The 183,429-nt window shown below is 41.8% G+C and carries 161 protein-coding genes, 1 other RNA gene, 8 pseudogenes and 1 riboswitch; of the genes and pseudogenes, 45 read left to right on the top strand and 125 right to left on the bottom strand.

The features are described 5' to 3' along the window. Nucleotides 1-123: 123 nt before the first annotated feature. Complete coding sequence (locus tag ACUW6H_RS07060) at nucleotides 124-267, bottom strand: hypothetical protein (protein WP_454363370.1); 144 nt, start codon at nucleotides 265-267, stop codon at nucleotides 124-126. A gap of 450 nt (nucleotides 268-717) precedes the next feature. On the opposite strand from ACUW6H_RS07060, the gene ACUW6H_RS07055 reads away from it, so the two are divergent. From ACUW6H_RS07055 to ACUW6H_RS07035, 5 genes are all read left to right on the top strand, one after another. After that, nucleotides 718-1,476 carry an amino acid ABC transporter ATP-binding protein gene (locus ACUW6H_RS07055; protein ID WP_001229587.1) on the top strand — a complete coding sequence of 253 codons (759 nt, stop codon included), beginning with the start codon at nucleotides 718-720 and terminating at the stop codon, nucleotides 1,474-1,476. A gap of 10 nt (nucleotides 1,477-1,486) precedes the next feature. Next, the gene (locus ACUW6H_RS07050) at nucleotides 1,487-2,281 is read left to right on the top strand and encodes a transporter substrate-binding domain-containing protein (protein WP_454363367.1); all 795 of its coding nucleotides are present in this window, start codon (nucleotides 1,487-1,489) and stop codon (nucleotides 2,279-2,281) included. A gap of 12 nt (nucleotides 2,282-2,293) precedes the next feature. Beyond that, nucleotides 2,294-2,971 carry an amino acid ABC transporter permease gene (locus ACUW6H_RS07045; protein WP_096408023.1) on the top strand — a complete coding sequence of 226 codons (678 nt, stop codon included), beginning with the start codon at nucleotides 2,294-2,296 and terminating at the stop codon, nucleotides 2,969-2,971. Nucleotides 2,972-2,980: 9 nt separating this feature from the next. Beyond that, complete coding sequence (locus tag ACUW6H_RS07040) at nucleotides 2,981-3,640, top strand: amino acid ABC transporter permease (RefSeq protein WP_454363365.1); 660 nt, start codon at nucleotides 2,981-2,983, stop codon at nucleotides 3,638-3,640. A 128-nt stretch (nucleotides 3,641-3,768) separates the two neighbouring features. Continuing rightward, nucleotides 3,769-4,551 carry a DUF4037 domain-containing protein gene (locus ACUW6H_RS07035; RefSeq protein WP_454363363.1) on the top strand — a complete coding sequence of 261 codons (783 nt, stop codon included), beginning with the start codon at nucleotides 3,769-3,771 and terminating at the stop codon, nucleotides 4,549-4,551. 139 nt (nucleotides 4,552-4,690) lie between these two features. Here the strand turns inward: ACUW6H_RS07035 and ACUW6H_RS07030 are convergent, their stop codons facing one another. The 3 genes from ACUW6H_RS07030 to ACUW6H_RS07020 form a co-directional block, all read right to left on the bottom strand. After that, nucleotides 4,691-5,128: an Rrf2 family transcriptional regulator gene (locus ACUW6H_RS07030; protein ID WP_454363361.1), complete on the bottom strand. Its 438-nt coding sequence runs from the start codon at nucleotides 5,126-5,128 to the stop codon at nucleotides 4,691-4,693. Between the two features lie 143 nt (nucleotides 5,129-5,271). Further along, nucleotides 5,272-6,213 carry a hypothetical protein gene (locus ACUW6H_RS07025; protein WP_454363359.1) on the bottom strand — a complete coding sequence of 314 codons (942 nt, stop codon included), beginning with the start codon at nucleotides 6,211-6,213 and terminating at the stop codon, nucleotides 5,272-5,274. A gap of 161 nt (nucleotides 6,214-6,374) precedes the next feature. Beyond that, entirely contained in the window at nucleotides 6,375-7,226 is an 852-nt protein-coding gene (locus ACUW6H_RS07020) for a metallophosphoesterase family protein (protein WP_454363357.1), read from the bottom strand. Between the two features lie 195 nt (nucleotides 7,227-7,421). Between ACUW6H_RS07020 and ACUW6H_RS07015 the strand changes: the two genes are divergently transcribed. The 3 genes from ACUW6H_RS07015 (at nucleotide 7,422) to thrS (ending at nucleotide 10,635) form a co-directional block, all read left to right on the top strand. Further along, entirely contained in the window at nucleotides 7,422-7,787 is a 366-nt protein-coding gene (locus tag ACUW6H_RS07015; protein ID WP_454363355.1) for a hypothetical protein, read from the top strand. A gap of 270 nt (nucleotides 7,788-8,057) precedes the next feature. Beyond that, complete coding sequence (locus tag ACUW6H_RS07010; protein WP_454363353.1) at nucleotides 8,058-8,681, top strand: AAA family ATPase; 624 nt, start codon at nucleotides 8,058-8,060, stop codon at nucleotides 8,679-8,681. Between the two features lie 10 nt (nucleotides 8,682-8,691). Continuing rightward, nucleotides 8,692-10,635: a threonine--tRNA ligase gene (thrS, locus tag ACUW6H_RS07005; RefSeq protein ID WP_084877786.1), complete on the top strand. Its 1,944-nt coding sequence runs from the start codon at nucleotides 8,692-8,694 to the stop codon at nucleotides 10,633-10,635. A 153-nt stretch (nucleotides 10,636-10,788) separates the two neighbouring features. Here thrS and ACUW6H_RS07000 read toward each other — a convergent pair whose 3' ends face one another. The 5 genes and pseudogenes from ACUW6H_RS07000 to ACUW6H_RS06980 all read right to left on the bottom strand — a co-directional run. Continuing rightward, complete coding sequence (locus tag ACUW6H_RS07000; RefSeq protein WP_454363351.1) at nucleotides 10,789-11,838, bottom strand: DUF389 domain-containing protein; 1,050 nt, start codon at nucleotides 11,836-11,838, stop codon at nucleotides 10,789-10,791. Beyond that, the gene (locus ACUW6H_RS06995) at nucleotides 11,835-12,158 is read right to left on the bottom strand and encodes a potassium channel family protein (protein WP_001253404.1); all 324 of its coding nucleotides are present in this window, start codon (nucleotides 12,156-12,158) and stop codon (nucleotides 11,835-11,837) included. The genes ACUW6H_RS07000 and ACUW6H_RS06995 overlap by 4 nt, the downstream gene beginning before the upstream one ends. Before the next feature lie 13 nt (nucleotides 12,159-12,171). Beyond that, nucleotides 12,172-12,513: a hypothetical protein gene (locus ACUW6H_RS06990; protein ID WP_000397556.1), complete on the bottom strand. Its 342-nt coding sequence runs from the start codon at nucleotides 12,511-12,513 to the stop codon at nucleotides 12,172-12,174. Further along, nucleotides 12,438-12,671 (bottom strand): annotated as a pseudogene (locus ACUW6H_RS06985) (TMEM175 family protein); the annotation flags it as partial. The pseudogene ACUW6H_RS06985 and the gene ACUW6H_RS06990, both read right to left, overlap by 76 nt. Then, nucleotides 12,670-13,080: pseudogene (locus ACUW6H_RS06980) on the bottom strand (DUF389 domain-containing protein); the annotation flags it as partial. The pseudogenes ACUW6H_RS06980 and ACUW6H_RS06985, both read right to left, overlap by 2 nt. A gap of 198 nt (nucleotides 13,081-13,278) precedes the next feature. Here ACUW6H_RS06980 and ACUW6H_RS06975 point away from each other — a divergent pair. Beyond that, nucleotides 13,279-13,434, top strand: coding sequence for a hypothetical protein (locus ACUW6H_RS06975; protein ID WP_454363377.1), 156 nt, complete (start codon nucleotides 13,279-13,281; stop codon nucleotides 13,432-13,434). On the opposite strand, the pseudogene ACUW6H_RS06970 reads toward ACUW6H_RS06975, so the two are convergent. The 4 genes and pseudogenes from ACUW6H_RS06970 to ACUW6H_RS06955 form a co-directional block, all read right to left on the bottom strand. Next, a pseudogene (locus ACUW6H_RS06970) lies at nucleotides 13,409-13,659 on the bottom strand (hypothetical protein). The gene ACUW6H_RS06975 and the pseudogene ACUW6H_RS06970 overlap by 26 nt on opposite strands. A gap of 55 nt (nucleotides 13,660-13,714) precedes the next feature. Then, nucleotides 13,715-13,813: pseudogene (locus ACUW6H_RS06965) on the bottom strand (peptide ABC transporter); the annotation flags it as partial. Nucleotides 13,814-13,819: 6 nt separating this feature from the next. Then, nucleotides 13,820-14,794 (bottom strand): sensor histidine kinase, encoded by a 975-nt coding sequence (locus ACUW6H_RS06960; protein ID WP_454363348.1) that lies wholly within the window; start codon nucleotides 14,792-14,794, stop codon nucleotides 13,820-13,822. Then, the gene (locus ACUW6H_RS06955) at nucleotides 14,787-15,464 is read right to left on the bottom strand and encodes a response regulator transcription factor (RefSeq protein ID WP_070696863.1); all 678 of its coding nucleotides are present in this window, start codon (nucleotides 15,462-15,464) and stop codon (nucleotides 14,787-14,789) included. Before ACUW6H_RS06955 ends, ACUW6H_RS06960 begins: the two co-directional genes overlap by 8 nt. Before the next feature lie 321 nt (nucleotides 15,465-15,785). On the opposite strand from ACUW6H_RS06955, the gene ACUW6H_RS06950 reads away from it, so the two are divergent. The 5 genes from ACUW6H_RS06950 to ACUW6H_RS06930 all read left to right on the top strand — a co-directional run bounded on the left by ACUW6H_RS06950 (nucleotide 15,786) and on the right by ACUW6H_RS06930 (nucleotide 20,490). Next, nucleotides 15,786-16,355 (top strand): TetR/AcrR family transcriptional regulator, encoded by a 570-nt coding sequence (locus tag ACUW6H_RS06950; RefSeq protein ID WP_454363375.1) that lies wholly within the window; start codon nucleotides 15,786-15,788, stop codon nucleotides 16,353-16,355. 86 nt (nucleotides 16,356-16,441) lie between these two features. Beyond that, nucleotides 16,442-17,218, top strand: coding sequence for a ferredoxin reductase (locus tag ACUW6H_RS06945; RefSeq protein ID WP_454363345.1), 777 nt, complete (start codon nucleotides 16,442-16,444; stop codon nucleotides 17,216-17,218). 111 nt (nucleotides 17,219-17,329) lie between these two features. Further along, nucleotides 17,330-18,403: a DUF2974 domain-containing protein gene (locus ACUW6H_RS06940; protein ID WP_454363343.1), complete on the top strand. Its 1,074-nt coding sequence runs from the start codon at nucleotides 17,330-17,332 to the stop codon at nucleotides 18,401-18,403. A gap of 162 nt (nucleotides 18,404-18,565) precedes the next feature. Further along, nucleotides 18,566-19,759, top strand: coding sequence for a ferredoxin reductase family protein (locus tag ACUW6H_RS06935; RefSeq protein ID WP_049479088.1), 1,194 nt, complete (start codon nucleotides 18,566-18,568; stop codon nucleotides 19,757-19,759). A 101-nt stretch (nucleotides 19,760-19,860) separates the two neighbouring features. After that, a complete protein-coding gene (locus tag ACUW6H_RS06930; RefSeq protein ID WP_454363341.1) occupies nucleotides 19,861-20,490 on the top strand; it encodes an MBL fold metallo-hydrolase in 630 nt (209 codons plus the stop codon). Nucleotides 20,491-20,528: 38 nt separating this feature from the next. On the opposite strand, the gene ACUW6H_RS06925 is transcribed toward ACUW6H_RS06930, so the two are convergent. Continuing rightward, nucleotides 20,529-22,421 carry a M13 family metallopeptidase gene (locus tag ACUW6H_RS06925; RefSeq protein WP_268699860.1) on the bottom strand — a complete coding sequence of 631 codons (1,893 nt, stop codon included), beginning with the start codon at nucleotides 22,419-22,421 and terminating at the stop codon, nucleotides 20,529-20,531. Nucleotides 22,422-22,600: 179 nt separating this feature from the next. Here ACUW6H_RS06925 and ACUW6H_RS06920 point away from each other — a divergent pair, with 179 nt between their 5' ends. The 6 genes from ACUW6H_RS06920 to ACUW6H_RS06895 all read left to right on the top strand — a co-directional run bounded on the left by ACUW6H_RS06920 (nucleotide 22,601) and on the right by ACUW6H_RS06895 (nucleotide 26,987). Further along, entirely contained in the window at nucleotides 22,601-23,323 is a 723-nt protein-coding gene (locus tag ACUW6H_RS06920) for a metal ABC transporter ATP-binding protein (protein ID WP_454363338.1), read from the top strand. Continuing rightward, entirely contained in the window at nucleotides 23,320-24,168 is an 849-nt protein-coding gene (locus ACUW6H_RS06915) for a metal ABC transporter permease (protein WP_071851485.1), read from the top strand. Before ACUW6H_RS06920 ends, ACUW6H_RS06915 begins: the two co-directional genes overlap by 4 nt. A 26-nt stretch (nucleotides 24,169-24,194) precedes the next feature. Next, nucleotides 24,195-25,124 carry a metal ABC transporter substrate-binding lipoprotein/adhesin PsaA gene (gene psaA / locus ACUW6H_RS06910; RefSeq protein ID WP_454363336.1) on the top strand — a complete coding sequence of 310 codons (930 nt, stop codon included), beginning with the start codon at nucleotides 24,195-24,197 and terminating at the stop codon, nucleotides 25,122-25,124. A 113-nt stretch (nucleotides 25,125-25,237) separates the two neighbouring features. After that, entirely contained in the window at nucleotides 25,238-25,732 is a 495-nt protein-coding gene (tpx, locus tag ACUW6H_RS06905; RefSeq protein WP_033630265.1) for a thiol peroxidase, read from the top strand. An 83-nt stretch (nucleotides 25,733-25,815) separates the two neighbouring features. Beyond that, a complete protein-coding gene (locus tag ACUW6H_RS06900) occupies nucleotides 25,816-26,466 on the top strand; it encodes a metal-dependent transcriptional regulator (protein ID WP_049538620.1) in 651 nt (216 codons plus the stop codon). A 107-nt stretch (nucleotides 26,467-26,573) separates the two neighbouring features. Next, nucleotides 26,574-26,987, top strand: a complete 414-nt coding sequence (locus ACUW6H_RS06895) for a hypothetical protein (protein ID WP_454363333.1) — start codon at nucleotides 26,574-26,576, stop codon at nucleotides 26,985-26,987. A gap of 30 nt (nucleotides 26,988-27,017) precedes the next feature. On the opposite strand, the gene dtd is transcribed toward ACUW6H_RS06895, so the two are convergent. The 11 genes from dtd to pnp all read right to left on the bottom strand — a co-directional run bounded on the left by dtd (nucleotide 27,018) and on the right by pnp (nucleotide 38,104). After that, complete coding sequence (gene dtd / locus ACUW6H_RS06890) at nucleotides 27,018-27,461, bottom strand: D-aminoacyl-tRNA deacylase (protein WP_454363331.1); 444 nt, start codon at nucleotides 27,459-27,461, stop codon at nucleotides 27,018-27,020. A gap of 18 nt (nucleotides 27,462-27,479) precedes the next feature. Next, on the bottom strand, nucleotides 27,480-29,696 hold the full coding sequence (locus ACUW6H_RS06885) for a RelA/SpoT family protein (protein WP_454363329.1): 2,217 nt from the start codon (nucleotides 29,694-29,696) through the stop codon (nucleotides 27,480-27,482). Nucleotides 29,697-29,844: 148 nt separating this feature from the next. Next, complete coding sequence (locus ACUW6H_RS06880; RefSeq protein WP_454363327.1) at nucleotides 29,845-30,975, bottom strand: ABC transporter ATP-binding protein; 1,131 nt, start codon at nucleotides 30,973-30,975, stop codon at nucleotides 29,845-29,847. Nucleotides 30,976-31,089: 114 nt separating this feature from the next. After that, entirely contained in the window at nucleotides 31,090-31,959 is an 870-nt protein-coding gene (locus ACUW6H_RS06875; RefSeq protein ID WP_454363325.1) for a helix-turn-helix domain-containing protein, read from the bottom strand. 2 nt (nucleotides 31,960-31,961) lie between these two features. Further along, entirely contained in the window at nucleotides 31,962-32,348 is a 387-nt protein-coding gene (locus ACUW6H_RS06870; RefSeq protein ID WP_129313632.1) for a Mini-ribonuclease 3, read from the bottom strand. Then, nucleotides 32,341-33,684, bottom strand: coding sequence for a cysteine--tRNA ligase (gene cysS, locus ACUW6H_RS06865; protein WP_454363323.1), 1,344 nt, complete (start codon nucleotides 33,682-33,684; stop codon nucleotides 32,341-32,343). The genes ACUW6H_RS06870 and cysS overlap by 8 nt, the downstream gene beginning before the upstream one ends. A 17-nt stretch (nucleotides 33,685-33,701) precedes the next feature. Continuing rightward, nucleotides 33,702-34,223: a dihydrofolate reductase family protein gene (locus ACUW6H_RS06860; protein ID WP_454363321.1), complete on the bottom strand. Its 522-nt coding sequence runs from the start codon at nucleotides 34,221-34,223 to the stop codon at nucleotides 33,702-33,704. A gap of 8 nt (nucleotides 34,224-34,231) precedes the next feature. After that, nucleotides 34,232-34,996, bottom strand: a complete 765-nt coding sequence (locus ACUW6H_RS06855; protein ID WP_454363319.1) for a nucleoside phosphorylase — start codon at nucleotides 34,994-34,996, stop codon at nucleotides 34,232-34,234. Nucleotides 34,997-35,009: 13 nt separating this feature from the next. Further along, on the bottom strand, nucleotides 35,010-35,228 hold the full coding sequence (locus tag ACUW6H_RS06850) for a YdeI/OmpD-associated family protein (protein WP_223361695.1): 219 nt from the start codon (nucleotides 35,226-35,228) through the stop codon (nucleotides 35,010-35,012). A 30-nt stretch (nucleotides 35,229-35,258) separates the two neighbouring features. Further along, nucleotides 35,259-35,876, bottom strand: coding sequence for a serine O-acetyltransferase (cysE, locus tag ACUW6H_RS06845; protein WP_454363317.1), 618 nt, complete (start codon nucleotides 35,874-35,876; stop codon nucleotides 35,259-35,261). Between the two features lie 14 nt (nucleotides 35,877-35,890). Beyond that, complete coding sequence (gene pnp, locus ACUW6H_RS06840; protein ID WP_454363315.1) at nucleotides 35,891-38,104, bottom strand: polyribonucleotide nucleotidyltransferase; 2,214 nt, start codon at nucleotides 38,102-38,104, stop codon at nucleotides 35,891-35,893. 67 nt (nucleotides 38,105-38,171) lie between these two features. Between pnp and ACUW6H_RS06835 the strand changes: the two are divergent. Next, nucleotides 38,172-38,261 (top strand): annotated as a pseudogene (locus ACUW6H_RS06835) (5-methyltetrahydropteroyltriglutamate--homocysteine methyltransferase); the annotation flags it as partial. Between the two features lie 520 nt (nucleotides 38,262-38,781). Here the strand turns inward: ACUW6H_RS06835 and metF are convergent. From metF to ACUW6H_RS06790, 9 genes are all read right to left on the bottom strand, one after another. Further along, complete coding sequence (gene metF / locus ACUW6H_RS06830; RefSeq protein ID WP_414387659.1) at nucleotides 38,782-39,648, bottom strand: methylenetetrahydrofolate reductase [NAD(P)H]; 867 nt, start codon at nucleotides 39,646-39,648, stop codon at nucleotides 38,782-38,784. 92 nt (nucleotides 39,649-39,740) lie between these two features. Then, the gene (gene metE, locus ACUW6H_RS06825) at nucleotides 39,741-41,990 is read right to left on the bottom strand and encodes a 5-methyltetrahydropteroyltriglutamate--homocysteine S-methyltransferase (protein ID WP_454363313.1); all 2,250 of its coding nucleotides are present in this window, start codon (nucleotides 41,988-41,990) and stop codon (nucleotides 39,741-39,743) included. Nucleotides 41,991-42,233: 243 nt separating this feature from the next. Further along, entirely contained in the window at nucleotides 42,234-42,596 is a 363-nt protein-coding gene (locus ACUW6H_RS06820; RefSeq protein WP_454363311.1) for a TIGR02328 family protein, read from the bottom strand. After that, nucleotides 42,580-42,984: a YbgA family protein gene (locus ACUW6H_RS06815; RefSeq protein ID WP_454363310.1), complete on the bottom strand. Its 405-nt coding sequence runs from the start codon at nucleotides 42,982-42,984 to the stop codon at nucleotides 42,580-42,582. Before ACUW6H_RS06815 ends, ACUW6H_RS06820 begins: the two co-directional genes overlap by 17 nt. Nucleotides 42,985-43,088: 104 nt before the next feature. Continuing rightward, nucleotides 43,089-44,462: an SIR2 family protein gene (locus ACUW6H_RS06810; protein ID WP_454363308.1), complete on the bottom strand. Its 1,374-nt coding sequence runs from the start codon at nucleotides 44,460-44,462 to the stop codon at nucleotides 43,089-43,091. After that, nucleotides 44,446-46,308: an ATP-binding protein gene (locus tag ACUW6H_RS06805; RefSeq protein WP_125424697.1), complete on the bottom strand. Its 1,863-nt coding sequence runs from the start codon at nucleotides 46,306-46,308 to the stop codon at nucleotides 44,446-44,448. The genes ACUW6H_RS06810 and ACUW6H_RS06805 overlap by 17 nt, the downstream gene beginning before the upstream one ends. Further along, on the bottom strand, nucleotides 46,305-47,381 hold the full coding sequence (locus ACUW6H_RS06800) for an SIR2 family protein (RefSeq protein ID WP_125424696.1): 1,077 nt from the start codon (nucleotides 47,379-47,381) through the stop codon (nucleotides 46,305-46,307). Before ACUW6H_RS06800 ends, ACUW6H_RS06805 begins: the two co-directional genes overlap by 4 nt. A gap of 148 nt (nucleotides 47,382-47,529) precedes the next feature. Beyond that, on the bottom strand, nucleotides 47,530-48,291 hold the full coding sequence (locus ACUW6H_RS06795) for a DUF6261 family protein (RefSeq protein ID WP_454363306.1): 762 nt from the start codon (nucleotides 48,289-48,291) through the stop codon (nucleotides 47,530-47,532). Between the two features lie 25 nt (nucleotides 48,292-48,316). Further along, complete coding sequence (locus tag ACUW6H_RS06790) at nucleotides 48,317-48,532, bottom strand: hypothetical protein (RefSeq protein ID WP_454363304.1); 216 nt, start codon at nucleotides 48,530-48,532, stop codon at nucleotides 48,317-48,319. 517 nt (nucleotides 48,533-49,049) lie between these two features. Between ACUW6H_RS06790 and ACUW6H_RS06785 the strand changes: the two genes are divergently transcribed. Beyond that, the gene (locus tag ACUW6H_RS06785; RefSeq protein WP_000076178.1) at nucleotides 49,050-49,667 is read left to right on the top strand and encodes a TVP38/TMEM64 family protein; all 618 of its coding nucleotides are present in this window, start codon (nucleotides 49,050-49,052) and stop codon (nucleotides 49,665-49,667) included. Between the two features lie 324 nt (nucleotides 49,668-49,991). Here ACUW6H_RS06785 and scrK read toward each other — a convergent pair whose 3' ends face one another. Continuing rightward, nucleotides 49,992-50,879, bottom strand: a complete 888-nt coding sequence (gene scrK, locus ACUW6H_RS06780) for a fructokinase ScrK (protein WP_454363301.1) — start codon at nucleotides 50,877-50,879, stop codon at nucleotides 49,992-49,994. 158 nt (nucleotides 50,880-51,037) lie between these two features. Then, nucleotides 51,038-52,924 carry a sucrose-specific PTS transporter subunit IIBC gene (locus tag ACUW6H_RS06775; RefSeq protein ID WP_454363299.1) on the bottom strand — a complete coding sequence of 629 codons (1,887 nt, stop codon included), beginning with the start codon at nucleotides 52,922-52,924 and terminating at the stop codon, nucleotides 51,038-51,040. A gap of 377 nt (nucleotides 52,925-53,301) precedes the next feature. Between ACUW6H_RS06775 and ACUW6H_RS06770 the strand changes: the two genes are divergently transcribed. Then, entirely contained in the window at nucleotides 53,302-54,756 is a 1,455-nt protein-coding gene (locus tag ACUW6H_RS06770; RefSeq protein WP_454363297.1) for a sucrose-6-phosphate hydrolase, read from the top strand. Continuing rightward, nucleotides 54,737-55,702: a LacI family DNA-binding transcriptional regulator gene (locus ACUW6H_RS06765; RefSeq protein ID WP_454363295.1), complete on the top strand. Its 966-nt coding sequence runs from the start codon at nucleotides 54,737-54,739 to the stop codon at nucleotides 55,700-55,702. The genes ACUW6H_RS06770 and ACUW6H_RS06765 overlap by 20 nt, the downstream gene beginning before the upstream one ends. Before the next feature lie 35 nt (nucleotides 55,703-55,737). Here the strand turns inward: ACUW6H_RS06765 and ACUW6H_RS06760 are convergent, their stop codons facing one another. The 22 genes from ACUW6H_RS06760 to ACUW6H_RS06655 all read right to left on the bottom strand — a co-directional run bounded on the left by ACUW6H_RS06760 (nucleotide 55,738) and on the right by ACUW6H_RS06655 (nucleotide 77,262). Continuing rightward, nucleotides 55,738-57,012 carry a hydroxymethylglutaryl-CoA reductase, degradative gene (locus ACUW6H_RS06760; RefSeq protein WP_454363293.1) on the bottom strand — a complete coding sequence of 425 codons (1,275 nt, stop codon included), beginning with the start codon at nucleotides 57,010-57,012 and terminating at the stop codon, nucleotides 55,738-55,740. After that, nucleotides 57,012-58,184, bottom strand: coding sequence for a hydroxymethylglutaryl-CoA synthase (locus ACUW6H_RS06755; RefSeq protein ID WP_454363373.1), 1,173 nt, complete (start codon nucleotides 58,182-58,184; stop codon nucleotides 57,012-57,014). Before ACUW6H_RS06755 ends, ACUW6H_RS06760 begins: the two co-directional genes overlap by 1 nt. Before the next feature lie 118 nt (nucleotides 58,185-58,302). Further along, nucleotides 58,303-58,758 carry a threonine/serine exporter family protein gene (locus ACUW6H_RS06750; RefSeq protein ID WP_000176905.1) on the bottom strand — a complete coding sequence of 152 codons (456 nt, stop codon included), beginning with the start codon at nucleotides 58,756-58,758 and terminating at the stop codon, nucleotides 58,303-58,305. Nucleotide 58,759: 1 nt separating this feature from the next. Continuing rightward, nucleotides 58,760-59,518: a threonine/serine exporter family protein gene (locus ACUW6H_RS06745; protein ID WP_000344541.1), complete on the bottom strand. Its 759-nt coding sequence runs from the start codon at nucleotides 59,516-59,518 to the stop codon at nucleotides 58,760-58,762. 87 nt (nucleotides 59,519-59,605) lie between these two features. Continuing rightward, nucleotides 59,606-61,519, bottom strand: a complete 1,914-nt coding sequence (gene pknB / locus ACUW6H_RS06740) for a Stk1 family PASTA domain-containing Ser/Thr kinase (protein ID WP_454363291.1) — start codon at nucleotides 61,517-61,519, stop codon at nucleotides 59,606-59,608. Next, nucleotides 61,516-62,256: a Stp1/IreP family PP2C-type Ser/Thr phosphatase gene (locus tag ACUW6H_RS06735; protein ID WP_096408142.1), complete on the bottom strand. Its 741-nt coding sequence runs from the start codon at nucleotides 62,254-62,256 to the stop codon at nucleotides 61,516-61,518. Before ACUW6H_RS06735 ends, pknB begins: the two co-directional genes overlap by 4 nt. Nucleotides 62,257-62,271: 15 nt before the next feature. Beyond that, entirely contained in the window at nucleotides 62,272-63,585 is a 1,314-nt protein-coding gene (gene rsmB, locus ACUW6H_RS06730) for a 16S rRNA (cytosine(967)-C(5))-methyltransferase RsmB (RefSeq protein WP_454363288.1), read from the bottom strand. Then, nucleotides 63,578-64,513 carry a methionyl-tRNA formyltransferase gene (gene fmt / locus ACUW6H_RS06725; RefSeq protein WP_096408147.1) on the bottom strand — a complete coding sequence of 312 codons (936 nt, stop codon included), beginning with the start codon at nucleotides 64,511-64,513 and terminating at the stop codon, nucleotides 63,578-63,580. The genes rsmB and fmt overlap by 8 nt, the downstream gene beginning before the upstream one ends. Nucleotides 64,514-64,525: 12 nt before the next feature. After that, complete coding sequence (locus ACUW6H_RS06720; protein ID WP_454363286.1) at nucleotides 64,526-66,922, bottom strand: primosomal protein N'; 2,397 nt, start codon at nucleotides 66,920-66,922, stop codon at nucleotides 64,526-64,528. 65 nt (nucleotides 66,923-66,987) lie between these two features. Continuing rightward, the gene (gene rpoZ / locus ACUW6H_RS06715) at nucleotides 66,988-67,302 is read right to left on the bottom strand and encodes a DNA-directed RNA polymerase subunit omega (RefSeq protein ID WP_096408152.1); all 315 of its coding nucleotides are present in this window, start codon (nucleotides 67,300-67,302) and stop codon (nucleotides 66,988-66,990) included. Between the two features lie 24 nt (nucleotides 67,303-67,326). Beyond that, nucleotides 67,327-67,953: a guanylate kinase gene (gmk, locus tag ACUW6H_RS06710; protein WP_000775041.1), complete on the bottom strand. Its 627-nt coding sequence runs from the start codon at nucleotides 67,951-67,953 to the stop codon at nucleotides 67,327-67,329. A 134-nt stretch (nucleotides 67,954-68,087) separates the two neighbouring features. After that, nucleotides 68,088-69,701, bottom strand: coding sequence for a ribonuclease Y (locus ACUW6H_RS06705; protein ID WP_033606008.1), 1,614 nt, complete (start codon nucleotides 69,699-69,701; stop codon nucleotides 68,088-68,090). Between the two features lie 203 nt (nucleotides 69,702-69,904). Next, nucleotides 69,905-71,002: a nucleotidyltransferase gene (locus ACUW6H_RS06700; RefSeq protein WP_096408155.1), complete on the bottom strand. Its 1,098-nt coding sequence runs from the start codon at nucleotides 71,000-71,002 to the stop codon at nucleotides 69,905-69,907. A gap of 9 nt (nucleotides 71,003-71,011) precedes the next feature. Beyond that, complete coding sequence (locus ACUW6H_RS06695) at nucleotides 71,012-71,752, bottom strand: class I SAM-dependent DNA methyltransferase (RefSeq protein WP_331712111.1); 741 nt, start codon at nucleotides 71,750-71,752, stop codon at nucleotides 71,012-71,014. A gap of 178 nt (nucleotides 71,753-71,930) precedes the next feature. Further along, nucleotides 71,931-72,284 carry a ribosome silencing factor gene (gene rsfS, locus ACUW6H_RS06690; protein WP_084856928.1) on the bottom strand — a complete coding sequence of 118 codons (354 nt, stop codon included), beginning with the start codon at nucleotides 72,282-72,284 and terminating at the stop codon, nucleotides 71,931-71,933. Continuing rightward, nucleotides 72,285-72,878 carry a bis(5'-nucleosyl)-tetraphosphatase (symmetrical) YqeK gene (yqeK, locus tag ACUW6H_RS06685; protein ID WP_096408158.1) on the bottom strand — a complete coding sequence of 198 codons (594 nt, stop codon included), beginning with the start codon at nucleotides 72,876-72,878 and terminating at the stop codon, nucleotides 72,285-72,287. It abuts the gene before it with no gap. Beyond that, a complete protein-coding gene (locus tag ACUW6H_RS06680) occupies nucleotides 72,878-73,507 on the bottom strand; it encodes a nicotinate-nucleotide adenylyltransferase (RefSeq protein ID WP_000963695.1) in 630 nt (209 codons plus the stop codon). The genes yqeK and ACUW6H_RS06680 overlap by 1 nt, the downstream gene beginning before the upstream one ends. Before the next feature lie 51 nt (nucleotides 73,508-73,558). Continuing rightward, entirely contained in the window at nucleotides 73,559-73,870 is a 312-nt protein-coding gene (yhbY, locus tag ACUW6H_RS06675) for a ribosome assembly RNA-binding protein YhbY (RefSeq protein WP_000060169.1), read from the bottom strand. A gap of 214 nt (nucleotides 73,871-74,084) precedes the next feature. Then, the gene (gene yqeH, locus ACUW6H_RS06670) at nucleotides 74,085-75,191 is read right to left on the bottom strand and encodes a ribosome biogenesis GTPase YqeH (protein ID WP_000391186.1); all 1,107 of its coding nucleotides are present in this window, start codon (nucleotides 75,189-75,191) and stop codon (nucleotides 74,085-74,087) included. A 2-nt stretch (nucleotides 75,192-75,193) separates the two neighbouring features. After that, entirely contained in the window at nucleotides 75,194-75,721 is a 528-nt protein-coding gene (locus ACUW6H_RS06665) for a YqeG family HAD IIIA-type phosphatase (RefSeq protein WP_006153778.1), read from the bottom strand. A 14-nt stretch (nucleotides 75,722-75,735) separates the two neighbouring features. Further along, nucleotides 75,736-76,644: a magnesium transporter CorA family protein gene (locus ACUW6H_RS06660; protein WP_049536684.1), complete on the bottom strand. Its 909-nt coding sequence runs from the start codon at nucleotides 76,642-76,644 to the stop codon at nucleotides 75,736-75,738. Between the two features lie 57 nt (nucleotides 76,645-76,701). Further along, nucleotides 76,702-77,262, bottom strand: a complete 561-nt coding sequence (locus tag ACUW6H_RS06655) for a mechanosensitive ion channel family protein (RefSeq protein WP_049536686.1) — start codon at nucleotides 77,260-77,262, stop codon at nucleotides 76,702-76,704. A 179-nt stretch (nucleotides 77,263-77,441) separates the two neighbouring features. On the opposite strand from ACUW6H_RS06655, the gene ACUW6H_RS06650 reads away from it, so the two are divergent. Then, nucleotides 77,442-78,395, top strand: a complete 954-nt coding sequence (locus ACUW6H_RS06650) for an aromatic acid exporter family protein (protein ID WP_454363156.1) — start codon at nucleotides 77,442-77,444, stop codon at nucleotides 78,393-78,395. A 369-nt stretch (nucleotides 78,396-78,764) separates the two neighbouring features. Here the strand turns inward: ACUW6H_RS06650 and ACUW6H_RS06645 are convergent, their stop codons facing one another. Both ACUW6H_RS06645 and ACUW6H_RS06640 read right to left on the bottom strand, forming a co-directional pair. Next, on the bottom strand, nucleotides 78,765-80,309 hold the full coding sequence (locus ACUW6H_RS06645) for a peptide chain release factor 3 (RefSeq protein ID WP_454363155.1): 1,545 nt from the start codon (nucleotides 80,307-80,309) through the stop codon (nucleotides 78,765-78,767). 145 nt (nucleotides 80,310-80,454) lie between these two features. Beyond that, a complete protein-coding gene (locus tag ACUW6H_RS06640; RefSeq protein ID WP_454363153.1) occupies nucleotides 80,455-81,147 on the bottom strand; it encodes a YwaF family protein in 693 nt (230 codons plus the stop codon). A 165-nt stretch (nucleotides 81,148-81,312) separates the two neighbouring features. Here ACUW6H_RS06640 and gatC point away from each other — a divergent pair, with 165 nt between their 5' ends. From gatC to nusB, 9 genes are all read left to right on the top strand, one after another. Then, nucleotides 81,313-81,615, top strand: coding sequence for an Asp-tRNA(Asn)/Glu-tRNA(Gln) amidotransferase subunit GatC (gene gatC, locus ACUW6H_RS06635; RefSeq protein ID WP_000705419.1), 303 nt, complete (start codon nucleotides 81,313-81,315; stop codon nucleotides 81,613-81,615). After that, nucleotides 81,615-83,081 (top strand): Asp-tRNA(Asn)/Glu-tRNA(Gln) amidotransferase subunit GatA, encoded by a 1,467-nt coding sequence (gatA, locus tag ACUW6H_RS06630; protein WP_454363149.1) that lies wholly within the window; start codon nucleotides 81,615-81,617, stop codon nucleotides 83,079-83,081. Before gatC ends, gatA begins: the two co-directional genes overlap by 1 nt. After that, on the top strand, nucleotides 83,081-84,526 hold the full coding sequence (gatB, locus tag ACUW6H_RS06625; RefSeq protein WP_454363147.1) for an Asp-tRNA(Asn)/Glu-tRNA(Gln) amidotransferase subunit GatB: 1,446 nt from the start codon (nucleotides 83,081-83,083) through the stop codon (nucleotides 84,524-84,526). The genes gatA and gatB overlap by 1 nt, the downstream gene beginning before the upstream one ends. Nucleotides 84,527-84,582: 56 nt before the next feature. Further along, a complete protein-coding gene (locus ACUW6H_RS06620; protein ID WP_454363145.1) occupies nucleotides 84,583-84,978 on the top strand; it encodes a hypothetical protein in 396 nt (131 codons plus the stop codon). Between the two features lie 99 nt (nucleotides 84,979-85,077). Then, a complete protein-coding gene (locus tag ACUW6H_RS06615) occupies nucleotides 85,078-86,034 on the top strand; it encodes a zinc-ribbon domain-containing transport protein (RefSeq protein WP_454363143.1) in 957 nt (318 codons plus the stop codon). Nucleotides 86,035-86,042: 8 nt separating this feature from the next. Further along, a complete protein-coding gene (locus ACUW6H_RS06610) occupies nucleotides 86,043-87,170 on the top strand; it encodes an SPFH domain-containing protein (protein ID WP_454363141.1) in 1,128 nt (375 codons plus the stop codon). A gap of 80 nt (nucleotides 87,171-87,250) precedes the next feature. After that, nucleotides 87,251-87,811 (top strand): elongation factor P, encoded by a 561-nt coding sequence (efp, locus tag ACUW6H_RS06605; RefSeq protein ID WP_000568640.1) that lies wholly within the window; start codon nucleotides 87,251-87,253, stop codon nucleotides 87,809-87,811. Nucleotides 87,812-87,832: 21 nt separating this feature from the next. Then, on the top strand, nucleotides 87,833-88,222 hold the full coding sequence (locus ACUW6H_RS06600) for an Asp23/Gls24 family envelope stress response protein (protein ID WP_000510587.1): 390 nt from the start codon (nucleotides 87,833-87,835) through the stop codon (nucleotides 88,220-88,222). After that, a complete protein-coding gene (nusB, locus tag ACUW6H_RS06595; RefSeq protein ID WP_000203659.1) occupies nucleotides 88,215-88,637 on the top strand; it encodes a transcription antitermination factor NusB in 423 nt (140 codons plus the stop codon). Before ACUW6H_RS06600 ends, nusB begins: the two co-directional genes overlap by 8 nt. A gap of 49 nt (nucleotides 88,638-88,686) precedes the next feature. On the opposite strand, the gene ACUW6H_RS06590 is transcribed toward nusB, so the two are convergent. The 17 genes and pseudogenes from ACUW6H_RS06590 to ACUW6H_RS06510 form a co-directional block, all read right to left on the bottom strand. Continuing rightward, complete coding sequence (locus ACUW6H_RS06590) at nucleotides 88,687-89,412, bottom strand: CPBP family intramembrane glutamic endopeptidase (RefSeq protein ID WP_268705558.1); 726 nt, start codon at nucleotides 89,410-89,412, stop codon at nucleotides 88,687-88,689. A gap of 198 nt (nucleotides 89,413-89,610) precedes the next feature. After that, nucleotides 89,611-90,333 carry a CPBP family intramembrane glutamic endopeptidase gene (locus ACUW6H_RS06585; RefSeq protein ID WP_268705559.1) on the bottom strand — a complete coding sequence of 241 codons (723 nt, stop codon included), beginning with the start codon at nucleotides 90,331-90,333 and terminating at the stop codon, nucleotides 89,611-89,613. A 17-nt stretch (nucleotides 90,334-90,350) separates the two neighbouring features. Further along, nucleotides 90,351-90,535: pseudogene (briC, locus tag ACUW6H_RS06580) on the bottom strand (biofilm-regulating peptide BriC). Nucleotides 90,536-90,729: 194 nt separating this feature from the next. Next, the gene (locus ACUW6H_RS06575; protein WP_454363116.1) at nucleotides 90,730-91,452 is read right to left on the bottom strand and encodes a CPBP family intramembrane glutamic endopeptidase; all 723 of its coding nucleotides are present in this window, start codon (nucleotides 91,450-91,452) and stop codon (nucleotides 90,730-90,732) included. Nucleotides 91,453-91,682: 230 nt separating this feature from the next. Next, nucleotides 91,683-92,450: an acetyl-CoA carboxylase carboxyl transferase subunit alpha gene (locus ACUW6H_RS06570; RefSeq protein ID WP_084946969.1), complete on the bottom strand. Its 768-nt coding sequence runs from the start codon at nucleotides 92,448-92,450 to the stop codon at nucleotides 91,683-91,685. After that, nucleotides 92,447-93,313 (bottom strand): acetyl-CoA carboxylase, carboxyltransferase subunit beta, encoded by an 867-nt coding sequence (gene accD / locus ACUW6H_RS06565; protein ID WP_096408198.1) that lies wholly within the window; start codon nucleotides 93,311-93,313, stop codon nucleotides 92,447-92,449. Before accD ends, ACUW6H_RS06570 begins: the two co-directional genes overlap by 4 nt. A gap of 35 nt (nucleotides 93,314-93,348) precedes the next feature. Beyond that, nucleotides 93,349-94,716 carry an acetyl-CoA carboxylase biotin carboxylase subunit gene (accC, locus tag ACUW6H_RS06560; RefSeq protein ID WP_454363113.1) on the bottom strand — a complete coding sequence of 456 codons (1,368 nt, stop codon included), beginning with the start codon at nucleotides 94,714-94,716 and terminating at the stop codon, nucleotides 93,349-93,351. An 11-nt stretch (nucleotides 94,717-94,727) separates the two neighbouring features. Beyond that, nucleotides 94,728-95,150, bottom strand: coding sequence for a 3-hydroxyacyl-ACP dehydratase FabZ (gene fabZ / locus ACUW6H_RS06555; RefSeq protein ID WP_454363111.1), 423 nt, complete (start codon nucleotides 95,148-95,150; stop codon nucleotides 94,728-94,730). After that, nucleotides 95,147-95,623: an acetyl-CoA carboxylase biotin carboxyl carrier protein gene (accB, locus tag ACUW6H_RS06550; protein WP_454363109.1), complete on the bottom strand. Its 477-nt coding sequence runs from the start codon at nucleotides 95,621-95,623 to the stop codon at nucleotides 95,147-95,149. Before accB ends, fabZ begins: the two co-directional genes overlap by 4 nt. Nucleotides 95,624-95,625: 2 nt before the next feature. Then, nucleotides 95,626-96,861, bottom strand: coding sequence for a beta-ketoacyl-ACP synthase II (gene fabF / locus ACUW6H_RS06545; protein WP_235080433.1), 1,236 nt, complete (start codon nucleotides 96,859-96,861; stop codon nucleotides 95,626-95,628). A 28-nt stretch (nucleotides 96,862-96,889) separates the two neighbouring features. Beyond that, on the bottom strand, nucleotides 96,890-97,621 hold the full coding sequence (fabG, locus tag ACUW6H_RS06540) for a 3-oxoacyl-[acyl-carrier-protein] reductase (RefSeq protein WP_454363106.1): 732 nt from the start codon (nucleotides 97,619-97,621) through the stop codon (nucleotides 96,890-96,892). Between the two features lie 45 nt (nucleotides 97,622-97,666). Then, the gene (gene fabD, locus ACUW6H_RS06535; protein WP_454363104.1) at nucleotides 97,667-98,587 is read right to left on the bottom strand and encodes an ACP S-malonyltransferase; all 921 of its coding nucleotides are present in this window, start codon (nucleotides 98,585-98,587) and stop codon (nucleotides 97,667-97,669) included. After that, on the bottom strand, nucleotides 98,580-99,554 hold the full coding sequence (gene fabK / locus ACUW6H_RS06530) for an enoyl-[acyl-carrier-protein] reductase FabK (protein ID WP_000857452.1): 975 nt from the start codon (nucleotides 99,552-99,554) through the stop codon (nucleotides 98,580-98,582). The genes fabD and fabK overlap by 8 nt, the downstream gene beginning before the upstream one ends. A gap of 117 nt (nucleotides 99,555-99,671) precedes the next feature. Further along, a complete protein-coding gene (locus ACUW6H_RS06525; protein WP_000257840.1) occupies nucleotides 99,672-99,896 on the bottom strand; it encodes an acyl carrier protein in 225 nt (74 codons plus the stop codon). Nucleotides 99,897-99,953: 57 nt separating this feature from the next. Next, nucleotides 99,954-100,928, bottom strand: coding sequence for a beta-ketoacyl-ACP synthase III (locus ACUW6H_RS06520; RefSeq protein ID WP_000852971.1), 975 nt, complete (start codon nucleotides 100,926-100,928; stop codon nucleotides 99,954-99,956). Further along, nucleotides 100,928-101,362, bottom strand: a complete 435-nt coding sequence (gene fabT, locus ACUW6H_RS06515; RefSeq protein ID WP_000386334.1) for a fatty acid biosynthesis transcriptional regulator FabT — start codon at nucleotides 101,360-101,362, stop codon at nucleotides 100,928-100,930. The genes ACUW6H_RS06520 and fabT overlap by 1 nt, the downstream gene beginning before the upstream one ends. A gap of 90 nt (nucleotides 101,363-101,452) precedes the next feature. Continuing rightward, nucleotides 101,453-102,238, bottom strand: a complete 786-nt coding sequence (locus ACUW6H_RS06510) for an enoyl-CoA hydratase (protein ID WP_001015588.1) — start codon at nucleotides 102,236-102,238, stop codon at nucleotides 101,453-101,455. A 282-nt stretch (nucleotides 102,239-102,520) separates the two neighbouring features. On the opposite strand from ACUW6H_RS06510, the gene ACUW6H_RS06505 reads away from it, so the two are divergent. The 3 genes from ACUW6H_RS06505 (at nucleotide 102,521) to serS (ending at nucleotide 105,747) form a co-directional block, all read left to right on the top strand. Then, complete coding sequence (locus ACUW6H_RS06505; protein WP_000869634.1) at nucleotides 102,521-103,885, top strand: aspartate kinase; 1,365 nt, start codon at nucleotides 102,521-102,523, stop codon at nucleotides 103,883-103,885. A 2-nt stretch (nucleotides 103,886-103,887) separates the two neighbouring features. Then, nucleotides 103,888-104,259 (top strand): DUF956 family protein, encoded by a 372-nt coding sequence (locus ACUW6H_RS06500; protein ID WP_454363100.1) that lies wholly within the window; start codon nucleotides 103,888-103,890, stop codon nucleotides 104,257-104,259. A 213-nt stretch (nucleotides 104,260-104,472) separates the two neighbouring features. Beyond that, a complete protein-coding gene (gene serS / locus ACUW6H_RS06495) occupies nucleotides 104,473-105,747 on the top strand; it encodes a serine--tRNA ligase (RefSeq protein WP_084849909.1) in 1,275 nt (424 codons plus the stop codon). Between the two features lie 22 nt (nucleotides 105,748-105,769). On the opposite strand, the gene ACUW6H_RS06490 is transcribed toward serS, so the two are convergent. From ACUW6H_RS06490 to zapA, 6 genes are all read right to left on the bottom strand, one after another. Then, complete coding sequence (locus ACUW6H_RS06490) at nucleotides 105,770-106,669, bottom strand: TDT family transporter (RefSeq protein ID WP_000735936.1); 900 nt, start codon at nucleotides 106,667-106,669, stop codon at nucleotides 105,770-105,772. A 110-nt stretch (nucleotides 106,670-106,779) separates the two neighbouring features. Next, entirely contained in the window at nucleotides 106,780-107,328 is a 549-nt protein-coding gene (locus tag ACUW6H_RS06485) for a carboxymuconolactone decarboxylase family protein (RefSeq protein WP_454363097.1), read from the bottom strand. Between the two features lie 130 nt (nucleotides 107,329-107,458). Further along, entirely contained in the window at nucleotides 107,459-108,781 is a 1,323-nt protein-coding gene (locus ACUW6H_RS06480; RefSeq protein WP_000891439.1) for an alanine/glycine:cation symporter family protein, read from the bottom strand. Between the two features lie 89 nt (nucleotides 108,782-108,870). Beyond that, nucleotides 108,871-108,959, bottom strand: a riboswitch (glycine riboswitch). A gap of 168 nt (nucleotides 108,960-109,127) precedes the next feature. Then, nucleotides 109,128-111,464 (bottom strand): endonuclease MutS2, encoded by a 2,337-nt coding sequence (locus tag ACUW6H_RS06475; protein ID WP_454363095.1) that lies wholly within the window; start codon nucleotides 111,462-111,464, stop codon nucleotides 109,128-109,130. A 100-nt stretch (nucleotides 111,465-111,564) separates the two neighbouring features. After that, nucleotides 111,565-112,113 carry a CvpA family protein gene (locus ACUW6H_RS06470; protein ID WP_000623538.1) on the bottom strand — a complete coding sequence of 183 codons (549 nt, stop codon included), beginning with the start codon at nucleotides 112,111-112,113 and terminating at the stop codon, nucleotides 111,565-111,567. Beyond that, on the bottom strand, nucleotides 112,110-112,412 hold the full coding sequence (zapA, locus tag ACUW6H_RS06465; protein ID WP_000002028.1) for a cell division protein ZapA: 303 nt from the start codon (nucleotides 112,410-112,412) through the stop codon (nucleotides 112,110-112,112). The genes ACUW6H_RS06470 and zapA overlap by 4 nt, the downstream gene beginning before the upstream one ends. An 85-nt stretch (nucleotides 112,413-112,497) precedes the next feature. Here zapA and rnhC point away from each other — a divergent pair, with 85 nt between their 5' ends. The 3 genes from rnhC (at nucleotide 112,498) to recD2 (ending at nucleotide 116,493) form a co-directional block, all read left to right on the top strand. Next, entirely contained in the window at nucleotides 112,498-113,379 is an 882-nt protein-coding gene (gene rnhC, locus ACUW6H_RS06460) for a ribonuclease HIII (RefSeq protein ID WP_454363092.1), read from the top strand. 3 nt (nucleotides 113,380-113,382) lie between these two features. Beyond that, nucleotides 113,383-113,997 (top strand): signal peptidase I, encoded by a 615-nt coding sequence (lepB, locus tag ACUW6H_RS06455; RefSeq protein ID WP_042767925.1) that lies wholly within the window; start codon nucleotides 113,383-113,385, stop codon nucleotides 113,995-113,997. A gap of 126 nt (nucleotides 113,998-114,123) precedes the next feature. Continuing rightward, nucleotides 114,124-116,493: an SF1B family DNA helicase RecD2 gene (recD2, locus tag ACUW6H_RS06450; protein WP_454363090.1), complete on the top strand. Its 2,370-nt coding sequence runs from the start codon at nucleotides 114,124-114,126 to the stop codon at nucleotides 116,491-116,493. 47 nt (nucleotides 116,494-116,540) lie between these two features. Here the strand turns inward: recD2 and tig are convergent, their stop codons facing one another. From tig to ACUW6H_RS06350, 20 genes are all read right to left on the bottom strand, one after another. Next, nucleotides 116,541-117,824 carry a trigger factor gene (tig, locus tag ACUW6H_RS06445; RefSeq protein WP_454363088.1) on the bottom strand — a complete coding sequence of 428 codons (1,284 nt, stop codon included), beginning with the start codon at nucleotides 117,822-117,824 and terminating at the stop codon, nucleotides 116,541-116,543. Between the two features lie 92 nt (nucleotides 117,825-117,916). Beyond that, the gene (locus ACUW6H_RS06440) at nucleotides 117,917-118,573 is read right to left on the bottom strand and encodes a DNA alkylation repair protein (protein WP_096408243.1); all 657 of its coding nucleotides are present in this window, start codon (nucleotides 118,571-118,573) and stop codon (nucleotides 117,917-117,919) included. Further along, complete coding sequence (locus ACUW6H_RS06435; protein WP_096408245.1) at nucleotides 118,574-119,206, bottom strand: response regulator transcription factor; 633 nt, start codon at nucleotides 119,204-119,206, stop codon at nucleotides 118,574-118,576. A 10-nt stretch (nucleotides 119,207-119,216) separates the two neighbouring features. Further along, complete coding sequence (locus ACUW6H_RS06430) at nucleotides 119,217-120,215, bottom strand: sensor histidine kinase (protein WP_096408248.1); 999 nt, start codon at nucleotides 120,213-120,215, stop codon at nucleotides 119,217-119,219. Then, a complete protein-coding gene (gene liaF, locus ACUW6H_RS06425) occupies nucleotides 120,212-120,910 on the bottom strand; it encodes a cell wall-active antibiotics response protein LiaF (RefSeq protein ID WP_000714482.1) in 699 nt (232 codons plus the stop codon). Before liaF ends, ACUW6H_RS06430 begins: the two co-directional genes overlap by 4 nt. 362 nt (nucleotides 120,911-121,272) lie before the next feature. After that, nucleotides 121,273-123,273, bottom strand: a complete 2,001-nt coding sequence (locus ACUW6H_RS06420; protein ID WP_454363084.1) for an SEC10/PgrA surface exclusion domain-containing protein — start codon at nucleotides 123,271-123,273, stop codon at nucleotides 121,273-121,275. Nucleotides 123,274-123,407: 134 nt separating this feature from the next. Next, nucleotides 123,408-123,932, bottom strand: coding sequence for a hypothetical protein (locus ACUW6H_RS06415; protein WP_096408253.1), 525 nt, complete (start codon nucleotides 123,930-123,932; stop codon nucleotides 123,408-123,410). A 38-nt stretch (nucleotides 123,933-123,970) separates the two neighbouring features. Next, the gene (fni, locus tag ACUW6H_RS06410) at nucleotides 123,971-124,972 is read right to left on the bottom strand and encodes a type 2 isopentenyl-diphosphate Delta-isomerase (RefSeq protein ID WP_096408257.1); all 1,002 of its coding nucleotides are present in this window, start codon (nucleotides 124,970-124,972) and stop codon (nucleotides 123,971-123,973) included. After that, nucleotides 124,956-125,963, bottom strand: coding sequence for a phosphomevalonate kinase (locus ACUW6H_RS06405; protein ID WP_454363082.1), 1,008 nt, complete (start codon nucleotides 125,961-125,963; stop codon nucleotides 124,956-124,958). Before ACUW6H_RS06405 ends, fni begins: the two co-directional genes overlap by 17 nt. Continuing rightward, nucleotides 125,950-126,903, bottom strand: coding sequence for a diphosphomevalonate decarboxylase (mvaD, locus tag ACUW6H_RS06400; protein ID WP_454363080.1), 954 nt, complete (start codon nucleotides 126,901-126,903; stop codon nucleotides 125,950-125,952). The genes ACUW6H_RS06405 and mvaD overlap by 14 nt, the downstream gene beginning before the upstream one ends. Continuing rightward, on the bottom strand, nucleotides 126,885-127,763 hold the full coding sequence (gene mvk / locus ACUW6H_RS06395; RefSeq protein WP_454363078.1) for a mevalonate kinase: 879 nt from the start codon (nucleotides 127,761-127,763) through the stop codon (nucleotides 126,885-126,887). Before mvk ends, mvaD begins: the two co-directional genes overlap by 19 nt. A 121-nt stretch (nucleotides 127,764-127,884) precedes the next feature. Continuing rightward, a complete protein-coding gene (cbpC, locus tag ACUW6H_RS06390; RefSeq protein ID WP_061408092.1) occupies nucleotides 127,885-128,904 on the bottom strand; it encodes a choline-binding protein CbpC in 1,020 nt (339 codons plus the stop codon). Between the two features lie 17 nt (nucleotides 128,905-128,921). Then, entirely contained in the window at nucleotides 128,922-129,920 is a 999-nt protein-coding gene (gene cbpJ, locus ACUW6H_RS06385) for a choline-binding protein CbpJ (RefSeq protein WP_454363075.1), read from the bottom strand. Nucleotides 129,921-130,017: 97 nt separating this feature from the next. Further along, the gene (locus ACUW6H_RS06380; protein ID WP_000518001.1) at nucleotides 130,018-130,707 is read right to left on the bottom strand and encodes a response regulator transcription factor; all 690 of its coding nucleotides are present in this window, start codon (nucleotides 130,705-130,707) and stop codon (nucleotides 130,018-130,020) included. A gap of 11 nt (nucleotides 130,708-130,718) precedes the next feature. Continuing rightward, nucleotides 130,719-132,143, bottom strand: coding sequence for an NADP-dependent phosphogluconate dehydrogenase (gene gndA, locus ACUW6H_RS06375; RefSeq protein ID WP_454363073.1), 1,425 nt, complete (start codon nucleotides 132,141-132,143; stop codon nucleotides 130,719-130,721). Between the two features lie 75 nt (nucleotides 132,144-132,218). Continuing rightward, on the bottom strand, nucleotides 132,219-133,658 hold the full coding sequence (gene mapZ, locus ACUW6H_RS06370; RefSeq protein WP_454363071.1) for a cell division site-positioning protein MapZ: 1,440 nt from the start codon (nucleotides 133,656-133,658) through the stop codon (nucleotides 132,219-132,221). Between the two features lie 12 nt (nucleotides 133,659-133,670). Next, nucleotides 133,671-134,828 (bottom strand): THUMP domain-containing class I SAM-dependent RNA methyltransferase, encoded by a 1,158-nt coding sequence (locus ACUW6H_RS06365; protein ID WP_096408278.1) that lies wholly within the window; start codon nucleotides 134,826-134,828, stop codon nucleotides 133,671-133,673. Nucleotides 134,829-134,912: 84 nt separating this feature from the next. Further along, an RNA gene (rnpB, locus tag ACUW6H_RS06360) (RNase P RNA component class B) lies at nucleotides 134,913-135,293 on the bottom strand. A 28-nt stretch (nucleotides 135,294-135,321) separates the two neighbouring features. Beyond that, nucleotides 135,322-135,651, bottom strand: coding sequence for a cell division regulator GpsB (gene gpsB / locus ACUW6H_RS06355; protein WP_000146521.1), 330 nt, complete (start codon nucleotides 135,649-135,651; stop codon nucleotides 135,322-135,324). Nucleotides 135,652-135,720: 69 nt separating this feature from the next. Then, nucleotides 135,721-136,248, bottom strand: coding sequence for a DUF1273 domain-containing protein (locus tag ACUW6H_RS06350; RefSeq protein WP_454363068.1), 528 nt, complete (start codon nucleotides 136,246-136,248; stop codon nucleotides 135,721-135,723). A gap of 67 nt (nucleotides 136,249-136,315) precedes the next feature. Between ACUW6H_RS06350 and recU the strand changes: the two genes are divergently transcribed. Continuing rightward, a complete protein-coding gene (gene recU, locus ACUW6H_RS06345) occupies nucleotides 136,316-136,912 on the top strand; it encodes a Holliday junction resolvase RecU (RefSeq protein ID WP_251463982.1) in 597 nt (198 codons plus the stop codon). Further along, nucleotides 136,909-139,062, top strand: a complete 2,154-nt coding sequence (gene pbp1a / locus ACUW6H_RS06340) for a penicillin-binding protein PBP1A (protein WP_454363066.1) — start codon at nucleotides 136,909-136,911, stop codon at nucleotides 139,060-139,062. The genes recU and pbp1a overlap by 4 nt, the downstream gene beginning before the upstream one ends. Nucleotides 139,063-139,232: 170 nt before the next feature. Here pbp1a and ACUW6H_RS06335 read toward each other — a convergent pair whose 3' ends face one another. The 3 genes from ACUW6H_RS06335 to ACUW6H_RS06325 all read right to left on the bottom strand — a co-directional run bounded on the left by ACUW6H_RS06335 (nucleotide 139,233) and on the right by ACUW6H_RS06325 (nucleotide 156,313). Continuing rightward, entirely contained in the window at nucleotides 139,233-147,488 is an 8,256-nt protein-coding gene (locus tag ACUW6H_RS06335) for an SIALI-17 repeat-containing surface protein (protein WP_454363064.1), read from the bottom strand. Between the two features lie 141 nt (nucleotides 147,489-147,629). After that, entirely contained in the window at nucleotides 147,630-154,055 is a 6,426-nt protein-coding gene (locus tag ACUW6H_RS06330; RefSeq protein WP_454363062.1) for a SpGH101 family endo-alpha-N-acetylgalactosaminidase, read from the bottom strand. Nucleotides 154,056-154,330: 275 nt separating this feature from the next. After that, nucleotides 154,331-156,313: a peptide ABC transporter substrate-binding protein gene (locus ACUW6H_RS06325; protein WP_454363060.1), complete on the bottom strand. Its 1,983-nt coding sequence runs from the start codon at nucleotides 156,311-156,313 to the stop codon at nucleotides 154,331-154,333. Between the two features lie 248 nt (nucleotides 156,314-156,561). Here ACUW6H_RS06325 and rfbD point away from each other — a divergent pair. Then, a pseudogene (gene rfbD, locus ACUW6H_RS06320) lies at nucleotides 156,562-157,418 on the top strand (dTDP-4-dehydrorhamnose reductase). Nucleotides 157,419-157,478: 60 nt separating this feature from the next. On the opposite strand, the pseudogene ACUW6H_RS06315 reads toward rfbD, so the two are convergent. The 17 genes and pseudogenes from ACUW6H_RS06315 to ACUW6H_RS06235 form a co-directional block, all read right to left on the bottom strand. Continuing rightward, nucleotides 157,479-157,709, bottom strand: a pseudogene (locus ACUW6H_RS06315) (dTDP-glucose 4,6-dehydratase); the annotation flags it as partial. A 112-nt stretch (nucleotides 157,710-157,821) separates the two neighbouring features. After that, complete coding sequence (locus tag ACUW6H_RS06310) at nucleotides 157,822-158,874, bottom strand: galactofuranosyltransferase (protein ID WP_096408296.1); 1,053 nt, start codon at nucleotides 158,872-158,874, stop codon at nucleotides 157,822-157,824. Nucleotides 158,875-158,901: 27 nt separating this feature from the next. Continuing rightward, the gene (gene glf, locus ACUW6H_RS06305; protein WP_096408298.1) at nucleotides 158,902-160,005 is read right to left on the bottom strand and encodes a UDP-galactopyranose mutase; all 1,104 of its coding nucleotides are present in this window, start codon (nucleotides 160,003-160,005) and stop codon (nucleotides 158,902-158,904) included. Nucleotides 160,006-160,016: 11 nt separating this feature from the next. Then, entirely contained in the window at nucleotides 160,017-161,426 is a 1,410-nt protein-coding gene (locus ACUW6H_RS06300) for a flippase (protein ID WP_454363057.1), read from the bottom strand. Between the two features lie 154 nt (nucleotides 161,427-161,580). Beyond that, nucleotides 161,581-162,534 (bottom strand): glycosyltransferase family 2 protein, encoded by a 954-nt coding sequence (locus ACUW6H_RS06295; RefSeq protein ID WP_096408303.1) that lies wholly within the window; start codon nucleotides 162,532-162,534, stop codon nucleotides 161,581-161,583. A 334-nt stretch (nucleotides 162,535-162,868) separates the two neighbouring features. Next, on the bottom strand, nucleotides 162,869-163,951 hold the full coding sequence (locus ACUW6H_RS06290; protein WP_268703123.1) for a glycosyltransferase family 4 protein: 1,083 nt from the start codon (nucleotides 163,949-163,951) through the stop codon (nucleotides 162,869-162,871). A 7-nt stretch (nucleotides 163,952-163,958) separates the two neighbouring features. After that, nucleotides 163,959-164,795 (bottom strand): LicD family protein, encoded by an 837-nt coding sequence (locus ACUW6H_RS06285; protein WP_096408309.1) that lies wholly within the window; start codon nucleotides 164,793-164,795, stop codon nucleotides 163,959-163,961. 85 nt (nucleotides 164,796-164,880) lie between these two features. Further along, the gene (locus tag ACUW6H_RS06280) at nucleotides 164,881-166,098 is read right to left on the bottom strand and encodes a polymerase (RefSeq protein WP_096408311.1); all 1,218 of its coding nucleotides are present in this window, start codon (nucleotides 166,096-166,098) and stop codon (nucleotides 164,881-164,883) included. Nucleotides 166,099-166,117: 19 nt separating this feature from the next. Next, complete coding sequence (locus tag ACUW6H_RS06275) at nucleotides 166,118-166,912, bottom strand: DUF4422 domain-containing protein (protein WP_096408314.1); 795 nt, start codon at nucleotides 166,910-166,912, stop codon at nucleotides 166,118-166,120. A 214-nt stretch (nucleotides 166,913-167,126) separates the two neighbouring features. Further along, entirely contained in the window at nucleotides 167,127-167,720 is a 594-nt protein-coding gene (locus ACUW6H_RS06270) for a sugar transferase (RefSeq protein WP_096408892.1), read from the bottom strand. Nucleotides 167,721-167,816: 96 nt separating this feature from the next. Further along, nucleotides 167,817-168,509: a tyrosine-protein kinase gene (locus ACUW6H_RS06265; protein WP_061408034.1), complete on the bottom strand. Its 693-nt coding sequence runs from the start codon at nucleotides 168,507-168,509 to the stop codon at nucleotides 167,817-167,819. A 9-nt stretch (nucleotides 168,510-168,518) separates the two neighbouring features. Beyond that, a complete protein-coding gene (gene cpsC / locus ACUW6H_RS06260; protein ID WP_096408316.1) occupies nucleotides 168,519-169,211 on the bottom strand; it encodes a capsular polysaccharide biosynthesis protein CpsC in 693 nt (230 codons plus the stop codon). A gap of 8 nt (nucleotides 169,212-169,219) precedes the next feature. Then, complete coding sequence (gene cps4B, locus ACUW6H_RS06255; protein WP_268705604.1) at nucleotides 169,220-169,951, bottom strand: capsular polysaccharide biosynthesis protein Cps4B; 732 nt, start codon at nucleotides 169,949-169,951, stop codon at nucleotides 169,220-169,222. Nucleotide 169,952: 1 nt separating this feature from the next. Further along, entirely contained in the window at nucleotides 169,953-171,398 is a 1,446-nt protein-coding gene (gene cpsA / locus ACUW6H_RS06250; protein WP_454363052.1) for an LCP family glycopolymer transferase CpsA, read from the bottom strand. A gap of 193 nt (nucleotides 171,399-171,591) precedes the next feature. Then, nucleotides 171,592-173,553 (bottom strand): peptide ABC transporter substrate-binding protein, encoded by a 1,962-nt coding sequence (locus ACUW6H_RS06245; protein ID WP_454363050.1) that lies wholly within the window; start codon nucleotides 173,551-173,553, stop codon nucleotides 171,592-171,594. Between the two features lie 155 nt (nucleotides 173,554-173,708). Continuing rightward, the gene (locus tag ACUW6H_RS06240) at nucleotides 173,709-175,676 is read right to left on the bottom strand and encodes a peptide ABC transporter substrate-binding protein (protein WP_454363048.1); all 1,968 of its coding nucleotides are present in this window, start codon (nucleotides 175,674-175,676) and stop codon (nucleotides 173,709-173,711) included. Between the two features lie 168 nt (nucleotides 175,677-175,844). Then, nucleotides 175,845-177,455 (bottom strand): glycoside hydrolase family 13 protein, encoded by a 1,611-nt coding sequence (locus tag ACUW6H_RS06235; protein WP_454363046.1) that lies wholly within the window; start codon nucleotides 177,453-177,455, stop codon nucleotides 175,845-175,847. A gap of 152 nt (nucleotides 177,456-177,607) precedes the next feature. Here ACUW6H_RS06235 and ACUW6H_RS06230 point away from each other — a divergent pair, with 152 nt between their 5' ends. Beyond that, entirely contained in the window at nucleotides 177,608-179,092 is a 1,485-nt protein-coding gene (locus ACUW6H_RS06230) for a DUF1846 domain-containing protein (RefSeq protein ID WP_454363044.1), read from the top strand. 94 nt (nucleotides 179,093-179,186) lie between these two features. After that, on the top strand, nucleotides 179,187-179,669 hold the full coding sequence (locus ACUW6H_RS06225; RefSeq protein ID WP_000032556.1) for an S-ribosylhomocysteine lyase: 483 nt from the start codon (nucleotides 179,187-179,189) through the stop codon (nucleotides 179,667-179,669). 61 nt (nucleotides 179,670-179,730) lie between these two features. Here ACUW6H_RS06225 and ACUW6H_RS06220 read toward each other — a convergent pair whose 3' ends face one another. Together ACUW6H_RS06220 and ACUW6H_RS06215 are read right to left on the bottom strand one after the other, a co-directional pair. Beyond that, nucleotides 179,731-181,836: an ATP-dependent Clp protease ATP-binding subunit gene (locus ACUW6H_RS06220; RefSeq protein WP_454363041.1), complete on the bottom strand. Its 2,106-nt coding sequence runs from the start codon at nucleotides 181,834-181,836 to the stop codon at nucleotides 179,731-179,733. 448 nt (nucleotides 181,837-182,284) lie between these two features. After that, nucleotides 182,285-183,429 (bottom strand): Spy0128 family protein (locus ACUW6H_RS06215; protein WP_454363039.1); only part of this gene is annotated, 1,145 nt, incomplete at its 5' end.

The following is a 183,429-nucleotide window of genomic DNA, read 5'->3' as shown; positions in this document are numbered from 1 at the left end:
TGTCTTGTCTTGTCTTGTCTTGTCTTGTCTTGTCTTGTCTTGTCTTGTCTTGTCTTGTCTTGTCTTGTCTTGTCTTGTCTTGTCTTGTCTTGTCTAATGATTGTACCATCATTCTCTCCTTCGTCAAGCATTTTTCTTCTGAATTAGGCGTAAAACTTTTTGACCTTTTTCAGTAATTGCATACTTACCACGCTTATTTTGATAAGGACAAACATACTCTCCCACAATCAAATCACGCAATAGCCTATTTGTTTTTAATTTTGACATGTGGTTGATCTCAGCTATCTCTTGTTGAGATAAGGGGATATAATAATCGCTTTTCACTCCGACTTGATTTTCCTTCAGCGACTTTAGCAGACGGAAAGTATCATTTGAGAAAGGCTCAAGAGTAAATTCAACCCTATGTAACTCTCCTAACTTAATTATTATATCACAAAACAAAACCTCATAAAAGGTTATAAACTTACACCGTAAAAAATTTTGAAGTAAATTTTCAACGAGAAAACTACAAAACTATCGTTATTTAGCATTTTTAGCTATCAATGGCTAGTTTTCTTGTTGCTATAAAGCCGTTTCAAGGTATTGACCTGCTATCTCTCTAATTGGATAATATAACCTTTTTACTACAATTTTACTAATTTTTTCTGATTCAATTTGACAAGACAAATCTTTTGTTGTAAAATCATGTTATAAAATCTAACACAAAGGAGGTCTCTCATGGCTTTAGTAGAATTTAAAAACGTCGAAAAATATTACGGAGACTATCACGCACTCCGCGACATCAATCTCCGTTTTGAAAAAGGACAAGTCGTTGTCCTGCTTGGACCTTCTGGTTCTGGGAAGTCCACTCTTATCCGTACGATCAATGGTTTGGAGGCTGTTGACAAAGGAAGTCTCCTGGTCAATGGACACCAAGTAGCAGGTGCCAGTCAGAAAGATTTAGTTCCTCTTCGTAAGGAAGTAGGCATGGTTTTTCAACATTTTAACCTTTATCCACACAAAACGGTGTTAGAAAATGTAACGCTTGCACCCATTAAAGTTCTAGGAATTGATAAAAAAGAAGCTGAAAAAACAGCCCAAAAATATCTGGAATTTGTAAATATGTGGGACAAGAAAGATTCTTATCCGGCCATGCTATCTGGTGGACAAAAACAACGGATTGCCATCGCACGCGGACTCGCTATGCATCCCGAACTCCTCCTCTTTGATGAGCCAACATCTGCTCTTGATCCTGAGACTATCGGAGATGTTCTAGCAGTTATGCAGAAACTGGCACATGACGGGATGAACATGATCATCGTTACCCACGAAATGGGCTTTGCCCGTGAAGTTGCTGACCGCATCATCTTTATGGCCGACGGAGAAGTTTTGGTGGATACGACAGATGTCGATGACTTTTTCGACAATCCAAGCGAACCTCGTGCCCAGCAATTCCTCAGCAAGATTATCAACCACGAAAGCGATAAAGTCAAATAAGGAGGCGCCTATGAAAAAGAAACTCTTTTTATCCGCATTGTTAATTAGCCTTTTCAGCCTTGCTACTACCAAACCAGTCCAAGCCGATACTAGTGTGGCAGACATTCAAAAAAGAGGCGAACTAGTTGTCGGTGTCAAACAAGATGTTCCCAATTTTGGCTACAAGGATCCCAAGACAGGGACTTATTCTGGTATCGAAACCGACTTGGCCAAGATGATTGCAGACGAACTCAAAGTCAAGATTCGCTACGTTCCAGTTACCGCTCAAACCCGCGGACCACTACTAGACAATGAACAGGTCGATATGGATATCGCGACCTTCACCATCACAGACGAACGTAAAAAATTATACAACTTCACCAGTCCCTACTATACGGACGCTTCTGGTTTTTTGGTCAACAAATCTGCCAACATCAAAAGCATTGAAGACCTAAACGGTAAAACGATCGGAGTCGCTCAAGGTTCCATCACCCAACGCCTGATTACTGAACTAGGGAAAAAGAAAGGTCTAACCTTTAAATTCGTCGAACTTGGTTCCTACCCAGAATTGATTACTTCCCTTCACGCTCACCGTATTGATGCCTTTTCCGTGGACCGCTCTATCCTGTCCGGCTACATTAGTAAACGGACAGAACTACTAGAAGATAGTTTCAAGCCATCTGACTACGGCATTGTTACCAAGAAATCAAATACCGAGCTCAATGACTATCTCGATACCTTGGTCACTAAATGGAGCAAGGATGGTAGTTTACAGAAACTTTATGACCGTTACAAGCTCAAACCATCTAGCCATACTGCAGATTAAGGAGGACACCCCATGACAGATTTATCATCTTGGACAGCCTATTTTCAGGATTTTGGACAATTTTTCAATGGTTTCCTCTTCACCCTTGCCTTAGCTATTGGATCCTTTATTCTAGCTATGGTCTTAGGAATCATCTTTGGAGTCCTATCAACTAGCAAACATCAAATTTTAAGAATTTTGGCTCGTATCTTTGTCGAATTTTACCAAAATACTCCCCTCTTAGTGCAGTTTGTTATCGTCTTTTATGGTCTACCTCTTATCAGTGAACACACCATCATGATTCCGATTTATTGGACAGCTGTTCTCTGCGTGGGACTCTATCACGGTGCCTATATTGCTGAGGTGATTCGTTCAGGGATTCAGTCTATTCCTAATGGTCAGATGGAGGCCGCCTTGTCGCAAGGTTTCACCTATATCAGTGCCATGCGCTTGATTATCTTGCCTCAGGCCTTCCGTATCATTCTCCCACCTTTGACCAACCAAATCGTTAACCTTATCAAGAATACTTCAACCGTTGCTATCATCTCTGGAGTGGACTTGATGTTTGTGACCAAGTCTTGGTCAGCTCTCAACGGAAACTACATCCCTGCCTTTCTAGGTGCTGCCCTACTCTACTTTGCCCTTTGCTTCCCTGTCGCCCAATTTGGTCGCAAGATGGAGCAAGCCAATAAAAAAGCCTATTCACTTTAGGAGGTTACTATGGAATCTATTTTAGAAGTTTTGACCCCAGATAACCTAGTCTTTATCTTTAAAGGATTTGGCTTGACCCTCTATATTTCTCTGATTGCCATTATCCTCTCTACCCTGATCGGGACAGTACTTGCGGTTATGCGAAATGGGAAAAATCCGGTCTTGCGAATCATCTCCAGCATTTACATAGAATTTGTGCGTAATGTTCCCAACCTTCTCTGGATTTTCACCATCTTTTTGGTTTTCAAGATGAAGTCGACACCAGCTGGCATTACAGCCTTCACCCTCTTTACCTCAGCAGCCTTGGCTGAGATTATCCGAGGTGGCCTCAATGCTGTAGACAAGGGGCAGTACGAAGCAGGAATGTCACAAGGATTTACTTCAGCCCAAATCCTCTACTACATCATTCTCCCACAAGCAATCCGTAAAATGTTGCCAGCCATCATTTCTCAGTTTGTAACCGTGATTAAGGATACCAGCCTTCTCTACTCTGTTATCGCCCTACAAGAGCTCTTTGGCGCTAGTCAAATTCTCATGGGACGTTATTTCGAACCTGAGCAGGTCTTCAGTCTTTATATCCTGATTGCCCTCATATACTTCAGCTTTAACCTAGCAATTTCAAGCCTGTCCCGCATGCTAGCCAAACGCTGGCAACAAACAGCAGAATAAAAAAGAAATGTGAACTAATAACAAGGGTTCACATTTTTTGCTATAAATGAAAAAGAGCAGCTCTATGCTATGCAAACGTTTTACTTTTTGGTAAAATGACTTTAAAACCATAACGTAAGGAGAAAAAAATGATCCAAGAACTTTACAAAGAATTCTCTCAACTGGAACAAGTAGAAGCTATCGCTCTTGGTGGTTCACGTGCAGGACAAGACTATGATCAAAATTCTGATTATGATGTCTATATCTATCTCAACTCACCTATTGATGAGGCGACTCGCCTAAAAATTTTGACTAAGTACTGCTCTTATATGGAGATTGGAAACCAGTTTTGGGAATTAGAGGATGACTGTATACTAAACAACGGTATCCAAATCGAGTTGATTTATCGTTCGCTGGAGTCGTTTGAACAAGAACTAAACTCAACTGTTTTTCAGCATCAAGCCCAAAACGCTTATACAACCTGTATGTGGCACAATCTACTCCACAGTAAAATCCTATACGACCCGAATGGGCGCTATACTTCTCTCCAAAAAGCCTACCAGATTCCCTACCCACAGGAACTCAAAAAGCATATCATTGAAAGGCAACTCCTTTTATTAGAACAATCCATGCCTGCCTTCTCTCACCAAATAGAAAAAGCTATCAAACGCCAAGATCTTCTCAGTATGAATCACCGCTCAAGTGAATTTTTTGCTTCCTACTTTGACTTGTTGTTTGCACTCAATGAGCAAACCCATCCTGGTGAAAAACGAATGCTTGACTATGCTAAGACCAATTGCGCTCTCCTACCTAAGCAATTTGAAGGAACTATTCGCGACTATTTCCAACTACTCTACCAACCGCAACAAGGAGAACAAGCGGTCCTAACCTTACAAACCATCTTAAAACAACTAAAGGACATTTTGCCATAAGTAAAAAATGAAGTGTGAACCTGAAACCAAGGCTCACATTTTTTTTACTTAACTGTAAAGCATCTAGTACACTTGAACACAATTCTTCTTGCCCAACTTCATAAAAAATCGGCAATGAAAAAAGAGGACTCTAGCCCTCTTACTTGATCATTTTATCCTGAGTCTCAGCCACAACCTGAGCCAGACTCGTCTGACGAAGTTGGTTTTCCATCGCTAGTTGGATATCCAGCAATTTTTGATCCAAGACTTCATGAATATTTGCTCCTACTGGACAGTTAGGGTTGGGATTGTCATGGAAACTAAAGAGTTTACCAGATTTTCCTAAACATTCAACAGCTTGATAAATATCAAAAAGGCTGATATCTCGGAGGTCTTTGATAATCTCAGTACCGCCCGTCCCACGCGCAACTGATATCAGTTCAGCTTTTTTGAGTTGGGACAAGGTTTTGCGAATAATGACTGGATTGACTCCAACACTGGCTGCGAGAAAATCACTAGTTACCTTACTTTCTTGACTCTTTATGGCAATGATGATTAACATATGAGTAGCAATCGTAAATCGACTTGAAATTTGCATCTTCTTCTCCTTTTACATCCTATCTGATACCCATTATACCCTTTTATGTTGTAATGTCAATTATTACTACAAAGAGTGTCCACTAAAAAAGCCTTGTATTCCCTAATAAGTCCAATGACATAGAGAATACAAAAGCTTATCCTTTATCCAATTTTACGAGCAGTTCCCTTTGTTTTGTGACTTGACCAGACTGAACTGATAGAAATCCCCGCACCAACCAAGGTAAAAACAGCTAACATCCCTAGATTAAAGAAATAATTATCTGGATATTCTCCGCTTGCAATTAGTTCATTGACCACTCGGAAAGCATAGGCAAACTCAACCCCTAGTTGAGCTACGACTTCCATTGCCAAATCGATTTGATTCACTAAAAAGACTGTGACTACCATCAAAACAACAGAAATCAGAATCCCTTTTCGTGATAACTTTCTTGCAAACATTTCATATCCTTTAATGGTACAAATTCCAAGAACAAGCCCCGCTGCGACAGCTACATAACCAAGACGTGCGATGAAAAGAGCAACCGCCCCACCAATCAAGGCTCCAAGTAAGGCACCAATGGTACCAAGAAGAACATTTTCCTTCTGACTGTGATAAGAATCCATTTCAATTTGAAGATTACTCTTCAAAAATTGATAGCTTTCTTCATTGATAATGAAAACCGACTCTCCTAATTGATAAAGACTAACTGGCCCCTCTTGACCACTGTAGCCACAAACTTGAACGAAGTGATGGGATTCAAGGAAATCTACAAAGTCTCTTATAAGTGTCTGTAACTTTTCAATTGTCTTTGATTTGCGCATCACACCCTTGACAACAATAGATACAGTGTACTGGTTAATAGATAAGGTTGACAAGTTTGGAAGTGATTCGCTCTTAAAGTCATCCCACACCAACTCGTTTTCTTCTGAATCCGCAGGATTGCCATTCAAGCTCACACTGACGCTAAGTCGAAACTGATTTTTTACATCTGCTTCATGTAGCAATAGCAAGTAGCCTGATTGCACGCCATAAATGCTTCCAGACTCCTCATCAAACTGTAAGCCTAATCCCGACGCAATTGCCTGTAATTCTTCTGGCTTCATAAATAATCTCCCTTTTATTTTGAACATCAATTAGTATGGTGTTCAAATTATATATTTTTCCACATTCTAGCATAAATTTTATAAGTAGTCAATTCGTTTCCTTTTTGACTTCCCAAGAAACAGCTGTCATCAGACTATCCTATTTCTAGTCAAAACTCCTTTTAAAACCAATCTTTCTTATCTCTTTCCATCCAGAGTTCAACATCTTGATCATAACCTTCTTGCTCGCTAATCTTCCCCAACAATTCATGGTTATGAGTGTGGTGAATTCCATTTACCAAGCTTTCATAGTAAACCTGAAAATAAGGAAGCTTTAAATCCTTAGCCAGTTGCAATTCTGCTTCTACATCATAATCCACTCGACGAAAATCAACATCAGACAAACCAGATTCATCAAACTCTAAGATCATATACTGAGCCCGCAAGTCCTTACGCAACTTCGCATCTAAAAAGAAGGGTTGCCCAATCGAACCCGGATTAAGAATCAACTGTCCGTCACTTCCGTAACGAAGAAACTGTTGGTGGATATGGCCATACACTGCGATAGAAGCATATGGCTCCGTCACCAATCTATCAAAATCTTCTTGTTTTCCCGTATGAATCAACTCCCTACCCCAGTTTTTATCAGGAAGATGATGAGTGATTCCTACCGTTAAATCACCAAACTGACGATGAACTTGCATAGGTTGATCGTGGAGGTCTTCGATTTCTTTAGGGCTGATTTCTTCTAAGATGTACTGACTTTGGCGCAGGAGATAACGATGACTCACTTTTGTAGGATCTAACTTACGATGTAGGCCTAGCCAGAGACTATTCTCCCAATTCCCCAGCACTCTTGCAGTGATGGGCAAGCTAGCTAAGAGATCCAATATCCTTCTACGCCCTGTTCCTGGCATCAGAATATCTCCCAAAAGCCAGTACTCATCTACCTCTGCCGCTCTTGCATCAGCCAGAACAGCTTCCAAAGCTGTCGTATTTCCATGTATGTCTGAAAGAACTGCTATTTTGGTCATTCTTTCTCCTTACTCTCTTAGTTCTTTTGTTAGTATTATAACAGAAAACACTCGAAAAGATCACTATCACCGATTACTGGATTAAATTGTAAGAGCTTCTAAATCGTGCTATAATATAAGTAGAGATTTCCCCTTCATTTAGGATTATGTGGTCTACAATATCTCTCAATTTTTCCAGATTGGAGGACTATTGCCATGCGGAATTATCTTAAGTATATCCCATACTACCTTGTCATTTTCTTCTTTTACTGGCCCCTCTATGAATTGCTTTTACTGCTGATTTCTGATCCTTATACGCTGAAAGGGCTTTACATTTACAACATCATCCTCTTTTCACCTTTGGCAACCTTTATCGTATCCCTTCTTTATAGCTACCGTTTCCAATTCTCACTGTGGTGGTTGCTTGGTATTGCTCTTCTCTATTGCTTTACCATCATTACTTTCAATGAATTCATTCTCGTTTATTTCCTAGCTTATGAACTCTTTGCCCTACTTGGTATGGCTTCTGGTAGAGGTCTTAGTCATCTTATAAACAAGCAGAAAAGTAAAAAAATAGGATAAAAGCCTTGAAAAATCTCGCAATCATGCTATAATAATGCATAGAGACAAGTCACTTAGCCCCTTTCTACTAGAGAGTGCGTGGTTGCTGGAAACGCATAGAAAGCCTAAACTGATACTACTCTACTGACTTTTATGAAAACATAAAACGGTGGCTACGTTAAAGCCAATCAGAGGTGTCAACAGTTTTTGTTGTGCATAAATGAAGGTGGAACCACGTTGCGACGTCCTTTTAGGATGTCGTTTTTTGTTTTGTCAGAAGGAGGAAGAACGATGCTTTATATGATTGGCGGATCGCCTTGTAGTGGAAAGTCAACAATTGCCTCACTTCTTGCTAGACAGTATCAACTACTTCATATCAAACTGGATGATTTGGTAGAAGAGATGATGAGTCAAGCAAGTGCAGACTCACAGCCAATTTGCCTTCTTAGGAAGGATAGAAATCCAGAACAAATCTGGATGAGAAATCCAGAAGAGATGGCAGATGAAGAATGGTGCTTTTATGAAGAGATTTTTCCTTATGTAAAATCTTACTTGATAAAAAATCAAAACAGACCTCTCTTGGTGGAGGGAGCAGGACTTTTGCCTCACTTGGTAAAGGAGCTTGAATGTCAAGTATCATCCTATCTATGCTTGACTCCGACAGCTGATTTTCAAAAAAAGCATTATATACAGAGAGAATGGGTTCCTTATGTCTTAGAGGGTACAACCAACCCTGATCAAGCTTTTGAAAACTGGATGCAACGAGACATTCTTTTTGCTCAAATGGTTCGTAAGGAAGCGGTGAGATTAGGCTATCCTAGCCTCATAACAGATGGCAGTCAATCAGAGAATCAGACTACGGAAGAAGTTGCTCGGCTCTTAAAATTGTCCAACAAAAATAGAATAAATATTTAAGGAGAAAACCATGATTAAGATTACATTCCCAGATGGCGCTGTTCGTGAATTCGAATCTGGCGTTACAACTTTTGAAATTGCTCAATCGATCAGCAATTCCCTAGCTAAAAAGGCCTTGGCTGGTAAATTCAACGGAAAACTCATAGACACTACTCGTGCTATCACTGAAGATGGAAGCATCGAAATCGTGACACCTGATCACGAAGATGCCCTTCCAATCTTGCGTCACTCAGCTGCTCACTTGTTCGCCCAAGCAGCTCGTCGTCTTTTCCCAGACATTCACTTGGGAGTTGGTCCAGCAATCGAAGATGGTTTCTACTATGATACTGACAACACTGCTGGTCAAATCTCTAACGAAGACCTTCCTCGTATCGAAGAAGAAATGCAAAAAATCGTCAAAGAAAACTTCCCATCAATTCGTGAAGAAGTTACTAAAGACGAGGCACGTGAAATCTTCAAAAATGACCCTTACAAGTTGGAATTGATTGAAGAACACTCTGAAGACGAAGGTGGTTTGACTATCTATCGTCAAGGTGAGTATGTAGACCTTTGCCGTGGCCCTCACGTCCCATCAACAGGCCGCATCCAAATCTTCCACCTTCTCCATGTAGCAGGTGCTTACTGGCGTGGAAATAGTGATAACGCTATGATGCAACGTATCTATGGTACAGCTTGGTTTGACAAAAAAGACTTGAAAAACTACCTTCAAATGCGTGAAGAAGCTAAGGAACGTGACCACCGTAAACTTGGTAAAGAGCTTGACCTCTTCATGATTTCTCAAGAGGTTGGTCAAGGACTTCCATTCTGGTTGCCAAATGGTGCGACTATCCGTCGTGAATTGGAACGCTACATCGTAGACAAAGAGTTGGCTTCTGGCTACCAACACGTATACACTCCACCACTTGCTTCTGTTGAGCTTTACAAGACTTCTGGTCACTGGGATCATTACCAAGAAGACATGTTCCCAACTATGGACATGGGTGACGGGGAAGAATTCGTCCTTCGTCCAATGAACTGCCCACACCACATCCAAGTCTTCAAACACCATGTTCACTCATACCGTGAGTTGCCAATTCGTATTGCCGAAATCGGTATGATGCACCGTTATGAAAAATCTGGTGCCCTTACTGGTCTTCAACGTGTACGTGAAATGTCACTCAACGACGGTCACCTCTTCGTTACTCCAGAGCAAATCCAAGAAGAATTCCAACGTGCCCTTCAGTTGATTATCGATGTTTATGAAGATTTCAACTTGACTGAATACCGCTTCCGTCTCTCTCTTCGCGACCCTCAAGATACTCATAAGTACTTTGATAACGATGAGATGTGGGAAAATGCCCAAACCATGCTTCGTGCAGCTCTTGATGAAATGGGCGTTGACTACTTTGAAGCCGAAGGTGAAGCAGCCTTCTACGGACCAAAATTGGATATTCAAGTTAAGACAGCCCTTGGAAAAGAAGAAACTCTTTCTACTATCCAACTTGACTTCTTGCTTCCAGAACGCTTCGACCTTAAATACATCGGAGCTGATGGCGAAGAGCACCGTCCAGTTATGATCCACCGTGGAGTTATCTCAACTATGGAACGCTTCACAGCTATCTTGATTGAGAACTACAAGGGTGCCTTCCCAACATGGCTTGCACCACACCAAGTAACCCTCATCCCAGTATCTAACGAAAAACACGTGGACTACGCATGGGAAGTAGCTAAAAAACTCCGTGACCGTGGTGTTCGTGCAGACGTAGATGAACGCAATGAAAAAATGCAGTTCAAAATCCGTGCTTCACAAACAAGCAAGATTCCTTACCAATTAATCGTTGGAGACAAGGAAATGGAAGACGGAACAGTCAACGTTCGTCGCTACGGCCAAAAAGAAACACAAACTGTCTCAGTAGATGATTTTGTTCAAGCTATCCTAGCTGATATCGCCAACAAATCACGCGTTGAGAAATAAAACAATCACAGTCTGAGAAACATTTTTCAGAGACAGAAAAAGCAACAACTATTTCAGCTGTTGCTTTTTATATTTTATTTAATCTGAGCTAGTAGTGATTGGTCAAAGCACCACACAAGATTTACTTTCATGAGTTAGATAAGGTCAATATCCTCAATCCTTGTCTGCTTCATTTTCTTTTACGAGATCTTTTTGTGAATCCTTTTCAGAGAGTTTTTGATCGATATACTTGTTAATGGTTTCATAAAATTCCTTGGTCGTATCACTTTCTAATTTTGTCGAATTATGAACTTGATTAACTTTCAATTGAACAGATTGAATACCGTAAGAGGCTTGTTTTTGATGGAGCGTTTCTAATTCTTCTTCTGAAATCGGATCTCCAACAACCGTCAAGACCAATTCATTGTCCCTTGACTTGTAGACTTGATTAATGACCGTGTGATTGGCGAACTCTTTTCCTACAAACTGTTTGATTCCTTCTTTTCGCGCTTGATCTATCGTCAGAGTGACTGCTGAATAGCTGGCTGGAAGAATCAATAACACAATCAAGGATATCAACCCAATTCTCATTTTAATGTTTAGCTCTTTAAATGAACTTAAGGGAGATTTTCTCATCATAATTCTTGTTCCAACAATGTTGATTAGCATGATAAAGACAAAGTTGATCAAGAAAAGATAGAGAGCTCCAAATAAAAATCGTACATTTCCATTAGCTAAACCGTAACCTGCAGTACAGATAGGTGGCATCAGAGCTGTTGCAATGGCTACTCCTGGCACGATATTGTTTGCTTCTTTTTTCCTTGAACCAATGAAACCTGCTATCCCACCAGCAATAGCAATTAAGACATCCCAAATCGTTGGAGAAGTTCGTGCAATCAACTCGCTACTTGCATAAGATAAGGGAGTAATCCAGAAATACAGAGTCGATACAAGTAAACTGACCAATACTTGAGTAAGTAAAACCCCTAGAGCTTGCTTGACTAAACGAGTGTCAAAAATAGCTAAACCTAATCCTAGTCCAACAATCGGTGTCATAAGAGGGGAAATCAGCATGGCTCCAATAATAACAGCTGTTGAATTCATATTTAGACCGATAGAGGCAATAAAAATTGCACACATCAAAATCGCTGTATCTCTCAATCGAACATGAAGGTCATCGTATAATTTCTCACGGTATTCCCGTGTTGAATAATTGGCAGTCATTTGTCCTCTCCTCTTTCCTTATTTAAATCGGTATAATAATTAATAATAACAGCTGATAAACAGCCAAAAAATATGAGCCCATAAATCGTCAAGAAGACACTGGTAATCCTTCCAATCAAGGTCACAGCTAGGAGATCCCCGTAGCCGACAGTCGTCGAAGTCACAAAAGCATACCAAAGACCGTCTCCGTAATTTGTGATAGCAGGTTCAACTAGGAAAAGCACGCCTCCTGACCCAAAAACAAAGGTCACAAAACTCAGAGCAAACCGAGTAAAACCCGTAACCTGTATAATATGCCATAACATTTTTAAACGTCTCATTTGTTCTCCTTATTCATACTAGCTCCTGACCGAGCCGTTTTTTCCAATAATCAAAGTGAAGATAGGACATGATCTCCATCAGAGAAAGATAGACAAACTGATAGATCTGATTTAAGCTGATTATCAACTGATATTGTTTGAAAAATGACTGGAAGAAAGACCAGATATGACTGTCTTGAATCAGTCCCTTCTTAACATCAGACAGGATATTAGCTAAAGCTCCCAAGGACTGAAACGGTAAATCCTTGACATTTATATAGATCCGGTCCACCACATCATTCAGACTGGTATCTTGGATGGCATGAAATTCTCCAAAGAGAACTCCTGCCGCTCCAAGAGTAGAAACAAATTCCACCAAATAATTTCTGAGGAAATTTTCTCAACCTTTTCCCATAATGTGTTTAGTGCCATCCATAACGATCCCAACCAGAAAAAGGAAAGAAAACAAGCAAAGAAATTTTGCCGTAAATCCCAAAAAGCTTCAAGACTTGGTGTTGTTGGTTTTTCTAACTCTTTTCCTTGAACCGATCACACCAGCAATCCCACCAGCAATAGCAATGAGAACATCCCAAATGGTTGGAGAGGTTCGTGCGATCAACTCGCTACTTGCATAAGACAAGGGAGAAATCCAGAAATACAGAGTCGAGACAAGCAAACTGACCAACACTTGAGTCAATAAAACCTCTAGAGATTGCTTGATTAAACGCGTATCAAAAATAGCTAAACCGAATCCCAGTCCAACAATCGGTGTCATGAGAGGTGAAATTAACATGGCTCCAATAATAACAGCTGTTGAATTCATATTTAGACCGATAGAGGCAATAAAAATTGCACACATCAAAATCGCTGTATCTCTCGATCTAACATGAAGATCATCGTATAATTTTTCACGGTATTCACGTGTTGAATAATTTCCGTTCATTGGTTACTCCTTTTATTTCATATAATCTTGTTTCTGCATGGATGATGGTAGAGAGACTTCTGTCCCGTCTTACATATTTTTCTTCTCATCTGTTATTCTTTTGAGAATTATCTTTTAAGTATCCGTCAGTCCATCCTCCATATTATATCAAAAATTTTACAGTTTTTCTCTGAAGAAATCTCTCAATTGAATAGATAGATGAAGCAAGAAATTTTTGTTTCCTTATCCGAAGAAGGAAAAACGGTATCTCCTCTGAAAGTAGATACCGTTTTAATCTTTAAACATGATTGGTGTCTTCGCCAATCCATTGCTTCATTTTTATTTTCAATCAGAAGCCATAGATCCCAAACGTGATGATGGTTAGAAGAAACCCCTTGATCCAGTTGCCGAATAGTTGTGTTCCAGTCCCGTCAAAGTATAGACGTTGACCATCTACTACCGTGTGTTTGGTTTTCAATTTTGCATCATGCAAACCACCCAAGGTGTTGCGATCCCCAAGGTAAGCCCGAAAATTATGGCTACTAAGATAGAGTATCCACTATAATCTAGGATTCCTCCGTCAAAATAACTTTCTTTCATTTTTACCTCTTTTATTTTTTGACTATATTCTAGTCGTTTCCTAGTGTAACATTTTTTACATCTGGACAATCTTACGGTAACTTCTAGACGTTATCATGAAAATAGAGATATAGACTAGAACAAAAATTCCACAGATGGATAAGGTTATCATCAACTATGCTTACTCAATCATCAGATTCCTATTGGAAAATTTGATGCGAACGGTTGTTCCTATCCCAACCTCAGACTCGATACGAATCTGGTGGCCCAGTTCTTCAGAAATTTTCTTAGATAGATAGAGGCCAAGTCCAGATGATTGCTGGGTCAAACGGCCATTGTAGCCTGAAAAACCACGTTCAAAGACTCGGAGCACATCACTGTTTTTAATCCCAATCCCCGTATCCTTGATACAGAGCTCCTGATCTTCCATAGAAATCTCTAGCCCACCTTCCTTGGTGTACTTGAGACTGTTTGAGAGGATTTGTTCAATGACGACCAACAACCACTTCTTATCGGTCACGATAATTTTGTCAAGGTCATGGAGATTGACCGTCAGTCCCTTTTGGATAAAGAAAAGTGCGTACTTACGAACCATATCCTTGACCAAGTCCTCCACTTGAACCTGTTCAAAGACCAAATCATAGTGAAAACTCTCTAAACGTAAGTACTGCAAAACCAGATTGGTATAGGAGTCAATCTTGAAAATTTCCTGTTCCAGTTGCTGCTTGACCTCACGATCAGAGACTTCTGCTACTAAAAGGCGACTCGCTGCAATGGGCGTCTTGATCTGGTGAACCCATAAGGTGTAGTAATCAAGCAAATCCGTCAGCTTGCTCTGCGCTTCCGACTTCTTTTGATACAATTCAGACTCACGCTCTTCAAGTTTTTCTGCTAGCGCACATTCCAAAGGAGACTTGGGGTCTCTCTCAGCATAGAGTACTTCCTGCCGGTAAACCTGAGCTTCTGCAAATATATCCCAAGCCAAAAATAAGAAGGTCAAAAAACTACTGAGCAGAAAGAAATAAAGAAAATAAGTTCCTAGACTAGCAAATAAAAACTGAAAGAGAAGGACGAGAAAGCCTAATGAAAAAATATAGGTAAAAACGCGACTGCGAGAGCGCAGATAGGCTAGAAAAAATGATTTCCAATCAAGCATGTTTCAGTCCGTATCCTATCCCTTTCTTGGTTTCGATAAAGCCAGCTAATCCTTGTTCCTCAAGCTTTTTGCGCAAACGAGCAACGTTGACAGACAAGGTGTTATCATCGATGAAAAAGTCGCTGTTCCAGAGTTCCCGCATCAGGTCATCACGCGCCACGATATTGCCAGCATGTTCAAACAAGACTCGTAAAATCTGAAATTCATTCTTGGTTAGGCTCAGGACTTCACCCTGATAGTGCAGGTCCATAGACTTAGTATTGAGGATTACACCTGCATACTCTAGCAAACTTTCATCCCGTCCAAACTCATAGGAACGGCGCAGTAAGCCCTGAACCTTAGCCAATAGAACCTGCTGGTCAAAAGGCTTGGTCACAAAGTCGTCCGCTCCCATATTGATCGCCATGACGATATCCATAGCCTGATCTCTCGATGACAGAAACATGATAGGCACCTTGGAAATCTTGCGAATCTCCTGGCACCAGTGGTAACCATTAAAAAGAGGCAGACCGATATCCATGAGGACCAGATGAGGCTCCGACTGAACAAAAAGGCTCAATACTTCCATAAAATCTTCTACCAAAATGACCTCAAAGCCCCACTCAGAGAGCAGTTTCCCAACTTGTTGCCGAATAACTTGGTCATCTTCTACTAGTAAAATCTTGTGCATGCGCTCCTCCTTTGCTATTTCTCAAAGTATCAAAACCCTTCATATCAGATTTACAGATCAGTATCTCATACTGTTTAGCAGCATATTTCCCAAATCCAGATCAGAAAACAGATGCTAAATAGAGAACATTCCCACTGATATCATACCTTATTTTTAATTATAGTTCCAGCCTTATCCTATATTTTCCTTTTTGTGCTCATTTAGTTAGCGTTTCTTTAACTTATTTAATAGATCTAGCCTTCTTATTGACAAGCTAGCCATGATTTGTTAGAATATGAATGAACAAAAAATTTATTCATTCACGAAAAATAAGGAGGTTAAATCATATTGGACAAAAAACAATCTTTAAAGACAGCAGCCTATGAAGTTTTTTCAAAAAAAGGTTACAAGGCAACAGGAATTTCAGAAATTGCTAGGCAAGCTGGTGTTGCAGTAGGCTCTTTCTATAACTATTACGAGAGTAAAGAAGCCATTTTTCTAGACATCTATATAGATGAAAACAACCGTGTTCGCCAAGCTATGATTGAAGAACTGGATTGGGAAATTGATATGATTGATCTTATTAGTCAACTCTTTGCTCAGTCCAGAGCACTCGTTTCTTCCAATAAAATCCTTGCAGAATGGTACAATCCTGCCATAGCCGATGACTTGCACAGCTACTATTCCTCGGAAGAAGGCAAAGTCGCAAATCCTTTTCATCAGTTTCTAGTTAAAACTTTTACAAATCGTATGCAGGATGAAGGGTACTCGCCAGAAAAGATTCAAGAGATTTTACAGGTTTATAATCTGTTTTACTATATGGATATGCACATCACGGAAAAAGATTTTCCAGATATTGGCAAAACTGTTGAAATACTTGCAACCAACTTCATTAAAGGAGTTCTAAAATAAAGAATGGATTTCTTTATTTTTTGAAAAAGATATGAATGAATTATTATATAGTTCATTCATAAAATTAAGAACAGGAGTCATAAAAAATGAAAAGAGGTAAAAAAATGTTTATTATCATTCTGTCAACACTTGGAGCGCTATGTATTATAACTTGGGGTGCCATCGCCTATCTTGGACGAAGCCAGACATTATTGATAAAATCTATCGAAAACCCCAGCGGAGATCTATATTTAATTCATATCACAAAGCCAAGTCAGCAAACCTGGAAAGCAGGGGCTTATGCTAAGTTTACACTCCCTGATACCTCGTCTACTGCTAAAAAATATGAAGCTAAGGGAGAGCAAACCAGTCGATGGCTAACCATTGCCTCCACACCTGATGAAGATGAAATTCTCATTTTGACTCATAATAGTGGTAGCCACTTTAAGGAAACCTTGACACATTTACCGTCTGGCAGTGAGATTGAGATGAGTTGGTTGGATTCCTCTTTAACCATTAAAGATACGAATCAGCCACTAGTTTGCTTTGCATCTGATGTTGGTATTTCTGCTCTACGCCCCCTTATCAAAGAATGGTCTGGTAAATGTCCGATTATTCTCAACCATTTTGACAAAGGAGTTACTATTTTCGATAATGAGATGAAGGAACTGGCTCAAAAAACATCGAATTTTACTTATAAAACTAGCGATGAACTTTCTCAAAGTCAAGCATTTTTAAAACATGCTATTGATGAATACGGCAATCAAGCCAGCTATCTCATCACAGGTCAGCCTGATGATGTAAATGAGATGAAGAATTTTTTAAAGGAAAATGGGATTGATAGCAAAAACATACAAGTAAGCTCGTTTAGAGGTTTGAAATAGGAGCAATCTATCTTCTATGTATTTCAATCAAACCCTACTAGGTCATTCGAACAAGCCTACTAGCTAATTCTATGTAAATGTGGTAGGATAAACATAGAGAAAGGAGCTTTTATGGCTAATATTTTTGACTACCTGAATGATGTAGCGTACGATTCCTTTTATGACCTCCCCGTGAACGTGTTAGATGTTCTTGCCTTGACTGAATTAACCTATCTTCCTTTTGATGATGTAGTCGCCCAAGAACCAAAGCCTCTCATAGATCTAGCACCTCAAATCCCTAGAGAAACGACGATGCTGACCAATAAGAACCGCCTCCAGTTGTTGGATCATCTCGCTCAACACAAACGCTTTAAAAATTGCAAGCTATCAAATTTTATCAATGATATTGATCCTGAATTGCAAAAACAGTTCGCAGCTATGGCTTATCGTATCAGTCTCGATACCTATTTGCTTGTTTTTCGTGGAACTGATGACAGTATCATCGGTTGGAAAGAAGATTTCCATATGACCTATATGAAAGAAATCCCAGCTCAAAAACATGCTCTCCAGTATTTAGAGAACTTTTTAGCCCAACATCCTAATCAGAAGGTTATTTTAGCAGGGCATTCAAAAGGAGGCAATCTAGCTGTCTATGCTGCTAGTCAACTCGATACACTTCTACAAAAAAACATTGTCGCTGTCTATACTTTTGATTCCCCTGGGCTTCACAAGGAACTAACCGAAACACCTGGCTATCAAAACATGATGGAAAGAACGAAAGTATTTGTCCCACAAGGTTCTATCATCGGGATGATGCTGGAAATTCCGGACAAAAAAATCGTCGTTCGAAGCACTGCCTTAGGCGGTCTTGCCCAGCATGACACCTTTAGTTGGCAGATTGAAGACAAACACTTTGTCCAACTAGACGAGACCAATAGTGACAGCCAGCAAGTCGATACAACCTTTAAGGAATGGGTTGAGACGGTCCCTGATACTGAACTGCAGCTCTACTTTGACCTCTTTTTTGGAATCATTCTCGATGCAGGCATCTCTTCTATCAACGACCTTTCTTCCTTCAAGGTCATTGAACACATTCACCATCTCTTTGTCCAAGCTCAATCCCTCACTCCCGAAGAAAGAGAAACCATGGGACGACTAACCCAACTCTTGATTGACACCCGCTACCAAGCTTGGAAAAATCGTTAAAATAAGAAAGTCAATGAATCACCGATTCGTTGGCTTTTTTAGAAAAAAGGGTCAGAAAAGTTAGCCTAAATCACAAACCTTGACTACAGATTCATTTTTTGTTAAAATGTAACAAATCTTATTACATCCAATATAAGATAAATCCATGAAAGGACTTCTACTATGAAATCATTAAAAGGTATTTTATTTATCGGGCTTAGTATGTTTCTGACTATCCTAGCTTGGCTCAGTTCAGGTGTTAGTCAGTTTCTAATCCCTGGTTTAGCTCTCACTACGCTCTCACTTACTTTTATACTAGCTAGCCGTTTACCCTTGCTTGAGGCTTGGTTTAACGGACTTGAAAAAATGTATCTAGCTCATAAATTCACGGCTTTTCTATCCATTCTCCTACTAACCCTACACAACTTTAGCATGGGAGGCCTCTGGGGTTCGCATTTGGCCGCACAGTTTGGAAATATCGCTATCTATATCTTTATCAGCATTGTTCTGGTTGCCTATCTGGGACAATATATCCAGTATGAAGCATGGAGATGGATTCATCGATTGGTTTATCTAGCCTATATCTTTGGTCTCTTTCATGTTTTGATGATCATGGGAAATCGTCTCCTCTCCTTTAGTTTCCTAGGTCTTATCTTTGGAATCTATGCTATTTTAGGCTTGCTTGCAGGTTTTTATATTATTTTCCTTTATCAAAAGATCGGTTTCACCTATCTTGGAAAAATCGTAGGAATCAAACGCCTCAACCACGATACGACTGAAATTGAAATAGAACTTAGCCATCCTTTCACCTACGAATACGGGCAATTTGCCTTTCTAAAAATTTTCCAAAAAGGTTTTGAGACTGCTCCACATCCTTTCTCCATCTCTGGAGGAAAAGGACGAACTCTTTATTTTACGATAAAAAACTCTGGTGACCACACCAAGAATATCTATGACAATCTTCAAGTCGGTAGCAAGGTTGCTGTTGATCGCGCCTATGGGCATATGACTATGGAACACGGTCCAAAGCAGCAAATCTGGATTGCAGGTGGAATTGGAATGACACCCTTCATCTCTTATATCCGGGAGCATCCTATCCTAGACAGAAATGTCCGCTTCTACTATAGTTTCCGTGGGGAGGAAAATGCTGTCTACCTAGATCTACTTCGTGACTACGCCCGTCAAAATGCTAACTTTGACCTTCAGCTGGTCGATAGCAATGAAAAAGGATACCTGACTTTGGATCAAGAAGAAATCCCTGACCAGTCTACTGTTTATATGTGTGGACCTCTTCCTATGATGAAGGCCCTTGCCAAGCAAATCAAGAAAAAGAATCCCAAAGCAAAACTCATTTACGAAGGTTTCAAGTTTAAATAAGATCATTGTCCCTCTAACACAAATGAGGGACTTTCTTTTCACTTTATTTCTCTCTTCTATGCTATACTTAGTTTAGTACATTCTTTGAGATTGGAGCCAGTATGAAAATCCATAAAACCGTGAATCCCATTGCCTATGAAAACACTTATTATCTGGAAGGGGACCAACACCTGATTGTGGTTGACCCAGGTAGCCATTGGAAAGCTATCCGCAAGACTATCGAAAAAATCAACAAACCAGTCTGCGCGATTCTCCTGACCCACACCCACTACGACCATATTATGAGTCTGGACTTGGTTCGTGAGACTTTTGGAAATCCCCCAGTTTATGTAGCAGAGAGTGAAGCTAGCTGGCTTTATACACCTGTAGATAATCTCTCTGGTCTCCCTCGTCATGATGATATGGCAGACGTGGTCACAAAACCTGCAGAGCACACCTTTGTCTTTCATGAAGAATACCAGCTTGAGGAATTTTGTTTTACAGTTCTACCAACCCCAGGGCACTCTATCGGCGGCGTTTCCCTGGTCTTTCCTGATGCCCATCTTGTCTTGACCGGAGATGCTCTTTTCCGAGAAACCATCGGTCGGACAGACCTTCCTACAGGTAGCACGGAACAACTCCTTCATAGCATTCAGACGCAACTCTTCACCCTCCCTAACTACGATGTCTACCCTGGGCATGGTCCAGCTACGACTATCGCTCACGAAAAGACCTTTAATCCCTTTTTCTAACAAGCAAAAAACCAAGGATAATTTCCTTGGTTTTTGTCTTACCAAATAATCACACGGTCCTCTGGTGAACGCCACATGCCGTCGCCTTCTTTGACATCATAGGTTATAAAGAAGTCATCGAAGTTTGGTACTTGAACATTGACACGGAGTTTGGCAGGCGCGTGCACGTCGACACTGGCCATGAGTTTCATCAACTCAGGACGGCCTTTCATACGCCAGATACGAGCAAAGTTGTGGAAGAATTCTTCAGCTGAGAAGTCTGGTTCTCTCTTGGCAGCTTCAAGGGCAGCAGCAATTCCTCCCAAGTCAGCAACGTTTTCAGACACGGTTAGTTTCCCGTTGATTCTTGCACCGTAAGATTCTTGCCCATCAAACTGGTCGATAACTTTCTGCGTTTTTTCTTTAAAGGCAGCATAGTCGCTTTCTGTCCACCAATCCTTGAGGCTACCATTTTCATCAAAGGACGCACCATTTGTGTCAAAGGCGTGAGAAATCTCGTGGGCAATAACAGCCCCAATACCACCGTAGTTGGCAGAAGACGACTGATGCAAGTCATAGAATGGAGCCTGCAAAATGGCCGCTGGGAAGACAATCAAGTTCTTCTGAGGATTGTAGTAGGCATTAACCATGTGAGCTGGCATCCCCCACTCCTTGTAGTCAACCGGTTGGTTCCACTTGCTCCAGCTGTGCTTGATTTCCACACGCGCAAAGGCTAGAGCATTCTCAAAGAGACTGGCAGTTTCATCCACTACTTTGTCCTTGTAGCGTTCTGGCAATTCCTCTGGATAACCGATATAAGGCTTGATGACATTGAGTTTGACAATGGCCTTATCACGCGTTTCAGGTGTGAGCCAGTCGTTCTTAGCCAAGCGTTCCTTATAAACGTCAATCATAGTTGCTACTTTTTTCTCTACGTCTGCCTTGGCTTCTGGAGAGAATTTTTCATGCGCATACCAGAGACCAAGAGCTTGCTTGAAAGGACCTTGGGCCAAGTGATAAGCTGCCTTGACCTTGTCCTGTGCTTCTGGCACACCTGAAAGGGCACGTCCGTAGGCACCTGACAAAACACGAATCTCGTCAGTTAGATAGCTGGTTGAGAGATTGACCACACCCAAAGTCAAGGTTGCTTTGAGTAAAGGCCAAGCTTCTTCACTATAGAATTGGTCTGCTGCTTGCCAGAAACGTTCCTCGTCCACGATAACCTTGTCTGGTACTTGTCCAAGAACGATTTGGAAGAAGTCATCCAAAGGTAGGGCAGGGGCGAATTTCTTGAAATCTTCATAAGAATATGGATGGTAGAGTTTGGCATATTCTGAACTTTCTTCGTTAGAAAGAACCACTGCTGCGATACGACGGTCCAATTCCAATCTCTTCTCTAGTAAGTCTTCGATTTCCTCATCTGAAAAATCATAGGCTTTGAGAAGATTTGCAGTACTTTCCTTCCAAAGAGTCAAGAGTTCCTCACGCTGAGGATGGTCTTCAGCGTAGTAAGTCGTATCTGGCAAAATAGTCCCTGGTGCACTGGCCCAGAGAACATTGGTTCTGGCATCCATAAAGTCTGGTGATACGCCAAATGGGAGGAAGTTTGGCTTACCAGCTAGTTCAAACTCTGCCAGTTTGCTGGTGAAATCTGCGAAGCTCTCCAAGTCTTGGTATTCCTTAAGTAGAGGAAGGACAGGCTTGATTCCATCTGCTTCTCTCTTGTCAAAATCACGTACCATACGATGGTACTTAACAAAGTTTGCGAGGATAGCATCCTCTGGAACCTCTTCACCCGCCAACCACTTGTCCGTAGTCGCCAGCATCAACTCTTCAATTTCCTCGTCAAGGTCAATAAAACCACCTGTTCGAGATTTGTCAGCTGGAATGACAGCTGTTTTTTCCCATTCGCCATTGATTGCATCATAAAAATCGTCTTGATAACGTGTCATCTTGTTCTCGCTTTCATTTTTTCACTTATTCTTAGCTTAGCAAAAAACACTTGGGAATGCAATTAAAAATGGTTTCTCTTTTTTCTTCATTTTTCAGTTATTATTTTAAATTTTTCAAAAATTAACTTGACTTAATTTTTTTTTTAAGGTATATTAAAAGGTAGGAGGAATACAACTGTATGATACGTATCGAAAACCTAAGTGTCTCCTACAAAGAAACGTTGGCACTAAAGAATATTTCACTAGTGCTCCAAGGACCAACTATTACCGGAATTATTGGTCCAAACGGTGCTGGAAAATCAACTTTATTAAAAAGTATGTTGGGAATTATCCCACATGAAGGTCAGGCCTTTCTCGATGACAAAGAAGTCAAGAAATCTTTACATCGAGTTGCCTATGTCGAGCAAAAGATCCATATCGACTACAATTTCCCTATCAAGGTCAAGGAATGCGTCTCTCTGGGACTCTATCCATCCATCCCACTCTTTCACACCTTAAAGGCCAGCCACTGGAAAAAAGTGGCAGATGCACTTGAAATCGTTGGGCTCTCAGACTATGCTGATCGCCAAATCAGCCAACTCTCAGGAGGACAATTTCAACGTGTGTTGATTGCCCGCTGTTTAGTGCAGGAAGCTGACTACATCTTTCTAGATGAGCCATTTGTCGGGATTGACTCGGTTAGTGAAGAGATTATCATGAACACGCTGAGAGACCTTAAAAAAGCTGGTAAAACAGTTCTCATCGTCCATCATGACCTCAGCAAAGTCCCCCATTATTTCGACCAAGTTTTGCTTCTCAATCGAGAATTAATAGACCTTGGTCCAACTGAAGAAACCTTTACCGAAGCCAATCTCAAAAAAGCTTATGGTAGCAAACTCTTTTTTAATGGAGGTGACCTATGATAGCAGAATTTATCGATGGATTGCAACATTTCCATTTCCTACAAAATGCCTTGATAACAGCTATAGTCATCGGGGTGGTTGCTGGAGCTGTGGGATGTTTTATCATCTTACGTGGAATGTCTCTCATGGGGGATGCCATTTCTCACGCAGTTTTGCCCGGCGTAGCCCTTTCCTTTATCCTGGGAATTGATTTCTTTATTGGAGCGATCATCTTTGGCTTGATGGCTTCCATCATCATTACCTACATCAAGGGTAACTCTATCATCAAGAGTGACACTGCCATTGGTATTACCTTTTCATCTTTCTTAGCCCTAGGTGTCATCTTGATTAGTGTTGCCAAGAGTTCGACAGACCTCTTCCATATCCTTTTTGGGAATATTCTCGCTGTCCAAGATACGGACATGTGGATCACCATTGGTGTGGGGGCAATCATTCTCTTGATTATCGGGATTTTCTTTAAACAACTATTGATTACATCCTTTGACGAGCTCCTAGCTAAAGCCATGGGAATGCCTGTCAATTTCTACCACTATCTGCTCATGGTGCTCTTGACCCTTGTGTCAGTCACTGCCATGCAAAGTGTTGGAACTATTCTTATTGTGGCCATGTTGATCACCCCAGCTGCGACGGCTTACCTTTATGCGAATAGCCTAAAGAGCATGATTTTTCTTTCATCAACCCTAGGGGCAACCGCTTCTGTTTTGGGACTCTTTATCGGCTATAGCTTCAACCTCGCAGCAGGATCCAGCATCGTGCTCACATCCGCCAGCTTCTTCTTAATCAGTTTCTTTATCTCTCCAAAGCAACGATACTTGAAACTAAAAAATAAAAAAATCAATAAATAAGGGGAGACCCTTTCTGGAGGAATCTAATGAAAAAATTAGGTACATTGCTTGTACTCTTTCTTTCCGTCATTGCACTTGTAGCATGTGCTAGCGGAAAAAAAGATGCTACTTCTGGTCAAAAACTAAAAGTTGTTGCTACAAACTCAATCATCGCTGATATTACCAAAAATATCGCTGGCGATAAGATCGATCTTCACAGTATCGTTCCTGTTGGTCAAGACCCACACGAGTACGAACCACTTCCTGAAGACGTAAAGAAAACTTCTGAGGCTGACCTCATTTTCTATAACGGTATCAACCTTGAAACAGGTGGCAATGCTTGGTTTACCAAATTGGTCGAAAATGCCAAGAAAACTGAAAACAAAGACTACTTTGCAGTCAGCGAAGGCGTTGATGTTATCTACCTTGAAGGCCAAAACGAGAAAGGCAAAGAAGACCCACACGCTTGGCTCAACCTTGAAAATGGGATGATTTATGCTAAAAATATCGCTAAACAGTTGATTGCAAAGGATCCTAGCAACAAGGAATTCTACGAAAAAAATCTCAAAGAATATACTGAAAAGCTAGACAAACTGGACAAGGAAGCCAAAGAGAAATTTAACAATATCCCTGCTGAAAAGAAACTCATCGTAACCAGCGAAGGATGCTTCAAATACTTCTCTAAAGCTTACGGAGTTCCAAGTGCCTACATCTGGGAAATCAACACAGAAGAAGAAGGAACACCGGAACAAATCAAGACCTTGGTTGAAAAACTTCGCCAAACAAAAGTTCCATCACTCTTTGTTGAATCAAGTGTCGATGACCGTCCAATGAAGACTGTTTCACAAGACACAAATATTCCAATTTACGCACAAATCTTTACTGACTCAATCGCTGAAGAAGGTAAAGAAGGTGACAGCTACTACAGCATGATGAAATACAACCTTGACAAGATTGCTGAAGGTTTGTCAAAATAATCCATTAAAAACGTCATTCTCACCGAATTGGCGTTTTTTCAATTTCCGGTCAAATCATTGGAAAAATCTGACAATTCTCGGTAAAATAAAAGAAAAAAGAATGGAGTAGTTTCATGACCACTTTTCTCGGAAATCCTGTAACTTTTACAGGTAAACAACTGCAAGTCGGAGACAAGGCACTTGACTTTTCTCTCACTACAACCGATCTCTCTAAAAAAACGCTAGCTGACTTTGATGGAAAGAAAAAAGTCTTGAGTGTTGTCCCTTCTATCGATACTGGTATCTGCTCAACGCAAACACGTCGCTTCAACCAAGAACTAGCCAACCTTGACAATACTGTCGTTCTTACTGTTTCAATGGACCTACCATTTGCCCAAGGACGCTGGTGTGGGGCTGAAGGTCTTGACAATGCCATCATGCTTTCAGACTACTTTGACCATTCTTTCGGGCGCGATTATGCCCTCTTGATCAACGAATGGCATCTCCTTGCACGTGCCGTCTTTGTTCTCGATACTGACAATGTCATCCGTTATGTAGAATACGTTGACAATATCAACACGGAGCCAAACTTTGAAGCTGCTATTGCTGCAGTTAAAGAACTAGACTAAAATCACAAGCATTATGACAGAAAGCTAGAGAAATCTAGCTTTTTTTGGTATACTAGATGGAGAGAATATACAAGAGGAAACGAATGACTCCAAATAAAGAAGATTATTTAAAATGTATTTATGAAATCGGTACGGACATGCAAAAAATCACCAACAAAGAAATTGCTGCCCGTATGCAGGTCTCTCCGCCTGCTGTAACAGAGATGATCAAACGCATGAAAAGTGAAAATCTCATCCTCAAGGATAAGGAGAACGGCTATCTATTGACAGATATTGGCCTCAAACTGGTCTCTGAGCTCTATCGTAAACACCGTTTGATTGAAGTCTTTCTAGTTCACCATCTAGACTATACTAGCGATCAAATCCACGAAGAAGCTGAGGTCCTAGAGCACACTGTCTCTGACCTATTTGTAAAGAGACTGGATAAACTGCTCGGTTTCCCTCAAACCTGCCCCCACGGTGGAACCATACCTGCCGAGGGAGAACTTTTGGTTGAAATTAATAACCTGCCACTAGCGGCCGTCCAGGAAGCTGGAACCTATCTCCTGACTCGGGTTCATGATAGCTTTGAACTACTCAAATATCTAGAAAAGCACGCAATTCATATCGGTGACCAACTCCAAGTCAAGCAGTTTGATGGCTTTTCCAATAGCTTTACTCTGGTCAACAAAGACGAAGACCTCCAAGTTAGTATGGATATCGCCAAACAACTCTATGTCGAAAAAATCAACTAAGCCCTTATTCCTGAAAGAAATTCCTTTTAGGGATTTTTTATTATGTTAGTTGCAACTCCCATTCGTTTGGTGTAGAATGAAGGTAGATAAAAGAGGGAGGTCTTCCTATGAAAAGGCTCTTTAGAATCCATTTTGCAGCCATTGCAGTCAGCGATTTGCTACTATTAGCAATTTTTATCTCCAAAACCGATCTCTCTGTAGACTGGCTCCTGCTGTCTGGTTTTATTTTCATCCTTGCTCAAGGACTACTGCTATTTCGCTTGGTCAACCGACTCCAAAAACATTTCTCTGAGATTTATGCTCAAATCAATAAAAAATTTCGCTTCTACTATTTAGGGGTGCTCATTAGCGATTTTCTATTATTTGTCCTTTTAGCCTTCACTAGTTTTCAGCGATTTTCCGCTCTTATGCCAATCGTCACTTCTTGCCATTCTACTTTTTATTATATGACAGCTAACTACCTAAGAGAAAACTATCCCGACTTTTACAACAAACACATTTCTTTATGGGAGTGTTTCTAAACAAAAACCAAGCCAGCTGGCTTGGTTTTCTTATCTATTTTTAGAATCAAGAATGATGGTGACTGGTCCGTCATTGACCAGCTCCACCTGCATATCCGCTCCAAAGATACCTGTCTGAACAGGTACTTCTTGTACTAGTTTTTGATTGAAAGCGTCATAAAAGTCTGATGCCCTATCAGGCTTGGCTGCACCTGTAAAGGCTGGACGATTGCCCTTCTTAGTATCTGCAAAAAGGGTAAACTGAGAAATCGAAAGGATTTCCCCCTCAATATCCTTGACAGATAGGTTCATCTTGCCTTCTGCATCTGAAAAAATCCGCATGTTGACCAGTTTTCTCACAGCATAATCCAGATCTTCCTCTTGGTCCTCTGGGCCTACACCGACCAACAATAAGAGCCCCTGATTGATTTTCCCCTGAACCTGATCTTCGATACTCACTTGGGCTTTTTTAACCCGTTGAATGATGATTTTCATAAGCGCCCTTCTATTCAATTATCCGTTGGTCCGTTTGACTGAGTATACCTCTGGCACACTTTTAATTTTATCCACTACTGTCGTTAGAGTTGAGAGATTTGAGATTCCAAAGGATACATGGATATTGGCAAATTTCATATCCTTGGTTGGTTGAGCATTAACGGTTGAGATATTCTTAGTGGTGTTGGAAAGAACTTGCAGAACATCATTTAAGAGACCTGTACGGTTGAGGCCATAGATATCGATATGGGCAATATATTCCTTGCTTGAGTATTGGTCTTCCCATTCCACATCAAGGAGACGTTGCTCGTAGTTTTCTTGGGCGCGAAGGTTCATACAGTCCACGCGGTGAATGGCCACACCACGGCCCTTGGTGATATAGCCAACAATATCGTCACCAGGCACTGGATTGCAACACTTGGCAATCCGAACGAGGAGTCCTGAGGCACCTTCAATCACCACACCACCCTCATGCTTGACCTTGAGGGTTTCTTTGTTTTCAACCTTAACCTCGCCACCTTTGACAAGTTCTTCTGCTTCCGCCTTGGCCTTGGCACGCTCTTCCTCACGGCGTTCCTTTTCAGTCAGACGATTAAAGACCGTAATGGCACCGATTTCTCCAAAACCAATGGCTGCAAAGAGAGATTCTTCTGTCTTATAGCTGGTCTTTTGAAGGACTTGGTCCATGTGACGCTTGTCCATAAATTTATTGGCTACATAGCCATTTTCTTGGAACTGAGCTATCAGCATTTCACGGCCCTTGTTAACAGACAATTCCTTATCTTGGTTTTTAAAGAACTGACGAATCTTGTTGCGTGCCTTGCTAGTCTTGACCATGTTGAGCCAGTCACGACTCGGTCCAAAGGAGTTGGGGTTGGTGATAATTTCAACCTGATCCCCTGTCTTAAGCTTGGTTGTCAGCGGAACCATACGGCCATTGACCTTGGCACCAGTTGCTTTTTCACCGACTTTGGTATGAATTTCATAGGCAAAGTCAATCGGGCCTGAATCTTTTGGAAGGGAACGTACAGCCCCATCTGGGGTAAAGACGTAAATCTCCTCAGCCAGATAGTTTTCCTTAACAGAATCTACAAATTCCTTGGCATCATCAGCTTGGTCTTGCAACTCAATCATTTCCTTGATCCAGTTCATCCCGATAGCTGATTCTTTGCTGTTGACCTGCCCCTTGATTCCTTTTTTATAAGCCCAGTGAGCCGCAACTCCGTACTCAGCAACCTCGTGCATTTCCTTGGTACGAATCTGGAATTCAATCGGACCTTTTGGCCCATAGACAGTCGTATGGATAGACTGGTAACCATTGGCCTTACGGTTAGCGATATAATCTTTAAAACGCCCAGGCATTGGTTTCCAAAGCTCATGCACATAGCCAAGCATGGCATAGACATCACTATGAGTCTCTAAGATACAGCGAATGGCAATCAGGTCATAAATCTCCTCAAAACGTTTCTTCTTATCCTGCATCTTGCGATAGATCGAATAGATATGCTTGGGACGGCCATAGATTTTCCCTTTTAGATTGCGTTCGGAAGTGTAGTCCTCTAACTTTGTCACGACTTCATCGACCAAAGCCTCACGCTCTCTGCGTTTTTCCTTCATCATGTGAGTGATCTTGTAAAACTCAGTTGGATTGAGATAGCGGAAGGACAAGTCTTCTAACTCCCACTTGACGCTGGAAATCCCCAGACGATGAGCAAGTGGTGCATAGATTTCCATGGTTTCTCTAGAAATACGTTCCTGCTTGTCTTTTCGTAGATGGTTAAGCGTTCTCATGTTATGCAAGCGGTCAGACAGTTTAACCAAGATAACGCGGATATCCTCAGACATGGCCATGAGCATCTTGCGGTGATTTTCCGCTAATTGCTCCTCGATCGATTTGTACTCGACCTTACCAAGCTTCGTCACCCCATCAACAATAATGCGAACATCATGACCAAACTCTTGCTCTAAATCATCCAGTGTAGCATCCGTATCCTCAACCACGTCATGCAAAAAACCGCAGGCAACCGTCACGGCATCTAGCTTGAGTTTAGCTAAAATCCCTGCCACCTGAATGGGATGAATAATATAGGGCTCGCCAGATTTACGGTATTGACCACTATGGCATTCAACGGCGTAAACCAAGGCTTTATGTACAAAAGCAACATCTTCTTTCGATAAATATTTTTGCGTTAAAGCGACAACCTCATCGCCCGTCAAATTCACTTCTTTCGGCATCTATTCTCTCCAATTCTTCCTACCATTTTATCACTTTTTTAAGAATATTAAAACTAGAAAAGCCTGTTTTCATGCCTAGCCTATGCATTTAAAAGAAAAAGCACTGCAAGAGAAACTCTGCAGTGCTTTGCTATTCTATTTATTCATCTTAGTAGACAGTTTTTTCAGTTTCTACGTCGAAGAAGTGTGCTTTGTTCAAGTCAAATCCAAGTTCAACTGTTGCACCTGTTTGCAAGTAGTCACGAGCATCCACTTTTGCAACAAATTCATCTTTACCAACTTGGCAGTAAAGGTGAGATTCTGAACCAAGCAATTCTGATACAGAGATAGTTGCTTTAACCACTGATTCTGGGAATGTTTCAAGGAAAGCAGGTTCTGCATTCACATCTTCTGGACGAATACCGAAGATCAATTCTTTACCTTCGTAGCCTTTATCACGAAGAACTTTCAAAGCTCCTTCTGGAACTTTCAAGCGGAAACCGTCAGAAACAATTTCGCTACCAACCAATTTCACATTGATGAAGTTCATAGCTGGGCTTCCGATAAATCCTGCAACGAATTTGTTAACTGGGTTTTTGTAAACTTCTTGAGGAGTACCGATTTGTTCTACGCGTCCGATAGTACCTGTACCAGCAGGGTTCTTAGTAGCTGACATGATAACGATACGGTCCGCAAGAGTCATCGCTTCTGTTTGGTCGTGGGTTACGTAGATAGTTGTAGCACCGATACGACGGTGGATCTTCGCAATTTCAGCACGCATAGATACACGAAGTTTGGCATCCAAGTTTGACAAAGGTTCGTCCATCAAGAACACTTTTGCATCACGGACGATCGCACGACCCATGGCAACACGTTGACGTTGACCACCTGAAAGGTCAGCTGGTTTACGATCCAAGAACTCTTTCAAGCCAAGGATTACTGCAGCTTCTTGTACACGTTTGTCGATGTCTTCCTTGCTGTATTTACGCAATTTCAAACCGAAAGCCATGTTGTCATAAACAGTCATGTGTGGGTAAAGAGCGTAGTTTTGGAATACCATGGCGATGTCACGGTCTTTTGGAGCTACGTCGTTGACAACCACGCCATCGATAGATGCAGTACCTTCTGTAATGTCTTCAAGACCAGCGATCATACGAAGAGTTGTTGATTTACCACATCCTGAAGGACCTACGAAAACGATAAATTCCTTGTCTTTGATGTCCAAGTTGAAATCTTCAACTGAGTAGTGTTCGCTGTTTGGATATTTTTTGTAAATGTTTTTAAGATTTAATTCTACCATGGAAGGTGAACTCCTTTTATTTTTTGATAGTTATATTATAAATGAAAACGCTTTACATTTCTATGGCAAGGTGACCAAAAAAATAAAAAAGTTCTGTGCAACTTGCACAAAACTTTAGAGAATATCTGGTAAAATCAACTGATAACAAAGGGTGAGATCCGTCAACTCCTTCAACTGAAGTCCTGTCAATTCTTCCCACTTATCAATCTTGTATTGAAGAGAATTGCGGTGCAGATAAAGTTGCTGGGCTGTTTTAGTTAGGACAGCACTATTTTCCCAGAGAGAAAGGATGATCTCCTGAATCTGATCTTGGTCCAGAATCAACTGACTAAGGTATTCTTTGATAATTCTATGGTCAACCAGCCCTTCCCCAAGACTCCAAAGATAGAGCTGTGAAAAAGTATGAACCCCTTGATGACCTTGACGCCACCATGCCTTAAACAAGTCCCGCTCTGCTTGGATTAAATCTGACAGAGCCTGATACCCAGTCTGTGACCAGACCTGCCCTAACATGATAGACAGACGAAGACCAAAATCATACTCTACTGCCTCAATCGTATCGGATAAGATTGAGCGAACAGAGCTGTATTTATCTTGCTGGAGAATAAAAACATAGTCCTGAACTCCGACCTGCAACACTGTCTGGCAGTTTGGAAAGAGGGTCTGCATCATATCCAGCCAAGAGGCTAGATTTTCCTGTTGGTAATAGGATAGATGGCAATAAACCAGTTGTATCTTTTTAAAAGTTTGAGGCGCCTGCCCCTTTCCCTCGATCAGATAGGAATACCAAGGATTGAGTGAACTAGCCTGCTCCTGCTGGGTTAAAAGGGCAATTAACTGCTTTTCACGTTCAGTGAGATTGGTCTCCTCCAGTAAAATCCACTGTTGAGAAGATAGAGGAAGTGTAAGATATCCTAGCTTCTCTATCGGCTGATCTGAAATCTGAGCCTCAGGAAACCAGTCTAGTAATTCTTTTGCAAGCATTTCTACACCTCCACTTTTTGGATACACCACGAAATCAAGGTCTCTAGACGCTCCATATTTTCAGTCAGATGAAGATAACCCATGACCGCTTCAAAGCCAGTCGACATGCGATAAGTTACGACATCCGCATTTTTAGCCTTTGTGTGGCTATTGGTATTGCGCCCACGTTTATAGATTTCTTCTTCTTTTTCCGTAAGGACTTGCTCCTCCAACATGAGGGAAATCAGGCGAGCCTGAGCCTTGGCTGAGACATACTTAGTCGCTTCTTGGTGAAGTTTATTGGGCTTGGTCATGCCTTGCAGGATGAGGTGGCGGCGAATATACATGGAATAAACCGCATCTCCTTCAAAAGCTAACGCAATTCCATTAATGAGATTGACATCAATCACGTGTCCACCTCACTCCATCTTTGGTGTCAAGGAGCTTAATCCCTTGAGCAGCCAGTTGGTCACGGATTTGGTCTGCTGTCGCAAAGTCACGATTATCACGCGCTTCTTGGCGTTTTTGGATCAAGGTTTCGATCTCTGCATCCAAAACTTCCTCAACAAAGACAATTCCAAAGACTTCCAACATAACCGCAAGAGCTTCCTTGACACTTGCATCATAGTTGCCTGAATTGATCCATTTGGCCATTTCAAAGACAACTGTGATACCATTGGCAGCGTTAAAGTCCTCATCCATAGCCGCTACAAACTTATCTTTAAAAGCTTGTAACTCTTGAGCATCTACAGTCCCAGTAAATGGTTGCTCGTAAGTGTTCTTTAGATACTTGAGATTGGTCTCGGCATCACGCACTGCTTTTTCCGTAAAGTTGATTGGTTTACGGTAATGCTGAGTCGCAAAGAAGAAACGAAGCACTTGTCCATCAATGGTTTTGAGGGCATCATGGACAGTGATAAAGTTGCCCAAGGACTTGGACATCTTGACATTGTCGATATTGACAAAGCCATTGTGCATCCAGTAGTTAGCAAAAGTCTTACCTGTTTTAGCTTCTGACTGGGCAATTTCGTTGGTATGATGCGGAAACTCAAGGTCAGCTCCACCACCGTGAATATCGATGGTATCGCCTAAAATCTCAGTAGACATGACCGAACACTCGATGTGCCAGCCTGGACGACCAGGACCCCAAGGGCTGTCCCAAGAAATCTCACCTGGTTTTGCAGCTTTCCAAAGGGCAAAGTCTACAGGATTTTCCTTACGAGCCGTTTCTTCATCGGTACGACCTGAAGCACCCAGCTCCAAATCTTCTAAGGTTTTATTAGCCAACTTGGCATAGTTGTGGGATTTTTCCACGCGGAAATAAACATCCCCCTGGCTCTCGTAGGCAAAGCCTTTTTCAATCAAGTCTTCCACAAAGCGGATTATGTCAGCCATAAACTCGACTACTCGTGGATGGCGAGTCGCAGGTTTCACTTCCAAGGCCGTCACATCCTCACGAAAGGCCGCGATGTACTTGTCCGCAACCTCCTGAGGTGTGATGCCTTCTTCCTTGGCGCGATTGATAATCTTATCATCTACATCTGTAAAATTGGAAATATAATTGACCTCAAATCCCCGATACTCAAAATAGCGGCGAACAGTGTCAAAAGCTACTGTTGAGCGGGCATTGCCGACGTGGATATAGTTGTAGACCGTAGGCCCACAGACATACATCTTAACCTTACCGTCCTCGATTGGGACAAATTCTCGCAAATCACGAGACATGGTGTCGTAAATTTTAATCATGCGGTCCACTCCCTTCTCTATTTCTGACTTTTTCGGCTGAAAACCAGCTCTGCAAAAGGACCAAATTGTCTGAGGCTATCCAGTTGGTAAAAGCGCTGCCCTTCCTCTTGAGTAAAGAGGGGAACTCCCTTTCCTAGGATAAGGGGCGCTATCTGAATAATGAGGTGGTCGAAAAGATCCGCATCCAAGAGCGGTCCTACCAAGGAATTACCACCAATCACAAAGACATTTTTGCCTTTGTCAATCTGGTGAACAAAGTCCACCACATCCCCAGCTACTGGCTGGTAATTGCTGACAGGCAGGTGCCTATCATGCGTAAAGACATAGTTCTCCGTAGCTTGATAAAAACTTTCTACATCTTGCAAATCTTGGATTTCCTCAAAGGTCCGCTTACCCATGATGGTGATATCCATTTGCCTGTAAAAGTCATCATAGCCTGTATCCTCTACAGAACCAAGCTGATGCAGCCAGTCTATCCTGTGCTGGCTGTCTGCCAAGTAGCCATCCAAGGTGATACAGCCGTAAAAATATACTGCCATTCTTGTAGTTACCTTTCTAGTTCCTTGGCTATTATTAAAGCGATAGTGAAAAAAGTCATGGCATCAGCTGTCCGCTCTTCATGGCGGGCATCCCAGGCTCGGTTATGATGATCCACATAGTCAGCTGTGTAGAAGAACTGATAGACTTTACTCTTGCGAAATTGACTCCAAGCCATGATAGCTGAAGCTTCCATGTCCACCACTTTGGCTCCAGCAGCCAAGCGACGCTTGACCTTATCAGGCGTTTCTCGATAAAAGGCATCAGTCGTCCAAGACTTGGTGCGGATATGCTCGATGCAAGATTTGTTCAAAGCTTCTTCCATGGTTAAGAGCAAAGTTTCGTCATAAGCTATCTCATCACTTGGAGGAGCGTAATGGTAACTTGTACCTTCATCACGTAGAGCTGAACTTGGTAGGATAATCTTATCTGCCTGAATAGACTGATCGAGAACTCCACAAGAACCTAGAATGATGAAATTCTTGAAGCCTCTGGCCGCCAACTCCTCCAGCTGGCCGACTATCATAGGAGCCCCAATCGGAGCCAACATAACTGCTAGCTTGATAGGACCTTGGCGGTAAATATACCATGGATGCTGTCCGTTTATGCTTTTCAAATAGCCTCCTGGATAGACTGCTTCTGACTCAATCAAACGTTTCAGAATTTCGCCATTAAAGGACAGGATGATGGTTTCACACACTTCACCCTTGTCATGGACTGACTTTTCAGTTGGCTCAATAACTGCTACTACATCTTCAAATTCCTCTAATAGCATAAGTTCTCTTTCTTTAAAGCTTCAGCAAATCCAGCTTCATCTTTTCTATGCGGCGCAGCTTGGTCTCATCTTTTTTGGCTTCACTGATATAGCGAGCCCATTCGCGCTGGTGGCTAGGCGGCAGTTTTGTAAAGCGCTCCTTGGCGGGACCGTCCAAACCTTCTTTCAGTTCAAGGATTACCTGGTTCAAAATAGCATCTGATAAATCTGACATGTCGGTTCCTCCTGTCATATTTTACTTAGATAACTTTGCCAACCTTTTCTAAAGACTTGACGAATGGTGGCTGGCTTCACGGGCATGCTCTAGCTTGTCTAGATAGTATTTCCGTTTCTCCTCTACCTCGTGAATGGTCGGCTCATCTTTCTGTCCATGAACTCGAACGATCTTAGCCGGAATACCGACGACCGTCACATCACTAGGTACATCTGCCACAACTACTGCTGCTGCTCCCACCTTAGCATTTTCACCGATTTCCACCGGTCCAATAACTTGGGCATGAGCCGATATGAGAGCTCCTTTACGAACGGTCGGATGGCGTTTCCCACAGTCTTTCCCAGTTCCCCCAAGAGTCACCCCATGATAGAGGAGAACTCCCTTCTCAACAATAGCCGTTTCTCCAATGACTAGGCCTGAACCATGGTCGATAAAGACACCTGATTCTATCTGAGCCCCCGGATGGATCTCAATCTGAGTCCAAAAGCGCCAAAACTGACTGTGCATACGAGCCAAGAGTTTAAAGCCATGCTTCCAGAGAAAATGCGAGAGACGGTGGGCAGCCAAGGCCTTGACACCCGGATAGGTCAGTAGAACCTCCAAAGTGGTGCGCGCCGCTGGATCATTTTCTTTTACAATATCAATGGTTTCGCGCCACCATCCCATACATTTCTCCTTTCTTATTCTGAGTCTTTTGGTTTGTGTGTAAATTCTTTCTTCGGTTTGTGATCCTTGTGATGACGTGGACGGTGAGGACGTTCAGACTTTTCACCTTTTTCATCACGCTCAGGTTTTGGTGGACGTGGAAGAAGAGCCTTCATAGAAGCATCAACACGTCCTTTTTCATCAATCTTGATAACTTTGACATCGACTTCGTCTCCAATAGCCACCAAGTCTTCGACATTATTGGTACGCGTCCAAGCCATTTCCGAAATGTGAACAAGGGCGTCTGTCTTGTCAAAGAGGTTGACAAAGGCACCAAATTTCTCGATACGAACAACCTTGGCATGGTAAACTTCATCGACTTTAGCCTCACGCACCAAACCAGCAATAATTTCTTTAGCACGATTGATAGCATCTTGGTCGCTAGAGTAGATAGACACATTTCCTTCTTCGTCGATATCAATCTTAACGGCTGTTTCAGCGATAATCTTGTCAATCGTTTCTCCACCCTTACCGATGACAATCTTAATCTTGTCCACATCAATCTTGATGGTATCAATTTTCGGAGCAGTTGGAGCCAATTCTGGGCGAACTTCTGGAATGGTTGTTTCAATCACATCAAGGATTTCAAAACGGGCTTTCTTGGCTTGAGCAAGGGCTTCTGTCAAGATTTCTGCAGTAATCCCTTGGATTTTGATATCCATTTGAAGGGCTGTAATCCCGTCACGAGTACCTGCAACCTTAAAGTCCATGTCTCCAAAGTGGTCTTCCAAACCTTGGATATCTGTCAAGACTGTATAGTTATTTCCATCTGAGATGAGACCCATGGCAATACCAGCTACTGGCGCCTTGATTGGCACACCACCAGCCATAAGGGCAAGAGTTCCTGCACAGATAGAGGCTTGAGATGATGAACCATTTGATTCCAAGACTTCTGCTACCAGACGGATAGCGTATGGGAATTCTTCCAAGCTTGGCAAGACTTGAGCAAGAGCACGCTCACCGAGAGCACCGTGACCAATTTCACGACGACCAGGCGCACCGTAACGACCTGTTTCCCCTACAGAGTATTGAGGGAAGTTATAGTGGTGCATAAAGCGTTTCTTGTACTCTGGATCCAAACCATCGATGATTTGAGTTTCCCCCATTGGAGCCAAGGTCAAGACTGAAAGGGCCTGAGTTTGCCCACGAGTAAAGAGACCGGAACCGTGTACGCGAGGAAGGAAGTCAACGACTGCATCCAAAGGACGAATTTCATCGACCTTACGTCCGTCAGGACGAACCTTGTCTTCTGTGATCAAACGGCGCACTTCAGCATGTTCCATTTGTTCCAAGATTTCAGCCACATCACGCATGATACGGTCAAATTCTTCATGGTCTGCGTATTTTTCTTGGTAAACGGCAGTCACTTGGTCTTTCACTGCTTGAGTAGCAGCTTCACGCGCTAATTTTTCTTCTACTTGAACCGCTTTTTGGAGGTCACTGTTGTAAGCTGCGATGATTTCAGCCTGTAATTCAGCATCTACGTGGAGCAATTCTACTTCTGCTTTTTCTTTACCAACAGCAGCAACGATCTCTTCTTGGAAAGCAATCAATTCTTTGACTGCTTCGTGCCCTTTGAGAAGAGCTTCCAACATGATTTCTTCTGACAATTCTTTGGCACCAGACTCAACCATGTTAATAGCGTGTTTGGTACCAGCTACTGTCAATTCAAGAAGCGAACGCTCTGCTTGTTCTTGACTTGGGTTGATGATGATTTGGCCATCTACATAGCCTACTTGTACCCCAGCGATTGGTCCGTCAAATGGAATATCTGAGATAGAAAGTGCCAAGGATGAACCAAACATAGCTGCCATTGGTGCAGATGCATTTTCATCATAAGAAAGAACCGTATTGATCACTTGCACTTCATTACGGAAACCTTCCGCAAACATTGGACGGATTGGACGGTCAATCAAACGCGCTGTCAAGGTAGCATCTGTTGAAGGACGTCCTTCACGTTTCATAAAGCCACCAGGAAACTTCCCAGCCGCATACATTTTTTCTTCGTAGTTGACTTGAAGAGGGAAGAAATCCCCAGTTGCCATCTTCTTAGACATAACGGCCGCAGTCAAGACAGTTGACTCACCGTAACGCACGACAACTGCACCATTTGCTTGCTTAGCAACCTGACCAGTCTCTACGATTAACTTACGACCCGCAAAAGTCGTTTGAAACACTTGTTTTGTCATTTTAATCCCCTTTGGATTGATGAAATTATACGCCTTGCCTACAAAGATCAAGATACTAAGCCGTTAAGCAACTCAAAGGAAAATAGGAAATCGAACGACGGAGCGACTGCTCCTAGGTAGATTTATTTTTTTCCACAGAGTTGTAGGCGTGTTCAATTAATCAAGATATTTTGGACGGTTCGGCTTGCCGAACATTTCTGTAGAAAAATAGGAAGGTGACGCCGCACTCGATGAGTGCAAGGAAGCTTATCTTTTTTCCTAAGAAATGAGACCAAAATTCAATTAAGTAGTTTTTTTGATATTTCACTGGAATAGTGCGGACGGGAGGTAAAATTATCCAGTGGATGATTTTAGGAATCCAGGGAATTTCATCCCTTATTTTTTAGCCTGAAGTCTAAAAAATTCCGTCCTAGAAAATAACAGAGTTATTCTCTAGGATACCACTATAGCGTGAAATATCTTTTAAATACTCACTCCGTTCGCGTTTTTTGAGACACCTATTATCATATTTTGTTTAAAAAATAATCCACTTTAAACAAACTTCTACAACCTAAATACCCTCATCTTTGTATCAAGTACGTACAGAGTCTATTTTATCATATTTTTCTTAAAAAGTGCGGGCTTTTCTATTAAAAAGGAACCATTCCCCTCAACTGAGAAGAATGGTTTGCTTTTTATTACCCTAAAGACTGATGATTAAACAAGGCATGGGTTGCTTGGTGAATGTATTTTGCTGTTTCAGCATTGTTCATGGTGTAGAGATGCACACCTGCGACATCCTGGGTTACCAAGTCTACGATTTGATCCACTGCGTAGGCAAGTCCTGCTGCTCTGAGCGACTCAGGGTCATGCTCGTACTTGTCTAAGATGGCCTTAAATTTACGTGGAAGGTGGATATTCTCACAAGTCTTCAAGAGACGAAGCGCTTGGTTACGGTTCAGAATTGGCATGATACCCGCATGAATAGGAACATCAATCCCTGCCAAGGTACACTTGTCTTGGAAATCATAGAAACGCTCATTGTCAAAGAAAAGTTGCGTTACGAGACTTGAACAGCCTGCGTCCACTTTCTTCTTGAGATTTTGAATATCCGAGATCTGGTTTGGCGAGTCAGGATGCCCTTCAGGATAACAAGCTCCAATAATATCAAAGTGAGGGGCTTGTTCCTTGATGAACTCGATCAAATCCGTTGCGTAGCGGAAATCCTTTTGTGGCTCCACATCAGGGATAATATCCCCACGCAAGGCCAAGATTTTCTGTACCCCAACCTTATCCAAGTCTGCAATGGTTTCAGCAACCTTTTCCTTGGTCAGATAGATAGCTGGCAAGTGGGCAATAGTTGGAATCGCCAAATCATTCTGGATAAAGTCAGCCAAACGAACCGTCGTTTCCTTGATATTAAATTTATTATTGCTGGCAGTCACACTGATAAAGTGAGGTGCTAGCTCCTGCATATCTTGAAGAGCAGAAATAATCTTATCATTACCCACAGCTGGGTTGGGAGGGAACACTTCAAATGAGAGTGACGGTGTTTGGCGTGACATAGTTTTTGTCCTTTTCTTTGATTTTGATATTGCTTAGCTAGATAGAGCTAAGCAGTTCCTTGATCAAACAGTGTCAAGAGAGAAATCGAATTTTACAATTTCTCACGTGCAGCTTTAGCTGCTTCGACAAGGCGGATCAAGCTTTCTTTTGTTTCTGGAATACCACGTGTTTTCAAACCACAGTCAGGGTTGATCCAAACTTTCTTGCTTGGCACTTTAGCAAGAATAGCATCGATTGTGTGGTCGATTTCGCCTTCATTTGGCACACGAGGTGAGTGGATATCGTAAACCCCAGGTCCCACTTCTGTTTGGAAGTTTTTCGCTTTGAGTTCGTCCAAGATTTCAAGGTTTGAACGGCTTGCCTCAAATGAAATAACGTCCGCATCCATGTTGTCGATAGCTGGGATGATATCTGTAAATTCTGAGTAACACATGTGAGTGTGAATTTGTGTGTCTGGAGCTACTGTAGAGTGTACCAAGCGGAAGGCAGGAATAGCCCAGTCAAGGTAGTCTTCGTACCAGTCGCTACGACGGAGTGGCAATTTCTCACGAAGAGCAGCCTCGTCGATTTGGATGATTTTCACGCCTGCAGCTTCAAGGTCAAGAACTTCATCCTTAATAGCAAGAGCGATTTGAAGAGTAGAATCCTTGATAGAGATGTCTTCACGTGGGAATGACCAGTTAAGGATGGTAACAGGACCAGTCAACATACCTTTAACAGGTTTGTCAGTACGGCTTTGTGCGTAGCTAGACCATTTCACAGTGATTGGGTTGAGACGAGTGACATCGCCCCAGATGATTGGTGGTTTAACCCCACGCATACCGTATGATTGTACCCAACCATTCTTAGAGAAGAGGTAACCTGACAAGTTTTGGCCGAAGTACTCAACCATGTCATTACGCTCGAATTCACCGTGAACAAGCACGTCAAATCCAACTTCTTCTTGCCATTTGATCCATTCGTCGATTTGCTCTGCCAAGAACTTGTCATAGTCTTCTGCTGACAACTCACCCTTACGGAAGGCCAAACGTTTAGCACGAACTTCCTTAGTTTGAGGGAATGAACCGATCGTTGTTGTTGGAAGTGCTGGAAGTTTGAAAGTTTCTTCTTGGATCGCTTCACGTTCTACAAAGGCTGGCAAACGAGTGTAGTCTGCGTCTGTCAAGCCAGCAATACGGGCACGAAGTTCAGTATTTTCACCCACACGCTCAGTCGCAAAGAGTTCTTTGTTTGCTGCAAGAGCTTGTTCACCTTGACCGTTGCGGATAGCATCCAAATCACGGATCTCATCCAATTTTTCAACTGCAAAGGCAAAGTGGTTCAAGATAGCTGGTTCAAATTCTTCGTTAGCAGTTGTAAATGGCACATGAAGAAGTGAGCATGAGCTTGTCAAGACAATGTTTTCAGCTGGAATTTGCTCAAGAACAGCCAAGCTCTTTTCGTAGTTGTTGCGCCAGATGTTCTTACCATTGACAATACCTGCATAAAGAGTCTTGTCAGCTGGGAAACCACCTTTAACGAGTTCAAGCGTTTTCTTACCTTCAACGAAGTCAAGACCGATCGCATCTACTGGCAATTTTACAAGGTCAGCGTAAACGTCGCGGACGTCTCCGAAGTAAGTTTGAAGCAAGACTTCAAGACCTTTCTTGTCAGCCAAGAGTTTGTTGTAGAGGTTCAAGAAGAGAGCTTTTTCTTCAGCAGTCAAGTCTTTTACAAGAGCCGCTTCGTCCAATTGGATACGAGTCGCACCAAGTTCAGCCAATTTTGCAAAAACTTCTTGGTAAGCAGCGACAAAGCTATCTACGAAGTCTTCTGCTTTCACACCTTCTTCAAAGTCTGACAATTGAAGGAAAGTGAATGGACCTACAAGAACAGGACGAGTGTTCAATCCAAGTTCTTTGGCTTCTTGGAATTCATCAAAAATCTTGTGACCAGCAAGTTTGACTTGAGTATCTTTTTCAAATTTAGGAACGATGTAGTGGTAGTTGGTGTTGAACCATTTCTTCATCGGAAGGGCACGAACATCCCCTTTTTCACCTTGGTAACCACGCGCCAAAGCAAAGTAGCGCTCAAGGTCAGACAAGTCCAAGTTTTGAACAGAAGCTGGCACCACGTTGAAGAGGAAAGCAGCATCGAGGAAGTTGTCATAGTGAGAAAAGTCATTTGATGGGATTTCAGTGATGCCTTTTTCTTTGACGATGTTCCAGTGTTTCGCGCGCAATTCTTTTGCTGCTGCAAGGAGTTCTTCTTCTGAGATTTCTTTTCTAAAGTATTTTTCAGTTGTAAATTTTAATTCGCGGAATTCACCCAAACGAGGGAAACCGATGATTGTAGTTGACATGATGTGTCCTCCAAAATTTGTTGTTGAAACTATCTTAACAGAAAAGAAAGCGCCTGTATAATTGTAAATAATTAGGATTTGATATAGTTTGAAACTATATCATTATTTTGAACAAAAGAAAAAGACTTGAGACCAGTGCCTCAAATCCTTTGTATGGCTTGTTTTGTGTTGTCTTTTAGTTAAAATGCTCAAACAAGCTATTGATAATTCTCATAAGTGACTATGGCTTGATATTAGAAAAGACTATAGGTTGATCCCCTTCTCTCGAAGATTAGCCAGACACTCCTCGTAGTATCCTGCATCATGCTCACTATAGATAGGATTGTCCAACTTTTCCTCAGGCAAGTCTTCATAGGGAGTGCAAATTTTGCCACGGTAGTTCTTGTCCAGCCACTCTGGACTGACATTGTAGCCACGGTCAGCCATCTCCTCCATGATCAAGCGATGATAGGCATAGAGACGATAGGGCGAGTGAGTAAAGACATAATCAACCGTCGCATGCTTTCTACCCCAGCCATTGCCACGCAGGGCGCAACATTCTCGATGTTGCCCCAAAAGCTGAGGACGGGGAAGTTGTGAAATCAAAGCCTCATGCCAAAGTCTCATGGGAGTCTCCTTTCAGTAAAGTCGAATGTTGCAAGTAGGTATTTGGATAGCGATCCAGCAAGTCTCGAGTCTTAGCGATTAAGTCTTCCTTAGAAGCCTGAGCAAAGCGGTAGCGATCCAGCAGGAGCATATAGTCTTTGCGCTCAGCATCTGTCGCTTTCTTTTTGAAATAGCCCCAAATATGCTGAAAAGCATTGCAAACTTGACCCCTGTGTTCTGGGATTTGACAAGCACGGTCGATCAGTTCTTGAACATGACTCACCTCCACTTCTTCATTCTTCAAATATTGGCGAATCTCATTGTAAATATTGCTGGAATGGCTCAAAACGAGATATTTATTTCTAGCCCAGAGTTGTTGGCATTGGGATTTTTGGTTAGTTTGTTCCATATTTCTCCTTACTTTCTATCAGTTTCCAGGAAATATGGAAACAAAGTTGTAAATTAATTTTTTAAGATAATGAGCATGCGCTAACTATTTCTTGAATTATAAAATTAACAATACCATGGCATACAATGAGGGATTCCCCCATTCTTATAGGGAGTAACTTTCTCTTTACAATAATGGTAAAATTCTGGGATTCTATTTTCATTTAAGTAGGATAATAATGTTTCTAAATCATCAAAAATTTCACCATTAAAATAAAACATAGGTAGTAATAAAGCATCTTCGTTTTCATTACGTGTGAACAATTCCAATGCCGAAAAGCCATCAGAATACCCCAGATCATAGTAAGCTCGTAAATACTCATTTTCACTCATTCTTTTGTTATATAAATACAAATAACTATGAACAACGTCATGAGTATAATTTGGCATTAATACTCTTCCTGATTTTTCATCAGCTATACATCTTTGCAAAGCATGTATCATACCATCTTGGTATGCAACTGTCAATAATAGTTCGGGATACTCTTGCAAAATTTCATGAAACTTTGCATCATCCATCCAACTTAAGTGTGCATTTATTAAAATTTCATTTGCTTCTTCTGCAAAACGATATACCATACTGTCAATCAGAGTTCCTTGATGAATAAGTTCATTTTTCAAAGACTTAACAAAAAATGTTCCATCAGTAATAATCGGAATTATATTTTTAGGGTGCTTCTCCAACCACTTTTCATCAATTGTAACTAAATAAAATTGATTTGCAAACTGTCCCAAATCATCTGAAAGAATCTCAATAATTTTATTCAAGTCTTCATCACCGAAAGAAAAACCTACAAAGACTACTGTTTTTGTTGATAAGATAGTTTTTAATCTATCCCCAATAGGTTTTGTTGACAATTTTTGATAGCAATTTTCATAGTCCTCCTCAGTTGCAATAATTGAACCTATATTTTTTATAGAACCATGAATTTTAAAAACCCTTTTATCAAATGTATCCCACAAAGCAACATCTTCATTATAAATAATTGGAAACATATCACAATTATCTTCAAACAAAGTATCCCAATTAGTTGTTATTACAGTTCCAATCTGCGGAATTCTAGCAACTTCTTTGTGAAATTCTGAAGCAATACCATATAGCTCCGGAAAATTTTCTATCATTTGAAATCTGTTATTTATCCTTTTAAATAGTTCTTTTCTACCATTTGCGACATTTTCACAAAACAAACTCATTAACTTAGAAAAGGATAGATTTTCATCTACTTCAATATGATTTTTATATTCCAACACATTTTTTATATCCGTATAAAATGAAGTAGGCATAACTTTTTTTGACTCCGTACTTATACCTGCACCACAGAATAATACTAAATCTCCCTTAATTGCTGCTTGAATGACATCATCAGGCAACGTAAAATCATTATCATTGTTACATTCTCTACACCCTTCTATAAATTTTCCTTTAATTTTTACCATCATTTCTACTCCACAATTTTGTCAAAATAACATCATCACTATTCGGTCTAATTATTTCTTCTTTATCTACTTTCACAAATACTGGAACTTGAATAGCATTACCAGTAATTATAACCTCTCCTTTACCTAAACTAGGAATTTTATTAAAGGAAGTTTTATCCAACGTAGGCATAGTATTTCCCAACATTCGTAAATCATTGTCATTAACCAATCTATGAATGAAATAATTATGAACTTGTGAAAGAATAGTCGGTGAAATATCTGCTGGTCGTTGACTAGATATAGTTAAGTAGAAACCAAATTTTCGCCCTTCCTTAATGATTTCCTCAAAAATATTCAATCTGTAGTCCTGCCAAGTATCTCCTACAGAATGATTTTGAGCATTTAAAATATTATGTGCTTCATCAATAATTAAATGACTAGTACATGTAACATCGTCTCGATTTATATTCTCTTTCTGTTTATCATAAACCATTTTTGAAATAAGCATTGGAATTAGTCTGGTAATCTCCTGATTAGCATGTACGAGATTAATAATATTTAGACTGGAAAAATCTCCATCAATACTCTCTTTAACTTCAACAACTTTTTTCAAACTATTTAGAGCTGTATCAATTCTATGAAATAAAGGATTAATATGCTCAATGTTTGTTGATTTCCAAGCTGATTGATGTACTTTTTGAAAATCAAGATGAAACTTCAATTTGTCAATTTCTGGGAGTGCGTCAAATTTATTACATAAAGCTTCTTCAATTTCATTAATTCGTAGATAATGTATTTCGGAGTTTTCTATTGGAGTATTCGCATTAATTATATAGCAATCTACACCGTTCCTCTTTGTAAAATAGGATTCATATGCAGAATTGTAATACAAATTACTTTTTAAGACAGTAAATAAATCACTGTTAATGTATTTCTCTGCAATCGATGTCCAATTATCTTTAGAATCCAAACTCGCAGAATTCCCAGTAGTTAAAATCTTTTTCAATGTTCCCACAACAAATCTTGCAATACTAGTACCATCAAATTTATTCTCCTCCCATATTTTAAGCGCTTTTCTCAAAAATGGCACTTGTGTAGCTATTGTTGCTCCAAATAGGATTGACAAAATATCAGGATCAAATAAATAATCTGAAGTGATTGGAATTTTATTATTGGTTTGATTTCTAGTATCTATATCAAACACCTTCTTATTTTCTGTGACATCAAAACTATCATCTTTTGTATATTCACCATTAAAATCAATAACATAGAATTTTGAAAGCTCTAAAATTTTTTCTCTATAGTCAGACCGAAATAATTCTAAAAATAACTTATGCAATGTATTTGATTTACCGCTACCAGTATTCCCAAAAACACCAATATGGGAGGCAAAAATTTTATTAATTGATAAAGGGATAACTTGACCTTCTAAGATTGATTTTCCAATAGAAATTGTCGGCTCAGACGTATTAATCCCATATATTAATTCTAAGTCTTTTTTTGAAGTAATACATACTTCATTACCAATCATAGGTACATATTGACTTGTTACTTGAAATTCACCTTTTTCAATAACACCTTTAGTCTTCAAATGAACAATTCGATTTATAGAATTCTTTGAAAATCGATTGTCAAATTCTGTACTTCGAATTGTATTTTGCTGATCAGCAACTTTCTCAGTAACAACCGAAGCGATGATTTTTACATTATTCTGCAAAATTGTCAAAAATGCACCAATTTTAGCACCTTGTAAAATATCTCCATACCATAAATACTCTGCATCATTAGATAGTTGATACATTCCAACTTGAGAAATATCACCGTCAACCCCTACAATTACACCTAATTTTTTCACATCACGATTCATTTTACTTCTTCATCCTCGATGATAAATAACTCTGTCAAACTACTAATATCAAAATTTCCACTTGTATTCAAAATGTTCTTATTTTCAGATTCTAAAGCAGTTGGTATCACTATCTGAAGATTCCTAGGAATATTATCAAGAGACAAATTATTCTTAATAACCTCAAAATCACTATCAGCATAGCAAAATATATAAATCATTAATTCTGGATTCTTTAAGGACCTCCTTACCATCTTTGCAATATGATCATCTTGAAACGAGAATCCTACAACAATTAATACTGATTGAGGTTTATCTAACTCTAGTTGGAATACTCTTAACATATCATGAAAATGATTGTTAAGATATGTTTCCTGTCCTTCAAGTCCGGTAGGCTTAACAACTACTGGTTGATCGACAACATACGGTCTTATTAAAATCTGATTATTTTCACCTTTTTCCCAATTCATAGACCCATGAGGTTTAATTAAAGAAATTGATGGAAGCTCATTTAAATAATTTTCATTTAATCCTCTATACGCCACACTTTTATTATAATTAGAACTATCTAACACTTTATGGAAATAACCGTTGCTCCCATCATTAAATATAAAGTTCTCATTTTTCATTAATAGATCCAAAGAATTTTCAATAAATAAATCATAATTTGTAGTAAAAATACTAACACTCTTTGAAACCGTTCTAGAATTTGAAGTGTAAAGCAATGTAATTACTTTTTCTAAAAACTTTACATATCGTTCCAATACAAAACCAATATTATTTTCAAAGGTATTGAAATTCTTCAGCTCAGTAAAATAATCTGTTGAATACAAAGTCTGTTTATCCATATTTTCAACAAAATACTTGATTCTATCATTATGTTCCCAAAGCAAAAAGGAACTCACTTTCCATATATGATTTTCTAAATTAGCATTTGCATCTTCTTTACTTACAGTCATACCTTTATCATCTTTTGAAAAGAACTTCATTAAAGGAATAGCTGGATTTGATACTCCTGAACCAATTAAAATATTCAAGTTTTTTGTTAGTATATTTCTTTTAAATTGTTCCACATTAAAAATTATATTCTCCATAGTATTTTCCTTTTATTAACCAACGATAGAAATACAACTATCTTTTTTTAACATAAAATGTAGACTAACATTATTTTTACACTTAGATTATATCATAAAACAGCAAAAAAACGCCTTTAGATAATAATATATCTAAAGACGTTTATTTTTATCCTGCTACTTGTTCTGCTTCTTCTACTTTAACTTTCTTATCCTTCTTACTCGAACCAGTCAATCGACGTTTACTATCTCGGATTGTATTGAGGTCCTTGAGGAGTTTGGTCAGGTGCTCTTTTTCTGGATAGGCTTCTGCGCTGGCTGCGGTATAGCGCATAAAGAGGTCGTAGATACTGGTTAGTTCGGTGCGGACTTGTCTGGTCTTGCCGACTTCCTTAGCAGACTTATGAGCACGCGCCTGACTTTCCACCTTATCATATTCCTCTTGCGCACTGATTACCGCCGTAAGCATAGGGGTTAGTCCTAGGCTAGTAACTGCCGTCTGGTAGGGTTCTTCGCTGAGCGTTTTGAGCAGACTCTTGATTTCTGCCGTTTCCACATCATTGCTATGCTTGGTGATATTCTTGTACTTGGCAAAGACTGGTTTCAAGGTCTCATGGGCTTCTTTGAGTTTGCTTTCCTTGATCTTAGCAAATCCTCGATGAAGGGTAAAGAGACCGACTAGGGCACTATCACGATTTCGATCGACTTCGGTCAGGTTCGTCGCCTCTTTCTTTTCTACGATAGCAAGTTGGCTTTGGAAGTCTGCTAGCTTGCTCCTGAAGGAATCGAGATGCTTGCTATACATAGGCTCGTCCTTATGTGCCTTGGCAAAAACTTCTAGTAGCTGACCCGTATCTACCATGAGACTTTCAAACTCACGGTTGGTAAAGTTGGTGTAACTTAGAGGGCGGATAGTGAATGTTTTAGTCATGATGATAACCTTTCTATTTAACGAATCATTTAGTTTTTTCTTTATCAAATAAAGACTGGATTAGTTCAGGAAGATAGACCTGTTTTTGATCTGTTTTTACAATGCTTCCTTGTCTAGGAGGTTGAATTAAAGGTCTATCCTTTCCTACATAAACTTGAAGCAATATACAGACCAAAAATAGGAGGCCCAATAGAGGAAGGTCCGATAGGATACCCTCATCATTTTCTTTATCTTTCTTCATCAGATTTCTCCTTTAAGTTGATAAGACAATTCTAACAAATAGCAAAGAACTTATGACACTCATCCGCTCAACTGTCTACTTTATCATCCCAACAGCACTTTTTCAGTCTATTTCTTACTTTTACAGGATAAATCAGTCATTTCAGAAATAGAAAATCCCTATCTGACTGGAAATACACTCCGTCTGTCAGATAGAGACTCTTACTATTTTTAGATTTTAACTTTTCTAGCTTTAGAATACATCTAAACTTTAGGAAAGACGACTATTCGAAAGCTCGAAGACCTCAAAACTTTCTCAGAAAGACTATCCGAAGCTTAGAATACTCATAAATTTATGTATTTCTTATCATTCTAAGCTTAGAATACATCTAAACTTTAGGGAACTGACTCATCCAATACTTAGAATAAGGTCTAAAATATTTAGAACTTAGAATAAGGTCTAAAATATTTAGAACTTAGATTAGTCTTTATTATCAAAATATGGTATAGTAGTATCATACTATCTATGAGGAGTTTACATGTCACAGGATAAGCAAATGAAAGCTGTTTCTCCCCTTCTACAGCAAGTCATCAATATCTCATCTATCGTCGGAGGTGTCGGCACCTTGATTTTCTGTATTTGGGCCTATCAGGCGGGTGTTTTACAGTCCAAGGAAACCCTATCTGCCTTTATCCAGCAAGCTGGGGTTTGGGGACCACCACTCTTTATCTTTTTACAGATCCTACAAACCGTCGTTCCGATCATTCCGGGAGCTTTGACCTCAGTGGCTGGGGTCTTTATTTACGGTCACATCATCGGAACCATCTATAACTATATCGGCATCGTGATTGGCTGTGCCATTATCTTTTATCTCGTGCGCCTCTATGGAGCTGCCTTTGTCCAGTCCGTCGTCAGCAAGCGCACCTATGATAAATACATCGGCTGGCTAGATAAGGGCAATCGCTTCGAGCGGTTCTTTATCTTTATGATGATCTGGCCTGTTAGCCCAGCTGACTTTCTCTGCATGCTGGCAGCATTGACCAAGATGACCTTCAAGCGCTACATGATTATCATCGTTTTGACCAAACCCCTTACCCTAGTAGTTTATACTTATGGTTTGACCTATATCATTGATTTCTTCTGGCAGATGTTTTGAGAATAGAAAAATCCGTTTGGTTGCCCAAGCGGATTTTTTGAACATAGACAGACTATCGCTTAATCCTAAATATACTTTGGTATGGAAATCATGCCTATTTTTCAATAGTGAATCGAGGACTTACCTAGCCTTTCCGCCGTGATAAAAATATCTGAAATCTAATGGTTTCAGGTGTTGGGAAACTTTGAGACTTTAGGCTCAAAGTTTAGGTATGGAATTTCGAAGAAAGTCACTACCGTCCGTCATCACTTAAGGAAAGGCTCAAAAAACATTGTCTTCAAGCAAAACATCCGTTTGGTTTCCCAAGCGGATGTTTTCTTTGTTTTATTTTGCGACGCTTTTAGCGAGAACAAAGTTCCCCAGTGTTGCGGAACCATTGCCTGCGACTGCTGGAGTTACGATGTAGTCACGCACGTCTGGTACTGGTAGGTAGCCATTGAGAAGAGCTGTGAATTTCTCACGTACACGGTCCAGCATGTGTTGCTGTGCCATGACGCCACCACCAAAGACGATCACATCTGGACGGAAAGTCACTGTTGCGTTGACCGCAGCTTGAGCGATATAGTAGGCTTGAACATCCCAAACAGAGCTATTAAGTTCGATGTTTTCACCACGAATACCTGTACGAGCTTCGAGACTTGGACCAGCTGCGAAGCCTTCCAAACAGCCCTTGTGGAAAGGACAAACACCGTTGAATTCTTTCTCCACATCCATTGGGTGTTTGGCTACATAGTAGTGCCCCATCTCAGGGTGACCTGCACCACCGATAAACTCGCCACGTTGGATGACACCTGCACCAATACCTGTACCGATTGTGTAGTAGACCAAGTTTTCGATACGGCCACCAGCATTGTTACGGGCAACCACTTCACCATAAGCAGAGCTGTTTACGTCTGTAGTGAAGTACATTGGTACGTTGAGGGCACGACGGAGGACACCAAGCAAGTCCACATTTGCCCAGTTTGGTTTTGGAGTCGTTGTGATAAAGCCATAGGTTTTTGAGTTTTTGTCGATATCGATGGGACCAAATGAACCGACAGCAAGACCAGCAAGATTATCGAATTTTGAGAAGAACTCGATGGTTTTATCGATAGTCTCGATAGGAGTTGTTGTTGGAAATTGTGTTTTTTCCACAACATTAAAGTTTTCATCACCGACAGCACAGACAAACTTTGTACCGCCTGCTTCTAAGCTTCCGTATAATTTTGTCATGATAAACCTCTTGTTTTTGTTTTCTTTATTATAGCATATTTTGAAAGTCTAGATTTCTCTATATTTTAGATTTTCCTCTGTAAATCTTACCATTCAAGCAAAAACGAACAAACCTGACATTTGTTCGTTTTGTTTTTAGATATGATTTTCGAAGAGGACTAGGCTTTCACTTCGATGATCGCGTCACCCTTGACAACAGAACCGCTTGCGACTGGTGTCACAGAAGCGTAGTCTGCTGTGTTGGTTACGATAACCATTGTTGTGTCGTCAAGACCTGCGGCAGCGATTTTGTTTGAGTCAAATGTTCCGAGAACGTCACCTGCTTTGACCTTGTCGCCTTGAGCAACCTTTTGATCAAAGCCTTCACCGTTCATAGTCACCGTATCGATCCCAACGTGGATCAAAACTTCAGCACCATCAGTTGTTTTCAAACCAAAAGCGTGTCCTGTTGGAAAGGCAATTGAAACTTCAGCATCAGCTGGTGCATATACCACACCTTGACTTGGTTTCACAGCGATACCTTGTCCCATAGCTCCACTTGAGAAGACTGGGTCATTCACATCAGCAAGCGCTACGACATCACCAACGATAGGAGTTTGGATTGTCTCGTTTTGAGGAGCTGCTGGAATGTTTCCAGTTGTTTCTTCTTGAACAAAGCGCTCTGTCGCCACTTCAGAAGCAGCTTCTGCTTCATCCTCGTAACCGAACATGTAGGTAAGGGCAAAACCAAGTACAAATGATACACCTACCATGAGAAGGTATTGGAACAATTGGCCATTCCCAACGTACAACATTGTACCAGGGATGATGGTGATACCATTACCAGTACCAGCAAGTCCAAGGATAGAAGCCAATCCACCACCGATAGCACCAGCTATCAATGAAAGGAAGAATGGTTTACGGAAGCGCAAGTTTACCCCGAAGATGGCAGGCTCTGTAATACCGAGGAAGGCAGAAAGAGCAGCTGGGAAAGCAAGTGTTTTCAGTTTAGGATTTTTCGTTTTGACACCAACGGCAACTGTCGCAGCACCTTGAGCTGTCATCGCTGCAGTGATGATGGCGTTGAATGGATTTACGTGGTCAGCAGCAAGCAATTGCACTTCAAGCAAGTTGAAGATGTGGTGCACACCTGATACGACGATCAATTGGTGAACCCCACCGATAACCAAACCGCCAAGACCAAATGGCAAGGCAAGAATCGCTTTTGTTCCGAGAAGGATGTAGTTTTCAACCACGTGGAAGACTGGTCCGATGACAAAGAGTCCAAGAATAGACATAACCAAAAGTGTCACGAATGGAGTCACCAAGAGGTCCAAGACATCTGGAACCACTTTGCGGAGAGCTTTCTCAAACTTGGCTCCGACTACCCCGATAATGAAGGCTGGAAGAACGGAACCTTGCAAACCAACAACAGGAATGAAGCCAAAGAAGTTCATAGCTGTTACTTCACCACCTGATGCTACTGCCCAAGCGTTTGGAAGCGAACCAGAAACCAGCATCATACCAAGGACGATACCAACAGCTGGATTTCCACCGAATACGCGGAAGGTTGACCACACAACTAAACCTGGCAAAATGATGAAAGCTGTATCTGTGAGGATTTCTGAGTAAATCTTCACATCATCTGGAAGTGTCATTCCGAGAGCGTTCAAGAGACCACGAACACCCATGAAGAGACCTGTCGCTACGATAACTGGGATGATTGGCACGAAGACGTCACCGAAAGTACGGATGGCACGTTGGAACCAGTTTCCTTGTTTCGCAGCTTCTGCTTTCATATCTTCTTTAGAAGATGTTGGCAAACCAAGGGCAACCACTTCATCGTACATCTTGTTTACTGTACCAGTCCCAAAGATGATTTGGTATTGGCCTGAGTTAAAGAAAGCTCCTTGAACTTTATCCAAGTTCTCAATCACTTCCTTCTTGATTTTCCCTTCATCTTTGACCATGACACGTAGACGAGTCGCACAGTGGGCTACACTGTTGACATTTTCACGTCCACCAAGGGCTTCGATGACCTTTTTTGCAATATCCTGATTGTTCATTTGCAAAAATCTCCTTATAAAATTTTGTAAAGTGTTTGAAAGCGATTTTATTCGCCCTACGACTATTATTTTATCATGTTTCCAAAATATGTCAAGCGTTTTGCAGAAATTTTTATTTTTCTCCTCTTCTTTATATTCCTTTATGATAGATTTTGACTGAGTTCTTCTATTTACTCATAAAAATATCTTGTTATTAGAGGGTTCAAAGCTTTTATTTTCCAATCTCTTTCATTTTTTCGTGAAAATTTGCCAGATTCCCTTTACTTGTTTTATGGCAATCGTTTCACATATTTTTCTATTATTTAACATAAAAGACTTGCTTTTTTGGTCGAAAACGTTTACTATTAAGATAGTAGAACTTTCGGAGGAATGATATAATGGAATGGACAACAGAGCGTCGCTACAGACGCTACGAGGATTGGACAGATGATGAAGTCAAGGAAATCAAGGAAAATATGGCACAATCTCCTTGGCACACTCATTACCATGTTGAGCCAAAAACAGGACTTCTCAACGACCCAAATGGCTTTTCTTATTTTGATGGCAAATGGATTCTCTTTTACCAGAACTTTCCTTTTGGAGCAGCTCATGGCTTGAAGTCTTGGGTGCAGCTTGAAAGTGATGATTTGGTGCACTTTTCAGAAACTAATGTCAAAGTCTTGCCTGATACAAAACTCGATAGTCACGGTGCCTACTCTGGTTCTGCCATGCAGTTTGGCGATAACTTGTTCCTATTTTATACAGGAAATGTCCGTGATGAAAACTGGATCCGTCACCCTTACCAGATTGGTGCTTTGATGGATAAGGATGGCAAGATCACTAAGATTGATAAGGTCTTGATTGACCAACCAGCAGACTCTACTGACCACTTCCGTGACCCACAAATTTTTAACTTTAAAGGTCAATATTATGCCATCGTCGGTGGACAGGACTTGGAGAAAAAAGGCTTCGTCCGTCTCTACAAGGCTGTGAACAATGACTACACAAACTGGCAGGCCGTTGATGACCTTGACTTTGCTAACGATCGCACTGCCTACATGATGGAATGCCCAAATCTGGTCTTTGTAGGGGAGCAACCTGTCCTTCTCTACTGCCCACAGGGATTGGATAAAAAAGTTCTAGACTACGATAATATCTTTCCAAATATGTACAAAATCGGGGTTTCCTTTGATCCTGAAAATGCCAAAATGGTAGATGTGTCACCCCTTCACAACCTAGACTATGGTTTCGAAGCCTATGCGACTCAAGCCTTTAACGCTCCAGACGGACGTGCATTGTCTGTCAGCTGGCTTGGGCTACCAGATATAGCCTACCCATCTGATCGTTTTGACCACCAAGGAACTTTCTCCTTGGTCAAGGAACTCACTATTAAAGATGGCAAACTCTATCAATACCCTGTCGCAGCTATCAAAGAACTTCGTGCCTCTGAGGAACCCTTTTCAAATCGTGCTCAAACCAATAACACCTATGAACTGGAGCTCAACTTGGAGGCCAATAGCCAGAGCGAGATTGTCTTACTTGCTGATAAAGAAGGCAAGGGACTTTCAATCAACTTTGACCTTGTAAATGGTCAAGTTACAGTAGACCGTAGCCAGGCTGGAGAACAGTATGCCCAAGAATTTGGCACCACTCGTTCTTGCCCAATCGGCAATCAAACTACTACTGCTAACATCTTCATCGACAATTCTGTCTTTGAAATTTTTATCAATAAAGGAGAAAAAGTATTTTCTGGTCGCGTCTTTCCGCATGCCGATCAAAACGGTATCCTGATCAAGTCTGGAAAGCCAACCGGAACTTATTATGAATTAGATTATGGTCGCAAAACTAACTGATGTCGCCAAACTTGCAGGCGTCAGCCCCACTACCGTCTCACGGGTTATCAATAAAAAAGGCTATCTGTCTGAAAAAACCATTCTCAAGGTCAATGAAGCCATGAGAGAATTGGGCTATAAGCCCAACAATTTAGCTCGTAGCCTCCAAGGAAAATCAGCTAAGTTAATCGGCTTGATTTTTCCAAATATTTCCAATGTTTTCTACGCAGAATTGATTGGTAAGTTGGAACACCAACTCTTCAAAAATGGCTACAAGACCATCATCTGTAACAGCGAGCACGACTCTGAGAAGGAACGAGAGTACATTGAAATGCTGGAGGCCAATCAGGTCGATGGTATCATTTCTGGAAGTCACAACTTGGGAATCGAAGACTACAATCGTGTGACAGCCCCAATCATTTCCTTTGACCGAAACTTGTCTCCTGACATTCCTGTTGTCTCCTCTGACAACTACGGTGGCGGTGTTCTCGCTGCCCAAACCTTGGTCAAGACAGGTGCCCAGTCTATCATCATGATTACAGGAAATGACAATTCCAACTCGCCTACTGGACTGCGTCATGCTGGCTTTGCTTCTGTTCTCCCAAAAGCTCCTATTATCAATGTTTCGAGTGACTTTTCTCCCGTTAGAAAGGAAATGGAAATCAAGAACATCTTGACTCATCAGAAACCAGATGCTATCTTTGCTTCAGATGATCTGACAGCCATTTTGATTATCAAAATTGCTCAGGAACTGGGAATCTCTGTTCCTGAAGAGCTCAAAGTCATCGGCTATGACGGGACTTACTTTATTGAGAACTATTACCCTCAACTCGCGACCATCAAGCAACCCTTGGAAGAGATTGCCCACCTCACTGTTGATCTCCTCTTGCAGAAGATTGAAGGCAAGGAGGTCGCGACAACTGGTTACTTCTTACCAGTCACCCTATTACCAGGAAAAAGTATTTAAGCACAAGAAAACTCAGACGAATTCGTCTGAGTTTTTTATGATCGTAAATTTTCCAGATAGCGCTGGGCTGTCTCTAAGTTAAAGGTTTTATCTGCGATGAGGCGCTCAACCAGGGGAGCAACCTCGGACTCACTAGCACCAGCTAGGAGAGCTAGGGATTTGGCCTGCAATTTCATGTGGCCCTGCTGGATGCCCGTACTCACCAAGGCTTTGAGGGCCGCAAAGTTTTGTGCAAGACCGATGGACACGATAATCTGAGCTAATTCTTTAGCAGAAGGATTTCCCAGTAGTTCGTGACTAAGAGCTACACGGGGATTGAGACCGATAGAGCCACCCTTGGTCGCTACAGGCATAGGTAGGGTCATCTCACCGACCAATTCTTCTCTTTCCATGTCCAGCGTCCATTGACTAAGACCTCGATAGCGTCCATCTCGACTGGCAAAGGCATGAGCCCCAGCTTCGATAGCACGCCAGTCATTACCCGTGGCGATTAAAATGGCATCGATACCATTAAAAATCCCTTTATTATGAGTAGCTGCTCGGTAAGGATCTGCCTGCGCAAACTGGCTAGCCAAAGCTATTTTCTCTGCTATTTCTCTGGCTTCATCCTTTTGTCGGCTCAAGTAGCGAAAGGCAATACGACAGCTTGCTGTCACTAGAGAATCTGTCGCGTAATTGGACAGGATTCCCATGAGACTCTGCCCCTGACTGAGTTCTTCTAAGACTGGCTTCAAGGCTTCCAGCATGGTATTGAGCATATTGGCTCCCATGGCTTCCTGGGTATCGACATGGAGATAAACAACGAGAAAGTCTGTTTCACCTTTGATCTGTTCTACATGCAAATCACGCGCCCCTCCACCGCGTTTAACGATAGAAGGATAAGCTTGATTGGCAAGTTCCAAGAGCTCCGCTTTCTTACTGGCAATCTTCGCTTGCGCTTGTTCAGGATCAGCAACTTGATAAAGGGCTACCTGACCAATCATCTGGCGCTGATGAACCTGAGCAGTAAAGCCACCTGACCGCTTAATGATTTTACTAGCATAGCTAGCCGCAGCAACCACTGACGGCTCTTCTGTGACATAAGGAACTGTATAATCCTGACCATTCACCAAAAGTTCTGGAATGATCGAATAAGGCAGAGAAAAAGTTCCTACCACATTCTCACTCAGCTGGTCTGCAACTGCCAAGCTGACTTGTTCATCCTGCTCGAGACTCGTTTGCTTTTCAGGACTAAGGAGCGCCTGAGCTCGCAACAACTCAAGGCGCTCATGGTATGATTTTTTAGAAAATCCATTCCAACTTATCTTCATTATTTTTCAACCTTGTTATAACGGCGTTGGTGGTCGACAATCTCCACCAAGGCATAGTCTTGATGTTCATAAGCTGCAAATTGGGCTGAACCAGATTCATCCAACTGCACCTCTTCGAAGAAGACTTTTTCATAGTCTACAACGGATAGGACTGTACGTTGCTGGAGTTTGCTCAAGCGCTCTTTGTCGAGATAAGCTTCATAGCCTTCGACCAATTCACCACTAAAGAACTCTGAAACAGCTCCACTTCCGTAACTGTAGAGGGCAATTTTATCGCCAGCCTTCAAAGTCTCTGCATTTTCTAAAAGGGAGAGGAGGCCGAGGAAGAGGGAACCTGTATAGATATTCCCAATCATCTGACTGTAGAGAATGGATTTGTCAAAGTTTTCTTGCAAACTATCCTGTTTTTCCTGAGATAGAGTCTTGTCCATCATCTTGCGCAAGCCTTTTAGGGCCAGCTTAGGATAAGGCAAGTGGAAACAGATGGCCGCAAAGTCACCCATGGTCCAATCGTAGCGCTTCTTGTATTCATCCCAAGTCGTCATGAGACTGTCAAGATATTGCTGGGTTGAATAGACACCATTGACATAAGGAGTCGTTGAATAGTTTGGACGCCAGAAATCCATGATGTCACGAGTTTGAGCAACATTATCATTGTTAAAGGCCATAATACGCGGATTTTGCGTAATTAGCATGGCCACACTTCCAGCGCCCTGAGTTGGCTCACCCGGAGTCGCCACACCATACTTGGCAATATCACTAGCGATGACCAAGACCTTGGATTCTGGAGAATTTTCCACATGCAACTTGGCATAATGGAGAGCAGCTGTTGCTCCGTAACAAGCTTCTTTGATTTCAAAACTGCGAGCGAACGGCTGGATACCTAATAGACCGTGAACAAAGACCGCCGCTGCCTTACTCTGGTCAATCCCTGACTCAGTCGCCACGATGACCATATCGATTTCTTCTTTTTCTTTGTCTGTTAAAATAGAGTTGCTTGCACTAGCTGCCAAGGTAACAATGTCCTCAGTCAATGGCGCAATACTAATTTCATTTAACAAGAGTCCCTTGCTAAATTTTTCGGGGTCAACTCCCCTCGCTTCTGCTAGGTCTTGTAATTTCAAGACATATTGACTGGTCGCAAAACCAATCTTATCAATACCGATTGTCATATTTACCTCTGTTTTTTCATTCATTGTAAAAAATCGTTTCATTCTATTTTATCACAAATAGGGGCAAAAGAGAGAAAAAAGACTTGATTCACCAAATCAAGCCTTTGCTTTTACTGCATTAGGAAGAGATTCCTCGTTGTTTTCGGATGTAGTAATAAAGCTTTAGAATTACCGTTCCACTTGCCATTCCAATAGAAATAACAAGGGCTAACATAACTACCAAAGTCGCGCTGGCAAGGGCATGGCTGTAATCGCCTGTCACAAAGAAGGCTGTCGTCCGATAGGATAAATAACCTGGCACCAAGGGGGCAAGAATAGCCAAGACAAATACCACCGCTGGTGTCTTATAGACAATACTTAAAATCTGGCTGATGCAAGAGCCAATTACTGCTGCGATAAAGGTTGCAACGATGACATTGGTTGGTTCTTTGAGAACGAGATAGAGGAGCCAAACGCCCATTCCCAGAATACCACCAGGAAGGAGCATGGAGCGTTGGACATTTAGTACGATTAAAAAGGTGATAATGGCGAGTAAACTCGCCACTGCTTGGAGTAAAATACTTGTTAGAGTCATCTTATGTCATCAAAACCAGGGCGACTGAGGTGCCAGCCCCTAAAGCGAGGGTAATGAGCAAAGATTCAAACATCTTGCTCATACCAGAGTTGATATGGTTGGTCATGATATCCCGAACCGCATTTGTCAGAGCGATCCCTGGAACAAAGGGCATGACTGCTCCTGCTATGATCAGGTCTGCCGTCGAAGGAAATCCAGTGTAGCGGGCCCAGAACTGGGCAATCAAGCCAAAAACAAAGGCTCCCGCAAAGGCTGTTACAAAAGGAATGCGGACAAACTTCTCTACATAGAGAGAGAAGGCAAATCCAAATAAGGTCGCAATAGCCGCACCAAAAGCGTCATAGACATTGCCCCCAAACATAATCGAGAAGAAAGGGGCACTGAGGGTCGCTGCTACGGTCACTTGGAACTTGCTATAAGGAAGGGCTTGATTGCCGATTTCTTTCAGCTTTTTAAAGGCTGTCGAGAGATCAATCTGCCCTCCGACAAGCTCCCGTGATACTTGGTTGACATCACAGACTTTTTCAATGTTATAAGAGGATGAGGTTACCCGTTTCATCCGAGAAATATTGGTATTTTCGATAGAAAAGAAAATAGCTGCGGGCATGGCAAGTACATTGCAATCCATAATCCCTTGTGAATGGGCAATACGAATCATAGTATCCTCAACCCGATGAATCTCCGAACCACTTTTCAAGAGAATGGTTCCAGCTAACATAATGACATCAATGACGGCATTCAACTCTCTCGATTCGTCCATTTTCTCCTCCTTTTTTCTACTCCCTATATTTTATCACAAAATCTTGTTAAAAAAAATCTTTGTCATGATTTCATGACAAAGATTCGTTTAATCTCGAGAACTTTCGCGGTTTCCTTCATTGTTTGGTTGATTCGTTGGAGGATTATTACCTTGTTGATTACCTTGTTGGTTCCCTTGTTGGTTCCCTTGATTTGGTGTTGTTGTAGAACCCTGGTTCCCTCGTTGAGCAGGGTTAGAGGATGAAGTTGACGGTGGTGTTTTCGGTTTGTAAATCGAAATCTTGATACGCGTTCTAGCAAGGTCAACCTTTTCACCAGCTTTTGGTGTTTGATCTACAACCGTACCCTCTGCTGTTCCTTCAGGAGCAGTCGATACTTCAATAACCTCAATATTAGCCTCTTTTACTCCGACAATCTGAGTCAGATTATTCTTAGTAAATTCGAGACTTGAGCCGATGTAGCTAGGCATGCTGACACTGGTCACCTTCTTAGCAACTGTTAAGGTAATCGTAGTGGCTTTTGAAAGGTCATAAGTCGAACCTGAAGCAGGGGTTTGTCTGAGGATAGTTCCTGGTTCGCTTTCGCTGGATTCTTCCTCTTCCATCTTGATTAGATTTTCTGGTACCTTTTTCTCCTTGAGTTCAGCTACAACTTCTGTATACTTGCGTCCGACGTAATTGCTCAATTGGAAGGATTGCTTGCCAGAAGAAACAATCAAATTGACCTTGGTTCCTTCTTTTCGGCCACTACCAGCTTCTGGATCCGTTCGAATAACACGTCCTTCTGCTACTGTATCGCTGGCCTCTGACTTTTCTTCACCAGCTTCAAACTTGGATTTTTTAAGAGCTTCCTTAGCCTCTGCAACGGTTTGTCCAGCTACGTTAGGAATAGCAATCGTTGCTGGTGTCCTTGACAAAATCCAGACCAAAGAGGCTGCAACCAATAGAAGACTAGCCAAAAGAATCATATAGCGAGCCTTAAACTTCCGTTTCTTGGCTGGTTTTGGCGCTGGAGCCGGCTCTGCCACTGGTTGAGTTGGTTTCTTTGGCTGAGGGCGTTCTTCTTGCGCCGGAGCTTTAGGAATCGATGTCAGTGTACTTTGTGGAACTTTAGGTAAAGTCTTAGTGTCTGCCTTACTCGCATCGTCAAAGACCAGCTTCGGTTCATTCCGACGATTATAAGACAAGCTAGTTGACAAGTCCACATACATTTCTGAAACAGACTGATAACGGTCTGACAACTTCTTAGCAGTTGCCTTGATGACAACATTTTCTAAAGCCTGAGGGACAGATGGATTTTCAGCAATGACGGACGGAAGAGGCTTCTGGAAATGCTGGAGAGCAATCGTAACTGCACTATCCCCATCATAAGGGATATGTCCCGTCAGCATTTCATAGAAGATGATCCCCATTGCATAGATATCACTCTGGAAAGTCGCTTTAGAACCACGCGCTTGCTCAGGTGACAAATAATGAACGGAACCCAGCATCGAGTTTGTCTGAGTCAGACTGGTCTCCGCAAAGGCTACTGCAATCCCAAAGTCCGTGACCTTGGCTGTGCCGTCTGGTGTCAAGAGGATATTTTGAGGTTTCAAATCGCGGTGAACAATGCCTCGAGTATGGGCTAAGCGCATGGCCAAGAGGATTTGTCCCATGATTCGAACCGCTTCTTCATTTGAAAGAGGATGGTGTTCTTTAATATAACGCTTGAGGTCAAGCCCTGCTACGTACTCCATAGCTAGGTACTGTTGACCTTCTTCCTCACCAATATCTGTTATCCGAACGATATGAGGATGGTCCAGATCTGCCATAGCCCTCGCTTCACGCTGGAAACGTGCTACAGCAATCGGGTCTGTCTGGTAGTTGGTCCTCAGGACCTTGACCGCCACTTCTTCCCCGTCTAGGATCAAATCCTTGGCCAGGTAAACATCTGCCATGCCCCCTCGACCAATCTGCTTGACAATCCGATACCGCCCGGCAAAAATCTTGCCGATTTGGATCATTCTGCTGCCTCCTCGTTCATGTAAACAAGGGCAACCGTAATGTTGTCTAAACCTCCTGCATTGTTAGCGAAGCGAATGAGGGTTGCCGCCTTGTCTGCTAGGGAAATATCACTGGTTACGATATCATAAATCTCGCTCGCCGAAATCATATTGGTCAAACCATCACTGTTGAGCAGGAGATAATCTCCTGACTCCAGTGTAATCATTCCAAAATCTGGTTGAATCTCATCTTTTTGTCCGATGGACTGAGTGATGATATTTTTTTGGGGATGCGCTTCAGCTTCTTCTGGAGTCAACTGGCCAGCCTTGAGCAATTCATTGACCAAGGAATGGTCACTGGTCAACTGGTGGTACTCTTCTCCACGAATCAAACCGATACGAGAATCTCCAATATGAGCATAGATAGCTTGGTTGTCAATAATAGCCATAGCTTCTAGCGTAGTTCCCATACCTTTGTAGTCTTCGTCCTGACCTAGTTGATGAATTTTTTGATTTTCAATCTCTAGGTAGTGGGCAAACCACTCACGAACTTCATTGACTGAGTCGATTTGGGTATCCACCCAAGCCACGCCTAGGTCTGTTACCGCCATTTCACTAGCGATATTTCCTGCACGGTGCCCTCCCATCCCGTCAGCCAAGAGGATCATAGTGCGTCCTGCTCGGTTGACAAAGTGATTGACATAGTCTTGGTTATTTGTTCGTTTCTGACCAACATCTGTTAATAATGCTATTTCCATTGTGTCAGTTCCTTCCTAATCTGATATCTTACGAAATTGGCTAATGAAGAATCCATCACTTCCATACAATTCTGGAGTAATCAGGATACAGCCATCTTTCAGGATATCTTTACATTCGTGTTCTAGTTTAACCTGCTCGAACTCGGGATGACTTTCTAAAAACGCCTCAACGACTTGAAAGTTCTCCTCAGAGACAATAGTACAGGTACTATACGTTATTATACCACCTTTTCGTAGTGTTTGACAAACACTACCTAATATTTCCAGCTGAATTTCCTGTAAGGACGTGAAATCTGCTGTTTCTTTATTGTATTTGATGTCTGGTTTGCGACGCAAGAGGCCGATCCCAGAACAAGGGGCATCTACTAAAATCTTATCAAAAGAGTCTTTTTCAAAAAACTCATGTACTTTTCTGGCATCCAATTTTTGCGTTTGCACTCGATCTGCCACACCCAGACGTTGGGCGTTTTCTTGGATCAAGTCCAACTTGTGATCATAAAGATCCAAAGCCGTCACCTTACCAGATGTGAGGAAAGAAGCCATATGGGCTGTTTTCCCACCCGGAGCTGCACAGGCATCTAGGACCTGCTCATGGCCTTGCAGATCAAGAGTGGGAGCAACCAATTGACTGGACTCGTCTTGGATGGTAATAGCACCCTCTGAAAACAAATCATGTCCCGCAAAGTGTCCCTGCTCCTTGACCAAACCAGAAGCAGCCAAAGGTGAATCACTCGCCTCTAACACGGCTTTGATTTCCTCCTTTCGACTCAAGTCGGTCACTCGGATGCTGGCTTTGTTGCGCACCAAGAGGCTTTCAAAGATGGCTTGGGCTCGCTCTTCGCCGTATTCTTCCTTAAGTTTAGACACGAGCCAAACTGGGATAGAATAGGCAATGGAATCACGCTTATTTTTGCGTTTGATGCTGTCAATATCTGGCCAGCCTTCTCGCAAAATACGACGAAGGACGGCGTTGACCAATTTTTCACTGCCTTTTTTACGGGCTTTGGCTAGCTCTACCGCTTCATTGACTACAGCGTGATTAGGAATCTTATCCAGATACCGAAGTTGGTAGGTACTCATGAGAAGAAGAACATAGAGCCAGTTATCTAGCTTGTCTCGATCTTGGATAAAGTGGGACAGGTACCATTCTAAGGTGAGTTTGCGGGCTACCGTTCCGTAGACAATCTCAGTCACCAAACCCTTGTCTGCTGCTGAAAGTTGACTGCCCTTGAGGTGTTTATTTAAGGCAATATTTGAATATGCTTGGTTGACAAAAACATCCTCTAACACTGCTAGAGCTAGATTTCTAGCCGTTTCTACTTTAGTCACCAAATCGTTCTCCTACAGTCAATGTCCGTCCAACTCCGTTGAGGAAGGAAGCAATGTCCATCTTAGGCTTACCTGCTGGCTGGACTTGCTTGAGAGACAGAGCTCCTTCAGCCGTTGCGACGATCAAGTCCTTCTTGCCAATTGAGAGGATCTCACCTGGATTTCCCTGACCTTCTACTGGTAGGGCTTCATAAATCTTAAAGCGGTCACCCTTGAGAAAAGTGTGGGCAACAGGCCATGGGTTCATCCCTCTGATTTGGTTGAAGAGTTGGCGATTGGTTTTAGTCCAATCAAGTTTCTCTTCTTCTGGCTTAATATTTGGCGAGAAAGTGACTTGACTAGAATCTTGTGGTTCAGGTTGTATTTCTCCTGCTAGGTAGCCAGGTAGTGTATCCAAGAGTAAATCACGGCCAACGATTGCCAATTTCTCAAACAAGGTGCCGACATTGTCCTCATCTGTGATGGGAATACTGCGACGGGAAATCATATCACCTGCGTCCATCTCCTTGACCATTTCCATGATAGTCACACCAGCTTCCTCATCCCCTTGAATCAAGGCATAATGAATGGGGGCGCCACCACGGTGTTTGGGAAGAAGGGAGGCGTGAACATTGACCGCAAAGTCCATGCTATCAAGGAGTTTGCTTGGGAGAAACTGCCCAAAAGCAGCGGTCACAATCCCATCCGCTCCTAAATTCATAATAGCTTCCAGCTCTAAGCTTCCAGATAATTTTTCAGGTTGGTAGATAGGAAGATTTGCTTCTTTGGCAGCCTGCTTGACTGGGGTTTCTTGGATTACTTTTTTACGGCCGACAGCACGGTCTGGCTGGGTTACAACAGCTAGAATCTCGTAACGATCATCTGATAACAACCCCTTCAAAACTGTCGCTGAAAAATCGGGAGTTCCCATAAAGATTAGTTTTGTCATTTCTTCTCCTTCTTATAAAAATTGCTGCGGTTCGTGGTCAATGCTGAGACGAAGCTTGCTATTTTCCCGTTCTTGAGTCAAGGCCAAGACCTGGTTGAGGGTTGGTCCCAGCTCATCTTCTAAACGGTATTTAATCAAAATCTGGTAATGGTAAAGGTTGTGGGTGCGAGCAATGGGTTTTGGTGTCGGTCCAAGGATTTTACTAGTTTCCGATAAACCTGAGCGCAAAATTCCCATGACTTCATAGGCACGTTTGACAACCTCTTCTTCTTTCTTGTGAGAGAGGGTAATCCCAATAGTGAAATAATAAGGCGGATAGCCGAGTTGGCGCCTGATACTCATTTCATAGGCGTAAAAGCCTTCGTAGTCTTGGTCTTTGGCAAATCGAATGGCATAGTGATCAGGATTGTAAGACTGGATCAAGACCTGCCCAGCTTTTTCCGCACGACCTGCCCGACCAGCCACCTGAGTTAAGAGTTGGAAGGTTCTCTCGGAAGAACGAAAATCAGGCAGATTCAAGGCCGTATCCGCATTGAGCACTCCTACTAGGGTTACATTTGGAAAATCCAAGCCCTTGGCAATCATCTGCGTTCCCAGCAAGATGTCTGCTTCCCCTCGGCCAAACTGGTCAAGAAGAGCTTGGTGACTCCCCTTCCTGCGGGTCGTATCCACATCCATCCGCAGAATGCGAGCCTGAGGAAAGAGCTCTGCTAGCTCATCATAGGCTTTCTGAGTCCCCGTCCCATAGTAACGAATACTGCGGCTCTGACAGTTGGGACAGACATGAGGAATTCCCTTCGAAAAGCCACAGTAATGGCAGTTCATGGTCTTGGTATCCATGTGGAGAGTCAGAGAAATATCACAGTTGGGACAGCTATCTACCGTTCCACACTCCCGACACATAACAAAGCTAGAATAACCCCGACGGTTGAGCATGAGGACTACCTGTTCTTTTTTATCCAAACGGTCTTGGATGGCCTCTAGCAAAGGAGGCGTAAAGTTTGATGTCTCATTCTGCCCGATATAGTCACGAAAGTCAATCAATTGAACCTCAGGAATAGTGGCTAAAGGATTGGCCCGTTGGGTTAGACGTAAGTGTTGATAGACACCTTTTCCAGCACGCGCACGGCTCTCTAAGCTCGGTGTCGCTGAACCAAGGACCAGGGCTGCTTTATTGTACTGGGCCCGTAAGATGGCGACCTCTCTGGCATGATAACGGGGATTGCTGTCTTGTTTGTAACTAGCTTCATGCTCTTCATCGATAATGATGACACCCAGATTTTTTATAGGTGCAAAGATGGCCGATCTGGCTCCAACCACAACTTGAGCATCTCCACGCTCGACCTTGCGCCATTCATCGTACTTTTCACCATTGGAAAGGCCTGAGTGGAGGATAGCTACTTTCTCGCCAAAACGAGCAATGAAACGTTCCGTCATCTGTGGCGTCAGGGAAATCTCAGGCACCAGCAAAATGGCTGTCTTGCCCTTGTCCAAGGCTCCTTGGATGATCTGCAAGTAAACCTCTGTCTTCCCACTTCCTGTAATCCCTTGAAGGAGGAAAGGAGGTTGCTGACTGCCAATAGCACTGATAACCGCATCGCGAGCTTGTCTTTGCTCTGGGTTCAGCTCCAAAGGTCTACTTGCTTCAATACCTTCGAAATAAGCAGCTGAACGTTGCACTTCCTTGTGGACTAGGGTTAGAGCACCTTGCTCCACAAAAAAGTTGACTTGCTCCCTCGAATAAGACTCTAACAAGCTAGCCAGAGGGGCACTTTCAGGATGAGCTAGCAAATAGTCTCTCAGCTCTGCCTTTTTCTTAGCACGCGCAGAAATCTCAATCTGCTCTAATCGAGTAGCATCAACCTCATACCAAGACTGGGTCTTGACCTTCTTCTGATCGACTGCCTGATACTCTAAGCGGAGCAGACCTTTTCTCGTCAAACGCATCATTTCTGCCTGCTTGGCCAAATCTAGAGATGAAAAGGCTAGCGAATCTTCTGAACCAAACAAGCGCTCTTTGTCTGCCTGGCTTAGGCCTTCTAAAGGATAGAGAATCTTATCATAACTGGAGTTTAAAAATCCCGGAAGCATGGCTTTTAGGATGGAGATTTTGTAAGAAAAGACAGACTTGCGTAACTCCTCAGCCAGCCAGAGTTGCTCCTGAGTCAAGACTGGAGAAAAGTCTAGGACTTCTGCAATCTCTTTCAAGTCCTGATCTGCAACTTCTTCATCCGACTGGGACTCCAAGGCCAACACAATCCCTTGGATTAAACGATTGCCCTTGCCGAAGGGTACATGGACCCGCATACCGACTTCCAGCATGTCTACAAATTCCTCAGGGACCTTGTAGCTATAGGGCTGGTCCGTCTGCATCAGGGGAACATCCACGATAATCTTTGCGATAGCCATCTTCTCACCTCCTTCTTGTCAGTACATTCTTGCAATAGAAAAAATAAGATTGAGTCCCCCCAACCTTAAATTTTTTCACCATCTTCTTTTTCTTTAGCAATTTGCTCTTTGATTTTCTTTTCTTCTTCTTCTTTGCGGCGTTTTTCTTCTTCGATACGGAGACGAACCGCTTCACGTTTTCCTTCTGGATCTGGGTGAATGGTTACATTTCCAGACTCGATTTCTTCCAAAGCACGAAGAGTTGATTTTTCAGATTTGAATTCTTGAGTTGCAGGTGCTCCAGCTTCTAATTCGTGGGCACGTTTTGCTAACAAGATTACGAGTGAATATTTTGATGGTACCTTGTCCAGCAAGGTATCGATAGAGGGTTTAAGCATCATTTGTTTGTACCTGTTTCCTATAGTTTATCGAGTAGTTGGAGATTTTGGCAACATTTCCTGATAGTGACCAATGACACGGTCCACACGGAAGTGTTCTGCTTCGATCACACGCTTGACACGTTCAGCAGCGAGGGGCACCTGATCGTTGACGATGGCATAATCATACTCACGCATGAGAGCAATTTCTTCCTTAGCTTTTTCGATTCGTTGGGCAATCACTTCAGCGCTATCTGTTCCACGACCTACCAAACGATCTTGTAATTCATCCAAATCTGGTGGTGTTAGAAAGATAAAGACAGCGTCTGGAACCTTTTTCTTAACCTGAAGGGCTCCTTGCACTTCAATCTCAAGAAAGACATCGATTCCCTTGTCCAAAGTTTCATTGACATAAGTCAGAGGAGTTCCATAATAGTTACCAACATATTCTGCATATTCCAACATCTGACCTTGACGGATCAACTCTTCAAATTCTTCACGAGTACGGAAGAAATAGTCCACTCCATCCACTTCACCAGGACGTTGCGCACGCGTCGTCATCGATACAGAGTATTGAAATTGATTCTCAGAACTCTCAAAAATCTCTCTTCTAACCGTTCCTTTCCCAACTCCTGAAGGACCAGAAAAAACGATTAGCAAGCCTCGGTCTGCCATTATGTCTCCTTTAGTTAGTCTGTGAAATAAAGTGAAATTTCTCTCGGATACTGATGATTGCGTCAGTTATCCTTCTACAGTCTTTCTATCTAGTGTAACAAAAAAGCAGTAATATTTCAACTGCTCTTTCTTATTTATTTAGCATAATCTACTGCACGAAGTTCGCGGATCACGGTTACCTTGATATTTCCTGGGTAATCGAGATTGTTTTCAATTTTCTCACGAACTTTGTGAGCCAAGATTGTGACTTTGTCGTCTTTGATTTGTCCTGGATTAACCATGATACGGATTTCACGTCCTGCTTGAAGGGCAAAGCTATTTTGCACCCCTTCAAAGCCATTAGCGATTTCTTCCAAATCATGGAGACGCTTGATATAGCTCTCAAGAGATTCACTACGAGCACCTGGACGCGCTGCACTCAAGGCATCTGCTGCAGCAACGATCACTGCAATGACACTTTCAGCTTCCACATCTCCGTGGTGGCTAGCAATGGTATTGACCACAACTGGGTGTTCCTTGTACTTACGAGCCAACTCCGTACCAATCTCAACGTGACTGCCTTCAACCTCGCGGTCAATAGCTTTCCCGATGTCATGAAGGAATCCAGCACGACGGGCAAGAGCCGCATTTTCACCAAGTTCACTCGCGATGATACCAGATAACTTAGCAACCTCAATCGAATGACGCAAGACATTTTGTCCATAAGAAGTACGGAACTGCAAGCGTCCCATGATCTTCATCAAGTCTGGATGGAGGTTTGGCGCACCAATCTCATAGGCAGCAGCCTCCCCATATTCACGGATTTTATTGTCAATCTCCTGACGGTTTTTCTCCACCAACTCCTCGATACGAGCTGGATGGATACGGCCATCCTTGAGCAACATTTCCATGGTCATACGAGCAATTTCACGACGAATCGGATCAAATCCTGACAAGGTCACCACTTCCGGTGTATCGTCGATAATCACATCGACCCCTGTCAAACTTTCAAAGGTACGAATATTGCGTCCTTCACGACCGATAATGCGTCCCTTCATGGTATCGTCTGGTAGGTGAACTGTCGAGTTTGTTGACTCTGCTACATACTCACCAGCGATACGTTGCATAGCCTGAACCAAGATATCTTTCGCAATCTTGTCTGAACGTTCCTTGACCTCTTGCTCTGCCTCACGAATGCGGCTAGCAATTTCCTTGGTCAAATTTTCCTCTGTCTGAGCCAAGATAATATCTCGAGCCTCAGTTTGGGAAAGGGAACCGATACGTTCAAGTTCAGCTTCTTTTTGTCTTTCGACTTCCTCTAATTGCTCTTCACGTGCATCAAGGTTTTTTGCTCTATCAGAAATACTTTGTTCTTTTTGTTCAAGTGTTTTTTCTTTGTTCGTCAAATTGTCGTCTTTGCGGTCAAGACTCGTTGCTCTCTCCGTCAAACGACTTTCGATTTGCTTGAGCTCCTGACGTTCTGACTTAAATTCAGCGTCCACTTCTTCACGGTATTTTCTGGCTTCCTCTTTGGCCTCCAATAGTGCTTCTTTTTTAAGAGACTTGCTTTCGCTCTTGGCTTCATTTAGCAATAAATCCGCTTCGCGCTCAGCTTGTCCTCGTAAATTAGTTGCTTCTTGTTCAGCATTTAGAAGCATCAACTCTGCAGCCTCTTGAGATGATTTCATCTTAGCTGAGATGCTGACATATCCAATGACTAAACCAATGATGACGGCAAAAACAGCAATCGCAAGTGTCATGATTTCCATGTTTTTACCTCATTAAATTTGTTTATCGAATGACATACATTCCTTAATATTCTATCACAAAAAACCGATTTTCACAAACCCAAATTGAAGAGTTTTGTGTGAATTTTAGGAGAAAGTTCTGAAATCACCAAACAAACTTTCTATCTCTTAAAAATGAGATTTTCATTAAAACATACAATAAAAAAGCCTACCTTTCAGTAGACTTAGTTTGTTTCTATTCTAATCGGGACTCTGCCGAAATTCTGCTCTACGATGCTTGGCTGTCCTAGTTGGTAAATCTGGTCTGCCTTTTGGGTCATGGCATCCCAAGGTTCTTTGCCAATTCGGCTGACTAGATGGACCTGCTCTTTCAGAGACTTGAGATGTTTTCTGCCTTTCTCGGTAAAGCCAAGGACATGGATGACTTCTGGCAAGTCGCTTTCTCTGGCCTGCACCAAGATATAGGTCAAGAGGCGTCTGACACGCGCCTTGGTATAACGCTTGGTCGCAACCGCCTCGACCAATTCGTCAACAGTCTGAGCTGTCTTTATGGCATCCTTGATGCGCACAGCCATTTCTTGATTGACCTGATAAATGGTGGTTAGGTCGGGATTTGACAAGATTTGATAGCGAAGCAAGGGAAAATGGTCATCCCAGCTCACCTTACAGGCGTGCTCAAAGAGGGTAACAGAGGGCATAAAGCGTTCTAAGAAATCTTGGTCTGATTGATGCTGGCGGAGGGCTGTCGCCGAGGCAAAGTCCACCTCCCTGTCCACAGAATGATAACCCGCTCCTTGACGCTGAATAGGATGCAGTTTGATGTTTCGCCCTGCTATCGCCTTGGCATAGGCAAGAGCAAGGACATGATTGGGCGTATTGCCTGAAAAATCTAGATCTGCAAATTCCTTCCACATGGCTTGGGTTTTCTGGGGATAAGATAGGGAATCAGGCAGATTTTCTATAAATTTCTCCATCTCACTACCTCGCTCTGTGTATAAGTCAGCAATTTTCTGGTAATCCAGAACTTCCTCTGTCCCAAAAGCTAGAGTATCAATCCCCAGCCGTGCCAAGATATCCACAGCTCCTTGACCGAAGAAATCAGCTGCCTGAACACTGACTAGAAAGGGCAATTCCACTACCAGATCCGCTCCATTTTCCAGTGCCATCTGAGCCCGTGTCCACTTGTCCACGATAGCAGGCTCCCCTCTCTGCATGAAGTTCCCTGACATGACAACGATTTTCAGTCCCTCCGCCTGCTCAAGCAGGTATTTGTGCCCATTATGAAAAGGATTGAACTCCGCGATAATACCTGTGATGGTCATGATGTTCTCCTACTTCTGCGCGACAAAAAACCAACGGGTAGTGGTTTCTGTAGGCTCTTTGTCCTCAAAGTCCGCATAGAGTTTGAAGGACTTAAATCCAGCCTGTTCCAGCAAAACATCATAGGTCAGGACCTCATAGGTCCGTTCCTCATGCACTTCATCATGGCGACTAAAAGAGCCGTCTGCTTCCTTGACGAAAAAGGTCAACTCATGCACGATAGAGTGAGGTGCTGCGTCCTCGTAGGTATCCCAGAGCATGGCAAAATCTTCTGCATTTTCATGGTAAGAATAGCCTGGAAAAATTTCATCTGTCTGGTAGGTCGAATGCACATCAAATATAAATACACCATCTTCGTTGAGGGCATTATATACTTCCTTAAAGACATCCCCTACTTCCACCTCATCCTGCATGTAGCAGATAGAGTCCGAATAACACGTGACAAAATCATATTTCCCTGCCTTGGACAAATCCAGCATGTTGCCTTCAATAAAATCAATCTTTTGCTTGGCTGAAGTCGCTCTCTTCTCCGCAATCTTCAACATATCAGCACTCAAATCAAGTCCAGTTACATCAAAACCAGCCTGAGAAAAGCGCACTGACTGGATACCTGTCCCACAAGCCAATTCCAAAAGCTTCTTTCTCTCCTTGGTCTTAGGCAAATGACGGAGGGAAAAATCCGTCCATTTATCGTATAAACTATCATCCATCACAGCATCGTAAACAGCCGCAAAAGTTTCATATGTCGCCATATTCATGATACCAAGTCCGCCCGTAATAGGAATGAAAATTAGGATCTTGGACTTAGGATCCTGATCCAAGCCAAAGCTATCTATTTTCCGACGATTACAGGACGGGTTCAAATCCTTTCTATCACTTTCCTTTTAAAATAAGCAAAGAAACCCAGTTGACTGCAACTGAGTTCATATCCTATGCTAAGGCTTCTGAAATATCTACAGAAGCCGCCTCATGCCAGAGTTTTTCAAGGTTATAGTGGGCACGCATTTCTTCTGAGAAGATATGCACGACGACACCACCGAGGTCTAGCAAGACCCAGCCTCCAGCTGCATCGCCTTCGACATGGCTGCCTTTAACACCAGCTTCGGCTACTTTTTCACGAATGTTATCAGCGATTGCGTCCAACTGACGGCTATTCATCGAGCTAGTGATAACAAAGTAGTCGGTCACACTGGTCAAATCTTGTACATCAAGTGCAAGGATATCCTCCGCACGTTTCTCATCAGCCGCTTTCACGACTAGTTCTAGTAATTCTTTTTCGTTCATTTAGTCTTCTTTCAAATAGTGCACATAGGCGTTATAGGTTTCAATGGTTTGGGGATAGATGGGGAATCCCTGATGAGCTAGATGCTCCACGGTACGAGCTGTTTCGTAGGCCACTGCCTTATTGAGTGACAAACTTGCAATCTCACGCGCCTGGTCCACTCCAGGGAAGGCACGATTGTGCTCGATGTAGTCTGCTACATAGATGACCTTGTCTAAGTCCGTCATCTGACCAGCCCCGACTGTATGGATTTCAATAGCTCGCAGGATTTCAGAGTTTTGCAAGTTCAAATCTTCCTTGATTTTGTAGATGCCGACCATGCCATGCCAGACATTATTGCCCCAGTTTTTGAGGTCAGGGTCTAGCTGGTAACGGTCAATCAAATCCAGAAATTCCTGATCTGACAACTTTTTAGCATAATCATGAAGAAGGCCTGCTAGACCAGCTTTCTCGGTATCGACTCCAAATCTCTCCGCTAGCTCTATAGCTGCACGCTCTACACCCAGACAATGGGTCAAACGTTTTTCAGGTAGAAGCTCTGCCATTCTTTCCAACAAAGCCTCTCGGGAGCAGTTGATATAGTCTTGATAGGCCATCAGTAGAGCCCCTCCTTCTCGATGTAGTCTAGCACTGGCTGAGGTAGGAGAAAGTTGGGTTTCCGACCTTGGGCAATGAAGTCACGTACCATGCTGGAGGAAATATCCATGAGAGGCACATCCACCCAGATGACTGGATAAGAAGTCCCTGCCTTGTAGCGTGGGCGCTGAACCCCCACAAACTGAACCATATCAACCAGTTCATCAATCCGATACCACTTGGGCAGGTAGTCCACCATATCAGCTCCGATAATAAAGTAATAATCCGTATCTGGATGTTGCTCTGTCAAAATCTTCATAGTGTCGTAGGTGTAGGAAATCCCCTTGCGCTCTAGCTCAATGGTTTCAATAGCTAGGCCTTCGATCCCCTCAATCGCCAATTCAAGCATCTTGAGACGGTGGTGTTCAGGGATGGTTTCTTTTTTGTCTACATGAGGTGGCTGATATTCAGGCATGAGTAGGACCTGGTCCAGTCCTAACTGTTGTCGTACTTGGTCCGCCACAACAAGATGGGCATGGTGAACAGGGTTAAAATTCCCCCCTAGAATCCCGACTTGTTTGCGCTTTTTCTCCTTGATTTCTGGCTCCAACTCTACCTTGGTAAAGGGAGTCAATAATTCGATTGCCATAGGCTCGTCTTCCTTTAATTCTCTGTAAAAACAGTTGTTTGGAGTAAGTGTTTAGATTTCTTTAACTTTCTTAGAAATCTTGCGATTTTCTTTCTTGCTGGATTGTTTAAACAAGATCAAGATGCGTCCGATTTTTTGGACAGTATCCACACCAATTTCTTCTTCCAAGATTTCAGCTACTTCATGGATGTTTTCATCTGTGTTTTGCAAGAGAGTAACCTTGATCAATTCACGTGCGTCAAGAGCTTGACGGACGCTGGTCTTGATTTGGTCGTTGAGACCATTTTTTCCAATTTGAATGATAGGTTTGAGGGTGTGTGCCTGGCTGTTGAGGAAGGCACGTTGTTTCGATGTTAATGACATAATTTCTTTAAAAGAGTTTCTTTTTATACTTTTCTAAAGTGGTGACGGACGTCAGCAAAGTCCTTCGGACTTTCATGACTAAAATTTGAGCCTAAGGTCTCAAATTTTCCGCAATTGGTACAATCACTTGTACCAACTGACACCACGGCGAAAAGTATTATCCATGGGGCTCGCAATGCTCGCCATAATAAAGACAACCCTTTCCTTTCTGTGTTTAAATAATGGCTTTTCGTGTGACAACTGCGACGCCTTCTGGTGCCCAGACAGCGACTTTTGCGCTTCCTGTTACACGGATCCAGCCTAGTCCTGAGATGACTAGGTCTGTTTTGTCCTTGATAGTAAATACATGCTGGACTAGTTTTGGAAAATCTTCTTTTTCCTTGCTATTTGGTGGTGTCAGAAGGGTTCCGAGGTGCTTGTCGTAGAAAGCACTAGCGCTTTCAAGCTTAGTACGATGCAATTTGAGTTCATTGTCAAAGAAGGCTGTAAAACCTTGCTTTTCTCCTGCAATGAAGTCAAATCGGCCCAAACCTCCTAAAAATAGAGTTTGCTCAGGGTTAAGCTGATAGGTTTTGGGCTTGATTTCCTTTTTAGGGCTGACATACTTGAGGTTTTTAGCTGTCAAGTAGTGGGCCATCTGGTGGCGGTGGATGATTCCCGGCGTATCGTAGATATAAGATCCGTCATCAAGTGGGATCTCAATCTTGTCCAAGGTTGTCCCAGGAAAGCGTGAAGTCGTGATGACATTTTGGTCACCCGTGATTTCTTGGATAATAGCGTTGATAAGGGTTGACTTTCCAACGTTAGTTACACCAACTACATAGACATCGCGTCCCTTACGATAATGCTCAATCTTATCAATGACTTCCTTAATGGCATGCTTGTTTTGGGCTGATGTCAGAACGACATCTACTGGACGAAGTCCTTCCTCGTGGGCACGTTCCATCAGCCATTGGCTAATCTTACCTGGTTTAACAGACTTAGGCAGGATATCTTTTTTATTTCCGACCAAGAGGACATCATTGCCTGATACAAAACGTGGCAAGCCTGGGATGACAGAGCCATTAAAGTCAAAGATATCAATGACATTGACCACCAAGGCATCACTGTCTCCCACCTCGTGCAAGAGTTTGAGGAAATCATCGTCCGTCAACTGGACATCTGTAATTTCATTGTAATGACGGAGACGGAAACAGCGTTGGCAATAGACTTCGCCTGTCTCCAACCCTTTTTCAAGTGCTGACTGGGGGGTGAAACCAAGACCAGCCTTGTCTGTCGTCTGAATGGTTGCTCCACAACCAATACAGAGAATTTCTTCCATAGTTAGATTCCTTTTTTATATGTAATCGGTCCGTACTTTTCAGTAATTTGCTTCATGACACGGCGCTCGCGAGCTCGGTTGATTTGCGTCTTGATAGAGTCATGTTGGACCAAGGGTTTGACTAAGATTGAGCGAATACCTGCACGATGAGCTGCTCGAATATCCGTCATGAGCTGGTCGCCGACCATAACCACTTCGTTTTTCTCATAGTGAAATTCCTTCATGGCACGGTCTATTCCAAAGGTGAAGGGTTTAAGAGCCCAATAAACGTAATCAATTCCAAATTTCTCAACTGCTCGTTGAACCCGTTTTTTGGTGTTATTTGAGACTACAATGATGCGAATGCCTGCATCCCGAAGGTCATGTAGCCACTGTTTCATCTCTGGTGTCCCATCAGGGTTGTTCCAAGCAATGAGGGTATTGTCCAAATCGACCAAAACAGCCTTGATCCCCTGCGCCTGCAGGCTTGGGACTGTCAGATCATAGACTGCTTCCACAGCAAAATCTGGCATATAGTTTTCAATTGCCATTCTGGCTCCTTTTCTTAACTTTTTTTCGCAATTTTTCTCAAAATCAATGACAAGACCAACCATAAAACCGCACTAGCCAAGCTGATGTAGACCCAAGCATAGGGCTCGTCTGTGAAGGGGAGGGGAACATTCATCCCGAAGAAGCCCGTCACTACTGCCAAGACTGCTAGTAAAACTGAAATAATGGTCAAGGTTGTCAAGTTATCATTCAGGTTGTTGTTTAGGATATTGTTGTAAGATGCTGATAGTTGTTGCAGAACTTGAGAGATCAAATCGGTCATCGAAACCAACTGATGAGCCTCAATCATGGCATCATCAAACTGTTCTCTCTCAACTTCGTTAAATCTGCGATAAAGGGCATGTCCTTGGATATGTTCTAGCAACATGCGATTTTGCTTGGCAGCCGCTGTCAGATAGACCATACCAGTCTCCAAGTCGGAAAGGGCAAAGAGGTTTTTCTTGGTCGTTCGCTGACGCAAGAGGCCATTGACCTCATCCTTACTCTTATCCATCTGCTCGATGACAGGATAGTAGGCATTGCTGATGATTTCCAGACTAGCAAAGAGAAATTTGTAAATAGAAAGCATATCATGACTCTCTAAATAACGTGTCATCTGTTCAATCACATAGGCATTTTTCTTATTACTAATCGTAATCAAGCGCTGATGTTCAACGATAAAGGTCATGGGAAAGGCTTCATAGTATTCCTTGTCCTTTTTCAAATCCAATACATTGTAGATAAAGGTGACGGTTCCACTTTCGCGGTGGTAGTCCATGTGGGCACGCTCATTTCTATCCAGTGCGTATTCAATGGTTTCCTTGTCCAATCCATAGATTTCAGAGAGATCTTCTAGTTTTTTCAATTTTCCCAAATCTAGGTTAATCCAAGTGCATCCATTGCCCAACTGCTTTTCTACAAACATATTTTCTCCTTTACCAAACTCTTTCTATTGTACCACAAATCTACCAAAATAGCAGACCTACTCTGTGCGGGAAAAGTTGCTGACAACAGTGATATTTCGGTTAGGAACAAAGTGAAGGGCTTGGTCCTCACTTCGAAGTTGGGTCGTACGGATTCCGACACTGACAACCTTGCCAGACACGGTAATCGGTCCATTTGTGAGAACCACTTCGTCGCCCACATCGAGCTGGCGTTCAAAGAGGATGAAAAAGCCATTGATGACATCGGATAGAAAACCTTGCGCCCCCATCCCAATGGCAACCCCAGCAATTCCTGCCCCAGCAAGGAGACTAGAAACCGGCAAGCCTAAAATGGACAGGATACAGTAGATTAAAAAGAAATAAAGGGTATAGTTAAAGATATTCTCAAGCAAACGAGAAATGGTCTTTTGTCTGCCAGCATCTCGATTTGAGAATTTAAGGGAGGGCTTGACAATCTTTCGGACAGTCGCATGGAGGATCTTTTTGGCTATATAAAATAGAAGGATGAGAATCAAAAGAGAGATCAACTTGGTCAAAAGATTCTCTAATAGGCCTGTGAGATCCAATTTGTCAAGATAACGTTGAAAAAATTCTTGCATACAAAACTCCTTTTTCCTATTATACCATAACTTATCTGAAGACTATTCCCTATAAATATTCAAATTTCATTTGATTATTTAGTCAAATCTTGATTTTATGGCATATTTATACTATAATCAACAAAAGCGTGGGATTTGCTCCTTTCCGCTCTCTATTATCAACTTTTTAGGAAATTCTCATGTCTATCACCCAACGTACGACAAAACTGATCTTGGCGACCTGCCTCGCTTGTTTTCTCGCTTATTTTTTAGATTTATCATCAGCGGTTTCAGCTGGCATTATCGCCCTCTTAAGCCTTTCTGACACGCGCAGAAGTACGCTAAAATTGGCCCGTAACCGCCTCTTTTCCATGCTCCTAGCGCTCGCTATCGGCGTTCTAGCCTTTCAGCTGACCGGCTTTCACATCTGGAGTCTAGGCCTCTATCTGGCTCTCTACGTGCCTCTTGCTTACAAAATGGGCTGGGAAATCGGCATCACACCTAGCAGTGTCTTGGTCGGTCATCTCTTGGTACAGGAGTCTACTTCTCCAGCTCTCTTGCTCAATGAAGTGCTCCTCTTTCTCATCGGGACAAGCTTTGCTCTGTTGGTCAACCTTTACATGCCCTCTCGGGAAAAGGCCATTCACAGCTATCACCTTCAGGTCGAAGAAAAGTTAAAAGACATCCTGCTTCGCTTTAAATACTATCTGTCAAGAGGAGACGGGCGCAATCAAGCCCAACTCGTTGACGAGTTAGATAGCCTTCTTGATGAAGCCCTCAAGCTTGTCTATTTGGACCACTCGGACCACCTCTTTCACCAGACGGACTACCACATCCACTACTTTGAGATGAGACAGCGACAAAGTCGTATCCTGCGAAATATGGCCCAGCAGATTAATACCTGTCATCTGGCTGCAAGTGAGAGTTTGATTTTGGCCCAGCTCTTTTCTAAGATCGCTGCCCAGCTAAGCCAGACCAATCCTGCTCATGACCTACTTGATGACATCGAACGCTATCTGCAAGTCTTCCGCAATCGGAGTCTCCCTAAAACACGCGAGGAGTTTGAGACCCGAGCCACCCTACTGCAGCTACTACGCGAAGCTGAAACCTTTATCCAGGTCAAGGTCGATTTTTACCGAAAATATAAAATCTAACAAAAAGCAACGGAGAGATTATTCCGTTGCTTTTTCTATTAAAATCTATAATTAAATTATCTTATCTTATGATTCAAACTATATTGTGTACTCTATCTATTATGTATTCAATTTGGTTGATTGTAATTTATGCAATCCGCTATAGCGATTTCTGTCACTTTACACTACGACACGGAGTTTGGCAAATCGATTCTATTTGCCAAACGTAGTTAGTAAGGCAGTTAGCTAGACTACTTCCTTTCTGTTACGACGGGAAAAACCACGAATCGATAATATTCGTGGTTTTTTCCTAGTGAAGCGTTTAGGTAACCGCCATAGCGGTTACCGTCAAATGACAGCAACTTTATGTTGCTAGTCATTTGTAACGATTTACATTTTCTCTTCCAACTCTACGTCTGGATACTTATCCGCAAACCAGCGGAGGGCAAAGTCATTTTCGAAGAGGAAGACAGGTTGGTCGAAGCGATCCTTAGCCAAGATGTTTCGGCTAGAAGACATGCGTTCGTCTAGGTCCTCTGGCTTGATCCAACGAACTGTCTTTTTACCCATTGGAGTCATGACAACTTCCGCGTTGTACTCCCCTTCCATGCGGTGCTTGAAGACTTCAAACTGGAGTTGGCCGACAGCACCTAGCATATACTCGCCTGTTTGGTAATTCTTATAAAGTTGGATGGCTCCTTCTTGTACCAACTGCTCCATTCCCTTATGGAAGGATTTTTGTTTCATGACGTTCTTAGGCGAAACCTTCATGAAAATCTCTGGAGTAAAGGTTGGCAGTGGTTCAAACTCAAACTTGTTTTTCCCAACAGTTAGCGTATCTCCAACCTGGTAAGTACCTGTATCGTAAACCCCGATGATATCTCCAGCTACGGCATTGGTCACATTCTCACGACTTTCCGCCATAAACTGGGTAACATTAGACAGTTTAGCACCCTTACCAGTACGAGGAAGGTTAACACTCATCCCACGCTCAAATTCGCCCGATACGATACGGACAAAGGCGATGCGGTCACGGTGACGAGGGTCCATGTTGGCTTGGATTTTAAAGACAAATCCTGAGAAATCCTTGTCATAAGGATCGACAATTTCTCCGTCTGTTTTCTTGTGTCCATGTGGCTCTGGAGCAAATTTCAAGAAAGTCTCAAGGAAGGTCTGCACACCAAAGTTAGTGAGGGCTGACCCAAAGAATACAGGTGTCAATTCTCCAGCTAGAATAGCTTCCTCTGAAAACTCATTTCCTGCTTCATTTAAAAGTTCAATATCCTCTTTGACTTGCTCGTAGAATGGGTTGTTGCCAAAGAGCTGGTCCCCATCTTCTAGACTGGCAAAACGCTCATCCCCTTTATAGAGTTCCAAGCGTTGATTATAGAGGTCATACAAGCCTTCAAAGGCTTTCCCCATCCCGATGGGCCAGTTCATCGGATAACTCGCAATACCTAAGACTTCTTCCAATTCTTGCAAGAGGTCCAGTGGCTCACGACCGTCACGGTCCAGCTTGTTCATAAAGGTAAAGACTGGAATGCCACGGTGCTTCACAACCTCAAACAATTTCTTGGTTTGGGCCTCGATACCCTTGGCAGAATCCACGACCATGACTGCAGCGTCCACCGCCATCAAGGTACGATAGGTATCTTCTGAGAAGTCCTCGTGCCCTGGGGTGTCTAGGATGTTGACGCGTTTGCCATCGTAGTCAAATTGCATCACAGATGAAGTGACCGAAATCCCACGTTGTTTCTCGATATCCATCCAGTCAGACTTGGCAAAAGTCCCTGTTTTCTTCCCTTTTACAGTACCAGCCTCACGAATCTCGCCCCCAAAGTAGAGCAACTGCTCAGTGATGGTTGTTTTCCCCGCGTCCGGGTGGGAGATGATGGCAAAAGTACGGCGTTTCTTGATTTCTTCTTGAATAGTCATATCTTCTCTTTCTTTTCTTTTAGGATAATAGTGAATGCTATATTTAATTTTATATTTTTACATCGGAATATTCCAATCCTTTCAACTTACCTATTATAGCGAATTTCAGGGAGTTTTTCAATTGCTCATCTGATGAAAAGGTAAGCTAGAGTACTGATTTTACCTGATTTCTCTTTTGCCACCGTTTCTTGAACAAGATATCAAAGAGAACCAGAGCCAGCGAAAGGATGACGGACACAAGAAGGTATTTTAGCCACAAGGGAGCATCTGGTATAAAAGGTGTCTTGTTTAACAAACCATAATTTCCACCAGTCACCTGATTAACCCCAACTAGAAAGAGATTGAGGATAAAGGTATAGGCTACAATCATATATTTCTTGAGCAAGGTCTTATCATAGTGATTCATCAAGTAAACCAAGGAATTCACTAGAAGGGCATAGTGCCCAATCAAAAATGAAAAACTGGTAATGTGGGGGAAATCATAGGGGTCAAAAACCGGGTAAACCAAGGCAAAGACCGCTCCACTTGCTCCTAAGAGGGCAAAATACTGCTTGCTCCGCCATTTATCTGGCAAGAAAACCACCGCAAACATAGCCAAACGGCAATGGTAAAATGGAAGACTATTAGAAAATGGAATCCCAAAGCCAACATACCAGCTATATAGGGCTAGCAACTGGAGGATCTGAATCCCCTTAAACAAGCGGACAAATTTCGGATTCTTGTGATAAGCAAGTGCTCCATAAATACACAGCACTAAGAGAAGCATCATAGCTCCATACCAAAAGAGCGGAATAGGAGGAGGAACCGTCTGAGATCTGGTGATAAATTGATGGAACATATTTCTATCCTAATTCTTATTTTTTCTTTTCTCTAGTTTAACCATTATAGCGAATTAAAAGCGATTTTTCAATTTCTATTTCTTTTCAGTTTGGCTCCCTTATTTATAGGAAAATATGGTAAAATAGAACAGACTAAAAATCATCATTTCACGAAAGGATGCAAGATGAAAATTACGCAAGAAGAGGTAACACACGTTGCCAATCTTTCAAAATTAAGATTCTCTGAAGAAGAAACTGCTGCCTTTGCGACAACCTTGTCTAAAATTGTTGACATGGTTGAGTTGCTGGGCGAAGTAGACACAACTGGTGTCGCACCTACTACGACCATGGCTGACCGTAAGACCGTACTCCGCCCTGATGTGGCCGAAGAAGGAACTGATCGTGATCGCTTGTTTAAAAACGTACCTGAAAAAGATAACTACTATATCAAGGTACCAGCTATCCTAGACGATGGAGGAGATGCCTAATGACTTTCAACAATAAAACCATTGAAGACTTGCACAATCTCCTTGTTTCTAAGGAGATTTCAGCAACTGAACTAACTCAAGCAACACTTGAAGATATCAAGTCTCGTGAGGAAGCCCTCAATTCATTTGTCACCATCGCTGAGGAGCAGGCTCTTGCTCAAGCCAAAGCCATTGACCAAGCAGGAATTGATGCGGATAATGTCCTTTCAGGAATTCCGCTGGCTGTTAAAGATAATATCTCTACAGACGGTATCCTGACAACTGCAGCCTCAAAAATGCTCTACAACTACGAACCTATCTTTGATGCAACAGCTGTTGCCAATGCCAAAGCCAAGGGTGTGATTGTCGTCGGAAAGACCAACATGGACGAGTTTGCCATGGGTGGTTCTGGTGAGACTTCTCATTACGGTGCCACTAAAAATGCTTGGGACCACAGCAAGGTTCCTGGTGGTTCATCAAGTGGTTCTGCCGCAGCCGTAGCCTCAGGACAAGTCCGCTTGTCACTTGGTTCTGATACTGGTGGTTCTATCCGCCAACCTGCCGCCTTCAACGGGATTGTTGGTCTCAAACCAACTTACGGAACAGTTTCACGTTTCGGTCTCATTGCTTTTGGTAGCTCATTAGACCAGATTGGACCTTTTGCACCAACTGTTAAGGAAAACGCCCTCTTGCTCAATGCTATTTCCAGCGAAGATGCAAAAGACTCTACTTCTGCTCCAGTCCGTATTGCCGACTTTACTTCAAAAATTGGCCAAGACATCAAGGGCATGAAAATTGCTTTGCCTAAAGAATATCTTGGTGAAGGAATTGACCCAGAAGTTAAGGAAACAATTCTTAACGCAGCCAAACACTTTGAGAAACTTGGCGCTATCGTCGAAGAAGTGAGTCTTCCTCACTCAAAATACGGAGTAGCTGTTTACTACATCATCGCTTCATCAGAAGCCTCCTCAAACTTGCAACGCTTTGACGGTATCCGTTACGGCTATCGTGCAGAGGATGCGACCAACCTTGATGAAATCTATGTAAACAGCCGTAGCCAAGGTTTCGGTGAAGAGGTAAAACGCCGTATCATGCTGGGTACTTTCAGCCTTTCATCAGGTTACTATGATGCCTACTATAAGAAAGCTGGTCAAGTCCGTACCCTTATCATTCAAGATTTCGAAAACGTCTTTGCGGATTACGACTTGATTTTGGGACCAACTGCACCAAGCGTTGCTTATGACTTGGACTCACTCAACCATGACCCCGTTGCCATGTACTTGGCTGACCTCTTGACCATCCCAGTCAACTTAGCAGGTCTCCCAGGAATTTCCATCCCTGCTGGATTTGCTCAAGGTCTCCCAGTCGGTCTCCAATTGATTGGTCCTAAATACTCAGAAGAGACTATTTACCAAGCTGCTACTGCTTTTGAAGCAACAACAGACTACCACAAACAACAACCTGTGATTTTTGGAGGTGATAACTAATGAACTTTGAAACAGTCATTGGACTTGAAGTCCACGTAGAGCTCAACACCAATTCAAAAATCTTCTCACCTACTTCTGCCCACTTTGGAAATGACCAGAATGCCAATACCAACGTAATTGACTGGTCCTTCCCAGGAGTTCTGCCAGTTCTCAATAAAGGTGTTGTCGATGCCGGTATCAAGGCTGCTCTTGCCCTCAACATGGACATCCACAAAAAGATGCACTTTGACCGCAAGAACTACTTCTATCCTGACAATCCCAAAGCCTACCAAATTTCTCAGTTTGATGAGCCAATCGGTTATAACGGCTGGATTGAAGTCGAGCTAGAAGACGGTACGACTAAGAAAATCGGGATCGAACGTGCTCACCTAGAAGAAGACGCTGGTAAAAACACCCACGGTACAGATGGCTACTCTTATGTTGACCTCAACCGTCAAGGGGTGCCATTGATTGAAATCGTATCTGAAGCTGACATGCGTTCTCCAGAGGAAGCCTACGCTTATCTGACAGCCCTCAAGGAAGTTATCCAGTACGCTGGCATTTCTGACGTTAAGATGGAAGAAGGTTCTATGCGTGTGGATGCCAATATCTCGCTTCGTCCTTATGGTCAAGAAAAATTCGGTACCAAGACAGAGTTGAAAAACCTCAACTCCTTCTCAAACGTGCGTAAGGGTCTTGAATACGAAGTCCAACGTCAAGCTGAAATCCTTCGCTCAGGTGGTCAAATTCGACAAGAAACTCGCCGTTACGATGAAGCTAACAAGGCAACCATCCTCATGCGTGTCAAAGAAGGTGCTGCAGACTACCGCTACTTCCCAGAACCTGACCTACCACTCTTTGAAATCTCAGATGAGTGGATTGAGGAAATGCGTACAGAATTGCCAGAGTTTCCAAAAGAACGCCGTGCGCGCTACGTATCTAATCTTGGCTTGTCAGACTACGATGCTAGCCAGTTGACTGCAAACAAAGTCACTTCTGACTTCTTTGAAAAAGCTGTTGCCCTCGGTGGCGATGCCAAACAAGTCTCTAACTGGCTCCAAGGCGAAGTTGCTCAGTTCTTGAACGCCGAAGGTAAGACACTGGAACAAATCGAATTAACACCAGAAAACTTAGTAGAAATGATTGCCATCATCGAAGACGGCACGATCTCTTCTAAGATTGCCAAGAAAGTCTTTGTCCACCTAGCTAAAAATGGCGGTGGCGCGCGTGAATACGTGGAAAAAGCAGGCTTGGTTCAAATCTCAGATCCAGATGTTCTGATTCCAATCATCCACCAAGTCTTTGCGGATAACGAAGCTGCCGTTGCCGACTTCAAGTCAGGTAAACGCAACGCAGACAAGGCCTTCACAGGATTCCTTATGAAGGCAACCAAAGGTCAAGCCAACCCACAAGTCGCCCTTAAACTGCTTGCACAAGAATTGGCGAAGTTGAAAGACAGTGAGTAATTTACTCTTTAAACACTTTTTCTACTTTTAAAACGAGAATGAGACAAGGGGAATAAATGAACAAATTTTTACGATTGCTATTTGTCTTAGTCATCATCGCTATGTTAGGCGCTTCTATACTACAAATTTTCTTTCCATCATACATGGGAAGTCACTCCGGGTACGGAATATCTGCTGGTTGGCAACGAGAAATTGGAATATGGAATCTAGCTGTATTGATTATTATTCTCGCTATCAATATTAAATACGATTGGTTCTATCTACGAATCGCACTTCTTGCTCTCATTATTGGCGGAATTGGAATAGGAACAAATCACTTACTCAATTATATGGAGTATCACTCTCCTGTAAATGCTATCGGTGCTTTTGAAAATTACTTGCTAGCAATAGGATGGATTGTGGGATGGCTCATCGAGCTCCATTCCATAAAGAAGCTAAATGCTAGTAAATAACGCCTAGTCTATCTTAGATGATTTTTAAAGGTTATTAAATAGTTTAATAATCATTCAAATTCAGAATTCTACCTTTTCAATCATATAGTTAGGAGACACATGAAAAAGTTTTACGCTCTTTTAATGACCTGTTTATTACTTTTTTTTCTATCCGTGCCTCAAATCGTTGATGCGGGTGTCGGACATTCCAGAAGTGGTAGCAGCAGTCGCAGTAGCTCCAGAAGTAGTAGTCGTTCAAGTGGAGGAGGAAGTCGCTCTGGTGGCTCATCTTATCACTACTACCGCTCTGGATACGGGTCATCCTCTAGTAGTTCTGATAGCTCACCCTATCTAGGATTTATGGTAATATTTGTGGGTGCCATTGTTTTAGTGGTTATCGTTGAATCCTTAAAAAATAAAGCAAATAATTCAAGCACAAGCCACAGTAATACCAACTATCAACCAATCCACCGACGAATTGAACATAACACTTTGGCCATTAGTCGTGTAAAATATGGGGATCCAAACTTTGACGCTGATGCCTTCATTTCTTGGGTTAAGGAAGTCTACCTTAAATTGCAGGTTGCCTGGACTGAGAAAAATTGGAACTCTGTCCGAGCTTTAGAAAGTACTAGTCTCTATTCACAGCACAGCACGCAATTAGAAGATCACATCCGAGCTAAGACAACCAATGTTTTAGAGAAAGTTTGTATCGAAAATGTTCGCATCAAGGAGTTCATTGAAAATCCTGACGGAAACGATACCTTAGTCGTAATCCTATCGTCTACCTTGCGGGACTATGTCATTGACGATGAGACTCGCCGTGTCCTTGAAGGAGATCCTAAAAAAGATCTCTTCACCGTGTATCAATTAAACTTTATCCGTCAACACGGTAGCCAAACACAAGCAGTCAATCCAGACCAAGTTGTGAGCGACCACTGTCCAAACTGTGGCGCCCCATTGAAAATCTCTGCGGTTAGCGAGTGCGACTACTGTGGTGCCAATCTCTCTCGCAGTCCAAACCAATGGGTACTCGATACCTATGATGTTGTGGATGAAGACGAGCTTTATAATTAGGAGGAATTATGGGATTTATACGTGCAGCCTTATCAGCAGGCTTAAATAGTTTTAATGATAGTAAATTCAAGGAAGCCATCGTCCTTCCAGACAATGTCTCTGGCGACGCCTTGGCCATCAAGGGTCAATTACTCACAAAAGACCCAGATGGACGTTCTCGTCACAGCAATCAAAATACAGGCCTCTTGTCGGACGGCAGTGTGGTTATCGTTCCTCAAGGTTATACCGCTGTTTTGGTAAACAACGGTACCTTCCTTGGTGAGGTCCTTGAAGCTGGTAGCCACGAATGGCAAGCTGGTGATAACGCCTGGCTCCTTGAAAAAGGTGGTATAAAAGGCACTTGGGAAAACTTTAAAAACCGCTTCTCTTTTGGTGGACAAGTCATCACCCAACAAGAAATTATCTTTATCCGCATGCAACCCATCGCGGGTAATAAGTTCGGCACACAAAATGCAGTCGAATATTTCAGCGAACGTTACCAACAACTGCTTAACATCCGTTTCTACGGCTTGTTTGATGTAAAAATCGCTGATCCAGTCCTCTTCTACGTGAGTTCTGTTAGTCGCCAAATTACTGACGGACAGCCATATACTCTCCAAGATGTAGCTCAAGGAACGCTCCGTCAAAATATCGCACCAAAAATCGCGATTGCCATTGCCAAATACACCAACGAAAACAAGGTTGATATCTATAGCCTCAATGCCAACCAAGATACCTTTAACGAACTCGCTAAACAAGAGGTCAACAAGGTTTGGACAGGTCTCTACGGGATTGAAGCAACCAATATCTTGCTTGAAGACCTCAGCTACGACCAAGAAAGTCTTGCCATTGTTCGCAAACTTGATAGTGAGCTCGCTGCTATGAAGTACAACACGATTGAGATTGAAGAACGCCGTGCTCGTAACGAAGCGCTTATTGCTGCAGCTGCCAACGAAGGGAATGGCAATGGGATGAACATGTTTATGGGAATGAATCTTGGCCAGACTCTCGGTGGTCAACTTAGCCAACAAGCCCAAACGCAAGCATCGACTCAAAATGCTGGACAAGCTACTAGCAAGAATTTTTATATCGAAGTTGATGGGAAATACGTTCTCGTCACCAAAGACGAAGATGGAAATATCGTACCAGTCAACTAATTAAGCTCCTTCTGACATTTGAGTAATGTTGTCTTTTATGGTACAATAAAGAGTAAATTATTTATTAAAGAGGTAAAAACATGATTGAAGCAAGTAAATTAAAGGCTGGTATGACCTTTGAAACAGCTGACGGAAAATTAATCCGCGTTTTGGAAGCTAGCCACCACAAACCAGGTAAAGGAAACACCATCATGCGTATGAAATTGCGTGATGTCCGTACTGGTTCTACATTTGACACAAGCTACCGTCCAGAGGAAAAATTTGAACAAGCTATCATCGAGACTGTCCCAGCTCAATACTTGTACAAAATGGATGACACAGCTTACTTCATGAACACAGAAACTTACGACCAATACGAAATCCCTGTAGTCAACGTTGAAAACGAATTGCTTTACATCCTTGAAAACTCTGATGTGAAGATCCAATTCTACGGAACTGAAGTGATTGGTGTTACCGTTCCTACTACTGTCGAATTGACAGTTGCAGAAACTCAACCATCTATCAAAGGTGCTACTGTTACAGGTTCTGGTAAACCAGCAACGATGGAAACTGGACTTGTCGTAAACGTTCCAGACTTCATCGAAGCAGGACAAAAACTCGTTATCAACACTGCTGAAGGAACTTACGTTTCTCGTGCCTAATCTCTAGAAAGAGGTCATTCTATGGGAATTGAAGAACAACTTGGCGAAATCGTTATCGCCCCACGTGTACTTGAAAAAATCATTGCTATTGCTACTGCAAAAGTAGAGGGTGTTCACTCTTTTTCAAACAAATCAGTATCTGACACCCTTTCAAAACTTTCTCTCGGCCGCGGCGTTTATCTTAAAAACGTGAACGAAGAACTCACAGCTGATATCTATCTCTACCTTGAGTACGGAGTAAAAGTTCCTAAGGTAGCTGTTGCTATCCAAAAAGCTGTCAAAGATGCTGTCCGCAACATGGCTGATGTAGAACTAACTGCTATCAATATCCACGTTGCAGGTATCGTTCCAGATAAAACACCAAAACCAGAATTGAAAGATTTATTTGACGAGGACTTCCTCAATGACTAGTCCACTATTAGAATCTAGACGCCAACTCCGTAAATGCGCTTTTCAAGCTCTCATGAGTCTTGAGTTCGGTACGGATGTCGAAACTGCTTGTCGTTTCGCCTATACTCATGATCGTGAAGATACTGATGTGCAACTTCCAGCCTTTTTGACAGAGCTAGTTTCTGGTGTTCAAGCTAAAAAGGAAGAACTAGACAAGCAAATCACACAGCATTTAAAAGCAGGTTGGACCATCGAGCGTTTAACGCTCGTGGAGAGAAACCTTCTTCGCTTGGGAGTCTTTGAAATCACTTCATTTGACACCCCTCAGTTGGTTGCTGTTAACGAAGCTATCGAGCTTGCAAAGGATTTCTCAGATCAAAAATCTGCCCGTTTTATCAATGGACTGCTCAGCCAGTTTGTGACAGAAGAACAGTAAACAAAAAAAGTGTTTGACAATTATCAAACACTTTTTTCTTTGCCTTCCACTATCTAAAAAAACGATAATAGATTAAATTAGAAAGAAATAACCAGATGAAGTCTGCATGGATGAGAAAGTTTATAAAACTATGGCACAGAATGGTGATTTTTAGACTTTTTGTCCAACGGTAAACTAAAGCAAAGAAAAGACCGGAAAAACTATAAACCATCAAACTGATAAGGTCACGATGGGACAATACCAAATGACTGAGCCCAAAAATAAGAGCAGATAAGATGACATCCAGATAGTACTTGGACTGGGAGAAAAAGGTATTCATAAAGTACCCTCTATGAACTAGTTCCTCCAATATAGGCCCCAAAATGACAACTGAGATAAAAGAGAAGCAAGTCGTTAAAATAGTAGATTGCTCACTGAAGGATAGGACCGAAAGAAGGTCTTCAAAGATATAGTGATTATTAATGAAGCGACTAAACTGTAAGTAAAAAGCACTTAACAACTGACGGACAAAATAAGCAGCCACTAAACTAACTAAAAGGTAAAAGAATCTGGATTTCTTTGAGCCCTTTTTTTCAAAAATATAGAGCATTTTTTTCTTTTTTAGCCAATAGATAAATAGTCCTAAAAGAGCTAGTTGCTCTACTGCTACAATAATAGAATAGCCATCCATACCCCAGACAAACATCTTAGCCAGATAAAGACTACTGAAATCTAGTAGATAAATTGATAGAAATACCAGTAATGTATAGATTCCCAAATGACCTAGTTTTTTCATACTTACTCCAAAAAATCTTTGTTGACTTATTTTTATAGCATAAATATCTTTTATTATATTAACAACTATTTTTAAAAAAGTCAATTTTTCATCCTGAATGGTACGACTATCAATAACATAAAAAAGCATCTCTCAATCTTACTATCAAATTAGAAAAAGTGTTTGACAATTATCAAACACTTTTTTCTTTGCACTCCACTATCTAAAAAAATGATAATAGACATAATTAGAAACAAAAATCCAAATGGGCTTTGCATAAATGAGAAAGTTAAAAAAACTATGGCACAGGATGGTAATTTTTAAGTTCTTTGTCCAACGGTAGACAAGAGCGAAAAAGAAACCAATCAGACTATAATATAATAAACTAATTGGGTCTCGGTGAGATAGTATCAAATGACTAAGTCCAAAGATAAGGCCTGATAAGATGACATCTAAATAGTACTTTGACTTAGTAAAGAAGGTGTTCATAAGATACCCACGATCGAGCGTCTCTTCCAAAATAGGACCAATAACGACAGTTAAGATAAAACTAAGAACTGTAGATAGAAAAGTTGGTTGACCATTTGAAAGAATCAACGCAAAATAGACATCATGAATATTCCGATGATTAATCAAATGAGCAAAACGTTCCCAAAAATTACCGAGCACCTGATGAACCACATAAGTTGCAAATAAGTAGAAGACAAATGACCAGTTCCAGCTCTTTTTCTCAAAGATGAAGAGCATCTTTTGCTTTTTTAACCACCAAATTAATAGAAGGAAACTTCCTACTAATCCCATTGTTAAAATAAGAGAGTAGACATCAGCGCCTAACCCTAAAATGATCGCTACATACAAACCAATTGTTTGTGGTAAATAGGTAGATAGTAAAATAATAAGAAAAAATATTCCAAATTGTCTTAGTTTCTTTGTGTTTCTCATCGTACTTTTTTGAAAGATTATCCTGCTCGGAAGCCGTACTTCCAAGCATTCCTATAAGAATTCAGTGCCCTTGCCCCATATAGGGAGCAAATTTTCTATAATATAACCATCTACCATATCCATCTTCCCAAACAGCAAGACCGCCTGAGATTTGGTCCAAGTCTTCTGACGAAAGAACTATAAATGTTCCTGTACCTGCCATTGCAAGTACATCCTTAAAATTATTTTTTGTAACCTTACATCTACAGTATAGATCTTATTTGTCTATTTTATTGTCCATCTCCTCAACTGTCAATTTTTCGTCCTGAATGCTTGCTTTACCCATTGAAAAACAAGAAATTGATAAAAAAGATTTCTCTATCTTCCTAGCAAATTTGAAAAAGTGTTTGACTTCCACTATCTAAAAAAATGATAATAGATATAATTATAAACAAAAATCCAGATGGGTTTTGCATAAATGAGAAAATTGAAAAAACTATGGCACAAGATGGTGATTTTTAGGTTCTTTGTCCACCGATATACTAGAGCAAAGAAAAGACCAACAAAACTATAAATAATCAAACTGATAGGATCGCGATGGGATAATACCAAGTGACTGAGACCAAAGATAAGAGCTGATAAGATAACATCCAGATAATACTTGGACTGGGGAAAGAAGGTATTCATAAAATACCCTCTATCAATTAGTTCCTCTGATATAGGTGCGACGACTACTGTTAAACTAAAACTGAGAACAGTTGATAGAAAAGTTGGTTGCCCATTGGAGTACAGAATCGAAAGAAGGTCTTGAAAGATATACTTGTTATCAATTAGGTGATGAAACTGTATCTGAAAAGCATCCACCAATTGACGAACAAAATAAGTAGCCACTAGACCAACTACAAGGTAAAAGAATCTTGACTTCTTTGAGCTTTTTTTAAAAATATAGAGCATCTCTTTCTTTTTTAACCAAAAGACAAATAAGACTACAAGAACTAGTTCCCAAACAAGTGAAATGACAGAATAGCCATCTATCCCCCATCCCAAAAACTTAGTTAGATGCACGATCCCTAACTCTGGTAGATAAACCGATAGAAATACCAGTGATGTATAGACTCCCAAATGCCCTAGTTTTTTCATTTTTACAAACTTCCTTAACTTCTTATTCCGCTATTCAATTTTTTCCCGTAATTTAGATTTCTAATTTCCTTTCGAGTTTGAAAATCATTTAAACATTACAAACTTCTATATCTAGTATAAATCATTTTTGACCAGTGTGCCATCCATCTCCTAAAATGTCAATTTTTCATCCTGAAATGTATGTTCTCTAGAAAAAATGCTAGAACCTTTACTCAGTTCTAGCTTTCTTTTTAATATTTTCTAAACCGTTGGTAACGTTCTTCGAGGAGCTGTTCCAAGGCTAAGCCTTGCAAGCGGTCAAGTTCTGCACGCAATTCATTTTTAACACGAGCTTGCAGTTCCTTACTGGAAAGCCCTGCTTCTGAGATTACCTTGTCAACGATACCCATTTCTAGGAGTTCGTGTGAAGTGATTTTCATCAACTCTGCTGCTTCCATGGCACGACTTCCATCCTTCCAAAGGATAGAGGCAAAGCCTTCTGGACTGAGCACGGCATAGATCGAATTTTCCAGCATCCAGACACGGTCAGCAACGGCTAGTGCTAATGCACCTCCAGACCCTCCTTCACCGATAATAATCGCGATGATTGGAACCTTGAGGTCGCTCATTTCCATCAGGTTTCGAGCGATTGCTTCCCCTTGTCCACGTTCCTCAGCTCCAACACCTGGGTAAGCTCCAGCAGTGTTGATGAAGGTTACAACTGGACGACCAAATTTTTCTGCCTGTTTCATCAAGCGTAGAGCCTTGCGATAACCTTCTGGATGGGGTTGCCCAAAGTTCCGTTTGAGGTTGTCATGAAGACTTTTTCCCTTTTGGATTCCGACGACTGTTACTGCTTGATCACCTAACCAGCCAATTCCACCAATGACCGCACCGTCATCTCTGAAAGAACGGTCTCCATGCAATTCGATAAATTCATCGAAGATTCCATTGGCAAAATCAAGGGCTGTCAAGCGACTCTGCTCGCGTGCCTCTCTGACAATTTTTGCAATATTCATCCGCGACTTCCTCCATGCAATCTCACTAATTTAGCAATTGTATCTGGTAGTTCTCTACGTTTGACAATTGCATCCACAAATCCATGTTCAAGCAAAAATTCTGCCTTTTGGAAATCATCCGGCAAGGTCTCACGAACTGTATTTTCGATAACACGACGCCCTGCAAAACCAACTAAACTCTGGGGCTCTGCTAGGATAATGTCACCTTCCATAGCAAAAGAAGCAGTAACTCCTCCTGTTGTCGGATCCGTCAAAATCGTCAGGTAAAAAAGTCCTGCCTTGGAATGGCGTTGAACTGCCGCAGAAATCTTAGCCATCTGCATCAAGCTCATAATCCCTTCTTGCATACGTGCACCGCCAGAAGCCGTAAAAAGTACAACTGGCAACTTTTCAACTGTCGCATATTCAAACAAGCGCGTGATTTTTTCACCCACAACGGTTCCCATCGACGCCATGATAAAGTTTGAATCCATGATCCCAAGGGCAACTTTTTGTCCCTTGATGCTAGCTGTACCAGTCAGGACAGCTTCATCCAGTCCTGTTTTTTCACGCATGCTAGCCAGTTTTTTCTGGTAACCAGGAAAGTTCAAGGGATCTTGAGTTTCAATTCCTGTAAACATCTCCACAAAGCTATCAGAATCAACTGTTAGAGCCAAGCGCTCTTGGGCTGAAATACGGAAAGTATAGCTACAATGGGGACAAATGCGCTCACTCCCAAGGTCCTTTTGATAAATGGTGTGCTTACATCCAGGACACTTGGAGAAGAGTTCATCAGGCACCTCCGGCTTGGCTTGTGGTGCCTGCCTTACGGATCGATTAGGATTGATCCGAATATACTTATCCTTTTTACTAAATAGAGCCATAAATCCCCCTTTTAGTTCTCATACTCTTTGAAAGTCTATTCTTTTTCTTGGTAATGTGGCAAGAAAGTTTCCATCAGGAAGGAAGTATCGTAGTCCCCAGCGATAACCCGACGGTCTGAAATCAGATCCAGCTGGAAATCCGCATTGGTTTGTACTCCTTCAATCTCAAGCTCATAAAGTGCCCGTTGCATCTTCATAAGAGCGTCAAAACGATTCTCCCCATGAACAATGATTTTGGCAATCATACTATCATAGTAAGGAGGAATGGTATAACCTGGATAGACTGCAGAGTCTACACGCAATCCAACTCCTCCACTTGGAAGGTAGAGGTTGGTGATTTTCCCTGGGCTTGGAGCAAAGTTAAATGCTGGATTTTCCGCATTGATCCGGCACTCGATAGCGTGACCTCGCAGGACAATGTCTTCTTGTTTGAAAGGTAAAGGTTGCCCGGCAGCAATGCGAATCTGTTCCTTCACGATATCAACACCTGAAACAAACTCTGTGACTGGGTGTTCAACTTGCACACGAGTATTCATTTCCATGAAGTAGAAATTGCCACTGGCTTCATCGAGCAGAAATTCAATCGTCCCTGCATTTTCATAACCAACAGACTCCGCTGCACGAACGGCCGCAGAACCAATTTCATTACGAAGGGTTTTGCCAATCGCGATGGACGGGCTTTCTTCTAAGACCTTTTGGTTATTTCGTTGAAGAGAACAATCCCGTTCTCCTAGATGGATGACGTGTCCCTCTTGGTCAGCAAGGATTTGGACCTCGATATGACGAGCTGGATAAATCACACGCTCAAGGTACATAGCACCATTCCCAAAATTGGCCTTGGCTTCACTGGATGCTGTCTCAAAGGCTGCGACCAAGTCTTCCGCCTTTTCAACCTTACGAATCCCTTTTCCACCACCACCTGCCGATGCCTTAAGCATGACTGGATAGCCAATCTTTTCTGCAACTGCCAGGGCCTCTTCAGCAGTATGAACTTCACCATCAGAGCCAGGGATAACAGGAACTCCAGCCTTGATCATTTGCTCACGCGCATTGATCTTATCTCCCATGGTATCCATCACAGCCCCAGAAGGTCCAATGAACTTAATTCCCACTTCATCACACATCGTGGCAAACTTGGAGTTTTCGCTAAGAAAACCAAAACCTGGGTGGATGGCTTCTGCTTCTGTCAAGACTGCAGCCGATAAAATCGCATTGATATTGAGATAAGATTCTGTCGCCTTACCAGGTCCGATGCAGATAGCTTCATCTGCTAGGAGTGTGTGAAGAGCTTCCTTATCAGCAGTTGAATAAACTGCTACGGTCGCAATGCCCAATTCACGCGCAGCTCGAATAATGCGAACCGCAATCTCACCACGGTTGGCAATCAAAATTTTACGAAACATGGAGAACCTCCTTAGTTTCCAATTGCAAAGGTAAGAGTACCACTCGCTGCAAGCTTGCCATCTACTTCAGCCTTTGCTTCAACCACGGCAATCGTACCACGACGTTTGACAAAGGTAGCCGTCATGACTAATTGATCACCTGGTACAACTTGCTTCTTAAACTTGACCTTGTCCATGCCAGCGTAAAAGACCAGCTTTCCTTTGTTTTCAAGCTTAGACAATTCTAAGACACCCGCAGTCTGTGCCAAAGCTTCCATGATAAGAACACCTGGCATAACTGGATATTGAGGAAAATGACCATTAAAGAAAGGTTCGTTTATCGTGACATTTTTAATGGCAACAATGCTATCTTCACTCACTTCCAAGACACGATCCACTAGGAGCATGGGGTAGCGATGGGGTAGCGCTTCTTTAATTCCTTGAATATCGATCATTTGATACGTACCAATCCTTTACCAAACTCAACCATTTCTTCATCTGAAATGAGAATTTCTGTCACCACACCATCCTTAGGTGCAGGAATTTCATTCATGACCTTCATGGCTTCGATGATCACCAAAGTTTGACCTTTTTTAACACTGTCTCCGACTGTGACAAAGGCAGGTTTATCTGGTCCAGCAGCCAAGTAAGCCACACCAACAAGTGGGCTTTCAACAACATCTCCCTCTGGGGCAACAGTCGATTCAGCTGGTGCTGGTGCTTCTGCTACTGGACTCGAAGGAGCTGAAACCGCTGGACTAGCAACCACTGCAGCTGGCGTTGAAGGAACTGGAGCTGGTACTTCAGAAGCCATTCTTGCTTCATTCTTGCTGAACTGCAATTCGTCCTGTCCGTTTTTATAAGAAAATTCTCTCAAACTTGATTGGTCGAATTGAGCCATCAAGTCCTTGATCTCATTTAAATTCATAATTATTTATTCTCCCAACGTTTGAAAGCAAGAACCGCGTTGTGCCCGCCAAAACCAAAAGTGTTTGAAATAGCATAAGGAATTTCTTGCTCCAAGCCTTGTCCATAAACGACATTGGCTTCGATATAGTCTGACAACTCGCTTGTTCCAGCTGTCATTGGTACATAGTTATGACGCATGGCTTCGATGGTAGCGATGGCTTCTACTGCTCCTGCAGCACCAAGCAAGTGTCCTGTAAAGGACTTGGTTGAAGATACAGGGACTTCTTTACCAAGAACAGCTACGATCGCACCACTTTCTCCTTTTTCATTAGCAGGAGTTGAAGTTCCGTGAGCATTGACATATGCTACTTGCTCAGGAGAAATTTCTGCCTCTTCCAAAGCCAGTTTCATAGCCTTAATCGCGCCTTGACCCTCTGGATGAGGTGAAGTCATATGGTAAGCATCACAGGTATTACCATAGCCAACTACTTCAGCCAAGATAGTTGCCCCACGTTTTTCAGCATGTTCAAGGCTTTCAAGAACCAACATCCCTGAACCTTCTCCCATGACAAAACCATTACGGTCTTTGTCAAATGGAATAGAAGCACGAGTTGGATCTTCCGTAGTGGATAGAGCTGTCAAAGCTTGGAATCCAGCAATGGCAAAAGGAGTGATTGATGATTCTGATCCACCAACTAACATGACATCTTGGAAACCAAACTTGATAGAACGGAAGGCATCCCCAATGGCATCGTTTGATGAGGCACAGGCTGTATTGATTGATTTACAAATACCGTTTGCTCCGAAACGCATCGCAACATTTCCTGAAGCCATATTTGGCAAGGCTTTTGGAAGTGTCATTGGTTTAACACGTTTTGGGCCTTTGTCATGAAGACGGATAACCTGATCTTCGATTTCTTTGATACCTCCGATACCGGAAGCAACGATGACACCAAAACGATCTTTATCAACCGTTTCTACATCAAGGTTGGCATGTGTCACTGCCTCTTGCGCTGCATACAAGGCATACAAAGAATAATCATCAAAACGGTTGGTATCTTTTTTGACAAAGTATTTATCAAACGGGAAATCTTGAATTTCAGCCGCATTGTGTACGGCAAATTCACTATGATCAAACTTAGTGATTTCTCCAATTCCGATTTTTCCAGTTTGCAAACTGTTCCAAAATTCTTCTGGGGTATTTCCGATAGGAGAGGTCAATCCGTAACCTGTTACTACAACTCGATTTAGTTTCATCTGTCTTACCTATATCTTTCCTTATTTTTTACATGCTAAGTCCGCCATCAACAGCGAGAACTTGTCCAGTCAAATAATCTTGTTGGGCTAAGAAGACCGTGGCATCCGCGATATGGTCCGCCTGACCAAACTGTTTCATAGGGATTTGCGCTAGTGTTGCTTCCTTGACCTTATCAGATAAAACAGCAGTCATATCTGACTCGATCATTCCTGGTGCAAGAGCATTTACACGCACATTGCGATTGGCAACCTCACGCGCTACTGACTTGGTAAAACCAATCAAACCAGCCTTGGAAGCCGCATAGTTGGCTTGTCCGATATTTCCCATCAGACCAACCACACTAGACATGTTGATAATCGCACCTTCACGTGCCTTAATCATCTGTTTCAAGACAGCTTGAGTCATGTTAAAGGCCCCTGTCAAGTTGATCTTAAGCACTTTTTCAAAGTCTTCTTCGGTCATCTTGAGCATAAGCATATCTTGAGTGATCCCAGCATTGTTGACCAAGACATCAACCGAACCAAGTTCTGCGATTGCTTGATCTACCATACGCTTGGCATCTGCAAAGTCTGAAACATCACCTGAAATCGGTACTACTTTGACGCCGTAGTTTGAAAACTCAGCCAGCAATTCTTCTGAGATTGCCCCGCGACTATTCAAAACTACATTAGCGCCTAGTTGGGCAAATTTGTGAGCAATGGCAAGTCCGATACCACGACTTGAACCTGTTACAAAGACATTTTTGTTTGTAAGTTGCATTCTATTTCTCCTATTTCCTGTTGTATTTTGTGGGAGAAGGGATCATTAGTTTCCTAACAAAGCATCCAAGCTTGCTTGGTCTTCAACGTTAGCTAGCTGAGCTGTTTTATCGATTTTTTTGACAAAGCCTGACAGGACCTTTCCAGGACCAATTTCAATAAAGTTGGTTACCCCAGCATCCTTCATCACAGCAATACTTTCATAAAAACGAACAGGTTCTTTGACCTGACGCGTCAAAAGCTCTTGGATTCGATCTTTTTCCATAACAGCAGCTTCCGTATTGCCGACTAGTGGGCAAGTAAAGTCAGAGAAACTCACTCCCTCCAGAGTTCCAGCTAGTTGCTGACTGGCTGGCTCAAGAAGGGCTGTATGGAAAGGACCCGATACATTTAAAGGAATCAATCGTTTTGCTCCTGCTTCCTGCAAGAGTTCAACTGCGCGGTCAACTGCAGCCACCTCACCACCGATAACGATTTGGCTTGGGGTGTTGTAGTTAGCTGGAGTCACTACTCCAACGTTAGAGGCTGTTTCACAAGCTTCCTCAATCGCTTCAACTGGAGTATTAAGAACGGCAACCATCTTCCCAGAGCCTGCAGGTGCAGCTTCTTCCATATAAGCACCACGTTTAGCAACCAAGGCAACTGCATCCTCAAAGTCCAAGGCACCACTTGCTACAAGAGCAGAATATTCCCCAAGAGACAATCCTGCTACCATATCCGGCTGGTAGCCCTTTTCTTTTAATAGTCGGTAAATAGCAACCGAAGTCGCTAAAATAGCTGGTTGCGTATAGCGAGTCTGGTTTAGCTTGGTTTCTTCCTTATCGATCAAGTCACGAAGGTCATAACCCAAAACTTGACTGGCTTGGTCAATTGTTTCCTTGACAATAGGATAGTGATCATAGAGATCACGCCCCATTCCTAGATACTGAGCACCTTGACCCGCAAATAGAAAGGCTGTTTTAGTCATTTCTTACAACTCCTGCCCAACGAGAGGCTTCTTCTTGAATTTTTTTGGCTGCGCCATAGTATAGATCTTTTAGGATTTCTTCGACAGTTTCCTCTTTAGATACCAAACCAGCGATCTGACCTGCCATGACAGATCCACCTTCTACATCTCCATGAACAACGGCTTTAGCTAGGGCACCAGCTCCCATTTGTTCAAAGATTTCTAAATCTGGATTTTCTTGTTTAAAGGCATCTTTTTCAGCCTGCTCAAAGTCACGTGTCAACTGATTTTTAATGGCACGAACAGCATGTCCAAAGTGTTGAGCTGAAATAGTCGTATCAATATCACGAGCTTTTAAGATTTTTTCCTTGTATTTTGGATGGGCGTTAGATTCCTTAGCTACTACGAAACGCGTACCAACCTGAACAGCCTCAGCACCAAGCATAAAGCCTGCAGCGACACCTTCACCGTCCGCAATTCCTCCAGCTGCGATAACTGGAATTGAAACAGCTGCAGCAACTTGGCGAACCAAGGTCATCGTCGTCAATTTACCAATATGCCCACCGGCTTCCATTCCTTCTGCAATAACTGCATCTGCACCAATTTTTTCCATGCGTTTTGCCAAAGCAACACTTGGAACAACAGGAATAACTGTAATTCCTGCATCATGGAAACGAGTCATGTATTTACTTGGATTTCCTGCACCAGTTGTCACCACCTTGACCCCTTCTTCAATCACGAGATCAACGATGTCTTCTACAAAAGGTGACAAGAGCATGATGTTGACACCAAAAGGTTTGTCCGTAAGTGATTTGATTTTATCGATATTAGCCTTTACGACCTCTTTAGGTGCATTCCCACCACCGATGATCCCTAGACCACCAGCTTTTGATACTGCACCAGCCAAGTCACCATCCGCAACCCAGGCCATTCCTCCTTGAAAAATAGGATAATCAATGTTCAATAATTCTGTAATACGTGTTTTCATAGTGCCTCCATCATTCCTTGCTTACGTAATAGTTCGATGAGTTTATCGTTTGAGTTTCAAACTATTACCTAAACAAGAGGGAGTGGGTTTCCCCTACTCCTTCTAGTAATATGTTAATTATTTTGTTTGCTCTTCAACGTAGGCAACCAAGTCACCAACTGTTTTCAAGTTATCTTCTGCTTCGATTTGGATATCGAAAGCATCTTCGATTTCAGAGATTACTTGGAACAAGTCCAATGAATCTGCATCCAAATCATCAAAAGTAGATTCAAGTGTTACTTCTGATGCGTCTTTCCCAAGTTCTTCAACGATAATTTCTTGTACTTTTTCAAATACTGCCATGATAGGACTCCTTTAAAATATAAAAATTTTATAACTATGTGTTTACCACATGATTACCTAGATTGTAAGAACGAGTGTGCCCCATGTCAAACCTCCACCGAAGCCCGATAGGAGAATCGTCTGGCTACCATCTAAACGAATCATGCCATTCTCCACACACTCTGAGAGCAAAATCGGGATACTTGCTGCACTGGTATTTCCATACTCCATCATATTGGCAGGAAGCTTGTCTCGGTCTACGCCGATCTTCTTAGCCATCTTATCCAAAATGCGGATATTTGCCTGATGAAGCAATAGATAATCCAATTCCGATGCTGCGATTGGACCATTTTCAATGGTTTCTTTGATCGATCTAGCAACATCACGATTTGCAAAATCAAAAACTGCTCGTCCATCCATCTTCAAAAAAGCAGGAACTGCTTCTTGATCCGAGAAAGGAGAAGCCAAAGCCGTTTGACCATAGGTCAAACACTCGCTCCGAGAGCCATCTGTATAGAGACTTTCCACAAGGAAGTGCCGTGTTTCGCTCGCTTCCAAGAGAACCCCACCAGCTCCATCTCCAAAGAGAACAGCTGTCGAACGATCTGACCAATCAACTGCCTTGGATAAGGTTTCAGCCCCGATAACAATCCCTTTTTTGAACTGTCCAGAACTTAAAAACTTTTCTGCAGTTGAGAGAGCGAATACAAAGCCACTGCAAGCTGCTGTCAGATCAAAGGCGAAAGCTCTGTGCGCTCCGATATTTGCCTGAACTCGAGCTGCTGTGGAAGGCATCATCGAGTCTGGGGTAATCGTCGCTACAATGATAAAATCAATCTGATCCGCTGTTAAGCTCCCTTTAGCCAGCAAGCTCTTAGCAACTTCTGTCGCCAAGTCACTTGTAGACTCTGTTTTTGAAATATGTCTCTGTTTAATTCCTGTCCGACTTGAAATCCACTCATCGCTTGTGTCCATGATTTGGGCTAAGTCATGATTAGTGACCACTTGCTCTGGAACATAATGAGCAACCTGGCTTATCTTTGCAAAAGCCATTATTTCAAATCCTCCAAAAATTGATAAAGTTTCGTTAAGCCTCTGCCCATGACTTCTTTTTCCTCAGGGCTCATGCCATCGATGATTTTTTCGACCATAGCCTTGTGGAATCGTTTATGAAGGCGGTGAACCAAACGACCTTTCTTTGTCAAATGCAGATAGACCACTCGACGGTCTTGGTCAGAACGAATACGCTCAATATAACCTTTTCTCTCCAGGTTATTCAAACTCGTCGTCACTGTTCCAAGAGTTACCATCAGTTCTTTGGAAACCTTACTTGGCGTTGCCTCCGGGAACTTCCCAATCACATCGATCGTGTGCATTTCTTTGATGGAGATGTCTTTGAATCGACTACCTCGTAAGCTAACCTCCTCAATCACAAGGACGTTATTAAAAATAGATGTTAGATAATCATTTACTTGTTGGTAGTCCAAATCGTTTCCCTCCCCCTCAAAAAACTTTTACAATCAAAACATTTGATAAAAGAAGTATAACAAACTTCAAAAAATTGTGCAAGTATTTTTTCACATTCCTGTAAATTTTGGTCTTCTTCTTTCAGAATGCGCTCGAACCCCTTCTTTGAAATCTTCAGTTAGAGATAACGATTCTTGTAGTTTCAATTCTAATTCGGCATAATTCTGCCAATCCTTGAATTGACTTTCCCAAACTAACTTTTTAATCGCTGCGTATGAGTTTGCTGAACCTCTTCTTAATTTTTTCAGAACTTGTTCTCTTGTTTTTTCTAATTTGTCAACTTCACAAACACGGTATACCACGCCCCATTCTAGCGCTTTTTCAGCAGTCAAAGCTTCACCTGTCATGGCAAGTTGTGCAGCCCGTGTTACCCCGATACTACGACTCAAGAGATGAATCCCACCAGCGTCTGGCGCCAATCCAACTCCGACAAAGGCTTGAATGAATTTTGCCTTGTCAGTCGCTAAACAGAAATCAACTGCTACTGCCATATTTGCTGCAGCACCAGCAACCGCTCCATCTACCTCCATCAAAACAGGTTTAGGAATTTGCTTGATTTTAAAAGAAATTGTATTGACTAATTCTGCAATCTTATTCAAAGAAGGGATATCATCTTCGTCTACTGCGCGTTTCATCTCAACCAAGTCTCCTCCAACTGAAAAGACCTTCCCATTCGCATTAATCAAGATGAACTGCACAGCTTGATCCTGCTCCGCTAGAGTCAAAGCTTCTAAAATTTCCTCACACATTGGGATATGGAAACCATTTGCCACTTCGGGACGATTCAAAGTAATGATAGCCAGATCATCTACGATCTGATATAAGATATGATTCATAGCTTCTCCTTTTATTTTGTAAGGCAATAAAATTGTTTTATCATCAAAGTATACCTTTTTTTGGATAAAGAGGCAAGGAAAAACTAAAGGAAAGTGTCTCAGCTGATTATTTACCCATCATTTATGAGTGTGAGTAAAATTTGACACCCTTACTTTTAAACTGTTATCGCTTTTCAAAATAAGTTAGTGTTTTCTTCTATTATAATAGGAAGTTATTTTCTTCATTGAAAAATGCCCCTCTTTCTGCTATAATCGTATAAAATACTTACTTGAGGAGTCCTTATGAAGGTTGTAAAATTTGGCGGAAGCTCGCTTGCCTCTGCTGGTCAGTTAGAAAAAGTTTTAAATATCGTTAAAAGTGATAAAGAGCGCCGTTTTGTAGTCGTTTCTGCACCCGGAAAACGCAATGCTGAAGATACCAAGGTAACCGATGCCTTGATCAAATACTATCGTGACTATGTGGCTGGAAATGACATCAGTGCTAGCCAAAGCTGGATCATTGACCGTTATGCCGCTATGGTTAGTGAACTTGGGTTAAAACCTGCTGTTTTAGAAAAAATCTCTAAAAGTATTCGGGCCTTGGCAACTCTTCCTATAGAGGACAATGAATTTCTCTATGATACCTTCCTAGCGGCTGGAGAAAATAACAATGCCAAATTGATTGCAGCCTACTTTAACCAAAACGGCATTGATGCACGCTATGTTCACCCAAGAGAAGCTGGAATTGTTGTCACAAGTGAACCAGGAAACGCACGCATCATTCCATCTAGTTATGACAAGATTGAAGGCTTGGCTGATAGCAACGAAGTCCTTGTCATCCCTGGTTTCTTTGGTGTGACTAAGGAAAATCAAATCTGTACTTTTTCACGTGGAGGTTCAGATATCACAGGTTCTATCATTGCAGCAGGTGTTAAGGCTGATCTCTATGAGAACTTTACAGACGTAGATGGTATCTTTGCTGCCCATCCTGGTATTATCCACCAACCACACTCCATTCCTGAATTAACCTACCGTGAAATGCGTGAGTTGGCTTACGCTGGATTTTCAGTCCTTCATGACGAAGCCCTTCTTCCTGCCTACCGAGGAAAAATTCCTCTTGTCATCAAGAATACCAACAACCCTGACCACCCAGGAACACGCATTGTTTTAGAACACAGTAGTGATAAATTCCCTGTAGTAGGAATTGCGGGTGACTCAGGATTCGTCAGCATCAACATGTCAAAATACCTCATGAATCGCGAAGTCGGCTTTGGTCGCAAGGTTCTTCAAATCCTTGAGGACCTCAATATCGGTTGGGAACACATGCCTACAGGTATCGACGATCTTTCAATCATCCTCCGCTCCCGTGAATTAACTCCTATCAAAGAAGAAGAAATTCTACGTCAACTCGTTCAAAAGGCTGAAGTAGATCATGCTGAAATCGAACATGACCTTTCCATCATTATGATTGTCGGAGAAAAGATGAAGAGCCATATCGGGGTAACTGCTACTGCAACACGTGCTTTGTCTGAAAATAAAATCAACATCCAGATGATGTCACAAGGTTCAAGCGAAGTTTCCATCATGTTTGTTGTCAATAAAGAGCAAGAAAAAGCAGCAATCAAGGCTCTCTATCATGCCTTTTTCGGTGAAAGTAAGGAAGACTAATCATGGCCCAATCACTCAATCAAGTCATTGACCTCCAAACCACTGGAACATCTTACCTCTCTATCTCTGGAAAAGTTGGAAAATTTCTAGTTGGGGATCAAGCCTTAGAGTTTTATCCTGATGTCAATGTCGAACAATATATCCAAATCCCCTGGTCCAGCATTCAGCAAATCGGAGCCAACGTAAGTGGTCGCAAAATCAGCCGCCACTTTGAAGTCTTCACTAATCAAGGAAAATTCCTCTTTGCTTCAAAAGACTCTGGGGCTATCCTCAAAATCGCTCGGGAAAAATTAGGAAACGACAAGGTCGTGAAACTTCCGACTCTACTCCAGACCATTGGAAAAAAACTTAAAAATCTATTTGCAAAAAAGTAGAAACTTTAGTATAATCATAGCAACGGATAAGTAGGTTATCTCCTTCTTTCAGAAAGTCTGCGGGTGCTGTGAGCAGATAGGAGGGATAGGTGAAATTCTACCGTTGTTCACAATTACATATACAATCAAGTGCACACCTGTGAAGTTGGATGGAACCGTGGCCCTGCCACTCCAACGCTTTGTCAGGTGTGCTTTTTTCATAAAGGAGTTCTTATGTTAGATATTAAACGTATTCGCACAGATTTTGAGGCTGTCGCTGAAAAATTAGCTACACGTGGTGTAGATGCTGCTATCTTAAATGAGATGAAAGAAATCGATGCTAAACGTCGTGACATCTTGGTCAAGGTTGAAACTCTAAAAGCAGAACGTAACACAGTTTCTGCTGAGATTGCCCAAGCTAAGCGCAACAAGGAAAATGCCGATGACAAGATTGCTGCGATGCAAACCCTATCTGCTGAAGTCAAAGCCTTGGATGCTGAATTGGCGGACATCGATGCTAAATTGACAGAATTTACCACTACTCTTCCAAACATCCCTGCTGACAGCGTTCCTGTTGGGGCTGACGAAGATGACAATGTGGAAGTTCGCCGTTGGGGTACTCCACGCGAGTTTGACTTCGAGCCAAAAGCTCACTGGGATCTTGGTGAAGACTTGGGTATCCTTGACTGGGAACGCGGTGGTAAGGTAACAGGAGCTCGCTTCCTCTTCTATAAAGGACTCGGTGCTCGTTTGGAACGTGCTATCTACAACTTTATGTTGGATGAGCACGGTAAAGAAGGCTATACGGAAGTTATCACACCATACATTGTTAACCATGACTCTATGTTTGGTACTGGTCAATATCCAAAATTTAAGGAAGATACTTTTGAATTGAAAGACACTAATTATGTCCTCATTCCTACAGCTGAAGTGCCTCTTACAAACTACTACCGTGATGAAATTCTTGACGGTAAAGACCTGCCAATCTACTTTACCGCTATGAGTCCATCATTCCGTTCTGAGGCTGGTTCTGCCGGTCGTGATACACGTGGCTTGATTCGTCTGCACCAATTCCACAAGGTTGAAATGGTCAAATTTGCCAAACCAGAAGAATCTTACGAAGAATTGGAAAAGATGACAGCCAATGCTGAAAATATTCTTCAAAAACTCAACCTTCCATACCGTGTCGTTGCCCTCTCTACTGGGGACATGGGCTTCTCAGCTGCTAAGACTTACGACTTGGAAGTGTGGATTCCGGCGCAAAATACTTACCGTGAAATCTCAAGCTGTTCAAATACAGAAGATTTCCAAGCCCGTCGTGCCCAAATCCGTTACCGTGATGAAGCCGATGGCAAGGTGAAACTCCTTCACACTTTGAACGGTTCTGGACTTGCAGTTGGACGTACAGTTGCTGCTATTCTTGAAAACTACCAAAATGCAGATGGTTCTGTAACTATTCCAGAAGCACTTCGTCCATATATGGGTGGAGCTGAAGTTATCAAACCATAAAAAAAGGCCTAGCTATTTCTAGCTAGACCTTTTTTCGTAACCAAATCAGATAACCAACCAAGACAAAGAATAAAATAGTGAGGCATATAACAGTTTCAGCAAACACCAGATAATCCAGAAATGGAAGTTTCAAGATCCCCTGAGCCATCTTGAGCGAAGTAGCTGTGATAATGGTTGGGAAGGTGAGGGCTGAGAAGGCTGGTTGAAAGCCTTGTTTTAAAATATTGGGCAGGCGAGTTAAAACAAAGAAAAAGAAGGACTGAGATGCCAAAATCATGACAATCAAGAGCCAAGTCGGTAGGCCTGCTCCTCCAACTCGAACTAGAGAAGCTAAGAGTAGGGAAAAGGGAGCACAGTAGATTCCTTCCTGTCCAAGCAAGGCCACTGGGAGTGGATCTTTCTTTAAATCGCTATAAATAAGCGGATAGAGATAGAAGGTCAAGACAAAACCAAAACTCAAGGTCGCATAGGCAATCTCAATAATGCCTACCAGAGGATAGGTCAAGGCTGCTACTGCTATTCCCACATAGAGTACCGTCCAACTTGGAGTCGCATTGACCCTCCGACCCGGACAGGCAAATTTGATGGTAAAAGTAGCAATCAACGCCAAATCCAAGAGAAAGGAAAACCACCAGATTCCTTGTGCTAGCAAAGAAAGAGCAGGGAATACGCGAAAAACATAGGTCGATAAAATCATCCCAGCCATAGGAAAAGTGGCCATCCCAGATAAAAGAGGGGGCTTGGTCAATTCTTGCTTGGTTTCTTCCCAATTAAAAAGATGGAGAATCAGAAAGAAAAGCCACAACACTAGACCAGTCAGGCTCAATAAATGCGACAGAACAGGCAAAGTATCTGCAATCAGATTTCCTGCACCTGCTAAACCTAATAAACAGCCAGAGAATACTAAGGGTAGCTTTTTCATCCGAGCCTCCAATAATCATGTTATTATTAGTATAGCATAAAAGCGCTTAAAATAGCATAGAAAAATGAAGACTGGATTGCTCAGTCTTCATTTTTTCTTTCTGATTCGAACTAGGAATAAGGTTGTAATTCTGGGTTAATAGGCGTATTGGCTAGATTGTTGGCATAGTTGCAGAGGCTGGCAAGACTAACACCGAGAACCACGTCCAAGGCATTTTGTTGCGTGTAACCAGCTTGCAAAAATTCAGCCAAGGCTTCATCTCCTACACGCCCTTTGGTATTGATGACCGCCAAGGTAAACTTAGCTAGAGTATCTAGTTTTGGATCTGTTTCAATCGGAGTGCGGTTGCGAAGGGCTTGGAGAAGATCATCATTCATCTGGATTTGTTTGATTGAAAAGGCAGTATGTCCAGCCACGCAGAAAGCGCAACCATTGGTTACGGCTGCCGTGATTTGCACTACTTCACGCTCTACTGGTGTTAAGCTATTGCGACGGTTGATGGCTCCGACAGTTCGGTAGGCTTCAAGCGCGGTAGGAGCGTTAGCCAAGAGACCGATTAGGTTGGGAATATAGCCATTGTTATCTTTTTGTACTGTTTCAAGAACTTCTTTCACTTCTGCTGGTGCTGATTCTACTGTGTGGATGGTAAATGTTGTCATAAGAAACCTCTTTTCATTTTATTGTCATTTAGTCTATCATAGAATTTCCCCCTTGGATAATATATATTTTCAATCGCCTTGATAGGAAATGTCTATGAAATGAAAAAATCACACTAAAAGTGTGATTGGGTTAGTGTTTAAAATACTTTTTAGTCTCAGCAATGACGACTGGCGACAAGACCAAGAGGGCAATCAAGTTTGGCAGAGCCATCAAGGCGTTGACGATATCTGCGATAATCCAAACCATATCCAACTCGATAAATCCTCCCAACAAGACCATGACTACAAAGACTACACGATAGAGCCAGATAAAACGAACACCAAAGAGAAACTCAAAACAGCGCTCTCCGTAATAGTTCCATCCGAGGATCGTCGTAAAGGCAAAGAGCACAAGGAAGATGGTCAAAAGAGCAGGTCCAAAGTGTGAAAAAACTGTTGAAAAGGCTGACTGGGTCAAGGCAACTCCATTCAAATCACCACTCCAAACACCAGTTACCAAGATTGTCAGACCTGTCAGAGTACAGATAATCAAAGTATCAATAAAGGTTCCTGTCATGGAAATCAAGCCTTGCTCGACAGGCTCATTAGTCTTAGCTGCAGCCGCCGCAATGGGAGCAGAACCAAGACCAGATTCATTAGAAAAGACTCCTCGCGCCACACCATTCTGGATAGCCATCCGAATACTGGCACCTGCAAAACCACCTACCGCAGCCGCTGGACTAAAGGCTGAAGTAAAGATCAGTACAAGTGTGGCTGGGATTTTCTCGATATTAAAGAGAATAACTGTAAGAGTTCCTAAAATATAGACAATAGCCATAAAAGGAACCACTGCTGTCGAAACTTTTGATATGGATTTGAGGCCACCAAAGACGGCAATCCCTACAAAAACAGATAAAACGAGAGCTGTGATAGCTGGATTAATTTGAGCTGTATTTTGGATAGATTCTGTAATTGAATTGACTTGGGTAAAGGTACCAATCCCTAGAAGGGCTACCAATACACCCGCTAGGGCAAAGAAGATAGCAAGTGGACGCCACTTTTCTCCCATCCCCAAAAGGATGTAATGCATGGGTCCTCCAGCTACAGCTCCATTTGCATCCTTAGTACGGTATTTGATGGCCAGCAATCCTTCGGCATATTTGGTCGCCATCCCAAAGAAGGCCGCCATCCACATCCAAAAGAGGGCCCCTGGTCCTCCAACCTTAATGGCTGTCGCTACCCCGATGATATTTCCCGTACCAACTGTGGCTGCTAGAGCCGTACAGAGAGCAGCAAAGCTCGACACATCGCCGTGCCCCTTGTCCTTGGTAAAGATCAACTGAAAGGCCTTAGGGAGACGAGTAACCTGCAAAAGGCCCAGTCGGATGGTCAAATAGATACCCGTTCCGACCAATAAGATCAAGAGGGGAGGCCCCCAAGCAAAAGCATCAAGCGCTTTAAGCAATTCTAACATGTCCTTCTCCTATCTTTCAACCCCAAAAGAAAGAGTACATGCAAGATACATGTACTCTGGAATGCTTAGATAAATGCCAAAAAGCGGTCTATCCTAGCTCTGTCCTTTTACCTGAGAGTTTGAGCAGTTACCTGCCTTGCCCCTTCGGTGCCTTTACGGTCTCTCCAGAGTTCCGTCCATTTACAGTCATGGAAAACAAACCTTTCTCCACTTCTATTAAACTTCATTCGGTGTTGGTATTTTATTTTTTATTATTCTACAAGAAAAGTTAGCCTTTGTCAATATATTCTATGAAAATTTTTGACCTTTCATTCCCTTTTTCAGAAAGAGCGAATCCTTCTTCTCTCTATCCTTTAAAGGTCACAATGGTTGCGCCACTGCCTCCAGCATTCTGTGGAGCATAGCCGAAAGTCTTAACATGTTTGTTTCTTTGTAGATATTTGGTGACTCCTTCACGGATGACACCTGTTCCGATACCATGGATGATGTCGACTTGCGCCATGTTATTGAGCAGGGCTTGGTCAATAAAGGCGTCCAGCTCATTCATGGCCTCTTCGTACCGTTTGCCACGAAGATCCAGTCTCGCTTGCGGACCACGATCAGAAGCACGTTTGACGACATTGACTTGTTTCTTCTTGACTGGGGCTTCTTGCTGGGCCTGAACAAGGTCAAATTCTTTCTCTTCCAAGGTCATCTTGATCAAACCGACTTGGGCTTCCCAACGGCCGTCCTTAAGCTGATTGGTCAAGGTTCCACGTTGTCCATAACTGAGGACCACAATATCATCCCCCACCTTCGGAGCTCGTTTTTTCTTGGCCTTTTGAAGGACCTTGTTTTTAGACAAGTCGACTTTTTCAGGGGCTAGTTTTTTCAGTTTAGACTTGGCTTCAATGATTTCGTGGGGTTTGAGTTGAGACTTACTGTGGAGGTTCTTGAGAATCTGGTCACTCTCATTTAGAGCGAGTTCCACAATTTCAGCAGCTTGTTCACGCGCCTTGTTGAGCTCAGTTTCCTTCTCGCGATTGAGTTCGTTGTAAAGTTTTTTGAGTGCTCGGTTCATCTTGAGGTTTTCTTGCTCCACCTCACGGATATTGTCCAAGCGTTTGCGACTTTCAAGCGTTTGCTCTTCCAATTGCTCAATGATACGGTTGACATCATTATCTTGATTGACCTGCTGACTGGCATCCCCGACGATGACATCTGACAGTCCTAGGCGTTTGGCGATTTCAAAGGCATTGCTTCGACCAGGAACTCCCTGCATAAAGCAATAGGTCGGACGCAGGCTGGCTGTATCAAACTCCATACTGGCATTTTGCACAAAGGCTGTCTCAATACCATAAGCCTTGAGTTCTGGATAGTGGGTCGTCGCCATAGTCTTGACCTGACGCAGACGAAGATCCTCCAGAATAGCCATAGCAAGTGCTGCTCCTTCCTGCGGATCGGTCCCAGCCCCGAGCTCATCTAGCAATAAGAGCGAGTGCTGATTGACCTTGCCAAGAATATCTACGATATTGGTCATGTGGCTGGAGAAGGTAGACAAACTCTGCTCAATAGACTGTTCATCGCCAATATCTGCAAAGACTTCTTCGAAAATACCAACACGGCTTCCTTTATCAGCTAAAATGGGCAAGCCTGACTGGGCCATGAGTTGAGTCAAGCCCAGGGTTTTGAGCATGATGGTCTTCCCACCAGTATTGGGACCTGTAATGACAATAGCCGTTAATTCCTTACCAAAGTGTACATCATTTGCGACAGCATTCTTGACCAAAGGATGGCGGACATGAAGGAGTTGAATCTCTTGGTTCTCTGAAAGTTGAGGAACAACTGCTTGTCTTTCTTGAATGAAACGCACCTTGGCACGAATCAAGTCTAAATGGCCGATAATCCATGCGTCATTAGCAATCTCTGCAGCATGAGGGCGGACCCGTTCTGAGAGTTCCTGTAGGATGCGAATCATCTCATAGCGTTCGTCTGCTCGCAGACTAGCGATTTCTTCGCTCAGCTTGACCACTTCACGGGGTTCGATATAGACGGTGTTTCCACTGGCAGAGATGTCATGGACAACACCCGCAATCTTGTTGCGATAGGTGTTCTTTACTGGTAAAACTTGACGGCCATTTCTGCTAGCGATAATACCTTCCGTCAACATCTGAGATTTTTGTTTAAGTAAGTCTTGCAAGACATCTCGAACTTGACTCTCGCTATCATGGATTTTCCGACGGATGCGTGCTAGCTCTTCACTGGCGAAATTTTCGATAAATCCTGCATCATTTAGAGCTTGGAGACTTCCTTGCAAGTGTGGAAACTCATGCAGTTTTTCAAACCATCTCGCCAACTGCTCCAAACGTACATTTTCAAGATTGGCATAAAAACCTTGCAACTCTCTGCTAGCCAGCAAGACCCGTTTGAGGAGCAGGAACTCCTCGATATTGAGGTCTGCTCCCATCTCCAGACGCTTACAAACCGCTGATATCTCACGCGTCGCTAGGATGGTAAAGTGAGGCTGCTCCACAAATAGGGCTTGCATTTCCTCCATCTCTGTAAAGGCTTGTTTGATCTTATCCACCTTAGCAGTTGGAGCCAAGCCTTTTAGCTCCTCTAAGCCTTGTTCTGTCAAGAGATGCGGTTCAAACAAGGCTTTGATTTTATTAAATTCTAAGGTTTCTAGTATTTTTGTATTCATATTTTTTCCTTGTATGCTTGTTTATAAGATTATAGCAACTAGAGGTTTTGACCTAGTCCCCCAATCTGTAAACAAAGGGCTAGGAAAAATCCCGCCCTTTTTATCCGATTAAATTTGTCACCCAGAGTTGTTTGATAAGGTTTGTCGTAAAAGGGACACTTTGGATGATGTGTTTGGCTACTATACTTTTTTCGAGTGAATTTTGAATGACTGCCAGAGGCACCGTTGCAAGGATGGTCAGAGCCATTTGCAAGACAAATAAGGTTACCAATAGAGACAAAAGGCCTGATCCGATACGCAACCATTTGACATCGAGCTTTTTAGTTGGAATCAAGTGCAGGAACAAACCGATAAAACGTCCGATACTATAACAAATTCCGAAAACTAAAAGATAGGCTAGACCCGCATAAAAGACCTTGTCTAGATGAAAAAGCTGGTCTGAAGGGAAGAAAAAGGTTCCCTGTCCTTCCTGAGGATTGGCATAAGGGACAAGCAAGTGGAAGTGGTCACCCAGTGATTTATAAAACTGTCCCGCAACAAAGGCTGAAATCACTGCCACGAGGAAATAATAAACTTGCAGGACCAAACCTCTACGGTAGCCGATGTAAAAGCCCCAAGCCAGAACCAATAAGAGTAGGATTGAAATCATAGGGAGTCCTCAATCTTGCTCTGTTCTTGTTTGACAGCAATCAACTTGTGGCGGAGTTCTAACAACTCTTGCTCCTTGTCATCAAATTCAATTTCACGATTGAGCTGTGTAGACAGACAGTTGACCGCCAAAAGAAGCGCAATGGTTTCATCATCCGCCCCAGGCATTTGTTCTTTAATCGCTTGGTATTTTTCAGTCGCAACCTTGGCAATTTCCTCCATAAAGAGGTTGTCATGCTCGGTTGTCAAGGTTAATGTCTTTTTCCCGAATGTAAACTTATATCGATTTAGATTTGCCATAAAATCACCTCACGATATTATACCAAATTTCGCTAACTTTGTCAGTTTTTACCAATTCTCCTGCTTTTGTGGTACAATAGAGACTATGGCAAGTATCACACTCACACCCAGTGAACAGGAAATTCAGAGCTTTTTAAGTCAGTATCAGAAGGCTCTCAGTCCTAGTAAAAATCCCTATATCCGCTATTTTTTGCGACTGCCTCAGACAACAGTTTCCGTCTATACCTCAGGAAAAGTTCTCCTCCAGGGCGAAATGGCGGAGCAATACGCTAGTTTCTTTGGTTATCAAGTTCAACAAGAAAACAGTGGACAAGATTTCCCTATGATTGGGACCGATGAGGTGGGAAATGGCTCCTACTTTGGTGGGCTAGCTGTCGTAGCCTCCTTTGTGACACCTGACCAGCATGACTTCTTGCGAGAACTCGGGGTAGGGGATTCCAAGACTCTGACAGACCAAAAGATTCGTCAGATTGCCCCTATTCTCAAGGAAAAAATCCAGCACCAAGCGCTCCTCCTTTCACCGAGAAAGTACAACGAAGTTATCGGAGAGCGTTACAATGCTGTTTCTGTAAAGGTTGCCCTTCACAATCAGGCTATCTTTCTCCTGCTTCAAAAAGGAATCCAGCCAGAAAAAATCGTGATTGATGCTTTTACAAGTCCAAAAAACTATGATAAGTACTTGGCGCAAGAAGCCAACCGTTTTCCAAACAAGGTTAGTTTGGAAGAAAAAGCCGAGGGCAAATACCTGGCTGTTGCGGTTAGCTCCATCATCGCGCGTGATCTCTTTCTTGAAAACTTGGAAAATCTGGGACGAGAACTGGGCTATCAACTGCCAAGTGGCGCTGGAACTGCATCTGATAAGGTTGCTAGTAAAATCCTTCAGGCCTATGGAATGAAAGGACTTCATTTCTGCGCCAAACTTCACTTTAAAAACACTGAAAAAGCCAAAGCACTTCTAGAAAGGTAAATTATGAATTCGTTTAAAACATTTCTAAAAGAATGGGGAGTTTTCTTCCTGATTATCGCACTGGTAGGTCTTAGTCGTATCTTTCTTTGGAGCAATGTCCGTGTAGAAGGACACTCTATGGACCCTACCCTAGCCGACGGAGAAGTTCTCTTCGTTGTTAAACACCTCCCAATTGACCGCTTCGACATCGTGGTTGCACATGAGGAAGAAGGAAATAAAGACATTGTCAAAAGGGTCATCGGTATGCCCGGAGATACCATCCGCTACGAAAATGACAAACTCTTTATCAACGATAAAGAAACGGATGAACCCTACCTAGCTGAATACCTCAACTTGTTCAAAACAGAAAAGTTGCAAAACACCTATACTGGCAAAGGATTTGAAGGCAATAAGGGAGTCTACTTTAGAGAACTTGCTCAAAAAGCACAAGCCTTTACGGTCGATGTCAATTCTAACACTAGCTTCAGCTTTACTGTCCCTCAAGGTGAGTACCTCCTCCTTGGTGACGATCGTCTAGTCTCTAGCGACAGCCGCCATGTTGGTACCTTCAAGGCCAGCGAAATCAAAGGCGAAGCAAAATTCCGTTTCTGGCCACTTAACCGTATCGGAACATTTTAAGATAAGGAAGAGGCCGAGAATGCTAAGTCTCAGTCTCTTTTTCTATTGTGAGAAAAAATTTTTAGTCATCTAGCTTTTTCAAAATTGCTAAGAGCCAACTCTCACGAACTTATGTAAAGGAAACCTATGGAAGTTTATTTTTCAGGCACCATTGAACGCATTATTTTTGAAAATGTCAGTAATTTCTATCGCATCCTCCTCTTAGATATCGAAGATACCAATGCGGAGGACTTTGACGATTTTGAAATCATCGTTACAGGAACCATGGCTGACGTGATTGAGGGCGAAGACTATACTTTTTGGGGGCAAATCGTTCAGCACTCCAAGTATGGGGAACAGCTACAAATCAGTCGTTATGAGAGAGCAAAACCCACTAGTAAGGGCTTGGTCAAATATTTCTCTAGCAGCCATTTTAAGGGAATCGGTCTCAAGACTGCCCAGAAAATTGTTGATACCTATGGTGAAAACACTATCGACGAAATTCTGGAGCATCCTGAAAAGCTAGAAGGCATCTCAGGACTCTCTGCCAAAAACCGTGAGGCTTTTGTTTCCACCCTCCGTCTCAACTATGGGACAGAGATGGTTTTGGCCAAGCTTGCCAACTACGGAATCCCTAATAAATTAGCTATTCAAATTCAGGATACCTACAAAGAGGAAACTATCGATATCGTTGAAAATTATCCCTACCAGTTGGTTGAGGATATCAAGGGTTTGGGCTTTACCATTGCTGACCAACTAGCAGCCGAACTAGGTATCGAAAGCCAAGCTCCCGAGCGCTTCCGCGCTGGCCTTGTCCACAGTCTCTTTCAAGGCTGTATGGATACGGGTGATACCTATATGGAAGCCCGTGATTTGCTGGAGCAGACCCTGACTCTCCTCGAGTCTTCTCGTCCTGTGGAACTGAACCCCAGCCAAGTCGCTCAGGAACTCTCCCATCTCATCGAAGAAGACAAGGTTCAGCAGATTGATACCAAAATCTTTGATAATAGCCTCTTTTTCGCCGAAGAAGGAATTCGCAGTCACTTGGTTCGTATCCTTGAAAAAGGAAAGCAGAAAAGTCAGTATTTGGAAACCATTCAAAAGCATATCGCTAGCGTCGAGAAAGAACTGGGTATCCAATACGATAGTATCCAAAAGCAGGCTATCTGCGACGCCATCCAGAACAAGGTCTTTATCCTAACAGGCGGACCTGGTACTGGTAAGACGACTGTTATCAATGGGATTATCGCTGTTTATGCCCTTTTAGAAGGGCTTGATCTCAAGAAAAAAAGCAATCTGCCTATCCTTCTTGCTGCTCCAACTGGTCGAGCCGCTCGGCGCATGAATGAATTGACAGGTTTGCCTAGCGCGACTATACACCGTCATTTGGGAATGACGGGAGACGATGATACCAGCCATCTAGAAGATTATCTAGATGCCGACTTTATCATTGTAGATGAGTTTTCCATGGTGGATACTTGGTTAGCCAACCAGCTCTTCTCCAACATTTCTTCTAACAGTAAAATTCTCATCGTAGGTGATAGCGACCAGCTACCGTCTGTTAGTCCCGGACAAGTCCTGGCTGACCTGCTCCAGATACCCCTGATTCCTCAGACTCGCTTAGAACGGATTTACCGTCAGAGCGAGGAATCAACCATCGTTACCTTGGCTAGTCAAATTCGACAAGGCATCTTGCCAGCCGACTTTACCCAGAAAAAGGCAGACCGTTCCTACTTTGAAATCGCTAGTGGCCATATCCCAGCTACCATTGAGAAAATCCTCGGTGCTGCCCTCAGAAGTGGCATTCCGGCTCGCGATATTCAGGTGCTAGCGCCTATGTATCGAGGAACTGCTGGTATTGACGCCATCAACCAACTTATGCAAGACCTGCTCAATCCTCAGCAAAAGGGGCAAGTTAGCTTTGAAGCAACTCAGTGTCACTATCGAACAGGGGACAAGGTCATTCACCTAGTCAACGATGCCGAAGTCAATGTCTTTAATGGAGACCTAGGCTACATCACAGATCTGATTCCTGGAAAATACACCGAGTCCAAACAAGATGAGATTGTCATAGATTTTGATGGCAATGAGGTCATCTACCCACGTAACGAATGGTACAAGATTCGACTAGCCTATGCCATGAGTATCCATAAGTCTCAAGGAAGTGAGTTTCCTGTTGTCATCCTGCCCATCACCAGTGCTAGCAAGCGCATGCTGGAGCGGAATCTCATCTACACAGCTATCACACGGGCCAAGAGCAAGCTCATCCTTCTTGGCGAGTTACAGGCCTTTGACTATGCAGTCAAGCATATCGGGACTGCTCGCAAGACCTATCTGATTGAACGCTTCAGTGATCTAATTGAAAATAATATTGAAGAAAGTAAACAAGCCTTCTCTGAAACTGCCACAGCAAGTGACTCTGAACAATCCTACATCCTCACCGAAGAAAACTGGTCTAGTATCCCAGCCATGATTGGAATTACAGATGCAGACTTAAAAGAGATTTTTGGAAAATAGTGCAACAGAAAACCCACCTAGTCAGGTGGGCTTTTTATCTTTTAAGATTATTTTACTGTTGCTGTGCTTGTAATCAATTCAACAGCTTTTTTAATAGTGATATCGTGTTTCAACATGTCAGCTGAAAGCAAGTTTTGAACTTGTGCCACTTCCATGTTGTAGTCTGCTGCCAATTGCTCGATTTCTTTTTGGATTTCTTCTTCTGAAGCGTCAAATCCTTCAGCTTTGGCAACTGCTTCGATAACAAGGTTGGTCTTCGTACGTGACTCAGCTTCTGCTTCGTATTGTTTGTGAAGATCTTCTTGAGTAGTTCCAGTGATTTGGAAGTACATGTCAGGATTGATCCCTTGGCGTTGCAAGTTTCCAAGGAATTCATTTACTGAACGGTGAACTTCTTCGTGGATCATTTCTTCTGGAAGTTCTACGATTTCAGCATTTTCTACCGCTTTATCGATTGCTGCACCTTCTACTGCATCTTTGTATGCTTCTTCTTTTGCAGCAGTCAATTCTTTGCGGTATTTTTCTTTCAATTCGTCAAGAGTTTCCACTTCTTCGTCGATGTCTTTTGCAAGTTCATCGTCAAGAGCTGGAACTTCTTTAGCTTTAACTTCGTGGATAGTTGTTACGAATTTAGCTTCTTTACCTGCAAGGTCTTCTGCTTGGTAATCTTCTGGGAATGTTACGATAACATCAACAGTTTCACCAGCTGAATGACCTACCAATTGGTCTTCAAATCCAGGAATGAATTGACCTGAACCAAGTCCAAGTGAGAAGTTTTCACCTTTTCCGCCGTCGAACTCAACACCGTCGATAGAACCAACAAAGTCAATGACAACAGTGTCACCATTTTCAGCAGCAGCTTCCTTGATAACCAATTCAGCCAAGTTGTTGCGTTCGCGTTCGATACGCTCTTCAACGTCAGCGTCTGTTACTTCTTTTTCTACATCTACTGATACTTCAAGGTTTTTGTAGTCACCCAATTTAACTTCAGGTTTTGTCACGACTTCAGCTGTGATAACCCAGTCTTGACCTTTTTCCATTGAAGTTACGTCAATTTTTGGTTGTGCAACGACTTCAAGACCAGCTTCTTTTACTGCAGCTTCATAAGCGTTTGGCAAAAGAGCGTTCATAACGTCTTGGTAAAGTGACTCTTCACCAAATTTTTGGTCGAAGATAGGACGTGGAAGGTGACCTTTACGGAAACCTGGAACGTTAAGAGATTTCTTTACTGAGTTGAAGACACGGTCCAATTCTGGTTTGATTTGGTCTTGAGAGATAGTGAAAGTCAAGACACCACGGTTTGTTTCTTTGTTTTCAAATGATACAGACATTCTGTCATTTCTCCTTAAAATTTTTTAAATACAGTCTATTATAGCATAAACCACGGTTAATTTTCAAGTAATGAATGCGCTTTTCAATGATGCTAAAGGTACTTGCTTGCTTCCCTGATACTGAGTTCAGCCATTCTTTCCCTGTTTTTTTCGATGAAGCTTGCTACCCATTCCGGATTGGTTTTAGAGTAGTCTCTTAGAGCCCAGCCGATGGCTTTGTTGATAAAAAATTCTGTCTGGTCCAGATTGTTGAGCAGGATTTTTTCCATCAGTTGGACATTTGTTTTCTCTTTCCTTAACAACTGGTGGTTAATAGCGACTCGTCTCAGCCAGATATTATCTGATAAACTCCATTGGAGGATGATTTCTCCCAGTTCTGGCTTGTCATATACCAAACTTCCTACTACTCGGTCTAGAATATCTACCGTATCCCACCATGACTTGGTCACAACCAGGCGCTCAAGCTTAGGCAAATCGTCCTTCGTTAGATAAGACTGCATGGCTTTCAAATAGTTGGCAGCCACATATTGGTATTCTCTAGGCTCCTTTTCCCAGCAAGTGTCTACAAAATCCCAATCGATAATCTTTGTTTTTTTCGCTTCTGGAAAATACTTTTTATAGAGTGAATTTCTTTCAGGACCTGCAATGCCTAGAAAGGGAAATTGATGGCGCATATAGGCTTCCATTGGGCCTGCTTTCTCAGGGTCTTTTCCCGCTTCTAGCTCCACAAGTAAATCTGTAAGATTCATCTAAAAATCCTCCTGCCCTACCAAGTGGTGCTGAAAGGCATAGACTGCAGCCTGAGTGCGATCGCTGACCTCAAGCTTGGCTAGGATGTTGGATACATGGGTCTTCACCGTCTTTAGGGAGATAAAGAGTTCATCTGCAATGCGCTGATTTTCGTAGCCCTTGGCGATGAGTTGGAGCACATCTCGCTCACGCGCAGTCAGATCCTCATGAAGCTCTATATGATTGCGGTGGTATTCGACCTTTTTGCTGACCTCTTGTTCAATAGCAAGCTCTCCAGAAGCAACCTTTCGAACAGCGTGGAGCAGTTCGTCTGCACTTGAAGTCTTGAGCATATAGCCTTTAGCACCCGCGTTCAAGACCGGCATGATTTTTTCATTGTCTAGGTAAGAGGTCACAATCAAAATCTTGGCTTCAGGCCATTCTTTGAGGATGGCCAAGGTAGCATCAATCCCATTCATCTCAGGCATGACAATATCCATGACAATGACATCTGGACGCAATTTCAAGGCCAAGTCAATGCCTTGAGACCCATTGGCAGCCTCGCCCACAACTTCCACATCGTCTTGGAGATCAAAATAGCTTTTCAAGCCCAATCGAACCATTTCATGGTCATCTACCAGTAAAATTTTCATCTCTACTCCTTTATGATTCCTTGTCTAGCAGGGGAATACGGATATCGACCGCTAGTCCTTGCTTTGGAGCTGTCAAGAGTTGAACCGTTCCTGCCATATCTTCGACCCGCTCCTTAATATTTCGCAGTCCATAACTCAAGTCGTCTAAACTCCCCAACTGGAAACCAATCCCATTATCCACCACCTTCAGCTGCAATTCAACATCTGTCTGATAGAGATAGACATCTAGGCAAGATGCCTGGGCATGGCGGAGGGTATTGCTAATCAACTCCTGCAAAATACGGAAGATATGTTCTTCGATTTTCTTAGGCAATTTAGACACATTCTGCTTGAAACTGACCTTGAGATCGCTCTTGTCCTCAAGCTCTTTTAAGAGGATTTGAATCCCCTCAACCAAACTCTTCTCTTCCAACTCAACTGGTCGCAAATGTAGGAGCAAGACCCGTAGATCTTTCTGAGCAGTCTCTAGGATGGCCGCAACACTTTGCAACTGGGTCTGCATCTTTTCTCTATCCAGCTTCAAAGCCTGCTGGCTGACACCTGATAAAATCATATGGGCTGCAAACAACTCCTGACTAACTGTATCGTGCAAGTCACGTGCAATCCGCTTCCGTTCTTTCTCGATAAGTGCTTCTTCCTTGACCAGGCTTTGATTTTCAGCCTTTTGAACAGCTTCTGTCAAGAGATTGAGCTTGCCAGATAAGGACTTGAAACTGGCATCCAAGTCTGGATCTGCAAAAGAAACCACCTCTTTTCCTGCTAGCAGTCGCTTGAGATTGATCTGCATTTTTCTGCGAGAAATTTCTTCCATCACGCGCCAAAAGAGGACAAAAAAGAAGGACATGGAAAGGCTAAAGACCAAGACTAAGAAGATTAACTTTTCTGTTTTCTCGATATCCTGTAGCAAATAGGACCAGTCTAGTTCAAAAATATCAAGCAGACTATTGGTTAAAAAGAGGATAAAAAGGAGAGAAGTCAGTCCGATTAATAGATAGGATTGCTTTTTCATCCTCTGACCACCTCCACATCTCCAATCATACTGGTTAGGAAAATTTTGACGCTCTTGTTACTCTTGAGGTAGTCTCTGGTTTCCTGATGATAGTGTTCATTGCGAAGGGATCTCTTAGGTTGATGAAGGAAGGTAAGATCTCCATAAAGACAGTTAACACTAAGACTAATTTCCACATCTACAGGTACGATAATCCTAGTCGTTCCGACCATTTTTCTAAGGATAATGACATTGTCATGATTGGTTAGGATAACTCTTTCTAAATGAATGGTGTCCTTACCCATGAGACGAAAGAGATTGATATCATCAAACTGGCAGGTCTGGTGACTAGAAAAATGATGAAGATTGCCAAACCAGGGATTGCGTTCATTTTTTACTGTCACCACCTCTTCAAAAACCAGGTCAGTCTCCTCTTTTTCTTGGTTCATCATTGGGTAAAGAAGAAAGAGACTGTAGATCACCGCTACAAAGATGGCTAAAATCACAAAGGGATTAAGCATGACGATGAAAAAGAAAAGAATAGTCGCCACAAGGAGGAATACGTTGTTGCCTTCTTTACCTGTATAATAACGGAGCAATAGTAAAAAGAGGAATAGAATCAGCAGAAAACGCGAAAAATGCTCTGATACCATCAAAATCAGAGCTCCCGTCAACAGACAGGCTTCAATAAATAAAAAGATTTGAAATTTTTTCATAGCTGCATCCTCTCCCTTCTATTTTATCACAATTCAAAAAAGTCACCTCGGTCTGAGGATGGAAAAAGGAGATAGGACAGAAATCGCTCGTACAAACTAGGTTCTTTCAGACCACTACAGTTTTATCTTAGTTGAAATAAGTTATAATATATAAGTGAGTATCAGATATACCAAGACATCGTCAACATCTAAGATATATTCAAAATACAAAAGTTGACCAAAGGTTGACCAACTAGATTTCTGGATATCCTTTATATTCATTCTCAAAAATGGTTTAAATAGCGTATCTTTTAAACTAGTTTTGAGAAGCCAAAAAATCTTCCTACATATGTAAGAAGATTTTTTAGCATGGTAAAAAGTGCTTATTTTACCCATTCACCATTATAATTTACCTTATAACCTTCTGGTGTAGTTGTATTGACTGCTAAAGCGCCTGAACGGTATGCATAATACCATTTTCCTGAGACTGTGAACCATCCAGTTTGCATTGCTCCTGAACCATTCAAATAGTACCATGAATTGCCTGATTTTGCCCATCCAGTTTGCATAGCGCCTGAACCACTGAGATAATACCATGAACTACCTGATTTCATCCATCCAGTCTGCATAGATCCTGAACCACTGAGATAATACCATGAATTACCTGATTTCATCCATCCAGTCTGCATTTCTCCTGAATTATTAAGATAGTACCATGAACCACTTGATTTCAACCAACCTGTCTGCATCCAACCTGAGCGATCAAAATGATACCATTTTCCGTTAATTTGTTCCCATCCATTAGTTGTATATGAACCATTGTTATGTTTGTACCACCAACGACCAGAAGATTGAATCCAACTACCTTTAGAGACTTCTTTATTGTTTGATTCAGTTTGTAAAAGTTTCTTGTACTGTTCTTTCAGTTTTGAAAGTTTTTCTTTTTCTGTAGCTAATTTCGAAACACTTTTTTTAAGTTTTTCTTTAGCTGAAGTTACATTATTTTTTGCTTTAGCTTCACGGTTCTTAGCGTTTTCAAGTGCAATGTTTGCCAAACGTAGGTTGTTTTCAGCAACTTGAGCTTGAAGTGGTGTAGCCATTGCGTCTGCAAGGACTTTTTCAGCTTCAGTTTTCAAGCTAAGTGCACTTGCATAATCAGTTGAAGCTTTGGTCAAAGCTTTCTTAGCATTTTCTGATGCAGTAGTTGCTTGTTCAACATTTGATTTAGCTGTTGCGACAGCTTTTTCGAGGGATGTGATGTCTTTTTCGTCTTTGATGACGTTTCCGCCAGCTAAGTCAAGAGTTGAGATGATGTGTAAACGTCCGTCAACGTTAGCTGTTGCAATTCCGACTGTGTTGTTAACAAAGTTGTTATATGAATGTCCCCATTTTGATGGTGCGTCTGCAAATGTTTGTCCCATGATTGCGTCGTACACTCTTTGTTTGAGTTCGTACATAGTCATAGATTTTGTTTCATTTGCAAGTGAAATGTTTTCACCATGGTAAGCACCATTGAGGTGACCAGCTTTTTCTGCTGAGATTCCACGCGCTACATATTTTTTAGCTTGTTCACGTGCAATTCGAAGATCAGAGTCTGTAACAGTAACTTCATTCAATCCAAATTGTTTATGGATTGCAGTTAACACTTTTGCAGCATATAGGCTGACTTCTTTTTGTTGCTCTTCAGTCAAGTTATCCAATTCAACAGTTTTTTTCTTATCAGCTTCACTGATTTTTGTTGAAGAGTTTTCAATAACAGTTGCGCCAGAGTCAGTCATGAAATCTGAGTCGCCTTCGGCTTTATCTTTCTTGAACTGAGTCAAGTCTGCGATTGTTACTGTATCAACACCAGTATTTGCCAATTTATCTTGAGCAGATTTTAGTTCAGCTTGAGCTGATTGCAATTTGCTTTCAACTGTTTCAGCATGTTGGTTAGCGCCTGCCAATTTTTCTTTAGCCAATTTGACAGCATCATTTTTAGTATTAACATTGGTTTGAGCTGATTTAATAGCTTGTTCACGGTTGGCATCTGCTTTAGAAGCATTTTTCAAGATTTGTTTATTTTTTGCTTCTGTATCTTTAACTGTTTGAGTGGCTTTCACTACAGCTTCTTGAGCATCTTTAACAGATTTTTCTTTTAAAGCCAGTTCAGACTGATTGTTTTTAACTTCTGTCTCTGTTTTTTTAGTAACAGCTTCTTGAGCATCAAGCTGTGGTTTTAAATCAGATGATTTCTTTGCTTCATTTTGTAAAACCCGATACGCAGGTTCATTTACTGCAGTAGTTTTTACTCTTGTTTCTTGTGCCAAAGCTGTTGTCCCGATAGATGCAATCGCTAACGCAACACCAGTTGTTAAAACTTGAAGATTCTTTTTCTTTGACATCCTATCCTCCAATTATACACCTTTAAAAAGGCTTCTTCCTTTAACTATATCAAAATACCTGAATGATGTAAAGGTTTACATATTATATGCATAAATTAAATTTTAACTAGATAACAATCGCTAAGAAAAAAATCTTAGCGGTTTGTTTTTATACCAAAATTATCCTCTAAATTGCTTAGAAAATCATTTCTCCAAAAAGAGTCACTTATATTCTTGTAAAATTCGACTAAATACCGTTTAAACGAAATTTCAATTATAACTCTATTTTTATTTTGTTCTTCAATCTTTTCTTTATACTTCTTAATCTGATACTTTTCAAATTCATATATTTTATTGGCAAGAGAAGAAATCACGTTCTTATTTGCTTGCTCCATATAAAATTCCTTAAACTTATTGAAGGATTTTTCAAGATTAAAAGGTGGTATAAATTCTTGATTCTTTAACTTATTATAAAATTCTTCTACTTCTTCTAATCTACTATTGTAACCATCCAATGACAATTCTGGTGCTACAGACTGTAATATTTCTGTCCGTCCCCTAACATCCTCTAATAATTCACCTACTTTTTCAGCTTGTTCAATGTATAATTTCTGATTTTCAAACCAATCTTCTTTTAATCTTTGTTCAAATTCTTCTAATAAAGTATTTATAGTTGGCAAAAGGCTACAAAAAGGGCGGGATTCTTGTCCCGGCCTCTTTAGATCTGATCCTTTGCTTCTTTGAGTTTACCATAAAGAATATAGTCTACGTTTTGCAGATCCGCTATGGTGGCACAGTTAAGGGAACACATGATCAAGCGTAAATCTGCTTTCCAACCTTGGATGATGCTAATCACTTCCTCGACCGAGTAGGTTTCAACCAAGTCCAGAACGGTTCGTGATAATCCCACAGCCTTGGCACCAAAGACCAGGCACTTAATCATATCAAGTGGGTTCCGAACGCCTCCGCTGACCAAGAGTTCGACCTTGTCTTTCCAGCCTTGGGCATTGAGAAGGGCTTGCATGGTGGATTGTCCCCATTGATTGAGGTAATCACGCTGACCACTGCGACGGTTTTCGATATAGGCAAAACTGGTACCACCACGACCTGACAGGTCAACGGTTCGAACACCCAGTTCATAGGCTCTCTCTATGGTCTTGGCATCCATGCCAAAGCCCACTTCCTTGAGAATAATAGGAACAGGTATTTGCTTGCTATAGTCTGCCAGATGCGAATACCAGCTTCTGAACTTCCTTTCTCCCTCAGGCATGAGCAATTCCTGCATGACATTGACATGCACTTGCAAGAGGAGAGGATTCATCGCTTGCACAGTCTGAAGTCCTAACTCGACAGGCTTGTCCAAGCCAATATTGGTCCCAAGGAGGAGCTTCGGATGGCTAGACTTGACAGAAAATGAGTCATCTGTTGGATCCTTGAGGGCTGCGCTATAAGAGCCCGTCACAAACAAAATCCCACAGGCTTCTGCCACCTGAGCCAGCTTTTGATTGATTTCTCTCCCCTTATCGCTCCCACCTGTCATGGCATTGATATAAAAAGGAAAGTCCCATTTTCGACCAGCAAATTCTGTAGACAAATCAATCTCATCCAGATCGTAAAGAGGCAGGGAAGAATGAATCAACTCCACCTCATCAAAGCTATTATAGGAACTTTTCTGCTCAAGGGCATAGCGGATGTGCTCGTCCTTACGATTTGTCGTCATGTCCTATCCTTTCTTGGTATAAAAGCTCAATCCCCAGATTGGCCCAACGATTTTTTAGGGTTTCGGTCGATTGCACATCAAAACTCAAGGCAATCCCACAGTCACCACCACCAGCTCCACTGCTCTTGGCAACGGCTTGCAAATCTTGACTGGCTTCTTTCAGCTGTCTGAGCGAAGGAGTGTAAATATCTGGGCTCAAACCTTCTAAAAGCTGGCTGGCTGTTTCCACCTGCTCGATGATTTTTTCTGCATTCCCCTGCTCCAAGGCTTCTACCAAAGCAGATACCGTTGCTTTTGAGGAAGTTAAAAAATTCGGATTGATATTTTGTTTGATTTGTTGGACCATGTCACTTGATACGGCCACTTCCTTGGTCCATCCCACTAGAAAATCACATTCTAGAGCTGGTTGCACTTGTGAGATAGAAAAGCCCCAATCACGCTCTAAAACTGTCGCCAAGTTTTCTTCTTCCAACCAAGCAGCTATCTTCTGGCGATCAAAAGACTGGTAGAGAACCAAATCTTCTGCCACAATACAGGCAAGGTCTCCCATGGAACCATTGTCACCTCGCTTGAGCAAGACCGCGCTAGCCAGCTTGAACAAGAGATCTTGATCAATTGAAAGATGATACAGAGCCAGCAGAGCCTTGACAACCAAGACAACGACACTACCACTAGAGCCTAGACCAAACTTTTTCCCTTCTCGTTCCATTTTCCCACGGATTTCCAAGGAAAAAGGACGCAAAGTCTGACCACAATCAGCAAGGAAATCATTCATCAAAGCAATTGTTTCTTGAATCAAACTGTAGGCAGGATTTGGCGTCAAGTCCACTGCGAAATCAAACATATCAGAATAGATACGATAGCTATCAGAAAAGGCAATCTCTCCTTTCATATAGATAGGTATCGCCTTTATCAAGGCCAACTGTCCTGGCTCTAAAATAGCATACTCACCCGCCCAATAGAGTTTTCCGCAAGTTTTAACAGCAATCATCTTGGCTCAAATCCTTTGTTTTTGACACAATCAAGCGATAACGTTGACCGAAAATTTCTGATAAATGCTCCAAGTCTTTCTCCTGACAGAGGACCTTGACATTGGGACCCGCATCCATGGTAAAGTAGCAGGATTCCCCTTGCTCACGAAGCTGGCGGACAAAGTCCATGGCCTCATAAGTCGCATCCGTCAGATAAGAAAAGGCTGGTGATGCTGTTTTTGTCGTAGCGTGCATAGCGAGGGCATTTTTCTCCGTTAATTCCCCAACTTTGGTAAAGTCATTTTCCTTGAGATAAAGCAGCATCTCCTGATAGTCCTTTTCAGACTGACGCACCCAGTCATCAAAAGTCGTCGAAGTTTCCACACAAAGTTTCATCCCATCACGGCTAGAGATTGGTTTTTTCTTGTCTTCTAGCACCAACATAATCATAGCTAGTTTCAAGTCTGTCTCTACAGGGTAGATTTCCCCACTATCCTTATCCCAGGCACCGAGTGGCCCATAAAAACTACGAGAGGAAGAACCCGAAGCAAACTTAGCCTCCTGTGCCAACTGACTTCTATCCAATCCAAGCTGGAAATAAGCATTGCATGCCTTGACCAAGGCGGACAAACCACTGGAACTGGATGATAAGCCAGCCGCAGTCGGCATGTTGTTTTGGGTATCGATACGAACAAAGCCCTCACCTGCTGGACGATAGCGGTCGATGATTTTGCTCATCTTGGCATGCTCCGTCTCATTTTGGAGCTGACCATTGATATAAAAGGCATCAGCTGTCGCATGGGCTGGCAGAGGTGACAAGGTCGTCTCTGTGTACATATTTTCCAAAGTCAAAGAGATACTGCTAGTAGCAGGAACCATCTCTTTTTCTTTTTTCTTTCCCCAGTATTTGATAATGGCAATATTTGCGTAGGAACGTACTGTTACAGGCTTTCGATCCATGTCTGAACAGCTCCTTTCTCTTCTAATCGTTTTGCTAGTTCTTGTGCTTGATCCAGATTGGCTACCAAGGCAATAATACAACCTCCTAGGCCACCACCGCTCATCTTGGCACCCAGAGCACCGTCGCTCAGAGCCGTTTCAACGAGGGAATCTGCCTCAGGGCTACTGACACCAATTTCTTTTAGATGTAAATGTGCCTGACTGAATATTTGTCCCAGTTTTTCAGCATCTTTTTGTCTAATCGCATCTTCTGCCTGCTGGGTCAATTCTCCCAAGGCATGCAAAAACGGTAGGGCATCCCTCCCCTTGCTTTGAACCACTTGGATGGCTTCACGAGTGTGACCATACACGCCCGTATCAGCAATGACCAAATAGGCAGATAGGTTCATCTCAAGTTCTGTAAAACCAACATTCTTGATAAAGCGAATGGGTTGGTCACTGAGGCAGGTCTTGGCATCCAACCCGCTTGGATTCATATGGGCAATCATCTCAGCCCGATTGACCAAGATTTCTAGTATATCATGAGGCAGATCGGCTTGATAGTAGTCAAAAACAGCTCGAATGGCCGCTATACTGATAGCTGCTGACGAACCCATCCCTCGTTTTTCAGGAATAGCCGAATCAATCACACAGCGAATGCAGGCATCCTTGATATTTAGATGTTCAAGTGAAGCATACACCGCCATAGACAAGGTATCCTCCTCATAAAGACGCCATGGACTTTCAGCTGGGATCACCTTACAAGTCACCTCCACCTCTAAGAGAGGCAGGGAAATGGCTGGATAACCGTAAACGACCGCATGCTCTCCTATTAAAATAATCTTACTATGTGCCTGACCGACACCAACTTTTTTTGTCATTTTTTCCTTTTGCTAGACGAAAAGACCGTCTTATTTTTCATACAAGTATTTATTCTTTCCTATCTATTTTATTATATTTTCACAAAAAAAGCGATTGTTTCCTTCACAATCGCCTCTTTCATTATTGGACCCATTCGCCATTATAATTGACAGAATAGCCTTCTACGGTCGTATTCACTGCTAAGGCACCTGAGCTATAAGCATAGTACCATTTGCCATTGACCTGGAACCAGCCTGTCTTCATATCGCCATTACTTGCATGTAGATAATACCAAGTCGAACCTTCTTGATACCAACCAGTTGCCATAGCTCCTGATGAACGGAGATAGTACCATTTGTTCCCAAGGTTTTGCCAACCAGTTTTCATATCGCCATTTGGTTGGTCTAAATAATACCAAGTGGTACCTTCCTGATACCAGCCAGTCGCCATTGCTCCTGATGAACGGAGATAGTACCATTTATTACCAAGATGTTGCCAACCTGTTTGCATGATGCCAGTTGTTGGATCTAAGTAGTACCATGGAGCAGGTTTGCTTCTATCAATGCCAAAAGTAACATGGAAATCTTGAGTCCAACCCTTAGCAACTTCACCAATTGGTAGTGGATTGTAAGAATCATCGCCAGAAATTCCTAGCTTATTTAAATAATACCAATTGCCGTCTTCATAAGTCCAGCCTGTCTTTACAGCATAATGATTATCAAAATAATAAGTTCTCTTTTCAGCAGATGGAGTATATTGTTCACCGTATACTTTTCCTGTATTTTCAGACGTTTTTGCCTCTAGTACTTGTTTATCTGTTTGTTCTAGCAAAGCACCATCTTGTCCAAAATAGTACCACTTCTGTTGAAGGCCAATTTCTAAGACTGGACGATTATTAAATAGATTATCACGATAACCTGTTCCATGAATTTCTACGTATTGCCAACCGACAACCATCTCTCCTCTATCACCAAAATAGTAAGTTTTACCGTCTATTTTATGCCAATAGATTGCTTTATGATCATCTTTTACATAATATTTTCTATTATCCTTATCAACAAATTGGCCACCTGTGGTATCCGCAAATACAGTATTTGTAGCTAGCAAACCAAAGAAAAATGTTGCTAGTGCGACTTGCATCATTTTTTTCAAAAGCTTCATTTGTATCTCCTCCAAGATTAAATCCACTCACCAGATGAAGCAAAGTTATAAACTTTACCATCGATAGTTTGGCTACCTGTAATCATTGCTCCATTTGAATTGAGATAATACCAGTTTCCATTTACTTTGGTCCAACCTGTCTTCATATCTCCACTACTTGCATTTAGGTAGTACCAAGTTGAACCGTCTTTCACCCAACCAGTTGCCATAGCTCCTGATGAACGGAGATAGTACCACTTGTTACCAAGATAGTGCCAGCCTGTTTTCATATCGCCATTTTCAGCATCTAAATAGTACCAAGTTGAGCCTTCCTGATACCAGCCAGTCGCCATTGCTCCTGATGAACGGAGGTAGTACCATTTATTACCAAGATATTTCCAACCAGTTTGCATGATACCAGTTTCTGGATTCAGATAGTACCAAGCTGAACCATCATTTATCCAACCTGCACGTCTTTCACCACCAAGATTCTTATTCCCAGAATTTCCTGTTTTTGCTAGGTAATACCAGTTTGATTGATCATAAAGCCAACCTGTTTTTAATGAATGATCTTGGTCAAAGTAGTAGTTTGCTAATTTAAGAACTTCTGGGCCTTCAAAACCTTCACCATGTTTTTTGCCAACATTTAACGAATCCTTAGCCTCTAATTGTTTCCAACCAACAAACTCTTGTAGCACTCCATTTTTGTCAAAGTAGTACCATTCTGGCATTGGGGAACCTTCTAATCTGATACCATTTGGGTAGGGACCAATTGTAGTACCTTTAGATGGAAACGGGATATATTGCCAGCCGACAACCATCTCTCCAGATAAAGGATCAAAATAATAGTACTTCCCATCAATCACTCGCCAGTAGGTTTCTTTTAGGTCCCCCTTCTTGTAGTAGGTTCTACCATTTTCTTGGACAAATTGCCAGCCTTCTGAATCAGAATCATCCGCCAATACGGTATTTGTCGCTAGCAAAGCAAAGAAAAAGACTGCTAGAGCAACTTGCAACATTTTTCTCAAAAATTTCATTAGATCTTCCTCCATAACTGATTGTAGCAAAGACCCGACTGTATGTCAATATATAGAAGCCCCTCAAAAAAGCAGTTACACAACTGCAACTGCTTTTCTATTCTTGCATGGTGTAACCAACACCACGCACGGTTTTAATGTAGCTTTTTTGACCTTTTACATCAAGCTTGCTACGTAGATAACGGATATAAACATCCACGATATTGGTTTCTGTCGCACTTTCGTACTTCCAAACACTTTCCAATAACTGCTCACGAGTCAAGACTTTCTTGCTTCCCATGAGAGTAGCCAAGAGGTCATACTCACGGCGCGTCAGAGCAATCATCTCCTCGCCACGATAAACGGTATGATGTTCTACATCCATACGTAGGTTGCGGTAAGACGTTGGAACCTTCATCTGACTACAGTGTTGGTCAATGAAGTCCCGACCTCGGAAAATCGCTGAAATACGAGCTACCAGATTATCAATAATCACTGGCTTATAGATGTAAGAAACGGCGAAGCGCTGGATTGTCTCAATCTGATCTTGCAATTCTTCGCGATGGTCCAAGACCATAATCACTGAGGCTGGTTTTGTCCGACTCAGCTTGTCTGCAAAATCCTGGGCCGTCATATCCCCCAGATGAGCATTCAGTAAAATCAAGTCATAGTCCGTCTGGAGAGCCATGGAGAGGGCTTTTTGCCCCTCCTCTACCAAATCGACTCGGTATTGCTCTTTTTGGAGTTCCAGACTGAGAAAATGAGCTAGATTTCGTTCTTTCTCAAGTAATAAAATCCGTTTCCCCATGGCAGACCTACTTATTTTTCGTCATACCAAGAGTAGTGGAATGTTCCTTCTTTGTCTTTACGTTGATAAGTGTGAGCACCGAAGTAGTCACGTTGTGCTTGGATTAAGTTAGCTGGAAGGTCAGCTGAACGGTAGCTATCAAAGTAAGTAATGGCTGCTGAGAAGGTTGGTACTGGTACACCAGCTTGAACAGCAAGAGCTACGATATCACGCACTGCTTGTTGGTACTGAGCAGTGACATCCAAGAAGTACTCATCCAAGAGAAGGTTGGCAAGGTCTGCATCACGGTTGTAAGCATCTGTGATCTTTTGCAAGAAACGTGAACGGATGATACAGCCATCACGCCAGATAGATGCGATGTCCGCAAATGGCAAGTTCCAGTTATTTTCTTTAGAAGCCACACGCAATTGGGCAAAACCTTGTGCGTATGAGATAATTTTTGAGAAGTAAAGGGCTTGACGGATCTTTTCAATCAACTCAGCCTTGTCTCCTTCAAACTTGAAGGCAGCTGGTTTTGGAAGCACCTTGCTAGCATGTACACGCTCTTCTTTGTATGTAGAGATGTAGCGAGCAAATACTGACTCAGTGATAAGTGACAATGGCACACCAAGGTCAAGTGATGATTGGCTAGTCCATTTACCAGTTCCCTTATTACCTGCGGCATCAAGGATGTAGTCTACGATTGGTCCATCTTGACCTTCATCGTCTTTGCGTCCAAGAATATCAGCTGTGATTTCAATCAAGTAGCTATCCAATTCACCCTTGTTCCACTCAGTAAAGATTTCAGCCATATCTTCTGCAGAAAGACCGAGCAAGTGTTGCATGAGGTCATAGCTTTCTGCGATCAATTGCATGTCACCATACTCGATACCGTTGTGGACCATTTTCACATAGTGACCAGCTCCATCAGGACCGATGTAAGTCACACATGGTTTACCGTCTTCTGGTGCTTTGGCTGAGATTTCTTCGAGAACATCAGCAACCAATTCGTAGGCTTCTTTTTGTCCACCAGGCATGATAGAAGGTCCTTCAAGGGCACCTTTTTCACCACCAGAAACCCCTGTACCGATAAAGTTGATGCCAGAGTTTGCCAATTCTTCATTACGACGGATGGTATCTTTGTAGAAAGTGTTTCCTCCGTCGATCAAGATATCACCCTTGTCAAGGTGTGGAAGAAGAGCTTGGATAGTTGCGTCTGTACCAGGTCCAGCTTGAACCATGAGCATGATACGACGAGGTTTTTCGATTGAGTTTACAAAGCTTTCCACGTTATAGCTTGGCACAAAGTTCTTTTCAGGATGGCAAGCAATCACATCTTCTGTTTTTTCTTTACTACGGTTGTAAATGGCAACTGTATAACCACGAGATTCGATATTTAGGGCAAGGTTACGACCCATTACGGCCATACCTACGACACCAAAGTTAGCTTTTGTCATGTGACACTCCTCTTGTTTAATATGTTTTATTTTATCATTTTTACCTATGAAAGGAAAGAATTTTGTAACGGAGTCCTAATAGTCCAAGTCATCTGCATGACCAGAACCATTCCCTACAAAGTAACCTGTCTTACAGTTGAGGGTGAAGAGATAGGTTCCATCTGGTTTATAGAGGTTGTAATAACCATTTCCGTTTACAATATTGACACGTTCTAGGATATATTGATTTCCAGTGATATAGCCACGAGCACGTGATGTTGCTAGGACCTGTTCCAATACACTATCCGCAAAAGTCCAAGCAGGGTTGTTGCTATCGTCTACAGCTGATTGGTTGTAGGGTACACGACTCGCACTTCTTTGAAGATTAACCCCATCGCCAGACAAACCACCATTTGTGTCTCTAGCTGGTGCCGTGGTGCTTGTTGAAGGGGTCGTACTGCTTGCATTGCTCTCTGTAGCTGAACTTGAGCTTGCTTGACTAGAGCTTGAACTTGAGCCGGAAGCACTGGTTTGTTGGCTCTTACCAAGGCTAATGGCCTTATCCAAGAGCTTGTCTAATTCTGTGTTACCTGTTTTGATTTCTGTAAACTTAGCGTCTGCTTTAGCTTTCGCATTGGTATCCAAGACACCGTCAGTGATTGCCGGACTTTCAAAGAGGGCATTGACATCTTGGATGGCCTTGATTTGAGTTGCTAAACTATCGTATTTTGACTTAGCTAATGTATGATTACGACTACCTTCTAACTTATCTAGCAAGGTTTTCAGTTGACTCAACTTATCGAACTGGCTATTTTTCAAAGCTGTCTTATTGGCATCTGTATAAAAGGCATCATAGAGCGTATTAAACTCTTGCAAGTCGGTTTGCGATTCCTGATTGCTTGAAGATGATTGAGAAGCCTGAATTTCTTGGTTTGAGCGAGATACTTGTCGGTAGACATAATACGTTCCAGCAAGAACAAGAATTGCAGCCACCACTGAGGCAATGATGATCATTCCCTTTTTCTTAGAGTCTTTCTCAGGCTCCGCCTGAGCCGAGCGTGATAGAGGAACAATCACTTCTTCCTCTTCTGGACTTTCTGTCTCTTCTTCTGTTGCTGTGTTGGTTAATACAAGTGGTTCCAGTTCTTCATTTTCTTCATCTAGAGGAGACAGCACAACACTAGCAGCCTCCGTTTCCTCTGTATCGCCAGAAACTTCCTCCGTAAAAAGATGTGTTTCTTCGACTTCTTCAGAAGTCTCGCTAGATTCTCGCACTTCTTGAATCATATCTTCTAGACTTTGAGTGGAAGCTAGTTCTTCTTTTTTAAACTGACGAGTTTCAAACTTGTCGGCTTCGATTTCTTCTCGGTGCTGTTTGATGTATTTGTCTAAGATATTGTCCTCGGGCAATACTCCAGCCTCCACCTCTTCATTCTTACGAATCACTTGACCAACAGTCAAATCTTTTGCTTCATCAAAGTCAAATTTGGGTTCTTGATGTCCTTTTTTATGATGATCACGTCTTTTCTTACTCATGAGTTCACCTTTCTATTTTAACTCCTGACGTTTCACACGCTGGCCAAAGTATTGATACAAATCCACTTTTAAGGTCCCGTTATACAGTTTTCGTTTTTTATCAGCTGGGCTTCCGTACTTACTTTCAAATGCTTCATCACTGGTCAGGATAAATTTACTCCAGGTTTTCAGTGGCTCAAACACCTGTCCCATCTCAGCATAGAGCTTGGTAACTCCTGCATCATCAGACAAACGCTCACCATATGGCGGATTGGAGATGATGACACCATTTACCTTGTCCGAGCGCAAGTCTTGTACCCGCATTTGCTTAAAGGTGATATCACCTGCCACACCTGCTGCTTGAGCATTTGCTTTGGCAATTTCAACCATACGAGCATCTATATCACAGCCCATGATATCCAGTTCCAGTTCACGGTCAATTTTCTTGGCAGCATCCGTACGCACTTCTTGAATTAACCGATCGCTGACCCAGTTCCATTCTTCAAAAGCAAAGGAACGGCGAAGACCAGGGGCCATCTTCTTAGCTATCATAGCAGCCTCGATGCAGAAGGTTCCTGATCCGCAGGTCGGATCAATCAAGGGCTTGTCTGGATACCAGTTAGAGAGTTGTAAAATGGCTGCTGCCATGTTTTCTTTGATAGGCGCTCCACCCTTTTCCGTACGATAACCACGTTTAAAAAGGCTAGAACCTGTCGTGTCAATCATGACAGTTGCCATATCTTTCAGGATAGATACCTCAATCTTAAACTCGGGACCAGTTTCCATCAAGGGAACCCCTTCTGGACGGGCATAATGTTTTTGTAATTTCTTTACAACAGCCTTCTTGGAAATAGCCTGAACACTGGGCTCGTTATGGAGTTTAGACTTCACACATTTTGCCTTTGATATCGGAAAACGTGCTCCTAGCGGGAGATAGTTTTCCCAATCTAGAGCAAAAACGCCTTGAAAAAGTTCTTCAAAGGTCTTTGCAGGGAAGCTTCCGACTACAATCTTAATGCGATCCGCTGCACGAAGCCAAAGGTTGGTCTCGATGATTGCCTTCACATCTCCTTGAAAGCGGACACGCCCATTTTCAACCTGGCAATCATAGCCTAGTTCTCGCACCTCACGTCCAACGACAGCCTCAAGACCCGCTGCAGCAGTTGCGATTAAATTAAATTCTTTTTTCATTTTACAGTCTTGTAAGACCTTTCTTTTGTTCACTTTAAAAAATGAGGTTGAGAAAGATTTCTCAGCCCCAACCTATATGCAATTTTCTATAAGCCATGTTTTGTTCCAGAAGTGACTAGGACCACTTCCTTCGATAATCATCTGTCTACCACTAACAGCGATAGCTGCTAACAGTCAGAGTACTACGTTCGTTTCCGTGCACTCCATGCCCCGACCAAAATTTGGGTTGCTAGCTTGAGGGGTTTACCGCGTTCCACTCTCTCCGTTTCCAGAGAGACTCCGTCACTGTGGCACTTTCAAGCCTAATCTGACTTATCCGAAGACTTAGCCATTTCGACTGCCGTAACGATCTCTCGTCCCTAGGCTTATGGTTTCGCCTAGCACAAACACTACAGGCATCACAGCCTGTGCTAGCATGGACTTTCCTCATGAAAAGAGAATCTCTTCACGCGATTATCCAAAAATTGCATTTATGCACTTGATAGACACTCAATTATACATCTTCATTGTCTAAAATTTGTTTACCAAACACTTCTTTTTCAAGTCGATTCAATCGTTTCAAGATATCAAAGTTTGTCATCGAGGTAGAAGCGGTAACTTCGATAGAATCAGGCTGAGTTGGAACTGACTGTGGTTTACGAGACAATTCGTCCTTCAAATCCGCTATCTCTTGACGAAGAGATTTGACCAAAGCTGCATAAGTCTCATAATCCTTAATCACATCATCAAGGAATTCATCCACTTCTGCTTTGCTATATCCACGAACTTCACGTCCAAAGTCTTGTTCAAAAATATCTTTTGCTGAAAATATAATACTTGCCATGTCTCTCTCCATTCTGGGTTACTAGTATTATTATATAAAAAAAGATAAGTAAAAATCAAGGTCAAAGCCTTACTTTTCGGAAAAATTTTCTACTATTTCATTCAAGTCCTCAAATGTTAATCTTCTTGTAACATAGTCCGCTTGATTTTTCATCATTTGGTAAAAATATCGTAACTTGGTTTCCTTTTCTTCATCGTAAAAAAGATAACAACTATCTGTATTCTCCAGCAGAAATTTCTGATAATCACGCAGTTGCCCCTTATGCTCATATTGTGGATAGGCATATTTGACAAAGTCAACCTGCTTGAACTCACTCAATTTGGCTTGATTTGCTTCATTCCAATTGCTGCCATGGGTTTCAAAATCAAAAATGGTCGCCAATTGAAATCCATAGTCTTCTTTCATTTCTTTAGCTACTTGAAGCACCCAGTATTCAAAGCCCAGAGTCCCTGTAAAGACAAGCCAGGTCACCCCTTCCTCTGCTAGACCTTCCAAGTCTCTACCAATGGCTTTCTTGATAATGTCAATACGAATATCCTTGTCATTAAAGAGACCAAGGTCGAAGGCGGAATAGCCTAAAATCAAGGCTGTATGCATTTTTTCATCCTTTCTGTATACTTTTATGGTATAATAGAGTGATGTTATTGTACCAATAAGGAGAATTATGGTCAACTATCCACATAAAATTTCATCACAAAAAAGACCACCATCCCTTTCAAAAACTAAAAATTTCGCAAATCGGGGGATGTCCTTTGAAAAGATGATCAATGCTACGAACGACTACTACTTGTCGCATGGGCTGGCTGTTATCCACAAGAAACCGACTCCCATCCAAATCGTACGTGTCGATTATCCCCAAAGAAGTCGAGCCAAGATCGTTGAAGCCTACTTCAGACAGGCCTCAACAACAGACTATTCGGGGGTTTATGATGGATACTACATCGACTTTGAAGCAAAGGAAACTAGGCAGAAACATGCGATCCCGATGAAGAATTTTCATCTCCATCAGATCCAACACATGGAACAAGTCCTTGCCCAACAAGGGATCTGCTTTGTACTCCTTCACTTTTCTTCTCAGCAAGAAACCTACTTATTGCCGGCCATTGACTTGATTCGTTTCTATCATCAAGATATGGGACAAAAGTCAATGCCACTTGGATATATTCAAGAAAATGGATATAGGATTGAGCCTGGTGCCTTTCCTCAGATTCCCTATCTCGATATTATCAAAGAACATTTACTGGGTGGTAAAACAAGATGAACAAACAAATTTTCCTGCGAATAGCTAAGTATGTCAGCATCTGTCTCTTAACTGTATTTATCGCAGCAGTTGTGCTAGGCGGGGGACTCTTCCTCTACTATGTCAGCAAGGCTCCGGCCCTATCTGAAAGTAAATTAGTCGCTACAACGTCTAGCAAGATCTATGACAAAAACGAAGAACTCATTGCCGATCTTGGATCAGAACGTCGGGTAAATGCGCAAGCAAATGAAATCCCTACTGAGTTGGTTAATGCCATCGTATCAATTGAAGACCATCGTTTCTTTAATCACCGTGGGGTTGATACTATTCGTATCCTCGGTGCCACTCTACGAAATCTTCGTGGTGGTGGAGGCCTTCAGGGAGCTTCAACCTTAACGCAGCAGCTGATTAAATTAACTTATTTCTCTACATCAACGTCGGACCAGACCCTTTCACGTAAGGCTCAAGAAGCTTGGCTGGCCGTTCAACTTGAACAGAAAGCAACCAAGCAAGAAATCTTGACCTACTACATCAACAAGGTCTACATGTCAAACGGTAACTACGGTATGCAAACTGCTGCCCAAAATTACTATGGCAAGGACCTCAAAGATTTGAGTATCCCGCAGTTGGCTCTCCTTGCTGGAATGCCTCAGGCGCCAAATCAGTATGATCCATACTCACATCCAGAAGCGGCTCAAGAACGACGCAATCTCGTCCTCTCTGAGATGAAGGGACAAGGTTACATTTCAGCTGAGCAATATGAAAAAGCGATTAATACTCCAATTACGGACGGACTTCAAAGTCTAAAATCGGCTAATAGTTATCCTCCACACATGGACAACTATCTCAAAGAGGTAATCGATCAAGTCGAACAAGAAACAGGCTACAATCTCTTAACGACTGGTATGGATGTCTACACCAACGTTGATCCTAAAGTTCAACAACATCTCTGGGATATCTACAATACTGACGAGTATGTCAACTATCCAGATGATGAAATGCAAGTGGCATCAACAATCGTTGATGTGACAAACGGGAAAGTCATTGCTCAGTTAGGTTCTCGTCACCAATCAAGCAATGTTTCCTTCGGAATCAATCAAGCTGTTGAAACCAACCGAGACTGGGGATCAACGATGAAGCCAATCACAGATTATGCACCTGCTTTGGAGTACGATATCTATGATTCAACTGCTTCAATTGTTCACGATGTTCCTTACAATTATCCTGGAACAGATACTCCTGTTTACAACTGGGATAGAAGTTACTTTGGAAATATTACATTACAGTACGCCCTACAACAGTCACGAAACGTGCCAGCTGTAGAAGCCTTGAACAAAGTCGGCCTGGATAAAGCCAAGACCTTCCTAAATGGACTTGGTATTGATTACCCAGATATGCACTATGCAAATGCCATTTCAAGTAACACAACTGAATCAAACAAAAAGTATGGAGCAAGTAGTGAGAAAATGGCTGCTGCTTACGCTGCCTTTGCTAACGGTGGTATCTACCGCAAGCCGATGTATATCAACAAAATTGTCTTCAGTGATGGCAGTTCAAAAGAATTCTCTGATCCTGGTACTCGTGCCATGAAAGAGACAACAGCCTATATGATGACGGATATGATGAAAACTGTCCTGGCATATGGAACTGGTCGAGGAGCCTACCTCCCATGGTTGCCACAAGCTGGTAAAACTGGTACATCAAACTACACAGATGAAGAGATTGAAAACTACGTCAAGAACACTGGTTATGTAGCTCCTGACGAATTGTTCGTTGGCTATACTCGTAAATATTCAATGGCCGTTTGGACTGGTTACTCGAACCGCCTGACTCCTATTGTTGGTGATGGCTTCTATGTTGCTGCTAAGGTTTACCGTTCGATGATGACTTATCTATCTGAAGATGATCATCCTGGCGACTGGACTATGCCAGAAGGACTCTACAGAGGTGGAGAATTTGTCTTTAAAAAAGGTGCACGTCCTGCCTGGACTGCTCCTGCTCCTCAGCAAAGTCCAACACCTGAAAGCTCTAGCTCAACTTCAGAGAGTTCTAGTACACAAGCAAGTACAACAACTCCAAATTCAGGTACAAGCGAGAACAATACGCAACAACCAAATACCACTCCTGGTCAACAAAACCAAAACCAGAACCCGCAACCAGCACAACCTTAAAATATGATCCACCCAAAATTGGGTGGATTTTTTCATACCATACAAACTTTCTTTTTTATTAAATTCGAAAAACCTGAGAAAAAATCTTCTCAGGTTTTTCTATTCTATGAACCTCACTATTATTGATTTAGAGAATATACTCTTAGTCAATCTTAGAAGGTTTTATAATCCTAATCTTTCTTCGTTTTTGCTACAAAGAGAGCAGATAAGGCTAGGCTAACTCCTGCTAGGAAGAGGGCTGTGTCAGATTGACTCTCACCTGTTGCTGGCAAGCTTTGTTCAGCTGTTTCTCGGTTCGTCACTTCTTGTTTTAGATCCGGTGCCGGTGTCTTACCTTCATCTGAAGCAAGTGAGCTAAGTTTAAACTCTGGTTTCTCTACTGTCGGTGCTGCCTGGTCGCCTACTGTTGCTAGCGGGCCTGTGTATTCTGGCAATTCATGCACTAGAGCCATCACTGCATTGACACCACCCTTGAACTCTGGTTTCTCTACTGTTGGAGCAGCTTGGTCGCCTACTGTTGCTAATGCGCCTGTGTACTCTGGAAGCTCATGTACCAAGGCTTCAACTGCATTGACACCGCCCTTGAACTCAGGTTTCTCTAATGTTGGAGCGGCTTGGTCGCCTACCGTTGCTACTGGGTCTGTGTACTCTGGAAGCTCCTGTACCAAGGCTTCAACTGCATTGACACCACCTGTGAATTCAGGAACTTCAAGAACTGGTGCTGGCTCTTCGCCCTTACTTGATTGAACAGGTTCTTCTGTTAATTCTTGATGGAAGCTTGCCAATTCATAAAACTCGGCCTTGCCACCTTCCCAGACTAATTTGACGTCTAGAAGAGAGCCACCATTTCGGATAGCGAAGGTTTGGAGACTAGATGTAATGGCACCGAGGTCTGTCCAACTGTCTTGACCATCCTTGAGTGTTCTAGCAAGAATACGTGCTTTCGTTCCTTCAGGAAGACTGGAAACGAGACGAAGGTGGTTGGCATTGGTCGGCTCAGACAAGTGATAAACCAACTCGCCCTTGTCTTTTTCAGACTTATAGCTAGTCAATACTTTTCCGTCTACAAGATTATTATAAAGGTTGCCTTGGCTTTCTCCACCACTTCCTTCTACTGTTGGATCATTGATTGGTTTGACAAATTCACCATCGTTGATGACCAATTCTGTAAATCCTACAAAACGGGCATCATAATCCGCTGTATAGAGGACACGGAGATAGTTGGCTTTGACTGGTGTCGTCAATTCACCTTCGATGTAGCGATTTCCTGGCATCTTAGAATCATGTGTCCAACCATCTGTCAATGAATCATCGTGTGTACTATTAGCTACACCATCTCCAACTGTTACCACATCTGTCCAAGTTTTACCGTCTTGGCTGACTTGGATCTTACCATCACGAAGGTAGTTTTGAGTTCCGTCTTGGATATAAGCTCTAATCTTCTTGATAGTTCGTTCGCTGCCAAGTTTTAAGGTCACATGACCATCTTTACGAGCATAGTCTGAAAACTCAACGAAGTTGTTATAAACACCATCAAATAATTGATCTAGGTTGTTCAGTTTACGAACATCATTGCTACCATATGCTGGGTGAATTCCCATTGAAGTTGATTCCAATTTTGTTGGTTGCACTTCTTTAGTCGTCACAAGAAGAGAAGTGGCTGTAATAGCTTGTTCCTGATCTGTTTTGTTGACCAGACGCACATAACGTACTAAGTGGCTTGCTGCAGATCTATCAGTCAACTGGCTAGCTGGCAGCCATTCTTGAGCGTTTGCAGAGTACTCAAGGCTAAGAGCTGGGTTGGCTTGGCCTTGGAGCTGGATGCTCTTGACCTGATGGATACGATCGAGTTTCATACCTAGATAGCTATGGGCAGGAAGTTTGGTTCCAGCTGGAATTTGAAGCTCATAATGTCCCAAACTATCCACTACCGGCGTTTCCTTCAAGGCATCGACGTTGGTGTCCGTTAACTCACTGTTTCCAGAGCGTGTCTCAACAGAGAAGTCTTGGATACGCCACCAGAGGTCGAGGGCCTTGGTATTGCGTACTCGGATATAACGAGCATTGATTGCTCTAGTCACTTCCTTGGTTTGCTCACCTGACAAGCGATCGAGTTCCTGCCAAGTAGTACCATCTGTAGAATACTCAAGCACACCTGCGGCAAGTTTATCACCTGTTCCTTGGCGAAGTCGTACTTTAGTGACTGACTTGACTTCACCGAGGTCCAGTTGTGCCCAGGCATCTACTGGTGTCGTATTGCTACCGTCAGCATTTGCCATCATGGCTTCTGTATTGTCCTTGCCATCAGTGATTTGACGAGCTGAGGTATTTAGTTTGTAAACTAAGTTTGAACTTAGACTAACTGTCGTTGCTTGTTGGCTACGAGCTTTTTCAACTGGACGGTTGACTGCAATTTCCTGAACTGCAAACCAAGTATTCTCACGGTCTGCTGTCGCAATCATGCGAACTGCCTTGGCTTTGATATTGAGATTCTCAAACTTAAGTAGGGATTCATTTCCGACATAGCTTGGCTCTTTCAAAGTTACCCAGTTGTCATTTTCATCTTGATACTGCACTTCTGCCTTACTAAAGGTATCACGTGGATTTGCCTGCGTTCCCATAGCAAAGGTCAAGGTTTGGATCGCTACCGGCTTGTTGAACTTCATACCAATATAATCACCTGTCTTGATGCTGTTTGGTGATTTAATAATCGCATGAGTTGCCAAGTCGCCATCCGTTACTTCTGCCAAACCACCTTCTACACCTGTTCGATTGGTGATAAAGGTGCTGATGATTTGGTCTGGATGCAAGACTTTTTGAACTTCAGATGCTAGAACTTCCTTCAAGGATAGGATAAATGGACGAATATGTTGAACACCCAATTCAGCTTTTTCCATATGGTCTACATAGTGGAAGGTGTGAGTTTGAGACTGTTCGTACAATTTCAAACCTTTATAGTAGCTATCCCAAAGTTTGGCTGCATCGTTTGTAGCCATGGCTTCAGTTCCTGTAAGGAAGGCATCGAGAGCATTCATTTGGTCGATTGCATTATCCAACCAATAGTGGATTTGGGCAACCATTTTTTTATCGCCTGATGCTTTATAGAGTTCAGCTGCTTCTTTAATCTTGGCAAATTCTGCACGCAAGGCTGCACGTTCAGCAGTCACATCCTGACCTGCTTTGAGCTTGGTCATGAAGTCTGTTAATTTTGGAGCCAAGTCTACCGATTCTTCTAGTTTGACGACACGAGTATCCATGTTTTGGTTGATCATGTGCTTACCAAGTTCGCGGAAGGCTGCTGATACCTTGCTATCTTCAAAATGACCATTTTCTACAAAGTTGAAGGCAATGTCATTGATTTTCTTAGCTTCTTCTTCTGATTTCCACTGTTTCCATGAGTATTGAGCTCCTGAAAAGAGGGCAATCTTAGATGGTTCAGACTGTTGCATTGGGTTCAACATGATACCAGATAGCAAGCTTGGATCCACATTTGGATGAAGGAATTTCTCACCACCACCTAGAATCAAGTGTTGTTTAGAGTTATCTGTTACAGGCCAGTTAATCCAAAGTGAAACTGGGCGATAGGTCTTGCCTCCTGCGGATAGATTGTTCTTGAGAGTGGAAAGGAAGCTTTCAGAGACTTCACCCCAAATCTTACCACCCGTCAAGGTCATGGATGCTGAACTTGGGAGATTTTCATTGAGGGATTTCAGCTCATCCTCACGTCCATTACCCCAATACTGGCCAGGAACAAAAATCATTTCTTTACGAAGACCACTGTAGGTTCCCTGCATTTCAGTCAACCAATCCGTCATGTCTTTCATCAAGCGGTTGTAGCTATTGTAGCCTCCGACTGGGCTCGGTGCATCATCTGCTAGAATACCAAACTCACGGACACCCACTTTCATCAACTGGGTAAATTTAGCCTTGATGGTTGCCAAATCTTCTTGGTAATGCGCTTCATTGCCAAAACGGATACGGTTGTTCATGAATGGATGGATGGTCCAGACATAGCGGGTTTTACTTTGATTTCCGACGCGAGCAAGTTCACGGATTTCAGCTAGTTTTTCTTCTGGATAGAGTTCACGCCATTTCTTGTTGTGGTATGGATCATCTTTTGGTGCAAAGAAATATTGGTTCAATTTCAAATCGCCACCAAAACGCATGAGTTCTGCACGATCTGCATTAGACCATGGGTTTCCATAGTAACCTTCGATGAAACCACGGTTCTTGAGCTCTGCGTAATCTTCTACTGTCACATTGCGAAGGACTGGAACTTGACTTTCCTTGAGCATATGTTTCAAGGTTGTCAAACCATAGAAGACCGCATCTGTGTCTTTTCCGACGATGGAAATCGAATTATCCTTGATGCTCAAAACATAGGCATCAATCTTGTCAAAGAGGCCTGCTGAAACGTTAGACAAGTTTTGTTCTGCTTGTGAACCTTGTCCATGCACTCCAAGATAGATATTGGTTGCGCCAGCGATTGCCGCCTTACCAGTTGTATAAGATACTTGATTGTCCTGCAAGACACCCTTCAAGCGATTGCGGGTATAGATATCGAGTTGATCGCCCATAACTAGATTGACTTGCTTACGAAGAGCCGTAACACCTTCGCCATAGGTCACTTTTTGTGGCGTTGGGAAGACCTTGTACTCTTTCTTAAGATAGTCATTGCTCTTGCTGGCAGCTGCAATGCTGTCTTCGCTAGCTGGTTTACTTGCAGTGAATTGATCCGCCAATTCAACTGTTCCATCACCGGTTTGGTCTACTTTTGGTTTTTCAGGTGTAGTTGGTTTTTCTGGTTGACTTGGTACAGGTGTTTCCTGTCCTTCTTTGGCAGGCTTCAATAGATGAACTTCAGCTGCACTTGCAAAACCACCAACGCCTTCCAATACTTTCAACTCAATCTTGTTGGTATCTACCGCCGCAAAGTTGACTGTTTTTTCTTGGGCATTGTTGTCCCAGTTTCCTTCTGAAACCTTGACCATCTGGCCATCTTTTTGTGCGTAGATTTCGTAGCGGGTAACGACACCATTTCCACCACCAGGACGTGGGAGATAAGTCAAGCCATTGACTTTCTCTGCTTCTTTCAAAGTCATCGTAAGGGTGAATGGCGCAGTGTCACCAGTCCATTTAGTATGCCAGAAGGTATTTGGATCATTGTCAAAGGCCTTTTCAACAGCGCCTTCAGTCGCGTTTCCTGGAAGTTGCTGACTGCTTGCGGTTGCAGTAATCTTATCATTTGAAATCAAACGAGGATTTACAAATGGTTTGTCTGACAACTCTGCACTATGCAGGATTCCTTTGAAACCACCAATGCTTTCAAGCGGTAGAACCAAGCTATTGTGGGCAAAGCGAGGGTGGGCTGGATTTGCGATACGCTCAATCTTCTCACCATCCACATAGACTTCAGTTGACTGTGGTTTGGTCACAATAGAGATTTGATAACGTTTGTTCTTCTCCAGTTTTTTCTTGAATTGGATATGGAACTGTTCAAATTGATAAGCAAGATAGCCATCTTTATCAGCTAGATAGATACGGTTGTCCCCACTTGTTGAGAAGGTTTGTTCACCATCACCAGTGACAGTCACATCAAACTTCAAGACATGACTTGGACCAACATCACCAGCCAAGCCTTCGATGCTGCTATCTTTCTCAAAAGCCAATCCTTGCTCGCTTGTCTTCACCTTCTTACTTGCATAGTTCTTGACGGTTTCAGGATTAATAGTAAACAAATCACTTTGATCAATCGCTCTATCAGGATTTGACTGTGGCGCATAAGGGCTTGTTGGTAGGGTGCGTTCTGCAAAGGTCGCAGCTGCACGGTCAGATCCCCAAGTTCGCTCCGCAGTAGTTTGCATGCTCTTGAAGAAGCGTTTAAAGATATCATAAGAGGTCAAGCCTGTCTCATGAAGGTCGATATTGTCATTCCAAACTGCGTGACCACCACCAAGGATACTTGGATGAGAAGCTGGTAGAAGTGGACCTCCACCTGTTCTAAAATCATTCGGTGTCCAGCTATTGTACTGACGTTCGTAGTTAGCATAGTCCCCGTAGGCTGCTTGACTATTGCTTCCACTTGGGACACTATATGTCGGCACATCCGTGATGTTGATAATCTTAGCTCCCTGAGCAATAGCTTCATTTGGTCGTTGCCAGCCAATGCTCCAGATATCAACTTCTACTCCGTTCCAATCAACAGGAGTGCTCCCACGTTTCGCACTGAGCGAGCCCCAGATACGAGGGGTATAGCCTTTTCCTTTAATGTATTTGATAAGGTCATTGACAAAGCGACGATAGCTTTCTCTGCTACCATAGTATTCATCCGTTCCGATATGAACAGTGGACACGCCATGAAGCGGTGCATCTGGACCATCGAGGAGCTTGTCATAAACTGATTTGACAAAAGCTAATGTCTCATCGTACTTGTTATCCAAGTCCAGCATGGCTACGCGCTCAACATTATGCTTGCCTGCATAATCGCTCAGACTACCTTGATACATGAGGTCTGGGCGAACTTTGACAAAGGATAAGGCGTGACCTGGTGTGTCAATTTCTGGCACTAGATTGATATGCAAGGCCTTGGCCAATTTAATCAGATTTTGCATTTCTTCCTTGGTGTAATGCTCATCTGATGTTAATTTTTGACCATTCTTACCGACAATATCTGTCTCCAAACGGAAACCAGTCTTGGCATGTTCAAGTACATACTTGAGTTGTTCTTCTGGTGTTAAATTCTTACCTGCCAAGTGTTCCTTAAGGAAGATATAGTTATCATTAAGGTGCAACTGCAAGTCGTTCATCTTGTAGTAAGCCATGTTGAGCATGATGTCTACAAGGGTGTCATAAGGGATAAATTTACGACCTGTATCTAGCATAAAGCCACGGTGGCTGAAACTTGGGAAATCACGAATTTCGCCATTTTGTAGGTCTGTTTCTCCCATTTGAAGAAGAGTCCGAGTTGCGTAGAAGGCTCCTGTGTTCGTTGCAGCTTCGATGGTAATCACATCATCTTGGATAGTGATACCGTAGCCTTCCTTACCATAACCTTTGTTTTCAACCTTTTTAAACTCGATTCGTTTTTGAGCCTGTTTGTCACCTGTCGCCAGTTCCAATCCACGGCTTGCAAGGTCTGACTGGTAGAAGGTTGCAGCCTGATCAAATCCTGAATCTCCTGTCGCAAGAACTGTATCTGAAGTGATAGAAGACTGACCTTCTTTCCCATACCATTGTTGAACAGCTGGTGCTACTTTTGGTTTCACACCTACACCCTCGTCCTGATGTAGGCCCTTGATGACTACTTCAAATTCCTTCGTGAAAGTATGGCTGTCTTTGATTTGCTGCACCATAACCTTAACACGTTGATCTGTCAGAGGTTTATGGATACGATTTTGAAGGTCAATTACACCTTGTTTATTGCTTCCGATGAGACTGACTTTTCCTGGTAAAGTTGGCAAGATAAGAGATTGTCCGTCTTCTGCTACTGTTAGTTCTGTTACTTGGCGGATATCCGTTACCTTACTATGGTCCGGAACGTTAGAATAAGCTCGAATTTCTTGGATCCCAACGTTTCTCCAGCCCATTGTTCCCGCTTGGTAATCATTGATCTCAAGTTTGAGATACTTAGCTTGGATACTGTCAGCTAGGTCTACTTTCTCGTCTAAAATTGGATCTCCAGTTTTGGTATGAGCTAGTTTCCATTGTTTTTCTCCATTAGCGCCCACGTCTTCTTGACCTGCGTAGTAGAGACTCCAAGATTTGATATTGGGGTCATTTTGCCCATTACGAAGACGACGATCCCAATCAATTTCTACATGTTTGATCAAGGTAGTCTTTGGAAGAGTTAGTTCAAAAGTTGGTTTTACTGCGTCTCTATCTGTAGCCCATCGAGTATTGTCATCTCCGTCGATAGCCTTATCCGCAGTAAAGTTGGTCCCAGTCTCATGGTTGCTCGCCTGAGCAGTAGCACCTTCGAGATGGTTGACATCTTCTCTATCTTCGATTGGATTTTCAGCTGGTTTTGGTGCGGGCGTAGCAGTTTCAGCTGGTATATTGTCTGCCTTTGGTGTTTCAACCGGTTTCGGCGTTTCTGCTGGCTTGGGACTTGTAGGACTTGTCTCTGGTTTTGCCTCTTCACTTGATGTAGGATTGCTTCCTTCGTCAGTCGCTGGAGTCTCTTCATGACTTGCTTCTGTTGCAGCTTCTGCATCCGCCTTTTTAAGAGCATCGGCTAAATCATCGGGTAACTTATCCAGCGCTTCAACATGGGTGATGCTTCCCTCTGTTTCTGAAGGCGCTGCTGTTTCTGCTGCCTGAACCATATTGGCTCCAAAGATACTAGCACCAATCATAACGGAGGCTGCACCGATTGCAAATTTTCTTATACTATAGTGACAGCGTTTCTCAAAAAAATGTCTATCCATCTTTCTCCTATTCCTTTCATCCGCATACATGAGTAAGCGGTATCATTTCTCCTTTGAAAAAAGGAGAGAACCTAGAGGTCCTCTCCGGCTGTTTGATCCTATTTGATTCGAGATCTTTTGGACTTCTAAAACCAAATCTGTTTAGTCTTCTTTTCGTTTTGTCGTAAGAACAGCAGCAGATAAAGCGATACTCACACTTGCTAAGAAGAGGGCTACTTCTGAGCTGTGCTCCCCTGTGGCAGGTAGTTTTTCTTCATCTTTAGCTCCCGGAGTTTTGGTCTCAGCTACTGGACTTGGAGTGAGCGGGTACTCAGGTTTTTCAACTGTTGGAGCTGGTTGATCTCCAGCTGTAGCCAATACACCTGTGTAGGCTGGCTTTTCATTTACCAAGGCCTCAACTGCATTGACTCCACCTCTATACTCTGGAACTTCATTTGCAGCTGCTAGAACTGCATTGGCTCCACCTTTGTATTCTGGCAATTCGTTTACCAAGGCTTGAACTGCATTGACTCCACCCTTGAACTCAGGTAAGTCATGAACAGCTGCTTCTGCCGCATTGACACCGCCCTTAAACTCAGGTAGATCATGAACAGCCGCTTCTTCTCCAGCTGTTCCGTAAGGGCCTGTGTATTCAGGAACTTCAAGAACTGGAGGTTGCTCTTCACCCTTGCTGCTTGTAGGAGTGTCTGGTTTAGCAGCCTTATCTTGTAATTGGTTGAGATAGTCTGCGAAGAACTCGACCATTCTTTCAGTCAAGAGATGATTATCCGTCGCATATTTCATGCTAGCCTGAACTCCAGCCACTTCCTCTTGATTTTCTTTGTCTGTCAATTTCTGCGCCTTAGCTAAAGCCGCTTCATAGCCTGACAAGTCAAGAGGTGTCTCTGCTACTTGTGGACGAGTAAAGATGAGTTCCGCTGCAGATTGGTATTTATCTCCACCATCTCCGTATGTCTTGGTACCAGTAAGGACAATTTTCTTAGCCTTGATTGTCTTACCAAAGTCAATGTCTTTTGGTTTGTTGTTATTTGGCCAATCTGTTACGGTAAAGGTATGTTCCTTACCAGACTCATCTGTGACAACCAGTTTCACATCTCGCAAGTTTCCATTTGAATCGGATGCACGTGGAACATAACGAAGTCCTGTGATTTCAGTAGGTTCTTTCAAGACCATGGTTGCAGGCTTGCCTACATCTCCACCATTCCAAGATGTATGCCATAGGCTAGATACATTGCCATCAAAGGCATTCTCTAGGCCTTCACCTGGTTGGGCAGGCGCATCCAAACTTGCAAAGTCTTCTGCTACCAAGGCTGTTTTCTTCTGTACCAAAGCATTCTTCAAGGCTTCAATCTTGGCAATCTCTGCACGCGCTTCTTCAACACTGATATCATCATCGGCCTGACTGAGGTTAAAGACCGCCTCTTTCAAAGCATCCATAGACTCTTTGGTGTAGTTGGTCATGGCTACAGTTGGCAAGTAGTTTTTCAGAGCATTTTCTGTCAACATCTTACCTGTTAGGGTAATTTCTTCGATTTGAAGATTATCCATCATGAAGTCGTTATAACCACGGAAGTTAGCATTCCCACCAGAATCTCCACGAGTATTGCTTGCGTTTCCAGTTGAGTAGATACCTACCCAAGTATCGCCTGTTTCTGCACCTGTCACGAGGAAGGTTGCCTTCTTGGCTTTCTTAGAATCCGTCCAAGTATTTGGCAATTCATGCATTTCCATGTTGCTAGCTTGAGTACCACGACGACCTGACTGGAATTCTCCCTTACCGACTACAAAGGCATAGGTATTGTCTGATCCTGCTTCGTATTCAAAGGTTACACGGTAGGTCTTACCAGCTTCAAAGCGGAAATTTTGTGGGATAGTTTGGTAAACCAAGTTACGACGGCTAACCAGTCCATTGGTCTTGAGTGACCAATTTCCATCGATAACATCATCAACTTTCTTACCGTTCCAACCACGTTGTGTATATGGATCATGCTTTTCAGACAAGTGAGTGCGGTTGTCTTCAACACCTTCAACACCGCCCACTACGAATGGGAAGATACCCTGAGCAACATTTTCAAAGTCTTGTTTGAAGGTTCCTTTACCTGTATCATGCTTGTCTCCGTACATGCTTGAATTGTTTTCAAAGGTACGAATTTCATCAAAGTAAGTTGCTTCATCACCAGCTTCACGACTCAATGTAAGAGTAACATTTGATACGTCCGATCCAGTTGTAAAGAAGGCGTACATATTTTGGAAGTAACTTGTATCATCAACTGTAGCATTTTCACGACGATTGTTATGAGCATAAGCTTTGATATAGTTGAGAGCGACTGACTTATTGGTATAGGTAGTCACTTCTTTCTCGCCAGTATTCACTGTGATACTTGCCTTAGCATTACTACGGTTATCAACACCGACATAAACGGCATACTTGGTATTTGGTTTCAAGCCAGTAAGTTTCTGAGTGAGGCTTACCTTGCTCTTATTGCCTTGAATACGAAGCATATCGTTTGCCCCTTGAGACTTGACAATTTCTGCCTTAGAAGCATCGCCAGAAATAGTCCAGTGTTTCAAGGTTCCGCTGTTAAATCCTTGGTCATAGATATGCATGCCTTCGCTCCATGACATTTCAGGATTGGTTTGTTTTGAACGGTAAAGAACGTATGGTTGATTAGCTAGAAGGTCTAGGGTAATCTTGCCATCTGTTACAGTGAGTTCTTTCTCTTCTGTCTTACCTTGGTCCGTTAGCTTGTAAAGGTAAACCTTGCTATTTGCCCAATCACTCGGAAGGGTCCAAGTTGTTGCACCGGCTTGCGTATTGAAGTAGTACATTTTTTCCTTATCAGTAGGAAGTTTCTTACCATTTGCATCCCAGTTCCAAGGAGTCAAGTAAGCTGAGCCATCTTGGATGACACGTCCGTTGAGCGTTACTGTTCGTTCACGGTATTGTGGGCTATTGACATCGTTTGACTTACGAGTCACAACAACCTTGTTACCTGCTGCATCGACTAGCTCAACCTTCATTTCTGGAGTCCATTTATAGGTGCTACCGTTGTCTGTCATGGTAACTGGTGTACCATTTTCCCATTTACTTACAGTGAAGTGTTGGAAGTACTTAGTCATGACGTCATGGGCAAAGAGGTTGGTTACATAGCCATTGTAGTCGCTTCGTCCTTGCCAGCCTTCAAAGTCTTTCATGCTGTAGCCACCTAGAAGTGGGTAGTTTGCTGCACCACCGTAACTTCTGTAGTCCCCAACCCAAGAATCTTTTTGGTGGTTACGGATAAAGCGGGTGATAGCACTGTTGATACCTTTATTAGTGTAGCCACCATAGGTCAAGTCAGCTGCCCAGTGTTGGAAGGTAGAGTCGTACTCACCACCATGGCCCCACTCAATCGCAAAGCGCCAGCCTTGTTTGTTGATTTCTTTAGCAAGAACGTGAGTAGCCCAGGCACCGTTATCACCTGATTGGCCATTGCCCCAAACGTCCACATAGATAAAGTCGAGACCATCACCAAGTTTTTTCTTCAAGTCTTCCCAGCGAGCCAAGCGTCCATGCGCCAAGTCATAAGCAGCATCAATGTTGATACCTTGGTCTAGCCAGTTCCAACCATAGCTGTAGCTTCCATCTGGATTTTTACGAAGAATATTTTCGTTAAAGTATTTAGATTCAGGATAAGTCTCAGAAGCGTTCACGTGGATACCTAGATGTGCTCCATATTTCTTCGCTTTTTCGATCAAGGCCTTGAAGTCTTCAACACCACCAATACGTTTACCAATATCAGCATAGTTCAAGTGACCAGAGTCGTGACCTTCACTACCATATCCTTTAAGGAGAACACCTTGCCCAAGACCATCTGTGTGGAGATTGATTTTCTTGATACCATCCAAGGTCATAAGGAATGGGTTTTGTGCTTGAGAACCAAAGTTCATCGCGATACGGTAAGCAGTGATATCCTTAACTTTTTCCCAACCTTGAGGGTTATTCATGATGCTACGATAAGCAATGGCACCATCTTGCCAGTCGACTTTGTTGTCAGCATTGGCATCTTCTGTGATAACAACCTTGGCACTTGGAAGTTCCTTCGTGTATTCAGGGAAGACGATGCCCTTATAAGCTTTTTCCCATTGCCATTCAGAACTTTGGATTCCCACATAGTTTGTATTTCCAACAGTTTGTTTGAATGCTGTCAAACGAGTCCAGTCATTCGAACCACCACCGTAGCTGTTTTGAGAGTTACTCCAAACACCTGCCGCAAGCTTATCTGTAGAAACAAAACCATACATATAGCCCTTAGCCAAATCTTTCATTGGATTGGTTACAGCAATATGTTCATCTCCACTGATATGAGTGTTGTTTGACATGGTTGCCCCGTCAAACTTAGCTCCAGTTTGGTCGCTTGAAACTGACACAAGTGAGTTTCCTAAGAAATTGATAGAGGAGAGAAGTTTTCTTTCATCATCAATCTTCTGACCTGGAGTAACTTGATTGTGGTTGACAATCTTGGTCACATCAAAATGCAACTGATTGTCCACAACTTGCAAGCGTACTGTCATATCTGCATTGATGAAATTCTTCTCGTCACGAAGTTTCATCAAGTACTCTGCTGTTGTGTCATTGATTTTTTTGTAAGTAACTTCAGGTGTCACTTCGTGTTTGTTGATAAAGACTCTATTGAATTGTTGAACTTGCCCTGGTAAAGTATGGCCATTCAAAGTGTATTCTTTCACGCGAGGAAAGGCTTGGTCAATCACTGCCTTGAGGACCTTAGACTGGATCGTATCATAAGTCACCTTGCTATCGTCAACAACCGGACCTGTTTCTTTTTGGGCAGGAGTATCATCCGCTTTTACGCCTTCTTGATTGTCTGTTTTAACGCTGACAACTGTGCGGTCATTGCCATAAGTTCCTGCTTTAAGAAGGATCTTCTTCTCATTTTTAAGATTATCATTGACCGCCCCTGGCAAGGTCACTGTATCAAAGAGATTGACATCGTTATTGCTGGCATTGAGCTGGCCATCTGACTTAAGAGTGATTGATAGACGGTTTACAGAACCTGTTTCTGGTGCTGCTACACGGTTGCCTTTATACCAAGTGCTATTTCCCGGTGTTTTGTATTCCCAGAACCAACCACCTGAGTCGTATCCTACAAAAACATTGTTATTGGTATCTTTAAATTTCAAGAAGACACCAAAGCGTGATTTGCCTTTTTCCGAATCTTCTTTGAAGGTTAGAGCAACAGTCGCATTTCCATTAGCGTCAACTGTCAATCCTTGTTTTTCAAACAAGGCTGGTTTATCGCCATTGTCGTTCTGTGCAGTTGAAGACAATTGATTGTAGCGGACACCTTTTTCTTCGCGAATAGTGACGGTTCCTTGTTGCTCTTTATTCGCTACTGTTTGCCATTCAGGAGTTACTCTCTTAGGTGTTTCAGGTTTCGCAGCTGCAGGTTTGTCCTCTTTTGGTTTTTCTTCAGCCGGTTTTTCTTTTTCTTCCAAGTCTGCTGGTTTCACACTTGAAATTCCCTGCATGTGGTCTTGGATCCATTTTAGTTGAGCTGGTGAGAAGAGAATGCCTCCACTACGTTTTCCAACTACACCATTTTGGTGAACACCGACGAGTTTGCCTTCTGTATCAAAGATACCGCCGCCACTAGCACCCGGTTTTCCTCCTTGGTACCCAATTCCTTGGACACCTTCTCCGTATGGTTCTGCAAAATCAACTGTAGTATTTACAATTGGTTCCAATTTCCCTTCTGGATAACCAAAGACATGGAGTTTATCTCCGATTTTCTTAACAGCTGGCTTTTTAGTCACTTCTACTGGAGTGTTTTCAAGAACTGTACGCAATCTCACAAGCGCCAAATCATTCTTGAAGCCTTTTAGATAGCCCTCACGATCCCAGTGGATGACGTCTTTCTTGCCAAACTTCACATCTGGCATACCTGGGTAGGAAATGCTATAAATATCTCCATCCCCTTGGTCATTGTCCACAACCTTACGGATATTGCCGTCTTGACTATCCTTGATAAAGTTATGAGAAACAGTCAAAACAAGGTCTTTCCCAATAACAATACCACTACCTTCGCCAGATGGCGTCTTGATTTTAACAGTTGCGCCGTAGTTTAATTCCCCGTTAGTCGTTTTAGCTACATCTTCTGGAACAAGTTTACCAGTATCTTGCGCCAATTGATCCTTGTCAACTTCGCGTCCATTGTCTTCAGCTTTCTCCAACTTATCTTCTAGTTCTTTTGGAAGATTGCTTGGTTTATCTGACTTTTCCTTCTCTTGAGCTAACAATTCCTCTTCAGTCTTAGGTCCGTCAGTTATTTCATCAGAACCAGGATTCTGAGCAGCAGCTTCCTGATCAAAATCTCGCCCCTCATTACTAGCCCGCTTGTCCAAATCAGCCAGTTCGCTCGGTAAATTATTTGTTGAACCAACTCTTGCTTGATCTGCTAAGACTGGAGCAGCAGCAAAGAAAGTCGCCCCAATCATTACCGAAGCTACTCCAAGCGTAAACTTACGAATACTGAACTTACAGCGTTTTTCAAAAAATCGTTTATCCATGAACTCCTAAATCCTTTCGTTTTCACGTAAGCGTTTACATTTCTTTTTTAAAAAATACTCCTTCCTCCGAAAGTGCAATGCTTAAGCGTAATAAAAAAATAATTGTACTTTTAATATAACAAATAATGAGAAAGAAAGCAATAGGGAAAAACTAAAAATGAAGAATTTCTTCTCTATTCTGAAAAATTCTGTTTCTCATCTTACAGAGTCTTATAGCAATGATAAAAAAGGACCTAACCATCATCTCAATGGCTAAATCCTTTATTTTTAAAAAGTTATTTCACATGGTTTGCGAGATCTTCTTGAGCCTTTTTATTTGACTCTTCTTTTTCTTTCAACCATTTTTCTTGAGCTTTTTGGTATTCATCTGCTGTTACTGCTTTATCTTGTACATCTAGGTATTTATACAAGAGGGCTTCGCTCATACCCTTGTTACCAGAGTATGCAAACGGAAGTGTAAATGGAACCATCTTAGACAACATTGGACGACCAGTTTGGGAAGTTGTTGGGATGAGCAAGGCACTGTCTGTCAACCAAGCTTGGGCAGCAGCATATTTTTCATAACGTTTTGAAACGTCATTCACTTCTTCACCAGCTTCAACAACCATTTTTTCGTAGTCTTCCAAACCAACTTGCTTCGCTGCAGCGTTGTTTGTTCCAGAGTCAAATCCTAGGTAAGTCTTTGTATTTTCCCCTACAGATGGCTTGATGATATCTAGGTATGTAGATGGGTCTGCAAAGTCTGGGGACCATCCAACGTTATCTGAGATATCCCAGTCTTCTCCAGCAGCTGTTTCAGCAAAGTAAGTGATATTCAAGACATCATCTTTTTGAAGTTGTTGGATATCGACAACGACGTTCTCTGCCCCTAGAGTAGCTTCAAGCGATTGTTTGAAGGATTGAACACGTTGAACTTTTGTTGTATTGGTTTGGTCTACAGGCATATCCAAGTGAATTGGGAATTGCACACCTTCAGCTTGAAGAGCTGCCTTAGCTTTGGCAAATTCTGCTTTGGCCTTATCTGGGTTATAGAGTCCATCTTGAGCATCGGCCAAGTTCACGTTGCTCCACTCGTCACCATAAGTCACCAATTTTTCTTTAACCATTTCGCCAAAGTTCTTTCCATCTGCCTGCACGAATGCTGGCGGTACAAACAAGTTACGAAGTAGCTTAGTAGCACCACTTGCACCATTGACTTGAGAAGCATAGGCTGTTCTATCAAAACCAAAGGCAAGTGCTTGACGGAAGTCTTTGTTTAGAAGAGCTTTATTGGTAGAATTTTTTTGTTCATCAGTTGTTTTAGATGAGTATTGATAAGACTGACGATCGATATTGATACCAACTAAGAAAGTTGATGAGTCTTGTTGTGTATAAACAATATTGTCTTTATATTCTTTTTCAGTCTCTGGGTAGCTAGCGCTTGTTGGGAAGAGACGGGCCATTGTAAAGCTGCCATCTTTGAAGGCTTCGGTTGGTTTGTTGGTATCTTGACCATCCCAGTAGGACAATTTCACTTTATCAAGATGAACATTGTCCTTATCCCAATAGTTTGGATTTTTTTCAAACTCAACAGAAGATTTGGCTACGATAGATTTTAGCAAGAATGGGCCATTATATAGGATGCTACCTGGATCTGTTCCTTTAGCGAAATCATCCCCTTTAGAGTTTAAGAACTCTTCATTAACTGGAGCCATTACCCCCATCGTTGTCTTAGAATTCCAGAAGCTTTCTGGCTTGTTCAAGGTGTACTGAACAGTGTGGTCATCAAGAGCCTTAATACCTACTTCAGCGAAATCTTTGATTTCTCCTTTCACATAGGCATCCAATCCTTTGATTGATTCCTGAACAAGATAAAGACCATCTGATTTTTTATCAGCAGCATATTTTAGACCAGTTACAAAGTCTTGCGCTTTAACCGTTGCGTATTCTTCTCCTTCAGAAGTATACCATTTTGCATCCTTCCGAATGGTATAAGTATAGGTCAATCCATCCTTGGATACTGACCAATTCTCGGCCATTGACGGTACAAAGTTACCATAGCGGTCATTTTCTAGCAAGCCATCAACAACGTTACTGGTAATATTTGCAGTAGCCGCCTTACCAGTTGTCAAATAGTTGAGGTTATCAGGGTCTGTTTCATAGATATATGAGAATGTCTTCTCAGTTTTTGCACTCGATCCTGATCCAGAGCAAGCAGCTAGAGTCGCCGCCGCCAATAAGGTTACACCCGCAAGGGCAAATATTTTTGAACTTTTCATTTATTTCTCCTTTAAAACTTTCTCTCCATTATAGACTCTTTTTAGAGAGATGTCAACAGAATTTTCTGAATTTTTTACTTAATTTGGTAAATTCTGATAAAATGGTTTTCTATTAAAAAATTTACCTCACATTCATATTTCCTAACACGATATTTTTCTGGCACAAATCCTTAAAATAAGACCGGATAACAGATTTTTTAGCACCTTTTTACTATGATTAGGATAGAAGAAAAGTGAAGGAGAAGACAATGATATTAATTACAGGTGCAAATGGTCAACTCGGTACTGAACTACGTTATTTACTAGATGAACGAAATGTGGACTATGTTGCAGTGGATGTGGCCGAAATGGATATCACGAATGCTGAAATGGTTGAGAAGGTATTTGCTGAGGTTAAACCAACTCTAGTCTATCATTGTGCAGCCTACACTGCTGTGGATGCAGCCGAAGATGAGGGGAAAGAACTGGATTTTGCCATCAACGTAACTGGAACTGAAAATGTAGCCAAGGCCTCTGAAAAATATGGAGCTACTCTGGTCTATATCTCAACAGACTACGTCTTTGATGGAAAGAAACCCGTTGGACAAGAGTGGGAAGTCGATGACCTACCGGATCCGCAAACAGAGTACGGACGTGCCAAACGAATGGGGGAAGAACTCGTTGAAAACCTTACGTCACAGCATTACATTATCCGTACTGCTTGGGTCTTTGGAAATTATGGAAAGAAAACTTTGTTTTTACCATGCGAAGCCTAGCCAAAAACCATAAAACGCTCACTGTAGTCAACGACCAACACGGCCGCCCAACCTAGACACGAACCTTGGTCGAATTCATGACCTATTTGACTGAAAATGAAAAAGAGTATGGTTACTACCATTTGTCAAATGACGCAGCTGAAGACACCACTTGGTATGACTTTGCTGTCGAGATTCTTAAAGACAGTGATGTTGAAGTGATTCCAGTAGACTCCAGCAAGTTTCCTGCCAAGGCCAAACGACCTCTCAACTCAACTATGAGCTTGGCAAAAGCAAAGGCAACAGGTTTCGTCATTCCAACCTGGCAAGATACCCTTAAAGAGTTTTATAAACAAGAAGTAAGAAAATAAAAGATTACGACATACATAAAAAGCAAGAGACCATGAGGTCTCTTGCTTTTTAGTATCGGATTATTTAATCACTTGTTGCGTTTTAGCATAGTTAGCCTCTACCGCTTCTTTTTCAGATTTCCACCAGTCTGGGTTGTCTGTATACCATTTGATGGTCTCTTTGAGGCCTTCTTCAAAGTTGGTAAACTCGGGTTTCCATCCTAGTTCATCACGAAGTTTGCTGGCATCGATAGCATAGCGGAGGACGTGACTAGCTTGATTTGTTACGTGGTCATAAGTGTCAGCTGTTTTGACGCAGCCCGAGTAAGTGGTACAGGCGCGTTCCCGAACCCGCTACAAGAATAATACCTTTCATAATGAAGTAATCTTTCTAACGAACTGATTAATGAGTAGCTTCAAATTCTTACTTCAATTTAGAAATAGCCGATTTCAGATAATCACCATTTCGAAGCGCTACTCCTACTTGTCTAGCATTAGCTGACAGTTCCATGTAATCTCGATCTGTCAAATCGTCCAGTGCCTTCTGGAGGTCATTTAGAGAATCAATTGCTATACCACATTGCTTATCTAGCACAAAATGCGCAAGGGCAGACTCTTTCCAAACAACTAGAGGAAAGCCCGAAGCCAAATAAAGAGAAGCCTTGTGGGAGTTGTTAATACGTAGGTAATTTCCGAAAGAACCTTGGCAAGTTTCTGAACTATCACCATCCCACACCAAACCAAAACTACCTTGAAGAGCATTTGGGAGGTCATCTGGCATAAAGGAACCAAAGTAGGTGGTATTTTTCAATGCACGACTTTCATCGTACCCCATTCCATAGAGATTATAGGCTGGCTGTTCTGGCAAATTATAAAGATAGCCTGATTTTGTTGGAATTAGATTTCCGGCGATGATAATCGCTTCTTCTTTTTGTGGAACACTTTTTTCCTCAAAGTTCGGAATCAGATAGTCAAAAATCTCCAAGCTAACCATTTTATCTGATGGTATGCCTTGAATTGTCAAAGCATTTTTCATGATATCATTATGAACGATAATGCCATCCACTGATGTAAGAGCTGCCTTCTCTTGGAAGTAATTTCTCACTTTATGACGAAGTTTCACTGCTGAATTTCCTACATGACGCAAGGTTTCAATATCATGAATCACAAGATAGAATTTGACCCCTCTATTTTGCGCCTGCTTAATGAGTTGTGAGATGAAAAATGTATGGTGGATAATTGGGAACTGAATCAGCAATTCATCCCCAGCTCCCAACTGATCAAAGACAGACTTGAGCGCACGATATTTGTGTTGCTGAGCTTTAAAGAAATTCATCTTATACCAATTCTCAACCTTGAGTTCCAACCCCTTATAACCCTCTGAGACTAGAATAGCTTCTACGTCATTTCGTGCCTTATTTCCTGCATTCTTTTCATATTCATTACTCAGAAATGAATCCTTCAGATAATATTTCACCTTTTCTCCCCTTTATCTGTGATGTTCTTAGATACTTCCTAGTTCTTTCTCTACCACATCCAATGCACGTTCAACAGTTACATGCATATCATAGTATTTATAATCTGCCAAGCGACCACAGAAGATAACCTTGTCATTTTTGGCTGCTTCTTCTTGATACTTAGCAAACATGGCATTGTTTCTCTCATCATTGATTGGATAATATGGCTCATCTCCACGTTTCCAATCAGCTGGATACTCACGAGTGATAACCGTCTTTGGTTGAGTACCATACTCGAAATGCTTGTGCTCGATGATACGAGTATAAGGAATCTCACGTTCTGTATAGTTGACCACAGCATTTCCTTGATAATTGTCTTCATCCAAGACTTCATGCTCAAAACGAAGGCTACGGTATTCCAACTCCCCGTGTTTGTAGTCAAAGTACTGGTCAATCATCCCTGTAAAGACAACTTTTTCAGCTGATTCTTCTAGCTCTTCACGATTGGCAAAGAAATCAACACCAAGCTCTACTTCTACATCGCCAAGCATGTTTTCAATGATGACGTTATAGCCACCGATTGGAATACCTTGGTAACGGTCGTTAAAGTAGTTGTTATCAAAGGTCAAACGCACTGGGAGGCGCTTGATAATAAATGGCGGAAGGTCTGTTGCAGAACGTCCCCATTGTTTTTCTGTGTAGCCCTTGATCAACTTTTCATAGATATCTGGACCAATCAACTTGATGGCTTGTTCTTCCAAGTTCTTGGGCTCAACATCTTTCATATCAGCCGTTTGCTGGGCAATCTTGTCCTTGACTTCTTGTGGTGTCTTAGTCCCCCACATAGCGTAGAAGGTGTTCATATTGAAAGGAAGATTGTAAAGACTCCCCTTGTAGTTAGCCACTGGCGAGTTGATATAGTTGTTAAACTCAGCGAATTGGTTAACATAGTCCCATACTTTTTTATTGGAAGTATGGAAAATGTGGGCACCATACTTGTGGACATTGATGCCCTCAACATTTTCACAGTAGATATTTCCACCGATGTGATCACGCTTGTCAATCACTTTAACTTTTTTACCGCGTTTTGTAGCTTCGTGTGCGAAGATTGCTCCAGACAAACCAGCACCAACGATAAGATAATCGTACATAGTTAACTCCATTATTTCTTAATGATTTGTTTTAATTCTTTTACATCTACCACTTTCAAAGATAGAATTGCAAAAAGATAAATGATTCCACCAAGCACTGCAAATACTATAACATTTATGGTTGGTGAAAAATGTATAACTGTTTTTAAACCTAGCAATATACCATACATGATAGCTGATGCTAGGACTATTTTTGTCAAAGATCCGATAATTGGAACTTCTTTTAGGTATCTGGTAAAGTATAATTGTATCGCCCATACCAACGCCTCTGTCAAAACAGAAACAATGGCTGCTCCGATATATCCAAGTTTAGGAAGGAATAGTAAGTTCAAACCTACACTGATAATTGCGGGAGCTGTTGTTGAAATCATGAATTCTTTATTTTTATTATGGGGAATTAAAATCTGAATTCCCATGATGTTGGTCCAACCGATAAAGAACATACGGAAGATCATAATGGCAATTGCATAACGTGCATCCTGAAAATCCTGCCCAAGGAAAAACTGAACAAAATCATCATTGACGATTAAAATTCCTGCCATTATTGGAAAAATCACTAAATTATAAATGAGGAAGGACATTTCATGCATCTTATTGACTGCTCTATGATCTCCTGTTGCTAATAAGTTAGCTACTCGAGGCAACATAACACTTCCCAAGGAAGTTACCAAGGTCAGAAGGATATTTACTAATTTTAGGGCCTGGTCATAAATTCCTACATCTTTTGTAGAAGCTAAGGCTCCAAGCATGGTACGATCCAGCGTAATGTACAAAGAAATAGCTACTTGAGGAAGGAATAATAATATGACCGGCTTTAAATGATGCCTAGCATATTCTATGCTAAAATGAGAACTGCCGATAAACTTCCGAGCAGGTAACCACATACTTAGTTGCCCCAAAAGTTCAAATATGGTTAGCAAAAAAACATAGAGATATAGGTCATTTGCAGATTTGACAAAGAGGAAGATTGAAATGACTCCAACAAGTTTAACTGTGATATTTCGAACAGTAATCTTTCGAAAATCTTCTAGCCCTTGAAAGAGCCAGGAAATGTCTAAACCTTTTGAAACTAAACTCAAGCCTAGAATGTAGGCTACCGGATTTTGCATAAAGGGAAGGGTCAGACAAAGAAGAGCATATAAGGACAGAGAAAGAACTGTTGCCCCTAATTGTAGAGAGTAGATACCCCAAAAGTTTTTATTAATCTCATTACGATGTCCTGAAATGACCTTAGTACCATAGTTAGCAACTCCTAACGTCGCTAAGAGAATAAAGTAGGTGACAATGGAATTAAAGTATCCATACGTCCCTAAATCATCCGAAGAAAAGACCCGTGTTACATAGGGAGTCGTAATAATCGGAAGTATAATTACCAACAATTGATAAGAAAGATTGTAGGCGTAGTTTTTTAATACTTTCATTTCAAGTCATCCAATTTAGAATTAATCAGTGAAAACAAAAAGCTTGACTGGTCATACTTATAATGGTCAATTATTCTAAAAACTTCTTTCATATTTCCTCTTTCCTACATTTTTTTGACACTTGTTGCAAATTAAATTGGATCTATGCACGAGACTATCGTAGCAACAAATACAATTTAGGGCTAAAAATAAAAATAAGGTATTTCAGTTTTAGTTTCCATGATAACTTATTATTTTTTAACAAGTTACCCATTTCGACTCTCAACAACTCTTTATCTTTTGAAAAATCTTTTAAGCCTGAGTCAGCTTTTGCACCAATTACTACAAAACCACCTAATAATTTTTTAGCTTGCAAAGCTTGCTTTAATTCTGGACTCTGAATGTACTCTCTTTTAATAACTTCCTCATTTTTTGCAACAGCTTCAAAGAAATCATATCTTTTTTCAGTAAAAGTTGAACGAACTATACTCCCTTCCCTACGATAGTAATTGTAGGTTTCAAGTGGACTGATCACGATTCTTTCAGCTAAGGCAAGATGTTCTGCTACAACATAAAAATCCTCATAGATTTTCCCGACTGGAAATGGAACGCGTTCCAAGATGCATTTCCGATAAAGCTTAGCACAAGCAGAAACCGTTGCAACTTTGTCATCCAACATTAGTTCCAGAGCCTTTTCTTTTGTAATCGGAGCCAAATCTTTATAGTCTGAGTCTTGCAATCGATAAGAAGTATAAGCATTATATTTTGAAGTGGCTTTTACCTTTGTTGAAATCAAGTCTGCTTGATGTGTTTCCTGAATTTTCACGATTAACTCTAGAGTATATTCTTCAAGATAATCATCCGGATCTAAAAAGAAAATCCAGTCTGAGTTGGCTTTCGCCACTCCAAAGTTACGTGCATCAGATAATCCACCATTTTCTTTGTGGAAAACATGGATATTTTCATATTGCTTTGCATAATCTTCGCATAATATAGGAGAATTATCTGTGGAACCATCATTTACAAGGATTATCTCAAAGTTTTGATAGGTCTGTTTAATTAAGCTTTCTATCGCAAAATGCAGATAGTCTGCAACATTATAAACAGGAACAACGATGCTGATAAACATCTTAAACGCCCCTCTCTTTTTCTTTCTTTTTAGAGTATTTCTTCAAAATCGGATTAAAAATTATTCCCAAAGCAAAGTTAGTCCTATAATTTAAGTAAGACAATCTGTCAAATTTTTTCGTAGGAACGTATTTATATGAGCTTTACTCAAGCTTTCTATATAGTTCCTTTAACGACCTTTCAGAATTATTGACCATCCATGACAACCAGTACTTCAAATTTATTTTTATAATTCGGAAGCACTTGTTGAAAAGACTCCAGCCCTTTTGAAATGTAGTTCTAAATATTATAACTAGGCATTACAATTGATAACAAGCAATCCTTCATCTTATCTCTTAAATCGTCTCAATTAGTTCAATCCACTGCTTGAGAATTTTTTCCTTATCGAATTTATCCATATTATCCTTGGCATGATTGGAGAGGGAACTTCGCAAGTTCGAATCTTCCATCAGTTCAAGCAATTTTTCACTCAACTTGTCCGTATCATAACACTCAACCAGATAGCCATTAACTCCATCATCAACAATTTCGTTCGGTCCTGTCGGACAACTAAAGCTAACTATAGGAAGATTGTATTGCTGTGCTTCCAGTAGAACTAGAGGTAAACCTTCATAGCGAGATGTCATGACATAAATCCCTTTATCTCCATAAATCAAATCCTGATTTTTTTCAAGCCCTTTGATGACTAACTTATCCTGTAAATCATTTTCGTTGATTAGATTTCTGATTTTGTCCACTTCATCTTGACTTCCGGAACCGTAGATTTCCCAAGTCCAGTCAGACCTTTTCGCTAACACTTTTTTCGCGACTTGAACAAGATAATCATATCCTTTTTGATAATCGAAACGGCCAACCGTCACGATTTTAGTTGAATTTTTATTATAGGAGATATCTGAAAGAGCAGCCTCTTTCCAATTATAGATGTAGCAAATTCTTTCCTCAGAAACACCGTATTTTTTTATATAATTTTCACGGTCTTCTTGAGTAAGGGTCACGAGTTTATCAGCAAATTTCGCTCCAATATACCTTTGTATCTTCTTAACTTTCGTATCAATATCTACTATAGAATTTGTATGGTCGCAGGAAACAAATTTTGTTTTCAAACCAATTGTGCTTGCTACACCAACTGTATTCATACTCATTCCGATTCCAAAAACAATATCAATGTTCTCTTCTTTCAGATAGTTTCTCAACAACTTGACCGCTTCGAGAAAATTTTTACTCATAGATATTTTCTTTGATGATAAATTTTGATATCGAACCGATTGTTTCAGCGAGAAGAAATTGTTTTCTGTAGAAATCATCGAGAGAAGATGAACTTCATACATAGTTGATAACTCATTTGCAAGGCTGGTTGCTACTTTCAGTCCTCCATCTGTTCTATCGATACTCCATTTCACTAAAGCGATTTTTTTCATCTTTAAACTACACTTCCCCTTCATTTTCACCCAGTGATATAATCTCGTAGTGGTGAAGAGTCCTTTTATCTTCTGGCGGCAATTGCATATAATCCGCTCCGTAAATGGCTGTTAGATATTCTTTGTATTTGCAAGGACAACAAAGTTTAAGATCTTCAAACTGTAATAGGACTGGTTCTCCAAAGTAATCACTTGGTACTATCTCTTTTAATTTGTAAGCTCCCGTATAATTTCCTGCATAAGCTTCATCAAACGAATATTTTTTTATCGTTTGTAAATATTTTTTCTGAGCCCAGGTAAAGGAAATAATCTTCTCAATATTAACAGCATTCGCAAAAGCAATAATTATCTTTTCAATGAATGGTCGATTTTCTTTTTTCTGATTCACCAAACTATTGAATTGCGAGAGTTGAACCATCATCCTTGCGTACAAGTATCTCAAAGAATGAATTTTTTTCTTTAAAGCATTAGACGGCATACCATCTAGCGGAAAAATGTCTATCCACAAACTTTCTACCAATTCTTCTTTACTATAATTCATGATGATTTTTGTAGAATCATCTCGGATCACAGAGAAAGCTTTTTTATAATTTAATGTACCTTCGCTTAAAAACTTGTAGTTTTCTGGCAAGACATTTGAAGCTATTTTTTTGAACTTTTCATAATCTTCCCTGGGCATTCCAATATCAATGTCATCATCCCAAGGAATAAAACCTTGATGACGAACAGCACCTAGTAAAGTCCCACCTAGAGCATAGTAGGTTAGGTTATTTTCTTCGCAAATAATAATAAACTCTTTCAAAATAGATAAAATCTTATCTTGAATGATTTTGATATCCGACATACTTTCCTCCTATATAAATCGAAATAAAACCGTCTTTCCAGTCTATGCTCTCTTAAGTTCTTGTTAAATACTTCTTACCATTTCACTATACAATTTTTTCAGACGAACGTCCCCCTAGATCTTCATCGCTTTCATCAGAAAACTGATAATCCGGGTTTATTAAAACACCTACCAATATCCAAAAAATATTATTATGAAGATACAAATTCAAATCATCAACCATAGAGTGAAAACTCATTAATATCAAAATCAGAGCAAGAATCCACTGTCGTTTCTTAATGACTTTAAGTAGTGTCAAAGATAGAACTGAGACCATTAATCCCAGGATGAGTAGACCAAATCTCTGTAAAATTTGGACGTACAAATTGTCCACATACAGATAGGTCTGATAGTTTCTAACACCTTCAACAGTCAGACCATTCCCATTCCAGTAAACTGGTCGTCCAAAAAATCCAAAACCATAGAGATTTAAAGATTTATTAGCCAAGTATATCCGACCACCTAACATATGATTCACTTTAAAAAGAAGATCATTGATAAAAGAATGACTTGAATTGAGATAGGTAACGGAGATCCAAAAACTAATAACTGCATTTACAATAAAGGTTGGTTTAAAAGCTTTAAACACATATCCTAACTTTGAAAATAGTTTCGGAAACCATTTTATTAACAAACTGCATGTCAGCAATACACAGGAACTATAAAATGTTAAACGAGAATCCGTTTGATCATATACCCAATAAACAGAAAGAGCCAACAGTAACCATTGCCAGTATTGGATTTTGTTTTGCTTTAAATAAAACACAATAGCAACTATATTCATCAGTAAAATCGAAGGAAATAGAGCATATCTAAAACCTAGGTAGGTCCGCACTCGAGGACCAGAAATTTCTACATAGTTCGTTATGATTCCTAATCTTGCGCTTATGATAACAAAAAACAACAGGCACATACTAACGACTAATGATGTTTTCGCCACCTTCTTAAAGGGAATATCTCGTAAAGTATAAATAAATAATATACTTACAGGAAGTTCTGAACTGAGAGCTGTTATTTTCCCCACTATAAAATAAATTAAAATCGTTGCAAACAAACCAATGAGAGTTCTATAATCATATTTTCTCTTAAACGACTCTTTTATAACCAAAAGAAAGAGGGAAAAAGCTATCGCTAATTTATAAACTGTTCCAGGCAGATACCGAGCATAAAAAGTTACATTTAATATCGAAACCGTTAAAAATATCCCTAAAGCAACAAGAGCCAAAAGTTCTGGTACAGATTTTATTTTTAGTACTAATTTCATTCTTATTATTCATCCCTATCTAAAAACTCTGTCCATATTTTTTTCCAAAGAATTTTGCTTGTAAAAAGGACTTCCCTTTTTGAATCAAATCAATTTTTTCCATATAAATGAACGGAATCTCTTTTACCCGCAAATCTTGTTTTGCCAACCAAACATTGAACAAGCGTTCACTGATACGACCAAATAATCTAGCGTCAAAAGCAGAATAGTCTGTAATGTCTAATCTTCTATAGAGTTCATCGATAATTGGGAACAACCATTCACAATAGGCTGCTACATTTTCTTTGGACATGATAAACATATTGAACATATAGCCACTGCGTTGTTTCATGACCTGATCAAAAGCATCGATATAATCCGGTCTCAACTCGCTAACAATCTGACGTGTCACGTCTAAATGATTGGCATCGTGAGTATGTGCATAGTGAGAGTATAGCGTTTCAATATAATATTTCCGTTTTTTAGGAACGACAACATCGTATTTTGACAGCAAGTTTTTAACTTCTGACTTTGAAAGAATAATATCATCCATACTAATTGCTTCTCTATATGAGTGTCGTTTTGATGTGAAATATCTACGGTAATGTACCAATCCAAGATAATCACATTCTAAATTTTTCCAAGCCCAATATAATCCTGTTAATTCACAATAATAAGGATTAAGGTGAGAAATATGGACTCCTTGATTATCTGGTTGATAACCTAAATCTTCCTTACCCTCACTACCAACTTGGATAGGGATATACAAGTCCTTATCCTCTGGCATTTGAAATTGTTTATGTGTTGCAACTATGATTCTATACGTTTTAGACATTTCTATATCCTAATTCAATTCCCTTCATCCATAACTAGCTCAACTACCTTTTAATCAAAATTGTAATCATTCTCTATTAAAAAATATCCAGCCAAAATAGATTTTCACTAAAACTATCCTGACCCAAAAAGATAAAATTGAATACCAAAGATATCCTTTTTGTATTCAATTTTATCTTTATATATTCCACTTCATACTGACTCAGCTTGAATTCTCAATGAGCTCCGTCACCAGATAACACTCTTCTAATAGTCAAAAAGAAAATTTTGATGTCTAGCCATAAAGACTGATTTCTAGGATAATACAATTCCATCTCACAACGTTCAGGATAATATACTTGACTCCTACCTGAAACTTGCCATATCCCCGTAATTCCAGGACGAACAGACAATAAAACTTCCTGCTCTTCCTTAGAATATTCATCTAGTTCATTTTCAAGAATTGGCCTTGGCCCAATAAGACTCATATCACCTAGTACCAAATTTATAAACTGAGGAACTTCATCAATACTTGTTCTTCTTATAAAATCTCCAATATTTGTAAGCCGTGGATCCTCGTTTGGTGGCAATTTATAGCTATTGTTTTTATATTTTTCATAAAGTTCCTTATTCGAAATCAGAATTTCTTCTGCGTTTTCGACCATTGATCTAAACTTAATGATTTTAAATTTTTTCCCTCTGAGACCTGCTCTATATTGTGTAAAAAATATACTTCCTTTATATCCTTTAATCTTGTAGATTGAAAAGATGATTAGAAAACAGGGTAACACAATAAATATTGTTCCACACAAGCCGATAATTACATCCATAAATCTTTTAAAACAAAAATAGATGATATTATTTTGTTTCACCTAAACTCCCCCTTGTAATAACATCCTCAGAAAATTTTTAAACTACAAGAGCCCCTATTTTCTCCCATAATTTCCGTAAGAGCCATAAGCACCGTAGGAACCATATTTTTCAACAGATGTATTCAATTTATTGAGCACAATTCCTAAGAATGGTTTGCTTGTTTGTTCGAGCTGCCCTTTCGCCTTTTGAACATCTCTTCTATTAGCTTCACCTACTGCCGTTACCAAAACAGAAGCATCACATTTTTGAGTGACGATAGCTGCATCGATGACGACTCCGATTGGCGCTGTATCCACGATGATGTAATCAAAGTACTTACGCAAGGTATCAAGCATGGTTGCAAAATTTTCACTTTGTAGCAAGGCTGTTGGGTTTGGTGATATAGAACCCGCTTGAATAACAAACAAGTTTTCAACATTGGTATCACATAGCCCTTGTGATAGGTCTGTCGTCCCAGATAAGAACTCTGTTAGCCCAGTAATCTTCTCGCGCGATTTAAAAACACCTGACATGACAGAATTACGAATATCGGCATCGATTAACAGCGTCTTATAGCCCGCACGCGCAAAGGCCCAAGCAATATTTGTAGAAGTAGTTGACTTCCCTTCACCCGGTTTCACAGACGTGATCGAAATAACTTTCAAATTATTCCCACTCAACTGTATATTGGTACGAAGCGCATTGTAATACTCTTCAGCTTTTCTTGCCAAATCTAATTTTTTTTGTACAATCTCTAATGTTGGCATCTCTCTCTCCTATTTCAATTTATCCAAATTTGGAACTACTCCCAATAGCGCAATTTGCATCACATCTTCGATATCTTCTGGACGTTTCACTCGTGTATCTAAGAGTTCAACTAGGAGAACCGTAACAACCATTACAACCGCTCCAGCAAGAAATCCAACCATGGTATTGCGACGGATATTTGGAGACGATGGGGATGTTGCAGGACGCGCTTCTTCAAGTGTTGTCACATCTGAAACTCGCGTGACACTGATGATTTTTTGAGCAGCAACCTCTCTCAAAGAGTTAGCGATACGGCTCGCTTCCTCAGGTGCACGATCAGTAACAGAGATAGAAACAATACGCGTATCCACTGGAACTGTTACCTTAATTTTACCAGCTAGACCTTTTGGAGGGAGATCTAATTTCAAATCAGTCGCAACTTTTTCTAAAACGTCTTGCGAGAGAATGATTTCACGATAGTCTTTTACCAAGTATGATCCCGCTTGCAAGTCTTGGTTGGTCAAACCAGGCTTATCTCCCTGATTACGGTTGACCACATAAATGCGGGTAGTACTGGTAAACTCTGGTTTCACAATAAAACTATTGTAGGCAAATGTTACTGCCCCTGTCACGAATGCTACCAAGACAATCAGCAATTTTCGTTTCCATAGAATTTTTAACAAGTGGAATACATCAATTTCCATAATATTCTTTTCTTTCATTTTTTCTCCTAAATTAGTTGATCCATTATGATTTTTCTTGGGTTCTCTTTAAAGAGTTCCTTGGCCTTGTTTTCACCGTATTTTTTGGCAATGATATCATAGGCTTCTTCCATATGAGGCGGTCTATGATCCAAGTTGTGCATATCACTAGCGATTACATGAACGAGGTCACGCTCTAAGAAATACTGAGCTCTCTTTTTCATGAATTTATAAGTTTCTCCGAAGAGTTTAGGTTTCAAGACATGAGAACTATTGACTTGAGTATAACATCCCATGTCAATCAGCTCTTGCACGCGCTTTTCATTGTTTTCTAAAGCATCATAGCGTTCAATGTGGGCAATGACAGGCGTAATACCCAGCATTAGAATATCACTCAGTCCCTTATGCATGTCTCGATAGGGTGTATTCATGCTAAATTCAATCAAGGCATAGCGACTATCGTTTAGCGTGGGGATTAATTTCTTTTCCAACTTCTCAACGACATCCGGAGTATAGTAGATTTCAGCCCCATAGGCAATGATTAGGTCATTAGCAACTTCCTTAGCCATTTCTCTTACCTTGAGAAAGTTGGTTGCGATCTTTTCTTCAGGAGTTTCAAACATTCCTTTTCGTCTATGCGATGTTGAAACGATAGTTCGCACTCCTTGACTATAGGCCTCTCTTAGAAGGTTTTTACTTTCCTCTATCGACTTTGGACCATCGTCCACATCAAAAACGATGTGCGAATGAATATCGATCATTCTACTTCCCCTCCATCACATCATTGATAGCAGCTTTCGCAGCAGCCAAACTACTATCGTCGATTTCCATCATGTAGAGGTTACTATCTGGCATGGCGTAAGAAGGAAGATCCATACGACCAGTCCCCTTCAAGTCTTGAGAGTTGACTTTGTAATTTCCTCCACTCTCTAACTGAGTATTAACTAGATCCATCATTGTTTCCAAAGGCATATTGGTTTGAAGAGAATCTTGCAATCCTTTAATGATATTGTCATAGTTCTTCAAAGCCTCAGTTGATGTTAATTTCTGAATAATAGCTACAATAACCTTTTGTTGGTTTCGTCCACGGTCACGATCTCCATCTGCTAGAGAGTAGCGCTCACGAACAAATCCCAGAGCCTGCTCAGAATCTAAGTGGACATTTCCTACTGGATAGTACTTCCCATTAGTGTGTGCGGTAAATTCTTGATCATTATAAACATCAATCCCTCCTAAAAGGTCAATCAACTTCAAGAAAGAAGTGAAGTTCAAACGGACGTAGTAATTGATATCCACACCATATAGGTTTTCCAGGGTATGAATCGACGAGTCTACTCCATAAATCCCTGCATGGGTCAATTTGTCCTTTTGATTGTTTCCTCCATCTGCGATTGGTACATAGGAATCACGAGGAGTTGTAGTGAGAAGGATTTTTTTGGTATCACGGTTCACCGTCATCAAAATATTTACATCTGAACGCGAAACGGAGCTAATCGGACCATAGGTATCAATACCACTCACATAAATATTGAAAGCTTTATTCTTCGATACCTTAGGTGCAGCAACTTCTTTAATCAAATTTTTAGTGTAAATCTTCTTGATTTTAGAAGCATAGTCAGGATACTCTGCTTCAATAATATTTTCAAAGACACTATTTAAGACGATTGCTTTCGTTTCACCAGAAAGCAGGCTCTTATAAGCTGCTAGGTAAGAAGTCGCATTCTCAACTGTCAAGTCCTTACTTTGGCTGGCCTTAATATCTGCTAATAACTTTTGAATATTGTCATTGTCTGTCTCTGTTGGCCCCGTAACCGTATCTAGTTGGGTCACATTATTGATCTCACTATCTTTCAAAACGACCACACTAATCGAATACTCTGAGTAATTTGACGTCGAATTGATATGATTGGTAAAACCGACAAACTGTTGCAAAGCATAGAGAGAAAATGAACTAACTAAGATGGCAAGCGTCAAAAAGAAGACCGTAAACTTCTCGGCTTTTTTATAAACAATCAGCAGTAGTCCTACTAAAGCAGCTAATAAAACGAGAACTGCAGAAATAATATTCAGGTATCTAAAAGCTAAAATGTTGTGTCTAAAAATCAAGAACAGCAAAAAACCACCCAACAATAGATAAATGGTTAATAAGATTATGTTAATATTTCGTTTCATGTTGCCAGAACGAGTTCTCTTTGAACGTCTATTCATTTTAATCCCCTATACGTTAATAATTAGGTTCATTATATCACATTTATGAAAGAAATTCCATTTATTCCCACCATTCTCAGCGTTTTCATTCACTTCTGTATGCTTTATTTACTTTAAAAGAATACTAACTTCATTTCTCGATGACAAATTAAAAAGACAAGGGCATTTTATCGTGCCAGCTTGTCTTTCTTTTTTATTTTAAGTGGTTTGAAAATTCTTTTTGACTCTTTTCGATAGCCTTTTTACTTTCTTCTTCCCACTTAGCCTTAGCTTCATCAAATTGTTTCTTGGTAACAGGATCTTTTTGCAGTCTCATGTACTTGTAGTTGTTTCCATCACCTTTGATTCCCACTAGAGAGTAGGCACGTGTAAAGGGAGTTACTTTGGTCACAGAGGCAGTACCACCATTTGACATCGTAGACATGATCAGAGAATTATCAATCATCCAAGCTTGAGCTTCAGCATATTTTTCATAACGCTTAGCGACATCTTGATTCTCAGCGTCTGCTTCTTTTAGAAGTTTCGTATAGGTATCAAGTCCTAGAGTCTTGATGAGTTCTTGGTCTTCCTTAGCATCTAAACCGAAAATTTTGAGATAAAAACCATCTTCGGCATTAAATGGATCCAGATAAGTTGACGGATCTTGGTAATCACCAACCCAGCCATCAAAGTTTAGGTCGTAGTCACGAGCTGCTGGATTTGGTGCTAGGAAAGCAACATTCCCAAAGTCATCGGTTGAAAGTTGCTGAACATCAATGACGACATTATCAGAACCTAGTACTGTTTCAAGTGTTTGTTTAACCGAATTCATACCAGAAACCGCATTTTTATTGGTTTGATCAACTGGGATGTCCAAATGAATCGGGAAGGTCACCCCTTGGGCTTCCAATTCCTTTTTAGCTTCCGCAAATTTTGCTTGGGCTTTTTCCTTGTTGAAATAACCGTCTTGGGCATCTGCTAAGTTGATTCCTGACCATTCTGTTCCATACTGAACAAGTTTAGAAGAAACCACTTCTCCAAAACTCTTATCTCCCACCTGCACAAATGTCGGGGGAACAAGAGTATTACGAAGGGTCTTACTTGCTGCTTCTTGCCCGTTAGATTGAGCAGAATAGGCTGTCCGATCGATGGCAAAGTTCAAGGCCTGACGGAAATTTTTATTTAAAATCGCTGTTTGCGTTGATTTCTTTTGCTGGTCTGATGTTTTAGCAGTGTGGTTATAAGCCTTACGGTTTACATTAAAGTTGAAGTACCAAGAAGTCTTGTCTTGTAAGCTATAAACGATATTGTCTTGGTATTTTTCTTTTGTCTTAGCATAGCTCGAGCTATTTGGATAGACTCCCGCAAGCGTATAGGCACCACTTTCAAAGTTACGAATGGTCATCTCCTGATCAGAGCCATCAAAGTAAGCTAACTTAACTTTTTCAATGGTTACTTTATCATGGTCATAATAGTGTGGATTCTTCACATATTCGATCGAAGATTTTGATGTGAAATCTTTTAACAAGTAAGGTCCATTGTAAAGGATGCTGTTTGGCGTTAAGGTTCCAAATTCTTTATCTTTTGATTTCAAAAACTCTTCGTTAACCGGGAAAAGGATACTATTGGTGGTCTTTGAGTTCCAGTATGGCTCTGGTCGAGTCAAAGTGTACTCAATCGTATAGTCATCCAAGGATTTGACACCAACTGTTGTGAAGTCATTGGTCGCACCTGTCACATAGTCATTCAATCCCTTGATAGAGTTTTGGATGAGATCCATGGCTTGACCCTTGTTGTCCGCAGCATACTTAATCCCTGTGACAAAGTCTTGGGCTTTGACTGGAGCGTACTCTTCTCCATCAGCAGTGTACCACTTGGCATCTTTTCTGAGTTTATAGGTATAGGTTAAACCATCCGCCGAAACTGACCAATCTTCAGCTAGAGCTGGCGTTAGATTCCCATAGCTATCATTTTCTAACAAACCATCCACAAGATTGGTAATCACTGAAGTGTTATCTGCATAATAGTCTAAAAGATAGTTAAATGTCGTCGGATTTGCACTAAATGTTGATGAGAAAGTGCTTGTATCAGTATTTGACTGTCCACAAGCTGTCAGTAAAATCCCTGTAGCTAGGGCAAGTCCAGTTCCGATGAGTCTTTTTTTCATTTTGATCATCATTCACTCCTTTATGTCACTTTTTATAACATAGCCATATTTTATCAAATTTATCTTAAATTGTAAAGTTTCCGACTCTTTTATAGATGAATGATGAACCTAGTCAAATAAAAAGAAAGGAAGCGCAAGCAATATGCACCTTCCTTTCTTATAGATTATTTAACGTGTTTTTCTAGCTCTTTTTGGTATTTGGCATTTGTTTCAATCTTTTCTTTCTGCCATTTCTTGAGAGCTTCTTCGTATTCTTTTGTAGTCACGACATCATTTTGCAATTCCAAACCTTTGAACACAAATGGATCTCCCTTGATTCCGACTTGAGAGTATGCTTTTGTGAATGGAACAGTACGGCTAACAGTTGGAGAACCACCTGAAGAAGCAACTGGGATCAAGAGCGAACTATCAGATACCCAGGCTTGCGCTTTAGCGTATTTTTCGTAACGCTTATTGAGGTCGCTTGTTTCAGCTGCAGCATCATCCAAGAGTTTCTTGTATTCGTCTAGACCTACTTGAGCCATTACTTCTGGATCTTTTCCACGAGTGATACCCAAGTGTTTAAGGGCAGAACCCTTCTTAGCATCAAGAATGTTTAGGTAGGTAGCTGGGTCTTGATAGTCTGGTCCCCAACCAGTTCCATTCAAGTCGTAGTCTTTTTGTGCTGGAACCTTAGCTTGAGAAGTAATGCTCATTTTCTCATTATCGGTCATTTGAAGGACATCGACAATGACATTCTCCGTACCAAGTGTTGATTCGATAGACTGCTTGAGTGAGTTCGTCTGTTGAACGGCAATGACATCGGTCTGCTCAACTGGAACATCCAAACGGATTGGGAAGGTCACACCCTTAGCCTGCAATTCAGCTTTAGCCTTCGCAAAGGCTGCCTTGGCTTTTTCAGGACTGTAAAGCGTATCCTTACCATCAGTAAGGGCTACATCTTTCCATTGGTCTCCATAAGAAACCAACTCTGCCTGTGCCAACTCTCCAAATGTCTTTTCACCTACTTGAACGTAGTCATGAGGTACTAGACTGTTACGGATAATTTTATCCGCACCTTCTTCACCATTCAACTGAGCCGTGTAAGAATGACGATCAAGGGCAAAGTTCAAGGCCTGACGGAAATTCTTGTTGAGAAGAGCTTCTTTTGTTGATGTTTTTTGAGCCTCGTCTGTTTTGGCTGTTTTATTGTAAGACTGGCGGTTTACGTTAACAGTGAGGTAGTAGCTAGTCGCTTCTTGTGGACTGTAAACAATCTTATCGCCGTACTCTTGTTTAGTCGACTCAAAGTTTGAGCTTGTTGGGAAGAGACGGGCTGTTGTATAAGCTCCTTGTGTAAAGCTACGAATCAAAGATTCTTGGTCTGATCCATCGTAGAAAGTTAGTTTAATATTGTCAATCTTGACATTGTCCTTATCCCAGTAGTTTGGATTCTTTTCATACTCGATGACTGATTTTGAAGTCAATGATTTCAAGAAATAAGGACCATTGTATAGGATACCTGATGGGGTTGGTGCACCGTAGTCGCTCCCTTTAGAATTCAAAAATTCTTCATTAACTGGAAGCATGGTTGCAGTTGTGACCTTAGAGTTCCAGAAACTCTCTGGTTTGTTGAGCGTATATTCTACCGTATAATCATCAACAGCCTTAACTCCTACGGTAGAGAAATCATTGCTCTCACCACTAACATACTCTGCCAAACCTTTGATAGAATCCTGAATCAAAGAAAGACCATCTGATTTTCCGTCAGCAGCATGTTTAAGCCCAGTAACAAAGTCTTTGGCCTTAACTTCAGCGTATTCTTCTCCATCAGAAGTATACCATTTTACACCCTTACGAAGTTTGTAGGTGTAAGTCAAACCATCTTTAGAAACGGACCAGTCTTCTGCAAGTGATGGAATTAAGTTCCCATACTTATCATTTTCCAAAAGACCATCAACAACGTTTGCTATAACGTCAGAGGTTGAGCTCTTGCTCGTCACACTATAGTCCAAAGAAGATGGATCCATAGCGTAGACATAAGAGAATGTCTTGGGGGCATCAGCTTTCTTTTCACTTTGCCCACAAGCAGTTAACAGTAGGGCCGCACTCAAAACAGCACCTGCTCCTAAGAGCCACTTTTTCGATTTCATAAGTAATCTCCTTAAAGATAGTGTTTTCACCATTATACCCTATTTTTTCATAAAAGCAAGAACTTTCGCCAGATTTTTTAGAAAATTCTAACAAATATTTTTTAAAGATTTTTCAATACAATTTTTAGTAAAAAACCTCAAGCTTTTGAAGCTTGAGGTTTGTTCATTTTAGTCAGCCAGTTCCACACAGAAAGCATCCCATGGAGCCAAGACCTGTTTTTCAACTGCTTCTTGAGTCACAGTGTTTTCAATCAAGACAGATTTAACTTTTCCTTCTACTGAAAAGTTTTGTTTTTCATTGGACAAATTAGCCACAACTAGGAAGCGACGGTCTCCGTCCTTACGGATATAAGCAAAGACCTTATCAGCTGTATCAAGCAATTCAAAATCAGCTCGAATCAGCCAGTTGTTCTCCTTACGGATTTGAACCAGTTTTTGGTAGGTATAAAAAATAGAATCTGGATTTGCTAGTGCTTCTTGAACGTTGATTTCTTCGTAGTTTGGATTAACTGCCAACCAAGGTTGACCAGTTGAGAAACCAGCATTTTTGCTTTCATCCCATTGCATCGGGGTACGGGCATTATCACGTCCGATGACACGGATACTATCCATAATTTCCTCTAGTGGAACACCTTTTTCAAGAGCCTCACGCGCATAGTTGAGGGATTCAATATCTTCTACTTGGTCCAGTGTTTCAAAAGGATAGTTGGTCATCCCAATCTCCTCACCTTGGTAGATATAAGGAGTCCCTCTCATGAGATGAAGCAAGATTGCAAAGGCTTTGGCAGATTTTTCGCGGTATTCTTGATCATTTCCCCAGATAGAGACGATACGAGGAAGATCATGGTTGTTCCAAAAGAGGGAATTCCAACCATCTTCAACTCCCAACTCTGTCTGCCATTTGTTGAAGATTTCTTTCAACTTAGCAATATTCAGTTCTTTTTGATAGTGCCACTTAGGTTGCCCTTCCTGATACTGAAGACAGATATGCTCAAACTGGAAGACCATAGACAATTCTTGACCCTTTGGATCAGAGTAGAGTTTGGCAATTTCTGGTGTCGCCCCCCAAGTTTCTCCCACTGTCAAGAGATCTTTATCCCCAAAAGTTGCCTGATTCATTTCCTTGAGATAAGGATGGAGCATAGGACCGTTATTGACTACTTTCTCATCAGGAATCTTACCAATCATATCAATGACATCCATACGGAAACCACCAATACCTTTATCAATCCAGAAGTTCATCATCTCATAAATTTTCTGGCGAAGTTTTTCATTTTCCCAGTTGAGATCAGGCTGTTTCTTGCTGAAAAAGTGAAGATAGTATTGACCTGATTTTTCATCGTATTCCCAAGCAGACCCACTAAAGATAGACTCCAAATCATTGGGCTCATCTCGCCAGATATAGTAGTCACGTTCAGGGCTGTCAGGATTTTCACAGGCCTCGACAAACCAAGCATGCTCATCCGAGGTATGATTGACCACCAAGTCCATGATGATACGAATATCACGCTTCTTAGCTTCTGCGATGAGTTGGTCCATGTCCTCCATAGTTCCGAAAATAGCAGCAATCGCTTGATAATCAGCAATATCATAACCATTATCATCCATAGGACTGTCATAAACGGGAGAAAGCCAAATCGCTGTGATTCCCAACTTAGCTAGATAGTCTAACTTACTCGTAATTCCTGGCAAATCACCAATCCCATCTCCGTTGCTATCCATAAAACTCTTTGGATAGACTTGATAGACTACGGCATTGTGCCACCATTTTTCTTGCATCTGTTTACCTCATTATTTTAATATTCTACAATCTATGATAGCGCTTTTTAAAACTTTGTGCAAGCGTTTGCCTAATATTTTTGATTTCTTTTTTAGCTCCGTAGTTTCCTAACTCCCATTTTTTTTATATAATAGAGGTCAGAGGTAAAAAAATGAAAAAACAAGCTTTTAGTTCTGAACAATATTTAAATCTACAACGCGACCACATTTTGGAGCGCATTAACCAATTTGACGGCAAGCTTTACCTAGAGTTTGGCGGCAAAATGTTAGAAGATTTCCACGCTGCTCGTGTACTGCCTGGTTATGAACCTGACAACAAAATCAAGCTCTTGCAAGAGTTGAAGGAGCAAGTTGAGGTTGTGATTGCCATTAACGCTAGCAACATCGAACATTCCAAGGCACGTGGCGACCTAGGCATTTCTTATGACCAAGAAGTGCTTCGTTTGATTGACAAATTCAATGAACTGGGAATCTTTGTCGGTTCGGTTGTCATCACACAATACGCTGGTCAACCCGCTGCAGATGCCTTCCGCAACCAGTTAGATAAAAACGGGATTGATTCCTATCTCCATTATCCAATTAAAGGATACCCGACTGATATGGACCACATCATTTCTCCAGAAGGTATGGGGAAAAACGACTACATCAAAACCAGTCGCAACTTGATTGTCGTAACCGCTCCTGGACCTGGTTCTGGAAAATTGGCCACTTGTATGTCCAATATGTACCACGACCAACTCAATGGCATCAAGTCTGGTTACGCTAAGTTTGAAACCTTCCCAGTCTGGAACCTGCCCCTTCATCATCCAGTCAACTTGGCCTATGAGGCTGCCACCGCAGACCTTGACGATGTCAATATGATTGACCCTTTCCATCTCCAAACCTATGGAGAAACAACGGTCAATTACAACCGTGATATCGAAATTTTCCCAGTGCTTAAACGTATGTTGGAACGCATTCTCGGTGAATCTCCATACGCTTCACCGACAGACATGGGTGTCAACATGGTTGGCTTCGCTATTACAGATAATGAGGCTGCTATCGAAGCTTCTAAACAAGAAATCATCCGCCGTTACTATCAAACAGTTCTTGACTTCAAGGCTGAAAAAGTTGGGGAATCTGCTGTCAAGAAGATTGAACTTCTCATGAACGACCTCGGTATCATACCTGCAGACCGTAAGGTTGCTGTCGCAGCACGTCAAAAGGCTGAAGAAACCGGTGGTCCTGCCCTGGCCCTTGAATTGCCAAATGGGGAAATCGTAACTGGTAAAAACTCTGAACTCTTTGGGCCTACAGCTGCTGCCTTGATCAATGCCATTAAGAAATCTGCTACTATCGACAAGGAAGTAAAATTGATTGAGCCTGAGGTTGTTAAACCAATTCAAGGACTTAAAATCAATCATCTAGGTAGCCGCAATCCGCGCCTGCATTCAAATGAAATTTTGATTGCACTTGCCATCACAGCTATGGAAAACCCTGACGCCGCGCGTGCCATGAAAGAACTGGGTAATCTAAAAGGAAGTGAAGCCCACTCAACCATCATCTTGACCGATGAAGACAAGAATGTCCTTCGCAAATTGGGTATCAACGTAACCTTTGACCCTTACTACCAATACGATCGCCTATATCGGAAATAAAAATTCAAACCTCTCCTTTCTTGGAGAGGTTTTCTCTCTGTTTCAAGAGCAGTCTTTATGATATAATGAAAGAAGAAAACTGAAAGGATTTACCATGTCAAAAGAAGTGATTGTTGAAAGTTTTGAACTTGACCACACCATTGTTAAAGCACCCTATGTCCGCTTGATTGGGGAAGAAACAGGGCCAAAGGGAGATGTTATCTCCAACTTTGATATTCGCTTGGTGCAACCAAATGAAGACTCTATCCCTACCGCTGGCCTTCACACCATCGAGCACCTCTTAGCCAAACTCATCCGTACCCGCATTGACGGCATGATTGACTGTTCACCATTTGGTTGCCGTACTGGTTTCCATATGATTATGTGGGGACGTCACACCAGTGCTGAGATTGCAGCTGTCATCAAGGACTCACTCAAGGAAATTGCTGAAACCACTACTTGGGAAGATGTTCCTGGAACAACCATCGAATCTTGCGGAAACTACAAGGACCACAGCCTCTTTTCTGCTAAAGAATGGGCGAAACTCATCCTGGAACAAGGAATCTCAGATGATGCCTTTGAACGCCATATCATCTAAACAAAACAAAGGAACCAGCTTTTTAGCTAGTTCCTTCTTTTTTTATTCTCAAAATCTTAAGTTAGGCTTTTTCTCGAATGACCAAAACGCCATCTTCCATATCTGCTTCCAGATGTTTGGCATCTAGGTGATCCAAGTGGAAGTCCGTCACCTTATCACGGATTTGTTGTTCAACTACACGACGTAGAGGACGAACACCCATGACTTCATCATAGCCTTCTTCAGTGATAAAGTCCTTAGCCGCTTGGCTGACTTCTAAATCAATGTCTTTCTTAGCCAAGGTTTGGTTGACCTCAGCCAACATCAAGTCCACAATCTTAGAAAGATCTTCCTTATTCAAGTGTGAGAACTCGATAACTGCGTTAAAGCGGTTAAGGAACTCTGGACGGAAGAATGGTTTCAAACGATCCATCAATTCTGGCTTATCCGCATCTTCTGTCAAGTTGGCTTCATAGCCAAATCCAGCATTTGATGTCGCGATAATGACCGTGTTCTTGAAGTTCACTGTATTTCCTTGACCATCAGTCAAACGACCATCATCCAAGACTTGGAGGAGAAGGGTGATTACTTGAGGATCAGCCTTTTCAATTTCGTCCAAGAGAATGATAGAGTAAGGATTACGACGAACTCGTTCTGTCAAGGTATTGCTATTGTCATCATACCCCACATAACCAGCTGTTGTACCGATTAGCTTAGATACAGCTGTGCGGTCACTGTATTCAGACATATCCAAGCGGATGATCGCATCCTTGGTTCCAAACATATCCAATGCCAATTGCTTAGCGAGCTCGGTCTTACCAACCCCAGTTGGACCTACAAAGAGGAAGCTACCGATTGGGCGATTGCCTTCATCAAAACCAGCACGGTTACGACGGATAGCACGAGCCACTGCTTCTACTGCCTTATCTTGACCGATAACCTTGTGTTCCAAACGATGAGCCATATCCTTGAGACGCTCGATGTCTGACGCTCCCATTTGAGATACTGGAATACCTGTCATTCGTTCCACAGATTCGGCCACATCATTGACAGTGGCAGTCACTTTCATATCTTCTGTGTGGTTTTCGACTTTTTTCTCCAATTCTGCAATGCGAGTCTTGGCATTAAGAGCTGCTTCAAAATCTTCTGCCTCAACAGCTTTCTCTTGCTTGTCTTTTTCTGCCTCAATTTCACGTTCAACAGCATGAACATCTGTTACTGGATGTTGAGCTGCCAAGTGAGCAGCCGTTACATCGACAAGGTCGATAGCCTTATCAGGCAAGCTGCGTTGTGGAATGTATTGAATCGAATAATCCACTGCTTCTTTCAAGACTTCATCAGGCAAGATAACATTGTGGTGTTGTTGATAGAGGTCACGAATTCCTTGAAGGATTTTAAAGGTATCCTCTGCCGAAGGAGCATTGACCTTGACTTCGTTGAAACGACGAGCAAGAGCCGCATTCTTCAAAATCGTGTTACGGTATTCGTCCTGAGTTGTTGCCCCAATAACAGTCAACTCACCACGGGAGAGAGCTGGCTTGAGAATATCCGCAAGCCCTTTAGATCCACTATCTCCACCAGTACTACCAGCACCGAGGATTTGGTGAATTTCATCAAAGAAGAGGATAATATTCCCTGCTTCTTTCACTTCGTTGACTAGATTTTGCACATTTTCTTCAAAGCTACCACGGTATTGAGTACCAGCCTCAAGACCTGAGATATCAATGGAAATGATTTCCTTGTTCTTAATAGCAGCTGGAACATCTCCGTTCACAATGGCTTGCGCTAGACCTTCGACAACTGCAGTCTTACCAACACCTGCATCTCCGACCAGAACAGGATTGTTCTTAGTACGACGTGAGAGGATTTCAGATGTTTCTTGAATTTCCTTATTTCGTCCGATAACAGGATCCAATTTGCCCTCACGAGCTTCTGCAGTCAAGTTACGACCTAGTTTAGCAAGGACACCGTCTTGTTTCATACCTGAAGCCTGTTGTTGCATTTGTCCATCAACTTCTGCATTTCCTGGTAATTTCCCAGTTGCACGATAATGAGCAAATTCCTCAGGTGTCACTTCACGTCCATTAATCAAGTAGCGACGGTTTTCAGAACTGTATCCTCGCATACCACCCATCAATTGGTTAAATAAATCATCCATGTTGTTAAAGTTATTAAAGTTGTTGTTCATATTTTTTACCTCGTTTAATATTGATTATTTACGATCTCTGATATTGACTAACTTTGACCTTTGTTTTAAAAATTTTAGACTAGCTAACTAGCTACTCTACGTATAATTTCTGGTTTTTCTTTTTTACATAAGCCTTTTATCATCTTCTTTTCAAAGTCTGTTAGATTAAACATAGGCTTCACCCCTTTCTTGGGATTCTATAGCTCATTCTCAAAGACTAATTTCTTGAAAATGAGTTTTTTAAGGAATTCATTTTCCTTATGTTTCTACTATATCACATTAGTCAGTAAAAGTCAATAACTTTTGACCAAATTTGACTATTTTTAAAAAATTTTTTGAAACACAAAAAAAGCCCCTAGAAAATAAATTTTCTAGAGACTTTCTCTATCAAGTTTAAGAGAGAAGTAGAATTCTCACTTACCAAGTTTCATGTTTCTTCTACAAAAGCTTAAGCTTTACGTTTTACGAAGAATACCAGTCCACTCAATGCCAAGACTACAAATCCAATTGCTGAGAAGATAGATGTTGCTTCACCTGTTTTTGGAAGTTCAGCTTTACCTTTAGTCTCCGTAGCTGGAGGTGTTGGTTTTGGTTCCTCTTTTTGTCCTGGAACATTTGGTTTTGTTCCTGGTTCATTTGGATCTGGCGTTGGTGCCGGATCTGGTGTTGGATCCGGTGTTGGTGCTGGATCCGGTGTTGGATTTGGATTTGGTGTTGGGTTTGGATCCGGTGTTGGATTTGGATTTGGTGCTGGGTTTGGATCCGGTGTTGGATTTGGATTTGGTGCTGGGTTTGGATCCGGTGTTGGGTTTGGAACAGTGTATTTATTTGTAAATACAACTGCTTTACCATCCGCATACGAAACAGTCGCAGTCAAGAGACCTTGACCATCCGCAACTACAGTGACTGTTACAGTGTGCTCAGTCTTATCATATTCAACACCCTCTTCAGTACCAACTTTTTCAACCAAGGTATAAGTGTGAGTACCTGCTTCTTCGAATGAACGAACAAAGGCTACTTTACCTTCAGCAGTATTCTTAGCTTCTGCTACAACTGCACCATTTTCTTTCAATTCGAAAGTATAAGCATCAGCCGCAAGTTCTTTACCTTCAAGTTTCTTAGTTGCTTCAATCGTAGCTTCTACTGCTGGTGCTTTGAAGCTATTCGTGAAGACACTACCTGCTGGGTATTCAACAGTTGCCTTCAAGGCATTTGTTGCTGCATCTTTGGTTACTGTTACCACTGCAGTCTTTTCTGTGTCGTAAGTAATACCAGTTGCTCCGGCATTCACTTCTTTTACAGTATAAGTATGAACACCTTCTGCATCATAGTTGATTGCATTAAATGTTACTTTTCCACCTTGGTTTGTTTTTGTATCAAGTAGTTTTGTACCTTCATACAATTCAAATTGGAATTCACCATCAACCAAAGCACGACCAGTCAATTCTTTCGTAAACGCAAGTGTTGCTGATGTAGCTGTTGGAGCCGGTGGAACTGGTGCTTTATAAGTGTTAGTGAAGACACGTTCTGCATCCGCATTTTCTACAGTCGCAACCAATTGACCTTGACCGTTATCTACTACAGTTACTTTAA

The organism is Streptococcus sp. 151470009-6 (genome assembly GCF_053628175.1).
Note: the sequence above shows the minus strand (reverse complement) of the source record. Positions and strands in the feature narration are given on the sequence as shown.

What these genes read in the sequence shown, in the direction of transcription:
- ACUW6H_RS07060 (WP_454363370.1), bottom strand. Translation starts at nt 267, where the DNA reads ATGTCAAAATTAAAAACAAATAGGCTATTGCGTGATTTGATTGTGGGA.
- ACUW6H_RS07055 (WP_001229587.1), top strand. Translation starts at nt 718, where the DNA reads ATGGCTTTAGTAGAATTTAAAAACGTCGAAAAATATTACGGAGACTAT.
- ACUW6H_RS07050 (WP_454363367.1), top strand. Translation starts at nt 1,487, where the DNA reads ATGAAAAAGAAACTCTTTTTATCCGCATTGTTAATTAGCCTTTTCAGC.
- ACUW6H_RS07045 (WP_096408023.1), top strand. Translation starts at nt 2,294, where the DNA reads ATGACAGATTTATCATCTTGGACAGCCTATTTTCAGGATTTTGGACAA.
- ACUW6H_RS07040 (WP_454363365.1), top strand. Translation starts at nt 2,981, where the DNA reads ATGGAATCTATTTTAGAAGTTTTGACCCCAGATAACCTAGTCTTTATC.
- ACUW6H_RS07035 (WP_454363363.1), top strand. Translation starts at nt 3,769, where the DNA reads ATGATCCAAGAACTTTACAAAGAATTCTCTCAACTGGAACAAGTAGAA.
- ACUW6H_RS07030 (WP_454363361.1), bottom strand. Translation starts at nt 5,128, where the DNA reads ATGCAAATTTCAAGTCGATTTACGATTGCTACTCATATGTTAATCATC.
- ACUW6H_RS07025 (WP_454363359.1), bottom strand. Translation starts at nt 6,213, where the DNA reads ATGAAGCCAGAAGAATTACAGGCAATTGCGTCGGGATTAGGCTTACAG.
- ACUW6H_RS07020 (WP_454363357.1), bottom strand. Translation starts at nt 7,226, where the DNA reads ATGACCAAAATAGCAGTTCTTTCAGACATACATGGAAATACGACAGCT.
- ACUW6H_RS07015 (WP_454363355.1), top strand. Translation starts at nt 7,422, where the DNA reads ATGCGGAATTATCTTAAGTATATCCCATACTACCTTGTCATTTTCTTC.
- ACUW6H_RS07010 (WP_454363353.1), top strand. Translation starts at nt 8,058, where the DNA reads ATGCTTTATATGATTGGCGGATCGCCTTGTAGTGGAAAGTCAACAATT.
- thrS (WP_084877786.1), top strand. Translation starts at nt 8,692, where the DNA reads ATGATTAAGATTACATTCCCAGATGGCGCTGTTCGTGAATTCGAATCT.
- ACUW6H_RS07000 (WP_454363351.1), bottom strand. Translation starts at nt 11,838, where the DNA reads ATGACTGCCAATTATTCAACACGGGAATACCGTGAGAAATTATACGAT.
- ACUW6H_RS06995 (WP_001253404.1), bottom strand. Translation starts at nt 12,158, where the DNA reads ATGAGACGTTTAAAAATGTTATGGCATATTATACAGGTTACGGGTTTT.
- ACUW6H_RS06975 (WP_454363377.1), top strand. Translation starts at nt 13,279, where the DNA reads ATGAAGCAAGAAATTTTTGTTTCCTTATCCGAAGAAGGAAAAACGGTA.
- ACUW6H_RS06960 (WP_454363348.1), bottom strand. Translation starts at nt 14,794, where the DNA reads ATGCTTGATTGGAAATCATTTTTTCTAGCCTATCTGCGCTCTCGCAGT.
- ACUW6H_RS06955 (WP_070696863.1), bottom strand. Translation starts at nt 15,464, where the DNA reads ATGCACAAGATTTTACTAGTAGAAGATGACCAAGTTATTCGGCAACAA.
- ACUW6H_RS06945 (WP_454363345.1), top strand. Translation starts at nt 16,442, where the DNA reads ATGAAAAGAGGTAAAAAAATGTTTATTATCATTCTGTCAACACTTGGA.
- ACUW6H_RS06940 (WP_454363343.1), top strand. Translation starts at nt 17,330, where the DNA reads ATGGCTAATATTTTTGACTACCTGAATGATGTAGCGTACGATTCCTTT.
- ACUW6H_RS06935 (WP_049479088.1), top strand. Translation starts at nt 18,566, where the DNA reads ATGAAATCATTAAAAGGTATTTTATTTATCGGGCTTAGTATGTTTCTG.
- ACUW6H_RS06930 (WP_454363341.1), top strand. Translation starts at nt 19,861, where the DNA reads ATGAAAATCCATAAAACCGTGAATCCCATTGCCTATGAAAACACTTAT.
- ACUW6H_RS06925 (WP_268699860.1), bottom strand. Translation starts at nt 22,421, where the DNA reads ATGACACGTTATCAAGACGATTTTTATGATGCAATCAATGGCGAATGG.
- ACUW6H_RS06920 (WP_454363338.1), top strand. Translation starts at nt 22,601, where the DNA reads ATGATACGTATCGAAAACCTAAGTGTCTCCTACAAAGAAACGTTGGCA.
- ACUW6H_RS06915 (WP_071851485.1), top strand. Translation starts at nt 23,320, where the DNA reads ATGATAGCAGAATTTATCGATGGATTGCAACATTTCCATTTCCTACAA.
- psaA (WP_454363336.1), top strand. Translation starts at nt 24,195, where the DNA reads ATGAAAAAATTAGGTACATTGCTTGTACTCTTTCTTTCCGTCATTGCA.
- tpx (WP_033630265.1), top strand. Translation starts at nt 25,238, where the DNA reads ATGACCACTTTTCTCGGAAATCCTGTAACTTTTACAGGTAAACAACTG.
- ACUW6H_RS06900 (WP_049538620.1), top strand. Translation starts at nt 25,816, where the DNA reads ATGACTCCAAATAAAGAAGATTATTTAAAATGTATTTATGAAATCGGT.
- ACUW6H_RS06895 (WP_454363333.1), top strand. Translation starts at nt 26,574, where the DNA reads ATGAAAAGGCTCTTTAGAATCCATTTTGCAGCCATTGCAGTCAGCGAT.
- dtd (WP_454363331.1), bottom strand. Translation starts at nt 27,461, where the DNA reads ATGAAAATCATCATTCAACGGGTTAAAAAAGCCCAAGTGAGTATCGAA.
- ACUW6H_RS06885 (WP_454363329.1), bottom strand. Translation starts at nt 29,696, where the DNA reads ATGCCGAAAGAAGTGAATTTGACGGGCGATGAGGTTGTCGCTTTAACG.
- ACUW6H_RS06880 (WP_454363327.1), bottom strand. Translation starts at nt 30,975, where the DNA reads ATGGTAGAATTAAATCTTAAAAACATTTACAAAAAATATCCAAACAGC.
- ACUW6H_RS06875 (WP_454363325.1), bottom strand. Translation starts at nt 31,959, where the DNA reads ATGCTTGCAAAAGAATTACTAGACTGGTTTCCTGAGGCTCAGATTTCA.
- cysS (WP_454363323.1), bottom strand. Translation starts at nt 33,684, where the DNA reads ATGATTAAAATTTACGACACCATGTCTCGTGATTTGCGAGAATTTGTC.
- ACUW6H_RS06860 (WP_454363321.1), bottom strand. Translation starts at nt 34,223, where the DNA reads ATGGCAGTATATTTTTACGGCTGTATCACCTTGGATGGCTACTTGGCA.
- ACUW6H_RS06855 (WP_454363319.1), bottom strand. Translation starts at nt 34,996, where the DNA reads ATGCTATTAGAGGAATTTGAAGATGTAGTAGCAGTTATTGAGCCAACT.
- ACUW6H_RS06850 (WP_223361695.1), bottom strand. Translation starts at nt 35,228, where the DNA reads ATGACAGGAGGAACCGACATGTCAGATTTATCAGATGCTATTTTGAAC.
- cysE (WP_454363317.1), bottom strand. Translation starts at nt 35,876, where the DNA reads ATGGGATGGTGGCGCGAAACCATTGATATTGTAAAAGAAAATGATCCA.
- pnp (WP_454363315.1), bottom strand. Translation starts at nt 38,104, where the DNA reads ATGACAAAACAAGTGTTTCAAACGACTTTTGCGGGTCGTAAGTTAATC.
- metF (WP_414387659.1), bottom strand. Translation starts at nt 39,648, where the DNA reads ATGTCACGCCAAACACCGTCACTCTCATTTGAAGTGTTCCCTCCCAAC.
- metE (WP_454363313.1), bottom strand. Translation starts at nt 41,990, where the DNA reads ATGTCAACTACAATCATCGGTTTCCCTCGTTTGGGTGAATTCCGCGAA.
- ACUW6H_RS06820 (WP_454363311.1), bottom strand. Translation starts at nt 42,596, where the DNA reads ATGAGACTTTGGCATGAGGCTTTGATTTCACAACTTCCCCGTCCTCAG.
- ACUW6H_RS06815 (WP_454363310.1), bottom strand. Translation starts at nt 42,984, where the DNA reads ATGGAACAAACTAACCAAAAATCCCAATGCCAACAACTCTGGGCTAGA.
- ACUW6H_RS06810 (WP_454363308.1), bottom strand. Translation starts at nt 44,462, where the DNA reads ATGATGGTAAAAATTAAAGGAAAATTTATAGAAGGGTGTAGAGAATGT.
- ACUW6H_RS06805 (WP_125424697.1), bottom strand. Translation starts at nt 46,308, where the DNA reads ATGAATCGTGATGTGAAAAAATTAGGTGTAATTGTAGGGGTTGACGGT.
- ACUW6H_RS06800 (WP_125424696.1), bottom strand. Translation starts at nt 47,381, where the DNA reads ATGGAGAATATAATTTTTAATGTGGAACAATTTAAAAGAAATATACTA.
- ACUW6H_RS06795 (WP_454363306.1), bottom strand. Translation starts at nt 48,291, where the DNA reads ATGACTAAAACATTCACTATCCGCCCTCTAAGTTACACCAACTTTACC.
- ACUW6H_RS06790 (WP_454363304.1), bottom strand. Translation starts at nt 48,532, where the DNA reads ATGAAGAAAGATAAAGAAAATGATGAGGGTATCCTATCGGACCTTCCT.
- ACUW6H_RS06785 (WP_000076178.1), top strand. Translation starts at nt 49,050, where the DNA reads ATGTCACAGGATAAGCAAATGAAAGCTGTTTCTCCCCTTCTACAGCAA.
- scrK (WP_454363301.1), bottom strand. Translation starts at nt 50,879, where the DNA reads ATGACAAAATTATACGGAAGCTTAGAAGCAGGCGGTACAAAGTTTGTC.
- ACUW6H_RS06775 (WP_454363299.1), bottom strand. Translation starts at nt 52,924, where the DNA reads ATGAACAATCAGGATATTGCAAAAAAGGTCATCGAAGCCCTTGGTGGA.
- ACUW6H_RS06770 (WP_454363297.1), top strand. Translation starts at nt 53,302, where the DNA reads ATGGAATGGACAACAGAGCGTCGCTACAGACGCTACGAGGATTGGACA.
- ACUW6H_RS06765 (WP_454363295.1), top strand. Translation starts at nt 54,737, where the DNA reads ATGGTCGCAAAACTAACTGATGTCGCCAAACTTGCAGGCGTCAGCCCC.
- ACUW6H_RS06760 (WP_454363293.1), bottom strand. Translation starts at nt 57,012, where the DNA reads ATGAAGATAAGTTGGAATGGATTTTCTAAAAAATCATACCATGAGCGC.
- ACUW6H_RS06755 (WP_454363373.1), bottom strand. Translation starts at nt 58,184, where the DNA reads ATGACAATCGGTATTGATAAGATTGGTTTTGCGACCAGTCAATATGTC.
- ACUW6H_RS06750 (WP_000176905.1), bottom strand. Translation starts at nt 58,758, where the DNA reads ATGACTCTAACAAGTATTTTACTCCAAGCAGTGGCGAGTTTACTCGCC.
- ACUW6H_RS06745 (WP_000344541.1), bottom strand. Translation starts at nt 59,518, where the DNA reads ATGGACGAATCGAGAGAGTTGAATGCCGTCATTGATGTCATTATGTTA.
- pknB (WP_454363291.1), bottom strand. Translation starts at nt 61,519, where the DNA reads ATGATCCAAATCGGCAAGATTTTTGCCGGGCGGTATCGGATTGTCAAG.
- ACUW6H_RS06735 (WP_096408142.1), bottom strand. Translation starts at nt 62,256, where the DNA reads ATGGAAATAGCATTATTAACAGATGTTGGTCAGAAACGAACAAATAAC.
- fmt (WP_096408147.1), bottom strand. Translation starts at nt 64,513, where the DNA reads ATGACAAAACTAATCTTTATGGGAACTCCCGATTTTTCAGCGACAGTT.
- ACUW6H_RS06720 (WP_454363286.1), bottom strand. Translation starts at nt 66,922, where the DNA reads ATGGCTATCGCAAAGATTATCGTGGATGTTCCCCTGATGCAGACGGAC.
- rpoZ (WP_096408152.1), bottom strand. Translation starts at nt 67,302, where the DNA reads ATGATGCTTAAACCCTCTATCGATACCTTGCTGGACAAGGTACCATCA.
- gmk (WP_000775041.1), bottom strand. Translation starts at nt 67,953, where the DNA reads ATGGCAGACCGAGGCTTGCTAATCGTTTTTTCTGGTCCTTCAGGAGTT.
- ACUW6H_RS06705 (WP_033606008.1), bottom strand. Translation starts at nt 69,701, where the DNA reads ATGGAAATCATGACACTTGCGATTGCTGTTTTTGCCGTCATCATTGGT.
- ACUW6H_RS06700 (WP_096408155.1), bottom strand. Translation starts at nt 71,002, where the DNA reads ATGACCATCACAGGTATTATCGCGGAGTTCAATCCTTTTCATAATGGG.
- ACUW6H_RS06695 (WP_331712111.1), bottom strand. Translation starts at nt 71,752, where the DNA reads ATGGCGACATATGAAACTTTTGCGGCTGTTTACGATGCTGTGATGGAT.
- rsfS (WP_084856928.1), bottom strand. Translation starts at nt 72,284, where the DNA reads ATGAACGAAAAAGAATTACTAGAACTAGTCGTGAAAGCGGCTGATGAG.
- yqeK (WP_096408158.1), bottom strand. Translation starts at nt 72,878, where the DNA reads ATGGCCTATCAAGACTATATCAACTGCTCCCGAGAGGCTTTGTTGGAA.
- ACUW6H_RS06680 (WP_000963695.1), bottom strand. Translation starts at nt 73,507, where the DNA reads ATGGCAATCGAATTATTGACTCCCTTTACCAAGGTAGAGTTGGAGCCA.
- yhbY (WP_000060169.1), bottom strand. Translation starts at nt 73,870, where the DNA reads ATGTCATTAACATCGAAACAACGTGCCTTCCTCAACAGCCAGGCACAC.
- yqeH (WP_000391186.1), bottom strand. Translation starts at nt 75,191, where the DNA reads ATGGAAGAAATTCTCTGTATTGGTTGTGGAGCAACCATTCAGACGACA.
- ACUW6H_RS06665 (WP_006153778.1), bottom strand. Translation starts at nt 75,721, where the DNA reads ATGGCAATTGAAAACTATATGCCAGATTTTGCTGTGGAAGCAGTCTAT.
- ACUW6H_RS06660 (WP_049536684.1), bottom strand. Translation starts at nt 76,644, where the DNA reads ATGTTTGTAGAAAAGCAGTTGGGCAATGGATGCACTTGGATTAACCTA.
- ACUW6H_RS06655 (WP_049536686.1), bottom strand. Translation starts at nt 77,262, where the DNA reads ATGCAAGAATTTTTTCAACGTTATCTTGACAAATTGGATCTCACAGGC.
- ACUW6H_RS06650 (WP_454363156.1), top strand. Translation starts at nt 77,442, where the DNA reads ATGTCTATCACCCAACGTACGACAAAACTGATCTTGGCGACCTGCCTC.
- ACUW6H_RS06645 (WP_454363155.1), bottom strand. Translation starts at nt 80,309, where the DNA reads ATGACTATTCAAGAAGAAATCAAGAAACGCCGTACTTTTGCCATCATC.
- ACUW6H_RS06640 (WP_454363153.1), bottom strand. Translation starts at nt 81,147, where the DNA reads ATGTTCCATCAATTTATCACCAGATCTCAGACGGTTCCTCCTCCTATT.
- gatC (WP_000705419.1), top strand. Translation starts at nt 81,313, where the DNA reads ATGAAAATTACGCAAGAAGAGGTAACACACGTTGCCAATCTTTCAAAA.
- gatA (WP_454363149.1), top strand. Translation starts at nt 81,615, where the DNA reads ATGACTTTCAACAATAAAACCATTGAAGACTTGCACAATCTCCTTGTT.
- gatB (WP_454363147.1), top strand. Translation starts at nt 83,081, where the DNA reads ATGAACTTTGAAACAGTCATTGGACTTGAAGTCCACGTAGAGCTCAAC.
- ACUW6H_RS06620 (WP_454363145.1), top strand. Translation starts at nt 84,583, where the DNA reads ATGAACAAATTTTTACGATTGCTATTTGTCTTAGTCATCATCGCTATG.
- ACUW6H_RS06615 (WP_454363143.1), top strand. Translation starts at nt 85,078, where the DNA reads ATGAAAAAGTTTTACGCTCTTTTAATGACCTGTTTATTACTTTTTTTT.
- ACUW6H_RS06610 (WP_454363141.1), top strand. Translation starts at nt 86,043, where the DNA reads ATGGGATTTATACGTGCAGCCTTATCAGCAGGCTTAAATAGTTTTAAT.
- efp (WP_000568640.1), top strand. Translation starts at nt 87,251, where the DNA reads ATGATTGAAGCAAGTAAATTAAAGGCTGGTATGACCTTTGAAACAGCT.
- ACUW6H_RS06600 (WP_000510587.1), top strand. Translation starts at nt 87,833, where the DNA reads ATGGGAATTGAAGAACAACTTGGCGAAATCGTTATCGCCCCACGTGTA.
- nusB (WP_000203659.1), top strand. Translation starts at nt 88,215, where the DNA reads ATGACTAGTCCACTATTAGAATCTAGACGCCAACTCCGTAAATGCGCT.
- ACUW6H_RS06590 (WP_268705558.1), bottom strand. Translation starts at nt 89,412, where the DNA reads ATGAAAAAACTAGGTCATTTGGGAATCTATACATTACTGGTATTTCTA.
- ACUW6H_RS06585 (WP_268705559.1), bottom strand. Translation starts at nt 90,333, where the DNA reads ATGAGAAACACAAAGAAACTAAGACAATTTGGAATATTTTTTCTTATT.
- ACUW6H_RS06575 (WP_454363116.1), bottom strand. Translation starts at nt 91,452, where the DNA reads ATGAAAAAACTAGGGCATTTGGGAGTCTATACATCACTGGTATTTCTA.
- ACUW6H_RS06570 (WP_084946969.1), bottom strand. Translation starts at nt 92,450, where the DNA reads ATGAATATTGCAAAAATTGTCAGAGAGGCACGCGAGCAGAGTCGCTTG.
- accD (WP_096408198.1), bottom strand. Translation starts at nt 93,313, where the DNA reads ATGGCTCTATTTAGTAAAAAGGATAAGTATATTCGGATCAATCCTAAT.
- accC (WP_454363113.1), bottom strand. Translation starts at nt 94,716, where the DNA reads ATGTTTCGTAAAATTTTGATTGCCAACCGTGGTGAGATTGCGGTTCGC.
- fabZ (WP_454363111.1), bottom strand. Translation starts at nt 95,150, where the DNA reads ATGATCGATATTCAAGGAATTAAAGAAGCGCTACCCCATCGCTACCCC.
- accB (WP_454363109.1), bottom strand. Translation starts at nt 95,623, where the DNA reads ATGAATTTAAATGAGATCAAGGACTTGATGGCTCAATTCGACCAATCA.
- fabF (WP_235080433.1), bottom strand. Translation starts at nt 96,861, where the DNA reads ATGAAACTAAATCGAGTTGTAGTAACAGGTTACGGATTGACCTCTCCT.
- fabG (WP_454363106.1), bottom strand. Translation starts at nt 97,621, where the DNA reads ATGCAACTTACAAACAAAAATGTCTTTGTAACAGGTTCAAGTCGTGGT.
- fabD (WP_454363104.1), bottom strand. Translation starts at nt 98,587, where the DNA reads ATGACTAAAACAGCCTTTCTATTTGCGGGTCAAGGTGCTCAGTATCTA.
- fabK (WP_000857452.1), bottom strand. Translation starts at nt 99,554, where the DNA reads ATGAAAACACGTATTACAGAATTATTGAACATTGATTATCCTATTTTT.
- ACUW6H_RS06525 (WP_000257840.1), bottom strand. Translation starts at nt 99,896, where the DNA reads ATGGCAGTATTTGAAAAAGTACAAGAAATTATCGTTGAAGAACTTGGG.
- ACUW6H_RS06520 (WP_000852971.1), bottom strand. Translation starts at nt 100,928, where the DNA reads ATGGCTTTTGCAAAGATAAGCCAGGTTGCTCATTATGTTCCAGAGCAA.
- ACUW6H_RS06510 (WP_001015588.1), bottom strand. Translation starts at nt 102,238, where the DNA reads ATGAATCATATCTTATATCAGATCGTAGATGATCTGGCTATCATTACT.
- ACUW6H_RS06505 (WP_000869634.1), top strand. Translation starts at nt 102,521, where the DNA reads ATGAAGGTTGTAAAATTTGGCGGAAGCTCGCTTGCCTCTGCTGGTCAG.
- ACUW6H_RS06500 (WP_454363100.1), top strand. Translation starts at nt 103,888, where the DNA reads ATGGCCCAATCACTCAATCAAGTCATTGACCTCCAAACCACTGGAACA.
- serS (WP_084849909.1), top strand. Translation starts at nt 104,473, where the DNA reads ATGTTAGATATTAAACGTATTCGCACAGATTTTGAGGCTGTCGCTGAA.
- ACUW6H_RS06490 (WP_000735936.1), bottom strand. Translation starts at nt 106,669, where the DNA reads ATGAAAAAGCTACCCTTAGTATTCTCTGGCTGTTTATTAGGTTTAGCA.
- ACUW6H_RS06485 (WP_454363097.1), bottom strand. Translation starts at nt 107,328, where the DNA reads ATGACAACATTTACCATCCACACAGTAGAATCAGCACCAGCAGAAGTG.
- ACUW6H_RS06480 (WP_000891439.1), bottom strand. Translation starts at nt 108,781, where the DNA reads ATGTTAGAATTGCTTAAAGCGCTTGATGCTTTTGCTTGGGGGCCTCCC.
- ACUW6H_RS06475 (WP_454363095.1), bottom strand. Translation starts at nt 111,464, where the DNA reads ATGAATACAAAAATACTAGAAACCTTAGAATTTAATAAAATCAAAGCC.
- ACUW6H_RS06470 (WP_000623538.1), bottom strand. Translation starts at nt 112,113, where the DNA reads ATGATTTCAATCCTACTCTTATTGGTTCTGGCTTGGGGCTTTTACATC.
- zapA (WP_000002028.1), bottom strand. Translation starts at nt 112,412, where the DNA reads ATGGCAAATCTAAATCGATATAAGTTTACATTCGGGAAAAAGACATTA.
- rnhC (WP_454363092.1), top strand. Translation starts at nt 112,498, where the DNA reads ATGGCAAGTATCACACTCACACCCAGTGAACAGGAAATTCAGAGCTTT.
- lepB (WP_042767925.1), top strand. Translation starts at nt 113,383, where the DNA reads ATGAATTCGTTTAAAACATTTCTAAAAGAATGGGGAGTTTTCTTCCTG.
- recD2 (WP_454363090.1), top strand. Translation starts at nt 114,124, where the DNA reads ATGGAAGTTTATTTTTCAGGCACCATTGAACGCATTATTTTTGAAAAT.
- tig (WP_454363088.1), bottom strand. Translation starts at nt 117,824, where the DNA reads ATGTCTGTATCATTTGAAAACAAAGAAACAAACCGTGGTGTCTTGACT.
- ACUW6H_RS06440 (WP_096408243.1), bottom strand. Translation starts at nt 118,573, where the DNA reads ATGAATCTTACAGATTTACTTGTGGAGCTAGAAGCGGGAAAAGACCCT.
- ACUW6H_RS06435 (WP_096408245.1), bottom strand. Translation starts at nt 119,206, where the DNA reads ATGAAAATTTTACTGGTAGATGACCATGAAATGGTTCGATTGGGCTTG.
- ACUW6H_RS06430 (WP_096408248.1), bottom strand. Translation starts at nt 120,215, where the DNA reads ATGAAAAAGCAATCCTATCTATTAATCGGACTGACTTCTCTCCTTTTT.
- liaF (WP_000714482.1), bottom strand. Translation starts at nt 120,910, where the DNA reads ATGAAAAAATTTCAAATCTTTTTATTTATTGAAGCCTGTCTGTTGACG.
- ACUW6H_RS06420 (WP_454363084.1), bottom strand. Translation starts at nt 123,273, where the DNA reads ATGTCAAAGAAAAAGAATCTTCAAGTTTTAACAACTGGTGTTGCGTTA.
- fni (WP_096408257.1), bottom strand. Translation starts at nt 124,972, where the DNA reads ATGACGACAAATCGTAAGGACGAGCACATCCGCTATGCCCTTGAGCAG.
- ACUW6H_RS06405 (WP_454363082.1), bottom strand. Translation starts at nt 125,963, where the DNA reads ATGATTGCTGTTAAAACTTGCGGAAAACTCTATTGGGCGGGTGAGTAT.
- mvaD (WP_454363080.1), bottom strand. Translation starts at nt 126,903, where the DNA reads ATGGATCGAAAGCCTGTAACAGTACGTTCCTACGCAAATATTGCCATT.
- mvk (WP_454363078.1), bottom strand. Translation starts at nt 127,763, where the DNA reads ATGACAAAAAAAGTTGGTGTCGGTCAGGCACATAGTAAGATTATTTTA.
- cbpC (WP_061408092.1), bottom strand. Translation starts at nt 128,904, where the DNA reads ATGAAGCTTTTGAAAAAAATGATGCAAGTCGCACTAGCAACATTTTTC.
- cbpJ (WP_454363075.1), bottom strand. Translation starts at nt 129,920, where the DNA reads ATGAAATTTTTGAGAAAAATGTTGCAAGTTGCTCTAGCAGTCTTTTTC.
- ACUW6H_RS06380 (WP_000518001.1), bottom strand. Translation starts at nt 130,707, where the DNA reads ATGGGGAAACGGATTTTATTACTTGAGAAAGAACGAAATCTAGCTCAT.
- gndA (WP_454363073.1), bottom strand. Translation starts at nt 132,143, where the DNA reads ATGACAAAAGCTAACTTTGGTGTCGTAGGTATGGCCGTAATGGGTCGT.
- mapZ (WP_454363071.1), bottom strand. Translation starts at nt 133,658, where the DNA reads ATGAGTAAGAAAAGACGTGATCATCATAAAAAAGGACATCAAGAACCC.
- ACUW6H_RS06365 (WP_096408278.1), bottom strand. Translation starts at nt 134,828, where the DNA reads ATGAAAAAAGAATTTAATTTAATCGCAACTGCTGCAGCGGGTCTTGAG.
- gpsB (WP_000146521.1), bottom strand. Translation starts at nt 135,651, where the DNA reads ATGGCAAGTATTATATTTTCAGCAAAAGATATTTTTGAACAAGACTTT.
- ACUW6H_RS06350 (WP_454363068.1), bottom strand. Translation starts at nt 136,248, where the DNA reads ATGCATACAGCCTTGATTTTAGGCTATTCCGCCTTCGACCTTGGTCTC.
- recU (WP_251463982.1), top strand. Translation starts at nt 136,316, where the DNA reads ATGGTCAACTATCCACATAAAATTTCATCACAAAAAAGACCACCATCC.
- pbp1a (WP_454363066.1), top strand. Translation starts at nt 136,909, where the DNA reads ATGAACAAACAAATTTTCCTGCGAATAGCTAAGTATGTCAGCATCTGT.
- ACUW6H_RS06335 (WP_454363064.1), bottom strand. Translation starts at nt 147,488, where the DNA reads ATGGATAGACATTTTTTTGAGAAACGCTGTCACTATAGTATAAGAAAA.
- ACUW6H_RS06330 (WP_454363062.1), bottom strand. Translation starts at nt 154,055, where the DNA reads ATGGATAAACGATTTTTTGAAAAACGCTGTAAGTTCAGTATTCGTAAG.
- ACUW6H_RS06325 (WP_454363060.1), bottom strand. Translation starts at nt 156,313, where the DNA reads ATGAAAAGTTCAAAAATATTTGCCCTTGCGGGTGTAACCTTATTGGCG.
- glf (WP_096408298.1), bottom strand. Translation starts at nt 160,005, where the DNA reads ATGTACGATTATCTTATCGTTGGTGCTGGTTTGTCTGGAGCAATCTTC.
- ACUW6H_RS06300 (WP_454363057.1), bottom strand. Translation starts at nt 161,426, where the DNA reads ATGAAAGTATTAAAAAACTACGCCTACAATCTTTCTTATCAATTGTTG.
- ACUW6H_RS06295 (WP_096408303.1), bottom strand. Translation starts at nt 162,534, where the DNA reads ATGTTTATCAGCATCGTTGTTCCTGTTTATAATGTTGCAGACTATCTG.
- ACUW6H_RS06290 (WP_268703123.1), bottom strand. Translation starts at nt 163,951, where the DNA reads ATGAAAAAAATCGCTTTAGTGAAATGGAGTATCGATAGAACAGATGGA.
- ACUW6H_RS06285 (WP_096408309.1), bottom strand. Translation starts at nt 164,795, where the DNA reads ATGTCGGATATCAAAATCATTCAAGATAAGATTTTATCTATTTTGAAA.
- ACUW6H_RS06280 (WP_096408311.1), bottom strand. Translation starts at nt 166,098, where the DNA reads ATGAAATTAGTACTAAAAATAAAATCTGTACCAGAACTTTTGGCTCTT.
- ACUW6H_RS06275 (WP_096408314.1), bottom strand. Translation starts at nt 166,912, where the DNA reads ATGTCTAAAACGTATAGAATCATAGTTGCAACACATAAACAATTTCAA.
- ACUW6H_RS06270 (WP_096408892.1), bottom strand. Translation starts at nt 167,720, where the DNA reads ATGGATGTAATTATCGGCTTGTGTGGAACAATATTTATTGTGTTACCC.
- ACUW6H_RS06265 (WP_061408034.1), bottom strand. Translation starts at nt 168,509, where the DNA reads ATGCCAACATTAGAGATTGTACAAAAAAAATTAGATTTGGCAAGAAAA.
- cpsC (WP_096408316.1), bottom strand. Translation starts at nt 169,211, where the DNA reads ATGAAAGAAAAGAATATTATGGAAATTGATGTATTCCACTTGTTAAAA.
- cps4B (WP_268705604.1), bottom strand. Translation starts at nt 169,951, where the DNA reads ATGATCGATATTCATTCGCACATCGTTTTTGATGTGGACGATGGTCCA.
- cpsA (WP_454363052.1), bottom strand. Translation starts at nt 171,398, where the DNA reads ATGAATAGACGTTCAAAGAGAACTCGTTCTGGCAACATGAAACGAAAT.
- ACUW6H_RS06245 (WP_454363050.1), bottom strand. Translation starts at nt 173,553, where the DNA reads ATGATCAAAATGAAAAAAAGACTCATCGGAACTGGACTTGCCCTAGCT.
- ACUW6H_RS06240 (WP_454363048.1), bottom strand. Translation starts at nt 175,676, where the DNA reads ATGAAATCGAAAAAGTGGCTCTTAGGAGCAGGTGCTGTTTTGAGTGCG.
- ACUW6H_RS06235 (WP_454363046.1), bottom strand. Translation starts at nt 177,455, where the DNA reads ATGCAAGAAAAATGGTGGCACAATGCCGTAGTCTATCAAGTCTATCCA.
- ACUW6H_RS06230 (WP_454363044.1), top strand. Translation starts at nt 177,608, where the DNA reads ATGAAAAAACAAGCTTTTAGTTCTGAACAATATTTAAATCTACAACGC.
- ACUW6H_RS06225 (WP_000032556.1), top strand. Translation starts at nt 179,187, where the DNA reads ATGTCAAAAGAAGTGATTGTTGAAAGTTTTGAACTTGACCACACCATT.
- ACUW6H_RS06220 (WP_454363041.1), bottom strand. Translation starts at nt 181,836, where the DNA reads ATGAACAACAACTTTAATAACTTTAACAACATGGATGATTTATTTAAC.